At 36.8% G+C, this 230,686-nt stretch carries 220 protein-coding genes and 1 other annotated feature (2 of these 221 only partly in view); of the genes, 208 read left to right on the forward strand and 12 right to left on the reverse strand.

The genetic code is table 11. From position 1 onward, the window contains the following. From MKX67_RS09635 to pyrE, 37 genes are all read left to right on the forward strand, one after another. Positions 1 to 194: the 3' portion of a stage V sporulation protein D gene (locus tag MKX67_RS09635; protein ID WP_095369618.1), read on the forward strand. It extends 1,753 nt beyond the left edge of the window; only the last 194 of its 1,947 coding nucleotides appear in the window; the start codon falls outside the window, past its left edge; its stop codon occupies positions 192 to 194. A 305-nt stretch (positions 195 to 499) separates the two neighbouring features. Next, positions 500 to 1,978 (forward strand): UDP-N-acetylmuramoyl-L-alanyl-D-glutamate--2,6-diaminopimelate ligase, encoded by a 1,479-nt coding sequence (locus tag MKX67_RS09640; protein ID WP_307314562.1) that lies wholly within the window; start codon positions 500 to 502, stop codon positions 1,976 to 1,978. A gap of 113 nt (positions 1,979 to 2,091) precedes the next feature. Then, positions 2,092 to 3,066: a phospho-N-acetylmuramoyl-pentapeptide-transferase gene (gene mraY / locus MKX67_RS09645; protein WP_095369616.1), complete on the forward strand. Its 975-nt coding sequence runs from the start codon at positions 2,092 to 2,094 to the stop codon at positions 3,064 to 3,066. Next, positions 3,066 to 4,418 carry a UDP-N-acetylmuramoyl-L-alanine--D-glutamate ligase gene (gene murD / locus MKX67_RS09650; protein WP_322909209.1) on the forward strand — a complete coding sequence of 451 codons (1,353 nt, stop codon included), beginning with the start codon at positions 3,066 to 3,068 and terminating at the stop codon, positions 4,416 to 4,418. Before mraY ends, murD begins: the two co-directional genes overlap by 1 nt. Positions 4,419 to 4,528: 110 nt before the next feature. After that, positions 4,529 to 5,629 (forward strand): stage V sporulation protein E, encoded by a 1,101-nt coding sequence (spoVE, locus tag MKX67_RS09655; RefSeq protein WP_095369615.1) that lies wholly within the window; start codon positions 4,529 to 4,531, stop codon positions 5,627 to 5,629. Positions 5,630 to 5,905: 276 nt separating this feature from the next. After that, entirely contained in the window at positions 5,906 to 7,003 is a 1,098-nt protein-coding gene (gene murG / locus MKX67_RS09660; protein ID WP_095369614.1) for an undecaprenyldiphospho-muramoylpentapeptide beta-N-acetylglucosaminyltransferase, read from the forward strand. Positions 7,004 to 7,068: 65 nt separating this feature from the next. Then, the gene (gene murB, locus MKX67_RS09665) at positions 7,069 to 7,977 is read left to right on the forward strand and encodes a UDP-N-acetylmuramate dehydrogenase (RefSeq protein ID WP_095369613.1); all 909 of its coding nucleotides are present in this window, start codon (positions 7,069 to 7,071) and stop codon (positions 7,975 to 7,977) included. 162 nt (positions 7,978 to 8,139) lie between these two features. Beyond that, positions 8,140 to 8,940, forward strand: coding sequence for a cell division protein FtsQ/DivIB (locus MKX67_RS09670; protein WP_307314556.1), 801 nt, complete (start codon positions 8,140 to 8,142; stop codon positions 8,938 to 8,940). Continuing rightward, a complete protein-coding gene (locus MKX67_RS09675) occupies positions 8,906 to 9,619 on the forward strand; it encodes a DUF881 domain-containing protein (protein WP_095373479.1) in 714 nt (237 codons plus the stop codon). Before MKX67_RS09670 ends, MKX67_RS09675 begins: the two co-directional genes overlap by 35 nt. A gap of 57 nt (positions 9,620 to 9,676) precedes the next feature. Then, positions 9,677 to 10,408, forward strand: a complete 732-nt coding sequence (locus MKX67_RS09680; RefSeq protein ID WP_307314552.1) for a DUF881 domain-containing protein — start codon at positions 9,677 to 9,679, stop codon at positions 10,406 to 10,408. After that, positions 10,408 to 10,770 (forward strand): small basic family protein, encoded by a 363-nt coding sequence (locus tag MKX67_RS09685; protein ID WP_095369611.1) that lies wholly within the window; start codon positions 10,408 to 10,410, stop codon positions 10,768 to 10,770. Before MKX67_RS09680 ends, MKX67_RS09685 begins: the two co-directional genes overlap by 1 nt. A gap of 148 nt (positions 10,771 to 10,918) precedes the next feature. After that, complete coding sequence (gene ftsA / locus MKX67_RS09690) at positions 10,919 to 12,202, forward strand: cell division protein FtsA (protein WP_095369610.1); 1,284 nt, start codon at positions 10,919 to 10,921, stop codon at positions 12,200 to 12,202. A 157-nt stretch (positions 12,203 to 12,359) separates the two neighbouring features. Further along, positions 12,360 to 13,526 (forward strand): cell division protein FtsZ, encoded by a 1,167-nt coding sequence (gene ftsZ, locus MKX67_RS09695; RefSeq protein ID WP_095369609.1) that lies wholly within the window; start codon positions 12,360 to 12,362, stop codon positions 13,524 to 13,526. Between the two features lie 369 nt (positions 13,527 to 13,895). Continuing rightward, complete coding sequence (gene spoIIGA / locus MKX67_RS09700) at positions 13,896 to 14,816, forward strand: sigma-E processing peptidase SpoIIGA (protein WP_095369608.1); 921 nt, start codon at positions 13,896 to 13,898, stop codon at positions 14,814 to 14,816. A gap of 38 nt (positions 14,817 to 14,854) precedes the next feature. Next, on the forward strand, positions 14,855 to 15,574 hold the full coding sequence (gene sigE / locus MKX67_RS09705; protein ID WP_095369607.1) for an RNA polymerase sporulation sigma factor SigE: 720 nt from the start codon (positions 14,855 to 14,857) through the stop codon (positions 15,572 to 15,574). Between the two features lie 145 nt (positions 15,575 to 15,719). Beyond that, positions 15,720 to 16,499, forward strand: a complete 780-nt coding sequence (sigG, locus tag MKX67_RS09710) for an RNA polymerase sporulation sigma factor SigG (RefSeq protein ID WP_095369606.1) — start codon at positions 15,720 to 15,722, stop codon at positions 16,497 to 16,499. Positions 16,500 to 16,852: 353 nt separating this feature from the next. After that, complete coding sequence (locus MKX67_RS09715; RefSeq protein ID WP_095369605.1) at positions 16,853 to 17,131, forward strand: YlmC/YmxH family sporulation protein; 279 nt, start codon at positions 16,853 to 16,855, stop codon at positions 17,129 to 17,131. Between the two features lie 59 nt (positions 17,132 to 17,190). Further along, a complete protein-coding gene (gene pgeF, locus MKX67_RS09720; RefSeq protein ID WP_095369604.1) occupies positions 17,191 to 18,009 on the forward strand; it encodes a peptidoglycan editing factor PgeF in 819 nt (272 codons plus the stop codon). Between the two features lie 4 nt (positions 18,010 to 18,013). Further along, positions 18,014 to 18,691: a YggS family pyridoxal phosphate-dependent enzyme gene (locus MKX67_RS09725; protein ID WP_095369603.1), complete on the forward strand. Its 678-nt coding sequence runs from the start codon at positions 18,014 to 18,016 to the stop codon at positions 18,689 to 18,691. 15 nt (positions 18,692 to 18,706) lie between these two features. Continuing rightward, entirely contained in the window at positions 18,707 to 19,198 is a 492-nt protein-coding gene (locus MKX67_RS09730) for a cell division protein SepF (RefSeq protein WP_095369602.1), read from the forward strand. Positions 19,199 to 19,205: 7 nt separating this feature from the next. Next, the gene (locus tag MKX67_RS09735) at positions 19,206 to 19,472 is read left to right on the forward strand and encodes a YggT family protein (RefSeq protein ID WP_095369601.1); all 267 of its coding nucleotides are present in this window, start codon (positions 19,206 to 19,208) and stop codon (positions 19,470 to 19,472) included. Positions 19,473 to 19,649: 177 nt separating this feature from the next. Next, entirely contained in the window at positions 19,650 to 20,426 is a 777-nt protein-coding gene (locus MKX67_RS09740; RefSeq protein WP_095369600.1) for an RNA-binding protein, read from the forward strand. Positions 20,427 to 20,570: 144 nt separating this feature from the next. Further along, positions 20,571 to 21,086, forward strand: coding sequence for a DivIVA domain-containing protein (locus MKX67_RS09745; protein ID WP_095369599.1), 516 nt, complete (start codon positions 20,571 to 20,573; stop codon positions 21,084 to 21,086). Positions 21,087 to 21,160: 74 nt separating this feature from the next. Continuing rightward, positions 21,161 to 21,412 (forward strand) — a binding site (T-box leader). A 97-nt stretch (positions 21,413 to 21,509) separates the two neighbouring features. Further along, entirely contained in the window at positions 21,510 to 24,281 is a 2,772-nt protein-coding gene (gene ileS, locus MKX67_RS09750; protein ID WP_095369598.1) for an isoleucine--tRNA ligase, read from the forward strand. Positions 24,282 to 24,616: 335 nt separating this feature from the next. After that, positions 24,617 to 24,910 carry a hypothetical protein gene (locus tag MKX67_RS09755; protein ID WP_224938549.1) on the forward strand — a complete coding sequence of 98 codons (294 nt, stop codon included), beginning with the start codon at positions 24,617 to 24,619 and terminating at the stop codon, positions 24,908 to 24,910. Between the two features lie 88 nt (positions 24,911 to 24,998). Then, complete coding sequence (gene lspA, locus MKX67_RS09760) at positions 24,999 to 25,484, forward strand: signal peptidase II (RefSeq protein ID WP_095369597.1); 486 nt, start codon at positions 24,999 to 25,001, stop codon at positions 25,482 to 25,484. Further along, positions 25,465 to 26,370 (forward strand): RluA family pseudouridine synthase, encoded by a 906-nt coding sequence (locus MKX67_RS09765; protein WP_095369596.1) that lies wholly within the window; start codon positions 25,465 to 25,467, stop codon positions 26,368 to 26,370. Before lspA ends, MKX67_RS09765 begins: the two co-directional genes overlap by 20 nt. A 186-nt stretch (positions 26,371 to 26,556) precedes the next feature. Further along, the gene (pyrR, locus tag MKX67_RS09770) at positions 26,557 to 27,099 is read left to right on the forward strand and encodes a bifunctional pyr operon transcriptional regulator/uracil phosphoribosyltransferase PyrR (RefSeq protein WP_095369595.1); all 543 of its coding nucleotides are present in this window, start codon (positions 26,557 to 26,559) and stop codon (positions 27,097 to 27,099) included. A 131-nt stretch (positions 27,100 to 27,230) separates the two neighbouring features. Continuing rightward, positions 27,231 to 28,508 carry a solute carrier family 23 protein gene (locus MKX67_RS09775; RefSeq protein WP_095369594.1) on the forward strand — a complete coding sequence of 426 codons (1,278 nt, stop codon included), beginning with the start codon at positions 27,231 to 27,233 and terminating at the stop codon, positions 28,506 to 28,508. A 203-nt stretch (positions 28,509 to 28,711) separates the two neighbouring features. Then, the gene (locus MKX67_RS09780) at positions 28,712 to 29,647 is read left to right on the forward strand and encodes an aspartate carbamoyltransferase catalytic subunit (RefSeq protein ID WP_095369593.1); all 936 of its coding nucleotides are present in this window, start codon (positions 28,712 to 28,714) and stop codon (positions 29,645 to 29,647) included. Then, positions 29,610 to 30,896, forward strand: a complete 1,287-nt coding sequence (locus MKX67_RS09785) for a dihydroorotase (protein ID WP_095369592.1) — start codon at positions 29,610 to 29,612, stop codon at positions 30,894 to 30,896. Before MKX67_RS09780 ends, MKX67_RS09785 begins: the two co-directional genes overlap by 38 nt. Then, positions 30,893 to 31,981 (forward strand): carbamoyl phosphate synthase small subunit, encoded by a 1,089-nt coding sequence (locus MKX67_RS09790; protein WP_322909211.1) that lies wholly within the window; start codon positions 30,893 to 30,895, stop codon positions 31,979 to 31,981. The genes MKX67_RS09785 and MKX67_RS09790 overlap by 4 nt, the downstream gene beginning before the upstream one ends. Next, entirely contained in the window at positions 31,978 to 35,196 is a 3,219-nt protein-coding gene (carB, locus tag MKX67_RS09795) for a carbamoyl-phosphate synthase large subunit (RefSeq protein ID WP_095369590.1), read from the forward strand. The genes MKX67_RS09790 and carB overlap by 4 nt, the downstream gene beginning before the upstream one ends. Further along, positions 35,193 to 35,972: a dihydroorotate dehydrogenase electron transfer subunit gene (locus tag MKX67_RS09800; RefSeq protein WP_095369589.1), complete on the forward strand. Its 780-nt coding sequence runs from the start codon at positions 35,193 to 35,195 to the stop codon at positions 35,970 to 35,972. Before carB ends, MKX67_RS09800 begins: the two co-directional genes overlap by 4 nt. Then, entirely contained in the window at positions 35,969 to 36,910 is a 942-nt protein-coding gene (locus MKX67_RS09805) for a dihydroorotate dehydrogenase (protein ID WP_095369588.1), read from the forward strand. Before MKX67_RS09800 ends, MKX67_RS09805 begins: the two co-directional genes overlap by 4 nt. Continuing rightward, positions 36,882 to 37,598: an orotidine-5'-phosphate decarboxylase gene (gene pyrF / locus MKX67_RS09810; RefSeq protein WP_095369587.1), complete on the forward strand. Its 717-nt coding sequence runs from the start codon at positions 36,882 to 36,884 to the stop codon at positions 37,596 to 37,598. The genes MKX67_RS09805 and pyrF overlap by 29 nt, the downstream gene beginning before the upstream one ends. After that, positions 37,595 to 38,227, forward strand: a complete 633-nt coding sequence (gene pyrE / locus MKX67_RS09815) for an orotate phosphoribosyltransferase (protein WP_322909212.1) — start codon at positions 37,595 to 37,597, stop codon at positions 38,225 to 38,227. The genes pyrF and pyrE overlap by 4 nt, the downstream gene beginning before the upstream one ends. A gap of 82 nt (positions 38,228 to 38,309) precedes the next feature. Here pyrE and MKX67_RS09820 read toward each other — a convergent pair whose 3' ends face one another. After that, positions 38,310 to 39,410, reverse strand: coding sequence for a LuxR C-terminal-related transcriptional regulator (locus tag MKX67_RS09820; RefSeq protein WP_322909213.1), 1,101 nt, complete (start codon positions 39,408 to 39,410; stop codon positions 38,310 to 38,312). Between the two features lie 169 nt (positions 39,411 to 39,579). On the opposite strand from MKX67_RS09820, the gene MKX67_RS09825 reads away from it, so the two are divergent. Continuing rightward, complete coding sequence (locus MKX67_RS09825; protein ID WP_322909214.1) at positions 39,580 to 40,335, forward strand: glucose 1-dehydrogenase; 756 nt, start codon at positions 39,580 to 39,582, stop codon at positions 40,333 to 40,335. A 22-nt stretch (positions 40,336 to 40,357) separates the two neighbouring features. Continuing rightward, complete coding sequence (locus tag MKX67_RS09830) at positions 40,358 to 41,101, forward strand: glucose 1-dehydrogenase (protein ID WP_322909215.1); 744 nt, start codon at positions 40,358 to 40,360, stop codon at positions 41,099 to 41,101. A 72-nt stretch (positions 41,102 to 41,173) separates the two neighbouring features. Here MKX67_RS09830 and MKX67_RS09835 read toward each other — a convergent pair whose 3' ends face one another. Next, positions 41,174 to 42,886, reverse strand: a complete 1,713-nt coding sequence (locus tag MKX67_RS09835; RefSeq protein ID WP_307314503.1) for an NFACT RNA binding domain-containing protein — start codon at positions 42,884 to 42,886, stop codon at positions 41,174 to 41,176. A gap of 281 nt (positions 42,887 to 43,167) precedes the next feature. On the opposite strand from MKX67_RS09835, the gene MKX67_RS09840 reads away from it, so the two are divergent. The 17 genes from MKX67_RS09840 (at position 43,168) to spoVM (ending at position 61,075) form a co-directional block, all read left to right on the forward strand. After that, positions 43,168 to 45,846, forward strand: a complete 2,679-nt coding sequence (locus MKX67_RS09840; RefSeq protein ID WP_307314500.1) for a cation-translocating P-type ATPase — start codon at positions 43,168 to 43,170, stop codon at positions 45,844 to 45,846. A 167-nt stretch (positions 45,847 to 46,013) separates the two neighbouring features. Then, positions 46,014 to 46,886 carry a YicC/YloC family endoribonuclease gene (locus MKX67_RS09845; RefSeq protein WP_224938566.1) on the forward strand — a complete coding sequence of 291 codons (873 nt, stop codon included), beginning with the start codon at positions 46,014 to 46,016 and terminating at the stop codon, positions 46,884 to 46,886. A gap of 59 nt (positions 46,887 to 46,945) precedes the next feature. Beyond that, on the forward strand, positions 46,946 to 47,209 hold the full coding sequence (locus tag MKX67_RS09850) for a DUF370 domain-containing protein (protein WP_095369581.1): 264 nt from the start codon (positions 46,946 to 46,948) through the stop codon (positions 47,207 to 47,209). A 9-nt stretch (positions 47,210 to 47,218) separates the two neighbouring features. Then, positions 47,219 to 47,833 carry a guanylate kinase gene (gene gmk, locus MKX67_RS09855; protein ID WP_095369580.1) on the forward strand — a complete coding sequence of 205 codons (615 nt, stop codon included), beginning with the start codon at positions 47,219 to 47,221 and terminating at the stop codon, positions 47,831 to 47,833. A gap of 1 nt (position 47,834) precedes the next feature. Next, entirely contained in the window at positions 47,835 to 48,059 is a 225-nt protein-coding gene (rpoZ, locus tag MKX67_RS09860) for a DNA-directed RNA polymerase subunit omega (RefSeq protein WP_095369579.1), read from the forward strand. 158 nt (positions 48,060 to 48,217) lie between these two features. Next, entirely contained in the window at positions 48,218 to 49,426 is a 1,209-nt protein-coding gene (coaBC, locus tag MKX67_RS09865) for a bifunctional phosphopantothenoylcysteine decarboxylase/phosphopantothenate--cysteine ligase CoaBC (protein WP_322909216.1), read from the forward strand. Next, on the forward strand, positions 49,423 to 51,831 hold the full coding sequence (gene priA / locus MKX67_RS09870) for a primosomal protein N' (protein WP_322909217.1): 2,409 nt from the start codon (positions 49,423 to 49,425) through the stop codon (positions 51,829 to 51,831). Before coaBC ends, priA begins: the two co-directional genes overlap by 4 nt. Positions 51,832 to 51,943: 112 nt before the next feature. Continuing rightward, entirely contained in the window at positions 51,944 to 52,429 is a 486-nt protein-coding gene (gene def, locus MKX67_RS09875) for a peptide deformylase (protein WP_322909218.1), read from the forward strand. Then, positions 52,426 to 53,376 carry a methionyl-tRNA formyltransferase gene (fmt, locus tag MKX67_RS09880; protein WP_322909219.1) on the forward strand — a complete coding sequence of 317 codons (951 nt, stop codon included), beginning with the start codon at positions 52,426 to 52,428 and terminating at the stop codon, positions 53,374 to 53,376. Before def ends, fmt begins: the two co-directional genes overlap by 4 nt. Beyond that, entirely contained in the window at positions 53,373 to 54,725 is a 1,353-nt protein-coding gene (rsmB, locus tag MKX67_RS09885) for a 16S rRNA (cytosine(967)-C(5))-methyltransferase RsmB (protein ID WP_322909220.1), read from the forward strand. Before fmt ends, rsmB begins: the two co-directional genes overlap by 4 nt. 4 nt (positions 54,726 to 54,729) lie before the next feature. Then, entirely contained in the window at positions 54,730 to 55,815 is a 1,086-nt protein-coding gene (gene rlmN, locus MKX67_RS09890) for a 23S rRNA (adenine(2503)-C(2))-methyltransferase RlmN (protein WP_095369573.1), read from the forward strand. Between the two features lie 4 nt (positions 55,816 to 55,819). Beyond that, positions 55,820 to 56,569, forward strand: a complete 750-nt coding sequence (locus tag MKX67_RS09895; RefSeq protein WP_095369572.1) for a Stp1/IreP family PP2C-type Ser/Thr phosphatase — start codon at positions 55,820 to 55,822, stop codon at positions 56,567 to 56,569. 9 nt (positions 56,570 to 56,578) lie between these two features. Continuing rightward, entirely contained in the window at positions 56,579 to 58,570 is a 1,992-nt protein-coding gene (pknB, locus tag MKX67_RS09900; protein WP_342489214.1) for a Stk1 family PASTA domain-containing Ser/Thr kinase, read from the forward strand. Between the two features lie 15 nt (positions 58,571 to 58,585). Beyond that, positions 58,586 to 59,470, forward strand: coding sequence for a ribosome small subunit-dependent GTPase A (rsgA, locus tag MKX67_RS09905; RefSeq protein ID WP_095369570.1), 885 nt, complete (start codon positions 58,586 to 58,588; stop codon positions 59,468 to 59,470). A 3-nt stretch (positions 59,471 to 59,473) separates the two neighbouring features. Next, positions 59,474 to 60,118, forward strand: coding sequence for a ribulose-phosphate 3-epimerase (rpe, locus tag MKX67_RS09910; protein ID WP_224938574.1), 645 nt, complete (start codon positions 59,474 to 59,476; stop codon positions 60,116 to 60,118). A 132-nt stretch (positions 60,119 to 60,250) separates the two neighbouring features. Continuing rightward, complete coding sequence (locus MKX67_RS09915; protein ID WP_322909222.1) at positions 60,251 to 60,904, forward strand: thiamine diphosphokinase; 654 nt, start codon at positions 60,251 to 60,253, stop codon at positions 60,902 to 60,904. Positions 60,905 to 60,994: 90 nt separating this feature from the next. Beyond that, complete coding sequence (gene spoVM, locus MKX67_RS09920; protein WP_095369568.1) at positions 60,995 to 61,075, forward strand: stage V sporulation protein SpoVM; 81 nt, start codon at positions 60,995 to 60,997, stop codon at positions 61,073 to 61,075. Positions 61,076 to 61,158: 83 nt separating this feature from the next. Here the strand turns inward: spoVM and rpmB are convergent, their stop codons facing one another. After that, positions 61,159 to 61,347 carry a 50S ribosomal protein L28 gene (rpmB, locus tag MKX67_RS09925; protein ID WP_095369567.1) on the reverse strand — a complete coding sequence of 63 codons (189 nt, stop codon included), beginning with the start codon at positions 61,345 to 61,347 and terminating at the stop codon, positions 61,159 to 61,161. Positions 61,348 to 61,753: 406 nt separating this feature from the next. On the opposite strand from rpmB, the gene MKX67_RS09930 reads away from it, so the two are divergent. The 89 genes from MKX67_RS09930 (at position 61,754) to MKX67_RS10370 (ending at position 153,351) form a co-directional block, all read left to right on the forward strand. Then, positions 61,754 to 62,116, forward strand: coding sequence for an Asp23/Gls24 family envelope stress response protein (locus MKX67_RS09930; protein WP_095369566.1), 363 nt, complete (start codon positions 61,754 to 61,756; stop codon positions 62,114 to 62,116). Between the two features lie 16 nt (positions 62,117 to 62,132). After that, a complete protein-coding gene (locus MKX67_RS09935; protein ID WP_322909223.1) occupies positions 62,133 to 63,818 on the forward strand; it encodes a DAK2 domain-containing protein in 1,686 nt (561 codons plus the stop codon). A 252-nt stretch (positions 63,819 to 64,070) separates the two neighbouring features. Continuing rightward, positions 64,071 to 66,110 (forward strand): ATP-dependent DNA helicase RecG, encoded by a 2,040-nt coding sequence (gene recG / locus MKX67_RS09940; protein WP_322909224.1) that lies wholly within the window; start codon positions 64,071 to 64,073, stop codon positions 66,108 to 66,110. A gap of 208 nt (positions 66,111 to 66,318) precedes the next feature. Continuing rightward, complete coding sequence (fapR, locus tag MKX67_RS09945; RefSeq protein WP_095369563.1) at positions 66,319 to 66,876, forward strand: transcription factor FapR; 558 nt, start codon at positions 66,319 to 66,321, stop codon at positions 66,874 to 66,876. A gap of 32 nt (positions 66,877 to 66,908) precedes the next feature. Then, positions 66,909 to 67,898: a phosphate acyltransferase PlsX gene (gene plsX / locus MKX67_RS09950; protein WP_095369562.1), complete on the forward strand. Its 990-nt coding sequence runs from the start codon at positions 66,909 to 66,911 to the stop codon at positions 67,896 to 67,898. A gap of 15 nt (positions 67,899 to 67,913) precedes the next feature. After that, positions 67,914 to 68,861, forward strand: coding sequence for an ACP S-malonyltransferase (fabD, locus tag MKX67_RS09955; protein WP_095369561.1), 948 nt, complete (start codon positions 67,914 to 67,916; stop codon positions 68,859 to 68,861). Beyond that, entirely contained in the window at positions 68,858 to 69,601 is a 744-nt protein-coding gene (fabG, locus tag MKX67_RS09960; RefSeq protein WP_322909225.1) for a 3-oxoacyl-[acyl-carrier-protein] reductase, read from the forward strand. Before fabD ends, fabG begins: the two co-directional genes overlap by 4 nt. A 132-nt stretch (positions 69,602 to 69,733) precedes the next feature. Then, positions 69,734 to 69,967, forward strand: coding sequence for an acyl carrier protein (locus tag MKX67_RS09965; protein ID WP_095369559.1), 234 nt, complete (start codon positions 69,734 to 69,736; stop codon positions 69,965 to 69,967). 357 nt (positions 69,968 to 70,324) lie between these two features. Next, positions 70,325 to 71,062, forward strand: a complete 738-nt coding sequence (gene rnc, locus MKX67_RS09970) for a ribonuclease III (RefSeq protein ID WP_095369558.1) — start codon at positions 70,325 to 70,327, stop codon at positions 71,060 to 71,062. A 47-nt stretch (positions 71,063 to 71,109) separates the two neighbouring features. Further along, on the forward strand, positions 71,110 to 74,676 hold the full coding sequence (smc, locus tag MKX67_RS09975; RefSeq protein ID WP_322909226.1) for a chromosome segregation protein SMC: 3,567 nt from the start codon (positions 71,110 to 71,112) through the stop codon (positions 74,674 to 74,676). 88 nt (positions 74,677 to 74,764) lie between these two features. Next, positions 74,765 to 75,751 (forward strand): signal recognition particle-docking protein FtsY, encoded by a 987-nt coding sequence (gene ftsY, locus MKX67_RS09980; RefSeq protein ID WP_095369556.1) that lies wholly within the window; start codon positions 74,765 to 74,767, stop codon positions 75,749 to 75,751. 205 nt (positions 75,752 to 75,956) lie between these two features. Beyond that, the gene (locus tag MKX67_RS09985; protein ID WP_095369555.1) at positions 75,957 to 76,286 is read left to right on the forward strand and encodes a putative DNA-binding protein; all 330 of its coding nucleotides are present in this window, start codon (positions 75,957 to 75,959) and stop codon (positions 76,284 to 76,286) included. 12 nt (positions 76,287 to 76,298) lie between these two features. Then, positions 76,299 to 77,651, forward strand: coding sequence for a signal recognition particle protein (gene ffh, locus MKX67_RS09990; RefSeq protein ID WP_095369554.1), 1,353 nt, complete (start codon positions 76,299 to 76,301; stop codon positions 77,649 to 77,651). Between the two features lie 96 nt (positions 77,652 to 77,747). Beyond that, positions 77,748 to 78,020, forward strand: coding sequence for a 30S ribosomal protein S16 (rpsP, locus tag MKX67_RS09995; protein ID WP_095369553.1), 273 nt, complete (start codon positions 77,748 to 77,750; stop codon positions 78,018 to 78,020). Positions 78,021 to 78,034: 14 nt separating this feature from the next. Next, positions 78,035 to 78,262 carry a KH domain-containing protein gene (locus MKX67_RS10000; protein ID WP_095373476.1) on the forward strand — a complete coding sequence of 76 codons (228 nt, stop codon included), beginning with the start codon at positions 78,035 to 78,037 and terminating at the stop codon, positions 78,260 to 78,262. Positions 78,263 to 78,375: 113 nt separating this feature from the next. Continuing rightward, the gene (locus MKX67_RS10005; RefSeq protein ID WP_095369552.1) at positions 78,376 to 78,762 is read left to right on the forward strand and encodes a YlqD family protein; all 387 of its coding nucleotides are present in this window, start codon (positions 78,376 to 78,378) and stop codon (positions 78,760 to 78,762) included. A gap of 13 nt (positions 78,763 to 78,775) precedes the next feature. Beyond that, positions 78,776 to 79,291, forward strand: coding sequence for a ribosome maturation factor RimM (gene rimM / locus MKX67_RS10010; protein WP_095369551.1), 516 nt, complete (start codon positions 78,776 to 78,778; stop codon positions 79,289 to 79,291). Continuing rightward, positions 79,291 to 80,028, forward strand: coding sequence for a tRNA (guanosine(37)-N1)-methyltransferase TrmD (gene trmD, locus MKX67_RS10015; RefSeq protein WP_095369550.1), 738 nt, complete (start codon positions 79,291 to 79,293; stop codon positions 80,026 to 80,028). The genes rimM and trmD overlap by 1 nt, the downstream gene beginning before the upstream one ends. 132 nt (positions 80,029 to 80,160) lie before the next feature. Beyond that, positions 80,161 to 80,505, forward strand: coding sequence for a 50S ribosomal protein L19 (gene rplS / locus MKX67_RS10020; protein ID WP_095369549.1), 345 nt, complete (start codon positions 80,161 to 80,163; stop codon positions 80,503 to 80,505). 320 nt (positions 80,506 to 80,825) lie between these two features. Continuing rightward, positions 80,826 to 81,377 carry a signal peptidase I gene (lepB, locus tag MKX67_RS10025; protein ID WP_095369548.1) on the forward strand — a complete coding sequence of 184 codons (552 nt, stop codon included), beginning with the start codon at positions 80,826 to 80,828 and terminating at the stop codon, positions 81,375 to 81,377. Between the two features lie 194 nt (positions 81,378 to 81,571). Continuing rightward, on the forward strand, positions 81,572 to 82,435 hold the full coding sequence (ylqF, locus tag MKX67_RS10030) for a ribosome biogenesis GTPase YlqF (RefSeq protein WP_251161464.1): 864 nt from the start codon (positions 81,572 to 81,574) through the stop codon (positions 82,433 to 82,435). 143 nt (positions 82,436 to 82,578) lie between these two features. After that, a complete protein-coding gene (locus MKX67_RS10035; protein ID WP_307314456.1) occupies positions 82,579 to 83,352 on the forward strand; it encodes a ribonuclease HII in 774 nt (257 codons plus the stop codon). An 8-nt stretch (positions 83,353 to 83,360) separates the two neighbouring features. Beyond that, positions 83,361 to 85,124 carry a hypothetical protein gene (locus MKX67_RS10040; RefSeq protein ID WP_307314453.1) on the forward strand — a complete coding sequence of 588 codons (1,764 nt, stop codon included), beginning with the start codon at positions 83,361 to 83,363 and terminating at the stop codon, positions 85,122 to 85,124. Further along, on the forward strand, positions 85,121 to 85,432 hold the full coding sequence (locus MKX67_RS10045; RefSeq protein WP_095369544.1) for an EscU/YscU/HrcU family type III secretion system export apparatus switch protein: 312 nt from the start codon (positions 85,121 to 85,123) through the stop codon (positions 85,430 to 85,432). Before MKX67_RS10040 ends, MKX67_RS10045 begins: the two co-directional genes overlap by 4 nt. 248 nt (positions 85,433 to 85,680) lie before the next feature. Further along, positions 85,681 to 86,841, forward strand: coding sequence for an ADP-forming succinate--CoA ligase subunit beta (gene sucC / locus MKX67_RS10050; protein WP_095369543.1), 1,161 nt, complete (start codon positions 85,681 to 85,683; stop codon positions 86,839 to 86,841). Between the two features lie 91 nt (positions 86,842 to 86,932). Beyond that, entirely contained in the window at positions 86,933 to 87,835 is a 903-nt protein-coding gene (gene sucD, locus MKX67_RS10055) for a succinate--CoA ligase subunit alpha (protein WP_095369542.1), read from the forward strand. Between the two features lie 87 nt (positions 87,836 to 87,922). Then, the gene (dprA, locus tag MKX67_RS10060) at positions 87,923 to 88,801 is read left to right on the forward strand and encodes a DNA-processing protein DprA (RefSeq protein WP_095369541.1); all 879 of its coding nucleotides are present in this window, start codon (positions 87,923 to 87,925) and stop codon (positions 88,799 to 88,801) included. 297 nt (positions 88,802 to 89,098) lie between these two features. Further along, complete coding sequence (gene topA, locus MKX67_RS10065; RefSeq protein ID WP_322909227.1) at positions 89,099 to 91,174, forward strand: type I DNA topoisomerase; 2,076 nt, start codon at positions 89,099 to 89,101, stop codon at positions 91,172 to 91,174. Positions 91,175 to 91,815: 641 nt separating this feature from the next. Next, positions 91,816 to 93,123, forward strand: coding sequence for an FADH(2)-oxidizing methylenetetrahydrofolate--tRNA-(uracil(54)-C(5))-methyltransferase TrmFO (gene trmFO / locus MKX67_RS10070; protein WP_095369540.1), 1,308 nt, complete (start codon positions 91,816 to 91,818; stop codon positions 93,121 to 93,123). Between the two features lie 65 nt (positions 93,124 to 93,188). Then, on the forward strand, positions 93,189 to 94,085 hold the full coding sequence (xerC, locus tag MKX67_RS10075) for a tyrosine recombinase XerC (protein WP_322909228.1): 897 nt from the start codon (positions 93,189 to 93,191) through the stop codon (positions 94,083 to 94,085). A 98-nt stretch (positions 94,086 to 94,183) separates the two neighbouring features. After that, entirely contained in the window at positions 94,184 to 94,726 is a 543-nt protein-coding gene (gene hslV / locus MKX67_RS10080; protein WP_095369538.1) for an ATP-dependent protease subunit HslV, read from the forward strand. A gap of 17 nt (positions 94,727 to 94,743) precedes the next feature. Next, positions 94,744 to 96,150, forward strand: coding sequence for an HslU--HslV peptidase ATPase subunit (gene hslU, locus MKX67_RS10085; RefSeq protein WP_095369537.1), 1,407 nt, complete (start codon positions 94,744 to 94,746; stop codon positions 96,148 to 96,150). A gap of 116 nt (positions 96,151 to 96,266) precedes the next feature. Next, positions 96,267 to 97,046, forward strand: coding sequence for a GTP-sensing pleiotropic transcriptional regulator CodY (gene codY, locus MKX67_RS10090; protein ID WP_095369536.1), 780 nt, complete (start codon positions 96,267 to 96,269; stop codon positions 97,044 to 97,046). A gap of 422 nt (positions 97,047 to 97,468) precedes the next feature. After that, complete coding sequence (gene flgB / locus MKX67_RS10095; RefSeq protein WP_095369535.1) at positions 97,469 to 97,858, forward strand: flagellar basal body rod protein FlgB; 390 nt, start codon at positions 97,469 to 97,471, stop codon at positions 97,856 to 97,858. 3 nt (positions 97,859 to 97,861) lie between these two features. Continuing rightward, positions 97,862 to 98,305 (forward strand): flagellar basal body rod protein FlgC, encoded by a 444-nt coding sequence (gene flgC / locus MKX67_RS10100; protein ID WP_095373475.1) that lies wholly within the window; start codon positions 97,862 to 97,864, stop codon positions 98,303 to 98,305. Positions 98,306 to 98,320: 15 nt separating this feature from the next. Next, positions 98,321 to 98,629, forward strand: coding sequence for a flagellar hook-basal body complex protein FliE (gene fliE / locus MKX67_RS10105; RefSeq protein ID WP_095369534.1), 309 nt, complete (start codon positions 98,321 to 98,323; stop codon positions 98,627 to 98,629). A 51-nt stretch (positions 98,630 to 98,680) separates the two neighbouring features. Beyond that, complete coding sequence (gene fliF / locus MKX67_RS10110) at positions 98,681 to 100,279, forward strand: flagellar basal-body MS-ring/collar protein FliF (RefSeq protein WP_307314433.1); 1,599 nt, start codon at positions 98,681 to 98,683, stop codon at positions 100,277 to 100,279. Continuing rightward, complete coding sequence (gene fliG, locus MKX67_RS10115; protein ID WP_095369532.1) at positions 100,261 to 101,307, forward strand: flagellar motor switch protein FliG; 1,047 nt, start codon at positions 100,261 to 100,263, stop codon at positions 101,305 to 101,307. Before fliF ends, fliG begins: the two co-directional genes overlap by 19 nt. Next, a complete protein-coding gene (gene fliH, locus MKX67_RS10120) occupies positions 101,300 to 102,067 on the forward strand; it encodes a flagellar assembly protein FliH (protein WP_322909229.1) in 768 nt (255 codons plus the stop codon). The genes fliG and fliH overlap by 8 nt, the downstream gene beginning before the upstream one ends. Further along, the gene (gene fliI / locus MKX67_RS10125; protein WP_095369530.1) at positions 102,054 to 103,373 is read left to right on the forward strand and encodes a flagellar protein export ATPase FliI; all 1,320 of its coding nucleotides are present in this window, start codon (positions 102,054 to 102,056) and stop codon (positions 103,371 to 103,373) included. Before fliH ends, fliI begins: the two co-directional genes overlap by 14 nt. Before the next feature lie 3 nt (positions 103,374 to 103,376). Next, positions 103,377 to 103,820 carry a flagellar export protein FliJ gene (fliJ, locus tag MKX67_RS10130; protein ID WP_095369529.1) on the forward strand — a complete coding sequence of 148 codons (444 nt, stop codon included), beginning with the start codon at positions 103,377 to 103,379 and terminating at the stop codon, positions 103,818 to 103,820. Positions 103,821 to 103,828: 8 nt separating this feature from the next. Further along, entirely contained in the window at positions 103,829 to 104,449 is a 621-nt protein-coding gene (locus MKX67_RS10135) for a hypothetical protein (RefSeq protein WP_095369528.1), read from the forward strand. A 15-nt stretch (positions 104,450 to 104,464) separates the two neighbouring features. After that, positions 104,465 to 105,784, forward strand: coding sequence for a flagellar hook-length control protein FliK (locus MKX67_RS10140; protein WP_322909230.1), 1,320 nt, complete (start codon positions 104,465 to 104,467; stop codon positions 105,782 to 105,784). A 12-nt stretch (positions 105,785 to 105,796) separates the two neighbouring features. After that, the gene (gene flgD / locus MKX67_RS10145) at positions 105,797 to 106,426 is read left to right on the forward strand and encodes a flagellar hook assembly protein FlgD (protein WP_095369526.1); all 630 of its coding nucleotides are present in this window, start codon (positions 105,797 to 105,799) and stop codon (positions 106,424 to 106,426) included. Positions 106,427 to 106,530: 104 nt separating this feature from the next. Beyond that, positions 106,531 to 107,955, forward strand: coding sequence for a flagellar hook protein FlgE (locus MKX67_RS10150; protein WP_342489271.1), 1,425 nt, complete (start codon positions 106,531 to 106,533; stop codon positions 107,953 to 107,955). A gap of 43 nt (positions 107,956 to 107,998) precedes the next feature. Next, the gene (locus MKX67_RS10155) at positions 107,999 to 108,223 is read left to right on the forward strand and encodes a flagellar FlbD family protein (RefSeq protein WP_095369524.1); all 225 of its coding nucleotides are present in this window, start codon (positions 107,999 to 108,001) and stop codon (positions 108,221 to 108,223) included. After that, complete coding sequence (gene fliL / locus MKX67_RS10160) at positions 108,216 to 108,629, forward strand: flagellar basal body-associated protein FliL (RefSeq protein WP_095369523.1); 414 nt, start codon at positions 108,216 to 108,218, stop codon at positions 108,627 to 108,629. The genes MKX67_RS10155 and fliL overlap by 8 nt, the downstream gene beginning before the upstream one ends. Positions 108,630 to 108,698: 69 nt before the next feature. Next, the gene (fliM, locus tag MKX67_RS10165) at positions 108,699 to 109,694 is read left to right on the forward strand and encodes a flagellar motor switch protein FliM (RefSeq protein WP_322909231.1); all 996 of its coding nucleotides are present in this window, start codon (positions 108,699 to 108,701) and stop codon (positions 109,692 to 109,694) included. Further along, complete coding sequence (gene fliY / locus MKX67_RS10170) at positions 109,687 to 110,901, forward strand: flagellar motor switch phosphatase FliY (protein ID WP_322909232.1); 1,215 nt, start codon at positions 109,687 to 109,689, stop codon at positions 110,899 to 110,901. Before fliM ends, fliY begins: the two co-directional genes overlap by 8 nt. Before the next feature lie 17 nt (positions 110,902 to 110,918). After that, positions 110,919 to 111,284: a response regulator gene (locus MKX67_RS10175; RefSeq protein WP_095369520.1), complete on the forward strand. Its 366-nt coding sequence runs from the start codon at positions 110,919 to 110,921 to the stop codon at positions 111,282 to 111,284. A 20-nt stretch (positions 111,285 to 111,304) separates the two neighbouring features. Further along, positions 111,305 to 111,979, forward strand: coding sequence for a flagellar biosynthetic protein FliO (locus MKX67_RS10180; protein ID WP_322909233.1), 675 nt, complete (start codon positions 111,305 to 111,307; stop codon positions 111,977 to 111,979). Continuing rightward, on the forward strand, positions 111,972 to 112,637 hold the full coding sequence (gene fliP, locus MKX67_RS10185; RefSeq protein WP_095369518.1) for a flagellar type III secretion system pore protein FliP: 666 nt from the start codon (positions 111,972 to 111,974) through the stop codon (positions 112,635 to 112,637). The genes MKX67_RS10180 and fliP overlap by 8 nt, the downstream gene beginning before the upstream one ends. A 19-nt stretch (positions 112,638 to 112,656) precedes the next feature. Next, the gene (gene fliQ, locus MKX67_RS10190) at positions 112,657 to 112,926 is read left to right on the forward strand and encodes a flagellar biosynthesis protein FliQ (RefSeq protein ID WP_095369517.1); all 270 of its coding nucleotides are present in this window, start codon (positions 112,657 to 112,659) and stop codon (positions 112,924 to 112,926) included. Positions 112,927 to 112,933: 7 nt separating this feature from the next. Continuing rightward, positions 112,934 to 113,710 carry a flagellar biosynthetic protein FliR gene (fliR, locus tag MKX67_RS10195; protein ID WP_322909234.1) on the forward strand — a complete coding sequence of 259 codons (777 nt, stop codon included), beginning with the start codon at positions 112,934 to 112,936 and terminating at the stop codon, positions 113,708 to 113,710. A gap of 4 nt (positions 113,711 to 113,714) precedes the next feature. Further along, on the forward strand, positions 113,715 to 114,800 hold the full coding sequence (flhB, locus tag MKX67_RS10200) for a flagellar biosynthesis protein FlhB (protein WP_095369515.1): 1,086 nt from the start codon (positions 113,715 to 113,717) through the stop codon (positions 114,798 to 114,800). 73 nt (positions 114,801 to 114,873) lie between these two features. Further along, on the forward strand, positions 114,874 to 116,907 hold the full coding sequence (flhA, locus tag MKX67_RS10205; protein ID WP_095369514.1) for a flagellar biosynthesis protein FlhA: 2,034 nt from the start codon (positions 114,874 to 114,876) through the stop codon (positions 116,905 to 116,907). Then, entirely contained in the window at positions 116,907 to 118,037 is a 1,131-nt protein-coding gene (gene flhF, locus MKX67_RS10210) for a flagellar biosynthesis protein FlhF (RefSeq protein ID WP_307314403.1), read from the forward strand. The genes flhA and flhF overlap by 1 nt, the downstream gene beginning before the upstream one ends. After that, complete coding sequence (locus MKX67_RS10215) at positions 118,030 to 118,902, forward strand: MinD/ParA family protein (RefSeq protein WP_322909235.1); 873 nt, start codon at positions 118,030 to 118,032, stop codon at positions 118,900 to 118,902. Before flhF ends, MKX67_RS10215 begins: the two co-directional genes overlap by 8 nt. Then, complete coding sequence (locus MKX67_RS10220) at positions 118,902 to 119,987, forward strand: chemotaxis response regulator protein-glutamate methylesterase (protein ID WP_307314400.1); 1,086 nt, start codon at positions 118,902 to 118,904, stop codon at positions 119,985 to 119,987. The genes MKX67_RS10215 and MKX67_RS10220 overlap by 1 nt, the downstream gene beginning before the upstream one ends. A gap of 15 nt (positions 119,988 to 120,002) precedes the next feature. After that, positions 120,003 to 122,006, forward strand: coding sequence for a chemotaxis protein CheA (locus MKX67_RS10225; protein ID WP_322909236.1), 2,004 nt, complete (start codon positions 120,003 to 120,005; stop codon positions 122,004 to 122,006). A 21-nt stretch (positions 122,007 to 122,027) separates the two neighbouring features. Further along, positions 122,028 to 122,480: a chemotaxis protein CheW gene (locus MKX67_RS10230; RefSeq protein WP_095369510.1), complete on the forward strand. Its 453-nt coding sequence runs from the start codon at positions 122,028 to 122,030 to the stop codon at positions 122,478 to 122,480. Beyond that, entirely contained in the window at positions 122,480 to 123,115 is a 636-nt protein-coding gene (locus tag MKX67_RS10235) for a chemotaxis protein CheC (RefSeq protein WP_095369509.1), read from the forward strand. The genes MKX67_RS10230 and MKX67_RS10235 overlap by 1 nt, the downstream gene beginning before the upstream one ends. Positions 123,116 to 123,120: 5 nt before the next feature. Beyond that, the gene (locus MKX67_RS10240) at positions 123,121 to 123,615 is read left to right on the forward strand and encodes a chemotaxis protein CheD (protein WP_180316976.1); all 495 of its coding nucleotides are present in this window, start codon (positions 123,121 to 123,123) and stop codon (positions 123,613 to 123,615) included. A 59-nt stretch (positions 123,616 to 123,674) separates the two neighbouring features. Further along, positions 123,675 to 124,427: a FliA/WhiG family RNA polymerase sigma factor gene (locus MKX67_RS10245; RefSeq protein WP_289433539.1), complete on the forward strand. Its 753-nt coding sequence runs from the start codon at positions 123,675 to 123,677 to the stop codon at positions 124,425 to 124,427. A gap of 24 nt (positions 124,428 to 124,451) precedes the next feature. Continuing rightward, a complete protein-coding gene (locus MKX67_RS10250) occupies positions 124,452 to 125,789 on the forward strand; it encodes a FapA family protein (RefSeq protein ID WP_322909237.1) in 1,338 nt (445 codons plus the stop codon). 45 nt (positions 125,790 to 125,834) lie between these two features. After that, entirely contained in the window at positions 125,835 to 126,335 is a 501-nt protein-coding gene (locus MKX67_RS10255) for a hypothetical protein (protein WP_095369505.1), read from the forward strand. 154 nt (positions 126,336 to 126,489) lie between these two features. Continuing rightward, positions 126,490 to 127,191 (forward strand): 30S ribosomal protein S2, encoded by a 702-nt coding sequence (rpsB, locus tag MKX67_RS10260; protein WP_095369504.1) that lies wholly within the window; start codon positions 126,490 to 126,492, stop codon positions 127,189 to 127,191. 204 nt (positions 127,192 to 127,395) lie between these two features. Beyond that, the gene (gene tsf / locus MKX67_RS10265; protein WP_095369503.1) at positions 127,396 to 128,277 is read left to right on the forward strand and encodes a translation elongation factor Ts; all 882 of its coding nucleotides are present in this window, start codon (positions 127,396 to 127,398) and stop codon (positions 128,275 to 128,277) included. A 122-nt stretch (positions 128,278 to 128,399) separates the two neighbouring features. Beyond that, positions 128,400 to 129,125, forward strand: a complete 726-nt coding sequence (gene pyrH / locus MKX67_RS10270) for a UMP kinase (protein ID WP_095369502.1) — start codon at positions 128,400 to 128,402, stop codon at positions 129,123 to 129,125. Next, positions 129,126 to 129,683 (forward strand): ribosome recycling factor, encoded by a 558-nt coding sequence (frr, locus tag MKX67_RS10275; protein ID WP_095369501.1) that lies wholly within the window; start codon positions 129,126 to 129,128, stop codon positions 129,681 to 129,683. It begins immediately after the preceding gene. A 464-nt stretch (positions 129,684 to 130,147) separates the two neighbouring features. Then, entirely contained in the window at positions 130,148 to 130,924 is a 777-nt protein-coding gene (locus MKX67_RS10280) for an isoprenyl transferase (RefSeq protein WP_095369500.1), read from the forward strand. Between the two features lie 17 nt (positions 130,925 to 130,941). Next, positions 130,942 to 131,742 (forward strand): phosphatidate cytidylyltransferase, encoded by an 801-nt coding sequence (locus MKX67_RS10285; RefSeq protein ID WP_095369499.1) that lies wholly within the window; start codon positions 130,942 to 130,944, stop codon positions 131,740 to 131,742. Between the two features lie 118 nt (positions 131,743 to 131,860). Further along, entirely contained in the window at positions 131,861 to 133,006 is a 1,146-nt protein-coding gene (gene dxr / locus MKX67_RS10290) for a 1-deoxy-D-xylulose-5-phosphate reductoisomerase (protein WP_095369498.1), read from the forward strand. A gap of 35 nt (positions 133,007 to 133,041) precedes the next feature. Then, positions 133,042 to 134,307, forward strand: a complete 1,266-nt coding sequence (gene rseP / locus MKX67_RS10295) for an RIP metalloprotease RseP (protein WP_095369497.1) — start codon at positions 133,042 to 133,044, stop codon at positions 134,305 to 134,307. Positions 134,308 to 134,399: 92 nt separating this feature from the next. After that, on the forward strand, positions 134,400 to 136,094 hold the full coding sequence (locus tag MKX67_RS10300; RefSeq protein ID WP_342489216.1) for a proline--tRNA ligase: 1,695 nt from the start codon (positions 134,400 to 134,402) through the stop codon (positions 136,092 to 136,094). A gap of 348 nt (positions 136,095 to 136,442) precedes the next feature. Then, positions 136,443 to 140,762: a PolC-type DNA polymerase III gene (locus MKX67_RS10305; RefSeq protein WP_322909239.1), complete on the forward strand. Its 4,320-nt coding sequence runs from the start codon at positions 136,443 to 136,445 to the stop codon at positions 140,760 to 140,762. A gap of 235 nt (positions 140,763 to 140,997) precedes the next feature. After that, positions 140,998 to 141,468, forward strand: coding sequence for a ribosome maturation factor RimP (gene rimP, locus MKX67_RS10310; protein WP_095369494.1), 471 nt, complete (start codon positions 140,998 to 141,000; stop codon positions 141,466 to 141,468). Positions 141,469 to 141,513: 45 nt separating this feature from the next. Beyond that, positions 141,514 to 142,638, forward strand: coding sequence for a transcription termination factor NusA (gene nusA / locus MKX67_RS10315; RefSeq protein WP_191812158.1), 1,125 nt, complete (start codon positions 141,514 to 141,516; stop codon positions 142,636 to 142,638). 14 nt (positions 142,639 to 142,652) lie between these two features. Beyond that, positions 142,653 to 142,925: a YlxR family protein gene (locus MKX67_RS10320; protein WP_095369493.1), complete on the forward strand. Its 273-nt coding sequence runs from the start codon at positions 142,653 to 142,655 to the stop codon at positions 142,923 to 142,925. Between the two features lie 9 nt (positions 142,926 to 142,934). After that, a complete protein-coding gene (locus tag MKX67_RS10325; RefSeq protein ID WP_095369492.1) occupies positions 142,935 to 143,237 on the forward strand; it encodes a YlxQ family RNA-binding protein in 303 nt (100 codons plus the stop codon). Positions 143,238 to 143,256: 19 nt separating this feature from the next. Then, on the forward strand, positions 143,257 to 145,386 hold the full coding sequence (infB, locus tag MKX67_RS10330; RefSeq protein ID WP_095369491.1) for a translation initiation factor IF-2: 2,130 nt from the start codon (positions 143,257 to 143,259) through the stop codon (positions 145,384 to 145,386). After that, a complete protein-coding gene (locus MKX67_RS10335; protein ID WP_095369490.1) occupies positions 145,383 to 145,664 on the forward strand; it encodes a DUF503 family protein in 282 nt (93 codons plus the stop codon). The genes infB and MKX67_RS10335 overlap by 4 nt, the downstream gene beginning before the upstream one ends. 16 nt (positions 145,665 to 145,680) lie before the next feature. Continuing rightward, positions 145,681 to 146,043 carry a 30S ribosome-binding factor RbfA gene (gene rbfA / locus MKX67_RS10340; protein ID WP_095369489.1) on the forward strand — a complete coding sequence of 121 codons (363 nt, stop codon included), beginning with the start codon at positions 145,681 to 145,683 and terminating at the stop codon, positions 146,041 to 146,043. A 76-nt stretch (positions 146,044 to 146,119) separates the two neighbouring features. Continuing rightward, on the forward strand, positions 146,120 to 147,037 hold the full coding sequence (truB, locus tag MKX67_RS10345) for a tRNA pseudouridine(55) synthase TruB (RefSeq protein WP_095369488.1): 918 nt from the start codon (positions 146,120 to 146,122) through the stop codon (positions 147,035 to 147,037). Positions 147,038 to 147,119: 82 nt separating this feature from the next. Then, on the forward strand, positions 147,120 to 148,067 hold the full coding sequence (gene ribF, locus MKX67_RS10350) for a bifunctional riboflavin kinase/FAD synthetase (protein ID WP_095369487.1): 948 nt from the start codon (positions 147,120 to 147,122) through the stop codon (positions 148,065 to 148,067). A 126-nt stretch (positions 148,068 to 148,193) separates the two neighbouring features. Continuing rightward, complete coding sequence (gene rpsO, locus MKX67_RS10355; RefSeq protein ID WP_095369486.1) at positions 148,194 to 148,463, forward strand: 30S ribosomal protein S15; 270 nt, start codon at positions 148,194 to 148,196, stop codon at positions 148,461 to 148,463. A 201-nt stretch (positions 148,464 to 148,664) separates the two neighbouring features. Then, positions 148,665 to 150,788 (forward strand): polyribonucleotide nucleotidyltransferase, encoded by a 2,124-nt coding sequence (gene pnp / locus MKX67_RS10360; protein WP_095369485.1) that lies wholly within the window; start codon positions 148,665 to 148,667, stop codon positions 150,786 to 150,788. 204 nt (positions 150,789 to 150,992) lie between these two features. Beyond that, the gene (locus tag MKX67_RS10365; protein ID WP_322909240.1) at positions 150,993 to 151,958 is read left to right on the forward strand and encodes a polysaccharide deacetylase family protein; all 966 of its coding nucleotides are present in this window, start codon (positions 150,993 to 150,995) and stop codon (positions 151,956 to 151,958) included. 157 nt (positions 151,959 to 152,115) lie between these two features. Beyond that, positions 152,116 to 153,351 (forward strand): pitrilysin family protein, encoded by a 1,236-nt coding sequence (locus MKX67_RS10370; protein WP_322909241.1) that lies wholly within the window; start codon positions 152,116 to 152,118, stop codon positions 153,349 to 153,351. Positions 153,352 to 153,423: 72 nt separating this feature from the next. Here the strand turns inward: MKX67_RS10370 and MKX67_RS10375 are convergent, their stop codons facing one another. Beyond that, positions 153,424 to 154,083: a class I SAM-dependent methyltransferase gene (locus tag MKX67_RS10375; RefSeq protein WP_342489217.1), complete on the reverse strand. Its 660-nt coding sequence runs from the start codon at positions 154,081 to 154,083 to the stop codon at positions 153,424 to 153,426. Between the two features lie 268 nt (positions 154,084 to 154,351). On the opposite strand from MKX67_RS10375, the gene dpaA reads away from it, so the two are divergent. The 34 genes from dpaA (at position 154,352) to mutL (ending at position 195,892) form a co-directional block, all read left to right on the forward strand. After that, positions 154,352 to 155,254: a dipicolinic acid synthetase subunit A gene (dpaA, locus tag MKX67_RS10380; protein WP_095369481.1), complete on the forward strand. Its 903-nt coding sequence runs from the start codon at positions 154,352 to 154,354 to the stop codon at positions 155,252 to 155,254. Next, positions 155,251 to 155,850 carry a dipicolinate synthase subunit B gene (dpaB, locus tag MKX67_RS10385; protein ID WP_095369480.1) on the forward strand — a complete coding sequence of 200 codons (600 nt, stop codon included), beginning with the start codon at positions 155,251 to 155,253 and terminating at the stop codon, positions 155,848 to 155,850. The genes dpaA and dpaB overlap by 4 nt, the downstream gene beginning before the upstream one ends. 271 nt (positions 155,851 to 156,121) lie before the next feature. Next, entirely contained in the window at positions 156,122 to 157,171 is a 1,050-nt protein-coding gene (gene asd / locus MKX67_RS10390; RefSeq protein ID WP_095369479.1) for an aspartate-semialdehyde dehydrogenase, read from the forward strand. A 24-nt stretch (positions 157,172 to 157,195) separates the two neighbouring features. Continuing rightward, entirely contained in the window at positions 157,196 to 158,428 is a 1,233-nt protein-coding gene (gene dapG, locus MKX67_RS10395) for an aspartate kinase (RefSeq protein ID WP_307314365.1), read from the forward strand. Positions 158,429 to 158,453: 25 nt separating this feature from the next. After that, the gene (gene dapA, locus MKX67_RS10400; protein WP_095369477.1) at positions 158,454 to 159,320 is read left to right on the forward strand and encodes a 4-hydroxy-tetrahydrodipicolinate synthase; all 867 of its coding nucleotides are present in this window, start codon (positions 158,454 to 158,456) and stop codon (positions 159,318 to 159,320) included. A 569-nt stretch (positions 159,321 to 159,889) separates the two neighbouring features. Beyond that, positions 159,890 to 161,554, forward strand: a complete 1,665-nt coding sequence (locus MKX67_RS10405; protein WP_218971969.1) for a ribonuclease J — start codon at positions 159,890 to 159,892, stop codon at positions 161,552 to 161,554. A gap of 155 nt (positions 161,555 to 161,709) precedes the next feature. Beyond that, positions 161,710 to 162,432, forward strand: coding sequence for an ATP-dependent Clp protease proteolytic subunit (locus MKX67_RS10410; protein WP_233435397.1), 723 nt, complete (start codon positions 161,710 to 161,712; stop codon positions 162,430 to 162,432). Then, entirely contained in the window at positions 162,429 to 162,641 is a 213-nt protein-coding gene (locus MKX67_RS10415) for a YlzJ-like family protein (protein ID WP_095369475.1), read from the forward strand. Before MKX67_RS10410 ends, MKX67_RS10415 begins: the two co-directional genes overlap by 4 nt. Positions 162,642 to 162,753: 112 nt before the next feature. Continuing rightward, positions 162,754 to 165,090, forward strand: a complete 2,337-nt coding sequence (locus MKX67_RS10420; RefSeq protein WP_095369474.1) for a DNA translocase FtsK — start codon at positions 162,754 to 162,756, stop codon at positions 165,088 to 165,090. Between the two features lie 375 nt (positions 165,091 to 165,465). Next, positions 165,466 to 166,194 carry a GntR family transcriptional regulator gene (locus tag MKX67_RS10425; protein WP_095369473.1) on the forward strand — a complete coding sequence of 243 codons (729 nt, stop codon included), beginning with the start codon at positions 165,466 to 165,468 and terminating at the stop codon, positions 166,192 to 166,194. Between the two features lie 50 nt (positions 166,195 to 166,244). Next, entirely contained in the window at positions 166,245 to 167,339 is a 1,095-nt protein-coding gene (locus MKX67_RS10430; protein WP_322909243.1) for a BMP family protein, read from the forward strand. A 194-nt stretch (positions 167,340 to 167,533) separates the two neighbouring features. Next, positions 167,534 to 169,066 carry an ABC transporter ATP-binding protein gene (locus MKX67_RS10435; protein WP_095369471.1) on the forward strand — a complete coding sequence of 511 codons (1,533 nt, stop codon included), beginning with the start codon at positions 167,534 to 167,536 and terminating at the stop codon, positions 169,064 to 169,066. After that, complete coding sequence (locus MKX67_RS10440) at positions 169,059 to 170,105, forward strand: ABC transporter permease (protein WP_095369470.1); 1,047 nt, start codon at positions 169,059 to 169,061, stop codon at positions 170,103 to 170,105. Before MKX67_RS10435 ends, MKX67_RS10440 begins: the two co-directional genes overlap by 8 nt. Then, positions 170,106 to 171,065, forward strand: a complete 960-nt coding sequence (locus MKX67_RS10445) for an ABC transporter permease (protein WP_322909244.1) — start codon at positions 170,106 to 170,108, stop codon at positions 171,063 to 171,065. 210 nt (positions 171,066 to 171,275) lie between these two features. Beyond that, positions 171,276 to 172,556, forward strand: coding sequence for a pitrilysin family protein (locus MKX67_RS10450; RefSeq protein WP_307314356.1), 1,281 nt, complete (start codon positions 171,276 to 171,278; stop codon positions 172,554 to 172,556). Then, on the forward strand, positions 172,556 to 173,842 hold the full coding sequence (locus tag MKX67_RS10455; RefSeq protein WP_095369467.1) for a pitrilysin family protein: 1,287 nt from the start codon (positions 172,556 to 172,558) through the stop codon (positions 173,840 to 173,842). The genes MKX67_RS10450 and MKX67_RS10455 overlap by 1 nt, the downstream gene beginning before the upstream one ends. A 64-nt stretch (positions 173,843 to 173,906) precedes the next feature. Beyond that, a complete protein-coding gene (locus tag MKX67_RS10460) occupies positions 173,907 to 174,629 on the forward strand; it encodes an SDR family oxidoreductase (protein WP_095373472.1) in 723 nt (240 codons plus the stop codon). A gap of 112 nt (positions 174,630 to 174,741) precedes the next feature. Continuing rightward, positions 174,742 to 174,987 carry a DUF3243 domain-containing protein gene (locus MKX67_RS10465; protein WP_095369466.1) on the forward strand — a complete coding sequence of 82 codons (246 nt, stop codon included), beginning with the start codon at positions 174,742 to 174,744 and terminating at the stop codon, positions 174,985 to 174,987. A 203-nt stretch (positions 174,988 to 175,190) separates the two neighbouring features. Next, positions 175,191 to 175,988 carry a DUF3388 domain-containing protein gene (locus MKX67_RS10470; RefSeq protein WP_095369465.1) on the forward strand — a complete coding sequence of 266 codons (798 nt, stop codon included), beginning with the start codon at positions 175,191 to 175,193 and terminating at the stop codon, positions 175,986 to 175,988. A 12-nt stretch (positions 175,989 to 176,000) separates the two neighbouring features. After that, the gene (locus MKX67_RS10475) at positions 176,001 to 176,891 is read left to right on the forward strand and encodes a RodZ domain-containing protein (protein WP_095369464.1); all 891 of its coding nucleotides are present in this window, start codon (positions 176,001 to 176,003) and stop codon (positions 176,889 to 176,891) included. A gap of 159 nt (positions 176,892 to 177,050) precedes the next feature. Next, positions 177,051 to 177,629, forward strand: coding sequence for a CDP-diacylglycerol--glycerol-3-phosphate 3-phosphatidyltransferase (gene pgsA, locus MKX67_RS10480; RefSeq protein ID WP_095369463.1), 579 nt, complete (start codon positions 177,051 to 177,053; stop codon positions 177,627 to 177,629). Positions 177,630 to 177,645: 16 nt separating this feature from the next. Continuing rightward, positions 177,646 to 178,878: a competence/damage-inducible protein A gene (locus MKX67_RS10485; RefSeq protein WP_307314351.1), complete on the forward strand. Its 1,233-nt coding sequence runs from the start codon at positions 177,646 to 177,648 to the stop codon at positions 178,876 to 178,878. Between the two features lie 370 nt (positions 178,879 to 179,248). After that, positions 179,249 to 180,289, forward strand: coding sequence for a recombinase RecA (gene recA / locus MKX67_RS10490; RefSeq protein WP_095369461.1), 1,041 nt, complete (start codon positions 179,249 to 179,251; stop codon positions 180,287 to 180,289). A gap of 461 nt (positions 180,290 to 180,750) precedes the next feature. Further along, positions 180,751 to 182,313: a ribonuclease Y gene (gene rny / locus MKX67_RS10495; protein WP_180316975.1), complete on the forward strand. Its 1,563-nt coding sequence runs from the start codon at positions 180,751 to 180,753 to the stop codon at positions 182,311 to 182,313. A 123-nt stretch (positions 182,314 to 182,436) separates the two neighbouring features. Further along, a complete protein-coding gene (locus MKX67_RS10500; RefSeq protein ID WP_095369459.1) occupies positions 182,437 to 183,234 on the forward strand; it encodes a TIGR00282 family metallophosphoesterase in 798 nt (265 codons plus the stop codon). Positions 183,235 to 183,384: 150 nt separating this feature from the next. Then, positions 183,385 to 183,645: a stage V sporulation protein SpoVS gene (spoVS, locus tag MKX67_RS10505; protein ID WP_095369458.1), complete on the forward strand. Its 261-nt coding sequence runs from the start codon at positions 183,385 to 183,387 to the stop codon at positions 183,643 to 183,645. Between the two features lie 132 nt (positions 183,646 to 183,777). Beyond that, positions 183,778 to 184,704, forward strand: coding sequence for a dipeptidase (locus tag MKX67_RS10510; RefSeq protein WP_095369457.1), 927 nt, complete (start codon positions 183,778 to 183,780; stop codon positions 184,702 to 184,704). A 192-nt stretch (positions 184,705 to 184,896) separates the two neighbouring features. Further along, the gene (locus MKX67_RS10515; protein WP_322909245.1) at positions 184,897 to 186,630 is read left to right on the forward strand and encodes a 2-oxoacid:acceptor oxidoreductase subunit alpha; all 1,734 of its coding nucleotides are present in this window, start codon (positions 184,897 to 184,899) and stop codon (positions 186,628 to 186,630) included. Next, positions 186,631 to 187,497, forward strand: a complete 867-nt coding sequence (locus MKX67_RS10520) for a 2-oxoacid:ferredoxin oxidoreductase subunit beta (RefSeq protein WP_322909246.1) — start codon at positions 186,631 to 186,633, stop codon at positions 187,495 to 187,497. Positions 187,498 to 187,714: 217 nt separating this feature from the next. After that, a complete protein-coding gene (miaB, locus tag MKX67_RS10525) occupies positions 187,715 to 189,259 on the forward strand; it encodes a tRNA (N6-isopentenyl adenosine(37)-C2)-methylthiotransferase MiaB (RefSeq protein ID WP_322909248.1) in 1,545 nt (514 codons plus the stop codon). Position 189,260: 1 nt separating this feature from the next. Further along, complete coding sequence (locus MKX67_RS10530; protein WP_095369453.1) at positions 189,261 to 189,686, forward strand: RicAFT regulatory complex protein RicA family protein; 426 nt, start codon at positions 189,261 to 189,263, stop codon at positions 189,684 to 189,686. A gap of 1,020 nt (positions 189,687 to 190,706) precedes the next feature. Further along, positions 190,707 to 191,249: an outer spore coat protein CotE gene (locus MKX67_RS10535; RefSeq protein ID WP_095369452.1), complete on the forward strand. Its 543-nt coding sequence runs from the start codon at positions 190,707 to 190,709 to the stop codon at positions 191,247 to 191,249. Between the two features lie 161 nt (positions 191,250 to 191,410). Continuing rightward, a complete protein-coding gene (mutS, locus tag MKX67_RS10540; RefSeq protein WP_322909249.1) occupies positions 191,411 to 194,011 on the forward strand; it encodes a DNA mismatch repair protein MutS in 2,601 nt (866 codons plus the stop codon). 21 nt (positions 194,012 to 194,032) lie between these two features. Continuing rightward, complete coding sequence (gene mutL / locus MKX67_RS10545) at positions 194,033 to 195,892, forward strand: DNA mismatch repair endonuclease MutL (protein WP_095369450.1); 1,860 nt, start codon at positions 194,033 to 194,035, stop codon at positions 195,890 to 195,892. A 120-nt stretch (positions 195,893 to 196,012) separates the two neighbouring features. On the opposite strand, the gene mreBH is transcribed toward mutL, so the two are convergent. Next, positions 196,013 to 197,023, reverse strand: a complete 1,011-nt coding sequence (gene mreBH, locus MKX67_RS10550; RefSeq protein WP_095369449.1) for a rod-share determining protein MreBH — start codon at positions 197,021 to 197,023, stop codon at positions 196,013 to 196,015. 308 nt (positions 197,024 to 197,331) lie between these two features. On the opposite strand from mreBH, the gene miaA reads away from it, so the two are divergent. The 3 genes from miaA (at position 197,332) to spoVK (ending at position 199,796) form a co-directional block, all read left to right on the forward strand. After that, positions 197,332 to 198,297, forward strand: coding sequence for a tRNA (adenosine(37)-N6)-dimethylallyltransferase MiaA (gene miaA, locus MKX67_RS10555; protein ID WP_095369448.1), 966 nt, complete (start codon positions 197,332 to 197,334; stop codon positions 198,295 to 198,297). A 28-nt stretch (positions 198,298 to 198,325) separates the two neighbouring features. Then, positions 198,326 to 198,556, forward strand: a complete 231-nt coding sequence (hfq, locus tag MKX67_RS10560; protein WP_095369447.1) for an RNA chaperone Hfq — start codon at positions 198,326 to 198,328, stop codon at positions 198,554 to 198,556. A 289-nt stretch (positions 198,557 to 198,845) separates the two neighbouring features. Further along, entirely contained in the window at positions 198,846 to 199,796 is a 951-nt protein-coding gene (gene spoVK, locus MKX67_RS10565; RefSeq protein ID WP_095369446.1) for a stage V sporulation protein K, read from the forward strand. Positions 199,797 to 199,929: 133 nt separating this feature from the next. On the opposite strand, the gene MKX67_RS10570 is transcribed toward spoVK, so the two are convergent. Beyond that, positions 199,930 to 200,538 carry a trimeric intracellular cation channel family protein gene (locus MKX67_RS10570; RefSeq protein WP_095369445.1) on the reverse strand — a complete coding sequence of 203 codons (609 nt, stop codon included), beginning with the start codon at positions 200,536 to 200,538 and terminating at the stop codon, positions 199,930 to 199,932. Between the two features lie 241 nt (positions 200,539 to 200,779). Here MKX67_RS10570 and hflX point away from each other — a divergent pair, with 241 nt between their 5' ends. The 8 genes from hflX to MKX67_RS10610 all read left to right on the forward strand — a co-directional run bounded on the left by hflX (position 200,780) and on the right by MKX67_RS10610 (position 207,732). Continuing rightward, positions 200,780 to 202,036 (forward strand): GTPase HflX, encoded by a 1,257-nt coding sequence (gene hflX, locus MKX67_RS10575; protein WP_307314327.1) that lies wholly within the window; start codon positions 200,780 to 200,782, stop codon positions 202,034 to 202,036. 18 nt (positions 202,037 to 202,054) lie between these two features. Continuing rightward, a complete protein-coding gene (locus MKX67_RS10580) occupies positions 202,055 to 203,326 on the forward strand; it encodes a methionine gamma-lyase family protein (RefSeq protein ID WP_095369444.1) in 1,272 nt (423 codons plus the stop codon). A 183-nt stretch (positions 203,327 to 203,509) separates the two neighbouring features. Then, on the forward strand, positions 203,510 to 203,920 hold the full coding sequence (locus MKX67_RS10585) for a MerR family transcriptional regulator (protein ID WP_095369443.1): 411 nt from the start codon (positions 203,510 to 203,512) through the stop codon (positions 203,918 to 203,920). A gap of 41 nt (positions 203,921 to 203,961) precedes the next feature. Beyond that, a complete protein-coding gene (gene glnA / locus MKX67_RS10590) occupies positions 203,962 to 205,296 on the forward strand; it encodes a type I glutamate--ammonia ligase (RefSeq protein WP_095369442.1) in 1,335 nt (444 codons plus the stop codon). Positions 205,297 to 205,588: 292 nt separating this feature from the next. Then, entirely contained in the window at positions 205,589 to 205,879 is a 291-nt protein-coding gene (locus MKX67_RS10595; RefSeq protein WP_341050787.1) for a hypothetical protein, read from the forward strand. A gap of 269 nt (positions 205,880 to 206,148) precedes the next feature. Then, a complete protein-coding gene (locus tag MKX67_RS10600) occupies positions 206,149 to 206,496 on the forward strand; it encodes a hypothetical protein (RefSeq protein WP_322909251.1) in 348 nt (115 codons plus the stop codon). Between the two features lie 449 nt (positions 206,497 to 206,945). Continuing rightward, positions 206,946 to 207,107, forward strand: a complete 162-nt coding sequence (locus MKX67_RS10605; RefSeq protein WP_157733735.1) for a hypothetical protein — start codon at positions 206,946 to 206,948, stop codon at positions 207,105 to 207,107. Positions 207,108 to 207,546: 439 nt separating this feature from the next. Further along, on the forward strand, positions 207,547 to 207,732 hold the full coding sequence (locus MKX67_RS10610) for a hypothetical protein (RefSeq protein WP_157733734.1): 186 nt from the start codon (positions 207,547 to 207,549) through the stop codon (positions 207,730 to 207,732). A 724-nt stretch (positions 207,733 to 208,456) separates the two neighbouring features. On the opposite strand, the gene MKX67_RS10615 is transcribed toward MKX67_RS10610, so the two are convergent. Together MKX67_RS10615 and lexA are read right to left on the reverse strand one after the other, a co-directional pair. Then, on the reverse strand, positions 208,457 to 208,741 hold the full coding sequence (locus MKX67_RS10615) for a DUF4257 domain-containing protein (protein ID WP_224936226.1): 285 nt from the start codon (positions 208,739 to 208,741) through the stop codon (positions 208,457 to 208,459). Between the two features lie 196 nt (positions 208,742 to 208,937). Next, positions 208,938 to 209,558, reverse strand: a complete 621-nt coding sequence (lexA, locus tag MKX67_RS10620; RefSeq protein ID WP_322909252.1) for a transcriptional repressor LexA — start codon at positions 209,556 to 209,558, stop codon at positions 208,938 to 208,940. Between the two features lie 158 nt (positions 209,559 to 209,716). Here lexA and MKX67_RS10625 point away from each other — a divergent pair, with 158 nt between their 5' ends. The 6 genes from MKX67_RS10625 (at position 209,717) to MKX67_RS10650 (ending at position 214,463) form a co-directional block, all read left to right on the forward strand. After that, positions 209,717 to 210,049, forward strand: coding sequence for a LysM peptidoglycan-binding domain-containing protein (locus MKX67_RS10625; RefSeq protein ID WP_095369435.1), 333 nt, complete (start codon positions 209,717 to 209,719; stop codon positions 210,047 to 210,049). Between the two features lie 14 nt (positions 210,050 to 210,063). Beyond that, on the forward strand, positions 210,064 to 210,729 hold the full coding sequence (locus MKX67_RS10630; protein WP_095369434.1) for a recombinase family protein: 666 nt from the start codon (positions 210,064 to 210,066) through the stop codon (positions 210,727 to 210,729). Between the two features lie 472 nt (positions 210,730 to 211,201). After that, on the forward strand, positions 211,202 to 211,432 hold the full coding sequence (locus tag MKX67_RS10635) for a DUF896 domain-containing protein (protein WP_095369433.1): 231 nt from the start codon (positions 211,202 to 211,204) through the stop codon (positions 211,430 to 211,432). Positions 211,433 to 211,591: 159 nt separating this feature from the next. Beyond that, the gene (tkt, locus tag MKX67_RS10640) at positions 211,592 to 213,589 is read left to right on the forward strand and encodes a transketolase (protein WP_095369432.1); all 1,998 of its coding nucleotides are present in this window, start codon (positions 211,592 to 211,594) and stop codon (positions 213,587 to 213,589) included. A gap of 136 nt (positions 213,590 to 213,725) precedes the next feature. Continuing rightward, entirely contained in the window at positions 213,726 to 214,160 is a 435-nt protein-coding gene (gene sirA / locus MKX67_RS10645) for a sporulation inhibitor of replication protein SirA (RefSeq protein WP_095369431.1), read from the forward strand. An 84-nt stretch (positions 214,161 to 214,244) separates the two neighbouring features. Beyond that, positions 214,245 to 214,463, forward strand: a complete 219-nt coding sequence (locus MKX67_RS10650; protein ID WP_095369430.1) for a YneF family protein — start codon at positions 214,245 to 214,247, stop codon at positions 214,461 to 214,463. A gap of 199 nt (positions 214,464 to 214,662) precedes the next feature. Here MKX67_RS10650 and MKX67_RS10655 read toward each other — a convergent pair whose 3' ends face one another. Continuing rightward, positions 214,663 to 214,842, reverse strand: coding sequence for an aspartyl-phosphate phosphatase Spo0E family protein (locus MKX67_RS10655; protein WP_095369429.1), 180 nt, complete (start codon positions 214,840 to 214,842; stop codon positions 214,663 to 214,665). Between the two features lie 304 nt (positions 214,843 to 215,146). Between MKX67_RS10655 and MKX67_RS10660 the strand changes: the two genes are divergently transcribed. The 3 genes from MKX67_RS10660 to MKX67_RS10670 all read left to right on the forward strand — a co-directional run bounded on the left by MKX67_RS10660 (position 215,147) and on the right by MKX67_RS10670 (position 216,972). Next, a complete protein-coding gene (locus MKX67_RS10660) occupies positions 215,147 to 215,854 on the forward strand; it encodes a cytochrome c biogenesis protein CcdA (protein ID WP_095369428.1) in 708 nt (235 codons plus the stop codon). 181 nt (positions 215,855 to 216,035) lie between these two features. Then, on the forward strand, positions 216,036 to 216,395 hold the full coding sequence (locus MKX67_RS10665) for a response regulator (protein WP_095369427.1): 360 nt from the start codon (positions 216,036 to 216,038) through the stop codon (positions 216,393 to 216,395). A gap of 82 nt (positions 216,396 to 216,477) precedes the next feature. Further along, positions 216,478 to 216,972, forward strand: coding sequence for a cytochrome c biogenesis protein CcdC (locus MKX67_RS10670; RefSeq protein ID WP_095369426.1), 495 nt, complete (start codon positions 216,478 to 216,480; stop codon positions 216,970 to 216,972). 76 nt (positions 216,973 to 217,048) lie between these two features. On the opposite strand, the gene MKX67_RS10675 is transcribed toward MKX67_RS10670, so the two are convergent. Beyond that, positions 217,049 to 217,474, reverse strand: coding sequence for a DUF2621 domain-containing protein (locus tag MKX67_RS10675; RefSeq protein WP_095369425.1), 426 nt, complete (start codon positions 217,472 to 217,474; stop codon positions 217,049 to 217,051). A gap of 71 nt (positions 217,475 to 217,545) precedes the next feature. Then, a complete protein-coding gene (locus MKX67_RS10680; protein WP_095369424.1) occupies positions 217,546 to 217,743 on the reverse strand; it encodes a hypothetical protein in 198 nt (65 codons plus the stop codon). 171 nt (positions 217,744 to 217,914) lie between these two features. Here MKX67_RS10680 and MKX67_RS10685 point away from each other — a divergent pair, with 171 nt between their 5' ends. From MKX67_RS10685 to MKX67_RS10705, 5 genes are all read left to right on the forward strand, one after another. After that, positions 217,915 to 218,259: a DUF485 domain-containing protein gene (locus MKX67_RS10685; RefSeq protein WP_233435262.1), complete on the forward strand. Its 345-nt coding sequence runs from the start codon at positions 217,915 to 217,917 to the stop codon at positions 218,257 to 218,259. A 2-nt stretch (positions 218,260 to 218,261) separates the two neighbouring features. Further along, a complete protein-coding gene (locus tag MKX67_RS10690) occupies positions 218,262 to 219,785 on the forward strand; it encodes a sodium/solute symporter (RefSeq protein ID WP_095369422.1) in 1,524 nt (507 codons plus the stop codon). A gap of 85 nt (positions 219,786 to 219,870) precedes the next feature. Beyond that, the gene (locus MKX67_RS10695) at positions 219,871 to 221,034 is read left to right on the forward strand and encodes an alanine racemase (RefSeq protein WP_322909253.1); all 1,164 of its coding nucleotides are present in this window, start codon (positions 219,871 to 219,873) and stop codon (positions 221,032 to 221,034) included. Next, the gene (locus MKX67_RS10700; protein WP_322909254.1) at positions 221,031 to 222,380 is read left to right on the forward strand and encodes a D-arabinono-1,4-lactone oxidase; all 1,350 of its coding nucleotides are present in this window, start codon (positions 221,031 to 221,033) and stop codon (positions 222,378 to 222,380) included. The genes MKX67_RS10695 and MKX67_RS10700 overlap by 4 nt, the downstream gene beginning before the upstream one ends. A 72-nt stretch (positions 222,381 to 222,452) precedes the next feature. Continuing rightward, positions 222,453 to 223,532 (forward strand): nitric oxide synthase oxygenase, encoded by a 1,080-nt coding sequence (locus tag MKX67_RS10705; protein WP_095369420.1) that lies wholly within the window; start codon positions 222,453 to 222,455, stop codon positions 223,530 to 223,532. A gap of 46 nt (positions 223,533 to 223,578) precedes the next feature. Here the strand turns inward: MKX67_RS10705 and MKX67_RS10710 are convergent, their stop codons facing one another. Continuing rightward, positions 223,579 to 224,451: a TetR/AcrR family transcriptional regulator gene (locus MKX67_RS10710; RefSeq protein ID WP_322909255.1), complete on the reverse strand. Its 873-nt coding sequence runs from the start codon at positions 224,449 to 224,451 to the stop codon at positions 223,579 to 223,581. 177 nt (positions 224,452 to 224,628) lie between these two features. Between MKX67_RS10710 and MKX67_RS10715 the strand changes: the two genes are divergently transcribed. From MKX67_RS10715 to MKX67_RS10730, 4 genes are all read left to right on the forward strand, one after another. Next, on the forward strand, positions 224,629 to 226,155 hold the full coding sequence (locus MKX67_RS10715; protein ID WP_095369418.1) for a DHA2 family efflux MFS transporter permease subunit: 1,527 nt from the start codon (positions 224,629 to 224,631) through the stop codon (positions 226,153 to 226,155). A 160-nt stretch (positions 226,156 to 226,315) separates the two neighbouring features. Beyond that, a complete protein-coding gene (locus tag MKX67_RS10720; protein WP_095369417.1) occupies positions 226,316 to 227,251 on the forward strand; it encodes an alpha-L-glutamate ligase in 936 nt (311 codons plus the stop codon). A gap of 407 nt (positions 227,252 to 227,658) precedes the next feature. Continuing rightward, positions 227,659 to 229,653 (forward strand): LTA synthase family protein, encoded by a 1,995-nt coding sequence (locus MKX67_RS10725; protein WP_095373470.1) that lies wholly within the window; start codon positions 227,659 to 227,661, stop codon positions 229,651 to 229,653. Between the two features lie 295 nt (positions 229,654 to 229,948). Next, a protein-coding gene (locus MKX67_RS10730) for a CaiB/BaiF CoA-transferase family protein (protein WP_322909256.1) crosses the window boundary here: on the forward strand, positions 229,949 to 230,686 show its 5' portion. Its footprint extends 450 nt past the window's final position; only the first 738 of its 1,188 coding nucleotides appear in the window; it begins with the start codon at positions 229,949 to 229,951; the stop codon falls past the right edge of the window.

The following is a 230,686-nucleotide window of genomic DNA, read 5'->3' on the forward strand; positions in this document are numbered from 1 at the left end:
TACCTGATTTAGTAGGTATAACAAAATTGGAGTTAGGTGAGATGATGATTAACCTTCAAATTGAAGCTAGTGGACAAGGAGATACAGTTGTAAAACAATCGCCTCTTCCTGGTACAAAAATCAAAGAAGGTTCCACCATACGCCTCTATTTCAACGATGAACAGCATGATGACACTGAGGAAGGCGGCGATTAAAAGCCGCCTTTTTCTAAGTTTATGATTATAATCAATCAGCATATGTAACAAAGGAGCTAGAGGTTGAGTCCAATAATTAGTAGGGTTTAAATAGCGTATAATGGATGATAAGAAGGCTTTTGGCGGATCAAGTGCTATTATTTTTATAGAAAAAACCGTTTAAACGAGGCAATTATAAGAAACTCATAGAAAATTATCGCTGAATCATGTAAAATATTATACGCCTATCATCTTTAACGCATAGGTTAGACAAAATGATCGTAAAAATGTTTTATGAGAAGTTTGTATGAGAGGAATGGAGTTTTATGAAATTACATACGTTGCTACAAAAGTTGCAACCTTATCTTCAATATAATGATGTAGACAATATTGAAATTCAATCAATTGAAAATGATAACCGTAAAGTAGAAGAAGGTAGCTTATTTGTTTGTATAAAAGGCTACACAGTTGATGGTCATGACTTTGCTGCTTCAGCTGTCGAAAAAGGAGCAGTAGCCGTTATTTCTGAGAAAGAGCTCTCCTTAAAGGTACCCGTGATTGTTGTGAAGAGTACAAGAAGAGCACTATCTTTACTTTCAGATGCCTTTTACGGGCAGCCAAGTCAACAGTTACACTTAATAGGTGTGACAGGTACAAATGGGAAAACAACGACAACACATATCATTGATAAAATTTTATCAGATGCTGGTCAAAAAACGGGTCTGATGGGCACAATGTATACTAAAATTGGTCAGCAAAAATATGAAATTAAAAACACTACGCCTGAGAGTCTTACTTTACAGAGAACATTTAAACAAATGAAAGATACTGGCGTCACATCAGCAGTGATGGAAGTGTCATCTCATTCATTAGATGAAGGTAGAGTACATGGTTGTGATTTTGATGTAGCTGTATTTACAAATTTAACGCAAGACCACCTAGATTACCACCATACTATGGATGAATATCGTCGTGCTAAAGGCCTTCTGTTCGCACAACTGGGGAATGCCTATCATTATGATCGACCGAAATATGCTGTTTTGAACGTAGATGATCCAGCGTCATATGATTATGAAAAATCAACTTCCGCATATATACTAACGTATGGAATTGATCGAGATGCGGACTTTCGGGCAAGAAATATAGAAATGAATGCTTCTGGCACCACATTTGAATTAGACAGTCCAATCGGAACCTATTCTCTTCATATTCAGTTAATAGGAAAATTTAGTGTATATAATGTATTGGCAAGTATTGCTGCAGCTTTTGCTTCTAATATTTCTATGGAGCAAATTATCCAGTCTGTTGAAAGTGTAGCTGGCGTTGCAGGGAGATTCGAAACGGTAGATGCTCATCAAGATTTCACCGTTATTGTAGATTACTCTCATACGCCAGATAGTTTAGAGAATGCATTAAAAACAGTGCAACAATTAGCAAAGAAAAGAATCTTTACAGTTGTCGGTTGTGGAGGAGATAGAGATCGTACGAAAAGGCCTTTAATGGCTCAAATTACTTGTAAACATAGTACTGATGCTATATTTACATCTGATAATCCCCGTACCGAGGACCCTGAAAGTATTTTGAAAGATATGGAAGCTGGTGTGAAGAACGAATCTTATGTTTCAATTATTGATCGAAAAGAGGCTATACAATATGCAGTGAATCAGGCAGAACCTGGGGATTGTATACTAATAGCAGGTAAAGGTCATGAAACATATCAAATAATTGGTCATGAGCATTTTGATTTTGATGATCGATTAGTAGCGAAGGAAGCCATTGAAAAAAAGAAAACAAGTAGCAAGTGACTAAAAAAATAACATGATCATGAATGATTGAAAGGTTTAGAATATATGATAAAACGATTAAGAAAAAAACAAGTAAAACAATTCTCAATACCCGTTAAAGGTTGTGAACAATAATGATGGAGCAAGTGATATTATTTACAATAATCCTAGGTTTCTTAATTACCGTACTCATTTCTCCGTTGTTCATACCTTTTTTAAGGAGACTTAAATTCGGTCAAAGCATAAGAGAAGAAGGACCAAAATCCCACCAGAAGAAAACAGGAACGCCTACAATGGGTGGCTTAATGATTCTATTTTCAATTACATTAAGTACGCTCATTATGACTGCTAAATTCCAAGGACCGACAAGTACCACTTATTTGCTGCTTCTCGTTACTTTAGGTTTTGGTTTATTAGGATTCTTAGATGATTTTATTAAAGTAGTGATGAAAAGAAACTTAGGTTTAACTTCATTGCAAAAACTAATCGGACAGATTATTATTTCAATAATATTCTTCTTCGTATTAAAGCAAACCGGTTTTAGTACAGAAGTAGCGATTCCTTTAACCGATTTTTCCATTGATTTAGGATGGGGCTATGCCTTATTTATTATTTTTTGGCTCGTTGGGTTTTCAAATGCTGTGAACTTAACAGACGGGTTAGATGGATTGGTAAGTGGGACAGCAGCAATCGCATTTGGTGCATTTGCCGTCCTAGCTTGGAGTCAATCATTATTTGAAGTATCAGTGTTTTCAGTAGCAGTTGTTGGTGCACTTCTTGGATTTCTTGTATTCAATGCACATCCAGCCAAAGTTTTTATGGGTGATACAGGATCACTTGCATTGGGTGGAGCAATTGCAGCGATTGCCATCATGACAAAGTTTGAACTAATCTTACTAATCATAGGCTTCGTATTTGTTATTGAAACATTATCAGTGATTATTCAAGTAGCTTCTTTCAAGACAACAGGTAAACGTGTATTTAAAATGAGCCCATTACATCATCACTACGAGCTTGTAGGGTGGTCAGAGTGGCGCGTTGTTGTGACATTTTGGACAGTAGGTCTTCTTTGTGCCATTCTCGGAATCTATGTAGAGGTGTGGATGTAATGAAAACAGTGAATCATTATCATCATAAAAAAATACTCGTGTTAGGACTTGCTAAAAGTGGTGTCGGTGCGGCATCTCTACTACATAAGTTAGGTGCTTTTGTAACGGTAAATGACTATAAACCTCTAGATGAAAATCCGGAGGCCCAAAGCTTATTACAGCAAGGTATTACCGTAATTTGTGGAAGCCACCCAGTCGACTTGCTTGATGAAGGGTTTGAATATGTGGTAAAAAACCCTGGCATTCCATATAGCAACCCTATTGTCCAAGGGGCGATTGATAGAGGGTTACCGGTTATTACGGAAGTAGAACTGGCTTATCAAATATCCCAAGCTCCATTTGTTGCTATTACTGGTACAAATGGGAAAACAACAACGACAACGCTCATTAATGAAATTTTTCAGGCTGCTAATAAGTCTTCGCTTATTGCTGGTAACATCGGAAAGGTATCTTCTATCGTTGCGGAAAACGCGAAGAAGGAAGATACAATTATTATTGAGTTGTCTTCTTTTCAATTAATGGGAATTGAAGCATTTCGCCCGAAAATTGCTATTTTAACCAATCTTTATGAAGCACATATTGATTATCATGGCACAATGAAAGAATATATCAGTGCAAAAGCGAATATCACAAAAAACCAAACGGAGGAAGATTACTTCATTGTAAATGCTGATCAAGAAGCAGTGATGGAAGTAGCTGCCCATTCAAAAGCAACAATTATCCCGTTTTCTACCACTGGAGAATTGGAAAAAGGTGGATATATCAAAGGCGGCATCATTTACTTTAATGAGGAAGCAATTATATCTATTACCGATATTGTTCTCCCGGGGGCACATAACTTAGAAAACATTCTATCAAGTATCATTGCTGCGAAATTGTCCGGTATTAATAATGAAGCCATCTATCAAGTTTTAACGACTTTTCAAGGAGTAGCGCACCGTCTACAATTCGTTGGCGAAAAGAATAAAAGGCGTTTTTATAATGATTCAAAGGCAACAAATATTTTAGCGACAACGAAAGCTTTAGCTGCCTTTGATCAGCCGATTGTTCTTCTAGCTGGCGGTCTTGATCGTGGTAATGCCTTTGATGAGCTTATACCAGCACTTACAAATGTAAAAGCCGTCGTAACTTTCGGTGAGACGGCTGAAAAAATTGACGCTGCTGCTGCTCGTGCAGGGATAAAAAGCATCGTACATGCCAATAATGTGGAAGATGCTGTGCCACTGGCTTTTGACCTTTCAAAAGAAGGAGATATTATCTTACTTTCGCCCGCGTGTGCAAGTTGGGATCAATATAAAACTTTTGAAGTAAGAGGAGACATTTTTATAGAAGCGGTGCATAAGCTTAAGTAAAGGGCTTGTCTGCCGGTTCAAATGATCCTATTCCTTTAGCTAAGCTTGATTTTGTTCGGTAGAGGAAACTGCAAACAGCCCTAAAACTTGCATTTAGAGGTGTGTTGACTTTGCCAACTAAAAAAGCCACTCCAGATATGATATTAATTATTGTTACGCTCATGCTCTTAGCTGTTGGACTAACGATGGTTTATAGTGCCAGTGCCATTTGGGCAGATTACAAGTTTGATGACGCTTTTTTCTTCGCGAAAAGGCAGTTACTATTTGCAGTTGTGGGTTTAGTAGCCATGTTCTTTCTTATGAATGTCGATTATTGGACATGGAGAACATGGGCAAAAGTCATCATCATTGTTTGTTTTGTGTTGCTATTATTAGTATTAATACCTGGTATAGGAAATGTTAGAAATGGATCAAGAAGTTGGATAGGGGTTGGTGCATTCTCTATTCAACCTTCCGAGTTTATGAAACTAGCGATGATTGCTTTTCTCGCTAAGTTCCTTTCCGAAAAACAGAAACTCATTACCTCATTTAAGAAGGGGTTAGTACCTTCATTAGGTCTAGTATTTCTTGCTTTCGGCTTAATCATGTTACAGCCTGATTTAGGCACGGGAACTGTAATGGTAGGGACTTGTATTGTAATGATATTCGTGTCAGGTGCAAGAATTAAACATTTCGCATTTTTAGGTTTAATCGGTATAGGAGGCTTTGTTGCTTTAGTGCTCTCTGCTCCTTATCGAATCAAAAGAATTACTTCCTTCTTAGATCCTTGGCAGGACCCTTTAGGAAGTGGATTTCAAATTATACAATCTCTTTATGCAATTGGTCCAGGTGGATTATTCGGTTTAGGTTTAGGAGAAAGCAGACAGAAATTCTTCTATTTACCAGAACCACAAACAGATTTCATTTTTGCTATATTATCTGAGGAATTAGGTTTTATAGGGGGCACATTCGTGATTTTACTCTTCGCTCTTCTTTTATGGAGAGGAATTAGAGTAGCGCTTGGTGCACCAGATTTATATGGTAGTTTTTTGGCAGTAGGAATTATCGCCATGGTTGCCATACAAGTAATGATTAATATTGGAGTAGTCACAGGTTTAATGCCAGTAACTGGGATCACTTTACCATTCTTAAGTTATGGAGGTTCTTCATTGACCCTTATGTTAATGGCAATTGGTGTGCTACTTAATATTAGTCGGTATTCTCGTTATTAATGAAACCCATTTTAGGGTTTCTTTTTTTGCTGATAGGAAAATCGCAAATTAAAAAAGAATATATAGTTAAAGCTTCAATTATGTGGTATTACTTGGTTTAATTTGTTAGTGTAGAACATTCATTTATTTCAAAAGGGAAAGAGATTTTCCAAATTCATTACATTTGCATGACATTGTAGGTTATCATTTCTTCCTTTCAGTGCAAATATAGTAGAATAGGATAAAGTAAGACTAGTAAACAGTAAGGAAACTAACAGCTTTGTTTGAGGTGAAAGCATGAAAATTGCATTAAGTGGTGGTGGCACAGGTGGACATATTTACCCTGCGCTTGCCTTAATTCGAGAAATTCAAAAGCAAGATAAAAACGCAGAATTCTTATACATAGGTACTAAAAATGGGCTAGAGGCGTCGATTGTTCCTCGTGCTAATATACCTTTTCAGTCAATTGAAATTTCAGGATTTAAAAGAAGCTTATCTTTAGATAATGTGAAAACGATTTGGCGGTTCTTAAAAGGTGTTCAAGAAAGTAAAAAAATGTTGAAGGAATTTCAGCCAGATGTCGTAATTGGTACAGGTGGTTATGTATGTGGGCCAGTTGTATACGCTGGTGCCAAGTTGGGGGTTCCAACAATCATTCATGAACAAAATAGTGTACCTGGTTTAACTAATAAGTTCCTTAGTAAATATGTTGATAAAGTAGCTGTATGCTTTGATGAAGCTGTGGCAAGCTTTCCTAAAGGAAAGGTAGTTATGACGGGTAATCCCAGAGCAACAGAAGTGCTTGGACAAAATGCCATTAATGGTAAATTATCTGTGGGTCTAGATCCAGCTAAACCATCTGTTTTGATTTTCGGTGGTAGTAGGGGAGCAAGGCCGATTAATGATGCCGTGTTAAAAACATTTACACAGTTAGCATCTAGGCCGTATGAAGTATTATATATCACCGGTGAGGTCCATTATGAAAGTGTAAAGAAAGAGGCTGAATTGGCTGGAAATCCCGAAAATATCAAAATCAAGCCTTTTATTCATAATATGCCAGAAGTATTAGCGGGAACGGACCTTGCTGTAACAAGAGCAGGGGCAACAACCCTAGCTGAATTAACGTCATTAGGCATCCCAAGTATATTAATACCAAGCCCATATGTTACGAATAATCATCAAGAAAAGAACGCGAGAGCATTAAGCGACCATGGCGCAGCAGAATTACTCCTAGAAGGAGATTTGAGTGCGAATAAATTAATTGAATCGATTGACCGGATTTTATTAGATGAGGACAAAATTGTCGCAATGAAATCTGCTGCAAAGAAGATAGGCGTCCCAGATGCAGCCGATCGGTTATATAATGTCATGAAAAAATTAATGAAAGACAAGTAGTAATGTAGCCCATTCTTGATGGTATTAGCATAATATAGAATGACGATACAGAGAGGGCGGATGTTATGCAGAGCGTATTTAGTAAGTTGAAAAACGCTATAAATGGAACGGTGAAAGAAAAAGAACCGCTTGCTTATCATACTACGATGAAAATCGGTGGACCTGCCGATATTTTTATTGAACCTAGGACAATAGAAGATTTGCGTAAAGCGATGGATGTTATTGTCTCGCATAAAATGAAATGGACTGTCATAGGAAGAGGCTCTAATTTATTAGTAGCTGATGATGGCATTGAGGGAGTAGTTATTAAATTCGGTAAAGGCTTTGCCCACCTCGAACTAGAACAGGAACTCCTAAGGGTCGGTGCAGGATACCCCCTTGTAGCATTAGCTACAAAAGTGAGTAAACAAGGGTATGCAGGGCTAGAATTTGCAAGTGGAATTCCTGGTTCTGTTGGTGGAGCAGTCTTTATGAACGCAGGTGCACATCAATCGGATATCGCAACTATTCTTGAGAAAGCGTATATCCTTTTTCCGAATGGTGAAATGCACTGGTTAACAAACGAAGAAATGAAATTTTCGTATCGTACGTCTATTTTACAAAAAGAACGACCTGGCATTGTTGTTGAAGCGATTTTTCGCTTAGTGCAAGGAGAGAAAGAAGCGATTATTGATAGGATGTTACGTAATAAGGCTTATCGAAAAGAAACACAACCATGGGATTCCCCTTGTGCAGGGAGTATTTTTAGAAATCCACTACCACATCATGCTGGTCAGCTGATTGAAGCAGTTGGTTTAAAGGGGCATTCACTGGGAGGCGCCCAAATCTCGCCAATGCACGGGAATTTTATCGTGAATAGTAATCAGGCAACTGCTGAAGATGTTTTGGGTCTGATTCAACATGCGAAGGATACGGTATTAGCAGAGAAGGGCATAGCATTGCAAACAGAAGTTGAAATAATTGGGCGTAAGTAGCGAAAAAGACCAACTTCCATTCCAATTATTGTGATATAATCATTCAATAGAATGATGATAAGTGAATAAAGATTTAGGTATATTATCTCATTATGTTAATATATTAGTTTAATTAACCGAAAATAAGGATATATGCTGTGAGTAACGATGTACGAGGTGATGATGCTGGAACAAGGAAAAATAGTATCCATAGAAGATAGAATTCCTAAATTAAAACAGCAGAGAAAAAAGAAAGCAAACCGTAGACTCATTTTCCTACTTATTTTCTTTTTATTTCTGATTGCCTTAGTAGTTTATTTCCAGTCACCGTTGAGCAATATAAAAGCAATTAAAGTATCAGGTAACACTGTCTTCAGCAATGAAACGATTGTAGATCAAAGTGGATTAACTGAAGATATGAATATATGGAAAGTTGATGAAGCTGAGATTGAGCAAGTGCTTTTAAAACTACCAGAAATGAAAGAGGTAAAAGTAGCAACTGAGTTTCCAAATACAGTCGTTATTTCGGTGAAAGAACATAAACGAGTAGCTTATATTATGGAAGGTGAGGATTATATACCCGTTCTTGAAAACGGTAAAACTCTCTCAGTAAAAGGTGAAAGTGAGTTCCCAGCCAGTGCACCTATTTTATTTCAATTTTCTGAAGGAAATGTGTTAGAGAAGATGATTGCGTCTCTTGGTCAATTACCAGAAGAAGTTCGTAATTCAATTTCAGAAATACACGCGACACCTAAAGAAACAGATAAAGAGGCAATTACGCTATACATGAATGATGGGTATGAAGTAATCGCTACATTAGCTACCTTTGTCGATAAAATGTCTCATTACCCGGCAATTGTCGCTCAACTTGATCCCGAAGTAAAAGGAATTATTGATTTGGAAGTGGGCTCTTACTTTAAGCCTTATGGCGAAGGGGGAGCTAATGAGAATGAAAAAGAACAAGAAGAGGAAGTTGAAGAATAATCAGGTTATCTTTTCACTTGTTTTCATTGGATTAGGTTTTCTAATTGCTTATTCCTTTCAATTGGCGAAAGATACAAAGGGTGACAGTAGTATAACGAGTAACCAGTGGGAGAGGGATCAGCAATTAAGACGTGAATTGATTGATTTGGAAGAAAAAAATCTTAGCCTTCAACAAGAATTGTACAAGTCACAAGATGCTCTGCAAAAAATAGAAAAAGAATTCTCTCAAGATGAGCAAGTATATAGTAATCTTGCCGAGGATGCCGATAAATATCGAATGTATTTGGGCAAAGTCAAAGTGAGTGGCCCTGGTGTAAATGTCACTCTCTTGGACGGGGAATACAATCCTCAAGCCGATTCAGCGAATAATTACATCGTACATGAACATCATGTGTTTCAAGTTATTAATGAGTTATACATTGCCGGTGCTTCAGCTGTCGCCATTAATGGTCAGCGCTTAACGCATTCCTCTTATATTGTCTGTAACGGACCAGTCATTGAAGTGGACGGGAAGCAACACCCAGCCCCATTTGTTATATCTGCGATTGGAGATGCGGATGTTCTCACATCGGCACTAAATATTGCTGGCGGTGTTAAAGACTTACTTGTCAATGAAAATATTCAGTTTTCATTAGAGAGTAAATCAGAAATCATAATGGACCCGATAATTGGTAGTTAGTGCTTTTTCTATCATGATAGGTATAATAATTGATGGAAAAAGAAGATAGGTGAAACGATGAACAAAAAGCAATGGGGTTTTACGATAATTACAGTCTTAATTGGTGTCATGCTAGCCATTCAGTTTAAAACGGTCAAGAATACAGATGTAAGAGATACAAGAGATACATGGCAATTGCGGGAAGATCTGCAAAATGAGGAAGCATTACGGCTTGAGTTGCTAGAGGAAATCAGATCACAAGAAGAAAAAATAGCGCAATATGAAAATAATATAGCTGCTAATAAGGAAGAGATTCTGAGAACAACATTGGATGAGCTCAAAACAGAAGTAGGGTTGACAGAAAAATCAGGTCCAGGTTTGATTTTAACGATACAACCTATTGCTGAGGAATTGATTATCGGCTCACAAGTGGGCAAGGTCACACCCGATTTATTGAAGAGGTTATTAAATGAACTCAACCGTTATGGTGCGAAAGAAGTAGCAATCGGTGGTCATCGGGTAATCAACTCTACTGTGATAAGAGATATTAATAATATAACTAAAATAGATGGTTATTCTATTCAGGCCTTACCGTTAGAATTGAGGGTTATTGTAGAAAATGAGCAGGATGCGGAACAAATGTATAAAAGAATGCAAGTTTCTAAATCTATAGAAGACTTTTTTATAGAAAATTTAACACTCGATATACAACTAGCGGAAAATGAGATTACTGTACCAGCCTACAATGAACCAATTCAAATGACTGATATGAAGGAGGCGGGCAAGAAGAGCGAAGGAGGACATTCATAATGTGGCTACCCATCTTAGGTTTATTTATCGGGTTGTTTATCGGGTTTATGACAGATTTTCAAATTCCTGATGAATACGCCAATTACTTATCAATCGCTATTCTTGCTGCACTTGATACACTTTTTGGTGGTATTAGAGCCCATTTACAAGATGTGTATAGTGAAAAGATCTTTGTATCCGGATTTTTCTTTAATATTATGCTTGCAGCAGGTCTTGCTTTTCTAGGGGTTCATCTTGGTGTAGACTTATATTTAGCAGCTGTATTTGCCTTCGGTGTGAGGTTATTTCAAAACATCGCTGTTATTCGAAGGATTTTATTAGCCAGGTGGACAAGTAAGAATGAAAATTTAGAAAAAAATTGATTTTAAAAAAGGGAATAGTTTAGTTTTGACGAATAATTTTATTAATATCAAATTTGGTTTATCAGTTTAATATATAAAGGTTTTATAATGAAAACTGCAAGAGTAAGTAACTAAAAAAGTAGACTCGCAAAAAGGGAGGTGCCACAGAATGAACAGCAATGAAATATATGTCAGCCTTGACATCGGTACATCCAGTGTAAAAGTAATCATTGGTGAGATGGTCAATGATTCTTTAAACATTATTGGTGTTGGCAATGTAGCTTCCGAAGGATTAAGAAAGGGCTCCATTGTTGATATAGATGAAACCGTTCATTCTATTAGAAGAGCAATTGAACAAGCTGAAAGAATGATTGGCATGGAGATTAGAAGAGTGATAGTAGGTATCACTGGTAACCATGTTATGCTTCAGCCTTCTCACGGTGTAGTCGCCGTGTCAAGTGAAAATAAGGAAATCTCAGATGATGATGTAGCGCGTGTGATGGATGCTGCCCAAGTGGTATCAGTGCCACCTGAGAGAGAAATTATTGATGTTATTCCAAGGCAATTTATTGTAGATGGATTAGATGAAATCAATGATCCAAGAGGTATGATTGGTGTAAGGTTAGAAATGGAAGGTACCATCATAACCGGATCTAAAACTTTATTACATAATACGCTTAGATGCGTTGAACGCGCAGGCCTAGAAATTATGGATATTACCCTTCAGCCGTTAGCAGCAGGTGCTTTCGCCTTATCGAAAGATGAGAAAAACTTAGGTGTGGCACTTGTTGATATAGGTGGTGGTTCAACAACGATTGCTATTTTTGAAAATGGGGTACTAAAGGATACAAGTGTATTGCCTGTTGGAGGAGAACATATCACTAAAGACTTATCGATTGGTTTACGAACTTCAACTGAAGATGCTGAAAAAATTAAGATAAAACATGGGTATGCTTTTTATGATCATGCTTCAGAGGAAGAGGTATTTAGTGTACCAATTATCGGCAGTGATCAACATCAGCAATTTAATCAGCTAGAAATAGCAGATATTATTGAAGCAAGAATGGAAGAAACCTTTGATCTTATTCAACATGAGATAAGAAGGCTAGGGGCATCAGACCTTCCAGGTGGTTATGTCTTATGTGGAGGGGTTGCAAATACGCAAGGGGTATTAGAACTTGCTCAAGTGGTCTTCCAGAATAGAGTGAGAATAGCCGTACCTGATTATATTGGGGTTAGAGAACCACAATATTGTACAGCAGTTGGCTTAATACAGTTTGCATATAAAAATGCAAAGATACAAGGAAAGAACATGGAGGCAATTGTCGATCAGCCTGAAGCAAATGAAAAGAGAACACAAAAGCAAACACAGCCGAAGAAAAGCACAGAAAAAGAGCCGGAACAAAAAGTGACATCAAGAGTTAAAAAGTTCCTTGGATACTTTTTCGAGTAGCAAAAACAAAACATTGTATTGTAATAGATTAATAGCAAGGCAGATTGTAAATTTACAGTAGATGTGAGTTAGCTATTAAACAGTTAATCATCAAGATAAATGAGCGAATCGAAAAAAAGGTGTTCTTAGGAATATCGACGAATTAGGAGGATTTGTCATGTTGGAATTTGATACGAATTTAGATTCATTAGCAACGATAAAAGTAATTGGAGTTGGTGGCGGAGGAAATAACGCCGTTAACCGCATGATTGAGCATGGTGTACAAGGTGTTGAATTTATTGCAGTGAATACAGATGCTCAAGCGCTAAACCTATCCAAAGCCGAAGTGAAGATGCAAATTGGTGGTAAATTGACAAGAGGGCTCGGTGCAGGTGCCAATCCAGAAGTAGGAAAAAAGGCAGCTGAAGAAAGTAAAGAGCAAGTAGAAGAAGCATTAAAAGGTGCAGATATGGTATTTGTTACTGCTGGAATGGGCGGAGGAACAGGTACAGGTGCTGCTCCTGTTATAGCTCAAATCGCACGTGATTTAGGCGCTTTAACAGTGGGTGTTGTGACAAGACCTTTTACATTTGAAGGTCGTAAACGTTCTACTCAAGCAGCTGGTGGAATAGCTTCTATGAAAGATGCTGTGGATACATTGATTGTTATCCCTAATGATCGTTTATTAGAAATTGTAGATAAAAGTACACCGATGCTTGAAGCATTCCGTGAAGCAGATAATGTTCTTCGCCAAGGTGTTCAAGGTATTTCAGATTTGATTGCCACACCTGGTTTGATTAACTTGGACTTCGCTGATGTAAAAACAATTATGTCCAATAAAGGTTCTGCACTTATGGGAATCGGATTAGCTGCAGGAGAAAATCGAGCAGCAGAAGCTGCCAAGAAGGCCATCTCTTCTCCATTATTAGAAAAGTCTATTGATGGTGCGCAAGGGGTTCTAATGAATATTACAGGCGGATCAAACTTAAGCTTGTATGAAGTACAAGAAGCAGCAGATATTGTTGCATCAGCATCAGATCAAGATGTTAATATGATCTTTGGTTCTGTTATCAATGAGGATTTGAAGGATGAGATTGTTGTAACAGTTATCGCGACTGGCTTCAATGAAGAAGTTATTCAAACAAAGCCTTCAAAGCCTGCATTCGGCCAGAATAAAGGAAATGTTGGTGTCGGATCACAGGTGCAAAAGCGTGAAACGTATCGTGAACGTGAGCGGGAAGAAGCTGCCACACATGAGCAGCCATCAAGGAATACAGCAAAGGAACACCCAGAAGATACATTAGATATCCCAACATTTTTAAGAAACCGTAACCGCAGAAGATAATTCAATTTGTGTAAGAAAGCCAATGTCCTTAAGTTTAAGGACATTGGCTTTTTTTGTTTTAAAAGAAGAATGCCCCAGAAATATATGTACGATTAGTAAAATACTATTCTATATTAATGTTAATCAAAGATAAGAACTCTCTAAAAAGTTAGTAACATTAAAAACTTCCCCATTTTCGTCATTTTCCCCACGTGAGACAGACCGCAAAAAACTGACAAAAAAAGAAAAGAATAGTGAAAATTTCTGCTGTTTTACCAACAGAAAGTGACATCTTTATCTTGATGAATAGGCTATACTTTTTTTAGCACATCAATAAGACAGCCACCCATAAGAATATACATTGTTAGTTTTAGGGGGGAAGAAGGCAGATTGGCCATTTATTTAGATATTATTTGGGCATTAAATTTGTTGTTTGATAGTCTTCTCCTATATTTAACGTCTATTCTTCTGAAAATCGAAGTTAAATTATGGAGAATAGCCACAGGAGGTTTGGTAGGCTCAATAATAATCTTATTATCCATTACACCGATTCATGCATACTCCAGTCATCCAATAGGTAAGTGGTTATTTTCTATTTTCATGGTTTTTATTGTATTTGGTTTTAGAAGATTAACTTTTTTTATTAAAGCGTTAAGTACATTTTATGCAGTAACCTTTTTAATCGGTGGTAGTTTAATTGCTGTTCATTATTTTATTCAATTTGATTTAGATCTAACATCAACCGTGATGCTTGCATCCGTAAAGGGCTTTGGTGACCCTATTAGCTGGCTATTCGTATTATTAGGTTTCCCTATTGCCTGGCATTTTTCAAAGAAAAATTATGATTCTATTGAAATGACCAAGATCAATTATGAGTCGAATGTAAATGTGCAAATTCAACTAAAAGGCGAAACCTATGAGTTCCAAGGTCTAATAGATAGTGGTAATCAGCTTTACGATCCATTAACAAGAGTACCTGTGATGATTGTTTCGATTGACCAGCATAAAGAGTCTTTTCCAGAAGCGATTACAACAATGGCAAAAGATCCAGATGGTGCGATAGAAGGCAGGTGGGAAATCCCGAACGATTGGATGTCAGTTGTCCGAGTGATCCCTGCAAAGGTGGTCGGTAACGATAATCAAATGCGACTTGCCCTCAAACCAGAGAAGATTACTTTGGTTAAAGATAATGAAGTCATTGCAGTGGATAAAGGGTTAATTTCATTTACTATGCAAAAATTGTCCCCAGAGAATCGCTTTCAATGTATTGTACATCCAAAAATGTTAACAGGTGCAAAGAAGGTTAGTTAAAGTGCATGAGAAATAAACCATTATAGGGAGGAGAAAGAGTGCGTAAACTTAAATTTCGCTTATCATATTATTGGTATAAGCTTTTAATGAAATTAGGTTTAAAGACAGATGAAATATATTATATAGGTGGTAGCGAAGCTCTTCCCCCGCCACTTAGTAAAGAAGAAGAAGCAATATTGTTAAACAAGCTTCCTAAAGGAGATCAAGCAGCAAGGTCAATTTTAATTGAACGGAATTTGCGTTTAGTAGTGTATATTGCCCGCAAGTTTGAGAATACAGGCATTAATATTGAAGATCTCATTAGTATAGGAACAATTGGCTTAATAAAGGCAGTTAATACTTTTAATCCGGAGAAAAAAATCAAACTGGCTACATATGCCTCACGATGTATTGAAAATGAGATATTAATGTATTTACGTAGAAATAACAAAATTCGCTCGGAAGTTTCGTTTGATGAACCACTTAATATTGATTGGGATGGGAATGAATTATTATTATCAGATGTTCTTGGCACAGAGGAAGATATAATCACTAAGGATTTAGAAGCAAATGTCGATAAAAAGCTCTTAATCAAAGCACTTCATCAATTATCTGATAGAGAAAAACAGATCATGGAATTGCGTTTTGGACTTGGTGAGGATGAGGAAAAAACACAAAAAGATGTTGCTGATATGCTTGGGATTTCTCAATCCTATATTTCAAGATTAGAAAAAAGAATCATTAAACGTTTGAAAAAAGAATTCAATAAAATGGTGTAAAAAAATTTTTTTCGTCGTTGAAATATCTGTTAAATAAAGGATATTTCTTTTTTTTGCAATTTATGCGCATTTTTCTTGTGCATATTTTTCCTTCTCGCGGAGATACTGATTTTTGTACAGCAGCTCCTGTGAGGAGGGAATGGGATTGACTCGAAATAAAGTAGAAATTTGCGGAGTAGATACATCAAAGCTTCCAGTACTAAAGAACGAAGAAATGAGAGCACTCTTCAAGCAAATGCATAATGGAGATACATCAGCAAGGGAGAGCCTAGTAAATGGGAACCTCCGACTCGTTTTAAGTGTCATTCAACGGTTTAATAATAGGGGTGAATTTGTTGATGACTTATTTCAAGTTGGCTGTATCGGTCTTATGAAATCTATTGATAATTTTGATTTAAGCCAAAATGTAAAATTCTCCACTTATGCTGTTCCTATGATTATTGGAGAAATCCGTAGATATTTACGCGATAATAATCCAATAAGGGTATCTCGTTCCTTACGTGATATCGCCTATAAAGCCTTGCAGGTAAGAGAACGCCTAATGAGTAAAACTTCAAAAGAACCAACAGCTGAAGAGATTGCGAAAGAGTTGGATATTCCGCATGAAGAAATTGTTTTCGCCCTTGATGCAATACAAGATCCTGTATCACTTTTTGAGCCTATTTATAATGACGGCGGCGACCCAATCTTTGTAATGGATCAACTCAGTGATGAAAAGAATAAGGATATTCAATGGGTGGAAGAACTTGCACTAAAAGAAGGCATGAGACGCCTGAATGATCGAGAAAAAATGATATTACGCAAAAGGTTTTTTCAAGGAAAAACACAAATGGAAGTTGCTGAAGAAATTGGTATTTCTCAGGCTCAGGTCTCACGCTTAGAAAAAGCAGCTATTAAACAAATGAATAAAAATATTCAAAGCTAATATGCCAGGAGAGTTTGACACAAATGTGTTAAGCTCTTTTTTTATATAGATGTGAGTGCTAATCCAAAAAAGATCCTTCTGTTAGAGCTTGCATAGCATAGAGGAAATGTAAGAAATCTCATAGAAAATACACACAAATAGGTAAAACTGGATACAAATATTTGTTTTATATAAACGGACAAAAGCAGAAGAACTATTACGCAAAAAAGTAGGATACACCTACAATAAATGCTTGCTTGACAAATATTATAAGTAAACATCTTGAGATCCACTTAGTCTCAAATCACACCAAATATGAACTCGGTATTTTTAATCTTTCTCAACATATATTGTATTAAAAGGAGGCGCTTAAAATGATGAGGATCTCAAGCTTTCAAATGAAAGATGTTATTAATGTTGCAGATGGTAAGAAGTTAGGATTTATTAGTGATATTGATATCGATGTAGCAACTGGGAAAATAGACTGTATTTTCATTAGTCAACAAAACAAAATGCTTCCTTTTTTTAATAAGCTGGAGGATATTGTGATTGAATGGGGCGATATTTTAAAGATTGGGGAGGACGTGATCCTTGTCCGTTTTCCTCATCAATATCAATTAAATGAACCAAAAGAAGAATATAGCAATCGATAGTTATAGCTGTAAACCTTAATCGCAATATGGTAAACTAAAGAAAAAAATGGGGAAAGTGTATGGAGCCATTTCAATTAACGAATGAAAAATATTTGATTATAAAACATTGGTTTGAAAAATATGGACTTACCTGTGGGTTTACAACTAAAAATGATGGGTATAGTGACAAAGCTTACACATCGCAAAACTTTGGCTTTCATGTAGGTGACCAACAAGTGCATGTTATTCAAAATCGAATAGCATTAGCACAAGAATTACAATTTCCGTTAGAGAATTGGGTGGGAGCAGAACAAACTCATGGTGTTCATATTGAATATGTTCAAACTAAAGATAGAGGTAAGGGCGCAAAAGAGTATGATACATCATTTGCTGCTACAGACGCCTTGTTTACAGATGAAAAAGATTTATTATTAACCATGTGTTACGCAGACTGTATTCCCCTATATTTCTTTCATCCAAAGAGTCAGCATATGGCTGTTGCTCATGCAGGATGGAAAGGGACGGTCTTTGAAATCGCTAAAAATGCGATTGATGCCTTCCGTGAAAAAGGAATTCATCCACAAGAGGTCGAAGTTGTTATAGGCCCGGGTATATGTCGTTCTTGTTATATTGTAGATAATTATGTAATTAACAAAGTGAACGATTGCCTAGGAGAAATAGCTCCTAGTGTATATAATGAAATAGCTAAAGGTCAATATCAATTAGATTTAAAACGATGTAATCAGCTCATATTGCAGAAATATGGTGTTTTACGAGATAATATTCATACTACTGAATATTGTACAAGCTGTCATGAATCCTTGTTTTTTTCACACCGAAGAGATGACGGAAAAACGGGTAGATTGATGAGCTTTATTGGTTTGCGTGAGGAGGAATAGCATCTTGAATGTACAAACAAACCTAGAGAATATACAGGAAAATATACAAGCTGTTTGTGAGAAAGTTAATCGTTCTAGTGATGAAGTGAAAATTATCGCTGTGACAAAATATGTATCAACAGAAAGAGCGCAGGAGGCAATTGCAGCGGGGGTTAATAACCTTGGGGAAAATCGCGATGAAGGCCTATTAGAAAAACAAGCTGTCATTAAAAATGGGGCTGTTTGGCATTATATCGGAAGCTTACAATCTAGAAAAGTAAAAAATATCATCAATAAAGTGGATTATATCCATTCATTAGATCGCATATCTCTTGCAAAAGAGATTGAAAAGCGAGCGAATAAACCAATTAAATGCTTTGTACAAGTTAATGTGTCTGGAGAAGATTCGAAGCAAGGGTTATCCAAAGAAGAAATCATTCCTTTTGTTAAATCACTGTCAGATTTTAAACAAATAGAAGTAGTTGGTCTTATGACAATGGCACCATTTACAAGTGATGAGACAGTATTAAGAAATTGTTTTCGAAATTTGAAGTTGATTCAGAAAGAAGTATTATCCCTTCAATTATCTCATGCACCGTGTAAAGAATTATCAATGGGGATGTCCAATGATTATCAAATTGCTATTGAAGAAGGGGCAACAATGGTCCGTATAGGAACGGCTTTAGTTGGAAAAGAAAAGTAAGGAGGCTAGGTGCAGATGAGTATAAAATCAAAGTTTAAATCATATTTCTTTTTAGATGACGAAGAAGACAACTATGAGACAAGAGAAGATGATTACGCTAATAGTAGGGATCGTAAAGAAGAGCAAGAAACAACCTCTGTGCGGACTTCTCAAAGGCAGCACGCTGCAACAAAACAAAATGTCGTAAGTTTACAATCCGTTCAAGGACAAGGCGGTCAGCAAAAATCATCAAAAGTTGTCCTTGTGGAGCCACGGGTCTATGCTGAAGCTCAAGAAATTGCTGATCAATTGAAGAATAGAAAAGCAGTTGTGGTTAATCTCCAAAGAATTGATAAAAGCCAGGCAAAGCGCATTGTTGATTTTTTAAGTGGAACTGTGTATGCCATTGGTGGAGATATACAAAAAATTGGAATGGACATCTTTTTATGTACACCTGAAAACGTTGAAGTATCTGGGAATATTTCACAAATGATTCAGGAACATGAAGAAGAAAACTCGAGGTGGTAAATTAAATATGGCAACTTTATTTTCGATTATTATAACAGCCGTGGAGATTTATTCATGGGCATTGATTATATACATACTCATGTCATGGTTTCCGAATGCAAGAGAATCTAGTATTGGGCAAATGTTAACAAAAATTTGTGAACCATTTCTTGAACCATTTAGACGTGTCATTCCGCCAATTGGTGGGATGTTAGATATTTCGCCGATTGTAGCGATATTAGTATTAAATTTAGCTACATCCGGAATAAGACAAATATTTTTTTGGATGATGTAAAAAATACGAGCTAATGCTTAGCTCGTATTTTGTTTTTATCAATAACAAATCATCGGATTCTAAGACAGTTGTAAAACAAATAAAAAAATAAATGTTATACTATTATACAATTGTAAACATAGGGGTAAGCGAGAAATTAGGCATTTCTTGCCTAACCAGTTTTAAAGGAGTAAGCTAATGTCAAATATATATCAACATTTTCGTATGGAAGAGAGAGAGTTTATTGATCAAGTGTTAAGTTGGCGACAAACGGTTGAACAAACGTATGCGCCTAAGCTTACAGATTTTCTCGATCCAAGGGAACAAGATATTTTACACACCATCATTGGTTCTCAAAGTGATGTGCGCGTCCAATTTGACGGTGGACATAGAAACGCTGAAAGAAAACGCGCGCTTATTTTTCCTGATTATTTTATACCGGAAATGGACGATTTTCGCTTAGAGTTATACCAAGTAAATTATCCGCATAAATTCGTATTAATCGAGCATCCCCAAGTACTTGGAAGCCTGATGTCACTCGGATTGAAAAGAAGTAAATTTGGAGATATTTTGTTTGAAGGTCATACGATACAAGTAATTGTCTCTAAGGAAGTATCCTCTTATATTTCTATGCAATTAGAATCTGTTGGGAAAGCTTCTGTTCAACTTGAAGAAAAGCCATTTTCATCTGTTATCGATGCAAAAGAGCAGTGGCAAGAAAAAGTTTTTACAATGTCATCCTTAAGACTTGATACGCTTATTGCATCGATTTATAATTTTTCTAGACAAAAGGCGCAACAACTCATTTCTGCAAAAAAAGTAAAAGTAAATTGGGCAATGAAAGAAAATGTAGCATTCGATTGCCGTGAGAGTGATACAATTTCAGTAAGAGGCTATGGGCGCTGTAAGGTTATTGCGATAGAGGGAAAAACGAAGAAAGAAAAATGGAAAGTAGTTGTCGGTATACAAAAATAATCTTTTTTAGCTATAATGATTATAGTGTTTTACCGATATAAAATTGAAAGTGTATCGAATTTTATGCAGGAATCTGCAAGAAACTGTCGAATTACATGTTAACAAATGTACATAATTTGACCAACTGATCTAGGAGGTGGCCTTATGCCATTAACACCATTAGATATTCATAACAAAGAGTTCAGCAAAGGTTTTCGTGGATATGATGAAGATGAAGTAAATGAGTTTTTAGATCAAGTGATTAAAGACTATGAAATCATTATTCGTGAGAAGAAGGAATTAGAAGAGCGTTTAAACGACTTAAATGAAAGAGTCGGACATTTTAATACGATTGAAGAGACGTTAAATAAGTCGATTGTTGTTGCGCAAGAAGCTGGCGAAGAAGTGAAGCGAAACGCACAGAAAGAGGCAAAGTTAATTATTCGGGAAGCGGAGAAAAACGCCGATAGGATTGTGAATGAATCATTATCTAAAGCAAGGAAGATTGCGCTAGATATAGAAGATTTGAAAAAGCAATCGAAAGTATTTAGAAATCGTTTTAAAATGTTAATTGAAGCTCAATTAGATATGCTTCAGAATGATGACTGGGACCACTTAATGGAATATGAGCTAGATACAACAGAATTAAAGTCTACAAAAGAAGAAGAGTCTAGAGTATAAGATACTTTTATCTTTTAAGATGAACGACGACTTGACGAAGTTGTATCCTATCGCATATAATCTAGAAAAAACATGATAAAACGATGACAGGGATAGTAGCATTCTATCTTACTTAAAAGAGTGGATTTCCACTTCAGCGATTCAGGGAAGGTGAAAGCCTGATATTAAGGAGAAGAATTTGAACATCACCCTTGAGTTCCTTACTTGAGCTAAAAAGTTAGAGTAAGGCGTAGACGTTCACGTTACGAATTGATTTTTGAGCGGATAGGAAATTTCTCTATCTACAAGGGTGGTACCGCGGGAATATATAACCTCTCGTCCCTTTTTTGGGATGAGGGGTTTTTTGTGTTTTTTCCGAGTACCTTATGTATGAACGCTACTTTGGTCATAATGTTATGTAGTATGTTGAGGAGGAAATGAGCTATGGATTACAAAGATACTTTATTAATGCCTAAAACAGATTTCCCAATGAGAGGAAATCTGCCAAAAAGAGAACCTGAAATGCAAACAGAATGGAATGAACAAGATATTTATGCAAAAGTGCTTGAGCGCACGAAAAATCAACCGTTGTTTGTCCTGCATGACGGTCCTCCTTATGCGAATGGCGATCTTCATATCGGACATGCGTTAAATAAAATTTTAAAAGACTTCATTAACCGCTATAAGTCAATGAGTGGTTACCATGCACCATATGTACCTGGTTGGGATACGCATGGATTACCCATTGAACAAGCGTTAACGAATAAAGGTGTAAAACGTAAAGAAATGACGGTAGCAGAATTCCGTAAGCTTTGTGAAGAATATGCGTACGGTCAAATCGAAAATCAACGTGAACAATTCATGCGATTAGGTGTTCGTGGAGATTGGGAAAATCCCTATATTACATTAAAACCTGCCTATGAGGCCCAACAAATCAAAGTTTTTGGTGAGATGGCGAAGAAAGGTTATATCTATAAAGGGAAGAAACCTGTATACTGGTCACCATCATCTGAGTCTGCATTAGCTGAAGCTGAGATTGAATATAAAGATAAGCAATCCGCTTCCATTTATGTAGGATTTAAAGTGAAAGATGGCAAAGATGTTTTAACTGATGACGTACGTATTGTTATTTGGACAACTACTCCTTGGACAATGCCAGCTAACTTAGGTATTTCTGTCCACCCGAAACTAAAATATGTTGTCGTTGAAGTGGATAACGAAAAATATTTAGTAGCTGAAGACCTGCTAGCGGCTGTATCAGAAGAGATTGGCTGGGAAAATCCTAAGGTCGTTCAAACCATTCAAGGTAGTGACTTAGAATATGTGACTGCTGAACATCCATTATATGGCCGTGATTCACTTGTTATGCTAGGTGACCATGTAACTACAGACGCTGGTACTGGTTGTGTTCATACGGCTCCAGGACATGGTGAAGACGACTTTTACATCGGCTCTAAATATGGTTTAGATGTATTATGTCCAGTAGATGATAAAGGGGTAATGACAGAAGAAGCGCCTGGCTTTGAAGGTCTTTTCTATGATAAGGCGAATAAACCAATCACTGAAAAATTAGAAGAAGTTGGCGCGTTATTGAAGCTTTCTTTTATCAAGCATTCTTATCCACATGATTGGCGCACAAAAAAACCAGTTATTTTCCGTGCAACGGCTCAATGGTTTGCGTCAATTAAAGATTTTAGACAGGAATTATTGCAAGCAATTAATGATACAACATTTACACCAGCATGGGGCGAAACAAGGCTTTATAATATGGTTCGTGATCGTGGCGATTGGTGTATTTCTAGACAGCGCGCATGGGGTGTGCCAATTCCTGTCTTCTATGCAGAAAATGGAGAAGAGATTATTACAGACGAAACCATTAATCATGTATCCAACCTATTTAGAGAGCACGGTTCTAATGTGTGGTTTGAAAAAGAGGCAAAGGAATTATTGCCTGAAGGATTTACTCATCCAGGTAGCCCAAATGGAGTATTTACAAAAGAAACTGATATTATGGATGTGTGGTTTGATTCCGGTTCTTCGCATCAAGCTGTATTGCTAGAACGTGAAGATTTACAAAGACCAGCAGACCTTTATCTAGAAGGATCTGATCAATATAGAGGTTGGTTTAACTCATCATTATCAACAGGTGTCGCTGTAACTGGTAAAGCACCATATAAAGGCATCTTAAGTCACGGCTTTGTTTTAGATGGTGAAGGTAGAAAAATGAGTAAATCAATTGGTAATGTCATTGTACCTTCAAAAGTGATGAACCAATTAGGTGCAGATATTTTAAGACTTTGGGTTGCATCAGTTGATTACCAAGCAGATGTAAGAGTATCTGATCCAATCTTAAAACAAGTAGCAGAAGTTTACCGTAAAATTAGAAACACTTTCCGCTTCTTATTAGGAAACTTAGCTGATTTTGATCCAGCAGTACATCGAGTTTCTTATGATGATTTACGTGAAGTCGATCAGTTTATGTTAGTGAAGTTAAATAAACTAATCGAAACATCGCTTCAATCATATGAGAACTATGAATTTGCAGGTATTTACCATGCTGTGAATAATTTCTGCACATTAGACTTAAGTTCGTTCTATTTAGACTTTGCGAAAGATGTATTGTACATTGAAGCGCAAGATCAACATGATCGTCGTGCGATTCAAACAGTGCTTTATGATAGCTTAGTTGCCCTTACTAAGCTTGTATCACCGATTCTTTCTCATACAGCTGATGAAGTTTGGCGTCACATTCCAAATGTGGAGGAGATGAGTGTTCAATTGACTGATATGCCGTCAGTAGAAACTTTTGCCAATGCGGAAGAATTAACGGCAAAATGGACAGCATTCATGAAATTAAGAAATCATGTCCTAAAAGCTCTAGAAGAAGCACGAAATGAAAAAGTAATCGGTAAATCATTGACAGCAAAAGTAACGTTGTATGTCGATAACGAAACCAATTCATTACTTGATTCTATTTCAGAAAGCCTACCACAACTCTTTATCGTTTCTGCATTTGAAGTGGCAGGCAGCTTAGAACAAGCACCAAATGAAGCACATAAATTTGACAATGTAGCAATCCTAGTTTCCAAAGCTGAAGGCGAAACATGTGAACGTTGTTGGACTGTCACACCAGAAGTAGGGGAAGTAGATGAATTTTCAACACTTTGCCCACGTTGTGCTACTGTCGTAAAAGAAAACTATAGCCATTTGAGCTAAGTGGCAGTAGGTTAAAAAGTACTACCATATTTTTGGCCCGGACTAACCGTTCGGGTCTTTTTCTAATTATATAAAAAGGATTAATGAAGATAGAAAATGAAGTAAAGCTAAAAATGATTTTTACCATAAAGCAAGTACGTTAGTGCATGGTTTTTATAATGTCTCGGCTTTTCACACTTTCCATTTTAATCCTTCATGATAATGAGTAAAAACTAATAAAATTTTCCTCAACCTGCAAAACTTGTTCAGCTTGTAAAATCTTTAGAGGCGTTCAAAATTAGCCAGTTGCTCATAATAACTTTATGAACAATCTTGTAGGATGAAGGGGGATTTTTTTGAACAATCAACCACATGTTATTCCACTAATTGAAGAGCTTCGTAATACGAGACAAGAGTTACTTGAGAGGTTAATGCAAAGTAATCTTCACCCCTTTATAAATGAAATGATATTAGATGAACTATATGATGTTGAAAAGGCAATTGAGAAGTATGAAAATGGCCAATTCGGCACATGTGAAATTTCTGGTGAGTTTTTGCCAGAGGATTTATTAACATTAATCCCTACGCTGAAAACAATGGACGATTGTCAGTCTCTTAAAAGGTTCTATCGTAAAGCCCTATATGATTAAAACGATCGCTTAAAGAGCAAAGCTACCGTTTTTTATGGGTTTATGCTAAAATGCAAAGGTATACAAATGAATATTGGAGGTTGCCTTTGTGTTTTTCTACATAATCGCTTTATTGATTATTGCTTTTGATCAATGGACTAAATGGTTAATTGTCAAGAATTTTACGCTTGGTGAAAGTATTACTGTCATTGAAGATTTTCTGTATATTACTTCCCATCGGAACACAGGTGCAGCCTGGGGAATATTAGAAGGTCAAATGTGGTTCTTTTATTTGATTACTGTTATTGTCATCATCGGAATCATTTATTATATGCAAACACATGCGAAGGGAAAATGGCTTCTTCAGCTCTCATTAGCACTTATATTAGGTGGTGCAATTGGAAACTTTATTGATCGTCTTTGGCGAAAAGAAGTGGTTGATTTTATTCATACTTTCCCGTTCGGATATAACTTCCCGATATTTAATGTTGCGGACTCCTCTCTATGTGTAGGTGTCGTGTTGTTATTAATACAGATGATACGAGAGGAAAGAGAAGTGAAAAAGGAGAAAGCAAATGAGCAAAGTGGAACATAATGTCACCGATAATCAAGCGGGTGATCGAATTGATAAGGTGCTGGCTAATCTGAATGCAGAATGGTCAAGAACACAAGTGCAAGAATGGATAAAAGCAGGACATGTGCTTGTCAATGGTAATAAAGTGAAAACAAATTATAAAGTAGTAAATGAAGACCATCTTGATATTATTATTCCTGATCCAGAGCCATTAGATGTAGTTGCTGAGGATATGGATTTGGATATTTACTATGAAGATAGTGATGTTTTAGTTGTCAATAAACCGAGGGGAATGGTTGTACACCCTGCGGTTGGACATGGAACAGGTACATTGGTAAACGGATTATTGGCACATTGTAAAGACTTATCAGGTATAAATGGGGTTATGAGACCAGGTATTGTCCATCGCATTGATAAGGACACTTCCGGCCTTCTGATGGTTGCTAAAAATGATCTTGCCCATGAGAAGTTAGTAGAGCAACTAGTTAATAAGACGGTGACGAGAAAATACAAAGCGATTGTTCACGGCGTTGTCAATCATGATCATGGCACAATTGATGCGCCAATTGGCAGAGATACGAAAGATCGTCAAAGTATGACGGTTGTGGATGGTGGCAAACATGCTGTAACGCATTTTAATGTTATCGATCGTTTTAAAGATTTTACTTTGATAGAATGTCAGCTCGAAACGGGAAGAACGCATCAAATCCGTGTTCACATGAAATATATTGGCTTTCCATTAGCTGGCGATCCGAAATATGGACCGCGAAAAACGCTTGAATTCGGAGGACAAGTGCTTCATGCAGGTGTGTTAGGATTTAATCATCCAAGAACAGATGAGTACCTTGAATTTACGGCACCATTGCCAGCTGATTTTAAACAGCTAATTGCTATGTTGAAAAAATAATTGTTGACACATAAGTTGAAGTGTTATAAGATGAATTCAGTTAAATAAGTCCTTTAAGAACAGTCCCGTGAGGCTGGGAAGGAAACGGTATGAACATACGGTTGTTGTATGTTCAAATAAAGTACAATCGTTTACCCTCTCATCCTTAGGTGAGAGGGTTTTTTAGTATAAAATGAGGTGAAAAAGATGTCACAAAAAGCCATTGTACTGGACGAACAAGCGATAAGAAGAGCACTGACAAGAATAGCTCATGAAATGATTGAAAAGAATAAGGGCATAGAGGATTGTGTGCTTATTGGAATTAAGACAAGAGGAATTTATATTGCTAATCGCTTAGCAAAACGAATAGAAGAAATTGAAGGTGCCAAGGTTTCGGTTGGTGAAATTGACATTACGCTATATAGAGATGACTTATCAAAGAAGACAGCTAATCAAGAACCACTTGTTAAGGGTTCAAATATCCCGATTGATATTAACGATAAGAAAGTGATTGTCATTGATGACGTCCTTTATACTGGAAGAACGGTAAGAGCAGCATTAGATGCTTTAATTGATATAGGTAGACCTTCAGCTATTCAATTGGGTGTGCTTGTCGATCGTGGTCATAGAGAATTACCGATTAGAGCCGATTATGTGGGGAAAAATATTCCAACTTCAAGTTCAGAAAAAATAGTTGTCGAACTAAATGAAATTGATCAAACAGATCAAGTTAGTATTTTTGAAAAATAAATGAGCCCTTTTTAAATGCAGTCCAGAGAGGCTGACAAAGGGGGAAGTAATAGACTGCTCCTGTCTATGCTTACCAACCCTCTTTGTCCGCAGGCAAAGAGGGTTTTATATTAAAGGGGAGAAATACCACCATGAATAAACCAGTATTAGACATACATGATAAACCAACGCCAGTACATTGGCTCACTCTCAGTTTACAGCATTTATTCGCCATGTTTGGTGCAACCATCTTAGTACCATACTTAGTAGGATTAAGTCCGGCCATTGCACTAATCTCAAGTGGTATCGGCACACTTGCTTTCCTAATGATTACAAAATGGAAAGTACCTGCTTATCTAGGTTCGTCGTTCGCATTTATTATCCCTATACAGACGGCACAGCTCGAAGGTGGACCTGGTGCTGCTATGATAGGGAGCTTTATGGCAGGTCTCGTTTATGGGATTGTCGCTCTTATTATTAAGCAAGCAGGTTATCGTTGGATTTTAAAATTATTACCACCAATTGTTACAGGACCTGTTATTATCGTTATTGGACTTGCGTTATCAGGAACAGCGATAGACATGGCCATGAACAACCCCGTAACAGGAGAATATAGCATGCTTCACTTCTCGGCAGCTTTAATTACACTTGCTGCTACAGTAGTTATCTCAGTATATGGAAAAGGTATGTTTGGAATGATTCCGATTCTTGCTGGTATAATTATCGGTTATGTATATTCACTCATGATTGGTATTGTTGACTTCTCGGTTGTTGCAAAAGCTGCATGGTTTGAAATGCCTGAATTTATCTTTCCTGTAATGGATTATGATGTCAGAATTACTCTTGATCTTGCTCTATTGATGATTCCAGTAGCTGTTGTCACTCTTTCTGAACATATCGGTCATCAACTTGTACTCGGAAAAGTCGTTGGCAAAGACTATATTAAAGACCCAGGCTTACATCGCTCAATCTTAGGTGATGGGATGGGAACCATGTTATCAGCTCTCATTGGTGGGCCACCGAAAACAACGTATGGAGAAAATATCGGTGTACTTGCGATCACCAAAATTTACAGTGTTTATGTAATTGCAGGCGCAGCAGTGATTGCCATCGTCTTCGGTTTTGTCGGAAAAGTAACAGCTTTAATAAGTTCAATACCGACACCTGTTATGGGCGGTGTTTCAATCCTTCTATTCGGTATCATAGCTTCTTCAGGGTTAAGGATGCTTGTAGATAATAAAGTGGACTTTGGTAATAACCGTAACTTAGCTATCGCCTCTGTTATCCTAGTATTAGGAATTGGCGGCGCGCATTTACAACTTTGGGTATTCAACTTAGAGGGAATGGCGATTGCTGCAATTGCTGGGGTTATACTCAACTTAGTCTTACCGGGTAAACCGGATGTAGATGAAAATATGTTTGAAAACTAATTACGCCTTTTAAAAGGAATCCAGAGAGGTTCATAAGGGTGTTGAAGAGCTCAGTTCAAAGTGGGAAGAAAAATCCCACCTTTGTACACTCATGTTTATTCGACACCTTGACTTGTTTTTGTCAAGGTGTTTTTTAATAGCAAAGCAAAGAAGTCAAGGTTGATCAAGCTTTACGTTTCAATAAAAAAAGGAGGCTGTCTTTTATGGAACATTGTCTCACTACAACTGATCTAACAATAGACGAAATTCAAGGGATTTTAGCCGATGCAGAGCATTTTATTAACGGTAAAATGTGGAAACCTAAAAACAAAGTTTTTATCGCTAATCTCTTTTTTGAAAATAGTACAAGAACAAAGTGTAGCTTTGAAGTAGCTGAAAGAAGATTGGGCTTAGATATTATTCCATTTGAAGTGAGTACTTCTAGTGTGTCAAAGGGTGAAACGCTCTATGACACAGTAAAGACGCTTGAAGCAATTGGTGTTCAACTAGCTGTCATCAGGCATAATGAGAATTGTTATTTTGATCAACTGATTGGGAAAACCAATAGTGCGATTATTAATGCAGGCGATGGATGTGGCCATCATCCAACACAGTCTTTGCTTGACTTACTAACGATCAAACAAGAATTCGGTAGCTTTAAAGGGTTAAAGGTAGCCATCGTTGGTGACTTACGTCATAGCCGTGTTGCCAGGTCAAATGCAGAGAGCTTAAATCGGTTAGGTGCGAACGTAATTTTCTCAGGACCAGAAATATGGTTCGATCAAGACATGGCACAACATGGACAATATGTGTCTATCCATAAAGCGGTCAAAGAAGCTGATGTTATCATGCTGCTTAGGGTACAGCATGAACGTCATGAAGGTGGTAGATGGGACGCTGAAAAATACCATAAAGCATTTGGGTTAACACTTGAACGGGAGAAAATGATGAAAAAGGGCAGCATTATTATGCACCCTGCACCAGTTAACCGCGGCGTAGAGATTGCAGACAGTCTAGTTGAGTGTGGACGATCAAGAATTTTCAAACAAATGCAAAATGGTGTATTTATTAGAATGGCGGTATTAAAAAGAATAATTGAACAATTTGAAAGGGGAGAGCGTAATGGGAATCATCATCAAAAATGGTCAATTGCTTACTAATGAAGGGGAGTTACTTCAACAGGATGTGTTAATTAATGATGGGAAGATTGAAGAAATCGGTGAATCCATCGTAGTAAATGATCATGAGGTCATTGATGCAACAGGTCAACTTGTAACAGCAGGATTTGTCGACCTTCATGTCCATTTGCGCGAACCGGGTGGTGAACATAAAGAAACAATTGCAACTGGTACACAGGCAGCGGCACGAGGCGGATTCACTACAATTGCTGCAATGCCTAATACAAGACCTGTACCAGATAGTAAGGAACAAATGGAGACACTACATAAAAGAATCACTGAAACAGGCGTAGTAGAAGTATTACCATATGCATCTATCACTATAAGAGAAGCTGGAGTCGAACTAACAGATTTTGCAGCACTTAAAGAAGCAGGGGCATTCGCTTTTACTGATGACGGGGTTGGCGTACAGTCAGCTGATATGATGTATTCAGCCATGAAGAAAGCAGCTGAAGTAGATATGGCAATTGTCGCTCATTGCGAGGAAAATACACTAATTCATAAAGGAGCTGTTCATGAAGGGAAGTTTTCAAAAGCACAAGGTATAAATGGTATCCCTTCAGTATGTGAATCTGTGCATATTGCAAGAGACGTGCTATTAGCAGAGGCAGCAAATTGCCATTATCATGTTTGTCATATTAGCACAAAAGAATCGGTTCGGGTGGTAAGAGATGCCAAAAGGGCAGGTATTAAAGTAACGGCAGAAGTGACACCACACCACTTATTATTATCAGAAGAAGATATCCCTGGTCTTGATACAAACTATAAGATGAATCCTCCACTTAGAGGCAAAGACGATCAAGAAGCGCTGTTAGAGGGTCTACTAGATGGGACAATCGATTTTATCGCAACTGACCATGCCCCGCATGCAGCAGAAGAGAAGGCTGAAGGGATGACATTATCACCATTCGGTATTGTAGGATTGGAGACAGCTTTTCCACTTCTTTATACGAACTTTGTTAAGAAAGGTATTTTCACACTAAAGCAACTCATCGATTTCTTAACAAGAAAACCAGCTGAATCTTTCTCTTTAAATAGAGGACTATTACAAAAAGGAAGCAGGGCGGATATTGTATTGCTTGATTTAGAAAAGGAAGAAGCAATTGATCCTGATACCTTCTTATCAAAAGGTAAAAATACACCGTTTGCTGGTTGGAAGTGTAAAGGTTGGCCAACTACGACAATTGTTGCTGGAAAGGTAGTCTTTAAAAAGGGGAGTGTAACAGCGTGAAAAGACAATTAATTTTAGAAGATGGCACAGTATTTATTGGTGAAGGCTTTGGTAGTGGTAAACAAACGATGGGTGAAGTCGTATTTAATACAGGCATGACAGGATACCAAGAAGTGTTATCTGACCCTTCATATTGTGGCCAAATCGTTACTTTAACTTACCCGTTAATAGGTAATTATGGTATTAACCGTGATGACTTTGAATCCATTCATCCAGCTATCAGTGGCTTCATTGTGAAAGAAGCAGCGGAATATCCTTCAAATTTTCGTCATCAACAATCGCTTGCTGAGTACTTTTCTATGAAAGACATTCCAGGCATCGCTGGGATTGATACGAGAAAATTAACAAGAATCATCCGTAAAGCAGGAACTTTAAAAGGGACGATTTGTAGCATGGAAGAAAATGTTGCCGAGATATTAGAAAAAATGAAAGCAACCAAACTGCGAGTCGATCAAGTAAAACAAGTATCAACAAAAACGCCTTACCCATCACCAGGGCGTGGCAGAAGAGTAGTATTAGTTGATTTTGGTATGAAACACGGGATTTTAAGAGAATTGAATAAAAGAGATTGTGACGTCATTGTTGTTCCATACAACACGACTGCACAAGAAATCTTAAATTTAAGTCCTGATGGCATCATGTTATCAAATGGCCCTGGGGATCCAAAAGATGTGCCACAAGCAATTGAGATGGTTAGAGAGATTCTTGGGAAAGTTCCACTGTTCGGCATTTGTCTTGGACATCAAATCTTTGCGCTCGCTTGCGGGGCCAATACGGAAAAGATGAAATTTGGTCATCGTGGATCGAACCATCCTGTAAAGGAATTGGCTACAGGTAAGATTGCGATCACTTCACAAAACCACGGCTACTCTGTAGATGAAGCATCGATTACACAGACAGAACTTGAAATAACACATATTGCTTTAAATGATGGCACGGTTGAAGGGTTAAAGCATAAAGTGCACCCTGCTTTCACTGTACAGTATCATCCAGAAGCTTCACCCGGACCTGAAGATGCCAACGGACTTTTTGAACAGTTTTTAACACTAATTGAAATGAACAGACAGGAAGGTGTTTATCAATGACAAAGCGTACAGACATAAAAAGCATACTTGTAATTGGATCAGGACCGATTGTCATTGGGCAAGCAGCAGAATTTGACTACGCGGGTACACAAGCTTGTATCGCTCTAAAAGAAGAAGGATATCGAGTCATTCTCGTTAATTCGAATCCAGCAACGATCATGACAGATACAGAGATTGCTGATGCAGTCTATATCGAACCTTTAACACTTGAGTTTGTGAGTAAAATTATTAGGAAAGAACGTCCAGATGCGCTCGTGCCAACATTAGGTGGTCAGACTGGTTTAAACTTGGCGGTTGAATTGGCCAAATCAGGCGTATTAGAAGAATGTAATGTCGAGATATTAGGTACGAAACTTTCGGCTATTGAACAAGCAGAAGATCGCGACTTATTCCGTACATTAATGAATGAGCTCGGTGAACCAGTACCAGATAGTGAAATTATTCACACGCTAGAAGAGGCCAAACAATTTGTTGAAATTGTTGGTTACCCAGTCATCGTCAGACCTGCTTTCACACTAGGTGGAACAGGTGGAGGTATTTGCCACGACGAAGAAGAACTAAATGAAATTGTTATAAGCGGTTTGAAAAACAGCCCGGTGACGCAATGTTTGTTAGAGAAAAGTATTGCTGGTTTTAAAGAAATAGAATACGAGGTTATGAGAGATTCAAATGATAATGCCATCGTTGTTTGTAACATGGAGAACATTGATCCTGTAGGCGTCCATACTGGTGACAGCATTGTCGTCGCGCCGAGCCAAACGTTAAGTGATCGTGAATATCAAATGTTAAGAAACGCTTCGCTCAAAATTATTAGAGCACTCGGCATTGAAGGGGGCTGTAACGTACAATTAGCCCTTGACCCTTACAGTTTCCATTACTACATTATTGAAGTAAACCCGAGGGTTAGCCGTTCTTCTGCCTTAGCCTCTAAAGCAACTGGCTACCCGATCGCGAAGTTGGCAGCGAAAATCGCTGTCGGATTAACTTTGGATGAAATGATGAACCCGGTAACAGGGAAAACTTATGCCAGCTTTGAACCAGCATTGGACTATGTCGTTACCAAAATTCCTCGCTGGCCCTTTGATAAATTTGAATCGGCTAACCGTTCATTAGGGACACAAATGAAAGCAACTGGGGAAGTCATGGCGATTGGTCGAAACTTTGAAGAATCGATTTTAAAAGCTGTCCGATCACTAGAAGCAAATGTTCATCATCTCGCATTACAAAATGGAGACGAAATAGATGATGCCCTTTTACAAAAGCGGATTCGTAAAGCAGGCGACGAACGATTATTCTATATCGGAGAAGCATTAAGGCGCGGTGTCACCATTGAAACCATTCATGAATGGAGCCAAATTGATTTGTTTTTCTTATACAAATTCAATAAAATTGTTAAGCTGGAAGATCAATTAGCGGCGAATATTGGTGATCTAGAAATCTTGCAGGCAGCAAAAAAACTAGGGTTTGCTGATACAACAATTGCACAAATATGGTCAATGGAAGAAAGAGAAGTCTATGAAAAGAGAAAAAATGCGGGCATTACACCAGTTTATAAAATGGTCGATACTTGTGCAGCTGAATTTGAGTCGGAAACACCTTATTATTACGGAGCATATGAAGATGAGAACGAATCTGTTGTAACAGATAGAAAAAGCGTGCTCGTATTAGGGTCTGGTCCGATTAGAATTGGTCAAGGGGTAGAATTCGATTATTCCACTGTCCACGCCGTTTGGGCAATTAAAGAGGCAGGATATGAAGCGATCATCATTAACAACAATCCAGAAACCGTGTCAACTGACTTCAGTATTTCGGATAAGCTCTACTTCGAACCTTTAACAATAGAAGACGTCATGCATATCATCGACCTTGAACGTCCTGAAGGGGTTGTCGTTCAGTTCGGTGGCCAAACGGCGATCAATTTAGCGGCAGGACTTGTTGAACGAGGAGTGAAAATCTTAGGAACCTCACTTGAAAATCTTGATCGTGCAGAAGACCGCGACAAGTTTGAACATGCATTGCACAAATTAGACATTCCGATGCCAGAAGGAAAAACAGCATTATCGGTTGAAGAAGCAGTGGAGATCGCGACTGATATCGGCTATCCAGTTCTAGTCAGACCATCTTATGTACTAGGTGGTCGCGCGATGGAAATCGTCTACAAAGAAGAAGAACTCCTGCTGTACATGAAGAATGCTGTAAAAGTAAATCCTGAACATCCGGTATTAATCGATCGTTACTTAACTGGTAAAGAAATCGAAGTGGATGCGATTAGTGATGGAGAAACGGTAGTGATTCCTGGGATTATGGAACATATCGAACGAGCTGGCGTACACTCAGGTGATTCAATTGCTGTCTATCCTCCGCAAAATATTAGCCAAAGCATTCAGGCGAAGCTGGTTGATTATACCGAGAGATTGGCAAAAGGGCTTGGCATTATCGGATTGTTAAATATCCAATATGTCATCTCAAAAGGTGAAGTCTATGTGCTAGAAGTGAACCCTCGCTCAAGTAGAACGGTACCTTTCTTAAGTAAAATTACAAATGTACCAATGGCAAAAATTGCAACAAAGGTTATTTTAGGAGAAACATTACAAAGTCAAGGGTATGAAAATGGTTTAGTGCCGGAGAAAGCCGGCGTATACGTTAAAGTACCGGTATTTTCTTTCGCGAAACTGAGGAGAGTTGACATTACGCTTGGACCAGAAATGAAATCAACTGGTGAAGTGATGGGCAAAGATCAAACGCTTGAGAAAGCATTATATAAAGGATTAGTTGCTTCAGGTATGAAAATTTATCCATATGGCACGGTTTTAATGACTGTAGCAGATAAAGATAAGGAAGAAGCTTTGAGTCTAGCAAAACGCTTTGCCTCTATCGGTTATAGATTGATGGCAACCAGTGGAACGGCAGAATATCTTCAAAGTGCGGGTATACCGGTTGATATTACGAATAAAATTGGCACAGATGAACCAAATTTACTTGATGTCATCCGAAACGGTCAAGCGCAAATTGTTATAAACACCTTAACAAAAGGGAAGCAGCCAGCAAGAGATGGTTTTAGAATTCGTAGAGAATCGGTTGAAAATGGGGTCCCATGTTTAACATCCTTAGATACAGCAGATGCCATTCTCCAAGTAATTGAATCGATGACTTTCTCTGCTGATGCAATGAATAATTTAGAAGAAAAAGCAGTACAGGAGGCGGTTTTCTTATGATCAAACAAGAATTATGTCAAGTGATTGATCAAACAGAAATCGCAACAAATATTTATGAGCTCACCGTAAAAGGTGAGCTTGTTCATGAAATGAAAGAGCCAGGACAATTTGTTCATTTGAAAGTGAATAGTGGTCTTTCACCGCTTCTAAGAAGGCCCATCTCGATTGCAAATATCAATCAAGACGAACAGACTTTCACGATGATCTATCGTGCAGAAGGAAAAGGTACACGCTTGTTAGCAACGTTACAACAAGGCGACCTTCTTGATGTATTAGGTCCGCTTGGTCACGGATTTCCTGTAGAGGAGACGGACGCTTCTGATACGGCATTGCTTGTCGGTGGCGGTATTGGAGTCCCCCCGCTATATGAACTTTCGCAAAGACTAACTGCCAATGGTGTAAAAGTTATTCATGTCCTCGGGCATCAAACAAAGAATGCTGTTTTTTATGAAGAAGAGTTTAAACAATTAGGTCCTACTTTTATCGCGACTGCTGATGGTAGTTACGCTTATTCAGGATTTGTCACAGATATTATTAAGAATGAAAATATAACGTTCGATGTTTTGTATACTTGTGGGCCAACGCCCATGCTCCGAGCACTTGAACAAGAATATAGACATAAAAAAGTATTTTTATCATTAGAAGAGAGAATGGGTTGTGGAATCGGTGCTTGCTTTGCCTGTGTATGCCATACAGCAGAAGATCCCACAGGCGTGTCTTATAAAAAGGTTTGTAGCGATGGGCCAGTCTTTAAGGCAGGGGAGGTTGTCATATGAGCGCTTTGAATATTAGTTTACCAGGGCTTGAGTTGAAAAACCCAATAATGCCGGCATCTGGTTGCTTCGGTTTCGGTAGAGAATATAGTGACTTGTTTGATTTAAGTCAGCTCGGTGCGATTATGATTAAGGCAACAACGAAAGATGCAAGATTCGGTAATCCCACACCAAGGGTAGCGGAAACATCTGCCGGAATGCTGAATGCGATCGGCCTGCAAAACCCAGGATTGACGAAAGTCGTAGAGGAAGAATTACCGTGGCTTTCGCAGTTTGATGTACCAATCATAGCTAATGTCGCCGGTTCAATGGAAGAAGATTATATCGAGGTGGCAAAAGAAATTTCGCAAGCGCCGAATGTCCATGCACTTGAATTAAATATTTCATGTCCCAATGTGAAAACAGGTGGTATTGCTTTTGGAACCGTGCCAGAAATTGCGCAATCATTAACGAAGAAGGTAAAGGAAGTATCAGCTGTTCCTGTATACGTGAAACTCTCGCCGAATGTCACAAATATCGTTGAAATGGCAAAGGCTGTTGAACAAGGTGGTGCTGACGGATTAACGATGATCAATACTCTTGTTGGTATGAGAATTGATATAAGGACCGGTAAACCAGTAATCGCCAATAAAACGGGTGGTCTTTCTGGGCCGGCCATTAAACCAGTTGCTATTCGCATGATTCATGAGGTAAGCCAACAAGTAGCGATTCCAATCATCGGCATGGGGGGCGTGGAATCAGCTGAAGATGTGATTGAATATTTTTATGCCGGGGCGAGCGCCGTCGCAGTGGGAACGATGAACTTTGTTGATCCATTTATCTGCCCAAAAATCATAGCAGAGTTGCCAGAACTTATTCATTCTTTAGGATTTGATCATATTTCTGAATGTACCGGAAGGAGCTGGAAAACAGTTGAAAAACTCACTCATCATCGCGCTTGATTTTGCTAACCGTCAACAAGTGGAAGATTTTCTCAAACCTTTCACAAATGAGCAATTATTCTTAAAGGTTGGAATGGAGTTATATTATCAAGAAGGTCCACAAATTGTGGAACGATTAAAAGCTGAAGGCCACCAAGTTTTCCTTGATTTGAAACTGCATGATATTCCGAATACAGTCAAAAGTGCCATGAAAGGACTTGCTCGTCTCGGTTGTGATCTCGTGAATGTCCATGCAGCTGGTGGTATAGAGATGATGCGGGCAGCTGTTGAAGGACTTGAGGAAGGGAAAGTGCAAGGAAAGGAACGGGCAAAGCTTATTGCTGTTACGCAATTAACGAGCACATCTAGGCAGCAAATGAATAGTGAACAGTTAATCCCTGTTTCTTTAAATGAATCTGTGTTGCATTATAGCCAAATAACAAAGCAAGCAGGCTTAGATGGTGTGGTTTGTTCGCCTTTTGAAGCCAAACAAATTGCCAAGAAGGTGGGCGCTGATTTTTTGACCGTGACACCAGGAATAAGAATGGAGACTGACGACAAGCAAGATCAAAAAAGAGTGGCAACACCTGATTTTGCCAGAGCTGAAGGTGTTTCAGCAATCGTCGTAGGGCGATCCATTACTAGAGCATCTAATTCCCTTGCTGCCTATTATCAAATCAAGAATCTTTGGGAGGGTATTTCCGTATGAAAAAACAAATAGCAGAAAGTTTATTAACTATTAAAGCAGTCGCACTAAATCCTAAAGATCCTTTTACGTGGTCATCTGGTCTTAAATCACCAATCTACTGTGATAATCGTTTAACATTAGCTTATCCTAAAGTAAGAAATGAAATTGCGCAAGGGCTCCAAGCACTTATTGAGGAACATTATGCAGACGTTGAGGTGATTGCTGGGACAGCGACTGCAGGCATTCCACATGCTGCATGGGTAAGTGATCGGATGAATTTACCGATGTGCTATGTTCGGTCAAAGGCGAAAGCTCACGGTAAAGGCAAACAAATTGAAGGGAAAGCGGAGAAAGGGCAAAAAGTTGTCGTCGTCGAAGATTTAATTTCGACAGGTGGCAGTGTGATCAACGCTGTCGAAGCACTAAGAGAGGCAGGGTGTGAAGTTCTAGGGGTTGTCGCTATTTTTACTTATCAATTAGCAAAAGGCGAAGAGTTACTTCAGGCAGCAAATGTTTCCGTTCACACACTTTCCGATTTTGAATCATTAAAAGAAGTTGCAAAGAATCAAGGGACAATCGAGGCATCCGATTTTGCAGTATTAACTGAATGGAGAAAAGACCCGCAAGCATGGGGGAAAGCATTTGCATAAATAAGTGGCGGCGAAAAGTTAGCAATAGCAAACTTTTCGCTTAGCCTATCTAACAGTATACAGTTTTATCAGTAAAGAGGAATTAATGTAATAATCCCGATTGAAAAGCAATCGCCACAACTTGTGTGCGATTTTTTGCTTTTAGTTTAGTCATTAATTGACTGACATAATCTCTCACCGTATGCTCGCTTAAATAGAGCATGGAGGCTATGGTTTTATTATCATGACCATCAGCTAGTAGGATGAGAATAGAATGCTCCCTTTGGGTAAGATGAATGGAGGATTGGATCCTATCATTTCCACTTTTTCGAGAAAAGAATAAACCCAATAATATACCTACTTCATTGATATAATCTAACTCTTCTTTACTATATTCAAACGCCTCTCCCTTTTGGTCAAAAGTTAACCAGCCATATAATTGTTCTTCACATAAAATGGGAAGAAAGATAATCGAAGATAAGCCGAATAATTCAATATGTTCTTGTCTAATTAATTGCTTAGGGTCTTTTAAGAAAATTGGTTTCTTTGTAGAGAAGACTGAGAAATTCTCTCCTAATTGACCTTTCATACTCTGTACTTTGATAACTTCTGTTCCGACTGCACCATAAAATTCATTGGACCACGGAATATAACCATAAAAAACACAGCGTTTAAACCCAAACCAATCTTCACATTTTTTTAGGATATCGGGGAGTTCCGTCTTCGATGAACGAATTAATAATTGACTTAATTTAGTTAAGGGTTCTCTATGAGGTATTTGCTTCTCTTTTTTTGCTATTTGCTGATATGTTTTCAGTAAATCTGATTGTAAGTTAAATAAAAACATGATAAACCCATCGTTCTTATGAATTTTTTCTTTCTTTAATAAGGTTGTTACCGCTTTTTGTAGAATCAATGAAAACAAATATAATCGTTCAGTGGATAGAATGGATATTTGCGCATAAAGCCAATCTATTAACTGATTATGAATGTCTTCCTCCATTTCTCCCATTTGTATATGGTGAAACCATTCTGTAAAGGAACGGAGTAGCAGTGTAACCGCCTCAAAATGCTCTTCGTCAGAAATCCCCTCGACATTGAGGTAGATCCGGATATTTTCTTCTAAGTTTTGCCTATATGTTTTCATAAAGAATATAAATTCCTGCAATGTAACTTCTTCAAAACGATCATGAGATTGAGCCATGAAATTCCCCCTATATATGACTGTAAAATAGCTACTCATAAACAGTATCTTATAGGATAGCGCTAAAAAGTTAAAGTTTGTATCATTGTAGATGTGGGGTGAACAATGAATGAATTGTTGATAAGTAAGGATATTCATGTAAATATGACAGCAGAGAAGGGATAAGATTATGAGATTAAATGAAAAAGTGGCTGTTATTACTGGTGGTGGCACGGGGATTGGGAAAGAAACGGCACTTCTTTTTGCACAAGAAGGAGCAAAAGTTATTCTGACAGATATTCATGAAACGTCTGGTCAAGGTACCGTCGAAGAAATCAAGGCAAATGGTGGGGAAGCAATATTTGTTCGCCATGATGTAAGTAATGAAAATGATTGGCGTAAGGTCGCTGATGAGGCGATAAAAGCTTATAACCAAGTAGATATTCTCTTCAATAATGCAGGGATTTATATCATTAAACCACTAGCTGAAATTGAGCTAGTGGAATGGAATAAATTAATGGCTATTAATGTAGGGGGTGTGTTTTTAGGAATGAAGCATATTATGCCATTAATGGCGGAGCGGCAGAAAGGTTCTGTGATTAACGCTTCTTCTATTGCTGGCTTAGTTGGCTCTCCAGGCCATGTTTTATATGGTGCAAGTAAAGGTGCTGTACGTGTCATGACTAAGGACGCTGCCATTGAATATGCTCCAATGGGTGTTAGAGTAAATTCTATCCATCCAGGGTATATTGATACTGGCATGGCTGATTATGCTTCAGAACAGACTGGTCAGTCAAAAGATGCACTAGGAAAGAACCTATTTCCACTCGGTTATTTAGGTAAAGTAAAAGATGTAGCTAATACAGTGCTCTTTTTAGCTTCAGACGATTCAGCATACACTACAGGGGCAGAGTTTGTCATTGATGGTGGAGCGACAGCAAGATAATGAAAAGAAAGAGGAGATTAAAATGAAATTACAAGATAAAGTAGCAATCGTAACAGGTGGAGCAAGTGGTATTGGTGAAGCAGTTGTCAAAGAATATGTAAAAGAAGGTGCAAAGGTTGTCATAGCTGATTTCTCTGACAAGGGACAAGCTCTTTCTGATACTTTGAATAAAGAAGGATATGAGACTTTATTTGTTAAAACAGATGTATCAAAAGAAGAAGATGTGAAAAATGTCGTTGCACAGACAGTTAATCAGTTTGGAAAGTTGGATATCATGTATGCCAATGCGGGGATTGCTAGTGACGGGCCAGCAGCTGAATTAGATTATGATAAATGGAAAAAAACGATTGATATTAATCTTTCTGGTGTGTTTCTATCAGATAAATACGCAATCGAACAATTCCAAAAACAAGGAAGCGGCGGTGTAATAGTGAATGCAGGATCTATTCATAGCTTTGTCTCACTGCCTAATATACCAGCATACTCATCTGCAAAAGGTGGCGTGAAACTGTTAACACAAAACTTATGTACGGCATATGCGAAAGAAAATATCCGTGTAAATGCGGTTTGTCCGGGATACATTGATACGCCTTTATTATCGGAATTAGAATCAGATGTGAAGAATCACCTGGCCTCCCTTCACCCACAAGGTAGACTTGGAAAACCAGAAGAAATTGCTAAAGCTGTTTTATTCTTATCAAGTGATGATGCGAGCTTTGTAAATGGTACAACCTTATTAGTAGATGGTGGTTATACAGCACAGTAACTTTTAACTAATAAAAAACCCAATTGGATGGAGCGCCTGGTAGAGTAAGGCGTTCATCTCAATTGGGTTTTGTTATTTCTTTTTACTAAGTGAAATGACTTTTTCTTCATCAGGGGTGACAAAGATTGTTTGTTGTTGATCATAAATGACAAACCCGGGCTTAGCACCACTCGGCTTTTTCACATTACGTACCTTTGTGTAATCGACGGGTACACTACTTGAGTTACGCGCTTTACTAAAATAAGCAGCTAAACAAGCAGCTTCTTGTATAACTTCATTACTTGGCGCTTTATCTCTAATGACCACATGTGACCCAGGGATATCTTTTGTATGGAGCCAGATGTCGTCTTTTGCAGCTAACTTATTCGTCAAGTAATCATTTTGTTTATTGTTCTTACCAACAATGATTTCTGTCCCATCGCTAGCGACAAAATAATCCAGGATAGGTTTGGCATTGACCGGCTTTTTCTGTTTTTTTTGTCTTTCACGTAAGTAACCGCCTTCAATAAGTTCCTCCCGTATTTCTTCAATATCTTTCGGTGAAGCGGCTTGTATTTGTTGTAAAAGATGATCGAAGTAGTTAACTTCTTCATAGGCTTGATCTATTTGTTCTTGTACAACTTGTTTAGCGTGTTTAGCTTTTTGATATTTCTTAAAGTATATCTGTGCATTTTGCGAAGGTGTTTTTTGTGTATCTAGAGGGATAAGCACATTGCTGTTATTTTCATCATAATAATTGTTCACTTCAATCTCATCCATCCCTCTTTGAATGGCGTACATATGAGCTGTAATTAATTCACCGTACAATTGAAATTGCTCGGCGTTTTTTGCTTCTTGCATGGTTAGTTTTAATTTCTCTATCTTTTTTGTGTTTTTTTCTTTTTCATTGCTAATAAATTTTTCCAAGTCATTGCCTTGTTGTTTGACGCGATCTCTTTCTGCTTTGCCGAAATAATAGCGGTCAAGCATTAGACTTAAGCTCTCAAAATGACGCTGCTCTCCCTGAATATGATCTAACTGGAGGAAATAAAAAGTCTCTTTATGTTCATTTATTGTAATGGTCGGTTGAACTTCTTTGTTTTTTATTTTATCCATTGTCTTAATAAAGGCAGCAGGTATTGTTGTACGGTTGGCTAATCCAGATTGGAATACAACTTCTTTTGCAAGTAGGGGAGAAAACCCGCTGTAATGTTGCACAAGTTGTTTATCTAACTTCCCACTATTAAAGTCCATTCTTCGTAATACATCCGTCTCATCAGCTTCTAATGGGTTGGCTTTATTTTGAGCCGGAGGAGCCACATAAAGTTGACCCGGAAGCAGGGCACGATGACTATTTACCGCATAAGATACATGCTTGATACAATCTAAGATCATGTTTCGTTCTTGATCGACCAATGTAATATTACTGTGACGTCCCATGATTTCGACGATGAGCCTCTTATATGAGATATCGCCAATTTCATTACGACCTTTAACGTTAAATACTATGATACGATCTAGGTCCATTTGTTGAATATCTTCTAATATATATCCCTCTAAATGTTTTCTTAAAAGCATGCAGAACATCGGTGGAATACTGGGGTTATCATATGCTTCATTTGTTAATTGTACGCGTGCATAGCTTGGATGCGCAGACAATAGTAATTTATGATTTTTTCCGTTAGCTCTAATTACTAAGATGATTTCATTTTTATATGGTTGGTGAACTTTATTAATTCGACCACCTTTAAGAGTAGCTTGTAGCTCCTCTACCATCGCTTTTGTAAATAATCCATCAAATGACATCTCTAACATCCTTTTCTACGCTCTTAGTTATCCGAAAGGCGTCTCTTTACTTTATGGAAGCTATTTTCCCATAAACAAATGGTTTTTAAAAGCTTTCTGTTTATGTAAAATACATTCTTTCTCATAATAGCATAGCATTTTTTAGGACGAGACTGAATAAGCTTTCATGAGAGCCTTAAAAATAGGACAGCTCTCCATCGAGATAGTAGGGGAAGCAGGACGGTTCGCATGTAGTAGATGCGAATTCTCTTAAAATGAAAAGGAGGAAGTGTGATGTCCGAATGAAATACCATGAGATGGAAGCGAGAGAGGTTGAAGACACGTTAAACACAAATAGGCATGAAGGCATGTCTGAAGAAGATGCGCAAAAAAGATTGGAGCAATTTGGATATAACGAATTAGCAGAAGGAGAAAAGCAATCCGCTTTACTCTTATTTTTTAGTCAATTCAAAGACTTTATGACTTTAATTCTATTAGTAGCCACATTGATATCTGGGCTACTGGGTGAATATATTGATGCAATCGCCATTATTGCGATTGTGCTTATCAACGGAGTATTAGGTTTTTTTCAGGAACGAAAAGCAGAGAAGTCATTAAGTGCGCTAAAAGAATTATCCACACCTCATGCAACAGTATTACGTGATGGAGAATGGAAGAAAATCCCCTCAAAAGAAGTCGTTGTTGGTGACTTATTGAAGTTCTCCTCCGGTGATAGAATTGGGGCGGATATCCGCTTAATCGAGTGCAATAACTTAGAAATAGAAGAATCGGCCTTAACAGGTGAATCATTACCGGTGCAAAAAACAGTCGCAGCAATTAAGCAAGATAACCCCGGAATCGGCGATATGGAAAATATGGGATTTATGGGTACGATCGTAACGAAGGGTAGCGGAGTGGGGGTTGTCATTGGCACAGGAATGAAAACAGCGATGGGACAAATCGCTGATATGATTCAAAGTGCGGAAACGATGACAACACCGCTGCAAAGAAGGTTGGAACAATTAGGGAAAATTCTCATTGTTGTCGCACTATTCTTAACGGTTCTTGTCGTAGGTATCGGTGTGCTACAAGGACAAGAATTATATACGATGTTCTTAACAGGGGTATCGTTAGCTGTAGCAGCTATACCAGAGGGATTACCGGCGATAGTCACTGTGGCCTTATCGCTAGGAGTCCAACGCATGATTAAACAAAAGGCGATTGTCAGAAAGCTCCCAGCAGTAGAAACATTAGGCTGTGCTTCTGTCATATGCTCCGATAAAACGGGAACCCTGACTCAGAACAAAATGACTGTCACCCATTTATGGAGTGGTGGGAACACATGGCAAGTAGATGGCATTGGCTATACACCAAAAGGAGATTTTTATCGCAGTGAAAAACGTATAGATCCGAAAAATGAAAAAACATTACAACAATTATTGATGTTTGGTATGCTTTGTAATCATGCTGAAATTCATAAGAAAAATAAAGAATTTGTCATTGACGGTGATCCAACAGAAGGTGCATTGTTAGTCGCTGGGATGAAAGCAGGATATAGTCGCCCCTCTTTATTAAATCAATATGAAATTCTCGAGGAATTTCCTTTTGATTCAACTAGAAAAATGATGAGTATTGTGTTAAGGGATGCCAGTGGCAGAAGATTTGTTGTCTGTAAAGGAGCACCGGATGTGTTGGCGCAGAACTGTGAGAGTATCCTGTGGGAAAATCGTAAGCAAGCAATGACCCAAGAGATGCATAGATCAGTTAATGAGGCAATTCACGGTTTAGCCTCCCAAGCACTAAGAACAATTGCAATAGGATATAAGGAATTGACTAATGAGGGCAGAATAACATCAGAAAAAGATGCAGAAAATCGATTGACGTTTATAGGTTTACAAGGAATGATTGATCCACCAAGGACAGAGGTACGAGCTGCGGTTAAAGAATGTAAAGAAGCAGGAATTAAGACAGTGATGATTACAGGCGACCATATTACAACTGCTCAAGCAATTGCTAAACAATTAGGTATTCTTAATAAGTCAACAAAAGTAATGGAAGGAAAAACATTAGCTACATTGAGTACAGAAGAGTTAGAAGATGTAGTGGATGATGTATCTGTGTTTGCGCGCGTATCACCGGAACATAAACTAAAGATTGTTAAAGCTCTGCAAAATCGCGGTCATATTGTAGCTATGACAGGGGACGGAATCAATGATGCGCCAGCTATCAAAGCTGCCGATATTGGCATTGCGATGGGCATTACTGGTACGGATGTAGCAAAAGAAGCATCTTCTCTTATTTTACTTGATGACAACTTTGCAACCATTAAATCAGCAATAAAAGAAGGGCGAAATATTTACGATAATATTAGAAAGTTTGTAAGGTATTTACTTGCATCTAATGTTGGCGAAATACTGGTTATGCTATTTGCAATGATTTTAGCGCTACCTCTGCCGCTAGTACCTATACAAATACTTTGGGTGAATTTAGTAACAGATGGCCTGCCGGCGATGGCGTTAGGTTTAGACCGACCAGAAGGTAATGTCATGAAGCGAGAGCCGCGAAATCCTAAAGAAGGCATTTTTTCAAGAGGGCTTGGCTGGAAGGTTATTTCAAGAGGTTTTTTAATTGGTGGAGTAACCTTACTTGCGTTTATGCTCACATATAAAGGCGATCCTAGTGAGCTCGCATATGCGCAAACCGTCGCTTTTGCGACATTAGTCCTTGCTCAATTAATTCATGTGTTTGATTGTCGAAGTGAAAAATCAGTTTTTGCTCGAAATCCATTCGGTAATATGTATCTTGTCTGGGCGGTTATTTCTTCGGTTTTACTTATGCTGATTGTTTTATATTGGCCGCCATTGCAACAAATTTTCCACACAGTACCAATCGCTGGTCGTGATTGGTTAATGATTGTTGGCTTATCAGCTGTCCCAACATTTTTGCTTGGCTTCACATATTTGGCAAGAAAATCGAAGTGAAATATGGTATAATCCTTTAGGTAGTAGAGTGAAACTCTATTACCTTTTGGTTTTTTAAAGAAAACTACATAATATATGAGTGTAAGAAAAGGTATGGTTAGTGCCAAATTTGTATAAGAAAGTTGTAGGTACTTCCCGCAAACGGCGAAAGGAAGTGTGGTTAAACGATGGTAGCGAGTATGACAGGGTATGGACAGGGTAAAAGGCAAACTGACACCTTCTCTATCACGATTGAAGTAAAAACGGTTAATCATCGTTTTACAGAATATTTCCTGCGCATTCCAAAGCAATTTCTCAAGCTGGAAGATAAAATAAAAAAAACGCTTAATCAATATATTAAGCGTGGTAGAATAGAAGTCTATGCAACCATAGAACAAACGGGATCGAAACAAAAGAAGATACGTGTGGATTGGGATTTGTTAGACGAATTTTATCGTTCAATGACAGAAGTGAAAGAAAAATATAAGTTAAGTAGTGAGCCTGGGCTAAAAGATTTACTTAATGAAGATGTGTTTGCTATTGTGGAAGTGGATGAAGAAGACGAATGGCTAGATGAGCTGATTCTTGAAGCGACAAATGAAGCTGGTAAAGAGCTGCAAATGATGCGGTTAGCTGAAGGTAAGGAGCTAGAGAAGGATCTTTTTAAACAGCTCGGTTTACTAACTGAATGTCTTAACCGCTTATATGACCTAGCCCCTAACGTGGTAAAGCAATACGAAGACCGTTTGCGAAAGCGAATGGAAGAATATGCTGATGGTCATATTGATGAATCAAGAATTATTACAGAGGTGGCAATTTTTGCAGATAAGGCCGATATCAATGAAGAATTGACACGACTCGCATCACATCGTAATCAATTTCAATTGACCCTTTCCTTGGAAGATGCAATTGGCAGGAAGCTTGATTTCATGATTCAAGAGATGAATCGCGAAGTCAATACAATCGGTTCAAAAGCGAATGATTCTACCATTGCTGGAGAAGTAGTTGAGATGAAAGGTCTATTAGAAAAGATGAAAGAACAAGTACAAAATATTGAATAAAGCGGTTTAGAAACGCGTGATAAAGGTCAAAATAGTTAACTGATGACGGGGGGACGCATATGTCAATAAAATTAATTAATATTGGCTTCGGAAACATTGTTTCTGCCAATAGAATCATATCAATAGTGAGTCCGGAATCGGCACCAATTAAGAGAATTATTCAGGATGCAAGAGACCGTGGTGTACTGATAGATGCAACATATGGCCGTAGAACGAGAGCAGTCATTGTCATGGATAGTGATCATGTCATTTTATCTGCTGTTCAGCCGGAAACAGTAGCTGCACGACTGAACGACCGCGATGATGTTATCGATGAAGGGTAGGATTTTCTAATGAAGGAAAAAGGTTTATTAATAGTACTCTCAGGTCCATCTGGTGTAGGGAAAGGTACAGTGAGAAAAGAGATTTTCTCACAGCCTGATACGGCATTTGAATACTCTATTTCTATGACAACAAGAAAGCCGAGACAAGGTGAAGTTGATGGAGTAGATTATTTCTTTAAATCTCGTGAAGAATTTGAAACATTAATAGAACAAGATAAATTATTGGAGTATGCTGAGTTTGTTGGCAACTATTATGGAACCCCTGTTGATTATGTGAAACAAACGTTAAACGAGGGCAAGGATGTATTTTTAGAAATAGAAGTACAAGGTGCAAAGCAAGTGCGTGAGAAGTTTCCTGATGGCTTGTTTATCTTCCTTGTTCCACCTAGTTTATCTGAATTAAAAAATCGTATTGTTACACGAGGCACAGAAACAGAAGATATAATTAATAATCGTTTAAGTGCAGCTAAAGAAGAAATTGAAATGATGAAATTATATGATTATGTTGTAGAAAATGATCAAGTGGAAAACGCTTGTGACAGAATTAATGCGATTGTAGTAGCAGAACATTGCCGTCGCACGCGCGTTGAACCTAGATATTTGAAAATGTTGGAGGCTGAATAATATGTTAAATCCATCAATTGATTCATTGATGACAAAAATTGATTCAAAATACTCTCTTGTGTCTGTGGCTGCTAAAAGAGCACGGAAATTACAAAATAATGAAGAGCAATATCGTTTAGAAAAATATGTATCACATAAAAATGTGGGTAAAGCATTAGAAGAGATTAATGCAAACGAACTATTTTATCGCTTAGGTGATACAACGCATGAAGGGGAAAAAAGGTAAAATACACATATATGAAAAAATAACAACCTGTATGGAGGTTGTTATTTTTGTTCATAGCCGTAATTTTTGTTAAAAACAAGAAGAGATAGATGAAAAAGTGAGCGAAATTATTCATAATAAAAGAAAAATAACCTTTTGAATATTGGGGGTTTGTATAGATGTTGAATGGTAAAAAAATCCTGTTGTGTGTAACCGGCGGTATTGCTGTTTATAAAGCTGTAGCTTTAACAAGTAAGTTAACGCAAGCTGGAGCTTGTGTGAAAGTAATGATGAGCGAGTCAGCTAGACAATTTGTGTCACCATTAACTTTTCAAGTGATGTCACGTAATGATGTATATTTTGATACCTTCGATGAAAAGGACGCTAGTAAGATTGCTCATATTGATTTAGCAGACTGGGCAGATTTGATATTGATTGCACCAGCAACTGCGAATATTATTGGTAAGCTTGCAAATGGCCTAGCAGATGATATGATTTCTACAACATTGTTAGCACACACATCGCCTGTATGGATTGCACCGGCGATGAATGTCAATATGTACAATCATCCTGCAGTGATAAAAAATATTGATACACTTCATCAGTTTGGTTATCAATTTATTGAACCGAGTGAAGGCTATCTCGCATGTGGTTATGTTGGAAAAGGTAGATTAGAAGAACCGGAAAAGATTGTTGAGCATATGAATCATTTTTTCAATCAAAAGGAACCGTTGTTAAAAGGGAAAAAGTTATTGATCTCAGCAGGGCCGACAAGAGAAAAAATTGATCCTGTTCGTTATTTAACCAATCATTCGAGTGGTAAAATGGGCTATGCGATTGCAGAAGTCGCAGCGAAACTTGGTGCAGATGTGACATTAGTATCAGGTCCTGTCCATATTTCTTCACCTCATGGTGTAAAAGTGATCAATGTTGAAAGTGCGGAAGAAATGTATGAAGAAATGATTACTCGTTTTGCTGATGCTCATATTGTAATAAAAACGGCTGCTGTAGCAGATTATCGGCCTAAATATACTTATGATCAGAAAGTGAAAAAGAATGATGGTGATCAACAGTTGGAATTAGAAAGAACTAAAGATATTTTAATGGCACTTGGTAAAAGAAAAAACAATCAAGTGTTGGTGGGTTTTGCGGCAGAAACAAATAATGTGGATGTATATGCGAGAGGAAAGCTGAAAAAGAAAAATGCTGATATGATTGTAGCCAATGATGTAACAAGTGCGGGTGCCGGATTTGGAACAGATACGAATGTTGTTACTCTCTATAAACGAGATGGGACTAAAACAGATCTCCCGTTGATGTCAAAACATGACGTAGCAGAAAGCATTTTAAAAGAAGCGCTTTATTTATATGAGGATGAGGGGAAATGATTGCTGAGGTCATTGTTGATGTACCGGCTAAGCAAACAGATCGACCTTTTGATTATGTTATTCCGCAATCACTTGAGACGGTCATTCAAATTGGGATGCGAGTCGTTGTCCCATTTGGGCCAAGGAGAATTCAAGGTTTTGTCATTGGGATCAAACCTCAGTCCACGCTTAATAAATTAAAAAAAATCATTGAGCCGTTAGATTTAACACCTGTATTATCTGAATCGCTCATTTCATTAGGAAATTGGCTATCAGAAGAAACTTTAAGTTATCGGATCTCTGCTTATCAAGCGATGTTACCAGCAGCACTTAAAGCAAAATATCAAAAAAAATTACAAGTTTCAACTGAAAACAAACAGTTGTTGCCGCAAACCTTACAAGGCTTATTTACTAACCAAGATAGCATCCTGTGGGAAGAAGCGAAAGAAACAGGCTATTTATCATTGTTACAGCAAGAAGTAACGAAAGGTCATATTCTAATTATTTATGAAGTGAAAGATAAAATAAAAAAGAAAAAACGCCTCGCCATTAGAAGCGCTCTTTCAACAGAGGAATTAAAGACTTATCAATCGTCTCTTACCCCACGGGCACAAAAACAACATGACGTGATTAATTACTTTATCGAAAATAAAGATTGGATATTCTTAACTGACTTAACGGCAACACTACAAATATCGAATGCCGTTGTAAAAGAACTAGTGAAAAAAGAAGTATTAGAGGAGAGCGAACGTGAAATTTATCGTGATCCTTATGAAAATCGTTATTTTGCACGAACAGAACCATTACTGTTAACATATGAGCAACAAGAAGCCATCGATCCAATCCATGATCGCATCGCAAAATCCCTTCATGAAGTGTTTTTATTGTATGGCGTAACAGGGAGTGGGAAAACAGAAGTTTACTTACAGTCGATACAGAAAGTACTAGAGAGAGGTCAAGAAGCGATTTGTTTAGTGCCAGAGATTTCACTTACCCCACAAATGGTTCATCGTTTCAAAGGAAGATTTGGGAATCAAGTAGCTGTGATGCATAGTGGATTATCTGCTGGTGAGAAGTATGATGAATGGCGAAAAGTTCAGCGGGGAGAAGTGAAAGTCGTTGTTGGAGCGCGATCAGCTGTATTTGCTCCGTTTGAAAACCTCGGTCTCATCATTATAGATGAGGAACATGAGACAAGTTATAAACAAGAGGAAAACCCAAAATACCATGCAAAAGATGTAGCAATAAAACGAGGGAAGCAAGGGAGTTTCCCCGTTATTTTAGGTAGCGCTACACCTTCACTCGAATCATTTGCTCGTGCTAAAAAAGGTGTATACACTTTGTTAAGTTTGCCGAAGAGGATGAATAATCAAGATTTACCACATGTGGATATTGTAGATATGCGTGAAGAGCTAAGAAGTGGAAATCGCTCAATGTTTTCTTCATCCTTATTAGAAAAGCTTCAATTACGTCTAGAAAAAAAAGAGCAGACTGTCCTTTTCTTAAATAAACGTGGATATTCTTCTTTTGTCATGTGTCGTGATTGTGGCTATGTTGTTAATTGTCCGAACTGTGATATTTCACTAACTTATCATCGCCACCAGCAGCAAATGAAATGTCATTATTGTGGATATGAGGATCATGTCCCCTCTGTTTGTCCAGAATGCCAGAGTGATCATATTCGTTATTTTGGCACAGGGACACAAAAGGTAGAAGAAGAACTCCATAAAGTATTGCCTGAAGCGAGAGTTATTCGTATGGATGTGGATACAACGAGTAAAAAAGGCTCTCATGAGCGACTGCTAAATGAGTTCCAAAAAGGCCATGCAGATATTCTACTTGGGACCCAAATGATTGCCAAAGGACTCGATTTTCCAAATATAACGCTTGTCGGTGTATTATCAGCTGATACAATGCTTCATTTGCCAGATTTTCGGTCATCAGAAAAAACGTTTCAGTTATTGACGCAAGTGAGTGGAAGAGCAGGGCGTCATCAATTACCAGGAGAAGTGGTCATTCAAACATACAGTCCTGAACATTATAGTATTGAGTTAGCAGCTGAACAAAATTACGACCAGTTTTATGAGCGCGAAATGATGATCAGAAAAGGTTTAAAGTACCCACCTTTTTATTTTATTACACTTATTACGGTCAGTCACGAGCAATTGATGAAAGCGTTAGATGTCACAGAAAAAATTACCACATTTCTGACTAGTCGCTTAACTAAAAGCGCCCTCTGTCTTGGTCCGGTCGCATCACCTATTCCACGAATCAACAATAGATATCGCTACCAATGTTTGATAAAATACAAACGGGAGCCAGAGTTAAATCAATCATTAAAAAAGATATTAGATCAATATCAGCAAGAAGTGACTTCGACTTCTTTGAAAATATCTGTGGATGTTAATCCATTTATTCTGATGTAAAGAAAAATAACTAAAAAAGGTTATAGATAGAGAAAATCGTCGAGAATGGTAATAATTTTAGTCTAGCTATGGCTGCCTGTTGAATGAGAAGATGTTATGGAGGATTTATATTTTGAGTGTTAAACAAATAGTGATGTACCCTAATACAATTTTAGAAGAAAAATGTACACCGGTAACGGTTTTTGATAAAAAATTAGTAAGGCTATTAAATGATATGTATGATACAATGATTGAATTTGATGGTGTAGGACTAGCTGCTCCTCAAATAGGTCTCAATAAGAGAATAGCGATTGTAGATATTGAAGATGAACATGGCACGATTGAGATGATAAATCCCGAAGTAATCGAAACATCAGGTGAACAAACAGGTCCAGAAGGCTGTTTGAGCTTTCCCGGTATTTATGGTGATGTCACACGACCGTCATTTGTGAAAATAAAAGCATTCAATCGAAAGGGTAAGCCATATGAGTTCGCAGCAGAAGGTTTTCTTGCTAGAGCCATTTTACATGAGATTGATCATTTGGATGGAATCCTATTCACCACTAAAGTTAGCAGATATATAGAGGCAGAAGAGTTAGAGAGGTTGGATGAAGAATGACGAAAATTGTATTTATGGGAACACCGGATTTTTCAGTTCCGGTATTACGAAGTGTTATTCAAGCAGGTTATGAAGTCATTGCAGTTGTTACACAACCTGACCGGCCAGTGGGAAGGAAAAAGGTGTTAACTCCACCACCAGTAAAGGTGGAAGCACAAAAACATGGTATTCCAGTGCTACAGCCTGAGAAAGTTAAAAATAAAGAGGACTTGCAAGCTGTTTTAAATCTAGAGCCTGAACTTATTATCACGGCTGCATTCGGGCAAATTCTCCCTAAGCAATTGTTAGATGCACCTAAATATGGTTGCATTAACGTACATGCTTCATTATTGCCAGAATTAAGAGGTGGAGCACCGATTCATTACAGCATCATCCAAGGGAAAGAAAAGACTGGTATTACGATTATGTATATGGCTGAAAAATTGGATGCAGGCGATATTTTAACACAGGTAGAAGTCGAAATCGCTAAGGATGATACTGTTGGTAGCTTACATGATAAATTAAGTGAAGCTGGTAGCAAACTATTGCTAGAAACATTACCACCATTATTAAAAGGTGATTTGCTTCCGAAACAACAAGATGAAAATTTAGCAACATTTGCATACAATATTAAGCGTGAAGAAGAAAAAATTCAGTGGAGTAAACCAGCATTAGAAATTTATAACCATATTAGAGGGATGAATCCTTGGCCAGTTGCTTATACGACTTTGTCTGATGCAGTTATGAAAGTGTGGGCTTCTGTGATCATTGAATCAAAATCAAATCAAGTGCCTGGAACGATTGTCGGATTAGAAGAGGATGGCATCAATGTCTCCACCGGCGATGGTCAGATATTGAAGCTAACGGAGATTCAGCCATCAGGTAAAAAACGCATGAAAGCGAAAGATTACCTGCGCGGCGCAGGTGCCCATCTTCAAGTTGGCATGAAGTTAGGGGACAATCGATGAAAAAACAAAGAAAGAAAAATGTAAGAGAAGTTGCGATGGATTTGTTAGATGCAATTGAAAAGAACCAATCGTATAGTAATCTCCTGTTAAACCATGCTATTAATCAAAATCATTTAGAACAAAAAGATATTGGTTTGCTGACAGAACTGGTTTATGGGACGTTACAACGTAAAATGACATTAGATTATTATTTACAGCCCTATATAAAAAAACCAAATAAAGTGGAGTCTTGGGTAAAGCAATTATTAAGGATCACGGTTTATCAAATGGTTCACTTAAATAAAATTCCTGATCATGCGGCATTAAATGAAGCCGTAGAAATAGCAAAAAATAAAGGCCATAAAGGCATTGCTTCTTTTGTGAATGGGATATTACGAAATGTACAAAGAACTGGGATTAGACAAGTGGAAGAGATCAAAGATCCTATTCAAAGAATTTCAATAGCAACAAGTCACCCAGAATGGCTCGTTGCTAGATGGGTGGATCAATTTGGGATAGAAACAACGGAGGAAATGTGTAAGCTTAATTTACAAGCTCCGACTCAAACAGCGCGTGTAAATATTACGAAGGCTACGACAGAAGAAGTGATTACATTATTAGAAGAGGAAGGATATGCCGTGAAACGGAGTGAATGGGTTTCAGAAGCCATTCATGCTCTTCGAGGAAATCTTGCCAAGTCTTCAGCATTCAAAAATGGACTTATCACAATACAAGATGAAAGTTCAATGTTAGCTTGCTTGGCCCTAAATCCTCAAAAGAATGAAAAGATCCTTGATGCTTGTGCAGCTCCAGGTGGGAAAACGTCTCATATAGCTGAAGCGATGTCGGGGAGTGGAGAGGTTATAGCGATAGATCTCCATGAGCATAAAGTTAAGCTTATTGCACAAACAGCAGACAGATTAGGATTAGAGAATATTGATACTCTTGCTCTCGATAGTAGACAAGTTCAAGATCATTTCCCGCAAGAGTCGTTTGATCGTATTTTGCTAGACGCGCCGTGCTCAGGTTTAGGTGTGATGCGTAGAAAACCTGATATGAAATACACAAAAAAAGAAGATGATTTATCACGCCTGCAGTCCATTCAATTGGATTTATTAAATGCCATCACCCCATTATTAAAAAAAGGTGGTATGCTAGTGTATAGTACATGCACTGTTGATGAATCTGAAAACCATCAAGTCATTTCACGTTTTTTAAGTGACCATAAAGAATTTGTTGGAGACTCAACACTTAAGGCAAGGCTACCACAAGCGTTACAAACGTTTGTGAATGATTTTGAAATACAAGTATTACCGCAATATATTGGTTCAGACGGGTTTTATATCGCTTGTCTGAGAAAGAAGGTGTAATCACATGGAAAGAAGTGCAACAAAGAAAAATACAGAAACGAATCATCAACCATCCATTTATTCATTACAATTAGACGAACTAAAGGACTGGTTAAAAGAAAATAATGAAAAAGCATTCCGCGCAAGTCAAATTTTTGATTGGTTATATACAAAAAGAGTAACAAACTTCGATGATATGACAAATTTATCAAAAAGTTTGCGAGAAAAGCTCGATGCTTCATTTACTTTAACAACATTAAAAACGATTATTCAGCAACAATCTACTGATGGCACGATTAAATTTTTATTTGAGTTACACGATGGCTATTCAATTGAGACGGTTTTAATGCGTCATGAATACGGTAATTCTGTTTGTGTTACAACACAGGTAGGGTGTCGTATTGGTTGTACATTTTGTGCCTCGACTTTAGGGGGATTAAAACGTCATCTAGAAGCAGGAGAAATCGTTGCTCAAGTCGTAAAAGTACAACAAGCATTAGATGAAACAGATGAAAGAGTAAGCTCTGTTGTCATTATGGGTATTGGGGAACCGTTTGATAATTATGATCAAATGATGTCTTTCTTGAAAATTATTAATCATGATGATGGCTTGAATATTGGTGCTAGACATATCACTGTATCTACAAGCGGTATCATCCCGAAAATCTATAAATTTGCTGATGAAAATATGCAAATCAATTTTGCTGTCAGCTTGCATGCCCCTAATAATGATATAAGAGGAAGATTAATGCCAATCAACCGCGCTTATAAATTGCCTGATTTAATGGAAGCTATTCATTATTATGTGAACAAGACAGGTAGACGTGTAAGTTTTGAATATGGTTTATTTGGAGGAGTCAATGATCAAGTAGAGCATGCAGAAGAGCTTGCTGATCTCGTAAAAGGATTGAAGTGTCATATTAACTTAATCCCAGTCAATTACGTACCTGAGAGAGACTATGTAAGAACTCCTAGAGAGCAGATTTTTCAATTTGAAAAGGCTTTGAAAAATCGTGGGGTTAATGTGACCATCCGTAGAGAACAAGGTCATGATATTGATGCAGCATGTGGACAACTTCGTGCAAAGGAGAGAAAAGAAGAAACGAGGTGACAGTATGAAGGCTGTTTTTATGACTGATGTAGGGAAACTTCGTCAGCGAAATGAAGATAATGGTGGCATTTTTACAAACGCCAGTGGTGATCGCTTAGCTATTGTAGCTGATGGTATGGGCGGTCACCGAGCTGGTGATGTAGCTAGTGAAATGGCCAAGGAAAAGCTAAAATCTATGTGGCTGCTTGCACCAAAGATTGAAACCGCGGACCAAGCAGAAAAGTGGTTGCATGACCATATTAATGAAACCAATAAGGCTATATATGCTCACAGTAAAGAAGTAACTGAATGTGAAGGTATGGGTACGACCGTTGTTGCTGCTATTTGTACTAGTCGATTTGCTACGATTGTAAACGTAGGTGATAGCCGGTGTTATATTAGAAATGAAGCGGGTTTTCAGCAGCTAACTGACGACCATTCCCTTGTTAATGAACTGCTTCGGTCAGGGCAAATTACAAAAGAGGATGCTGAAAATCATCCGATGAAAAATTTAGTGTTACGTGTGCTCGGTACGGAAGAAGATGTAAACCAAGATATTAAAACAATTATTTTTGAGGAAGATGATAGACTATTGCTATGCTCTGATGGTTTGTCAAACAAAGTTTCAGAACAAGAGATGGAATCGATTATAAATGGAAATGACTCATTAGAGGAGAAAGCTACTGAGTTGATTAAAAGAGCAAATGAAAATGGAGGGGAAGATAATATTACCCTCGTAATCATCGAGTATGCAGATGATTGTGAGAGAGGGTGATAAACGTTGATGATTGGTAAGCGTATAAACGGCCGTTATAAAATTTTGGAAATGGTCGGTGGAGGCGGCATGGCCAACGTTTATTTAGCTCATGATATGATTCTAGATCGAAACGTGGCATTAAAGATGTTGCGTCTAGACTTCGCTGAAGATGATGAGTTTATTAAACGATTTCACCGTGAAGCTCAATCAGCTACAAGCCTAACTCACCAAAATATTGTGACGATTTATGATGTTGGAGAAGAAGATACCCTATATTACATCGTCATGGAATATGTTGACGGTCAAACATTAAAACAATACATACAAAAAAACGGGCCTGTCCCTTTGGAAACAGCGATTGATATTATGAAACAGCTGACATCAGCTATTTCTCACGCCCATCAAAACCAGATTATTCATCGTGATATTAAACCACATAATATCTTAATTGATCATGAAGGCAAGATAAAAATTACTGATTTTGGAATTGCAATGGCTCTAAGTGCAACTAGCATTACCCAGACGAATTCCGTATTAGGGTCGGTTCATTATTTATCACCAGAACAAGCAAGAGGCGGTATGGCAAACCGTAAATCAGATATATATTCATTAGGGATTGTCATGTTTGAGCTGTTAACTGGAAGATTACCGTTTTCAGGAGAATCAGCTGTTTCTATTGCATTGAAACACTTGCAATCAGAAACGCCTTCCTTAAGAAGATGGAACCCAGATATACCACAAAGTGTTGAAAATATCGTATTGAAGGCAACAGCAAAGGACCCTTTCCATCGCTATAATAGTGCCGATGAAATGGAAGAAGACCTCTCTACATCTTTGAACGAAGAGAGGATGAACGAAAGAAAGTTTACTGTACCTGATGACGATGATGCTACAAAAGCAATTCCGATCATTACTGCAGATAAAATGTACCATCCTACTGACGAAACGATTATTCATAAAATTGAAGAAAAAAATGAAGATAGTCCTGTACCTATTGTAAAAAAGGAAAGTCCAAAAAAAGAAAAAGAAGATACGAAAAAGAAGAAAAAACGAAAAAAAGGTCCAATGATCCTTATATCTACTTTTGTTCTATTAGTTGTGCTATTTGTTCTTTCCGTCACTGTTTTACCTGAGATGCTTTCACCTGATGATGTTACTGTACCAGATGTATCAAATATGAGCGTTGATGACGCGAAAACATTGTTACAAGAAGAAGGATTTACGATTGGTGAAGAAATCGAACAAAACAATGATGAAGTGAAAGCAGGGGAAGTTATAAGAACCGAACCGAGAGCAGGGAGGACACAGAAAGAAGGAACAACAGTAAATATTTATGAAAGTATCGGTAAAGAACGCTATTCAATGGAGGATTTTACTGGTCGCCCATATAGTGATATAGAAGAGTTACTAAAAGAAGAGGGTTTCCAATCTATCCAATCAGAAGAAGAATTTAGTGAGGAAGCAAAGGGAACAATTCTAGAACAGAATATTGATCCCGGAGAAGAAGTGATTCCCCAAGAAGAAGAGCTCATCTTTGTCGTCAGCAAAGGGGAGGAACCGATAGAATTAAAAGATTTAACCGGTTATAATGATAAGGCCCTAGCAGAATACGAAGCATCTAGTAGATTAACAATTGAAGTAGCTGGAGAAGAGCATCATGCTGAGATTGCTCAAGGTGAGGTCATTCGGCAGGAACCTGGAGCTGGAGCATCTTTAAATGACGGGGACACAGTAAAAGTTTATCTATCAAGTGGGCCGGAACAAGTTCCTGTAGAAGTGAAAAGAGAAGTGAATGTACCGTATAAGCCAAATCCTGATAATGTCGGACAACCTCAAGAAGTACAAATCTTTATAGAAGATATGGACAACAATATTGATGAGCCATTTAATACGATTCATATTACTGAAGATCGAGTTATTTCCTTTTCACTGCAAATACAACCAGGAGAAACCGCTTCTTACCAAATTATGAGGGATGGACAAATGATTATTCAAGAAAATGTTCCGTATGAACAGTGATGTAGGAGGACTACTATGCCAGAAGGCAAAATCATAAAAGCTTTAAGTGGCTTTTATTATGTTTTGAACAAGGATAAAGAAATCATCCAATGTCGTGGACGTGGTGTCTTTCGTAAAAATAAAATAACTCCATTAGTCGGAGATGAAGTACACTATCAAGCAGAAAATGATAAAGAAGGGTATATTTTAGAAGTGAAAAAGCGTAAAAATGAACTTATTCGCCCACCTATAGCGAATGTAGATCAAGCTTTTCTCATTTTCTCAAGTGTTGAACCTACCTTTAGTACAGCGTTATTAGATCGTTTTCTTGTCCTGGTAGAATCGAATCATATTACGCCTATTATTTGTATCACTAAGATGGATTTGGCAAGTAAAGAGGAACAAGAAACACTAGCTGTATATGCTGATAACTATCGAAAAGCAGGCTATAAAGTTGTTTTGACTTCGTCCGAAACGGCGGAAGGGATTGAGGATCTTTATCCTTTCATTACGGGAGAAATATCCGTATTTGCTGGTCAATCAGGTGTTGGTAAATCTTCACTTTTAAATGTATTACGTCCTGATTTGCAATTAAAAACAGACGATATATCCTCTCATTTAGGGAGAGGAAAACATACAACAAGACATGTGGAGCTCATTGAGATTAATGGTGGACTTGTTGCTGATACACCGGGTTTTAGCTCTTTAGAGTTTACTGAAATTGAGCAAGAGGACTTACAAAATTATTTCCCTGACATCCAAGAACTAAGCAGCTCATGTAAATTCAGAGGTTGCATGCATTTGAAGGAACCTAAATGTGCAGTTAAACAAGCTATAGAATCCGGAGATTTGCCACGTTATCGCTATGAGCATTATATTACTTTTATAGACGAAATAAGAGACAGAAAGCCGAGGTATTAACGCATGGTAAAAATTGCACCATCGATTTTATCTGCAGATTTTTCTAAATTAGGAGAAGAAATTCTTGATGTCGAACGTGGGGGAGCGGATTATATTCATGTAGATGTGATGGATGGTCACTTTGTTCCTAACATTACGATTGGTCCGTTAATTGTTGAAGCCATTAGACCGATAACGAACCTACCATTAGATGTTCATCTTATGATAGAAAACCCTGATCAATATATTCCAAGCTTCGCCTCAGCAGGAGCAGATATTATTACTGTTCATGCTGAGGCGTGTAAACACCTTCATCGTACAATACATCTCATTAAGTCCTTGGGTGTTAAAGCAGGAGTTGTGATTAACCCAGCGACACCTGTCGAAGCGATTAAGCATGTGATAACTGATGTTGATATGGTGTTATTGATGACTGTGAACCCTGGCTTTGGTGGACAATCATTCATTGAAAATGTTTTACCTAAAATTGCTGAAGTAAAAGAATGGAGTAAAACATCTAACCCCTCTCTCGAAATCGAAGTGGATGGTGGGGTAAATGAGGAGACTGCAAAAAAATGCATTGCTGCAGGAGCGAATGTTTTAGTAGCAGGCTCTGCCGTTTATAATAAACAAGACCGTAAAGAAGCAATCGCTAGACTGCGGAATTGACCTGAAAAAGCTGATTTTAAGATTATACTTAGAGTCAGCTTTTCTTATGTTTCTTGCATTTTACGATAGTTAACAATTAAAAGAATAAATAGTTCATAACCTAAAAGGATAGGAAAAGTGGAGGGCGTAGAGATGAAAATCAATATATTAGCAGGGGGACCACAACAGTATCTACCCAATCTCAATGACTATTGTTTTGATGAAGTATTATGGATAGGTGTTGACCGTGGCGCCTATACATTAATTAAAAAGGGAATCGCAATTGATTATGCATTTGGAGATTTTGATTCAGTTGATGAAAGTCAGTACAGTATGATTAAGCAGCATGTTCCTCATCTACAAAGGGTAAAACCGGAAAAGGATGAAACGGATATGGAACTAGCACTTTTATGGGCGATCGAACAAAAGCCAGAAGAAATTACGGTATTTGGAGCCACAGGTGGGAGATTAGATCATTTTTTTGCTAATACTCAACTGTTAATTCAACCACTTCTAAATGACATTCTAGTACCTATTCGTTTAGTTGATAAACAAAATCAAATTATGGTTAAAAAGAGCGGCCATTATCAAATTGCTAAGGAATCATCTTATCCATATATATCTTTTATTCCGGTAACAGAAAACGTGAGGAACTTGACATTAACGGGATTCAAGTACCCATTAACTAATCACTTCGTACCTTTAGGGTCAACTCTTTGTATAAGTAATGAACTTATTGATGATAATGGTACTTTTTCTTTTAATAAAGGCATATTAATGGTGATAAGAAGTAAGGATGAAAAATAACTAATATTGATTCCTTTGTTCTAATATGAATAAAAAGAAGTAGTGCGTACGTTTATTACTTAAGGTGTGAGACTTTGAGGAGGGACTTAAATGAGATTTTATACAATCAAGCTGCCTAAATTTTTGGGAGGCATTGTGAGGGCGATGCTAGGGACATTTAAAAAGGAGTAAAGAGTACAATCTCTTTTTCTAACGTCTTTAGTGCGAATATTGTATAAAAAAAGAGGGTACCAATACTGGTACCCTCTCATTCATTATACGCGTTCAACTTTACCTGATTTCAAAGCTCTTGCAGAAACCCATACACGTTTAGGTTTACCGTCTACAAGAATGCGTACTTTTTGTAGGTTAGCACCCCAAGTACGTTTGTTAGCATTCATCGCATGAGAACGAGCATTACCTGTTTTTGTTTTCTTTCCAGTAATTACACATTGGCGTGGCATCTATATTCCCTCCTTACTAAAACATGACATCATTATTTTCATGTTTCGATCACAATTGTCAGTTACATCTAACTTAATATGAAAGTAGCTCGCACTAATTTCATACTAAAAAGATACTTTAATAATTTATCATACAAACACCTACAATGCAATAGTTTGCCTCTATTCTATCAAGAAAAAAACCTTGACATATATGCTGTGAAAATACGTTATAATATGAAAGAGGTAAGTATGGCTTTTAAAATGCTTACATGTATAGTAAAATATTCTTTATGAAAAGTGTAGTACATGCGTCTATTCGTTCCATGGCTTCATCAAACAATGATTGTCATTCATTAGATATTCACAATGAAAACGAAGACTAGCTAAGAAGAAGCAGTAATTTACCAGAAGGGGGAACAACAAAATGTCCATCGAACTAAAGAATAACTACGGGCAAATTGATATCTCAAATGACGTAATTGCGACAATTGCAGGAGGAGCAGCAGTCGACTGCTATGGTATTGTTGGCATGGCCTCTAAACATCAAATAAAAGACGGCTTATCTGAAATCCTGCGTAAAGAAAACTTTACTAAAGGTGTCATCGTGCGTCAGGAAGAAGATGAAGTACATATCGACATGTATATTATTGTTAGCTACGGAACGAAAATTTCTGAAGTTGCTCATAATGTGCAATCCAAAGTTAAATACACTTTAGATCAAACAGTCGGTCTAAGTACTGAGTCTGTTAATATTTTTGTTCAAGGTGTTCGTGTAACGAACCCGTAATGAGGAGGAAAATTTCGTGTCAATTAAAGTTTTAGAAGGAAAACAATTTGCGAAAATGATTGTCCAAGGAGCTAATCATTTATCTACAAATGCGAATTATGTAGATGCATTGAATGTTTTCCCTGTTCCAGATGGTGATACTGGGACAAATATGAACTTGTCAATGACTTCTGGTGCAAAGGAAGTTAAAAATATAACAACCAATCATATTGGTAAAGTTGGGGTTGCTCTTTCAAAGGGTCTATTAATGGGCGCTCGTGGTAACTCTGGTGTAATTCTCTCTCAGCTTTTTCGTGGGTTCGCAAAGCATATTGAGCAGAAAGAAAGTGTAAATGGACTTGAATTTGCATCTGCATTTGAAGCGGGTGTAGAAACTGCTTATAAAGCGGTGATGAAACCTGTTGAAGGAACAATATTAACTGTTGCGAAAGATGCTGGAAACAAAGCAGTACAAGTAGCACAAACAGAAGATGATATTGTTCAAATTATGCAAGCAATCGTTAATGAAGCTAAAGCTTCTCTTGAGCGTACACCAGAGCTACTACCAGTGTTAAAAGAAGTAGGGGTAGTTGATAGTGGTGGACAAGGTCTACTTTTTGTATATGAAGGCTTTCTAGCAGAATTAAAAGGAGAAGCATTACCTGACTCCAGTGCATCTCTTCCGAAAATGGAGGAGCTTGTAAGTGCGGAACATCATAAAAGTGTACAGAGCCATATGAATACAGAAGATATTGTATTCGGATACTGTACAGAATTTATGATTAGATTTGAATCTGAGAAGTTAGCTACGAATCCATTCTCTGAAGACAAATTCCGTCAAGACTTAAGTCAATATGGTGATTCCCTACTTGTGATTGCTGATGAAAACCTTGTGAAGGTTCATATTCATTCTGAACAACCAGGGGATTGCTTATCCTATGGACAAAAGTACGGAAATCTTATTAATATGAAGATCGAGAATATGCGTTTGCAGCACACAAACATTCTTGACGAAGATGAAAAGGCTTCCGCATCACAAAATGATGCTAAAGTTCCCCAAGAAAAACGTGAATACGGAGTGATCACTGTTTCAATGGGAAGCGGAATTGCTGAGGTTTTCCGTAGTATTGGGGCGCATGTAGTAATTGAAGGCGGCCAAACAATGAATCCAAGCACAGAGGATATTGTCAAGGCGATAGAAGAAGTGAATGCAGAAAAAGTAATTATCTTACCAAATAATAAAAATATTATTATGGCTGCTGAACAGGCGTGTGAAGTATCAGAAACCGATGCCATTGTTGTTCCTTCCAAAACGGTTCCTCAAGGAATGAGTGCGCTACTTGCCTTTAATCCATCCGCGGAACTATCAGAGAATAAGGATTATATGTCTGAAGCGTTATCGCATGTGAAAACAGGTCAGATCACTTTCGCAGTCCGTGATACGAGTATCGATGGTCTTGAGATTGAAAAAGGCGACTTTATGGGGATTGAAGAAGGCAAAATAATCGTTAAAGATAAGGATAAGCTTCAATCTGCTAAAAGTTTAATTGACCAGATGATAGATGAAGATTCGGAAATTGTCACAATTATTCAAGGTGAAGATGCCTCAAAAGAAGATGTAGAAGTAATTCTTAACTATATAGAAGAGAAGTATGATGATGTCGAAGTAGAAGTGCACGACGGCAAACAACCATTATATGCATTTATCTTCTCGGTAGAATAAATAGAAGAGAATGACCATGGGTAGCTTCTTTTACACTGCTCCCGTGGTCTTTTTTCATCAAATGACTCACTGCCTTCTCCTACTTACTGCAATTGGAATTTGATATCGATGGTTAGGAGGGTAATTAGAGGTTAGTTATTTAATCATTTGGTTTATGAAACTATGCCTCTGTCTTCGCCTTAGTGCTCGCCAAAAGGGCGAGTTTTCTTTATTTCTCGTAAAGAAAGGCTGTTTTGAAAAGGAGGGTCAAGTATGTTAAGTGACAAAGTAGATCATATAAAGGGGTTGGGTCAATCTGCTGCAGATAATCTGAAAGATATGGGGATCACCACTGTAGGCGACTTGATTGAATACTTGCCTTTTCGTTATGAAGATTATCGTCTAAAAGATTTAAGTGAAATCAAACATGAAGAAAGAATTACAGTTGAGGGGAAAGTCCATTCACAGCCCACACTTAGTTTTTATGGACGTAAACGTTCGCGCTTAACATTTAGAGTTTTAGTCGATCGCTACCTCATACAAGTAATTGCTTTTAATCAACCATATTTAAAAAAACAAATAGAATTAAATGATACAGTTACTATTACGGGAAAGTGGGACCAACATCGCCAAACGATTACACTAGGTAAACTCAGCAAAGGTGAGGTTACGCAAACGAATGCATTTGAACCTGTTTATGCTGTTAAAGGCAAAGTCACAGTGAAGTCTTTACGTCGCTATATTAAGCACGCACTTGATCAATACGGACACGATATAGTAGAAACACTACCTTCAGAATATATTGGGGCATATCGGTTGATGGCGCGTGAAAAAGCGATTCGTACATTACATTATCCTGATACTCCGGAAATGCTAAAGCAAGCAAGAAGAAGGTTAGTATATGAAGAGTTCTTTTATTTCCAATTAAAAATCCAAGCATTACGAAAAATAGAAAGAGAAAGTAGTGCAGGTGTGAACATTGATTATGATCTGAAACGCTTAAAGTCATTTATAGATACACTTCCATTTGAACTGACGGGTGCACAAAAAAGAGTTGTCAATGAAATTCTCTTTGATATGAAATCTAACTATCGTATGAATCGACTGCTTCAAGGTGATGTTGGATCAGGTAAAACAGCAGTTGCTGCTATTATGTTATTCGCTGCTAATAGTGCGGGTTATCAAGGTGCATTAATGGTACCAACAGAGATTTTAGCTGAACAACATGCAGAATCACTGGCTATGATGTTTGCGAATTATCCAATAAGGATTGAAAGATTAACAAGTTCAGTGAAGGGGAAAAAGAGAAGAGAACTACTTGCAGAATTAGAGGCTGGTAACATTGATATTGTTATTGGTACACATGCGCTTATTCAAACGGAAGTTGTTTTTAAAAAATTAGGACTTGTTATTACAGATGAACAACATCGCTTTGGTGTTGAGCAGCGTCGTGTATTAAGACAAAAGGGTGAAAACCCTAACGTGTTATTCATGACTGCGACGCCGATACCGAGAACTTTGGCCATAACCGCATTTGGCGAAATGGATGTATCCATCATTGATGAAATGCCAGCAGGTAGGAAAGTAATAGAAACGTATTGGGCAAAACTAGATATGTTAGAAAGGGTATTAGGCTTTATGGAGAAAGAATTGCGTGGAGGACAGCAAGCTTATGTGATTTGCCCACTCATTGAAGAATCAGAGAAACTTGATGTCCAAAATGCAATTGATGTCCACACTATTCTTATGCAATATTTTCAGGATAGGTATAAAGTTGGTTTAATGCACGGGCGTCTACACCCTGATGAGAAAGAAGATGTGATGAAGAAGTTTAGTGACAATCAGACGCAAGTACTAGTATCTACAACTGTGGTTGAGGTAGGTGTCAATGTACCGAATGCCACAATGATGCTCATCTACGATGCTGATCGTTTTGGGCTAGCTACGCTTCATCAATTAAGAGGAAGAGTTGGTAGAGGAGATAAACAGTCCTATTGTATATTACTAGCTGATCCTAAGTCAGAAGTTGGTAAAGAAAGAATGCGGATTATGACAGAAACGAATGATGGGTTTGTTTTAAGTGAGAAGGATTTAGAGCTACGTGGTCCAGGTGATTTTTTTGGTCGCAAGCAAAGTGGGCTTCCTGAATTCAAGGTAGCTGACATGGTGCATGATTACCGTGCGCTTGAAGTGGCAAGAAATGATGCTACTCAATTAATTCAGACAGATAGCTTTTGGTATGAAAAAAAATATCAAATATTGAGGGATTACTTAAGGGATAATGGTGTGCTTGAAGGTGAGAAGTTAGATTAATAAAAAGGGAATGAAAGGAGATATGCGGACTAGAAGCAGCTATCTATTTGAATAAATAGTTTGAGGTAAACATTGCCTAGATGCTCGCTAGTAAGCTTAAGACTTTAAAAGGTCAATAGTAGCAATAATTACTTCTTGCAATATAATAGCTATAATTATATACTACTATTAGTACCTAGTCTTAATTTTCTTGGACGGTGTATAAAAAATGAAAAGAAATAAAAAGCAACGACAATCATTGTTAGTAGAAACGATAAAAGAGAACCCATTCATTACGGATGAAGATTTAGCCGATAAGTTTTCTGTCAGTGTGCAGACGATTAGGCTTGATCGGTTAGAGCTCTCAATACCTGAATTGAGAGAAAGAATAAAAACAGTCGCTGAAAAAAATTTTGAGGACGAGGTTGTCGCGCTGCCTATTGAGGAAGTAATAGGGGAAATCATTGATATTGAGTTAGATAATGTAGCCATTTCTATATTCGATGTCAAAGAGGAGCACGTTTTTAAACGAAATCAAATTGCGCGTGGACATCACTTATTTGCTCAAGCAAACTCTTTAGCGGTCGCGGTTATTAATGATGACCTTGCCTTAACAGCGAAAGCAAATATTCACTTTACTCGCTCGGTAAAGCAAGGGGAACGAGTAGTATGTAAAGCGAAAGTGATAAGTATCGATAACGATCGGACAAAGATAGAGGTTATAAGTACCGTACATAATGAATGTGTTTTTAAAGGTGAGTTTGATATGTATCGCTCGCATCAATAAAAATATTAAATGAGACTAAAGGATGAATAGATGTGAAAATTGCCATAGATGCAATGGGTGGTGACAATGCACCAGAGGAAATTGTTCATGGTGCTATGAAGGCTGCGTTAGACTTCAATGATATTGAAATTACTTTAGTAGGTAATGAAGATGAGATTAGAAAATATTTGACATCAAATGATGACAGAATTCAAGTGCTTCATACGAACGAAATGATTTTGGGCACTGATGAACCTGTTCGCGCTGTAAGAAGAAAAAAACAAGCATCAATGGTGTTAGCTGCACAACTTGTTGCAGATGGTAAGGCTGATGCTTGTATATCTGCAGGTAATACTGGAGCCTTAATGGCTGCTGGATTATTTGTAGTTGGTAGAATTGAAGGGATTGAAAGACCAGCGCTAGCCCCTACTTTGCCAACCATAGGAGGAGAAGGTTTCTTACTTTTAGATGTAGGAGCAAATGTCGATGCTAAACCTGAGCATTTAACGCAGTATGCCTTGATGGGGGCGATTTATGCAGAGAAGGTAAGAGGAGTTAAGAACCCTAGAGTTGGTTTGTTGAATATTGGTACAGAGGAGAAAAAAGGAAGCGAACTAACAAAGGATACTTTTACTAAATTGCAACAAGCTGATATCAATTTTATTGGAAATGTTGAAGCGCGTGATTTACTAAATGGCGTAGCAGATGTGGTAGTGACCGATGGTTTTACTGGCAATATGGTATTAAAGACCATTGAAGGGACAGCGATGAGTCTGTTTAAAATGTTGAAAACGGCAATGACAAGTAATCTGAAATCAAAACTAGCTGCAGCAGTATTAAAGCCTGATCTGAAAGAGTTGAAAGGAAAAATGGACTACTCTGAATATGGTGGAGCAGCATTATTTGGACTAAAGGCACCAGTTATTAAAGCACATGGATCGTCTGATCGCAATGCTTTGTACAGTGCTGTAAAGCAGACAAGAATTATGGTAGAGCATGAAGTAGCTGAAAAAGTGAAAGCGTCGCTTGAAATTCAATCATAATGGGAGGCGGATAATATGGGGAAAATTGCATTTGTTTTTCCAGGACAAGGTTCACAAACTGTTGGAATGGGGAAATCACTAGCTGATGAGAATGAGAACGTTTTAAAATTATTTAAACAAGCTGATGAACGTTTAGGATACTCTCTTTCACAACTTATTTTCGAAGGCCCACAAGAACAGTTGACGCAAACGATGAATGCTCAACCGGCATTGTTAACAACAAGTATCGCGGTTTTGGAAGCATTCAAACAATCTGGCATCACAGCAGATTATGTTGCTGGCCATAGTTTAGGAGAATATTCAGCACTTGTTGCAGCAGAAGCCATTTCTTTTACTGACGGTGTTTATGCTGTTCATAAACGTGGTGAATTTATGGAAGATGCTGTTCCTAATGGAGAAGGGACAATGGCTGCAGTTCTTGGTATGGAAAGAGAAGCACTGCAAGCTATTACCGATAAGATTACTGAATCAGGTCATTCTGTACAATTAGCCAATTTGAATTCACCTGGACAAATTGTCATTTCCGGTACAAAACAAGGTGTAGAACTAGCTGGCGTAGAAGCAAAAATGGCAGGTGCGAAAAGAGTATTACCATTAGAAGTAAGCGGTCCCTTCCATTCGCAACTAATGAGACCAGCAGCTGATCGTCTATTAAGCGTATTAGATGAAATCAAATTACAGGATGCAAGTGTGCCAGTGATTGCGAATGTTTCAGCAACGCCAATCACTGCGTCTGGAGAAATCAAAGAAAAGCTATTGCAACAATTATATTCACCTGTTCTTTGGGAGGATACTGTAAGGAAGTTACTTGCTTTAGGTGTAGATACTTTTATTGAAATTGGACCTGGAAAGGTTTTATCAGGCCTTATCAAAAAGGTAGACCGTAATGTTCAACTTTTTGCTATCTCTGATAGTAAGTCCATTGAGTCAACTATCGAAGCCATAAAGGAGGCTGCAAAATGAAGTTATCAAATAAAATTGCAATTGTAACCGGTGCTTCTAGAGGGATTGGTAGGGAAATAGCTTTAGAGCTTGCCAGAGATGGGGCAAAAGTAGCTGTCAATTATGCAGGTAGTGAGGCGAGAGCCAATGAAGTAGTTGATGAAATTAAATCATTAGGGTCAGAAGCATTTGCAATTCAATGTGATGTTTCTAATAGTGAATCAGTTACAAATATGATTAAAACGGTCATCGAACATTTTGGCCGTATTGATATTCTAGTGAATAATGCAGGCATTACAAAGGATAACCTATTGATGAGAATGAAGGAAGATGAATGGGACGCTGTCATCAATACCAATCTTAAGGGAGTATTTCTGTGCACGAAGGCTGTAACTAGACAAATGATGAAGCAGCGGAGCGGACGCATTATTAATATTTCCTCTATTGTTGGAACAACAGGAAATCCAGGCCAAGCAAATTACGTAGCTGCTAAATCTGGTGTCATCGGCTTAACTAAAACAACAGCCAAAGAATTAGCATCGAGAGGCATTACGGTTAATGCGATTGCACCTGGGTTTATTACGACAGAAATGACCGATGAATTAAATGCAGAAATTAAAGAGCAAATGCTTGCTAATATTCCACTGGCAACATTCGGAGAGCCAAAAGATATTGCAAAAGTAGTTAACTTCCTTGCTTCTGAAGATAGTAAGTATATGACTGGTCAAACTTTGCATGTTGATGGTGGTATGTATATGTAAACAGTAAGTCCTTTTTTAAAGGGTTTACATATAAATGAAAGATTTAAGATTACGTGATTGTTGCATTTACTAAAAACATCTTTCGTATTTATTAACTTTCATCTATAATATCTTGAGGGGAGGTGAACAAGCATGGCAGAAGTATTAGAACGTGTAACAAAAATCGTTGTTGATCGTCTTGGTGTTGATGAAGCAGAAGTAAAAGAAGAAGCGTCTTTCAAAGATGATCTTGGTGCTGATTCCCTAGATGTAGTTGAACTAGTAATGGAATTAGAAGATGAGTTTGATATGGAAATCTCTGACGATGATGCTGAAAAAATTGTAACAGTGGGTGACGCTGTAAATTACATAAAAGCAAAAAACTAATCGTTAGATAAGTATGAGTGAGGGATATCCCTCACTCAATCTTTCTATATAAATAGCAGTTAATGAGCCAGATGTCACTTTTGTGCTTATTGTCCGCCGTGACTTGAGTTAATCAGGTAGTGACGGACAGTAAGTACATCCAGATTTATCCTCATTAGCGCTTTAAACTTGGTTAAGAATTCTTTCTGCCAAGTTTCTTTGTGTTTTTATGTAAAATTGCTTAAACTAAGAGAGAATGATGTATATAAAAAGATAAGATTTGTCATCAGTAATAAACCACGTCTAATAATGTAGACAAATATGTGTGGTTATCACCATTTAGGATAAATTTATTTAAGGTACAAGGTGGCTGTTAAAATGCGTAATTACAAAGAAAAAGAGAAAAGAAAACGTGCGGATGAAAAGAAGTTTAAAGAATTACAACAGGTATTATCTATTGAATTTAAAAACGAAAAATTATTAAGACAAGCTTTTACTCATTCTTCATATGTGAATGAGCATCGAAGAAAGCCTCATGAAGATAATGAAAGACTCGAATTTTTAGGAGATGCGGTATTGGAATTAACAGTTTCCAAATTTCTCTATATTAAATATCCGATGATGAGTGAAGGTGAATTAACAAAATTAAGAGCAGCGGTCGTGTGTGAACCTTCCTTGGTTGAATTTGCTAATGAAAGAGATTTTGGCCAATATGTTTTACTAGGCAAAGGAGAGGAAATGACTGGGGGGAGAATGCGTCCGGCACTATTAGCTGATGTCTTTGAAGCCTTTATTGGAGCACTATATTTAGACCAAGGGATTGATGTTGTTGTTTGCTTCTTAGAAAAATATGTTTTTCCTAAGATAGACTCTGGCGCATTTTCTCATGTAATGGATTTTAAAAGCCAATTACAAGAATTAGTGCAGAGAGATTCAGCGGGAATGATTGAATATAAGATTCTGCAGGAAAAGGGACCGGCTCATAATCGTGAATTTGAGTCAACTGTTTATCTAAACGGTGAAGAGCTTGGAACTGGTACAGGTCGTTCAAAAAAACAAGCGGAACAACATGCAGCGCAAATGGCATTAGAAGTACTTAAAAACCATGTGAACTAAATCTTTATAAAGGTGAAAAGGAGATTTAGTAAGGGAGGAGCAGAATTTTGTTTTTAAAGCAACTCGATATCGTCGGTTTTAAATCTTTTGCTGAACGAGTAACAGTTGATTTCGTTACTGGTGTAACTGCAGTTGTTGGCCCTAATGGAAGTGGTAAAAGTAATATTACGGATGCCATCCGTTGGGTATTAGGTGAACAATCAGCTAAATCGTTACGTGGCGTGAAAATGGGTGATGTTATTTTTGCAGGTAGTGATACACGCAAACCATTAAACTATGCAGAAGTTACTTTAACGCTAGATAATCATGATCAATTTTTACCACTTGACTACAGTGAAGTTAGTGTAACAAGAAGGGTTTTTCGTTCGGGAGATAGTGAATATTTAATTAATAAACAACCTTGTAGATTAAAGGATATTGTTGAGTTATTTATGGATTCGGGGCTAGGGAGAGAAGCATTTTCGATCATAAGCCAAGGAAGAGTAGAGGAAATTCTTAATAGTAAGCCGGAAGAAAGAAGAACGATTTTTGAAGAGGCTGCAGGTGTTTTAAAATATAAAACACGTAAAAAGAAGGCGGAAGTCAAACTAAGTGAAACAAAAGATAATCTAAACAGGGTAAACGATATTCTTCACGAATTAGAAACCCAAGTTGAACCATTGAAGATGCAAGCTTCTATTGCTAAAGATTATTTACAGCAGAAAGAGGAGCTTGAACAGTTTGAAGTCGGTTTAACAGTTTATGAAATAGAGGATTTGCATAAAAAATGGGAACAGCACTCGAATGATTTTGATCAACAGCAACAGCAAGAAATAGCCCTTTCAGCAGAGGTACAAACGAAAGAAGCGAAAATTGCTGAAGTACGAGACCGCACAGTCGCATTGGATGAATCAGTTAATGAATTACAAGAAGTACTCCTCCATGCGAGTGAAGCATTAGAAAAACTTGAAGGTCGTAAAGAAGTGCTTAAGGAAAGAAAGAAAAATGCTTCGCAAAACAAAGAACAGTTACAAAAAAACAAAGAAGTATTAACCATACGTGTAGAGGAACTTAAAAAGTTAAGACAAGAACAAGATCAAAAAACGCTTGCTTTAAAGTCTGAGGCCTCTACTTATGAAAAACAACTTTCCGAGAAGTTAGAACAGTTGAAGTTATATAGCGTTGATATTGATGAACAAATTGAGAACTTAAAAAGTGAGTATATTGATCTTTTAAATACTGAAGCAGCAGCAAAGAATGAACAGCAGATGTTGCAAAAACAACTTACGCAACAAGCAACGCGTGAAGAAAAGTTGATTGGTGATAATAGTCGATATATTGAGGAAAGAGAAGTATTGCTCGAACGTAAAGCGGCGTTATTGCATGATCATGAGGCAGTTAAGGCACAGTTAGACAACCATATACACCAATATAGGCAAAAGCAAAAAGAATATGAAATGTTGCAACAAACCTATGAAAAGGATGAAAAGAAATACTATCAAGCCATTCAATTTCTACAACAAGCACAGTCTAGAAAAGAAATGTTGGAAGAGTTGAAAGAAGATTATTCCGGGTTTTTCCAAGGTGTGAAAGAAGTACTGAAAGAAAGAAACAATCGCCTTACTGGTATTGAAGGAGCAGTGGCGGAGTTAATTGAAGTTCCTAAAGAATATCAAACTGCAATGGAAGTTGCGTTAGGCGCGGCAATGCAGCATATCGTTGTGCAGACAGAAGCTGATGGGCGAAAAGCCATTCAATATTTAAAGAGCCAATCCTATGGTAGAGCGACTTTCTTGCCACTTGATGTGTTAAAAAAGAAAACATTGAATGAAGCGCAATTAAAAATTGTGAAAGAACACGAAGCGTACATAGGGACAGCTGCTTCTTTACTGCAATATGATGCTAAATATGCTCCTGCTATTGAAAGCTTACTAGGCAACGTAATAATTGCCAGTGATTTAAAAGGAGCTAATGCGCTAGCCAAGCTATTAGGGTATCGCGTACGAATAGTCACACTCGATGGTGATATCGTTAATCCTGGTGGCTCAATGACAGGCGGAGCGGTTAAACAGAATAAATCATCGATATTAAGTAGAAAAAATGAGCTGGATGATTTGAATGATAAAATCACTCATATGGATCAGCAAACAAAAGAACTTGAGGCACGTGTGAAGAAAATGAAGCAACAGTTCAAAGATGCTGAGCATATATTAGAAACGCTTAAGCAAAAGGGAGAACAATTACGCGAAGAAGAGCAAAGCCGTCTTGGTCTCCTTAAAGATATGGAGTATGAAGAGAAAAGAGTAAATGATCGCCTTTCTTTGTATGACCTGGATAAGGCACAATTTGTTGAAGAGAAAAGCCGCTTCGTCAATCGAGAAAACGAATTAACAGAAATACTGCGAAATTATGCTGAAGAAATTATCTCATTAGATAACCAAATTAAAGAATTAACGCAATTAAAGAATGTACAACAAACGTCAAAAGAAAGCTTACAAGAAGAGATAAACGAATTAAAGGTGCAATTTGCTTCTAAAAGTGAGCAACTAAAATCTGCACAAGATCGTTTGCGTTCAATCGTCTCAGAAAAAGCAGACACAGAAGAGAAATTACAACTCGTTATAGATGACTTGCATTTATTATCATCAGAAATGACCAATAATTCCTCAGGAGAACAACATCTCGAAGAAGAAGCAATGAGAAAGCGTGAAGATAAGAATCAAACGATTGAATTAATCGCTAAACGCAGAGAAGAAAGATTTTCATTGCAAACAGTACTTGAAGATATCGAAGTGGAGTTAAAAGAGTTAAAACGTCTTCATAAAGGAAGAGTAGAAGGATTAAAAGATCTTGAAGTGAAAATTAATCGATTAGACGTAGAGTTAGAGACCCGTTTAACACATTTGCGTGAAGAATATATGCTCTCTTATGAAGCAGCGAAAGAGGCATTCCCACTAAGTATTGATGTGGAAGATGCACGCAAAAAGGTAAAGTTAATCAAATTAGCAATAGATGAACTTGGCACGGTTAATTTAGGTGCCATTGATGAATATGAACGTGTTTCAGAACGTTACGAGTTTTTATTAGAACAGCAGAACGATTTACTAGCTGCAAAAGACACGCTTTTCCAAGTCATAGATGAGATGGATGTGGAAATGAAAAGGAGATTTCAAGAAACATTTGAAGGAATTCGTTTCCACTTTGAATCTGTTTTTCAATCATTATTTGGTGGGGGACGTGCAGATCTTAAGTTTACAAATCCTGAGGACTTATTAAATACTGGTATTGATATCGTCGCGCAACCACCAGGTAAAAAGCTGCAAAATTTAGGGCTTTTATCTGGTGGAGAAAGAGCTTTAACTGCGATTGCGTTATTATTTTCTATATTAAAAGTCCGGCCTGTCCCATTTTGTATATTAGATGAAGTAGAGGCAGCCTTAGATGAAGCTAATGTGCACCGCTATGCGAAGTACTTAAGAAACTATAGCCATGAAACACAGTTCATTGTGATTACTCACAGAAAAGGAACAATGGAGGAAGCGGATGTATTGTATGGTGTTACGATGCAAGAATCCGGCGTTTCAAAAATGGTATCTGTAAGGCTTGAAGAAACAAAAGAGATGGCGATGAGCTAACATAATGATAAGTCCCATTAGTAATTAGTTAGTGGGGCTTATCCTCATACATATTAATAGTAATTATTAGCAGATTGGAGTTATGAAAATGAGTTTTTTTAAGAGGTTGAAAGAAAAAATCACTTCACAAACGGATACTGTTACAGAGAAATTTAAAGACGGGTTATCAAAGACAAGAGATAATTTCTCTGGCAAAGTTAATGATTTAGTTGCAAGATATCGTAAAGTGGATGAAGATTTCTTCGAAGAATTAGAAGAAATTCTTATCCAAGCAGATGTTGGTTTTGATACTGTCATGACATTAGTAGAAGAATTAAAGATGGAAGTGAAAAGAAAAAATATTCAAGATCCGAAAGAGGTCCATGCAGTTATTTCTGAAAAATTAATTGATATTTATGAAAGAGCAGGCGAATCTTCTGCAGATTTAAATATTCAAGACGATGGTCTAACAGTTATGTTGTTTGTCGGCGTCAATGGTGTGGGGAAAACAACGACAATAGGAAAACTTGCTCATAAGCTAAAAGGGGAAGGAAAAAAGGTCATGTTAGCCGCAGGAGATACGTTCCGTGCTGGGGCGATTGAACAGCTTGAAGTATGGGGCGAAAGAGTCGGGGTTGAAGTAATTAAACAAGGGGCAGGATCTGACCCTGCTGCAGTGATGTTTGATGCTGTACAGGCAGCAAAGTCAAGAAAAGCAGATGTACTTATTTGTGATACAGCTGGTCGCCTGCAAAACAAAGTGAATTTAATGAAAGAACTTGAAAAAGTAAAACGTGTCATTGAACGAGAAGTACCAGGTGCACCTCATGAAGTTCTGTTAGCTTTAGATGCGACAACTGGGCAAAACGCAATGGTTCAAGCGAAAACGTTTAAAGAAGCGACAAATGTAACAGGTATTGTTTTAACGAAATTAGACGGAACAGCTAAAGGCGGCATCGTCTTGGCCATTCGAAATGAGTTGGAAATCCCAGTGAAATTAGTTGGTTTAGGTGAGAAAATGGATGATTTACAAACATTCAATGCAGAACAATATGTGTATGGATTATTTGCCGAAATGGTTGAAGCAGAAGAATAAGAATAAGAACAAAGCTCATTGCTGAAGAATGCAATGAGCTTTACTTAATGAAATCGGTTATTTTAAAATGACGGAAGCTTGGCTCACTAATATAGCTTATATATAAGTTGACACACTATAAAAGTCAGTCTATGCTTGACAATTCAGTGTGTGATAGGTAAACTTTACATTGTAAAGGCTTTTCACTTAACAAGGGGGTTTAGAGATGCTTGAAAAAACAACGAGAATGAATTATTTGTATGATTTCTATCAATCGTTGTTAACACCAAAACAAAGCAGCTATATGTCCCTTTATTATCTTGATGACTACTCCTTAGGTGAAATTGCAGAAGAGTATCACGTGAGCCGTCAGGCAGTTTATGATAACATAAAGCGTACAGAAGCGATGCTTGAGGAATACGAAGAGAAGTTATTATTGTTTCATAAATTTCAAGAGCGCGCTAAAATTATTGCAAAATTAAAGAGTAATTTTCAACCAGAAAGCTTAAAAGAACAATATGAAGCCTTGCTGGAAGAGCTTGAGAAATTAGATTAGGAGGCGGCGTGCATGGCATTTGAAGGTTTAGCCGACCGACTGCAGAATACAATTCAAAAAATCCGTGGAAAAGGAAAAGTAAGTGAAGCGGATGTAAAGGAAATGATGCGTGAAGTTCGCTTAGCATTACTTGAAGCCGATGTTAACTTTAAAGTAGTTAAACAATTCGTTAAAAAGGTAAGCGAACGTGCTGTCGGACAAGATGTAATGAAAAGTCTGACTCCAGGACAACAAGTCATCAAAATTGTTAAAGAAGAATTAACAGAGCTTATGGGCGGCGAACAAAGTAAAATCGCTGTTAGCAATCGTCCACCAACTGTTATTATGATGGTTGGGTTACAAGGGGCAGGTAAGACGACAACGACAGGAAAGCTTGCAAACTTATTAAGGAAGAAATATAACCGTAATCCAATGTTAGTGGCAGCTGATATTTATCGACCAGCGGCTATTAAGCAATTGGAGACATTGGGTAAGCAAATTAATATGCCTGTGTTTTCCTTAGGAGATCAAGTTAGTCCTGTTGAAATTGCCAAACAAGCCATTGCTAAAGCGAAGGAAGACCATCATGATTATGTGCTAATCGATACAGCTGGTCGTTTACATGTGGATGAAACCCTGATGACTGAGCTTAAAGATGTAAAGGACTTGACAAATCCAGACGAAATCTTCCTTGTAGTTGATGCAATGACGGGACAAGATGCTGTTAATGTAGCGTCTAGTTTTAACGAACAGCTCGGGCTCACTGGTGTGGTATTAACTAAATTAGATGGTGATACCCGTGGTGGAGCAGCACTATCTATTCGCTCAGTCACGGAAACACCGATTAAATTTATTGGACTTGGTGAGAAGTTAGATGCAATTGAAGCTTTTCATCCAGAGAGAATGGCCCAAAGAATTTTAGGTATGGGTGACGTGCTTTCACTTATTGAAAAGGCGCAAGCTAATGTAGATGAGGAAAAAGCGAAAGAGCTAGAAAAGAAAATGCGTACAGCTTCGTTCACGCTTGATGATTTTCTAGAGCAACTTGGTCAAGTGAAGACGATGGGGCCACTTGATGAATTATTAAAGATGATGCCTGGTGCAAACAAGGTAAAAGGGCTGAATAACTTAAAAATTGATGATAAACAAATTGCCCATGTTGAAGCCATTATTCAATCAATGACACAAGAAGAAAAAAGTCAGCCTGAGATCATTAATGCAGGTAGAAGAAAACGAATTGCAAAAGGTAGTGGGCGAACGGTCCCTGAGGTCAATCGCTTACTGAAGCAGTTTGAAGAAATGAAAAAAATGATGAAACAGATGTCAGGAATGCAACAAAAAGGGAAGAAAAAGGGCGGTTTAAAGCTTCCTTTTAACCCTTTTTAATAAAAAAATACTATGTAAAGAAAAAAACCTTTACAAACCAGGGTAGTATCTGATAATATACTATCTTGTGTGAAACTATTCGGAGGTGCTTTAAAAATGGCAGTAAAAATTCGTTTAAAACGTATGGGAGCTAAAAAATCTCCTTTCTATCGTATTGTAGTAGCTGATTCTCGTTCACCACGTGATGGACGTTTCATTGAAACAGTAGGAACTTATAATCCAGTTGCTCAACCAGCAAGTGTTGATATCAATGAAGAACTAGCGCTTAAATGGTTACAAGATGGTGCTAAACCGTCTGATACGGTTCGTAACTTATTCTCAAATGCTGGTATTATGGAAAAATTCCATAATGCAAAGCATGCAAAATAAGTGATTAACTTATGATCAAGGACCTTATCGAGACAATTGTGAAGCCCCTGGTTGATTTTCCTGAAGATATTCAAGTGAGTATTCGTGAAGAAAACCGAGCGGTGACCTATTTGCTTTCTGTCAACAAGAATGACATGGGGAAGGTAATTGGTAAGCAAGGGCGCATTGCAAAAGCGATAAGAACTGTTGTTTATGCAGCAGGTACTTCTCAAGAAAAAAAGATTTTCTTAGAAATTAAATAATCGATTCTATCGATATAGCTGAATAAACAAACATGAGAAAGGAGGGGATACCCTCCTTTTTTCACCATTAAACAAAATTTCACATTCTATTATTGAATGGAGGCTGGTTGATCTTGCAAATTATTCAAACGGTTACTGTGAAACAAGTTTTAACTGAAACGAGTAAACAGGAATTATTAAATAACTATGAATGGAAAAAACAGCAACTACAAAAAGAATGTGATCAATTTAAGTTTGAAATGAGAAAGTGGGAGAAGAACCAAAAGGCCCAAAATGGCCATCTTCGCTCCTTTTTTGATAAAGAAATAGAATCAAGAAATGAAAAAATGAAATTACTTGATTTTCAAATAGAGCAATTACATATGCTTCCACTTGGAAGTGAATTAAAAGAAAAAGAAGTTCAATCGTTAATAACCATCGAAAAGGGAGATAATTGGGAAGAGATCGAAAAAGGAAAAACGATTATCATTAAAGATGGATTGGTTGACGATATCCGCTAGAGGTGAGTATGAAATGGAAACATGGTTTAATGTTGGTAAAATTGTAAATACCCATGGTGTTCGTGGTGAAGTTCGCGTCATTTCTCGAACAGATTTTACAGAAGAACGCTATTCACCAGGAAATAAATTGACCTTATTTATGCCTGATAATAAACAAGGGAGAGAATTAACAGTTTCATCCCACCGCAAACATAAGTCTTTTGATTTACTTACTTTTGAAGAGGTTGTCGGTATGCAAGAAGCTGAAAAGCTTAAAGGTGGCATTTTAAAGGTAAATGAATCGCAATTGAGTGCATTAGAAGAAGATGAGTTTTATTATCACGAAATCATTGGGTGTAAAGTCTACACGATGGATGGTGAAGAGCTTGGTGAAATTAAAGAAATTCTTTCACCAGGTGCGAATGATGTTTGGGTGATTAAAGGTAAGCAGAAAAAAGAAATCCTCATTCCTTATATTGCTGATGTCGTTAAGGAAGTAAATATCGCTGATCAGAAGATTATGATCGATTTGTTAGAAGGCCTATTATAATGAAAATAGATGTACTATCTCTATTTCCAGAAATGTTTGCAGGTGTATTCGGTCATTCTATCTTAAAAAAAGCAAGTGAAGCAGGAGCTGCATCTTATAATGTAGTGAACTTTAGGGAATATGCGGATAATAAGCATCAAACAGTCGATGACTATCCCTATGGTGGCGGAGCGGGTATGGTGTTAAAACCACAGCCGATTTTTGATGCTGTCAGTGATATAAAGAGTAAAAGTGATGCAAATCCTCGTGTTATTCTTCTATGTCCTCAAGGAGAAAGGTTTACACAGAAAAAGGCTGAAGAGCTTGCCGAAAGTGAGCATCTAATTTTTATATGTGGACATTATGAAGGTTATGATGAACGGATTCGTGAACATATTGTAACTGATGAAATTTCCATTGGTGATTATGTGTTAACAGGTGGAGAATTAGGAGCTATGGTTGTCATTGACAGTGTGGTGAGATTATTGCCTAATGTTTTAGGAAATCAAGAGTCACATATGAAAGATTCTTTTAGTACTGGGATGCTTGAACACCCTCATTATACGAGACCAGCTGATTTTCGAGGATTGAAAGTCCCGGACGTATTAACCTCAGGAAATCACCTTCATATTGAACAATGGCGACAGAGGGAATCGTTAAAGAGAACGTATCAACGACGTCCTGATTTACTTGAACAAATAGATTTGACTGATGAAGAAAGAAATTGGTTAGAAGAAATTAAAAAAGAACAGATTTAACATTGATGTTCTGCGGATGATATGGTATTATAATCTTTGTGACTTGGGCTTGTTAAAAGTCTTTTGTCTGATAACGATGTTCCGCTGTAACACAAATGGTTTGCATGAGCGTCTTGGGAGGAGTTGAAAACGATGCATAAATTAATTCAAGAAATCACTCAAGAACAACTTCGTTCGGATCTACCTGAATTCCGTCCTGGTGATACTGTACGTGTACACGTTAGTATCGTAGAGGGAACTCGTGAGCGTATCCAAGTATACGAAGGAGTTGTGATTAAGCGTCGTGGTGGTGGAATTAGCGAAACTTTCACAGTTCGTAAGATTTCTTACGGTGTAGGCGTAGAGCGTACATTCCCTGTACACACACCTAAAATTGCGAAGCTTGAAGTAATTCGTCGCGGTAAAGTCCGTCGTGCGAAACTTTACTACCTACGTAACCTACGTGGTAAAAAAGCTCGTATTAAAGAAATTCGATAATCGGTTTAACAAAAGGGATGTAAGTTCAACTTATGTTACCTTAGTTAAAATGAAGAAAGGAGAGCTTGTATTTTTACAAGCTCTTTTTCTATACATATTTCTCATTTCTGATATGATAATAACATACTTATAGGCTGTTTTTTCAGCATTGGTAGTGTTAAGAAGCAGTTTGATTCTACTAAATCAAACAATAGTTCATTGTATAGTTGCATCGTCTACTTCTTTTATGTATAAAATAAGAGTATGTCAATAATTGAGAGAATAAAACGCAGCTGTATAAGTGGCTATGCTTTTAAAAGAGAAAGAATGGTGGGGAAACGATGGCTAAGAAGAAAAGTGAATTATGGGAATGGACAAAGGCATTAGTTGTCGCCGTCTTGCTAGCAGCAATTATTAGATATTTTCTTTTTGCACCGATAGTGGTAGACGGATTATCGATGATGCCAACACTGCATGATCAAGACCGAATGATTGTCAATAAATTCAGTTATAAAATTGGAGAGCCTGATCGGTTCGATATCATTGTTTTTCATGCACCAGAAAATAAAGATTATATTAAAAGGGTCATTGGTTTACCTGGAGACAAAATTGAATATAAGGATGATACATTATACGTAAATGGGGAACCTTATGAGGAGCCATATCTTGACGAGTATAAGCAACAAGTAGCTGACGGTCCATTAACAGAGCCATTTACGCTAGAAGAGAAAATCGGCCAAGAAACAGTGCCTGAGGGCCATTTGTTTGTAATGGGTGATAATCGCCGCTTTAGTAAAGATAGCCGTCATATTGGCCCAGTTCCTATGGAAGATGTATTAGGAACTGCTGGAATTATTTATTGGCCGATTGAGGATATTAGATTAATTAAGTAGATTTGAATGAATGATAACATCTAAAACACAATATGGCGCTTAAGGTGATTGCATGATTTCTCTTAACTTAAAGGATGAGTTTATCCTTTTCCTTAAACAAGCGCCATGATTGTGTTTTTTTAGTACGTAATAGGTAATTTAAATGTTTAATAAAGCGTAAATTTGAAATGTGAATTTAAAGGTGATGATACGTAATGACAATACAATGGTTTCCAGGACATATGGCGAAAGCTAGACGAGAAGTAACAGAGAAGTTAAAATTAGTCGATATTATTTTTGAATTGGTTGATGCAAGGATTCCTCTATCTTCACGCAATCCAATGATTGAACAGATTATTCAACAAAAGCCTAGATTAGTATTGCTTAATAAAGCAGATATGGCCGATCCTATCCTAACGAAACAGTGGATTGAATATTTTAAAAGCAAAGGATTAACCGCAATTAGTATTAATTCACAAGATGGTCAGGGTATGAAGGATATTACTCTAGCAGCCAAACAATTACTTCAAGAGAAATTCGACAAGCAAAAAGCAAAGGGAATAAGGCCGCGAGCCATTCGAGCGATGATAGTTGGCATACCTAATGCAGGTAAGTCAACCTTAATTAACCGCCTGGCGAAGAAGAATATCGCTAAAACAGGTAATAAGCCTGGTGTCACGAAGGCACAAAGTTGGATTAAAGTTGGCAAAGAGATGGAGCTACTTGATACGCCAGGGATTTTATGGCCGAAATTCGAAGATCAAGAAATTGGTTTAAAGCTTGCATTAACTGGTGCGATTAAAGATACGATCTTAAATCTACAAGATATTGCTGTTTATGCTCTGAGATTTATGACAGAACACTACCCAGAGAAGTTAGTTGAGAGGTATCAATTAAATGAGCTTCCTGAAGAAATCGTAGAACTATTTGATGAAATTGGCCAAAAAAGAGGCTGCTTAGTGAGCGGTGGTACAGTTGATTATGATAAGGTGACAGAGTTAATCATTAGAGAGTTCCGCTCAGAAAAATTTGGTCGCTTAACATTAGAAAGTCCGAAAGATATAATAGAAGAAGAGTAATGTGTTCATTGAATGGAAAGAAGAATGGAGTAAGTACATTATCCGAGTATAAAGGTCTTAATCATAGGCCTTTATTTTTTCGTCCATAAATGCAAATGTTTAAGAATTTGACCAATCTGTCGATGAAATAGGAGAGTGCAGATATGAAATCGATTAAAGAAATAGAGCAATTATTAAAGAATAGTGATAGAGAAGATGACTACATAAAAACATTAAGATTAGATGAAAGAAAAGGTGTGCAAAAAGCATTAGGACGCTGGGAAAAGCAAATAGAAAAACGAGAAGCCTTACTAGAGAAGTACGAGCTCATGCAAAAATACGAAAAGCTATTTAATAAGGAAGGTTATCGGTTGATCGCCGGTATAGATGAGGTGGGACGAGGACCGTTAGCTGGACCGGTTGTAGCAGCCGCCGTTATTTTACCTGAGAACATTCAGCTTCTAGGTATTGATGATTCAAAAAAACTCTCTGAAGAGAGACGTTTGTATTATTATGAAAGAATTATGGAGGAAGCAACTGCTGTTTCAACATGTATGATCGATCATCATGAAATTGATACAATGAATATTTTAGAGGCATCGAAAAAAGCGATGATACATGCGGTAAATAGTTTACATACTCAACCTGATTTTTTGCTTATTGATGCCGTTAAATTACCCACACCCTACCCGAGTGAATCAATTATAAAGGGCGATAGCAAAAGTATTAGTATTGCTGCTGCATCTGTTGTAGCAAAAGTAGAACGTGACAGGTTGATGAAAGCTTATGATAAACAATTTCCTGACTATGGATTTGCAAAGAATATGGGCTACGGTACAAAGGAACATTTGCGTGCAATTGAAGAAAAAGGAATATCGCCCATTCATCGTCGTAGCTTTGCTCCAGTTAAAGACTATCTAATTGACAATAGAAGGTGATAAGGTTGGTGGAAGTGAATGAATTAACGCTGGTTTCAAAAGACCCAATAAAAAACCAGCCACTCATGTTACGGCCAGGGCAATTGTTAAAGGGCAAAGTTTTGAAGGTGAACGAGGAAAACATGGCTGAAATTCAAATAGGGGCTCAGAAGATTTATGCGAAAACCGCAATCAATCTAATTAACAATAGTGATATTTGGTTTGTGGTGCAAAAGAATGGTGAAGGAATTAACTTACAAATTATCGATGAAAATCAACTTTTAAAAGGCATATCTCCCCAAGCGATTTTACAAACGATGGGAATAAATGCTACACAAGAAAAGGTTGAGCTAGTTAAATGGTTTCAAAGTCGAGAGATTCCACTTACTCAATCACTTGTAAAATCATTTACTCATTGGATGACAGGAGATACAAAACAAGATATCGCTGTGTTTAAAACACTTTTAGATAGACGATTACCATTAACTAAAGAAGTTTTCAACGCCGTACATAGCATGAAAAATGAGCCAACAATCACGTTCGCAATAAACAATCTTCAACATAAGCTTACGCCCTATCTCAATAACGAAACAGCTCAAACACTTGATAACCTTTTAAATAAATTTAACCATCTTTTCAATGATAAAATGTTAACAAGTTTAATGGATGGCTGGCTGAAAAATAGCGTTCAAGCAAAAGAAAGTTTCTCCTTGTTACAAAAGTTAGGTGTATTTTCGTCGAAAAGCAGTGAAGAACAAATCATTCAGCAGCTGTTATATACCAGTTCAGATGAAAAAAATAAAGCAATATTATCTCTTTTACAAAATATACAAAGCGGGGGATTACAAAAACAAACGGCCCCTTTTTTGCTCACATTAACAAAATTGAATCATGCTTTTTCATTTACATGGGAGAGTGGGACTAACTTACAGGCTAGCATAAAAAATGGAGAAATTACATTGCCTTTAAATGCTAACCAGATAACAAGTTTAATAAAGGATGGTCTGGCGAAATTATATGACCATCCATCAATCCCCACCAAGCAAACCTCATTACCACTTGTAGATGTTTATTCTCGTATGCAAGAACAACTTCAAGTGCTAGAAAACATAAATAAAAACGCTTATTCAAAAACGCAACAACTTTTGTATAATATTGCGGAAGAAAACAGGCAGCAATTACATAACCCAGTGATGATAAAGGGTGAACTAAAGCAAATATTAGCTATATTCGGTTTAACTTATGAACAGCAACTTAATGAAAGACAGCCAATTAACATTCAGGCGATTAAACCACTCATTTTACAGTTGATCAAAGAAATCCAGCAACCTGCTCTGAGTGAAGCTGCTAAGGAGTTATTAAATAAAATCACTGGGATGCAGCTACTTTCACATGATACAAATGGACTCTCCCACTTTGCCCTACAGTTGCCATTTCCACTAAGCCCATTCAGTAAACTCCTTTCAATGCAGTGGTCAAGTAAAAGGAAAAAGAATGGGGAAATTGATCCAAGTTTCTGTCGGGTGCTATTTCATTTAAATATGGAAACATTGGGTGAAACCTATATAAAGTTGCAGATTCAAAACAGAGTAATCACGATGAATATTTCAACTGAAAACAAAAAACTGCTCCCAGATACCCAGCCATATGAGGAGCTGATTAAACGTAAATTAAACGAAACGAATTATCAATTAACACAAATTAATTTTTCCGAAATAACAAGTAAAGTAGAAGAGGATAAGACGGATAAGACGGATACATTTCAAATTACAGGTGTTGATATGCGAATATGAATGGACAAAACGCTAAACAAGCAGTTGCCTTAACTTACTCAGAAAAGATGGATGCACCGGTCGTTTCTGCAAAGGGAAAAGGGCTTATTGCAGAAAATATAATAACTGTTGCACAACAGCATGAATTACCGATTCAAGAAGACCCTTCTTTAGTGGAGTTACTAGGAAAATTAAATATGAATGAAAAGATACCTGAAGAGCTGTATCAAGTAGTCGCGGAAGTTTTCGCGTTTATTTATCAAGTAGATAGAAAAGCGAAAGACAAAGAAGTGCGAAATAATGGTGTCCGTTCACTGAATCAACAGTAATACTTTTTGACCCATTCAAGTGGAGTATGGTAATTATTCATCTTTTTGAAAAGGCAAAGTAGTTGAAACAATAATATTTTTTTGAAATAGAAAAAATGCGATGAGATAAAGGCTTAAAGCACTTTTTTTGAATAAGTATTGAATCAGCTGATTGAATATTTCAGCTAATACAGTAGACAACTTTTGTCACATTATATAAAATGTAAACGCAGTCTAATTTTTTGAAGAGTTAGTTAGGAGGATGGGAAATGAATATACATGAGTATCAAGGAAAAGAAGTCCTCAGACAATACGGGGTTGCAGTACCAAATGGTAAAGTAGCATTCACTGTTGAAGAAGCAGTAGAAGCCGCAAAAGAATTAGGTACTGACGTTTGTGTTGTAAAGGCGCAAATCCATGCAGGTGGACGTGGAAAAGCTGGCGGAGTAAAAGTAGCTAAAAACTTGGAAGAAGTGCGTACATATGCTGAAGAAATTCTAGGTAAAACGCTTGTTACTCACCAAACAGGACCAGAAGGAAAAGAAGTAAAACGTTTGCTTATTGAAGAAGGTTGCGACATTCAAAAAGAATATTATGTTGGACTAGTTTTAGACCGTGCAACTTCTCGCGTAACGCTAATGGCTTCTGAAGAAGGCGGAACAGAAATTGAAGAAGTAGCAGAAGCTACTCCAGAGAAAATCTTCAAAGAAGAAATTGATCCAGTTGTTGGATTAACAGCGTTCCAAGCACGTCGTATTGCTTTTAATATTAATATCCCTACAAAGCTTGTAAACCAAGCTGTTAAATTTATGATGGGTCTTTATCAAGCATATGTAGAAAAAGATTGTTCAATTGCTGAAATTAACCCATTAGTTGTAACAGGGGACGGTAAAGTAATGGCCCTTGATGCAAAATTAAACTTCGATAGCAACGCATTATATCGTCGTAAAGACATTTTAGAAATGCGTGATTTAGAAGAAGAAGATACAAAAGAAATTGAAGCTTCTAAATATGACTTAAGCTATATCGCACTTGATGGTAACATTGGTTGTATGGTTAACGGTGCGGGCCTTGCTATGTCTACAATGGACATTATCAAGCATTATGGCGGCGATCCGGCAAACTTCCTTGATGTTGGGGGCGGTGCGACTGCTGAGAAAGTAACTGAAGCATTCAAAATTATCCTTTCTGATGAAAATGTTAAAGGTATTTTCGTTAATATCTTTGGCGGAATTATGAAATGTGATGTTATTGCTACAGGTGTTGTTGAAGCGGCTAAACAAGTTGGATTAGAAGTTCCTCTAGTTGTACGTTTAGAAGGTACAAATGTGGACTTAGGTAAGAAAATTCTTGCTGAATCTGATGTTGAAATCGTTGCAGCAGACTCTATGGCTGACGGAGCGCAAAAAATCGTATCACTTGTAGGATAAGACCTATAGGTAGATGGCGAAAAAAGTGATAATGGGCATAGTGCCTTAGTTATTATTTTTGAGATACGGAAATCAGGAAGGAGAAAAAAACATGAGCGTATTTATTAATAAAGATACAAAAGTGATTGTACAAGGAATTACTGGTTCAACTGCGCTATTCCATACAAAACAAATGCTTGAATATGGTACTAAAATTGTCGGCGGTGTGACTCCTGGTAAAGGTGGCATGGAAGTCGAAGGTGTACCTGTTTTTAATACTGTGAAAGAAGCTGTTGAAGCAACTGGTGCGACTGCATCTGTTATTTATGTCCCAGCACCTTTTGCTGCAGATTCAATCATGGAAGCAACTGATGCTGAATTAGATCTTGCTATCTGTATCACAGAACACATTCCAGTACTTGATATGGTGAAAGTGAAACGTTACATGGAAGGTAAGAAAACGCGTCTAGTTGGACCTAACTGTCCTGGTGTTATTACAGCAGATGAATGTAAAATTGGTATTATGCCAGGATACATTCACAAAAAAGGTCATGTGGGTGTAGTTTCACGTTCTGGTACATTAACTTATGAAGCAGTGCACCAATTATCAGAAGCTGGAATTGGACAAACAACTGCTGTAGGTATTGGTGGAGATCCTGTTAATGGTACAAACTTCATCGATGTACTAAAAGAGTTTAATAATGACCCTGAAACTTATGCAGTTATCATGATTGGTGAAATCGGTGGTACTGCAGAAGAAGAAGCTGCTGAGTGGGTAAAAGCGAACATGACTAAGCCAGTTGTTGGCTTTATTGGTGGTCGTACAGCGCCTCCAGGAAAACGTATGGGCCATGCTGGTGCGATTATTTCTGGTGGTAAAGGAACAGCTGATGAAAAAATCCGTGTAATGAATGAGTGCGGAATACAAGTAGCTGATACACCTTCAGTAATGGGTGAAACACTTATTAAAGTGTTAAAAGAAACTGATCTTTATGATAAATGTAAAACGCATTAATTAATAGATAAAGTCCCCTTTTTAAAGAAGGGGACTTTATTAAATAAAATAATATACTTAAAATTCAGAAAAAAGGAGTGCGTTCTTATGAATGATTTGATGACAACTAAACTACTTACTCTCCATCATTGTCGATCTGTATCGTGGAAAACGCTATATCAAATTGTAAAAGCAGATCCCACCCTTTCCTCCATCTCTTTTCAGCGACCAAACCCTCTCCCTTATTTTCACTTCCTAAATGCAGATACGAGAAAGAAAATTAATGATGAAATTCTTACCTTAAACATGGAAGAGCTACTTTCACAGTACGTATACAACGACATAAAAATCATTTCTATTATGGATGAAAATTATCCTAAGCTTTTGAGAGAAACGTATCAGCCACCTTGGTTTCTCTATGCAAAAGGAGACTTGTCGTTACTCAATATGAAACCAATTCTTTCTGTTGTCGGAAGTCGAAATATGACTGAATACGGAGCGAGAGTCATCGAAGAAATTTTTCCCACACTCATAAAAAGAGGATTTATTATCGCAAGTGGTTTAGCAAAAGGAGTAGATGCCCATGCTCATAAGGTAGCTATGCACTTGAGTGGGCATACGATTGGTGTATTGGGAAGTGGATTTTTTAATATGTATCCAACTGGTAACCGCCATTTATTTCAGCAAATGTCTCATAATCATCTAGTGTTATCAGAGTACCCACCGCATACAAAAGCGGAAAGATGGCATTTTCCAATGAGAAATCGCATAATTAGTGGTATTAGCCGTGCGACTTTAGTCATTGAGGCAAAAAGGAAAAGTGGTTCTCTTATTACTGCTAACTTTGCTGTTCAAGAAGGTAGAGATGTGTTTGCGGTACCAGGAGGCATTCTTTCACCTTTTTTCTCAGGAACGAATGAACTGATTCAAAATGGTGCGAAATTAATACTTTCAGCGGAAGATATTATAGAAGAGCTGGTATATTAGGGGCAAAAATCATAAATTTTACAGGAATTTTTATGAAAAAGGTTGAAATTATTGAAAAACTGTTATACATTTTGCTTCAGAAGTTTGTTTGTATGACAGCAAATGGAGAGGCGATAGTAGCGGTTTAGATTTGACAAAGCTAAATAAATTGATTAATAATAGTGGATATTTCGAAGAACAAATACGATTGAGCATTTAAATAGGTAGAAAATGGTCAATAAATAAGAATAAACATTTATTTAAATGAAAGAAACAGCGGGTTTAGCAAATTTATTCCCTCTTGAGGAGGACAACTGGATGTCAGATTTTCTAGTAATCGTAGAATCCCCAGCTAAAGCAAAAACAATAGAAAGATACTTGGGGAAAAAATATAAAGTGAAAGCATCCATGGGGCATGTAAGGGATTTACCTAAGAGCCAGACGGGTGTAGATGTTGAAAATAATTATGAACCAAAATATATAACGATTCGCGGTAAGGGACCCGTATTAAAAGAGTTAAAAACAGCTGCAAAAAAAGCGAAGAAAATTTATCTCGCAGCTGACCCCGATCGCGAAGGGGAAGCAATTGCATGGCATTTGGCGCATAGCTTAGATATGGATCTTGATTCAAAATGTCGTGTTGTATTTAATGAAATCACAAAAGATGCCATTAAAGAATCTTTTAAACATCCAAGAGCGATTAATATGGATTTAGTTGATGCCCAGCAAGCAAGAAGAATGCTAGATAGGTTAGTGGGCTATAATATTAGTCCACTACTATGGAAAAAGGTTAAAAAAGGGCTTAGCGCCGGTCGTGTACAATCAATTGCCGTTCGTTTAATCCTTGATAGAGAAAAGGAAATTAACAAATTCGAACCAGAAGAATATTGGAGCATAGATGGAGAGTTTGTCAAAGGTAAATCTACTTTTGATGCAAGCTTTTTTGCCCTAAATGGTAAGAAGTTTGAGTTGAAATCTGAAGAAGATGTGCAAGTTGTTTTAAAAGAGTTAAAGAATAATGAGTTTGAAGTAACAGATGTAACGAAAAAGGAGAGAAAGAGAAACCCTGCAGTTCCTTTTACTACATCTTCTCTTCAACAGGAAGCAGCAAGAAAATTAAATTTCCGAGCAAAGAAAACAATGATGCTTGCTCAGCAGCTTTACGAAGGTATTGATTTGGGAAAAGAAGGTACAATCGGATTAATTACTTATATGAGAACGGATTCTACGAGAGTATCTGAAGTTGCTCAAAGTGAAGCAGTGGATTATATTACAAACCAATATGGCAAAGAGTATTTGCCAGCATCAAAAAGAAAAGAAAAGAAAAACGCTAATGCTCAAGATGCACATGAAGCCATCCGACCTACCAGTATATTAAGGGAACCGAATTCGCTGAAAGAGCATCTTTCAAGAGATCAGCTTCGTTTATATCGTTTAATCTGGGAACGTTTTACTGCTAGTCAAATGGCTCCTGCCATAATGGATACAATGAGTGTTGATTTAATCAACGGTCAAGTGACCTTTAGAGCAAATGGTTCAAAGATTAAGTTCCCTGGGTTTATGAAAGTTTATGTCGAAGGAACAGATGATCAGACGGAAGAAAAATCTAATATGCTTCCTAATTTAAAAGAGGGAGATAAAGTCGTTAAGAAGGATATCGAACCGAAACAACACTTTACTCAACCACCTCCAAGATATACTGAAGCAAGGTTAGTCAAAACGCTTGAAGAACTAGGTATAGGTAGACCATCAACTTTTGCACCGACGTTAGATACAATTCAGAAGCGCGGCTATGTCACATTAGATAATAAACGTTTTGTGCCAACTGAATTAGGAGAAGTTGTTTCCGTACTATTAATGGAGTTTTTCCCTGAGATATTAGACGTGGAATTTACTGCAAAAATGGAACAAGATCTGGATTATATTGAAGAGGGAAAAGAAAATTGGGTTAAAATCATTGATGAATTTTATCAAGGTTTTGAAAAACGATTAGAAGTAGCAGAGAAAGAAATGCAGGAAATAGAAATTAAAGACGAACCTGCGGGAGAAGATTGTGAACAATGTGGAAGCCCGATGGTATACAAAATGGGACGCTATGGCAAGTTTATGGCTTGCAGTAACTTTCCAGAGTGTCGCAATACAAAGGCAATAGTGAAGGAAATCGGTGTGAAATGCCCTACTTGTAAAGAAGGTAATATCATTGAGAGAAAAAGCAAAAAGCGCCGTATCTTTTATGGTTGTGACCGCTACCCTGAGTGTGAGTTTATTTCATGGGATAAGCCGATAGCAAGAAGCTGTCCGAAATGTGAATCACTACTTGTTGAGAAAAAACTGAAAAAGGGTGTACAAGTACAGTGTGTTGACTGCGACTATAAAGAAGAGAAACAAGGATAAATTGAAGTGAGCAATGGTTTGCTCATTCCTAATAAAAAAGTATATGTGCACATAGAAACGAACAATTATTAATTATTTATATTAATTGTTCGTTTTTTTTATATTAAAAGCATATTTTTGTGTGTTCAAAAAAACGAATTGGTTTTAAAGAAGATAGGGTTTTTTTCGAAGTCATATAAAGATCTTGTTTAATTGAATTTGAGAGATGTGAATATGAAAGTAAAGATAAATCGTCGTTCCTATTTTAAAAACAACTAACTATTTAATATCTTATAACTGTTCTATATCAGTAATAATGAATGATGGAATCAAAATACAATTTGAAGTTTTTGTGAAGTATTAGAATGAAATGTTATCAAATGAGATGATAAAAATGCGATGATTGTGGTAAAGATGGTTAAGAGACTGAAAGCAATAACATCATGTATTCTATGAAAAAACGGTAAAATCACACAGTGGATGGACAAATGATTTTTTGAGATAGACAACGGTTAAAAAAATACTTTATGCTTTCAAATTTTTTTGTAATATTGTACAATGCAATTTGGGATTAAAAGATTACACTCGTTTATGATTTAGTTAAAACGAACAATTAAATGAATGATATAAATTATTTTACAATAAGTAAGGAGAATTAATTAATGACTGAACAGGTAGTAAACGTAGTTGGGGCTGGGTTAGCTGGAAGTGAAGCCGCTTGGCAAATTGCTAAACGAGGCATTCAAGTACGCTTATATGAAATGAGACCAGTTAGACAAACAGCAGCTCATCATACAGATAAATTTGCTGAATTAGTTTGTAGTAATTCTTTAAGAGCCAACAATTTAACGAATGCTGTAGGTGTATTAAAAGAAGAAATGAGACAATTAAATTCTGTGATTATTTCTTCAGCAGATGAAAGTGCAGTTCCTGCAGGTGGTGCTTTAGCTGTTGACCGCCATGACTTCGCTGCGAGGGTAACTGAAGCAGTGAAGAATCACCCGAATGTGACAGTGATAAATGAGGAAGTAACGGATATTCCTGAAGGGATTACTGTTATTGCGACAGGCCCATTAACAAGTGAATTACTTTCTGAAAAACTACGTGAACTGTCTGGGGAAGATTATCTTTATTTTTATGATGCAGCGGCACCAATTATCGAAAAAGATTCCATTAATATGGATAAAGTCTATTTGAAATCTCGTTATGATAAAGGGGAAGCAGCTTATTTAAATTGTCCGATGAACGAGGAAGAGTTCAATGTATTTTACGAAGCGTTAATTAATGCTGAAACTGTGCCGTTAAAAGAATTTGAGAAGGAAATCTTTTTTGAAGGTTGTATGCCTATCGAAGTGATGGCATCTCGTGGAAAGAAAACAATGCTCTTTGGACCGATGAAACCTGTTGGTTTAGAGGATCCTAAAACAGGGAAGAGGCCATATGCTGTTGTTCAATTACGTCAAGATGATGCAGCAGGTACACTTTATAATATTGTTGGATTCCAAACGCATTTAAAATGGGGGCCACAAAAAGAGGTACTTCGTTTAATACCAGGTTTAGAAAATGCTGAAATTGTAAGATACGGTGTCATGCATAGAAATACTTTTATTAATTCTCCTAAAGTGCTTAAATCAACTTATCAATTCAAGAATAGAGAATCTTTATTCTTTGCTGGGCAAATGACTGGCGTAGAAGGATATGTTGAATCAGCTGCTAGTGGGTTAATTGCAGGGATTAATGCTGCCCGACTTGTGAAAGGGCAAGAAACAGTAGAGTTTCCGATTGAGACTGCTATTGGGAGTATGGCAAGATATATTGCTAATGCCAATCCGAAGAATTTCCAGCCTATGAATGCCAATTTTGGTTTATTCCCAGAGTTAGAAAAAAGAATTAAAGGTAAGCAGGAGAGAAATGAACAACATGCTAATCGAGCATTAGAGACAATTCAGAACTTTGTGAAAAATATGTAAATTTTCTTGCGTGGGTTGCTTAAATATGATAGTATGATGAAGCCCTTGTGAGGTGAGTACAAAAAATGAGCGAAAATGTGAACATTTCTTTAAAGTTATTTATCGAATATTTACAAATCGAAAAGAATTATTCACAATATACAATTGAGCATTATCAGACGGATATAAAAGGATTTTTTATGTTCATGGCTGAACAAGGTTTGAAAATGTTAAATGATGTCGAATATATGGATGTTCGATTATTTCTAACAAAGCTTTATCAAGAAGGTTTAGCTCGAAAGACTATTGCTCGTAAAATTTCCTGCTTAAGAAGCTTTTTTAAGTTATTAGTACGAGAAGGTATGGTTAACGATAATCCTTTCCAATTAACATCCATCCCAAAAGGTGATAAAAGACTACCGCAGTTTTTTTATGAAGAAGAGATGGAACAACTCTTTAATAGTGTAGAGGTAGATACAGCACTTGGCCAAAGAAATATGGCGATTTTAGAAGTGATGTATGCAACAGGCATAAGGGTAGCTGAATGTGCTTCTATACAGCTGAGTGATATTGATTTGGATATTTCCGTTATTCTTATTCATGGAAAAGGGAAAAAAGATCGATACATACCATTCGGAAGTTTTGCTCACGATGCTCTTTTAAAATATTGTCATGATGGACGTCTAAAACTCCAAAAAGAGAAGAGCAACCATTTATTTTTAAACCACCGTGGTGGCGCATTAACTGACCGCGGTATAAGAGGTATATTAAATAAATTGATTGAAAAGTCGTCTCTAGAAGGTGGCATCCATCCCCATAAGATTAGGCATTCATTTGCTACACATTTAATGTCAAATGGGGCTGATATGAGAACAGTTCAAGAGCTTTTAGGTCATGCTTTTCTTTCATCAACGCAAATTTACACACATGTTACACCTGATTACTTGAAAAAGACATATAATCAGTATCATCCTAGAGCATAGATTTTAAAGAAGTTTAACTATATGATGGATAAACGAATAGTCATACTCATATATAGTCTATAGTGGATTATTAACATACTCCAAAAGGAGGAATAAACATGTCACAATTTCATGCAACAACAATTTTTGCAGTACAACACAATGGCGAATATGCAATGGCTGGAGATGGACAGGTTACATTTGGTGAATCGGTTGTCATGAAACATACTGCAAGAAAGGTAAGAAAGCTTGCAAATGGCAAAGTGATCGCCGGATTTGCAGGGTCTGTTGCCGACGCATTTACTTTATTCGAGAAGTTCGAAGGAAAGCTTGAAGAATATAACGGTAACTTGCAGAGAGCGGCTGTAGAGCTTGCTAAAGAGTGGAGAAGCGATAAGGTTCTTCGGAAACTAGAAGCGCTTTTAATTGTTATGAATAAAGACGGTTTATTACTCGTATCAGGAACAGGTGAAGTCATTGAACCTGACGATGGTGTACTAGCAATCGGTTCAGGTGGTAATTATGCATTAGCAGCAGGTCGATCTTTAAAGAGATTTGCAGGTGAACATTTAACAGCTCGGGAAATTGCAAAAGCTTCGCTTGAAATGGCTGCAGAAATTTGTGTATATACTAACCACAATATTATTGTGGAAGAACTGTAAAACAAAGGAGTGCTAAAATGGTTAAAATGACAAGTTTAACACCCCGTCAAATTGTCGAAAGACTTGACCAGTTCATAATCGGTCAAAAAAATGCCAAGAAAGCTGTAGCAGTTGCATTAAGAAATAGATATCGTAGAAGCCTACTGCATGAAGAGCTTCGTGATGAAGTAAGTCCTAAGAATATTTTAATGATTGGACCAACAGGAGTTGGTAAAACTGAGATTGCTAGAAGGATTGCGAAATTAGTTGGTGCTCCATTTGTTAAGGTAGAGGCAACGAAATTCACTGAAGTGGGTTATGTAGGTAGAGATGTAGAATCTATGGTTAGAGATTTAGTTGAGACATCTGTACGACTTGTGAAAGAAGAAAAGGTAGCAAGTGTGCAAGAAATAGCAGAGAAAAATGCTAATCGCCGCATTGTCGAATTGCTCGTACCTAGTAATAAAAAGTCCGCCAATTATAAGAACCCATTAGAAATGTTTTTTGGTGGTGGGAATGATCAACAAGAGAGCGATCATGAGCAACAAGATGATCAGTCAATTCAGCAAAAGCGTAAAGTAGTGAAAACAAAGCTTGAAAATTTAGAGCTAGAAGATGAAATAATCACTGTTGAAATAGAAGAACAGCAACCGTCTATGTTTGATATGCTCCAAGGTTCGGGTATGGAACAAATGGGGATGAATATGCAAGATGCACTTGGTGGATTAATGCCAAAGAAAAAGAAGAAGCGAAAACTTACAGTAAGCGAAGCTAGAAAAGTTTTAACGAACGAAGAAGCACAAAAGCTTATTGATATGGATGAAGTAGGTTCTGAAGCCATCTATAGAGCAGAGCAATCTGGTATGATCTTTATCGATGAAATTGATAAAATCGCAAGTAAAAACTCAGGTGGCTCCTCAGCAGATGTTTCTCGCGAGGGTGTGCAAAGAGATATTCTTCCTGTCGTTGAAGGATCAACTGTTGTAACGAAATATGGTACAGTAAAAACCGATCACGTCTTATTCGTTGCAGCTGGGGCATTCCATACCGCTAAACCGTCTGATTTAATACCTGAATTGCAAGGACGTTTCCCAATTAGAGTCGAATTGACAAAATTAACTGTGGATGATTTTGTGAAAATATTAGTTGAGCCTGATAATGCCTTGATCAAACAATATCAAGCTTTATTAGAAACAGAAGGTATACAAATTGAATTTTCTGACGATGCTATACGTAGGATTGCAGAATTTGCTTATGATGTAAATCAAAATACCGATAATATTGGAGCAAGACGATTGCAAACGATTATGGAAAAAATGCTTGAAGACCTTTCGTTTGAAGCGCCTGAGGTAACATTAGAGAAGATTGTGATTACGCCACAATATGTAGAAGAGAAGCTCGGGGAAATTTCTAAGAATAAAGATTTAAGTCAATTTATATTATAATCCTTATTTGATGAAATTTCATTGTACTCCTAATCAAGCAAATCTTAGCAAAAAAAAAAGTAACGAAACATTCAAGGGATTGAAATAATGTTCCAAAGTTATAGGAGGAAAAATCAATGAATTTATTAAAAAAATCAAGAACAATTAATGCAATGCTACAAAAGGCTGCAGGTAAGCCAGTTAACTTCAAAGAAATGGCAGAAACTTTAAGTGTTGTTATCGAAGCAAATATCTACGTAGTAAGCCGTAGAGGTAAACTATTAGGATATGCTGCGAATCAACAAATCGAAAATGAGCGAATGAAGAAAATGCTTGAAGATCGTCAGTTCCCAGAAGAGTACACTAAAAACTTATTTAACATTCAAGAGACATCATCTAATTTAGATGTGAATAGTGAATATACTGCATTCCCTATCGAAAATAAGGAGTTATTTGGCGCTGGCTTAACGACAATTGTTCCTATTATCGGTGGAGGAGAACGTTTAGGTACCCTCATTCTTGCAAGAGTGGAAGATGCCTTTGAAGATGATGATTTAGTTTTAGCTGAATATGGTGCTACAGTAGTAGGTATGGAAATTCTTCGTGAAAAAGCAGAAGAAATTGAAGAAGAAGCTAGAAGTAAAGCAGTTGTACAAATGGCGATTAGCTCTTTATCATACAGTGAGTTAGAAGCAATTGAGCATATCTTTGAAGAGTTAGACGGAAAAGAAGGTCTATTAGTTGCTTCAAAGATTGCCGATAGAGTAGGAATCACACGTTCTGTTATCGTTAATGCACTAAGAAAATTAGAAAGTGCTGGCGTAATTGAATCAAGATCATTAGGGATGAAAGGTACTTATATTAAAGTATTGAACGATAAATTCCTTTTCGAATTAGAAAAATTAAAATCTAACTAAGAAGTAAAATAAAAAAAGTTTAAAAATAACACGGAGACGCAGTGATGCGTTACCGTGTTATTTTTATGGTGTCAAATTTTTCTGTGTTACAACTTTATTACGAACGAAATAATAAAGTAATAACGAATAAAGTAGAACTTTAAACCTATTTTTAATAAACATAATCATTATAGTTCTTTATACCTATTAAATAATATATTCGAACGCTTGATTCAACTGATAATGAATAGCGTTTTAAAAAAAACGGAAAAATGAAGCGTATTTATACCTAGGAAGAAAAATGTCGAAAATAGGACAAAAGAATTACCAAAAAACCCTTCTAGGTCATAGACTTATTATTTCATATTCTTTACAATGATGATAGATGAATTTATTAGTAAGTGCTAATTGGGGAGAATTTTGGAAAAAACGAGGTGAAGTTTGTGAAAGTCTTCTCACAATCCATGTCGATTATTGAAAACGCAATTCAACAAACATCGACAAAACAAAAGGTGATCTCGCAAAATATCGCGAATGTTGACACCCCAGGATATAAAGCGAAGGATGTAAGCTTCAAATCTGCTTTTGATTCCGCATTATCTAACATGAATACATATAAAACGGATGAAAGGCATTTTGATTTGACGCCATCTAATTTAAATACCACAGTCTTAACGAAGAAAAATGTAACATATAACGAAAGTGGTAACAGCGTAGATATGGATCAAGAAATGTCAGAGCTTGCAGCAAACCAAATTCAATATAACGCATTGGTTGATCGCATGAGTAGTAAGTTTAATGGACTTGAAAACGTAATTAAGGGAGGTAGATAATTGATGACTATCTTTCATAGTTTGGATACAACAGCTTCCGCACTGACAGCGCAAAGGTTAAGGATGGATGTCATCTCTTCAAATATGGCGAATGCTGATTCTACTCGCAGCGTGACTGGGGAAGACCCTTATAGGAGAAAATCCGTCGTGCTTCAAGCGAAAGATAACGGCTTTTCATCATTTTTACAAACCGCAATAAATGAAAAAAGTCAAACAGGTAATGGTGTAAAGGTAACGAGAATTGTTGAAGATGAAACACCTTTTGAACTCGTCTATAATCCATCTCATGCTGATGCTAACGCAGAAGGGTATGTAGAAATGCCAAATGTGGATCCATTAAGAGAAATGGTAGATTTGATGAGTGCAACACGTTCATATGAAGCAAACGTCACTGTATTTAATGCGAATAAGAATATGCTCTTGAAGGCATTGGAAATAGGTAAATAAGAAGGAGACTAAGAGATGAATATTAATAGCTTCTCTCCCGTCGTACATACAAATAGTCCGAATAATGCTCAAAATGTAAAAGAGATTACACCGAGTGATGCACATAATAGCTTTGCTTCGGCTTTGAAAAATGCAATTGGTAGTGTAAATGAAAGGCAAATAGCATCGGATGAAATGACGACAAAGCTTGCTACGGGGCAGGATGTTGATCTCCACGACGTAATGATCACCGCTCAAAAAGCGAGTGTATCCATGTCTTTAACACTAGAAGTGCGTAACAAGGCAGTCGAAGCATATCAAGAGATGATGAGAATGCAAGTGTAAATCATGCATTCTCGTCTAATGAATAACCAAGGACCATCGGGGGATTTTTAGATGAAAGATTCTTTGCAAGCATATGGTACAAAGGTGAGAACGTTCTGGGATGCGAAAACAAAGGGGCAAAAGGCTTTAATAATCGGTGCTCCGTTATTATTAATCATTGGTATTAGTATCATTGTTTTTCTTTCGACCAGAACCACCTTAGTCCCACTATATAGTAACCTGACACCCTCAGAAACAGGCAGTATAAAGGAAAATTTAGATGCTAAGGGGATTAAGTCAGAAATCGTTGAAGGTGGTACAGCTATTAAAGTACCAGAAGAACAAGTAGATAGCCTCATGGTAGAGCTAGCTGCAGAAGGAATCCCAGATAGCGGTAATATTGATTACTCATTTTTTAGTCAAAATGCTGGAATCGGGATGACGGAAAATGAATTTGACGTGATGAAACTAGATGCGATGCAGTCTGAATTAGCAGAGTTAATGAAAGGTATTGATGGTATTAACAACGCTAAAGTCATGATAAACATGCCTGAATCTGGTGTGTTTTTAAATGAAACAGAGGAACAAGCATCGGCGTCTATCGTTTTAAACACGGATCCAGGTTATAAATTTGAAAATCAACAAATCCAAGCACTCTATCATTTAGTGTCTAAAAGTGTACCTAATTTACCTACTGATAATATCGTCATAACTAATCAAAACTTTGAGTACTTTGATTTGAAAAACAGTGAAGAATTTTCGACAGGCAATCAATTTGCTGTACAACATGAAATAAAAAAAGAAATCGAAAAGGATATCCAACGTCAAGTGCAAACGATGCTAGCTACATTAATGGGTCAAGAAAAAGTAGTGGTGTCTGTTACAGCAGATGTCGATTTCACACAAGAGAATAGAGAAGAAAATCTTGTCGAACCAGTAGATGAAGAGAATATGGAAGGAATAGCCATTAGTGCACAAAAGCTAACAGAAACCTTTACAGGGAATGGAGATACAGAAGGAGGTATCCCGCAAAGTGAAGATGGTGCGGATGCACTCGGCTCTTCTTATGTTGAAGGTTCAAATAGCAACGGCGATTATGAAAAAATAGAAGAAACAATTAATAATGAAGTAAACAGAATAAGAAAAGAAATTGTTGAAAGCCCATATAAAGTAAGGGATTTGGGCATTCAAGTAATGGTGGAACCACCTGATGCTAATAATCCAAATTCATTGCCACAAGATCGGATTAATGATATAACGCAAATCTTATCAACCATTATCCGTACATCCATCGATAAAGACACATTGGATGAAACGTTAACCGATGAAGAGCTACAAAATAAAATAGCTGTCTCCGTTCAAGAGTTCAATGGAAAAGTTGAGTTTCCAAATGAAGAAACAGGAACGATTCCTTGGTGGATATATTTGGTTGTAGGGTTACTATTATTGGTAATTATATTATTACTATGGTTATTCTTACGTAATAAAAAAGAGAAAGAAGAAGATATTGTAGAGTATGAAGTGGAAGAGCAATTAAATGATTCTATTCCTGATGTACATCAGGAAAAGGAAACAGAGGCAAGCATCCGAATCAAGCAATTAGAGAAGCTAGCTAAAGAGAAACCGGAAGACTTTGCCAAGCTCCTAAGAACATGGATTACGGAAGATTAGGAGGCCAGTCAAGCGTGAAAAGGGAGAAGAAAAATCTTTCAGGACGGCAAAAAGCAGCCATTTTATTAATATCTTTAGGTCCAGATATTGCTTCTAATGTGTATAAGCATTTAAGTGAAGAAGAAATTGAAAAGTTGACTTTAGAAATATCCGGTGTAAGAAAAGTAGACACTGAGGCAAAAGAAGAAGTGCTAGATGAATTTCATCAAATCGCTCTTGCTCAAGATTACATTGCGCAAGGGGGTATCGGATACGCGAAGACTGTGCTCGAAAAGGCATTAGGAAACGAGCAAGCAACAGCGATAATAAATCGTTTAACTTCCTCGCTTCAAGTGAGACCATTCGATTTTGCCAGAAAAGCTGACCCAACACAAATATTGAATTTTATTCAGAATGAACATCCGCAAACCATTGCGTTAATTCTTTCCTATTTAGAACCACAGCAGGCTGGTCAAATACTGTCGGAATTACCTCAAAATACGCAAGCGGATATTGCTAGAAGAATCGCAGTAATGGATGGCACTTCTCCTGAAATTATTAATGAGGTCGAACAAATTTTAGAAAGAAAGCTGTCCGCTACTGTTACACAAGATTATACGCAAACTGGTGGAGTCGAGTCTGTAGTAGAAGTGCTCAATGGCGTGGATCGTTCAACTGAACGTACGATTCTTGATGCATTAGAAATTCAAGATCCAGATTTAGCTGAAGAAATAAAGAAAAGAATGTTTGTGTTTGAGGATATTGTTACGCTTGATAATAAAGCCATTCAACGAGTGATAAGAGATTGTGCAAGTGAAGATCTCATGCTTTCTTTGAAAGTGTCTAGTGAAGAAGTAAAAGAGATTATTTATAAAAATATGTCACAGCGTACTGTAGATACATTTAAAGAGGAAATGGAATTTTTAGGACCAGTTCGACTTCGAGAAGTCGAAGAAGCACAATCAAGAATTGTCGCAATTGTACGCAGACTGGAAGAAGCTGGGGAAATCATCGTCGCTAGAGGCGGAGGGGATGATATTATTGTCTAGGTTATTTAAACATTCTACTCACGATTACTTAAGCGAAGAGGAGCAAATAACAATCTCTATTCGGCCGATGTTTAAACAATCAGAGGATCATCCATCACAGCAGATGTCTGCCTATTATGACCAGGTGATTAATGAAGCAGAGAAGAGAGCGGAAGAAATTATCCAATCGGCAAATCAGCATGCTGATCGCATATATCAAACAGTTCAAGAAGAAAAGGAAAAGGCAAAAGAAGAACAAGAATTGGTACGTAAAGAGGCATATGAGGAAGGTTACCTCACCGGGATGAGTAAAGGTAAAGAAGATGGATTTAACTCATATACCTCTAGATTAGCAGAAGTAAAAGAGATAATTAATGCAGCAAAAACTGATTATGAAGAAACTATTCAGTCAGCGGACCGAACGATATTAACGATTAGTATGAATGTAGCAGAAAAAATCATTGCCACGGAATTAACTCATCATTCGGAGCACTATCAATCTTATGTAAAAAACGCATTAAGAGAAGCAAAGCATTACAAAAACATTAAACTTATTGTTCATCCTGATAAATATCTAGAGTTATTAAGCTATAAGGATGAACTTAAGGCAATGTTACCTGTTGAAGCTGGCCTGTATATCCTTCCCGATGAAGAACTTTCTGTAGTAGATTGTGTAATTGATTCAGATAATGGTCGAATTGATGCCACATGTAAAAGTCAAATAGACGAGATCAAAGAAAGACTATCAGAATGGTTGGAGACCCATCATGAACTTGGATAAGTTATTAGAGGAAATTCATGATACAGATAGTTTCAAAAAATACGGGAGGGTCAAGAGAGTTGTTGGCCTAATGATTGAATCTCAAGGGCCGGTTAGTTCCATTGGTGATGTTTGCTATATTCATGTGCAAGGTAAGAAGAGTAGGAAGATACGTGCAGAAGTGGTCGGATTTAAAGATGAGAATATTATTCTTATGCCATATACAACAGTTACTGATATATCACCTGGTAGTTTAGTAGAAACAACAGGAAAACCGTTAGAAATTAAAGTTGGGACTTCTCTTGTAGGGAATGTCCTTGATTCCTTGGGACAACCATTAGACGGGTCTCTACTTCCAAAAGGATTAAGAGAGGTGCCAACAGAACAAGAGCCACCAAATCCTCTCTTGCGACCACCCATTAGCGAACCAATTGAAGTAGGCGTTCGGTTGATTGATAGTTTACTAACAGTTGGTAACGGCCAAAGAGTGGGCATTTTTGCAGGTAGTGGTGTTGGTAAAAGCACTCTACTCGGCATGATTGCCAGAAATACAAAAGCAGACATTAATGTCATCGCTTTAATTGGTGAAAGAGGAAGAGAAGTCCGTGAGTTTATCGAGAGAGATCTTGGTCCTGAAGGATTAAAACGTTCAATTGTCATTGTAGCTACCTCGGATCAACCGCCATTAATGAGAATAAAAGGTGCCTATACAGCGACAGCCATTGCAGAGTATTTTCGTAGCAAAGGCATGAAGGTTATGATGCTAATGGATTCTGTTACTCGGGTAGCAATGGCACAACGGGAGATAGGTTTAGCAATTGGCGAACCTCCGACAACAAAAGGCTATACGCCATCAGTTTTTTCTGTTTTACCTAAGCTGTTAGAGAGAACTGGCACCTCCATAGAGGGCTCTATCACTGCCTTTTATACAGTGCTTGTTGATGGTGATGATATGAATGAACCAATTGCTGATACTGTGAGAGGTATATTGGATGGTCATTATGTGTTAGATAGAGAACTCGCTAATAAAGGACAATATCCTGCTGTAGATGTACTCAAAAGTATCAGTCGTGTAATGAATCAAATTAGTAGTAAGAGGCATATAAAAGCAGCTGAGAGCTTAAGAGAATCACTTAGTACTTATAGGCAATCAGAGGATTTAATTAATATCGGTGCATATAAGAAAGGGTCATCACAAGAAATAGATCGAGCGATTGCTTTATATCCACAAATTTTAAATTTTCTTAAACAACAAACGGATGAAAAAGTGACGATTGATGATGGAATTGAACAACTATTTGCGCTAGTTGGAGAAGGAGCACAGTAACAAATGTCTTTTAAATATAAGTTTGAGAAAATTATGCATGTAAAAGAACGTGAAAAAGATGAAGCTTTGGATATTTATAATCAAGCGACGAGACGTTTTGAAGAAGCTGCGACCAAACTATATGAATTGCTAAAGAAAAAAGAAGATCTAGATAGATTGCAATCTGAAAGACTAGTTAGTGGTTTACAAGTAGTGGAAATGCGTTATCAGCAACAGTTTATTTCGAATTTAGAAAAGACAATTAGTCATTATCAAAAAAGAGTAATGAATGCTCGTACACAAATGTATTATTATCAAGAAAAGCTTGCAGAAAAAATGACAGAGTACAAGAAATATGAAGTCATTAAAGATAAGAAGAAGATGCAATACGTATCAGAAATGAAGAGATTAGAAAATATTGAAATGGATGATATTTCAATCCAGCAATTTATCCATAAAGAACTTTAGGTGATAAGATGGAAAGTCACAAAGAGAAAAGGTCTAGACCGGTCATTAAGATATTTATGATCATTGCCACCACTTTAATTGGACTTATCGCAATTGGATTATTAATCCTAACTGTAAGTGGATATAACATCTTTGAAGTGGCGAAAAAGTATGGTCAAAATGTTCCTGTTCTATCTACCCTTTTTGAAGAAGATCAAACAGAAATGATGCAAACAATGGAAAATAGACTGATCGAACTAGAGGCAGAGGTCAATGACCGTGAGGCAAGAATTGAGCAACTGCAAAATCAAGTAGAAAGTAAAGACAATGAATTAAATAAAGCAAGCCAAGAAAAAACACGATTAGAAAATAGAGTAGACGAATTAGTTTTAATGAAAGAAGAGAATAAGCGGGCTTTTAGTGACATTATTAAAACTTATGAAGAAATGGCTGCTAAAAAAGCTGCGCCTATTTTATCTAATATGAATGAAGAAGAAGCGGTGCGAATCCTGGCAGAGGTAAAACCTGAAGTACTTGCTGATATACTGGCAAAAATGGAACCAACAAAAGCTGCTTCATTTACAAGCCTGGTAACAGCGTCTGTAGAAAATACTTCTACCACAGATGACGATGAGAAAGCCGCTGAATAAAGAGGGAGATGTTTCATGGAACTCATGTCACTGTTACCTATAAATAATAACCATCAATCTACTAAAGAAGTATCAGCTAATGAGAAGGTGGGGAAAGGCGATTTCGCTCAATTTTTAGGGAGTGTTCTGTCAACTGTGGAAACGGTCAGTTCGAATAGCGACGTCACGAAAGATGCAGTTACAAAGCAAGATGATTTGCTTTCTCTTCTCGGAGTATTAGAGTGGGAAGATTTGCCGGAAGAATGGCAATCGTTTATGTATATCGACTTACGAGATGAACCGCTAGTTGTAGAAAAGGCTAGTCAGTTATTAAACATTGAAGAAGAAGAGATGGAATTGATTTTTACTCATATCCAGTCATTGTTGAAAAATCAAGATGATATTTCTATAGATCTTCAAACGGCAGAAGCTAGAGAGAATTTTCTTTCAAAGTTAGTTTCAGTAGTGGAAGGTGGGCGTGCGCAAACACAAACACAAACACAAACAACTGACCTTATCACTCAGAACAAAGCCGTCTTCCAAACAATAAAGCTTGTGCAAATGATGAATCAACAAACGGAACCATCACCATTTAATCAACAACAATTAGCTGGACTCGTAAAAGACATCGTGAAAATACTAGAAAACGAAGCAGTTGTACCGATACCTCAATCCATTTCTTTAAAAGCCCGAGAGACACAACTTCGAACACAACAGTTGGTCAATCATTCACCACTAAGCATGACGTTAATAAATAGTGAGCAGAAGCAAATGGAAACAGAAGTGGAAATACTTTCAACAATTAGTAAAGGAATAGAGGATCAAAATCCGGATATAAAGACTGTGCAAGTTCCTACAAATCCGGTTGCAATCTCTAAGAACGATACTTTGCAATTACATATTCTACAAAATGGTAAACCAATTCCGGCAGAACAATTAGTAAAACAGTTTGAGAATACCTTATCCCGTGCCAAATTTACGACTGTTAATGGGATACAAAAACTGAGCATACAACTCACACCAGAACATTTAGGCACATTGAAGATAGAAATTGTCCAAAAAGATCAAGTGATGATTGCTAGAATTATTGCAAGTACACAGGCAGCCAAAGATGCATTTGAATCTAGCGCACAAACTCTCAGACAAGCATTTCATTCACAAAATATCAATGTCGATAAGATCGAAATTTATCAAACCTCCTTAGAACAAAAGCATGCAGAGGAATCGTTCAGTCAAAGAGAGAAGAATCAACCAAATCAAGATGGTGATGGTCATAACCGAAGAGAAGAACAAGAGGATAAAGCAACCTCTTTCTTCGATGAATTAGAAGCAGAATTATTAAATCTAAAGGTTTAGGTGGTAAGTTATATGACAAACAGTATTGATTCTTCTTTATTGCTATCACAATCACAAGCAGCCAATACCAATAATAGCAATACATTAGGCAAAGATGACTTCTTAAAATTATTAATGGTTCAACTTCAAAATCAAGACCCAACAAGCCCGATGGATGATAAAGAATTTATATCACAAATGGCTCAGTTTTCTTCTTTAGAACAAATGACTAATTTGACAACAAGTATGGAAGAAATGATCAACATTCAAGAGCAGAACCAATTACTATCTTATTCTCAATTTGTAGGTAAAGAGATTACTTGGCATAAATTAAATACTAATGAGGCTAATGTGGAAGTTGAGCAAGGAACTGGAAAAGTTGCTTCCATACAGTTCAAAGATTCTACTGTCACATTTATTCTTGAAGATGGAACCGAGTTATCACCAAGTAATATTTCTGAACTAAATCAGCCAACGATTGATGAGAATACATTAGTTCAATCTAGTTTATTAATCGGAAAAGAAATTACTTATCAGGATGATCAAGGGGAAAATCAAATAGCTAAAGTGGAGTCAGTGTCCTTTAAAGATGGACAAACATATTTTCATATTTCAGGTTCTGAAAAATTAATTACCCCACAGCAAATTATGAAAATTGAATAAAAGCGAAATGATATATTTGATGATTTAAAGGAGGAAATGCAATGCTACGCTCAATGTATTCAGGGATCAGTGGAATGAAGAATTTTCAAACAAAATTAGATGTAATTGGTAATAATATCGCCAATGTTAATACAGCTGGTTTTAAGAAGAGTAGAGTCACATTTAAAGATGCAATGAATCAAATGGTGGCTGGTCCATCCTCACCGACAGAATTACGTGGTGGGCGAAATGCAACACAAGTTGGCCTAGGGTCTACTTTGGCTACGATCGATGTTATTCACTCTGGATCGAGTATGCAAACGACCGGTAGAGCATTGGATTTGGGCATTGAAGGAGATGGTTACTTTATCGTTCAGCAAGGTGGGGCCCAGTATTATACGCGTGCAGGTAATTTTTATTTGGATGATGATGGCAGTCTAGTGAATAGTGAGGGGTTAAAAGTACAGGCATATAATAGCAACGGTGTATTAGGTGATGTGGTTGTAAATGTGAATGCCACCCTTCCTGCAGTGACAACAGAATCAATCACAGTTCAAGGAAATCTAGCAAAAGATGCGAATATTGGAACGGTATTTAATCAACAAATAAAAACAATTGATAGCAATGGTAATGCCCATGCGTCAACTGTTTACTTTAAAAAGATGGGCGACAATAGCTGGGGTGTCTTTTTTAATGAAGAGCCAAAACCATCTTCTGTTGGTACGATCACAAATCCAGATGAAGACGCTGGAAATATTAGTGTGAAAAATCCAGAAGGTTACAAGGGGACACAAACAGGAGATTGGGAAGTTGAGTTAAAAGATGATGTATATACGATTTCAACACCTGATGGTGATGTAACTGTAAATGCGTCTCAAGTTAAGAATGGCGTCTTATCCGCCCATGGCTTACAAATTGATGTATCAAATGTGAAAGAAGATGGTACTTGGACGTTTAATGTTACGGCACCAACCCAACCTGAGGATAATCTTACATTAAGCTTTGATGCCAATGGACAAATCGTAGGTGCTGATGCGTTAAAAGAAGGTATTAGAATACCAGTTCCTTCAGGTGTAACAGATAATATGGCAACGGATGAAGATGAAAGTCAATTATTAGTTAATCTTGATTTTTCTGCACTTACACAAGTAGAAGGAGCATCGAATGCCAATGTATTTCCTGATGGTTATACGGAAGGGAAACTGGAAAGCTTCAATATTGGTGCATCTGGTGAAATTAATGGTGTCTATTCAAATGGTCTTATCGATATTCTTGGAACGATCGCTTTAGCCAAATTTAGCAATAGCTCAGGGTTAACAAAAGCTGGTAATAACCTTTATCAAGCTTCTGCCAACTCAGGTGTGGCTAATATTGGTATGGCAGGTGACGGAAGAGGGAGCTTAGCAGCAGGATCACTTGAAATGTCTAATGTTGATTTATCAGAAGAATTTACTGAAATGATTACTGCCCAAAGAGGCTTCCAAGCAAATACAAGAATTATTACGACGTCTGATGAGATTCTTCAAGAACTAGTTAACTTGAAACGTTAAAAAGGGAGGTTTAGGCAAGCTTTGGTTTGCCTATTACAATAAATTGATAAAATTATCGAGATTAAATGGTCAATCGTTTAGGTTAAATGCGTTTTATATCGAAACAGTCGAATCATTTCCTGATACAACAATCACACTTACCAATGGTAAAAAGTATGTTGTGAAGGAAAATGAATTAGAAGTAGTGGAAAGTATTCAGCAGTTCTACCAGGCTGTTGGTATGATTAAAGCTCATTCTATGTGGGAGGAGAACGGTGAAGATGAATAAAAAATGGCTCATCGTTGGAATTCTGTCATTGTTACTAGTAATTAGTGGTTCGTTATTTTACTTTACGGATGTATTTGCGAAGGATGCAAACGAGTCTTCTATTGATGATATTCTTGAACGCACTGTCTCTATTGACCAGATTACGACAAATCTAGCAAGTGACGATTATATACGGATATCTTTTACTATCCAAGTGGAGAGTAAAAAGGCGAAAGAAGAGTTAGAGAAAAGAGATTTCCAAGTGAAGAACTTAATGATCCAAGAGTTATCAGAAATGCAAGCAGATGATTTAAGAGGTAAAGATGGTCAACTATTATTACAGAAAAATTTAACAAAAAAAATAAATGACCTGATGGAATCGGGCAAAATTGAAAAAATCTATATAACTGAATCAATCCTCCAATAACATAATTGCTGACAGATTACTCATCTTTTAAAAATAAGAGTTTAATTCAAAGATATGGAGGTGACTTTTTTGCCAGGAGAAGTTTTATCGCAAAGTGAAATAGATGCGCTTCTATCAGCCCTTTCAACTGGAGAGATGGACGCTGATCAACTGAAAAAGGAACAGAGTGAGCGCAAAATTAAAATATATGATTTTAAACGTGCTCTTAGGTTCTCTAAAGATCAAATTAGAAGCATAACAAGGATTCATGAAAATTTTGCTCGGTTATTAACAACGTACTTTTCAGCACAATTAAGAACTTATGCGCAAATTTCGGTGACATCTACTGATCAAATTCCGTATGAAGAGTTTATTAGTTCAGTTCCTAAAATGACAATCCTTAATGTTTTCGATGTTCCACCACTTGATGGAAAAATATTGATCGAAGTAAATCCCAATATCGCATACGCATTAATGGATCGCATGATGGGTGGCAAAGGATCTAGCTTAAATAAAGTAGAAAACCTAACAGAGATAGAAACAAAGATTATGTCTAATACGTTTTCGAAAGCTTTTCTTCTCTTGAAAGAGGCTTGGAGCAATGTAATAGACATCGAGCCAAGTTATGCAGATTTTGAAGTCAATCCCCAATTCTTGCAGATGGTTTCACCTAATGAAACAGTTGTCGTAATATCTCTCACTGCCACAATAGGCGAGGCAAGTGGAATGATCAACATTTGTATCCCGCATGTGGCATTAGAAGCCATTATGCCAAAGTTATCAGTAAGATATTGGATTGAATCAGATGTAAAGAACAGAGAGCCTGAAGAGATAGAACGATTAACAAAAAATATTGAGATGGCCAGTATTCCCGTTGTATGTGAATTAGGATCGACGGATATTAGTATTGAAGATTTCTTAGATTTAACAATTGGTGATGTGATTGAATTGGATCAAGGCATTCACGAACCGATGCAGATTAAAGTTGGCGAAATTCAAAAATTCACAGGACAACCTGGGAAAGTCCATAAAAAAATGGCTGTACAAATTTTGGATTTTGTGAAAGGAGAAGAAGAAAATGAGTAATGATATGCTTTCACAAGATGAAATTGATGCATTGTTAAAAGGAACGGGAGACGAGAACGAAACATTTTTTCGTTCTGCTCCAGAAGAGCAAGACAAAGGGCAAGAACTAACGCTTATTGAACAAGATGCTCTTGGAGAAATAGGTAATATTTCATTTGGTAGTTCGACGACAGCTTTGTCTACATTATTAAATCAGAAGGTAGAAATAACGACTCCTTCTGTTTCTGTTATCGAATATGATAAATTAATTGAAGAATTCCCCCATCCTTATGTTGCCATTAAGGTGAATTATACAGAAGGGTTCAAGGGAACGAATATTCTTGTTATTAATCAACATGATGCATCGATCATTGCCGATTTGATGCTTGGTGGCGATGGAAGTCAACCATCACCAGACATGGGAGATATTCATTTAAGTGCGGTGCAAGAAGCAATGAATCAAATGATGGGCTCAGCTGCTACTTCAATGTCCACTATTTTTGCGAAAAGGGTGGATATATCTCCTCCGACAATTGATATACTGAATTTATCGACAGGTGAAGGGACAGAAACGATCCCTAGGGAAGATCCTCTAGTGAAAATCTCTTTTCGCATCATCATTGGTCAATTAATTGATTCTCATATTATGCAAGTATTACCTTATCACTTTGCCAAAAGCTTAGTGAAAGAGTTATTACAAACAACAGCTGAAGAACAAAGTGACAAGGAAATGGAACAACAAAAAGTAAGTGATGTACAACCGCAAGAGATTGCACAGATGGAAGAGACAAGCTCATCTTTATCAATGAGTGATATGCCTCATAGCTCTACTGAAAATGTTGATACATATAGTCAGCCTAATTATTATCAACCACCAACTGAGCCAATGCAAAAACAAGCGGTACAGGCGCAGATTCAGCCGGCCAACTTTTTAGAGTTTGGTTCGCAACAACCAGCTGAAAAGCAAACGAATAATTTGGATATGCTCTTAGATATACCATTGCAGCTAACAGTCGAATTAGGACGTACCAAAAGATCTGTAAGAGAAATTTTAGATATGACGCAAGGGTCAATTATTGAATTAGATAAATTGGCAGGCGAACCAGTAGATATTTTAATAAATAGTAGATTAATAGCAAAAGGTGAAGTGGTTGTAATAGATGAAAACTTCGGTGTAAGGGTCACTTCAATAATCAGTCAACAAGATCGTCTTAAAAAGTTAAGGTAACCAAGGAGGAATAGAAAATGTCTCAAAAAATATTAATTGTCGATGATGCAGCTTTTATGAGAATGATGATTAAAGATATATTGGTGAAAAATGGTTTTGAGGTTGTAGGAGAGGCAGCAGATGGTTTACAAGCAGTTGAAAAGTACAAAGAAACAATGCCTGATTTAGTTACAATGGATATTACCATGCCAGAAATGGACGGAATCACAGCATTAAAGGAAATCAAAAAAATTAATAGTCAAGCTAAGATTATTATGTGTTCTGCTATGGGACAGCAGGCGATGGTGATCGATGCCATTCAAGCAGGTGCTAAAGATTTTATTGTTAAACCATTTCAAGCAGATAGGGTTATCGAGGCGATTTCAAAAACATTGAATCAATAAGCCGTAAGAAGTGAGATGTAATGAACATGTATAAACAAGTAATAGGAAGAATATGTATACTAGCCATTTCCTGCTTATTTTTGACGCAGTTACTTCATGTGACTGCGTCAGCTGAATCTAGAAGTGTTGAGGAAATGGTGAAGGATGAGGAAAAATCCACAGAGAAAAATGAGGTTGAACCAAATATACACTCAGAAGAAATAACAGCAGACACTACGGAAGTCGGGTTAAATGCTTGGGATTTTATTCAGATGATTTTTGCTACAGTGTTTGTGGTTGGCTTGTTATATGGCTTGTTAAAGTTTGTTAATAAAAAGAGCCGCTCTTATAAATCAACCAATGTCGTTAATCACCTTGGTGGGACTGCCTTAGGTCAAAATCGCTCGGTGCAAGTCGTCAAAATAGGTGAAAAAGTGTATATACTAGGCGTTGGTGAAAATGTACAACTCATCAGTGAGGTCGCTGATAAAGAAGAGCGGGATACTTTATTAAAAAATTATGAAGAACAAGGCGACCAGTCATTGCAAGCAAAACAGTTTCTTACTCAACCTTTCAAGATAATGAAGAAGTCGGAAAGTGAACAAGTTAAGAACCAATCTTTTCAAGATATTCTTAGTAAACAACTGGCAGATATGAAAAAAAAACGTTCCGACCAACTTGAAAATTTGAAGAAGGGTAAACACGAACATGAATGAAGTAATGGAGATATTTAATAACAGTTCACCCGATAATATTTCAACATCTATTAAACTGTTACTAATGTTAACAGTACTTTCTTTAGCGCCAAGTATTTTAATATTAATGACATGCTTTACGCGTATCGTGATTGTTCTCTCTTTCGTAAGGACGGCATTAGCTACTCAATCTATGCCTCCCAATCAAGTGATAATTGGACTTGCCTTATTTTTAACTTTTTTTGTGATGGCGCCTACTTTTCATGAGGTTAACGAACAAGCATTATCACCCCTATTCAATGAAGAAATTGATCTAGAGGAAGCATATGATAGAGCTTCCCTTCCCTTTAAAGAGTTTATGAGTGCTCATACGAGAGAAAAGGATCTACAGCTATTTCTAGATTATTCAGGAGCTGAAAAGCCTACTTCTATCGAGGAGATTCCATTAACAGCACTAGTGCCAGCATTTGCTATTAGTGAAATTAAAACAGCCTTCCAGATTGGTTTTATGATTTTTATTCCTTTTCTAGTCATTGATATGGTCGTAGCCAGTGTATTAATGTCGATGGGAATGATGATGCTTCCACCTGTAATGATCTCATTACCTTTTAAGATTTTATTGTTCGTGTTAGTTGACGGTTGGTATTTAGTAGTGAAATCACTACTACAAAGTTTTTAAGTAAGGGAATGTTAGAGAAATGACTTCGGAAACCGTAATTTCAATCGCCGAGCAGGGGATAATGGCAGTACTAATTGTATGCGGACCATTATTATTACTAGCTTTAGTGGTCGGCTTAATTGTGAGTATCTTTCAAGCAACAACACAAATTCAAGAACAGACGCTAGCATTTGTGCCAAAGATTGTCGCTGTGTTAGTTGGTATAGTCGTCTTTGGACCATGGATGTTAAATTATATGGTTAGCTATACGAGTGATATTCTTTCTAATTTAACAAGGTATATAGGTTAAAGTTATTATGCAAGAATTATTCAACTATTTTCCAAGTTTCCTATTAGTATTTGTAAGAATTACCTCATTTTTTGTGATGATGCCGATTTTTTCATATAGGAATGTTCCTAATACAATGAAAATAGGGCTTTGCTTTTTTATTGCATGGATTATGGTATTTACACTCGATTTACCATTACTTGAAATAGACAATATGTATATTTTTCTCATTCTTAAAGAAGCATTGGTTGGTTTGTTTATCGGCTTTCTTGCTTATTTATTATTATCGGCGATTCAAACTGCAGGTGGTTTTATCGACTTTCAAATGGGTTTTGCTCTAGCGAATGTCATTGATCCACAAACTGGTGCACAAAGTCCGCTAACGGGTCAATTTTTATACATTATCTCACTCCTATTTCTATTATCGGTCAATGGTCATCATTTATTATTAGACGGAATCTTCTATAGTTATCAATATGTCCCACTTGATCAACCGTGGATTGCGTTTGGAAATGCTAATATGGCTGAATATATGGTGAAAGCTTTTAGTAGAATGTTTGTTATTGCCTTTCAAATGGCTATTCCCGTTGTCAGCTGTTTATTTCTTGTTGATGTGGCATTAGGGATTCTCGCTCGAACGTTCCCTCAGCTAAATGTTTTTGTAGTCGGGTTACCGTTGAAAATTGGTGTAAGCTTCATCATCTTATTTATTATGATGGGTGTGATGATGTTAGTTGTTTCAAAACTGTTTGAAGAAATGTTGTATTTCTTACGAGGCTTGATGAACTTGATGGGAGGGGCATAAAAAAATGTTTCTCACACTCGATTTACAGCTTTTTGCTGGAGAAAAGACAGAGAAAGCAACACCGAAAAAGAAACAAGATAATCGTAAGAAGGGGCAAGTTGCAAAAAGCCAAGATGTAAATACTGCTATTATGTTACTAGCTGTTTTTACGTTCTTTTTCTTTGCCGCAGATTTTCTGCAAACTTCCATCATCACAATGCTTGAGCATTCTTTTAATGAATATTTATTACTTGATGTAACGGAAGCATCTGTTTTTAAGATTTTATTGGACATCTTAAAAGAACTAATTATGATTGTAGGTCCAATTATGGTAGTGGCCCTTATCGCAGGAATCATTGCTAATTATATACAAGTTGGCGTGTTATTTACGACAAAACCAGTTGAACCGAAGCTTGAGAAGTTAGACCCGATTAAAGGCTTTAAGAGAATTTTTTCTCTCCGTGCTATCGTTGAAATGTTAAAATCGATTCTTAAAATTAGTATCATTGGCGTCGTTGTTTTTTCGATTTTGTGGTTAAGAATTGACGAGATTCTCATTCTCTCACAAAAAACAATTGGGGCTGCAATGAAAACAGTCATTGATTTAACCATCCAAATGGGGATATTTGCTTCCTTAGCGTTATTGGTTCTAGCAATATTAGATTATTTATACCAAAAATATGATTATGAAAAGAATTTACGAATGTCAAAGCAAGATATAAAAGATGAACATAAAAGTTCGGAGGGAGACCCTTTAATTAAATCTAAAATTAAGCAAAGGCAGAGGGAGATGGCGACAAGAAGAATGATGCAAGAAGTGCCAAAAGCAGATGTCATCATTACCAACCCCACTCACTATGCTATCTGTTTGAAATATGATGAGTCGAAAGCAGACGCACCAATTCTTACAGCTAAAGGGGTAGACCATGTCGCACAGAAAATAAAATTAATCGCTAATGAACATAAAGTAATCATGGTAGAGAATAGACCGCTTGCTAGAGGTCTTTATGATCAAGTTGATATTGGCGAGAGTATACCTGAAGAGTTTTTTAAAGCGGTTGCTGAAGTTTTAGCTTATGTATATAAAGTGAAAAACCAATTGGAGAAATGATAACTATTAAAAATAACCATCTATCAAAAGATGGAGAGATAGATTGTTTTATATATCGTTAGGAGAGAATCAGATGGCTGTAAAAGATTTATCGGTGTTGTTGAGCGTTATTCTAATTGTTGCTATGCTCATCATTCCTTTTCCCCATTGGCTATTAAGTATTTTAATTATCATTAATATGGCGCTCGCACTTATGGTTTTACTCATGGCCATGAGTATGAAGGAAGCACTGGAATTTTCTATATTTCCATCGCTTGTTCTTTTAATGACTTTATTTCGCATCGGGTTGAATGTCTCTACGATGCGTGCCATCCTTTCCGAAGGTGATGCGGGAAAAGTTGTTGAAACGTTTGGTTCCTTTGTTACTGGAGGTAACGTAATCGTCGGTTTAGTTGTGTTCATCATTCTCGTAATCGTTCAGTTTATTGTTATTACAAAAGGGACTGAGCGTGTATCTGAGGTTGCAGCAAGATTTACTTTGGATGCAATGCCTGGAAAGCAAATGAGTATTGATGCAGATTTAAATGCTGGGATGATCTCTGAACAAGATGCTAGAAATCGTCGTGAAAAAATCGGGCGGGAAGCAGATTTCTATGGAGCGATGGATGGTGCGAGTAAATTTGTAAAAGGCGATGCCATTGCGTCTATTATTATTACATTAATTAATCTAATCGTTGGAATAATCATTGGTGTCACGCAATTAGGTTTACCAATAGGAGAAGCTGCCACTCATTTTTCTATGTTAACAATTGGTGATGGGTTAGTGAGCCAAATACCAGCTCTTCTAATGTCTACTGCTACTGGTTTAGTTGTCACTAGATCAGCTTCAGAGGGGAATATTGGATCGGATATAACTGGGCAATTATTTTCATATCCTAAAATGCTCTATATTGCCGGCGCGACTATTCTTTTCTTAGGTGTGTTTACACCGATTGGCTTGTTATTAACACTTCCTATCGCAGGTTTGTTAATAGCAGGCGGGTATTTTATTTCTAAAACACCAGCACCTGACAAAGAGCAATTACAAGAAATTGAAGAAGAAGTGCAAACAGATGAAATGAAAAGCCCTGAGAGTGTGATTAATCTATTAAATGTGGATCCGATAGAATTTGAATTTGGCTACGGGCTTATCCCATTAGCAGATGGGAATCAAGGTGGCGATTTACTTGATCGAATCGTTATGATTAGAAGGCAATTAGCCATAGAGTTAGGAATTATCATCCCTGTCGTTCGCATTAGAGATAATATTCAATTACAACCTAATGAGTATCGACTCAAAATAAAAGGGAATGTTATGGCCAAAGGGGAGCTTTTGTTAGATCATTATCTAGCCATGAGTCCAGGTGTCGAGGAAGATTCTATTGAAGGAATTGATACAATCGAACCCTCATTTGGTTTACCAGCTAAATGGATTAATGAAGACACGAAAGAGCAAGCTGAAATTTACGGTTATACCGTTGTTGATCCCCCCTCAGTTGTGTCCACTCATTTAACTGAAGTGATCAAAAATAATGCTCATGAGTTAATAGGTCGTCAAGAAACGAAGCAATTAATCGATCATTTACAATCAAGTTATCCTATTTTGGTGGAAGAAGTCACACCGACGCCTTTAACAACGGGAGATATTCAAAAAGTGCTGGCGAAATTACTTAGAGAAAACATCTCTATTAAGAATCTACCAGTGATATTTGAAAGTTTAGCAGATACTGTTAGATCGACAACTGATACAGATTTATTAACGGAGTATGTTCGTCAAGCACTTGCTAGACAAATCACCGATCAATTTCATGATGAAGGTGAATCGTTAAAAGTGATTACTTTATCTGGAAAAGTAGAAAAGATTATTGCTGATGGGATTCAACAAACAGAACAGGGGCGTTTTTTATCGGTAGATCCGACACAAACACAAACGATTTTAGAGTCTCTGGCAAACCAAATCGAACAAAGCTCTATGTTGAATCATACACCAGTGGTCTTATGTTCACCTGCTGTTCGTTTATATGTAAGACAATTGACGGAAAGGTATTTTCCTCAAGTGCCTATTCTCTCTTACAATGAGATAGAAGCTAATGCAGAAGTACAAAGCGTTGGAGTGGTGAATCTATAATGAAAGTGAAAAAATTTACTGTTAATACAATGGCAGAAGGATTAGAGAAAATACGTAAAGATTTAGGACCAGATGCCATGATTTTACAAACGAAAAAAACTAAAAAAGCAACGGGATTTCTCGGTCTCTTTAAAAAGGAGCAACTAGAGATTATGGCAGGTGTCGACCCTGAGGCAAAGCAGCAGAAATCTGATCAACCACCAGCCTTTCAAACGCAGACTTCTTCAAGTGAGTTAGAGAATATGCAACAAATTATTACGCAGTTGAATGAAGTGAAAGGGCTAATGAAAGAAAAGCGAAACAATTTACATAGGCAAACTGAAACCGTGCCAACAGATGTTAAAACAATGATTGAACGATTACACAATATGGAATTGCCAGCATTTCTTATCAATGAGATGACAGACCATCTATTATCGAGATGGTATAAAGAATCAGAGCAATTACGTGATAGCAAGGTGACAGAATGGATAGAAGAATATCTGACTAGTAAACTAGAAGGTATTTCATTTGGCGGTATTACTTTTAACAATAAATTAATTAAACTGGTAGGTCCAACAGGGGTTGGGAAAACAACTACCATTGCTAAACTGGCTGCTGAAGCGGTATTAAAACATAAGAAACAGGTAGCATTTATTACAACTGATACGTATCGTATTGCTGCTATTGAGCAATTAAGGACATATGCTGATATTTTCCATGCACCTCTAGAGGTTTGCTATTCTGCCGAAGATTATCAGCAGGCAGTAGAAAAGTTTGCTCATTACGATGTGATATTTATAGATACAGCAGGAAGGAATTATCGTCTCGAGGAAAATATAAAGGAGCTTTCCTCTGTAACAAAAGCCACTGATTTTCCGACTGAGACGTTCCTGGTGCTGTCACTTACTGCAAAAGTAGAAGATATGAAAGAGATATATGAGCAATTTACCAGAATGGACATTGACCGTTTCCTATTTACTAAAATAGATGAAACGAGCAACCTTAATGCAGTAGGAGAAATGGTGCTTCGTTTTCAAAAAGGGATTGCTTATATGACAAATGGACAAGAAGTACCCGAAGACTTGAAAGAGATGACAAAGGAAAAATTTTTGAATATCGTTCTCAAAAAGGATTCGGCTTATGTATGATCAAGCAGCTAAACTACGTGATCATTTAAGCAATAATCAACCCTTTATCGATCAAGAAGGTCGTGTCATCTCTGTGATTAGTGGTAAAGGGGGCGTGGGGAAGTCAAATATATCCTTGAATCTTTCCATTTTATTGAAAGAGCAACAGAAGAAAGTCTTGTTAATTGACATGGATATAGGTATGGGGAATCAAGATATTCTAATCGGTCGTTCTTTTCCATTTACTTTAGCTGATTATTTTCATGAAAAGCGCTCATTCAATGAGTTAATAGAAAAGGGGCCATTAGGTATTGATATGATTGCCGGTGGTTCAGGACTCTCAAATATATTGCAACTGGATAAACAAAAGGTGGATAACTTCCTTGATGATTTAAGTGTCGTTTTAAGGACATATGATTTCATCATTTTAGATATGGGAGCAGGGATGAGTTTGGAAGCTGTTTCATTTATTTCATCTTTTAAAGAAGTGATTGTTGTTACAACACCAGAGCCTCCAGCTATAATGGATGCTTATGGTGCGATAAAACAAATTGCCCGAAATCAGTCGGATATTCAATTTTCAATGATTATGAATCGCGTCGATGACATACAGCAAGCTGGTGAAGCATACGAGCGTATTTCGGCAGTAGTAAAGAAGTTCTTACAATTGGAAATTGTATATTTAGGATGTGTGTTTGAAGATAAAAAAGTGAAAAAAGCCGTTCAACACCAAGTCCCTTTTGTCCAATTGGATCGACAGGGACAAGCTGCTAAACAATTAGCACTCATTACTTCTCAATTATTAAATGAAATAGAAAGAATGGAACAAGGAAGCGGTACTTCTTTTATCCAGCGTTTAAAACATTTGCTTTTAAGTAGGAGGTGATGGGTGTGAATAAGATAAAGGTAGTTGTAATTGATGACTCAGCATTTATGAGAAAGCTAATTACCGATTTTTTATCTGGAGATCCACTAATAGAAGTAATAGGTGTAGCGAGAAATGGTGAAGAGGGCGTACGTGAAGTGATTCAAAAACAGCCTGATGTCGTTACACTAGATATTGAAATGCCAATTATGAATGGACTTGAGGCGCTGCAAAAAATAATGGCAAATAAACCTCTACCAGTTATCATGTTATCTAGTGCCGCGAAAGTAAGTACAGATCATACGATACTAGCATTTAAATATGGCGCATTTGATTTTATAGAAAAGCCATCGGGTCCGATTTCCTTAGATTTATATAAAATCAAACATGATTTAATAGAAAAAGTGAAAATAGCACGACAAACAAACATGAAATCGTTAATTAGTCCTATAAAACAACCTCACAAAAACATAAAAACATCTGCCGATTATAGTAATATAGAACTAAAGGGTGAGCATTTAGTATTAAAAGAGAAAAAACCTTTACTCGTTACAATTGCTGCATCAACAGGAGGGCCACGAGCCATTCAATCTATTTTACAAAGTTTTCCGCAGGATATAAATGCAACAATGCTGATTGTCCAACATATGCCACCGTATTTCACCCATTCTTTAGCAAACCGATTGAATCAAATGACTCATATTACGGTGAAAGAAGTAGAAGATGGAGAAAAGTTGGAGAAAGGTGTTGCTTATATTGCTAAAGGCGGCTTACATTTTACTATAAATCAAAAAGGCAGTTTTCTTTTCGCTCATTTATTACCACCGGAGAAAAAAGTGGGGCATTGTCCATCTGCTGATATGCTGTTTGCTTCATTTAGTGAATTGCAGGGCTATAGACAAGTAGCTGTCGTATTGACCGGAATGGGCGTAGATGGAAAAAAGGGAGCACAAAAGTTAAAAGAGAAAACGAAAACAACCATTATTGCCGAATCGAAAGAAACAGCCATCGTTTACGGGATGCCAAAAGCGATAGTTGATAATGGATTAGCTGATGAAGTAGTAGAGTTACAAAATGTCTCATCTACAATCTTGAAGTATGTTTAATGGAGGTGTCCTTAGATGGAAATGAACCAATATTTAGATCTTTTTATTGAAGAAAGTAAAGAACATCTACAAAATTGTAATGATTTGCTGCTTAAATTAGAGCAAAGTCCAGAGGATTTATTCATTGTTAATGAAATTTTTCGCTCTGCTCATACTTTAAAAGGCATGTCAGCTACGATGGAGTTTAATGATTTAGCCCAATTAACTCACCAAATGGAGAACGTGTTAGATCTTATTCGTAATGAGAAACTAGCTGTATCTTCACAAGTACTTGATGTATTATTTTTAGCAGCTGATTACTTAGAAGAAATGGTAGAATCTATTGCCAGTGGAGGCAATGGACAATTGAATGTAGAGACTGTAGTGAAACAATTGCAGAGCTTGGATGGCAAAGAACAGCTTGAGAATGTAAATGCACCGGAAACTATGCAATTTGGGAAGCTGACCTATGATGATTATGAATGGACTGTATTAAGTCAATCAAAAGGTACCGATTATCACCCCTATGAAGTGACGGTGCAATTACATAAAGATTGTTTATTAAAAGCAGTTCGAGTATTTATGGTTTTTGAAACACTAGAGAAAAATGGAGAAATCATTAAATCGCACCCTCAGGCAACTGCTCTTGAAGAGGAACAATTTGACTTTGAGTTTACAGTAACTATTCTCTCCTCTAACACAAAAAAAGAGATTGAAATGGAGCTGTTGAAAATATCTGAAATCGACGCTGTCGAAATCATAGCGATAGATTTGTCTCAGGCAAGTGAAGAAGCGGCGGTAGCTGTAGAACAAGTGGTATTGCCTACAGAAAAAGAGGTTGAAGTAGCACAGCAACAGACTTCATCATTCAAACAGCAGAGCAAACATGCAACGAAAACGATTAGGGTAAACATAGAACGACTAGATATCTTGATGAATTTATTTGAGGAATTGGTGATAGATAGAGGACGTCTACTACAAATTTCTCAAGATTTAGACCATCAAGGGTTACAAGAAACCGTTGAACATATGTCTCGTATTTCCGGAGATTTGCAAAATATAATTCTCAATATGAGGATGGTTCCAATTGATACAGTCTTCAATCGTTTTCCTAAAATGGTAAGACAACTAGCGAAAGATTTACATAAGTCTGTCAACCTAGAGATTATTGGTGCCCAAACGGAATTAGATCGAACAGTCATTGATGAGATTGGTGATCCACTCGTTCATTTGATTAGAAATGCAATGGACCATGGAATTGAAAAGCCCGAAGAGCGTTTAGCGAAAGGTAAGTCACAACAAGGAACAATTATCTTGAAGGCTTATCATAGTGGAAATCATATTTTCATAGAAATAACGGATGATGGGGCAGGAATAAATAAGGACAATGTGTGTCGAAAAGCCATTTCCAAAGGGATTATTAAAGAAGAAGAGATCGCTTCTATGGAAGATCAAGATATTTATCAGCTTATTTTTTCATCAGGCTTTTCTACAGCTAAGGAAATTTCCGATGTTTCGGGCAGAGGCGTCGGTTTAGATGTTGTTAAAAGTACAATTGAATCATTAGGTGGATATGTTACGATTCAGTCTAATGAAGGAAACGGCTCAACCTTCTCCATTCAATTACCTTTAACCCTTTCAATTATTTCCGCTATGTTAGTAGAAGTAGAAAATGAAAAGTATGCTATTCCTTTATCCTCCATTATTGAAACAGCAATTATAAAAAAAGCTGACATTATGAAAACACATAATCAGCAAGTAATCGATTTTAGAGGTAAAGTCGTTCCGCTCGTTTCTTTACAATCTATTTTTGAAGTGAATGATGAAAGTGAAGAAACACCAGAGACGCTTTCAGTTGTTATCGTTCGAAAAGGAGAAAAGCTGGCTGCATTAATCGTGAGTTCTTTTATCGGGCAACAAGAGATTGTACTAAAATCATTAGGTGATTATTTAACGAATGTTTTTGCCATATCGGGTGCGACAATATTAGGCGATGGACAAGTAGCGCTAATTATTGATTGTAATGAGTTGATAAAATAATAGGAAGATGGTGATTGGACTGTGGAAAATAACCAACATACTGTTCAATTAATTGTATTTCAGCTTGGTGATAAAGAATATGGGGTACCTGTTGCAGATGTACTCTCAATAGAAAAAATAGAACATATTACGAGAGTGCCAGGAACAGAGAAGTATATTAAAGGTGTCATTAATCTGCGTGGTGTTATATTGCCAATTGTCGATTTACGCACGAGATTTAATTTACCCGAACACCCCTATTCCGAACATACTAGAATTATTATTACGAAAAAAGGTGAAAAGGAAGTGGGGTTAATTGTCGATGCAGCTAATGATGTGATAGATGTTGCAACATCACAATTAGAGCCCCCGCCTGAAGTGGTAGGAACAGAGTCGTTTGATTATATAAAAGCTGTCGCCAAAATGAATCAACAAATTCTTATTTTGATTGACTTAGCTAAAGTATTAAATATAGAGGAGAATGTAGAAGTTTAATGGCTGATTCTTATTCTATTAATAATCGACACCATCTCCCAAAATTTATAGATATGTTAAAAGAAGTAGCAAATATTGGTGCAGGTAATGCAGCAACAGCACTTTCTTCTTTGCTGGATAAAAAAGTAAATATGCGTGTTCCCTCGGTTCACATCTATACCTATCAAGAGGTAGTCGAGGCGAACGGTAATGACGAGAATGTAACGGTTGGGGGTCTGTCGCAAGTATCAGGCTCTCTTTCAAGCCAACTATTATTATTAATGTCTTATCAAAATGTAGAACGGTGGATAGCAAACTTGCTACAAAGCCAAAATGAAATGTTTAGTAGTCTATACGATCACATGGAACAATCAGCATTAGCGGAATTAATGAATATGTTAACAGGCGCCTACGCTTCAGCACTTGGGGATTTTTTTGAAGAACCACTCTTTTGTTCACTTCCTGCTATAAGTATTGATATGTCAGCTGCATTAATCAGTGATGCTTGTATTACACAATCATACGACTATGATGAGTTATTAGTTATTCAAACGAGTATGGAGATTGTTGAAGAATCGAAAGAAGAGCTTTGTCACTTATTGATCTTCCTCGATAATCACTCGTTATCTGAAATCTTAAAGAAATGTGACGGATAAATATAATGAATACAAGTGAAGTCGTGAAAGTTGGGATAGCTGACTGTCATATTGTTCAGGCACCTCAGTTAATTAGGACGTCAGGTTTAGGTTCTTGCGTAGGTGTCGTACTTTATGATCAAAAAAAGAAAATAGCAGGATTGGTTCATATAATGCTCCCTGACTCATCCTTAGCAAAATCAAAGGTATTTAACCCCGCTAAGTTTGCTGATTCAGGAATTAAGCATTTGTATGATGAGTTAATTAAAAGTGGTGCGCATCGTATTTCCATCATGGCTAAGTATGCAGGTGGGGCACATATGTTTAAATTTTCATCCGGTCAAGATGTGATCCGTATTGGCGAAAGAAATATAGCCACTACAGAACGAATATTAAAAAACTTGCAAGTTGAAGTGACAGGTAAGGATGTAGGTGGTCACTGTGGACGAACGATAGAGTTCAATCCAGAGAATGGCAAGATGATGGTTAAGACGGTTAATCAAGGAGTGACATATATATAAATATTTGTTAGAGGAGGTGAGTATCTGGTTTAAATCATGTATTTAACCAGATTCAATCAATGCTACAAGTTTCAGAAGAGAAAGCTTGGGATGAGTGGGTATGTTCACGAAATCAAGACGCGGGTAATTTTCTCGTTAAAAGATATATGCCACTTGTGAGTTATCATGTTCAAAGGATTGCAGCAGGTCTCCCTAAAAACGTGTCAAGGGATGAATTAAAAAGTCTTGGCATGATGGGTTTATTTGATGCACTAGAAAAATACGACCCCAATCGTGACCTTAAATTTGATACGTATGCATCCTTCAGAGTTAGGGGTGCCATCTTAGATGGTTTAAGAAAAGAAGACTGGCTATCTAGAAGCACGAGAGAAAGAACAAAAAAAGTGGAAGCGGCGATTGAAAGATTAGAGCAGGCCTATATGCGTAATGTCACAGTTGAAGAAATTGCTCTTGAGGTACAATTATCAACTAAGGAAGTATATGCTACTCTAAATGAACAATACATGGCCAACTTATTATCTATTGATGAAAAACCGAGTGACTATGATTATGATGATTATTCATTTGTTCTTCAAGATGAGAGAGCTATTTTACCAGAAAAACAGCTTGTTAAAAATGAATTAATTGAAGAATTAACATCACAAATTAAGCAATTAAACGAAAAGGAACAATTAGTGGTTAGTTTATTTTATAAAGAAGAACTGACATTAACCGAAATTGGTGAAGTTTTACAGCTTTCTACATCTAGGATTTCACAAATTCATTCAAAGGCAATTCAAAAGTTAAAGAAAACATTAGAAAAAATCGTCTAATGTTCTTTGAAGGAGGGTTTTTCTATGGTAGGAGGGCATATCATTTCTGTATCACCTGATAGGTTAACTGCTTTGTTACATCTACAGGCAAGTGAGATACAAGATGATAATATTAAACAAGTAATAGAAAAAAGTATTCGTAAAGCGAATATTACATACGGACTTGACCATGCGCTAATCGCGAAAATAGTTGAAGACCCTCTAGCCTACACTTCCCCAATCGAAATTGCAAAAGGCGAGAAACCAATCGCTGGAAGAGATGCTTATTTAGTAAAGGAAAAGTTAAATATGCATAGTGAGAAGCGAGAGAAGCTTAATGACATACATGAGCATATGGTCACAGTAGCAAATGGAGAGGTGATCGCAACTATTTTTCCAGCTACACCTGGAACGGACGGAATTGATGTTCATGGACAAAGGGTTAACAGCATGAATGGAAAAGAATTACACATCACTCCAGGGGAAAATGTGATCTTACATCATGAGCAATATTATTCTTTAATTGATGGTGAAGTCTTACTGTCAAAAAACAGCTTGTCTGTGTTGCCGATACAACTGATAGATGGTGATTATCATCCAGGAAAAGGTATAATGAAATTTGATGGTAACGTGGTTGTGAAAGGGAATGTCTTAACAGGAAGCCATATAGTGGCAACAGGTAATATAAGGGTAGAAGGAACAGTTGAAAACGCAAATTTAGAGGCACAAGGCTATATTTATATTGAAGGTGGAGTCCTCGGAAATCAATATGGTAAAATTCAGGCTCAAGGTAGTATAAGAGCCCATTTTTTAAATCAAGCAGTAGTAGAATCTGAAAGTAATATATATATAGAGCGTTCAATCCTTCATAGTGTAGTGTTTGCCAAGGAACATATTTATGCTAATAATGCATCTGTCATCGGGGGGCATTTATCAACATATGGTGAAATGATTGTCAAAGATATTGGCAATCACCATTTTACATATACTGAAATTGAATTAAAAGATGAGGATTATTCACTACAAGAAAAGTTAGGGGAAATCTCGAACAAACTTGCTGATTTAAATATCGTAAAACAAAAGTTAGTTTCTATTGAGTCTAAATTGCAGGAGGATCAACAGGGACATCCGTTGGCATTAAAACATAAAAAGACTAAGAAGCATATCGAGCAAGAAATCTTAAATCTAACGAAAAAGAAACAAGAGATAGAAAGTCACCACACTTTTCAAAAGGATAAGCTAGCTATCAAAATTCTTGGAGATCTATACCCTCAAACAAAGATAAAAAAAGGTAAGTACGCCAAGCTTTTTAAAAAGCCGAATGCGCATATTACCATTCATTTTGATAAATCAGAATTTATTGTATTACCTATTGAAAATTAAAAAGTAGAGAGTCACTAATAGTTGACAAAAAAGAAGGGATAAATAATGATTGTTTTCTTCCTTATCATTAGTCTCATATTGAATATACTCGCAATCACTGCGATTCTTCTCCTTTATTTACGGCAAAATCGTTTTGTTTCTTTAGAAAAAGAACAAAAAAATAATATAGAACAAATGGATCAATTATTAGCGATATACATAACGGAAATGCGTGAAGAGAACGAAGCTTTTTTGAAGCAGGTCCAGCAAAGAAATATATTATCTCCAGTAAATGACGAATCTAACGTACAAAATGAGCCAAATCCACAAGAGTTGAATAAACGCTATCGGACAACAACAGCTAAAAAGAAGGCTGCATCTATTTATCAAGCTAATCAAGCCAATAAGGATACTCATATTGACCGTCAAAAAGAAAAGAATGAAGCGACTACCCATTCTTCTATTCAGGACCTTTATCATCAAGGGCACTCCGTCGATGAAATTGCAAAACGCATGAATAAAGGAAAAAAAGAGGTAGAACTTTTATTGAAATTTTCTAAGGAATGATGATAAGTCTTGCTTACTTACTGGAGTTATGCTATATTATAAAACGGTGTTAATACACACGCTTATTGATTTAACTAGTTGGTGCTGTCAATACAGTTTCTAGTTAAAGATGATATGAGCGGAGGAAAATAAAAACCATTAGGAGGAAACATCCATGTCAGTAATTTCTATGAAGCAATTGCTTGAAGCTGGTGTACATTTCGGACACCAAACTCGCCGTTGGAACCCAAAAATGAAAAAATACATTTTCACTGAGCGTAACGGCATCTACATTATCGACCTTCAAAAAACAGTTAAGAAGGTAGAAGAAGCTTATAATTTCGTTAAAGAACTAGCTGGTGAAGGCGGAACAGTTCTTTTCGTTGGTACTAAAAAACAAGCGCAAGATTCTGTTAAAGAAGAAGCAATTCGTTCTGGTATGTACTATGTAAACCAACGTTGGTTAGGTGGTACATTAACAAACTTTGAAACAATCCAAAAGCGTATTGCACGTCTTAAAGATATCGAAAGAATGTCTGAAGATGGCACTTTTGAAGTACTTCCTAAAAAAGAAGTTGTTCAATTAAGAAAAGAGCAAGAACGTTTAGAAAAATTCTTGGGCGGAATCAAAGATATGAAAGCTCTTCCTGATGCTTTATTCATCATTGATCCTCGTAAAGAGCGCATTGCAGTTGCAGAAGCGCATAAATTAAACATTCCAATCGTTGGTATTGTTGATACGAACTGTGATCCAGATGAAATCGATGTAGTAATCCCTGCAAACGACGATGCAATTCGTGCCGTTAAACTTTTAACTGGTAAAATGGCGGATGCAATTTTAGAAGCTAAACAAGGTGAAGAAGTAACGACTGCATAATTGCTATGAAATGCGTTATTTTTGAAAAGGTGATAATAGGGAGCACCCTTTATCACCTTTTTTTAAAAAGAATGACGTATTTGTTGCCTGCAAATCAAAAGAACGATTGGCATACGCAATATTTGGAAAAGATAATGTAATAATAAAAAATCATGCTGAATGTTCATATACGACATTTACATATTCAATAAGGAGGATTCCATAATGGCAATCACTGCACAAATGGTAAAAGAATTACGTGAAAAAACAGGTGCTGGAATGATGGATTGTAAAAAAGCACTTCAAGAAGTAGACGGAGATATGGAAAAAGCAATTGACTTTCTTCGTGAGAAAGGTATTGCAAAAGCTGCGAAGAAAGGCGATCGTATCGCTGCTGAAGGCTTAACTTCTATTAAAGTAGAAGGAAATGAAGCTGTTATTCTTGAAGTAAATGCTGAAACAGACTTCGTTGCTAAAAACGAAGGTTTCCAAACACTTGTAAAAGAATTAGGAGAGCACTTGTTAAGTGTAAAACCTGCGTCAGTTGAAGAAGCACTTCAAGGATCTATGACAAATGGTAACACAGTTGAGTCTCATATCAATACAGCTATTTCTAAAATTGGAGAAAAACTATCATTACGCCGTTTTGAAGTTAAAACAAAAACAGATAACGATGCTTTTGGCGCATACCTACACATGGGTGGACGTATTGGTGTACTTACAGTACTTGAAGGTACAACTGATGAAGAAGCAGCAAAAGACGTATCTATGCATATTGCAGCATTAAACCCTAAATATATCTCTCGTGATGAAGTTTCACAAGAAGAAGTTGAACATGAGCGTCAAGTTCTTACTCAACAAGCGCTTAACGAAGGTAAACCAGAAAAAATCGTTGAGAAAATGGTTGAAGGTCGCTTAGGTAAATATTTCGAAGAAGTTTGTGTAAACGATCAATCATTTGTTAAAAACCCAGATGAAAAAGTTGGGAAATTTGTTGCTTCTAAAGGCGGTAAAATTAGCGAATTCGTACGTTATGAAGTAGGAGAAGGTATCGAAAAACGCGAAGATAACTTTGCAGAAGAAGTAATGAGCCAAGTGAAAAAATAATAAATCTACCATAGTAGATGAATTTGTGGGGAACACTGTGTGTTCCCTGTTTGTTAGAATAAATGTAATTTGAAATTTTAAGCAAAAGCTTTTTTTGCTTACTATTCATTATGGAGGTTCTTATGAGCGACCCTAAATATAAAAGAGTTGTTTTAAAATTAAGTGGTGAAGCATTGGCTGGAGAACAAGGTTTCGGCATTAATCCATCAGTAATTAAGTCAGTCGCACAGCAAGTGAAAGACTTAGCTGAGCTAGATGTTGAAGTAGCTGTCGTTGTTGGTGGCGGAAATATTTGGCGTGGTAAGATTGGTGAAGAGATGGGTATGGAACGTGCTAATGCAGATTATATGGGAATGCTTGCAACGGTAATGAACTCCTTAGCACTTCAAGATAGTTTAGAACAACTTGGGATTGAAACAAGAGTACAAACTTCAATTGAAATGAGACAAGTTGCTGAGCCATATATCCGTAGAAAAGCCATTCGTCACTTGGAAAAGAAAAGGGTCGTTATTTTCGCTGCAGGCACAGGAAACCCTTATTTCTCTACAGATACAACAGCTGCACTAAGAGCGGCAGAAATTGATGCTGAAGTTATATTAATGGCAAAAAATAATGTTGACGGTGTATACTCTGCTGATCCACGAATCGATAAAAATGCAAAAAAATACGATGAATTATCCTATTTAGATGTCATTAAAGAGGGATTAGCAGTCATGGATTCAACGGCATCATCACTTTGCATGGATAATAATATTCCACTGATTGTCTTTTCTATTATGGAAAAAGGAAATATCAATCGCGCTGTATTAGGCGAGCCAATCGGTACAATCGTAAGGGGGAAAAACTAAATGCCAAAAAATATCATAGCTAATGTAAAAGAACGTATGACAAAAGCAACACAATCTTACTCACGCGAATTAGCCGGTATCAGAGCTGGGAAAGCTAACTCTTCTATATTAGATAGAATAACAGTAGATTACTATGGTGCACCAACACCTATTAACCAATTAGCTGGTGTTTCTGTACCAGAAGCACGTTTATTAGTCATTCAACCCTATGATAAATCTATATTAGGTGACATTGAAAAGGCAATCTTGAAATCAGATTTAGGACTTACTCCAACAAGCGATGGAAACCTTATTCGTTTATCCATTCCACAACTAACTGAAGAGCGCCGTAAGGAACTTGTAAAAGTTGTGAAAAAAGAGGCGGAAGAAGCAAAAGTAGGCATCCGTAATATTAGAAGAGACGGTAATGATGATCTGAAAAAACTAGAAAAAAATGGAGAAATCACTGAGGATGATCAACGTGGTTACTCAGATGATATCCAAAAAGCAACAGATGAGTTCATTAAGAAAATTGATGAGCTTACAAAAGATAAAGAAAAAGAAATTTTAGAAGTATAATCTTATTTACATTATATAGGACATACTTTTTCGATTGTAGGCGAAGCCCTCTATGATAAATAGGGGGCTTTTTCTATAATGGACCGATTCTAAAACTTCGTGTTTTATGAATGAAGTGAAAAAGGCAGTAGCGTAGAAGAAAATGGAACTATTTTCTTTACTGATAGAATTTGTTGGCAGATAAACCAAAACGGCAATCCTTGAAATCGAACTCTTAATTTTAATTAATATCTTAAAAAAATATCTTATTGCATCGTTTTGTGGTAATCTTTAAAATGAGGAGCACAATTGGAGGAAAGTTATTGATGTGCTTACTTATTCTGCCTATAATGAATATATCTGAAATGGCAAAAGCGTCACTCGTTTAATCATCGAAGTAGTATGAACGGAAAAGGGTGCTTATCCATTAAATACATGGCATTACTTATTTAATGGTAAATCAGCCGATTAAAAGGAGTATTCAAATGTTCGATAAAATGAAACTTTGGAAAAATAATAATGACTCAATAGATCTTCAAGATAGAATAGATAATATTAAAGCACAGCCAATTCCAGAGCATGTAGCTATCATCATGGATGGTAATGGTCGCTGGGCTAAAAAAAGAACGTTGCCACGTGTTGCAGGTCATCATGAAGGGGCAAAAGTCGTTAGAAAAATCACACGATTCGCCAATCAACTGGGTGTTAAAACGTTAACATTATACGCCTTCTCTACTGAGAATTGGAAAAGGCCGAAAATGGAAGTCGATTTCCTTATGAAGTTGCCATCTGAATTTCTGCAAACGTTTTTACCCGAATTAATTGAAGAGAATGTTCAAGTGAAAATGATAGGAAATAAATCTATTTTACCGGCAGCGACATTAAAAGCGATTGACGAAGCGATCCAATCTACTGCTCATAATGATGGGTTAGTGTTAAATTTCGCTATGAACTACGGGAGTCGAGCGGAAATTATTGAGGCAGTTAAAAACGTCTTAATTGATGCGCAAAGTGGTATAATAGATGATGAAAAGTTAACAGAAGAAGTTTTTTCATCATACTTAATGACAAATGAGTTGACCGATCCAGACCTACTGATACGAACGAGTGGGGAAATTCGTTTAAGTAATTTTATGCTATGGCAACTAGCTTATGCTGAGTTTTGGTTTACAGATGTTTTATGGCCAGACTTTGGGGAAGAACATTTTGTTGAAGCAGTTGAAGTATTCCAAAAGCGTCAAAGGCGTTTTGGAGGAGTTTAATAAAGGTGTTGAAATGAATGAAAGAAAGAGTAATCACAGCAATCATTTTTGGAGCAGTTCTCTTGCCACTAGTATTTATTGGTGGGTGGCCATTGATGCTCCTTGCCTATTTTTTTGCAACAGTAGGCTTATACGAACTATTAAGAATGAAAGGGTTTAATCTATTTTCCCTTCCAGGACTCATATCTACGTTTATATTATGGATGATCATGATTCCTACAGAATTTTATTTTGCTTGGTTAATACGAGCAGGAGTTGGAAAGACAGATATTTTAGTACTTGGTGTACTTCTTTTGCTTACATATACAGTATTAACAAAGAATCGTGTTACATATGATGATATTGCCTTTATGCTCATTTCTACTATCTATATAGGTTTTGGTTTTCATTACTTTCTAGAAACGAGAGCGATGGAGAATGGTCTTATTTGGATCTTTTTTAGCCTATTTATTATATGGGCTTCTGATTCAGGTGCGTATTTCTTTGGAAAGGCATTTGGAAAAAGAAAGCTATGGCCAGATATTAGTCCTAATAAAACAATAGAGGGTAGTGTTGGCGGTGTTATTTCATCTGTTGTTGTTGCTTGTTTGTTTTTGATTTTTACAGATATTAGTGAACCCGCTATTCTCATTATTCTTATGACCTGTCTATTAGCTGTCTTTGGACAAGTTGGCGACTTGGCAGAATCAGCATTTAAAAGACATTACGGGGTAAAAGATTCGGGTAGAATATTACCTGGTCATGGTGGGATCCTTGACCGTTTCGATAGCTTGTTATTTGTTTGGCCATTTATGTATATTATCTTATCTATCATGTAATAAAAGACAGGGTAGAGAAACGATTATATAGAGACGCCGTTTTTAGCGGGGAAAGTGTAATCATACTATATGATATGTGGCTTAGTAGACACTTTTCTTAATAGGAGATGTTTTAGAAATGAAAAAAATTAGTTTAATGGGTGCTTCAGGTTCTATCGGTACACAAACGTTAGATATCATTAGACAGCATCCTGATGAATTCCAATTAGTAGCTTTTTCAGTAGGAAAAAATATTCATTTTGCCCGTCAAGTAATCAATGAATTCCATCCAGAGCTTGTTTCCGTCTTAGAAAAAAGTTCGATGGAGATGCTTAAAGCTGAGTTTCCAAGCATATCATTTACATATGGACAACTCGGTTTAACAGAAGTGGCTGTATACAATAAAGCAAATATATTGGTAAATGCTGTTTTAGGTCGTGTCGGACTAGAACCAACATTACAAGCAATTGAGGAAAGAAAAACGATTGCTATTGCAAATAAGGAAACATTGGTAACAGCGGGGCATTTAGTCATGGAAGCAGCAAAAAACTATGGTGTTGACCTTTTACCTGTTGATAGTGAGCATTCAGCGATTTTTCAAGCATTACAAGGTGAGAATGCGAAGAATATCGATAGATTGATTTTAACCGCTTCTGGAGGATCTTTTCGTGATTATAGCAGAGCGGATTTAGAAGCAGTAACAGTTGAACAAGCGTTAAATCATCCTAACTGGTCAATGGGAGCTAAAATCACAATTGACTCGGCAACAATGATGAATAAGGGCTTAGAAGTAATCGAAGCTCATTGGTTATTCTCATTACCATATGATAAGATTGACTGTCTTCTTCATAATGAAAGTATCATTCATTCAATGGTTGAATTCCATGATAGTAGTGTCATCGCACAATTAGGTACACCGGATATGAGGGTACCTATCCAGTACGCACTTTCATATCCAGACCGTTTACCATTAAAGAATAAGCGATTAGATCTAGCCAAAATTGGCCAGCTCCATTTTAAAGAGATGGATTATGATCGCTTTCGTTGTTTAGCGCTTGCTTACCAAGCAGGAAAAGAAGGTGGATCGATGCCTGCGGTTTTAAATGCAGCAAATGAAGCAGCGGTTGCAGCATTTTTAGAAGGAAAAATAAGCTTTTTAAAGATTGAAGAGTTAATTGAAAAAGCTTTAACAAGACATTCCTGTATAAAAGCACCGACATTATCAGAAATACAAGAAGTAGATGAGGAAACAAGAGCCTATATCTATTCGCTTTTATCAAGCTGATTCGTTTTTGATTCAGAAAAAAAGGTGGTTAAAAATTGAGTACAGTCATAGCCTTTATTATCATTTTTGGGGCACTAGTATTTTTCCATGAACTTGGACATTTAATCTTTGCGAAGCGAGCAGGTATCCTATGTCGTGAGTTCGCGATTGGTATGGGACCAAAAGTTTTTTCATTTACAAAAAATGATACACTTTATACGATCCGGTTGTTACCGATAGGTGGCTATGTTCGGATGGCTGGTGAAGATGTTGAAATGGTCGAATTGAAAGCAGGTTACCGTGTAGGATTAGTCTTCAATGACCAAAATGAAGTTCAGAAGATTATTTTAAATAACAAAGATAAATATCCGGATGCAAGGATTCTCGAAATCGAACATGCAGATATTGAACATGAATTGATATTAAAAGGGTATGTCGAAGGTGAGGAAGAAGAAAAATTAGAAACTTTTAAGGTGAATCGCCGAGCAGTATTGGTGGAAGATGGAACAGAAACACTGATTGCTCCTTATGATCGCCAATTTTCTTCTAAAACTTTAGGACAAAGAACAATGGCTATTTTCGCTGGACCGATGATGAACTTTGTTTTAGCTTTTGTTATTTTTGTCATCATCGCTTTATTACAGGGGATGCCATCAAATGCGCCGATGCTTGGGGAATTAACAGAAGATGGTGCAGCGATTGATGCAGGATTCAAACAAGGTGACATTGTTCATTCAGTCGATGGTGCAGAAATTTCAAGCTGGCAAGATGTTGTAGAAATCATTCAGAAAAACCCTAATAATGAGCTTGAATTTCAAATTGATCGCGGTGGGGAAGAAATGACGATCCCGGTTACACCTAAGTCACAAGAAATAGAAGATGGTCCGACAATCGGTGTGATCGGTGTATATAGTCCGATGGAAAAAAATCCATTAAAATCAGTTGTATACGGTGCTGAGGAGACCTTATTATGGACAAAAGAAATTTTTGTTATTTTAGGGAAGTTAATCTCTGGGGAATTTACGATTGATGCCCTTTCAGGTCCTGTTGGTATCTATGTTTCAGTTGACACAGTTGCTCAATCAGGTATATTTTATTTAATGAAGTGGGCAGGCGTCTTAAGCATCAATTTAGGTATCATGAACCTATTGCCTATCCCTGCTCTCGATGGTGGAAGATTAATGTTCTTTGCTATTGAAGGAGTTAGAGGAAAACCGATAGACAAACAAAAAGAAGGTATGGTTCACTTTGTAGGCTTTGCGCTATTAATGCTGCTTATGTTAGTTGTAACATGGAATGACATTCAGCGATTCTTTTTATAAGAAGATGAAACCTGAGGCTCAGAGATCCGTTTTCACTAAATGGTTTCTGAGCCTTGATAATGAAAATAAATAATAGAGGTGTATAAATTAAGATGAAACAAAGTCAGGTATTAATTCCAACTTTAAGGGAAAACCCTGCTGATGCAGAAATTAAAAGTCATCAACTTTTATTAAGAGCAGGATTTATTCGTCAAAATGCTAGTGGTATTTATAGTTATTTACCAATGGCAAGAAAAGTGTTACAAAATATTGAAACGATTATTAGAGAAGAGCTTGAAGCCATTAATGCCGTAGAGATGCTTATGCCTGCACTTCAGCAAGCAGAGTTGTGGCAAGAGTCTGGTCGCTGGTATACATATGGTTCAGAGTTAATGAGAATGAAAGACCGTCATGAGCGAGAATTTGCTCTTGGGCCAACACATGAAGAGGTTGTGACGAGTCTTGTACGTGATGAAGTGAAATCATATAAAAGGTTACCCCTTGCTCTGTATCAAATTCAAACGAAGTTTCGTGATGAAAAGCGTCCGCGTTTTGGTGTGCTAAGAGGTCGAGAATTTATTATGAAAGATAGTTATTCTTTCCATTCAAGCCAAGAAAGTTTAGATGAGATGTACGACCTTTTTTATCAAGCTTATTCCAATATTTTTTCTCGCGCAGGTTTGAATTTTAGAGCTGTTATTGCGGATTCTGGAGCAATGGGTGGTAAAGATACTCATGAATTTATGGTTCTGTCCGAAATTGGAGAAGATACGATTGCTTATTCTGATACATCTCAATATGCAGCAAATATTGAAATGGCAGAGGTAGTTTCAACATATGAAAAATCTAATGAAGAGTTAAGAGAAATTGAAAAAGTTAGTACTACGAATCAAAAAAGTATTGCAGAAATTGTGGATTATTTAAATGTCTCAGCAGAAAAATGCATAAAATCATTACTGTTTAAAGTAGATGAAGATTATGTATTGATACTTGTTCGTGGTGATCATGAAGTCAATGATATTAAAGTAAAGAATCTGCTCGCTGCCAATGATGTGGAATTAGCTGATGCTGAGGAGACAAAATCCGTTATTGGCTGTGAAATTGGTTCCATTGGTCCGGTTCATACAAATGTACGGATCATTGCCGACCATGCTGTCAGTGCAATTGTAAATGGTGTCTGCGGTGCAAATGAAGCTGGTTACCACTATGTCAATGTAAATGTGGATCGCGACTTTACCGTAGAACAATATGCAGATGTTCGCTTTATTCAAGAAGGAGACCCATCACCTGATGGAGAAGGTAGTATTCTTTTTGCAAAAGGAATTGAAGTTGGTCATATATTCAAGCTTGGTACGAGATATAGTGAAGCTATGGACGCGACTATTCTTGATGAAAATGGCCGTTCACAACCAATGATTATGGGTTGTTATGGCATCGGGGTTTCTCGTGTAATGGCAGCTATTGCGGAACAACATAGTGATGAAAATGGACTTGTTTGGCCGGAGAATATCGCACCTTATCAGCTTCATCTTGTTTCTTTAAATATGAAAAAAGAAGACCAAGTGCAATTAAGTGAAAGAGTATACGATTCTTTGAAAGATTTAGGGTATCGTATTTTATGGGATGATCGCGCTGAACGAGCTGGCGTAAAATTCGCTGATAGTGATTTAATCGGTTTACCTTTACGAATTACTGTTGGTAAAAAGGCAAATGAAGGCATCGTAGAAGTTAAATTAAGAAGTACAGGCGAGCAATTTGAAGTATCGGTGGATGAATTACCACAATTCATTCATAATCAGTTAGCATAAAAAACCTAAACATTCCTATATAAAAATATTCCGACCCCATTAGTCGTCAAATGTTAAAGATGAGAATGGGATCGGTTTTTTATTTATCATCGATAGAATTAGATTGTAGTCCTATTAATAAATTGCGTCACTTTCCGAATTATAGCTTGATACTTATGCTTAATAGCCTACGCTTCATTCATTTTTGAAGTGTTAAATAACCCGTTCATTCCTCGGGGAAATAATATACATTACCACAAAATAGTTGACAATTAGCGTGATTTTTACTTTATCAAATCTAGTATTTAATTATGATATAATAGTGACCGATTGAAAAAAATAGAACGTTAATGAAGGGGGAGGGCTGAAATGAGCGATGTAAAAGGAAACAAAGAACGTTTTCAGCTCCTGTTACAACAATTAGAATTAACAGAAGATGCTTTTGTTCATTATTTTGAACAAGCCGAAATCATGAAAGTATATATTCAAAAAAAGGAAAAAAGGTGGCATTTTTCCTTTAGCTTAGAACAAATCTTACCGGCAACTGTTCTTCAAAGATTTGCAGCTCAATTGCACCACAAGTTTTCTCATATTGCACGTACCTCTTTTTCTATTACTGTTACGAATCAACAATATGATGAGAGCTTAATTCAAGATTATTGGACATTTTGTATGAAAGAAATTGAAGGCATCTCACCACCGATGCTTAAGCTTCTTCATGAGCAATTGCCGAAAATAAAGGGAAATAAGGTAATCGTTACCGTTAGTAATGATATGGAAAGTCAGTCTATTAAAAATAAGTATGCGCCCCTTATTCTTGATAGCTTTCAATCATTTGGATTTCCACCATTTCAAATTGAAACAGAATTGTCAACCGAAGAGAGCAATGAAGCATATGAGCGTTTCTTAGAAGCAAAGAGAAAAGAAGATCAAGAACGCGGCATGCAAGCAGCAATTGAAATGGAGAAGAAAGCATTAGAGCAAGAATCAGATACACCGATACCACAAGGGCCATTGACAGTTGGCCTGACAATTAAAGATGATGCTGACTTCCGCAAACTAATTGATATAGTTGACGAAGAAAGAAGAATTGCTGTGGAAGGTTACGTCTTTCATGCAGAAACAAAAGAACTCAGAAGTGGTCGGACATTATTAACTTTCAAAATTACTGATTATACAAGCTCGATACTTGTAAAAATGTTTTCCCGAGATAAAGAAGATGCTGCACTCTTTCAAATGGTACAAAAAGGCATGTGGCTGAAAGTTCGTGGTAGCATTCAAAATGATACCTTCGTGCGTGACCTAGTCATGATTGGTAATGATTTAAATGAAATTAAACCAATTGAAAGAAAAGATACAGCTAAGGAAGATGAAAAGCGGGTTGAACTTCATCTTCATACACCAATGAGCCAAATGGATGCCGTTAGTTCGGTTAGTGCGCTTGTTTCACAAGCAAAGAAGTGGGGACATAAAGCAATTGCGATTACAGACCATGCTGGTGCTCAATCCTTTCCAGAAGCATTTAATGCCGGTAAGAAAAATGGTATCAAAATACTTTATGGTGTTGAGGCGAACTTAATCGATGACGGTGTACCAATTGCTTATAATGATGCTCATAGACGAGTAGCTGAAGATACTTATGTTGTGTTTGACGTTGAAACGACTGGATTATCTGCTGTTTATGACACCATTATAGAACTTGCAGCCGTGAAAATTCACGACGGCGAGATTATTGATCGTTTTGAATCCTTTGCTAATCCGCATCATCCATTATCTGCTACGACAATTAATTTAACGGGCATAACAGATGATTTAGTAGAGAATGCCCCTGAAGTAGCTGACGTTTTAAAAGATTTTTACGAATGGACTGGCGATAGTGTGCTTGTGGCCCATAACGCTTCATTTGATATGGGTTTTTTAAATGTAGGGTATAAGAAAATAGGTCTTGGAAAAGCAACAAATCCCGTTGTAGATACACTTGAATTAGCGCGATTTTTACACCCTGAAATGAAAAATCATCGCCTCAACACATTGGCAAAGAAGTTTGATGTTGAACTAACTCAACATCACCGGGCAATATACGATGCGGAAGCGACAGGCTATATATTAATCAAAATGCTGAAGGATGCGATGGCTAAAGGCATTGAATACCATGATCAATTTAATGACAATATGGGTAAAGGAAATGCTTATCAAAGGGCTAGACCGTCCCATTGTACTTTGATAGCGCAAACGAGTGAAGGATTGAAGAATCTTTTTAAATTAGTCTCGATTGCTCATATTAATTATTTTTATCGTGTGCCACGTATTCCTCGCTCGGTATTACAGAAATATAGAGAAGGTATTATTGTTGGTTCTGGATGTGACAAAGGTGAAGTTTTTGAAGGGATGATGCAAAAATCGCCTGATGAAGTGGAAGAGATAGCTGAGTTTTATGATTATCTAGAGGTTCACCCTAAAGAGGTCTATGCTCATTTATTAGAATTAGAGTTAGTTCGTGACGAAAAGGCGCTCGAAGAAATCATTACGAACGTTGTACAACTTGGTGAAAAATTAAATATCCCAGTTGTTGCCACAGGGAATGTTCATTACTTAAATCCGAATGATAAGATTTATCGTAAGATTTTAGTAAATTCTCAAGGTGGGGCAAATCCGCTCAACCGTCATGAACTGCCTGATGTGCATTTTCGCACGACCAATGAAATGCTTGAATGCTTTGCATTTTTAGGAAAAGAAACAGCGAAAAAAATCGTAGTAGATAATACGAATAAAATTGCTGAGATGATTGATGAAATCAAACCAATAAAAGATGATCTCTATACGCCAAAAATAGAAGGCGCAGACGAAGAAATGCGTGAAATGAGCTATAGCATGGCGAGAAGTATTTACGGAGAAGAACTACCTGAAATCGTAGAAGCTCGTTTAGAGAAAGAATTAAAAAGTATTATCGGACATGGCTTTGCCGTTATTTACTTGATCTCTCATAAACTTGTTAAAAAGTCACTAAATGATGGCTACTTAGTAGGATCAAGGGGTTCGGTAGGTTCCTCATTTGTTGCGACAATGACGGAAATAACAGAGGTTAATCCACTGCCTCCTCATTACGTCTGCCCTGATTGTAAACACTCTGAGTTTTTTGATGATGGTTCAGTAGGTTCAGGGTTTGATTTACCAGATAAAGATTGTCCAAACTGTTCTCAGCATTATCGTAAAGATGGCCATGATATTCCATTTGAAACTTTCTTAGGCTTTAAAGGGGATAAAGTACCAGATATTGACTTGAACTTCTCCGGGGAATATCAGCCTAGAGCTCATAACTATACAAAAGTTCTTTTTGGTGAAGAATATGTATATCGGGCAGGAACGATCGGTACTGTAGCAGACAAAACGGCATTCGGCTATGTTAAAGCGTATCAAAATGATAATAATCTTCAAATTCGAGGCGCAGAAATTGATCGCTTAGCTTCTGGTTGTACCGGTGTTAAGCGAACAACTGGACAACATCCAGGCGGCATTATTGTTGTTCCTGATTATATGGATATTTATGATTTTTCACCTATCCAGTTTCCGGCTGATGATCGTAATTCAGAATGGAAAACAACTCATTTTGACTTCCACTCCATTCATGATAATGTGTTGAAGCTAGATATACTTGGTCATGATGATCCCACTGTTATTAGGATGTTGCAAGATTTAAGTGGGATTGATCCGAAGACCATTCCAACCGATGATCCAGAAGTAATGAAAATCTTCAGTGGAACGGAATCGTTAGGCGTCACAGAAGAGCAAATTATGTGTAAAACAGGGACATTTGGTATTCCGGAGTTCGGAACAAGGTTTGTTCGACAAATGCTAGAAGACACGAAACCAACGACATTTTCTGAGCTTGTTCAAATTTCAGGTCTTTCACATGGAACTGATGTATGGCTCGGCAATGCCCAAGAGTTAATTCATAACAATACATGCACATTAAGTGAAGTTATTGGATGTCGTGATGATATTATGGTGTATTTAATTTATCAAGGCTTAGAACCGGCTTTCGCTTTTAAAATTATGGAATCAGTCCGAAAAGGAAAAGGCCTGACAGAAGAGATGGAAGCGGAAATGAGGAAGAATGAAGTACCTGAGTGGTATATTGACTCTTGCTTAAAGATAAAATATATGTTCCCTAAAGCCCATGCCGCTGCCTATGTCTTAATGGCGGTACGTATAGCCTACTTTAAAGTTCATCATGCGCTTTTATATTATGCAGCTTATTTTACCGTTCGTGCAGAAGATTTTGATATAGATGCGATGGTAAAAGGCTCACAGGCGATCCGAGCAAAAATTGAAGAAATCAATGCGAAAGGCTTAGATGCTTCTACAAAAGAAAAAAACTTGCTGACTGTAATGGAGTTAGCGCTTGAAATGAATGAAAGAGGATATAGTTTCCAAAAAGTTGATTTGTATAAATCCAGTGCAAGTGACTTTATTATTGAAGGTAATACACTGATTCCGCCGTTCAACTCTATACCAGGATTAGGTACGAACGCAGCACTGAATATTGTAAAAGCAAGAGGAGAAGGAGACTTCCTATCGAAGGAAGATCTTCAGCAAAGAGGTAAGGTATCTAAAACAATTATCGAGTACTTAAATAATCATGGTTGTTTAGAAGAATTACCAGACCAAAATCAGTTAAGTTTGTTCTAAGTCGCTTTTACAGCTATTCCATTTGCATAAAAATTATGGTTATGGTATAGTTTTATTGGAAATACTAACGGATATCTTCGCAAACAAGAGTGGGGCAACCCACTCTTTCGTCTTGTTATTAACCAAAATTTTCATCGGTTACAAAGATGATCCGGTATATCTCGATTAGCAGCAACTCTAGTGTTTGCTGCTACATTTATAATGAATAGGCATCTTGCTAGAAGGAGGGATAAAGATGAGTAAAGTGACTGAAGAAGTTGAACAATTAGTCACTCCTATTTTGAGCGATCTTCAGTTGGAATTAGTTGAGATCGAATATGTGAAGGAAGGAAAAGACTGGTTTCTTCGTGTCTTTATTGATAAAGAGACAGGCGTTGATATAGAAGAGTGTGGAGTAGTTAGTGAACGCTTAAGTGAGAAATTAGATGAAATTGACCCAATTCCTTACAACTATTTCCTTGAGGTCTCTTCACCAGGAGCGGAACGCCCTCTAAAAAAAGAACAAGATTTCATGAAAGCAATTGGTAAAAACGTATTTATAAAAACGTATGAACCAATAGATGGAGAAAAAACATTTGAAGGTGTATTAACAGACTTCGATGGCCATATCGTTAAAGTTGAAATGAAAGTTAAAACAAGAAAGAAAACGGTAGAATTACCGTATGAAAAAATCGCAAAAGCTCGCTTAGCTATTGTCTTCTCATAAAGCAATTGGCGTAACGCAACTTATTTAAAGGGGGATATGAATCACATGAGCAGTGAATTATTAGATGCTCTTATTTTGCTTGAAAAGGAAAAAGGAATTTCACGAGATGTCATTATTGATGCAATGGAAGCCGCGTTAGTGTCTGCTTATCGTAGAAACTTTAATCAAGCACAAAATGTCCGTATTGATTTAAATTTAGGTAGTGGCACTATGAAAGTATTTGCCCGCAAAGAAGTCGTTGATGAAGTGTTTGATCCAAGATTAGAGATTTCTATCGAGGATGCACGCAAGATTAATCCTAACTATACGGTTGAAGATATTGTAGAAATGGAAGTAACGCCAAAAGATTTTGGTAGAATTGCTGCACAAACAGCCAAACAAGTCGTTACTCAACGTGTTCGTGAAGCAGAAAGAGGCATTATCTATTCTGAATTCATTGATCGAGAAGAGGATATCATGACAGGCATTGTCCAAAGACAAGACGCAAAATTTATTTACGTTAGTCTTGGTAAGATTGAAGCGATTTTACCTGTAAGTGAACAGATGCCTAGTGAACAGTATCGCCCACATGATCGTATTAAAGTGTTTATTACAAAAGTCGAAAAAACGACAAAAGGTCCACAAATTTATGTTTCTAGAACACACCCAGGACTTTTAAAACGTCTTTTTGAAATTGAAGTACCAGAAATTTATGACGGTACTGTTGAATTAAAATCTGTTGCGCGTGAAGCGGGAGATCGCTCAAAAATCTCTGTACATTCTGATAATCCAGAGGTAGATCCAGTTGGTTCATGTGTTGGACCTAAAGGTACACGTGTGCAAGCCGTTGTTAACGAGTTAAAAGGTGAAAAAATTGACATTGTGAAGTGGTCTAGCGATCCAGTTGTCTTTGTAGCCAATGCATTAAGTCCTTCTAAAGTGTTAGATGTTGTAGTAAATGAAGAGGACAAAGCGACAACGGTTGTTGTTCCAGATTATCAACTATCGCTAGCTATTGGGAAACGCGGACAAAATGCAAGACTTGCGGCGAAGCTTACTGGTTGGAAAATTGATATTAAATCAGAGACAGAAGCAAGAGAAGCCGGCACATATCCAAGAGATGAAGCTCTTTTAAGCTATCATCAAGATGATGAAGATGAAGATTTTACATTCCCTGAAGATAAGGAATAAGAGGTGAATGGCTGGTGAACAAAAGCAGAAAAATTCCGATGAGAAAATGTATAGCGACGGGAGAAATGATGCCGAAGAAATCACTCGTACGCATTGTTCGCTCAAAAGAAGGCGAAGTTTCGGTTGATGTTACAGGTAAGAAATCCGGTCGTGGAGCGTATCTTACAAAAAGCAAGGAAGCCATCTTACTTGCAAAAAAGAAAAATATTTTAGCTAGTCATCTAGATGTACAAGTGGATGAGGACATATATAACGAACTTTTAGATCTTATTGAAAAGGAGAAATGACCGTCCAAAATGAATGAGAGAAAATGGATGTCATTACTTGGCTTGGCCAATCGAGCGCGTAAAATCACTTCAGGTGAAGAGCTTTCTATAAGCGATATTAGAAAAGGGAAAGCGAAGCTGGTTTTGTTGTCTGCAGATGCTTCTGCTAATACGACAAAAAAAGTAACAGACAAATGTAAATCTTATGCTGTTCCTTATAAGATTGTCCCAGACAGAGAATTGTTAGGGCAAGCAATTGGCAAGGAAGCAAGAGTAGTGGTGGCTGTTTTAGACGCTGGATTCGCCAAAAAGCTATTAACGTTGCTCGATTAATTCTAGCGGGGGTGAAAGCATGAGTAAAATTCGCGTTTACGAATATGCTAAAAAACATAATCTATCTAGTAAAGATGTAATTACGAAATTAAAGGAAATGAATATAGAGGTTTCGAATCATATGACAACATTAGAACCAGGTGAAGTAACAAAATTAGACGGTATTTACAATAAGCAAGAAGAGAAGCAACCACAAAAACAACAATCAGCGCAAGCACAACCTGCAAACAATCAGAAAAATAAACCAGCAGGTGCACCAAAAGGCAATAGAAATAAGCCAAATAATAATAATAATAAGAATCAAAAACCTAATCGCAATAATAATCAAAAAAATAAACCAAAGAATAAAGGGCAGAAGCCACCTCAACCACCAGCACCTAAAAAAGTAAAAGAATTACCAGAGAAAATTACTTTTACTGAATCACTAACGGTTGGTGAGCTTGCTAAGAAGCTCCATAGAGAGCCTTCAGAAATCATTAAAAAGCTATTTATGCTTGGTGTGATGGCAACAATTAACCAAGAACTAGATAAAGATTCAATTGAGTTAATTGCAGGCGAATATGGTGTTGATGTAGAAGAAGAAGTATTAGTAGATGTGACAGATTTAGAAGCATATTTCACTGAAGATGAAGAGACTAATCTTGAGGAACGTCCATCTGTTGTAACGATTATGGGTCACGTTGACCATGGTAAAACGACATTACTTGATTCCATTCGCCACACAAAGGTAACTGCTGGCGAAGCTGGTGGAATTACACAGCATATCGGTGCCTATCAAGTAGAAGATAAAGGTAAGAAGATTACATTTCTAGATACACCTGGTCATGCGGCATTTACAACAATGCGTGCCCGTGGAGCGAAAATAACTGATATTACAATTTTAGTTGTTGCAGCGGATGATGGTGTGATGCCGCAGACAATTGAAGCAATTAACCATGCTAAAGCTGCTGAGGTACCAATTATTGTTGCTGTTAATAAAATGGATAAAGAAGCGGCAAATCCTGACCGTGTAATGCAAGAGCTAACAGAACATGGATTAGTTCCTGAAGCATGGGGCGGAGATACAATCTTTGTACCGATTTCAGCCATTAAAGGTGACGGTATTGATGAGTTGTTAGAAATGATTCTCCTTGTTGGTGAAGTAGAAGAATATAAGGCGAACCCTAATCGTAATGCTGTCGGAACAGTTATTGAAGCACAGCTTGATAAAGGTAGAGGATCAGTAGCCACATTACTTGTACAAAACGGAACATTGAAGGTTGGTGATCCGATTGTTGTCGGTAATACATTTGGACGCGTACGTGCAATGGTTAATGACCTTGGACGTCGAGTAAAAACTGCGGGACCATCTACTCCTGTAGAAATTACAGGATTGAATGATGTCCCTCAAGCAGGTGACAGATTTGCTGTTCTAGAAGACGAGAAATCTGCGCGCCAAGTAGGGGAAGCACGTGCACAATTAGCTCTACAAGCACAAAGATCTGAGAAATCTCGTGTTAGCCTTGATAACTTATTTGAGCATATGAAAGAAGGGGAAATGAAGGACATAAACATCGTTGTAAAAGCTGATGTCCAAGGTTCTGCTGAAGCCCTAACTTCCGCATTAAATAAGATTGATGTAGAAGGCGTAAAAGTACGTATTCTTCATACAGGTGCGGGTGCCATTAATGAATCAGATATTACGCTTGCTGCTGCATTTAACGCAATCGTTATCGGCTTTAACGTAAGACCAGATACGAATGCAAAACGTGCTGCTGAAGCAGAAGATGTTGATATTCGTCTACACCGCATCATTTATAACGTAATTGAAGAAATTGAATTAGCAATGAAAGGGATGCTAGACCCAGAGTTTGAAGAAAAAATTATTGGTCAAGCAGAAGTCCGTCAAACATTTAAAGTATCAAAAATTGGTACAATTGCTGGTTCTTATGTTACGGAAGGTAAAATCACAAGAGATTCTGGTATTCGCCTAATTAGAGATGGCGTTGTTATTTTCGAAGGTGAAATTGATGCGTTAAAACGCTTCAAAGATGATGCGAAAGAAGTAGCAACAAATTACGAATGTGGTATCACAATTAAGAACTACAATGATGTCAAAGAAGGCGACATCATTGAAGCTTATATTATGCAAGAAATTGAGCGTAAATGATTGTAGGTTTGGTTTCGTGTGAGTGTATGATATATGATGCTCGTTCATTAAAGGAGAAGAGAAGTGTATTACAGCGAATCCTCACTCGTCTGCAACAGAAGTTTAACATTTCTGTTGCAGAAGTAGGGTTTCAAGATACATGGCAACATACGCAAATTGCCATAACTGCTGTAGCTTCAAGTAAGCAAGCCGTTGAGTGGGAGCTTTCAAATGCGCTTAAATTAATTGATTCTTTTCCTGAGATTGAACGGACAATTACAGACATTGAATGGCTTTGAAAAAGAGGTGTAACAATTGAGCCTAAGATCAAATAGAGTTGGCGAGCAAATGAAAAAAGAGCTCGGAGAAATTATCGGTCGAAAAATTAAAGATCCACGAGTGGGATTTGTAACAGTAACAGACGTTCATGTGACAGGTGATTTACAACAAGCTACTGTCTATATTTCTGTTCTCGGTAATGAAGAGCAAAGAGAAGATACATTGAGAGGATTGGCTAAAGCTAAAGGGTTTATCCGTTCTGAAATTGGTCAGAGAATACGTTTGAGAAAAACCCCTGAAATCACTTTTGAGTTTGACGAATCAATCGATTACGGTAATCGTATTGAAACACTCCTTCATCAAATTCAAGATGACGGTCAATCCAAAGATAAGGAATAAATAATGATTGGCGGATAGACGTTTGTCTATCCGTATTTATTTCACCTTAATTTGAATTTGAAAGGGGGCGTACAAAATGGAAGGAATATTACCTTTATTAAAGCCAAAAGGAATGACTTCTCATGACTGTGTATTCAAGTTACGCAAGATTCTAAAAACGAAAAAGGTGGGTCACACAGGAACATTGGACCCTGAGGTAACTGGCGTATTACCTATTTGTATTGGACGTGCTACGAAGGTTGCCGAATATATTACGGATGCAGGTAAAGAGTATGAAGGAGAGGTCACAATAGGTTTCTCTACAACGACAGAAGATGCCTCAGGTGAAGTGGTTGAAGAGAAGAAGGTAGATAAACCGATTACTCGAGAAGAGATTATCGCGGTGTTCCAGCAATTAACTGGAGAGATTGTCCAAACACCACCCCTGTATTCTGCTGTTAAAGTGAATGGTAAAAGACTTTATGAATATGCACGACTAGGGCAAGAAGTGGAGCGGCCAAGTAGAAAAGTGCGCATTGATCGTATCACCTTGCTAAATGAGCAGGAAGTATATAATGGGGAACGGATTACTTTTCGTTTTCGTGTTGCATGTGGAAAAGGAACATATATTAGAACATTAGCAGTTATGATGGGTGAACTTCTTGGTTATCCTGCCCATATGTCTGATTTAACTCGCATCCGGTCTGCAGACTTTACTATTGAGGATTGTTTGACATTACCACAAGTGGAGGAAGTGATGAACGAGGGAAGAATAGCTGATGTGCTCAAACCTTTAGAATGGGGGATTAGCTATTTGCCGAAATATCAAATAAATGATAAAGTAGCAATGAAAGTGAAGAATGGCGCAGTTCTTCCTACTCCCGAAGAACTTGAGAGTGTATCTGGTCCTATTGTAATGGAGACTGTGAACAATCAAGCGTTAGCCCTGTATATCCATCATCCTGATAAACCAGGTATAATAAAGCCAACTAAAGTTCTATACATAGGTGAATAGGGTAAAGGTAAACGTTCTTTAACATAAAGTAGACGTTCTATGCCTATCTTCATGTTTAAACAATATAAAAAGGTGAATGATCATGGAAGTTATAAAAATAGTACATCCACATAACCATACTAAAGATAGCTGGCCACCTCTTTCAATGGCATTGGGCTTTTTCGACGGTGTTCATCTTGGTCACCAGAAAGTGATGCAAAATGCAAAGGAGAAGGCAGCTGAACTAGGGTTGAAAAGTGCCGTAATGACATTTGATCCTCATCCATCAGCTGTATTAGGTGATCCACAAGAACAAATTAGATACATCACACCGATAAATGAGAAAATTAAGATTGTTGCACAGTTAGGCATTGATTATTTATTTATTGTGCACTTTTCTAAAGCATTTGCTAATCTAGATCCAGAAGCTTTTATCGATCAGTATATTATTGATTTAAATGTATCACATGTATCTGCTGGATTTGATTATACGTATGGTAAATTCGGAAAAGGCACTATGGATACGATAAAGACACATGCTAAAGGGTATTTCTCTACAACCACGATTCCACAATTAAAAAGAGATAATGCCAAGATTAGTTCCTCGCTTATTAGGTCTTACTTAAAAGAGGGGAGCGTTGAAAAAATCCCTCCGCTTTTGGGAAGATACTATACAGTTAGTGGTCCGGTCGTGCAAGGTGATCAAAGAGGGAGACAATTAGGTTTTCCAACAGCAAACGTTGCTGTTAGCGAAGATTTCATCACCCCGCCTACAGGTGTTTACGCTGTAAGAATTTTTGTTCAAGGAAAATGGCGTAAAGGGGTCTGTAATTTAGGCTATAAGCCAACTTTCCATGATGACTTAAAGACCCCTTCTATTGAAGTTCATATTTTTGATTTCGATCAAGATATATATGGTGAAGAGGTTGAAGTAGAGTGGCATCAACATATTAGAGATGAACGAAAGTTTAATGGAATTGAAGCTTTAATAGAGCAAATTGCTAAAGATAAGCAAGCAACACTCGATTATTTTGCAAAAAACAACGGTTAATTCTTGCATTTTGTCTAAAAAAGTTGTATTCTTATAAACGTATTGATTGATGAACCTTTGCTTGGCAAGTCGAGTCACCGACGCTCGCTCAGTAACAGGGGATTGAAATTTTAGGAGGTGAATCGGATGGCAATCACTAAAGAACGTAAAAATGAACTTATCAGTGAGTACAAAACTCATGAAAATGATACTGGATCTCCAGAAGTTCAAATCGCTGTCCTTACAGAAGAAATCAACAATTTGAACGAACATTTACGTACTCATAAGAAAGATCACCACTCTCGTCGTGGTCTATTAAAAATGGTAGGTAAACGTCGTAACCTATTAACTTACCTTCGTAACAAAGATGTACAACGTTACCGTGAGTTAATCAATAAGCTTGGTTTACGTCGATAATAAGAAGCTTGTCTTCTTATTTGAAGAAGCGGGATTTTTTCCCGCTTTTTTATTAGCCTAAAAACGCTATTCTACATAAAATTTTGTTATTTTATATATTTGAAAAAGTGTGCATAATAGTATTAATGATGAAAATATGTCATGGCATTTTGCTTTAGTATATATGATTTTGTAAGTGAAATGGTAGAGAGGGGTACAAATATGGGACAAGATAAGCATATCTACAGCATAGATTGGGCTGGACGCAAGTTGTCTGTTGAAATTGGACAATTAGCAAAGCAAGCAAACGGTGCTGTATTGGTTCGCTATGGTGATACAGCTGTACTAAGTACAGCAACGGCATCAAAAGAACCGAAGAACTTAGATTTCTTTCCACTTACTGTGAACTATGAGGAAAGATTATACGCAGTCGGTAAAATACCTGGCGGCTTTATTAAACGTGAAGGTCGTCCAAGTGAAAGAGCCATTCTAGCTAGCCGATTAATTGATAGACCAATTCGACCACTTTTCCCGGACGGTTTCCGCAATGATGTTCAAGTTGTCAGTATGGTTATGAGTGTCGACCAAGATTGTTCTTCGGAAATGGCGGCAATGTTTGGGTCATCTCTTGCATTAAGTGTTTCTGATATTCCGTTTGCCGGTCCAATTGCAGGTGTAACTGTTGGCAGAGTTGACAATGAATTTATCATTAACCCTTCTGTAGAACAAACAGAAAAAAGTGATATTCATTTAGTCGTTGCTGGTACGAAAGATGCGATCAACATGGTAGAAGCAGGGGCAGAAGAAGTTCCTGAAGAAACGATGCTTGAAGCAATTATGTTTGGTCATGATGAGATAAAACGATTAATTGCCTTCCAAGAGAAGATTGCTGAAGAAATTGGTAAAGACAAGATGGAAGTTACACTTTATCAAGTCGATGAAGAGATTAATGCAACTGTGCGCGCTATGTGTGAAGCGGATATGATTCCTGCTATTCAAGTTCAAGAAAAACATGCTAGAGAAGCGGCCATTAAAGTTGTCAAAGATAAAGTGATCACCCATTTTGAAGAGCAAGAAGTTGATGATGACTATCTTAAACAAGTAAAGCAAGTACTTGATAAAATTGTTAAACAAGAAGTACGCCGCTTAATTACTGAAGATAAAGTAAGACCTGATGGGCGTGGACTAGAGGAAATTCGTCCGCTGTCATCTGAGATTGATTTACTTCCACGTACACATGGATCAGGACTGTTTACACGTGGTCAAACACAAGCGTTGAGCATTTGTACATTAGGTGCGCTTGGTGATGTACAAATTTTAGATGGTCTTGGCATTGAAGAAGAAAAACGTTTTATGCACCATTATAATTTTCCTAATTTCAGTGTTGGTGAAACTGGCCCGATGAGAGGACCTGGTCGTCGTGAAATCGGACACGGTGCTTTAGGAGAAAGAGCTTTAGAACCAATTATTCCATCAGAAAAGGATTTTCCTTATACGATTCGACTTGTTTCTGAAGTGTTGGAATCTAATGGTTCCACCTCACAAGCAAGTATCTGTGCAAGTACTTTAGCAATGATGGACGCTGGGGTACCAATTAAAGCGCCAGTTGCTGGTATTGCGATGGGTCTTATCAAATCAGGTGATTATTACTCTATTCTAACCGATATTCAAGGAATGGAAGATCACTTAGGTGATATGGACTTTAAAGTAGCAGGTACAAGTAAAGGCGTTACAGCACTACAAATGGATATTAAAATAGATGGTCTTTCTAGAGAAATTTTAGAAGAGGCATTACAACAAGCAAAAATCGGTAGAATGCAGATTCTTGATTCCATGCTAGCAACAATTGCTGAACCTAATAAAGAGCTTTCACAATATGCACCGAAAATCTTAATGATGTCAATTAACCCAGATAAAATCCGTGATGTTATTGGACCAAGTGGAAAACAAATCAATAAAATCATTGAAGAAACGGGCGTAAAAATTGATATCGAACAAGATGGTACAGTATTTATTTCTTCAGTCGATGAAGCGATGAACCAAAAAGCGAAGAAAATCATTGAAGATATCGTTCGTGAAGTAGAAGTTGGACAAATGTATTTGGGTAAAGTGAAGCGCATAGAGAAATTTGGTGCTTTCGTAGAAATCTTTAATGGGAAAGATGGACTTGTTCATATTTCTGAACTAGCTGAAGAGCGGGTAGGAAAAGTCGAAGATGTGCTTTCAATAGGTGATGAAGTCCTTGTAAAAGTGACGGAAATCGATAAACAAGGTAGAGTGAACCTTTCTCGTAAAGCTGTATTAAAAGAGCAGCGTGAACAAAAAGAAAAAGCTGAGAATAAATAAACTTGTAAGAAAGTCAGGGTTGTCCCCTGATTTTTTTCTTTCTTTTTTTGTTAGAATATAAAATGATGATGTTTTTTGTGAGCCCTTGGCTTGTTTCTTTTACTTGTCAAAGGGATTGTTATTATGTAAGCGCTTTATCAAATAGTTAAACTGTTCTACCTTGTCCTCCTTTAACATATTTTAATGAAGAGGGAGGCTGGTGTTATGAGAAAAATTGGATACACGCTGGTAATAGTCATTAGTGGATTTTTAATCGTTGCGAACCCGTTAACAGATCAATATATGTCTTTAGCCCTGAATGAAAGCATATCGGTAAGTAAAGTAGATGATCCGCTTTTAATAGAAATAAAGGAGCAAGCGAAGACGTTTGAAGTACCTGCCAAGGATGCTGTTATAGATAGAGTATGGAAGGCGATTCCAGGATTAAATGGACTAAAGGTTGATGTGAATGCATCTTATAAAAAGATGAAAAAGGACGGGTCCTTTGATAAAGAGAAACTCGTATTTTCCGAAGTAAAACCAAAAATCCATCTAGAAGATTTAGAACCTTCACCGATTTATAAGGGCCATCCAGACAAGCCGATGGTTAGTTTATTAATTAATGTAGCTTGGGGAAATGAGTATCTTCCTAAAATGTTGGAAACATTAAAGAAACATAATGTAAAAGCAACGTTTTTTTTAGAAGGAAGATGGACGCAAAATAACCCTGATTTAGCAAAAATGATTGTTGCCGCAGGGCACGAAATTGGCAATCATTCTTATACGCATCCTGATTTGAAAGTTGCTTCTGATCAAAAAACGAAAGAAGAAATTGCGAAAACTAACGAAGTCATAGAGGCGACGACTGAACAAAAGGTGAAATGGTTTGCCCCCCCAAGTGGTAGTTATCGTAATCAAACCGTCAACATTGCTAATGGGCAAGGACTACTTACTGTGATGTGGACTGTCGATACGATAGATTGGCAAAAACCATCACCTGAAACGATTATTAATCGTGTAGTCAATAAAGTAGAAAATGGTTCAATGGTCTTAATGCATCCAACAGAATCAACAGCAAATGCACTGGACAGAATGATTGTAGGGATTAAAGACAAAGACTTACAAATTGGGACAGTGACATCCTTATTATCAGAGGAAAGAATCGGATCACACGAAAAGCCGAAAAAATAACAAGCGAGATTTTGCAAAAAATAGCAACAATAGATACACTTATGTTATTCTACCATCATGAGTCTTTTTTTCTAATGAATGATAAACAGTTGTTTTGAAAAGCATTTCGTATCATTCGAAAAAAAGACAGCTTGCAAACAGAACAGGAGGAGCATGCTTGATTAAAAGATATACTTGCAAAAATGGAACAAGAATCGTATTAGAAAATATTCCGACTGTCCGCTCTGTTGCCATTGGCGTTTGGATTGGAACAGGATCAAGAAATGAAGATAAAGAGAATAATGGGATTTCCCACTTTCTTGAACATATGATTTTTAAAGGTACAGAGTCAAAAACAGCTAGAGAAATAGCGGAGTCTTTTGATAGTATTGGTGGACAAGTGAACGCTTTCACATCAAAGGAATATACATGCTATTACGCAAAAGTACTGGATACTCACGCCTCATTTGCGTTAGATGTACTAGCAGATATGTTTTTCAACTCTTCCTTCGATAACGAAGAGTTGAAAAAAGAGAAAAATGTTGTCTACGAAGAAATTAAAATGTATGAAGATACACCGGATGATATTGTCCATGATGTTTTAAGCAAGGGTGTATATGAAAGTCATTCATTGGGGTACCCTATACTCGGAACGGAAGAAACACTAGAAACGTTTAACGGGGACACATTAAGAGACTATATGCATAATCACTATATATCTGAGAATGTCGTCATCTCCATTGCAGGTAATGTGCCTGAATCATTTATTAAAGAAGTTGAGTCGCATTTTGGTACATATACAGGTGGTAGTCCGGCAGTAAACGAAACAGTACCTACTTTTCACAATAATAAGATCGCCAGAAAGAAAGAAACGGAACAAGCGCATCTTTGTTTAGGGTTTAACGGACTTCCAGTCGGTCATGATGATATGTATCAGTTGATCGTTCTAAATAATATTCTTGGTGGTAGCATGAGTAGTCGCTTATTCCAAGATGTGAGGGAAGATAAGGGGCTCGCTTACTCTGTGTTTTCTTATCACTCTTCTTTTAAAGATAGTGGTTTGGTTACAATATATGGCGGTACCGGTGCGAAACAAATGAATGTTCTTTTCGAAACGATTCAGAACACATTAGACGTTTTAAAACGAAACGGAATAACAGAAAAAGAATTAGTCAATAGTAAAGAGCAATTAAAAGGTGGCTTAATGCTAAGTTTAGAAAGTACAAATAGTCGCATGAGCCGTAACGGCAAAAATGAACTATTGCTTGGATCTCATCGTACATTAGATAAAATTATTGAAGAAATTGATGAAGTATCAATGGATGAAGTCAATGAAATGGCGAAAAAGATCTTTACAGATGACTACTCCTTAGCCTTAATTAGTCCAGATGGTGAATTACCTCAAGGGCTATAAATAAAAGAGAACAATTTCCCGTTTGTTAAGATAGGAAATTGTTCTTTTTTTATTATAAAAATTATATTTTCTTTAGCCTTTGTTCTTTTTTAAAACCGCACGAAAACAACTTAATTCTCCCCATATAGTTGATGTGAGGACATTAGAAGGTCGGGTGAAGGTCACATGATCAAAAAAGGTTAATCCAGCTTCGTGAATCATACGATTGAACATGTCTAGATCGATGGTAGGATATTCACATGTTAAAATAATAAGTCCATCCTCTTTTAATACACGTTTAAACTCTACAAGGCTTTTATATATATCCTCAATACTTAAATGTTCAATAACGGAAATACAGAAGATTTTATCAAATAGTTGCCCACTGTATGGTAAATCAGTTAAGGAACAGCAATTCATAGATAAGTTGTTTAACAATCGCTGTACATTTCCTTCTTGTATGTCGTCATGTGTATATGTTTCCTTCATATCTAACAAAATGGCTTTACTGTCTAATAATCTCTCATCGATATCACAGGCAAAAGTGTGTTTGCATATCTCACTTAGATAAAATTTTAAGGGATGCCCCAATCCACAGGCTGCATCGAGAACAATTTCATTTTTGTCTGCAAAATTTTTTGCCCATTCATACTCATAGGGTCTTGTTTCCCATTCCTTAGGTAACTGGAAGACAAACTGCTGAGATTTCGGATCGTCAGTTGTAATAAACCTAGAATCTGTTATGTTTTTCATTTTATTTCCTCCTCACTTAGCATTTTATTGTATGTGAATAAAGATGAGTCGCTACCTCACTATTTAATAACTTTTCTTATTTAAAGTGTTTTTTAAAAGTAAGGAGTTTCGTCCTTCATTCTTTATCAATCTTCTCTTCACAACTAAGGTTCAAACTTAGAGTCTATTCTTTGTTAGAGAACTCACCGAATAGGTCATTTCTACATAAGATGTTGAAGTAATTGAGTAAAAGAACATAAAAAGTTCTTTAAAAGAAGGTGAGTGTTGCATGCTGACAGGATTACAAATTGCAGTGATCGGCGGAGATGCAAGGCAGCTTGAGGTCATTCGTAAGCTGACAGAATTGGATGCAAAATTATATTTAGTTGGTTTTGAACAGCTTGACCACGCTTTTTCTGGTGCAGTAAAGGAGAAGTTAGATGAAGTTGACTTTACATGCATTGACGCCATTATATTGCCAGTGCCTGGGGCTGGGGTGGATGGACAGATTGATACAATTTTCTCTAATGAAAAAATTACAATAAATGAAGAAATTTTAAAGAAAACACCGCAACATTGTAAAATTTATTCTGGTATTAATCCTCCTTATCTTCAAGAAATTTCAACCAAAGCAGATCGTGAAGTTGTTCAATTATTTAATCGTGATGATGTCGCAATATACAATTCAATCCCCACTGTTGAAGGTGCATTAATGATGGCCATTCAACATACTGATTTTACAATTCACGGATCAAATGTGACTGTATTAGGACTAGGAAGAACAGGTATGAGTATAGCTCGTGCATTTCATGCTTTAGGAGCTAAAGTGAAAGTAGGAGCTAGAAAAAGCGAGCATATAGCGAGAATAACTGAAATGGGTCTTACGCCTTTTCATTTGAGTGATATTGAAGAAGCCGTTGTGGATACAGATATATGCATTAATACAATTCCCGTACAAGTCGTGGTGGCGTCAGTAATAGCGAAAATGCCAGTTCATACGCTCATTATTGATTTAGCTTCTAAACCGGGTGGTACGGACTTTAGGTACGCAGAGAAACGCGGGGTCAAAGCACTATTAGCACCTGGCCTTCCAGGAATCGTTGCACCAAAAACAGCGGGACGTATTTTAGCTAATGTTCTTTCACAATTGATTTTGGCTAATTTTGATGAAAGGGAGGATAAACAATCATGAATTTAAAAGGGAAAAAAATAGGATTCGGGTTAACTGGGTCGCATTGCACATATGATGCCGTTTTTCCGGAAATAGAGAAGTTAGTCGGGGCAGGAGCTGAAGTAATACCAGTCGTGACTTTTACAGTTCAAAACACGGTGACAAGATTTGGCGATGGAGAAGATTGGATTAAAAGAATAGAAGAAGTGACTGGGAATAAAGTCATCGATTCTATTGTAAAAGCAGAACCATTAGGTCCGAAAATCCCATTAGATTGCATGGTTGTTGCCCCATTAACAGGAAACTCCATGAGTAAATTTGCAAATGCTATGACAGATTCTCCAGTGCTTATGGCTGCCAAAGCAACATTAAGGAACGAAAAACCAGTTGTACTAGGTATATCGACTAATGATGCACTTGGCTTAAATGGCACAAATCTCATGCGTTTAATGTCAACAAAAAATATTTATTTTATCCCATTTGGGCAAGATGACCCGGTGAAGAAACCGAACTCAATGGTCGCCCGTATGACCGCATTATCTGATACAATAGTGAAAGCAATAAATGGTGAACAGATTCAGCCAGTCATTGTAGAAAGATACAAAGATGGTAACTAAGTTCGAGATTTATCATAGTTCCTTTTGTTAACTCATGAATATTTAGCAGACGACGGCTTTCGCCAGTAGACTTGGCGATAAGCCATGTTTTCTCATAAAATTTTATTTTTTAATGCGGGAATATGATAAAATATAAAATAATCTTAGTATACTATCTCTAGCTCGCTCTCATAGCTGAAATACGACTGAAAGATAGTCGCTCACTTGTTTGTTAGCTGAAAGGTAAACTAAAAAATATCAATCATTATGTTGGCCGGAAGGAGAAATGGTTATGACAGAGAAAAAAGACTTCCATGTAGCTGTAGTAGGAGCAACAGGAGCAGTAGGTGAACAAATGTTAAAAACATTGGAAGAGCGTGCTTTTCCGATATCAACGTTGAAAGTATTATCTTCGTCTCGCTCAGCTGGGAAGAAGATTCAATATAACGGTAAGGAATATACTGTAGAAGAAGCTACACCTGATAGTTTTGAAGGTGTAGATATTGCCTTGTTTAGTGCAGGGGGAAGTGTATCCAAACAATTAGCTCCAGAAGCGGTAAAGAGAGGAGCAATTGTGGTTGATAATACGAGTGCATTCCGTATGGATGAAAATACTCCACTCATCGTACCTGAAGTAAATGAAGAAGACTTGCATAACCATAATGGCATCATTGCCAATCCCAATTGTTCAACCATTCAAATGGTTGTAGCGCTTGAACCGATTAGAAAAGCATTTGGTTTAAATAAAGTGATTGTCTCCACTTATCAAGCAGTCTCTGGCTCAGGGCAAGCAGCTATTGATGAATTGCAAGAGCAAACAAGAGCGATCCTAGATAATCAAGCATACACGCCTGAAGTATTGCCAGTAAAGGGTGATAAAAAGCATTATCAAATCGCTTTTAACGCCATTCCTCAAATAGATAAATTTGTTGATAACGGTTATACATTTGAAGAAATGAAAATGATTAATGAAACGAAAAAAATTATGCATCTGCCTTCTTTACCAGTCGCTGCGACTTGTGTTCGTCTACCCGTAGGAACTGGTCATTCTGAATCTGTGTATTTTGAGATTGATCAGGAAGGCATTAACGCAAAGGATATAAAAGCTTTGTTAAGTACCGCACCAGGTATAGAACTACAAGATGACCCTGAACAGCAAATTTATCCAATGCCAGCAGATTGTGTTGGTAAATCAGAAGTGTTCGTCGGTCGGATTCGCAATGACTTAGATGAGCCAAAAGGGTTCCATATGTGGGTCGTTTCTGATAATCTACTAAAAGGTGCAGCCTGGAATTCTGTACAAATCGCAGAAAGTCTTGTTAAATTAAAGTTAGTGAAATAAATTGCAATTACTCGAGGTGTTAAGATGAAAATCGTCGTTCAAAAATTTGGCGGTACATCGGTAAAAAATGAAGAAGGCAGGAGTCATGCATTAAGGCATATTAAAAATGCCGTTCAGGAAGGGTTCAAAGTGGTAGTTGTTGTTTCTGCAATGGGAAGAAAGGGAGACCCTTATGCAACAGACACGTTATTATCACTTGTTGGTGCGCCCCTTGCCAAAATCAATAAACGTGAAACAGATTTATTACTATCTTGTGGAGAAGTTATTTCAAGTGTTGTATTTACGAATATGCTTTTAGAAAATGAGCTAACGGCGACCGCATTAACAGGTGCGCAAGCTGGTTTTCGTACAAATCATGATCATATGAATGCGAAGATTATTGATATGAAATGTGAACGTTTAAAAAACGAGTTAGAATTACATGATGTTGTTGTCGTTGCAGGCTTTCAAGGATCAGCTAGAAACGGTGATACAACGACGATTGGACGTGGCGGTAGTGATACTTCAGCAGCTGCGCTAGGTTCTGCCCTTAATGCAGAGTGGATTGATATATTCACAGATGTTGAAGGGATTATGACAGCTGATCCGCGGATTGCACAGAATGCACGTTCTTTGGATGTCGTAACTTATACGGAAGTTTGCAATATGGCTTATCAAGGTGCAAAGGTTATTCATCCACGAGCAGTTGAAATCGCGATGCAATCAAAAATTCCCATTCGTATCCGTTCCACTTATACAGACGGTTTAGGGACGCTAGTTACGGCTGTTACGAAACAAAGTAGAGGAACAGATATAAAAGAAAGGCCGGTTACCGGGATTGCACATGTAGCGAATATTACGCAAATTAAAGTGGTTGCTAAAGAAAATCAGTATGACCTACAATCAGAGGTTTTTAAGGCAATGGCTAAAGAAGGCATTAGCGTTGATTTCATTAATATTTATCCACATGGAGTAACCTATACAGTGACCGAAGAAATGACCGATAAAGCGATACAAATTTTAAATGGATTAGGTCATGAACCAAAAGTGGAAAGAGGCTGTGCGAAAGTTTCAGTTGTCGGTGCAGGTATGCAAGGTGTACCTGGTGTTGCCTCTAAAATTGTAACAGCACTTTCGGAACAAGGCATTAGAATTATGCAATCAGCAGATAGCCATACGACTATTTGGGTTTTAGTTGAACAAGAAGATTTGCCGAAAGCAGTCAATGCACTCCATGATGCCTTTCATTTAGAAAAAGATCAAGTAGAAATGATATAAGTGATTATTAAAAAGAGGTGTAAAAATGGTTTTATTCGGAAGAGTTTCAACAGCAATGGTTACGCCATTCGATATCAATGGGCATATTGATTTTGCAAAGACAACTCAGTTGATTAATCATTTGATTGAGAATGGGACAGATTCCCTTGTTGTTGCTGGAACAACAGGCGAATCCCCTACGTTAACGAAAGAAGAAAAGCTTGCTTTGTTTAAACATGTAGTGAAGGTAACGGATGGACGCGTGCCAGTTATTGCCGGTACAGGTAGCAATAATACTTACTCATCCATTGAATTAACGAAAAAAGCAGCAGAAATTGGTGTAGATGCCATCATGTTAGTCGCTCCTTATTACAATAAGCCAAACCAAGCTGGCTTATATGAACATTTTAAAGCGATCGCAGCAAGTACAGATTTACCTGTTATGTTATATAATATTCCAGGTCGATCATCTGTTAATATTGCACCTGAAACAATTATTGAACTATCCAAGATTAAAAATATTGTCTCTGTAAAAGAAGCGAGTGGTGATCTTAATGCAATGACGAAGATTATCGCTGAAACAGATGACGATTTCTTGTTATATAGTGGCGACGATGGTATCGCTTTACCAGTCTTATCCATTGGTGGAGCAGGTGTTGTATCAGTGGCCTCACATATAATCGGCTCTGAAATTCAAGAAATGGTGCAAGCATTTTTAGATGGACACTATCAAGAGGCTGCAAAATTGCACCAATCCTTACTACCAATAATGGAAGCGATGTTTGCAGCGCCAAGTCCTGTACCAGTTAAAACCGCTTTGCAGGTCAAAGGCCTTGATGTCGGTTCGGTGCGTTTACCAATGGTACCACTTTCTGAACAAGAAAGAGCTACACTGATTGCCATTATTAAATAGTTAGCAAAAAATTCTGAACGTTCATTCCCACCTTAGGGTTTGAATTGTTCAGATTTTTTTTGTGATGTCATAACAAATTTACACTGGATAGTGGAGTAAAAAGGGGGCTCATCTTATATTTCACACAAATCTAAAATATATTAAGCAAACATAAGTAGTGCAGCTATCCTTGGAGAAGTTTTCGCATACTAGCTGAACTAGAGATATTTAAATCTTTGATTACTACTATTTAGTCCTTGTTCAATCCAAATCCAATACATCAATCGGGATGAAGGGAATTTACACGTTTCTTGGGTCTTTTACGTTCTTTTTTTAAAAGCAAGACTAACTGAATTATTAAAAACTTGATATTAGGTATCACTTTTTGAGGAGAGTATTTGCTAAAGTAAAATTATCCTTTATTGTGCCGTCTTCTTTAATTACTAAAGTGTTTAATTACTTAATTTAACTGGATAAATTGCTTAATAACCGCAAAAATGCATAAATTTGGTTGTTATTATTTTCTTAGTTAAAGTATAATGGGAATAACTGATTTTGATCGGGTGAATGAACTATAGGAGGATACATAAGTGAAAAGACAGAACGAAAGCATCAAGTTAGCAGCACTAGGTGGAGTTGGTGAATTAGGAAAGAATATGTACATAATCGAAGTTGATGAGGATTTATTCGTAATCGATGCAGGTTTAATGCTTCCAGAGAACGAAATGCTTGGAATTGATACGGTTATTCCAGATTTCACCTATCTTATTCAACAAAAAGATCGTGTGCAAGGAGTATTTTTAACCCACGGACATGAAGACCATATTGGAGCTTTATCTTATTTGCTTCGTCAAATTGAGGCCCCGGTATACGGAACTAAGCTTACGATTGCGTTAGCAAAAGCAAAAATGAAAGAGCAAGGATTTAAAGGGAAAGCTAAACTAGTGGAAATACATAGTGATACTGAACTACACTTTGATCATTGTGAAATTTCATTTTTTAAAACAAATCATAGCATCCCAGACAGTGTTGGGGTATGTATTCATACCTCACAAGGCAGTATCGTCTACACTGGGGATTTTAAATTTGACCAAGCGGCTGGCCCACTTTATAAAGCCGAAATTGGAAAAATGGCTAAAATCGGAGAAAATGGCGTTTTATGCTTATTATCTGATAGTACAGAAGCAGAAAAGCCGGGCTACACAAAATCTGAAGCTGAAGTATTAGATGATTTAGTGAAGCATTTTTATCAAGCAAAAGGGAGAGTCGTAGTAGCTACATTTGCGTCTGAGTTAATTAGGATTCAACAAGTATTTGACGCTGCGAAACAGACTAACCGAAAAGTAGCAATAGTAGGAAGAAGTTTGCAAAAAATATATGATATTGCCATCAGATTAGGGTTTTTGGATATTTATGAAGACGTAATGGTTTCTATGAACGATGTGAAAAACTTGGCAGATGAAGAAATCATTTATTTAGTGACAGGTACGCAAGGAGAGCCAATTGATGCACTGTATAAGATGGCGAAAAACTCTCACCGTCAAGTGCATATTCAATCTGGAGATTATGTGATATTCTTTGCTTCTCCTTTGAGAGGTTCGGAAGTTTATTTATCAAAAACAGTTGATGTATTGTTCAGGGGAGGAGCACATGTGGTCTCAGGTAAAGGGAGTTTTAATACATCTAGTCATGGTAGCAAAGAAGAGCTTAAATTCATGATTAATTTAATGAATCCGAGATATTTCTTTCCTGTTCATGGAGAATATAGGATGTTAAAGGCACATGCAAAAGTAGCTGAGTCGACTGGTATGGAAAGTGAAGCTATTTTTATTCCTGAAAAGGGAGAATTATATGAAATAGCAAAAGGAACCATGAAAAATGTGGGGAAGATCCCAACCGGACATGTATTAATTGATGGCAGTGGTGTAGGTGATGTTGGTAATATTGTCCTTAGAGATCGTAAGTTATTATCTCAAGATGGGATATTACTTGTGGTTGTTACGTTAAACAAAAAACAAAAAATCATTTCAGCAGGACCAGAAATTATTACAAGAGGCTTTGTTTATGTTAGAGAATCTGAAGAATTACTTGCAGAAGCAAGCAAATTGGTAAAAGAAATTGTTGAAGCCAAACTATCGAAAGAAGCTTTTGACTGGTCAGGTATCAAACAAGATATGAGAGAAGGTCTCAATCAGTTCTTATTTGATAAAACAAAACGTCGTCCGATGATCTTACCGATAATTATGGAGTCCTAAAAAAGCAGGCAATTACGTATTCGTGGTTGCCTGCTTATATTTTTATTTCGATAATAGATATCTTCGTTTCTAAAAGCATTAGTAGAATGAAAATCCCATCCCTGTTCATACTAAATATATAAAAGTTTGAAGGGAGAAGTCTTATGGATTTTGAAATGAATGGGAATGATCAAGAGCAACAACCTAAAGAAGATAAACAATCGCCTTTAATGGAAAAGATACAGCAATTAGGTCAAACAAATGTACCGCAACTATCTCAAGATTCCAAAATTCACTGTTTGACTATCGTTGGACAAATAGAAGGGCATTTACAACTACCGCCACAAAATAAGACAACAAAATATGAACATCTTATCCCTCAGATTGTAGCCATTGAGCAAAATCCAAAAATAGAAGGTTTGTTAGTAATATTAAATACTGTAGGTGGAGATGTAGAAGCAGGATTAGCGCTTGCTGAAATGTTAGCATCATTGTCGAAACCTACAGTTTCAATCGTGTTAGGTGGTGGACACTCAATAGGTGTACCTATAGCCGTATCTTGTGATTATGCCTATATTGCTGAATCAGCAACGATGACCATTCACCCCATTCGGTTAACCGGCTTAGTAATTGGGGTGCCACAAACTTTTGAGTATTTAGATAAAATGCAAGAACGCGTCATTAACTTTGTAACAAAACACTCACAGATTACTGAAGAGAAGTTTAAAGACTTAATGTTTGCTAAAGGAAATTTGACAAGAGATATTGGAACGAATGTGATTGGTGCTGATGCTGTTGAATTTGGTTTGATTAATGAAGTAGGTGGTATTGGCCCAGCATTAAAAAAACTTGAGGAGTTAATTGAAAACAATGAACATCAGGAGGGGCTTGTGCAATGATATTATATACAGCCATGCCAAGTGAATGGATATACCAAGCTGAACCATCTGAATATGCGAAACAAAAAGTGGTTAACTTTGAAGGTATCCCGTTACTAGTGGAATTAACTAGTGGTTCTGAATATCGTGTAATCCAAGTAATGAGTACGGACCCAAATGATTTCATGAATGAAAATATTGGACCTGGAGTAAAAATCACCCTCAGTTAAGTAAAAGATGGATGAAATTATGCTATAATAAATGAACAAACGTAGAGCAGCCACTAAAAGGCTGCTCTCTTCTTTCATGCATCATTCAAGTACTTATAAATCAGGTGATAAAATGGCGAAAAAAAAGAAGCGTAAAACGCGAAAAAAGCAACAAGTGAGACAAACTTTAAAATATGAATTAACTGCTCTAGTGATGCTCGCATTAGCAGTGATTGCTATAGCGAAATTAGGGGCAGTAGGTGGAGCAATCGTACTTTTTTTCAGGTTTTTTACCGGCGAATGGTACATGCTTTGTTTAATTGGATTAGTGATTTATGCAGGATTTCTAATGTGGAAAAGGGAGAGACCTGATCTCTTTCATATGAAATTAGTGGGCATGTACTTCATCATTAGTGCACTTCTTTTATTAAGTCATGTAACGTTATTTGAATTACTTTCAAATGGGGGAGCATTTACCGACCCAAGTGTAATCATGAATACATGGCGTCTCTATTGGGGTGAGGTGACAAATCAAGCCAGCACTTCAGATTTAGGTGGAGGCATGATTGGAGCATTAATGTTTGCCGTTTTCTATTATTTATTTGATGAAGCTGGCTCAAAAATTATTGCATTCCTCTTGATTATCGTAGGAATTATATTAATTACAGGGAAAACTTTTGGCCCTGCGATGGGCGATATGACCATTTCATTTGCTCAATTTCTAAAAAAACAATGGCTAGCATTTCTTGATGATGTAAAAGGTTGGGTAAGTAAAAAGAATAAGCGCAATGCTAAACCTCGTACGAGAAGAAGTAAAGAGAATCAAGAAGAGCGGGCAATAACAATCCATAACAGCTCAGAAGACATGGATAAAGACAATACACCAGAAGAACCAATTATTTCTAGTTTTTCTCAAAATGCTTATGATCAAGAACAAGATGTTACAGTCCCGGTACAAGGGATAAGCGAGAGACAACCGGAGGACGAAGAGCAGCAAGATGAGACTGTACCACCGATTACATTTACAGAAGTGGAAAATAAGGATTATAAACTACCACCAATGAAATTATTAAAGGCACCTAATCACACCGACCAAAGCGGTGAATATAAACTTATTCATGATAATGCAGCAAAGCTTGAGAGAACCTTCCAAAGCTTTGGTGTCAAAGCTAAAGTAACCCAAGTTCATCTTGGACCGGCAGTAACCAAATATGAAGTACATCCTGATGTAGGTGTGAAAGTGAGTAAAATTGTTAGTTTAAGTGACGACTTAGCACTTGCTTTAGCAGCAAAAGATATCCGAATTGAAGCACCAATTCCAGGAAAATCAGCTATCGGGATAGAGGTACCGAATTCAGAAGTTGCGATGGTTTCCTTAAGAGAGGTCATTGAACCTAAAGGTAAAGATCGCAATGATTCAAAACTATTAATCGGTTTAGGAAGAGATATTACTGGCGAAGCTGTCACGGCAGAGTTGAATAAAATGCCGCATTTGCTCGTCGCTGGAGCGACAGGAAGTGGGAAGAGTGTTTGTATTAATGGCATTATTACTAGTATTTTAATGAGAGCGAAACCTCATGAAGTGAAATTGATGATGATTGACCCAAAAATGGTAGAGCTTAATGTATATAATGGCGTCCCACATCTATTAGCGCCTGTTGTGACAAATGCCAAAAAAGCTTCTCAAGCACTGAAAAAGGTTGTAAGCGAAATGGAGAGAAGATATGAATTATTCTCCCATACAGGCACAAGAAACATAGAAGGTTATAATGAATTTATAAAAAGGCAAAATAAAATAGAGGAAGCTAAGCAACCACTACTCCCTTACATCGTTGTTATTGTTGATGAGTTAGCGGACTTAATGATGGTTGCTTCATCGGATGTTGAGGATGCAATCACTAGATTAGCACAAATGGCTAGGGCAGCTGGTATTCATCTAATCATTGCGACTCAACGTCCTTCAGTAGATGTCATCACCGGTGTGATAAAAGCAAATATTCCATCAAGAATTGCGTTTGCTGTTTCTTCTATGACGGATTCAAGGACGATTTTAGACATGGGCGGAGCAGAGAAGTTATTAGGAAGAGGCGATATGTTATTTATGCCAGTCGGCGCATCAAAACCTATTCGGGTACAAGGCGCATTTTTATCGGATGATGAAGTAGAAGAAATTGTTGATTTTGTCATTGGTCAGCAAAAAGCGCAATATCAAGAAGAAATGATTCCCGATGATTTACCAGATTCACAAGCAAGTGAAGTTGATGACAAATTATATGATGAAGCAGTTGAGCTTGTCATTGAAATGCAAACAGCCTCTGTTTCCATGTTGCAAAGGAGGTTCCGTATCGGTTATACGCGAGCAGCGAGGTTAATTGATGAAATGGAGCTGCGAGGAATCGTCGGACCTTATGAGGGAAGTAAACCAAGAACAGTACTCGTCAGCCAAAGTATGGATGAGGCATCTTCTTAAAAATATATTTAACGCTTTTTAGCAACACAGCTTTAATCAACAATTGAAAGAAAGTATGTACAAAGAATAGGTTAATATTTATTATAAATATGACCTATTCTTTTTTTAAAAGGTTTCTAAAATATTTTAGTAGCATTTGATTTTTATCAAAAGAAGCCTATAACGAAAGGGAAAATAAATAAACAAAACTCTTTAAGACATCAACTATGAGTCAACAAATGTGAAAAATATTCACTTTTTTCACTATCTTTTTCGACATTTTTTGAAAAATATGTTTCTTTATATTTAGAAAAATGGTATAGTATTTTCGATTAGTAGAGATGATTGAACATCAGAGGTCTGATGTCTTGAGATTTGGATTTGGAGGAGCACAGCATGTCTATTAAGTCAGATAGCCGCCATTTGTATTTACAAGTAATTGATCGTTTGAAGCAAGATATTGATAAAGGAATTTATAAAGAGAGAGAAAAATTACCTTCAGAATTTGATCTTGCCAAACAATTAGGTGTCAGTCGTGCGACATTAAGAGAGGCATTAAGGATATTAGAAGAAGAGAATGTCATTATTCGTAGACACGGTGTCGGCACGTTCGTAAATACAAAGCCATTATTTACATCAGGAATTGAACAGTTAAATAGTATCACTAATATGATTACCCAAGCAGGTATGCAACCTGGGACTATATTCCTTAGCTCAGAGACGCAATGTCCAAGTGAGGAAGATATCAGACTTTTTTCCTGTTCAGCAGATGAAGAAATCTTAGTAGTAGAACGGGTGAGAACGGCAAATGGTGAACCTGTTGTTCATTGCTTGGATAAAATGTTGGCGAAGCATATTCCAGACTCTATCTCTTGGGAAAAAGAATCTATTTTTGAAAATTTGGAAGAAAAAACAGGCAGAAGAATTACATATGCGGTCTCTGAAATTGAACCGATTGGTTATCACGAGAAGGTCTCACCTATTTTAGATTGTAGCCCTGAGACAGCTCTACTCGTTCTTAAGCAGATGCATTACACTGAACAAGACGAGCCATTACTCCTCTCGGTTAACTATTTTAGAGCAGACAAATTTAGCTTCCATGTTCTTAGAAAACGGATTAACTAATCAATCATACTCATCTACTAATGTAAACCAATTCCTTAAGGGGGAGCAAAATGAAAAAACGTAAACTTGGATTAGTACTTTCTTTTGCACTAGCAGCAGGTACCATTTTAGGAGCATGTGGTTCTTCAGAAGAAAACGAAAAAGGATCAAGTTCAGAAGGCAACAAAGAAGAGTCATTCACGGTTGCAATGGTAACAGATGTTGGTGGCGTAGATGATAAATCATTTAACCAATCTGCATGGGAAGGGATTAAAGCTTTTGGTGAAGACAATGGCTTAGAAGAAGGTAAAGGTGGATACACTTACCTTCAATCCCAATCTGATGCTGATTATGCAACAAATTTAAATAACTTAACTCGTCAAAAATTCAATTTAGTGTTTGGTGTTGGAGCGATGATGCATGATGCGATTGCTGAAATTGCCGAACAACAAAAAGATAGCCAATTTTCAATTATTGATTCAGAAGTAGAGGCAGATAATGTAGCTAGCATTATGTTTAAAGAACAAGAGTCAGGTTTCTTAGCTGGTGTCGTTGCTGCAAATGCAACAAAAGGGGATACAGTTGGTTTTATCGGCGGTATGGAACTTCCTGTTATTGAACGCTTTGAAGCAGGGTTTATTGCAGGTGTTAGAGCTGTAAATCCAGATATTAAAGTAGAAAGCAATTACTCAGGTGCATTTGACAAAGCAGAGCTTGGTCAATCAATAGCCTCTAAGATGTATGCTTCTGGCATTGATGTCATCTTCCATGCGGCTGGTGGAACAGGTAATGGATTATTCAAAGAAGCACGTGACTTAAAAGGAAAAGATCCAGAGAGAGAACTTTGGGCAATTGGTGTTGACGCAGACCAATCAGCAGAAGGGGTAGTCGGAGATCATAATATTATCCTTACATCTGCTATGAAACGTGTAGACGTTGCTGTACAAGATATCGCTACTAAAGCAAAAGTTGGGAACTTCCCTGGTGGCGAAACTACTGTTTACGGTTTAAATGAAGATGGAGTGACTTTGGCACCAATCAACGAAGAGTTCGCTGCCAAAGCGGAAGTTGAAACACAAGTAAACGAATGGATTGAAAAAATTAAGAGTGGAGAAGTTACTCCTCCTCAATCAGTAGAAGAAGCGAAGGCATTTACAGCAGAGTAATGAGGAAAGGAATAAGGGACTTGAAATCTCTTATTCCTTTTTAACTTAAAAGGTTAATTGAAAAGAATAACAAATTATCCTTTTCAATTAGGTTTTTAAAGATAAGCCTAAAATTTCATTCATGGATGTTCAATCAATCATAAATAAAAAGCGAGGTCTGACCTCTAACTACATAAGGGTAAGGAGTGGAGAGGGTGGAATATGTTATTGAAATGCTCAATATTCGTAAAGAGTTTCCGGGTATTGTAGCGAATAATAATATCACACTTCAAGTTAAACCAGGAGAAATTCATGCGCTCCTCGGAGAAAATGGTGCAGGAAAATCAACGTTAATGAATGTTTTATTCGGTCTTTATCAACCTGAAAAAGGGGAGATTAAAGTCAGGGGAAACATTGAAAAAATCACCAATCCAAATGTCGCGAATGAGTTGGGTATTGGGATGGTTCATCAACATTTCATGCTAGTTGATAAATTTACAGTAACAGAAAATATTATTTTAGGGAAAGAGATCACATCAAAAGGTAAAATTGATTTAAAAGAAGCGGAAAAAGTAGTTAGCGACATTTCACAAAAATATGGTTTATCGGTAGATCCAAAAGCAAAAATTGCAGATATTTCTGTAGGAATGCAACAGCGTGTTGAGATTCTAAAAACACTTTATCGAGGAGCAGATATCCTAATATTCGATGAACCTACTGCAGTGCTAACACCACAGGAGATTGCAGAGCTTATTCAAATAATGGGTAAGCTGATTAAAGAGGGTAAATCTATCATTCTGATTACTCATAAACTAAAAGAAATTATGGAAGTATGTGACCGAGTAACGGTTATTCGCAAAGGTGAGGGAATTGGAACGCTAAATGTATCTGAAACAAATCCCGATGAATTAGCTAGTTTAATGGTTGGTAGGGAAGTGACGTTTAAAACTGAAAAAACAGAAGCTATGCCGAAAGAAGCGTCATTAGAAATACAATCGCTTACAGTAAAAGATTCTCGCAATATCGCAGTTGTAGACAATTTAAACTTAACAGTCAGAAAAGGGGAAATTGTCGGTATTGCAGGTGTAGATGGTAATGGACAAACAGAATTGGTAGAAGCCATTGCAGGATTAAGAAAAGTAGAAAAAGGGTCAATTCTGTTAAACAATAAAGAAATTACTAAATTAAATACAAGAAAAGTAACTGAATCAGGTATTGGACATATCCCGCAAGATCGCCATAAACATGGCTTAGTATTAGATTTTACAATTGGTGAAAATATGGTGCTACAAACCTATTACCAACAGCCTTATTCGAAAACAGGTTTGATGAATAAGAAAGCGATTTATGACCAAGCAAATAGATTAATAGAAGAATATGATGTACGAACACCAAGTGAATATACACCAGCTCGCGCTCTTTCTGGAGGTAATCAGCAAAAAGCGATTATCGGCAGAGAAGTAGATCGTAATCCAGATTTATTAATTGCCTCACAACCGACTAGGGGGCTTGACGTGGGTGCAATTGAATTCATCCATCGCAAGTTAATTGACCAAAGAGATCAAGGTAAAGCCGTGCTGTTAGTTTCTTTTGAAATGGACGAAATCATGAATGTGAGTGACCGTATTGCTGTTATTTTTGAAGGGGAAATCATTGCAATGGTTGATCCCAAGGAAACGACAGAGCAAGAGTTGGGCTTATTAATGGCTGGTTCAACGAAGAAAAAGGTAGGTGATGGAAATGTCTAACCGTATGCAAAACATATTAATACCAATCATTGCCGTGCTTCTTGGTATCATTGTCGGGACTATATTAATGATTGTAACAGGTTATGATGCTATTGCAGGGTTTATAGCTCTGTGGAATGGTGCATTTGGTGATGTTTATTTTTTCGGTGAAACCGTTAGACAAATCATCCCCTATATATTAGCTGGCCTTGCAGTTGCATTTGCTTTTAAAACAGGCCTTTTTAACATCGGAGTTGAAGGGCAATTAATTGTTGGTTGGTTAGCTGCTGTTTGGGTAGGTGTAGCTTTTGAACTACCGAAGATCATTCATTTACCTTTAGCTGTGCTAGCTGCTGCTTTAGCGGGGGCGATTTGGGCATTTATACCTGGTTTCTTAAAAGCACAATATCGTGTTCATGAAGTTATTGTCACAATTATGTTGAATTATACTGCACTTCATATTACGAACTATATTATTCGAACAAAATTGTCAGAAGGTAGTGATAGTTCGGACCCAATTGCTGAAACAGCAAGTCTTCGTTCACCTTTATTAGAATCTTTAACAGATTACTCTCGTATGCACTGGGGAATTGTTATTGCCATTATTGCTGTTATTATTATGTGGTTTATTTTGGAGAAAACAACGAGAGGATTTGAGTTGAAGGCTGTTGGCTTAAATCAACATGCTTCAAATTATGCAGGCATGAATGTTAAAAAGAATATTATTCTTTCCATGGTGATATCTGGAGTTTTTGCTGGTTTAGCTGGTGCAATGGAGGGGCTTGGGACTTTCGGATATGCCGCTGTGAAAAGTGGATTTACTGGAGTCGGCTTTGATGGTATCGCTGTAGCTTTATTAGGTGCTAATTCACCGATAGGCATTGTTTTGGCGGCGATTCTTTTCGGGAGCTTGAAGGTTGGTGCCCTTAATATGCCACTAGAAGCAGGCGTTCCGAACGAGTTGGTTGATATTATTATTGCTTTAATTGTTTTCTTTGTGGCTTCAAGTTATATGATTCGATTACTCATAAGAAAGATTAATAAGAAGGGGGTGAAGTAAGTGGGTATCATGGAAATATTAATGATTATTGTGCCAACTACTTTACTTTGGGCAGCACCCCTTATTTTCACCGCGTTAGGTGGAACTTTCTCAGAACGTTCAGGTGTAATTAATATTGGATTAGAAGGATTAATGGTAATAGGTGCTTTTACAGCAATTGTCTTCAATTTATCGTTTGCCGATGTATTAGGGGCATCGACCCCGTGGGTTTCGCTATTAGTAGCCATGCTTGCTGGAGTCATTTTTTCAGCTATTCATGCGGTAGCATCCATCACTTTTAGAGCGGATCAAACTGTTTCTGGTGTCGCAATCAATCTGTTAGCAGTAGGAGTTACCTTATTTCTAGTAAAATTTATTTATGATAAAGGGCAAACAGATATCATTCAAGAGAGCTTCAGTAAAATAGATATCCCGCTTTTAAGTGATATCCCGTTTATTGGCCCGATATTCTTTTCTAATACGTATTACACTTCGTTTGTAGCAATCATTTTCGCTGTGGTTGCTTGGTATGTCATTTATAAGACAAAATTCGGTCTCAGATTACGGTCTGTTGGCGAACATCCGATGGCCGCAGATACTATGGGGATTAATGTGACAAAAATGCGCTATTATGGCGTATTACTTTCGGGAGCGCTAGGTGGTATAGGTGGTGGTGTATATGCCCAAGCGATCTCTTCTGATTTTGGTCATGCGACAATTAGTGGACAAGGATTTATGGCATTAGCTGCAATGATATTTGGGAAATGGCATCCCTTAGGAGCAATGGGTGCAGCGATATTCTTTGGCTTTGCCCAAAGTTTGAGTATTATTGGTTCTAGCTTACCGCTATTAGAGAATATCCCAAATGTCTATCTACTTGTTGCACCATATGTATTAACGATTATAGCACTCACTGGATTTATAGGTAGAGCAGATGCGCCAAAAGCTTCTGGGATACCGTATATTAAAGGAAATAGATAATAAGTAAAGTCTCGGGAGATTGGCCCTGAGACTTTTATTTTACTTATTTTCTCCTATAGATGTCTGCAAGATTAGCATAGGATGGTTATTAACGTATATAATAGAAAATATTGTTTTCTTTTCATACATATACTAAAAAGATGACAAAATAGGAAGAAGTGCGATTCAAATAGTATGTTTTAAGGTAAAAAGGAATAAGGAGGTTTATTAATGAATATTACAACAGAAACAGTTAAAGAAATTGATGGTGTTAAGCTCCATCAAATTAAAACAGATAAATATAAAACAAATACGATTGTTTGGAAAATGAAAGCGCCTTTAAGTAAAGATACTGTCACACTAAGGGCTTTATTACCGCATGTGTTAGAAAGTAGTAGCGCTGCATATCCTACCACGGCTAAGTTGAGGGCATACTTAGATGAGCTTTATGGCGCTTCCTTATATGTGGACCTCTCAAAAAAAGGGGAGTACCACATTATTTCCATGACTATTGAAATGGCAAATGAAAAATTTCTATCTGATCAGACCCCATTACTTAGAAAAGCTTTTGAATTACTTTCAGAGCTTTTACTCCATCCATTATCCAATAATGGAGCTTTTGACCGAGAGGTGGTTGAAAGTGAGAAAAGAACATTAAAGCAGCGGATACAAGCAGTTAATGATGATAAAATGAGATATGCTAATTTACGTCTTGTACAAGAAATGTGTAAAGATGAAGCCTATGCGCTCCATGTACACGGTGAATTAGATGATTTACCATTAATTACAGAATCGTCTCTTTATCATTATTACGAAAAGGCTCTAGCTGAAGATGAGCTTGATTTATATATGATTGGTGATATTGATACGAATGAAGTTGAACAATATGTTCGTGAATTATTACCTTTAAAAACTCGATCTATTAAAGAAACCTCAATGGCTAGAGCAAACGATTTGATTGAGCCAGAAACGATTAAGGAAGAGCAGGATGTGAAACAAGCGAAATTAAATATTGGTTATCGTACTGGTATCACTTATGGTGATCCTGAATATAGTGCGTTACAAATATTTAACGGAATTTTTGGAGGATTCTCCCACTCAAAATTATTTATTAATGTAAGAGAAAAAGCTTCTCTAGCCTATTATGTCGCCAGTCGTTTGGAAAGTCACAAAGGTCTATTGATGGTGATGTCTGGAATTGACAACAACAGCTATGGGCAAGCAACTTCTATTATTGAAGAACAATTAGAGGAAATGCAGAAGGGTGCCTTTACAGAAGAAGAGATTACGCAGACAAAAGCGGTTATTAAGAACCAAATGTTGGAAACGATGGATACGGCAAGAGGTGTCGCAGAAGTGCTCTATCATAATATCGTTTCTCAACAAAAAATGGACTTAACTGAATGGATGAATGGAATGGAAGCAGTTACAAAGGAAGACATTATAACTGTAGCTAAGAAAGTTCAGCTTGATACAATTTACTTTCTTCATGGAAAAGAGGTGCAAAAATAATGGAACAAATCGCATTTGATCAGCTTCAAGAAAAACTCTATTATGAAAAAATGGCCAATGGGTTAGATGTCTATGTCCTACCGAAAAATGGTTTTAATAAGACTTTTGCAACATTTACGACAAAATACGGATCGATCGATAATCACTTTGTTCCGCTTGATAAAAATGAACCAGTTAAAGTACCAGACGGTATCGCCCATTTCTTAGAGCATAAAATGTTTGAAAAAGAAGATGGAGATGTGTTTCAACAATTTAGTCGCCAAGGTGCATCTGCCAATGCATTTACTTCATTTACTCGCACGGCCTATCTTTTTTCAAGTACGTCAAACGTTCAAGAGAATTTAACTACATTGATTGACTTTGTCCAAGACCCTTATTTTACTAAGGAAACGGTAGAAAAAGAGAAAGGCATTATCGGACAAGAGATTACAATGTATGATGATAATCCTGACTGGCGTCTATATTATGGTCTAATAGCAAACCTATATCATCATCACCCTGTGAAAATCGATATCGCGGGAACGATTGAAAGTATTTCTCACATTACAAAGGATATGCTGTATGAATGTTATCATACTTTTTATCACCCAAGTAATATGTTGCTTTTTGTAGTGGGTCCAGTTGACCCAGAAGCTATAATTGCTCAAGTAAGGGAAAATCAGGCTAATAAAAGTTATAGCGAGCAGCCTGCAATTGATAGAATCTTTGATCAAGAGCCGCAAACGGTTGCTGAAACGATAAGTACATTAAGAATGAATGTGCAAACACCGAAATGTATGGTGGGCATTAAAACAAACGACGCCAGCCAGCAAGGAGCGGAGATGCTTAAAAAAGAACTAAGCCTAAATGTTATGTTAGACTTGTTATTTGGAAAAAGTGGGCAACATTACAATGATCTCTATCGAGAAGGTTTAATCGATGATACTTTCTCTTACGATTACTCCCAAGAATCTGGGTTTGGCTTTGCTATGATTGGCGGAGATACAAGTGACCCAAATAAACTTGCTGAAAAAGTGAAAGAGATTTTATTGCAGTCTACGAATGGTGCAAATTGGGATGAAGCGGCACTTCAACGCTCAATCAAGAAGAAGATTGGTGGGTTTTTAAGGGCGCTTAACTCTCCTGAATATATAGCCAATCAATTTACTCGTTACTCATTCAATGATATGGACCTCTTTCAAATTGTTCCTTTTCTTGAAAAGTTAACGTTGGATGATATTAATGAAGCGGCAAAAGAATTAATTTCGGAAGAAAGAATGTCTGTGTGCCAAGTTTTACCAAAATAAACAATGCTAGCCCCGTTTTAGGTGGGCTAGCTTGATTTATGTATTTGTTTTTTGGAGGAAAAAAATGAAGAAATTTGTATTAATAACGGGAGCTAGTGGAGATATTGGCGAAGCAATTGCGCAGTTATTAGCGAAAGAAGGTTATTCCCTTTATTTGCATTACAACAAAAATCAGTCTCGTATTGATCAGTTAATGGCTGCTTTGAATACTTATGGCGGTGAATATATTGCTATTTCTGCTGATTTAACCTCAACTGAAGGATATCAAAAAATTGTTAAAAACATTTTTTCACTTGATGCGATCATTCATTGCAGCGGTCATGCTTATTATGGTCTATTAACTGATATGACAGATGCTGATGTCCAACATTTAATGAACGTACACGTCTTAAACCCGATTTTATTAACGAGAGCATTAATGCCAAAACTTGTAACAAAACAAAGAGGAAATATACAGTTTATTTCTTCGATATGGGGACAAACAGGCTCTGCCTGTGAAACTGTCTATTCAGCTGTTAAAGGGGCACAGATTAGCTTTGTGAAGGCATTGAGTAAAGAAGTAGCCTATAGTGGCATACGGGTAAATGCAATTGCTCCAGGTGCCATTGAGTCAAAGATGATGTCCTCTTTTAACGAAATGGAAATGGAAGATATTAAGAATGATATTCCTATCGGTCGGTTCGGTTATCCAAGTGAAGTAGCTCATGCTTGTGCATTTTTACTATCTGACGCCTCTTCTTATATAACTGGTCAAACCATAAGTGTCAATGGTGGCTGGTATACATAAAGAATGAATAATTTATTTCTCCTCGTTGCATGATAATATTGTACGTTCTAATATTTTGCATTTGCACCATCTACCTGTTGAGGCAAATGTCTATAACGAGGAGGAAATACAAATGTCTGTACTAGATAATTGGCAACAATGGAAAGATTTTTTAGGTGAGCGTTTAGAACAAGGTCAAGATCAAGGGATGAATCAATCTACGGTAAGTGAAATTGCTTATCAAATTGGAGATTATCTTGCTGGTTCAGTAGAGCCGAAAAACGACCAAGAGAAAATTCTTGCTGATCTTTGGTCTGTCGCAAGTGAGGAAGAACAACATGCGATTGCTAATTTAGTTGTGAAATTAGTACAAAAATAATTAGCGGGTATGGGAAAAGCAATGAAGGTGTATATGCCTTTAATTGCTTTTTTCTTATTTTACATATATTTTTACGAACGAAAAGGATTTTCCTTTCATATTAGTGGAAAATCATATATTATAGAACCTAGATTTAATTAAAAATAAATTAATATTGTGTAATAAGAATATCTGGAACTGTAGGCGAATAAGGAGTGTTTTAGGTGGAGAAAAAAGAATGGTATTTCGAATATGAAATCCAAAAAAACAGACCTGGATTACTCGGAGATATTTCATCATTGTTAGGGATGCTTTCCATCAACATTATTACGATTAATGGAGTTGATCAAGGTAGGCGTGGAATGTTGATCCTTGCTAAAGATGATGACCAAATCGTTCGATTGGAATCAATATTAAAGACGATGGATACGATTAAGCTCATTAAACTAAGAGAGCCAAAGCTTCGCGATCGGCTGGCTGTGAGACATGGGAGATACATACAGAGAGACGCAGATGATAAGAAGACTTTTCGATTTGTCAGAGATGAGCTCGGTCTTTTAGTAGATTTTATGGCAGAATTATTTAAGAAGGAAGGCCATAAATTAATTGGTATTCGTGGCATGCCTAGGGTTGGAAAAACAGAATCTATTGTGGCATCAAGTGTTTGTGCGAATAAACGATGGCTGTTTGTTTCGTCAACGTTGCTTAAACAAACGATTCGCAATCAATTAATTGAAGATGAGTATAGCGATGATAATTTATTTATCATTGATGGGATCGTTTCGACAAAAAGAGCAAATGAACGTCATTGGCAGCTTGTGAGAGAGATAATGAGACTCCCAGCTATTAAAGTAATTGAACATCCTGATGTTTTTGTGCAAAATTCAGAATATACTTTGGATGATTTTGATTATATTATCGAGCTTCGTCACGACCATGATGAAGATATCGTCTATGATGTAGTCGAACGTAACAATCATAATATGTTCTCCGATACAGGCTTCGGAGGTTTTGATTTTTAGTAATGTTGGAAGGTGTTAGTTTTGACAGAATTAGGTAGTCGTTTGAAAGAAGCACGTTTACAAAAAGGGATGTCTCTTGATGAGTTACAGACAGTTACAAAAATACAGAAAAGATATTTAATCGGCATAGAAGAAGGTAATTACCGTATAATGCCGGGTAAATTTTATGTGCGTGCTTTCATTAAGCAATATGCAGAGGCAGTGGGCTTAAATCATGAAGAGCTGTTAGATGAGTATAAAAGTGAAATTCCAGCAACATCCAATGAAGATATTCCAGAGAAACTTTCACGTGTGCAAACAAGTAAGAATATCTCTCCTTCAACTTCGAAGTTTTTAGATCTTTTACCAAAAGTTTTAATTATTGTCTTTATCATTGGTGTTATTGCTGTCATTTATTATTTTGTTGAAAATAACGTGTCTAATAGTGATAAGCAATCAAATGAAGACAATAATAATCCAGGTGCAATTGTTGAAAATAATATGCCTAAAGATGAGAAACAAAATGAAGATGCTGCTCCTGAGGAAGAAAAAGACGATGCAGCAGATGAAAATGCAGAAGAAGAGGAGAAACCAGTTCAAGAGTTAAGTGTACAAGAATCCTCGGGTAAAAACACTGTATATGAATTGAAAAATACGGATACGTTTACACTATCTTTATTAGCAGAAGGTAAAAGCTGGGTAAGAGTGGCTAGTGCTGATAATGAAACCTTCTATGAAGAAACAATGGAAGAAGGCGTTGAAAAAGAGTTAGATTTAACAGACCAAAAAGAAGTACAAGTAATCATTGGAAATACAACTGCTACTGAAATTAAAATCAATGATGAGAGACTCGAATATGAAGTCTCACCATCAGAGTATGTAAACCAAAACATTACAATCCGTTTTACATCGCTTGGCGAATAGTCATCAACCATTGATGACTATTTTCGTGTTTAGCCCCCTGAGGTGGGAAATATAAATAAATCCTAACATTGTATCGCAAATTTAGGCTTTATGACTTTTTTTTGATAAAATATGATCATCCCACCAAGGGAAGAATTACATAATTACCGGAGGGAACTTATGAATTTACCAAATAAGATAACGATTTCAAGGATTTTGTTAATACCGATTTTCATTATTATTATGTACAACCCTTTCTCATGGGGAGACATGAATTTTATCGGTGTGACGCTCCCAATTGCTCATTTTGTTGGCGCGCTTATTTTTATATTCGCTTCCGTTACAGATTGGATTGATGGATATGTAGCGAGAAAATATCAATTAGTAACCAATTTAGGGAAATTTTTAGACCCTTTAGCAGATAAGTTATTAGTTTCCAGTGCATTAATCATCCTTGTAGAATTAGGGATGGCTCCCGCTTGGATTGTGATTATTATTATTAGTAGGGAGTTTGCAATAACTGGTCTTCGCCTGATTTTAGCAGGTGGTGGTGAGGTAGTTGCAGCGAATATGTTAGGTAAGATTAAAACTTGGACGCAAATTATAGCTGTATCTGCGTTATTGCTGCATAATACAATCTTCGCATTGATTCCATTTGACTTTGCGACATTTGCTCTATGGGTGAGCATGGTGTTTACTGTTTGGTCTGGCGTTGATTATTTTATTAAAAACAAACATGCCTTTACCAATTCAAAATAATAGGAGAGTGGTCATCATGAATGCTGAAATTATTGCCGTTGGCTCTGAGTTGTTATTAGGACAAATTAACAATACGAACGCCAAATTTTTATCACAGCAGTTAGCTGACCTTGGTGTGAATGTTTTTTATCATACGGTCGTCGGAGACAATGCGGGGCGGTTAGAGTCTGCTATAAAAATTGCTGAAAATAGAGCTGAACTCATTATCTTCACTGGTGGGCTTGGTCCGACAAAAGACGATTTAACAAAAGAAACCATTGCTAAGCATTTGCAAACAAATCTCGTAATGGATGATACAGCACTGGCGTCTATTGAAGAATATTTTAAACGGACGAATCGACCAATGACTGAAAATAATCGTAAGCAAGCCTTAGTTCTTTCTGGTGCGAAAGTACTTCCTAATGATTACGGTATGGCACCTGGTATGTTTTATCAGACGGAAAATAAGCAATATATGCTTTTACCTGGGCCACCAAAAGAAATGGAACCGATGTTTTTGAAATACGGATTTTCTGCAATAAAATCACAATCAGTAGAAGAAGCAGTTATCTCGTCGCGTGTCCTTAGATTCTTTGGCATTGGTGAAGCAATGCTAGAGGCGGAAATAGAAGATATACTTGATAACCAAACAAACCCGACGATTGCGCCGTTAGCGGGAGATCATGAAGTTACATTGAGGTTGACAGCCAAACATCATAATCTTGATACTGCTTTAACACTTTTGGAAGAAAAAGAGAAAGAAATTATGGCAGTAGTAGGAGACTATTTTTACGGTTATGATGATACGTCGCTCTTTAAAGAGCTCTCAAAAAGAATGCAGGAAAAGAAATTAACCCTGTCTGCTGCGGAAAGTTTAACTGGGGGCATGTTTCAAGAAACATTTACATCGATTCCTGGAGCTGGTGGGCTAATAAATGGTGGCGTCGTTTGTTATACAAATGAAGTAAAAGCTAAAGTACTCAATGTAAAGCTAGAGACAATTAAAAATGAAGGTGTTGTCAGTGCTACATGTGCAAAGGAACTTGCGGAAAATGTCGCCAAGTTAATGGAAAGTGACATTGGTGTAAGCTTTACGGGTGTTGCCGGACCTGATGAATTAGAAGGCAATCCAGTCGGTACCGTTTATATAGGGATTTATCACGATGGTGAAGCAAGAGCTGAGAAGCTCAACCTTGGTGGTTCCCGCACATCAATCAGAAAGAGGTCATCTCTTTATGGCGCCTATTTTCTATTGAAATCCTTGGCGTAGTGAGGCGTTTTAGATACTGAAGGAAGTAAGTAGTTGAAGAAATCCGGACAATGATTAACGTTGTTCGGATTTCTCACTTCTAAAGAAGCAATAGATGCTTGTTATGATCGGCTAGGGTGCAAATATAGCTAAAGGAATAGTCGGAGATTAAAAGAAATTTGAAGTTTATACTGAGAAAGAGGTTTGATTAATGGATTTCTATCTGGCAAAACGATCATTTTTCCAAAAAAACCAACCGATAAAAAAAACGAATGGATGTTCGATTTTTTCCTCGACAAAGTCATAAAAAAAAGCTATAGTATAAATATGAAATCGAAAGACCTAATGATAAATTTATCATAGATAATCGAAATTTAAAGGAGGAAATAGCATGAGCGATCGTCAAGCAGCCTTAGATATGGCGTTGAAACAAATAGAAAAGCAGTTTGGTAAAGGCTCGATTATGAAGTTAGGAGAACAAGCAGAGCGTAAAATATCCACTATTCCAAGTGGTTCATTAGCTTTAGATACCGCTTTAGGAGTAGGTGGATATCCGAGAGGACGTATCATCGAAATTTACGGGCCTGAAAGTTCGGGTAAAACAACTGTTGCTCTGCACGCCATTGCTGAAGTACAAGCAGCAGGTGGACAAGCAGCATTTATCGATGCAGAGCATGCACTTGACCCTGTATATGCTCAAAACCTTGGGGTAAATATTGATGAGCTTCTTTTATCACAACCAGATACAGGGGAACAAGCCCTTGAAATAGCTGAAGCTTTAGTTAGAAGTGGTGCCGTTGATATTTTAGTTATTGACTCTGTAGCTGCTTTAGTACCAAAGGCAGAAATTGAAGGGGAAATGGGAGATTCTCACGTTGGTCTTCAAGCAAGATTAATGTCGCAGGCACTAAGGAAACTATCTGGTGCGATTAATAAATCCAAAACGATTGCGATCTTCATTAACCAAATTCGTGAAAAAGTAGGCGTTATGTTCGGTAACCCTGAAACAACACCAGGTGGTCGTGCATTAAAATTCTACTCAACGGTACGTTTAGAAGTGCGTAGAGCAGAAGCTTTGAAGCAAGGCAATGAGATTGTCGGTAATAAAACAAAAATTAAAATTGTAAAAAATAAAGTAGCTCCGCCTTTTAGAGTAGCGGAAGTTGATATCATGTATGGTGAAGGTGTATCAAAAGAAGGGGAAATTATTGATCTCGGATCAGAGATTGATATTGTACAAAAAAGTGGTTCTTGGTACTCCTATAATGATGAACGTTTAGGTCAAGGAAGAGAAAATGCAAAGCAATTCCTTAAAGAGAATACGGAAATTCGTTTGCAAATTCAAGAGAAAATCCGGGAGTACTATGGTTTAGACGTAGATAAATCTTCTAACAGCGATGATGAACAAGAGGAATTCGAACTAATCGATTAATTGAGAGAAAGCAGAGTACAGACTACTGTAACTCTTGTTACTTCGAAAAGAGATATTCACAACTTATAAATATAGTTGAATATCTCTTTTTGTATAGAAAAATCATGCGGTGAAAATCGTCATCTTCTTGAGCTCGTGATTATACATAATAACAGGCATTGTGGACTTATACTCTACCTTCAAGTACTTGACAATGAAATTCTGCGGCTTTACAATTAAAACTGTATAATTTACATTTTTTATATGTTAATTTGCATATTTGTTAAGGGAAGGTAGAAATAACCTTTTCAGAAGATATCTCTGTTGCAAACAATGGAGAATGCTTCCAAATAACTGTATTATTTGCAAACAATAAGAAGAATGAAAGCGTTGAAAAGCTTAAGTGCAGTATATTGTTAAAACGGTATACATGCCAACACTTTAAAAACGTAACAAAAAAGTTTATAGCAAGAGGAGGTGAAATGATGGAACTAGGTTATATCATCTCCATTTTGCTTGGCCTAATCGTTGCTGCTTTTGTTGGCTATTTCTTTCGAAAATCCGTTACGGAAGCAAAAATCGCTGGTGCCCGAGGAGCTGCTGATCAAATCTTAGAAGATGCAAAACGTGAAGCAGAAGCTCTAAAGAAAGAGGCATTACTTGAAGCGAAGGATGAGAATCATAAGCTTCGCACAGAGGCGGAACGTGAAATTCGTGAACGTAGGAATGAACTGCAAAAACAAGAAAATCGTTTATTGCAAAAAGAAGAGAATCTAGACCGAAAAGATGAAACGCTAGATAAGCGTGAAGCGGTTTTGGAAAAAAGAGACGACTCTCTTGGCAAAAGACAACAGCATATTGAAGAGATGGAAAGCAAAGTGGACAAAATGGTACAGTCTCAGCAAACTGAACTGGAAAGAATCTCCGGGTTAACTCGTGAGGAAGCTAAATCCATCATTTTAGATCGTACTGAACAAGAGGTTGCACATGATATTGCCATCATGGTAAAAGAGAGTGAATCAAGGGCGAAGGAAGAAGCGGATAAGCGTGCGAAAGAAATCTTATCATTAGCGATTCAAAGATGTGCTGCGGACCATGTAGCTGAAACAACGGTGTCAGTTGTTAACTTGCCAAACGACGAAATGAAAGGTCGTATTATCGGTCGTGAAGGGCGTAATATCCGTACACTTGAAACGTTGACAGGTATTGATTTGATTATCGATGATACACCAGAAGCCGTTATTCTTTCAGGATTTGATCCTATCCGACGAGAAACTGCTCGTCTTGCACTTGATAAACTTGTACAGGATGGAAGAATTCATCCAGCTCGAATCGAGGAAATGGTGGACAAGGCCAGACGAGAAGTGGATGAGCATATTCGAGAAATTGGAGAGCAAACGACATTCGAAGTTGGTGTCCATGGTTTACATCCTGACTTGATCAAAATATTAGGTCGCCTAAAATTCCGTACAAGCTACGGTCAAAATGTATTGAAACACTCGATGGAAGTAGCACAGTTGTCCGGTATGCTTGCTGCGGAATTAGGTCAAGATGAGACATTAGCTCGCCGAGCAGGATTATTACATGACGTTGGGAAAGCGATTGACCATGAAGTAGAAGGAAGCCATGTGGAAATTGGGGTTGAACTAGCGACGAAATATAAAGAACACCCAGTTGTCATTAATAGTATCGCTTCCCATCATGGTGACACGGAACCAACATCCATTATCGCTGTTTTAGTAGCTGCAGCTGATGCACTTTCTGCTGCAAGACCGGGGGCAAGAAGAGAAACGCTTGAGAATTATATTCGACGTTTAGAAAAGCTCGAAGAAATCTCAGAGTCATATGATGGTGTTGAAAAATCATTTGCTATTCAAGCGGGTCGTGAAATTCGCATTATGGTTAAACCGGAGCAAATTGATGATTTGGAAGCACACCGTCTTGCAAGAGATATAAGGAAGAAAATCGAAGAAGAACTCGATTATCCAGGTCATATAAAAGTAACGGTTATTAGGGAAACAAGAGCCGTAGAATATGCGAAATAAGAGCGATGCCTTTTAGGCATCGCTTCCTTTTTTGAAGGATAAAAAATCTTAAAGAGCTAACAATCTAGCATAGAGCTTGATTGGCGTATGTATGAATACAAGTATTTTTAGAAGGGGAATTTTATGAGAATTTTATTTGTAGGGGACGTTGTTGGATCATTAGGCCGTGAAATGGTAGAAGAGTATTTACCGAAGTTAAAGGAAAAGTATCGACCGCAAATAACCATTATTAATGGGGAGAACGCTGCTGGTGGTAGAGGAATTACCGAAAAAATATACAGGGAATTTTTATCGGCTGGAGCACAAGCGGTGACATTAGGTAATCACACATGGGATAATAAGGAAATATTTGATTTCATTGAGGAAGCAAAGTATTTAGTTAGGCCAGCTAATTTCCCTGATAATAATCCAGGGAAGGGTTTAGTTTATTTAAAATATAATAGTGAAGAAATAGCTGTTATCAATCTACAAGGTCGAACATTTATGCAACCAAGTGATTGCCCTTTTGAGAAGGCAGAGCAACTTATTGAAGAGGCAAAGCAAAGAACTCCGGTTATTTTCGTCGATTTTCATGGTGAAACAACAAGTGAGAAACAAGCAATGGGCTGGTATTTAGATGGTAAAGTGTCAGCAGTAATTGGGACTCATACACATGTGCAAACAGCAGATCAACGCATTCTGCCAAATGGGACAGCATTCATGAGTGATGTAGGTATGACTGGACCATACGATGGTATTCTTGGTATGGAAAGAGAAGCTGTATTAAAGCGGTTTATTACGAATATGCCGGTTCGTTTTGAAGTACCGAAAAGTGGAAGAGGAATATTGAGTGCCGTAACCATTGACATTGATATGAAAACAGGAAAAGCGAAGAAGATAGAAAGCGTTTTAATTAATGATGATCACCCATTTTATAGCTAAAAAAACCTCCTCATTTTTTAATTTTTCTGGTCAAGCTGGAATATGTCTTTTTCATTATGAATATAGTAGCAGTGGAAACATTTATTGAAACCTGATGAACTCTTTAAAAAAAGAGCATTCAGGAGGGGGAAAAATGAGGAGGAGCTAGGAATGGAAATATTAAAAGTTTCAGCAAAATCTAATCCTAATTCTGTAGCTGGTGCGCTTGCTGGTGTTCTACGTGAAAGAGGAGCAGCAGAAATCCAGGCAATTGGTGCGGGTGCATTGAATCAAGCGGTTAAAGCAGTAGCAATCGCAAGAGGATTTGTAGCGCCTAGCGGTGTAGACTTAGTATGTATTCCTGCGTTTACAGATATTTTGATAGATGGGGAAGAGAGAACAGCTATAAAGCTGATCGTAGAACCTAGATAATGGCTGTCATGTCCCATCAGAAAAAGTAAAAGCTCATTTGATTATCAAATGGGTTTTTTCTCTTTGTAGAACGAAAAACAATAGAGAATGAATGAAATATTTTGTATATTTAAATAATAAGGGAGTGAGAAAGTGAAGATAGTTGATGGTCATTGTGATGTATTAGTAAAAATGTTTTTGGACCCTTCCATTGAGTTTCAGTATTCGCAGCAGCTTCAGGCTAATCTCAATCGATTATTAGCCGGTGATGTGAAAGTCCAATTGTTTGCTATTTATGTACCAGAGAAAATTCATCCAGAATTAAAGTTTAACGCAGCACTACAAATGGTTGATATTTTTTATGAGAAAATAGTTAAACCTCATCCTCAAGTGAAGGTAATTCAGTCGAGTGATGATCTTCAAGGATTACAGGAAAATGAAATAGGGGCGGTTTTAACTCTAGAAGGCTGTGATGCGATTTACAATGATGAAGTGAAATTAAAATCGCTGTTAAGGTTAGGTGTACAATCGGTCGGCTTAACTTGGAATTACGGAAATTTTGTTGCCGATGGTGTATTAGAGGAGAATGCAGGAGGACTATCACGATTTGGCAAAAAGGTTATAGAAATATTAAATGAACGCAATATATTATGTGACGTCTCTCATATAGCAGAAAAAGGCTTCTGGGATGTAATGGATATAGCTAAGAGACCGTTTGCTTCACACTCTAATTGTCTTCATTATTGTTCACATCCAAGGAATTTAACCGATGACCAAATTCGAGCTCTTATTAAGAAAGATGGTTTGATTGGATTGACTTTTGTTAGAGAATTCTTAAATGAGCCACATAGAGCTTCAATCAATGATGTATTAAAACATATTGATCATATCTGCTCCCTTGGTGGAGAAGACCATATTGGCCTTGGTTCAGACTTTGATGGCACTGAACCACCACTAAGAGGGCTTGAGCATGCTGGAGAATATCAATATTTGATTGACACATTATTACAGCACTTTCCACACGATGTCGTAGAAAAGATTACCTATTATAATTTTAAAAATATGTTATTTAGTAGATAAATAGATGAATTTTTCAAAACTATCTAAAAAAATAAACAAATCTATCAATTATTTAATCTTAAAGGCTTGCAATTTTACATTGTTAGGTCTAGAATTGAAAGCGTTTAGTACGTTAAATGGTGAAATGGATGTATAAAAAGAGATTATACAAGTTATTTACATATTTCTCATGTAATAAAAGGGGTGTAGGACATGGTGAAACAACTTTCGTGGAAGGTTGGCGGACAACAAGGCGAAGGAATTGAAAGTACTGGTGAAATATTTTCTATTGCATTGAATCGCCTTGGCTATTATTTATACGGATACCGTCATTTTTCTTCTCGTATCAAAGGGGGGCATACGAATAATAAAATTCGTGTGAGTACCTCTCAAACTCGGTCTGTTGCGGATGATTTAGACGTTCTTGTGGCGTTTGACCAAGAAACGATAGATGTCAATTATAAAGAGTTACATGATGGTGGGATTATCTTAGCAGATGCAAAATTTAATCCAGTGAAACCAGAAGATACAAACGCGCTACTTCTATCCATTCCATTTACACAAATGGCGACTGATCTGGGTACATCACTGATGAAAAATATGGTCGCTGTAGGCTCAACTTGTGCCGTTTTAAATTTGGATGTGGAAGTTTTCAAAGAAGTGGTAGAAGAGATTTTTGCTCGCAAAGGACAAGCCGTTGTAGATAAAAATATGGAAGCGATAAAAGCTGGCTATGATACAACAGTTGAACAATTAGGTAAAACAGATGGCTTGATGCAGTTGGATGAAGCGGATGGTAAGAAAAGAATGTTCATGATCGGAAATGATGCCATTGCTCTGGGTGCATTAGCTGCAGGAAGTCGATTTATGGCTGCTTATCCAATTACACCAGCCTCGGAAATTATGGAGTATCTAATAAAAAAATTACCTGAACTTGGTGGTACTGTTATTCAGACAGAGGATGAAATTGCTGCTGCAACTATGGCGATTGGTGCTAACTATGCAGGAGTACGTGCTTTCACAGCCTCAGCCGGCCCAGGATTATCTTTGAAAATGGAATCGATTGGCCTAGCGGGTATTACAGAGACACCATTAGTTATCGTTGATACTCAACGTGGTGGCCCGTCAACAGGTCTACCAACGAAACAAGAACAGTCAGATTTAATGGCTATGATTTATGGAACACATGGAGAAATTCCAAAAATTGTTCTTGCACCAAGTACAGTACAGGAAGCGTTTTATGATACTGCTGAAGCATTTAATCTAGCTGAAGAATATCAATGTCCTGTAATTGTTTTATCAGATCTACAATTATCATTAGGTAAACAAACAGTGGAACCGTTGAATTTTAATGAAGTAGAAATTCGCCGTGGGAAGCTGCAAGGCGATCTACCTGAAATAGATAGCAAAGAATATTTTAAACGTTATGAAGTGACGGAGGATGGCGTATCGCCAAGGGTAATCCCAGGGATGAAATATGGAATCCACCATGTTACAGGTGTAGAGCATGATCAATCTGGAAAACCATCGGAATCAGCAGCAAATCGTATTCAACAAATGGATAAACGGTTCCGTAAAATTGAAAATGTGAAATTTAATACACCAGTATATAAAAATGCCCCTCATGAAGAAGCAGACTTGTTATTAGTTGGTTTCATTTCAACAAGAGGTGCAATTGAAGAAGCGATTACTAGATTAGAAGCAGACGGTTTGAAGGTTAATCACGCACATATTCGTTTGATTCATCCATTCCCAACTGATGAGTTAATGCCGTTAGTTGCATCTGCTAAAAAGGTTGTGGTGGTTGAAAACAATGCCACTGGACAGTTAGCAAATATTATCAAAATGAATGTTGGACATGCGAATAAAATCATTAAATATAATAAGTACGACGGGAATCCTTTCTTGCCGCACGAAATCCATACAAAGTGCAAGGAGTTGTTCTAAATGGCTACGTTTAAAGACTTTCGAAATAATGTAAAACCGAATTGGTGCCCAGGCTGTGGTGACTTCTCTGTTCAAGCTGCTATTCAACGCGCATCAGCTAATGTTGGTTTAGAACCTGAAGAGTTAGCTGTAGTATCTGGAATTGGTTGTTCTGGACGAATTTCTGGCTATATTAATTCATATGGATTTCACGGAATCCATGGACGTTCATTACCGATTGCTCAAGGTGTTAAGATGGCGAATAAGGACTTAACGGTTATTGCTTCTGGTGGTGATGGGGATGGCTTTGCTATCGGTATGGGGCACACGATTCATGCTATTCGCCGCAATATTAATGTTACGTATATCGTAATGGATAACCAAATTTATGGCTTAACTAAGGGCCAAACATCTCCGCGTTCATCTACCGGTTTTAAAACAAAATCAACACCTGAAGGTTCCATTGAACAAGCGATTTCACCAATGGAAATGGCTTTAACGGCAGGAGCTACGTTTGTTGCACAAAGTTTTTCAACCGACTTGAAAGATTTAACTGCTCTCATTGAACAAGGAATTCAACATGATGGATTTTCACTTATTAATGTGTTTAGTCCATGTGTCACTTATAACAAAATCAATACGTATGATTGGTTTAAAGCGAACTTAACTAAATTAAAAGATATTGAAGGATACGATTCTTCCAATAGAGAACAAGCAATGCAAACCTTAATGAAACACGAAGGATTAGTAACTGGACTTATTTATCAAGACACAGAACGTAGGTCTTATCAGGAAATGCTACATGGTTATTCAGAGACACCGTTAGCAAAGGCTGATTTAAACTTAGATCAAGCGTACTTTGATAAGTTAGTAGAAGAATTTATGTAAATTAAATAAAAGACTTAAGAGAATCCATTGTTGATTTTCTTAGGTCTTTTTTATTCTTTATAGAATGTACGCCTATTTTTAATACTTTCCTACGAAAAAGAATAGATCAGGTGCATTGCTATTGTGTTCAATAGAAATACGCTTTATACTATAGTAATGTGTATAGAAATAATGGATAGAAATCGCCTACAGTATCATAGAAAGGGGCATGTCGTAAATGAATGAAAAACAAAGATTAGAAAGTCAACAAGTAAAGGTCGCAAATCCTGCGGACAAAAAATCCGAAAAGGATTACAGTAAGTATTTTGAACATGTGTATACAGCTCCATCTTTAAAGGATGCGAAGAAACGTGGAAAAGAAGATGTCAAATACCATAAGGATTTTGAAATACCGAGTGAATTTGCCGGCTTAGGGGAAGGTCGTAAGTTCTATATCCGTACATATGGATGTCAAATGAATGAGCATGACACGGAAGTAATGGCAGGGATTTTTATGAATTTAGGCTATGAACCAACTGAATCCGTAGATGATGCCAATGTGATTCTTCTAAATACTTGTGCAATCCGTGAAAATGCGGAAAATAAGGTGTTTGGTGAACTCGGACATTTGAAACATTTAAAACAGCAAAATCCTGATTTACTTATCGGTGTTTGTGGGTGTATGTCTCAAGAAGAATCTGTCGTTAATAAAATTCTTAAAACATATAACCAAGTAGATATGGTGTTCGGAACACATAATATTCACCGCTTGCCAAATATTTTACAAGAAGCTTATATGTCTAAGGAAATGGTACTTGAAGTTTGGTCTAAAGAAGGCGATGTGATTGAAAATTTACCTAAAGTGAGAAGAGGTAATATCAAGGCTTGGGTAAATATTATGTATGGCTGTGATAAATTCTGTACGTATTGCATTGTTCCTTACACAAGAGGAAAAGAGAGAAGTCGCAGACCGGAAGATATCATTCAAGAAGTTCGTCAACTAGCGGCAAAAGGCTATCAAGAAATTACTTTATTAGGACAAAATGTGAATGCTTACGGTAAAGACTTTAAAGACATAAAGTATGGTCTTGGGGATTTAATGGATGAAATTCAGAAAATTGATATTCCTAGGGTCCGTTTTACAACTAGTCATCCACGTGACTTTGATGACCATCTCATTGAAGTGCTTGCAAAAGGCGGCAACCTTGTAGAACATATTCATTTACCTGTACAATCAGGTTCGAATGATGTATTGAAAATTATGGCTAGAAAGTATACCAGAGAACAGTTTCTAGAGTTAGTACGCAAAATAAAAGAAAACATACCAGGAGCAACTTTTACTACGGATATAATTGTTGGTTATCCGAATGAAACTGAAGAACAGTTCGAGGAAACGATGTCGCTCTATCGTGAAGTAGGTTTTGAAGCGGCGTATACTTTTATCTATTCTCCTCGTGAAGGTACACCTGCTGCGAAAATGAAGGATAATGTACCAATGGAAGTGAAGAAGGAACGCTTACAAAGATTAAACGCGCTAGTAAATGAAATATCTGCTGAATCTATGAAGAAATACCAAGATGAAATAGTTGAAGTGTTAGTAGAAGGGGAAAGCAAAAACAACCCTGATACATTAGCAGGCTATACAAGAAAGAACAAGTTGGTAAACTTTAAAGGACCGAAGACAGCAATAGGAAAAATCGTCAAGGTGAAAGTGACGGATGCTAAAACTTGGTCACTTAATGGTGAGATGATTGAAGAAAAAGAAAATCTTGAGGTGAGCTAAGATGGCGAAGTATTCTAAAGATGATATTGTAAAGCGTGCAAGAGAACTAGCTGTAATGATTGCTGAAACGGAAGAAGTAGATTTCTTTAAACGTGCGGAAGCACAAATTAATGAGAATGAAAAAGTTTCAAAGATTATTACGCAAATTAAAGGTCTACAAAAACAAGCGGTTAATTTACAACATTATGGGAAAGAGGAAGCTTTAAGAAAAACAGAAGCGAAAATTGATTCTCTTGAAGAAGAGCTAGATGCAATTCCTGTTGTTCAAGAGTTTAAACAATCTCAAGTGGATGTGAATGATTTATTACAAATTGTCTCTTCAGCCATTTCTAACAGAGTGACAGATGAGATTATTTCGTCAACTGGTGGCGATTTACTATCTGGTCAAACCGGTTCACAATTGAAAAATTCAGGCTGTCAACATTAAGAATGAAATTGAAGGGTGATCACAAGTCGATGTGATCACCCTTTTGATTTTTCACTATTGATATCAGCAGCTTTTAGAAACTTGTTTTATAAGTTTATTGTTCTTTAAGAAAGGAAGTGTTTATCATGGATTACTTTAGACTTATGAATATATTCTTAGATTTCGAACTTCTTATTGTTGAATAGAATGATTATCAATATAGGTTAAATATGTGGATTTATCACCCTTTCCTTTATTGTGTAAGATGAAAATAGGGTCTTTTTTTGCTTGTTAAAAAATACATCACATTCAATGCAACCGTATTTATAACCAATTGCCTGCAATCCATAATCGCCCTTTTTAAAAGCAATAATACATCTGCATCGTTGTCGCTTTGGGCAATGATTGAATCGGTTGCAGCTGCACAACCTTTGTTGATGAAAAACTGTAAAGTTATAAAGATATTGTAAAAAAATAGTCTAAAGACCAGCAATAGTACCCAGCGCTGCTGATCTGTGCTTATTTAAACGGCTAATCTCACTTATGCATGTATCTTATTTGTTTCTATTGAGGCGTAAATTTATATCTCTAATTTTGCGCCGTTTTGTGAGAAATGAAAAAGTGTACTATAAGAAAACAATATAATTGGGAACAAACTATACAGTAAGGTGAAATTTGAGAATTCAAATTTTCTACAAGTGAGATGCGTTTTCAAGATATTATTTAACTGACCAATTAATCCTTCGTAAGACAACTATCACAATAACGCCACTTCTATCCTCGTATGATTAATTTAACAGCTACGTGACAATCAATACCGGTATTTGAACCAAAATTGAGAGAGAATGTTTCAAGAGGTTGCTGAAAAATCTTTCCTAGATTGGGCCCTTGCCCACCTCAGTCCGTAACAATCGCCCGTATGCGGCATATGATAAAGCATGCTAATGGATTTGGCTAATTGCCCACAAGAAAATATGTCGCACACTAGTCTAATATCCCGCATAGGATGAATTGAAAATGAATGAGGAGGGTTCGCTCGCAATGGGAGACTATAGAGAGATAATAACGAAGGCAGTCGTTGCGAAAGGACGTAAGTTTATCCAGTCCAATCACACGGTTTGTCCTCAACACCACCCATCTAGTATTCTTGGTGCTTGGATCATTAACCATAAGTACAAAGCGAAAAAGGTGGGAAATACTGTAGAGGTTAGCGGAAGCTTTGATATCAATATCTGGTATTCTTATAAAGATAACACGCAAACTGAAGTAGTAACAGAATGCGTGGAATACAAAGATGTAATCAAAGTGAAGTATCGTGATGAAGAAATCCTTGACGATATTGAAGTTGTTGCACGGGTCGTTCAACAACCAAACTGTATTGAAGCAACAATCTCTAAAAATGGCAATAAAATTATTGTACATGTGGAGAGAGAGTTTATTGTTGAAGTCATTGGAGAAACAAAGATTTGTGTAGCAGTTGCTGATGCTGGTGACTGCGAAGATGAAGATTGGGGATTAGAAGCAGAAGATGAGGAATTTGAAGACTTAAACCCAGACTTCATCATTGGAACTGAAGAGGAATAAAAACTAACTAGGAGGTTTTACTTCCTAGTTTTTTTCTTTTTTCAAAGTGTTGAAGAGTTAAGGCGGGTAAGAGTATGAAGCATTTCTAATCGTTTGTTGACTTTCAAGTATGATATAATGAGATAAGAAAATAATAGATTATGAATTATGTGGAGGAAATTATGGCAGCAACATATACGCCGATGATACAACAATATTTAAGGGTAAAGGCAGATTATCAAGATGCCTTTTTATTTTTTCGTTTAGGCGATTTTTATGAGATGTTTTTTGACGATGCGATTTCAGCATCAAGAGAGTTAGAAATTACATTAACAAGTAGAGACGGAGGAGCTGAAGACCGCATACCGATGTGCGGGGTACCTTATCATTCAGCCCCGAATTATATCGAACGCTTAATTGAAAAAGGCTACAAAGTAGCCATATGTGAACAAACCGAAGATCCGAAACAGGCTAAAGGTGTAGTCAAAAGGGAAGTTGTTCAATTAATTACACCTGGGACTCGGATGGAAGGTAAGGGGTTAAATGAAAAGGAAAATAACTATATCGCTACAGTAAGCGCATTTGAAGATGATACTTATGGTTTTGCATATAGTGATTTATCAACAGGAGAAACAAAAGCGACCATTATAACTGATGGTTTTACTTCCATTTTGAATGAGCTTTCAGTTTCTAATGCGAAAGAAATTGTCGTCTCTTCGCAGTTCTCAGATAAATGGCTCAAAAAGATGAAAGAGAGAATGGTACTGACCATTTCTATTGAAGACGATATCCAAACTCGGGAAGTGTTTCAGGAAAGTATAGCAAAGTTAGCAAATGATCGACTGCGTGAAACAGTAATGAGATTATATAATTATTTATACAAAACACAAAAACGTAGCCTTGACCATTTGCAACTTGCTGAAGTGTATGAAGTGAACCAATTTATGAAAATTGATTACTTCTCGAAGAAAAACCTAGAACTAACTGAAACGATGCGTTCAAATGGAAAGAAAGGTTCACTTCTTTGGCTGCTGGATGAAACGAAAACAGCGATGGGTTCGAGAATGTTAAAACAATGGATAGATCGTCCGCTAATTAATAAGGATGCCATTATAGAACGACAATCAATGGTGGAAACTTTCATGAATCATTATTTCGAACGAGAAGAGCTAAGAGATACTTTAAAAGAGGTATATGACTTAGAGCGACTTGCAGGTAGAGTCGCATTCGGTAATGTCAATGCTCGTGACTTATTTCAATTGCAAAAATCATTACAGCAAGTACCCAAAATAGGTCATGTAGTGAATCAGTTAACGAATGACGTTGCTAAACAGTTGGCAAATGAACTTGATCCTTGTGAGGATGTAACCGACTTGTTAGAAAGAGCCATTACCGATAATCCCCCGTTAACCATCAAGGAAGGGAATATTATTGCTGACGGTTTTAATGAAGCACTCGATCAATATCGTGACGCAACGAAAAACGGTAAAAATTGGATCGCTCAGCTTGAGAAGAGAGAGAGAGAGAAGACAGGGATTAAGTCATTAAAAATCGGATACAATCGTGTCTTCGGATATTATATTGAAGTGACAAAGTCTAATCTTCATCTGTTAGAAGAAGGTTTATATGAACGAAAGCAAACCTTAACAAATGCTGAACGGTTTATTACTCCAGAGCTAAAAGAAAAAGAGGCATTAATTCTACAAGCGGAAGAAAAATCGGTTGAACTAGAATACACATTATTCTTAGAGGTAAGAGAACAGGTAAAAGAGCATATTCCACGCATCCAGAATCTTGCCAAGCTTATAAGTGAATTGGATGTATTGCAATGTTTCTCTGTGGTTAGCGAACAGCGGCAATACCATAAACCGACCTTTTCTAGTGAACGGAAAATCGTCATTGAGGACGGGAGACATCCGGTTGTTGAAAAAGTGATGAATGCGCAAGAATATGTAGCAAATGACTGTTATATGGATGATGAAAGAGAGTTGTTACTTATTACTGGACCTAATATGTCAGGTAAAAGTACATATATGCGACAAATTGCTTTAACCTCAATTTTGGCACAAGTTGGTTGTTTTGTTCCTGCCAAACAAGCGGTGTTACCTATTTTTGACCAAGTGTTTACTAGAATAGGTGCGGCAGATGATTTAATCTCTGGACAAAGCACATTTATGGTCGAGATGTTAGAAGCAAGGAATGCCATTGTTCATGCCACAGAAAATAGTCTTATCCTATTTGACGAAATTGGTAGGGGAACGTCGACCTATGATGGAATGGCCCTTGCTCAGGCGATTATTGAATATATTCACCACCATATTGGGGCGAAAACATTGTTCTCAACGCATTATCATGAGCTTACTGTTTTGGCAGAGGAGTTACCCCATTTAGAAAATGTGCATGTAAGTGCAGTTGAACAAAACGGGAAGGTCGTATTTCTCCATAAGATTAAAGAAGGCTCAGCAGATAAAAGTTATGGTATACATGTTGCCCAACTTGCAGAGCTACCGGAGACATTGATTCAAAGAGCAAACGAAATCCTTACGCGACTAGAAGCAAAGGATTCAACAAAAATAAATGCAACAGCAACAAAAATAGACGTACAAGAAGAAGCGGTTGGCCAATTGTCATTCTTTGAAGAAGAAACGCAAGCGAAAAGAGGAACAAATATTGCAACAAAGGAAAGAAAGTTGCTTGATCAGCTAAAGAAACTAGACATTCTAGAAATGACACCGATGACGGCATTAAATACCTTATATGAAATACAAAAAAAATTAAAATAAAGATTGAAAGGGTGAATCCTAATGGGTAAAATCAAGCTCTTAGATGATTATCTATCAAATAAAATCGCAGCAGGAGAAGTCGTTGAGCGTCCAGCATCTGTTGTAAAAGAATTAGTTGAAAATGCAATTGATGCAGGCAGTTCTGTTATAGAAGTGGAAGTAGAAGAAGCTGGCCTTTCAAGTATCCGCATCATCGATAATGGAGAAGGAATAGCAGAAGATGACGTTCTCCATGCGTTCCACCGACATGCGACAAGTAAAATCCAAGACGAGAGCGACCTATTTAGGATTCGCACATTAGGATTTAGAGGGGAAGCGTTGCCCTCTATTGCTTCCGTTTCCAAAGTTGAATTGAAGACTTGCCATAGTGATATAGGTACGAGAGTGGTGCTTGAAGGCGGAAAAGTTGTAACGATGGAAAAGGCAGCTAGTCGTAAAGGTACAGATATTACCGTGTCAGATTTGTTTTACAATACGCCGGCTAGACTTAAATATATGAAAACGATTCATACCGAATTAGGTAATATTACAGATGTCATGAATCGCTTATCTTTATCACACCCGGAGATTTCATTCAGGTTACTCCATAATGATAAGCAATTGTTAAAAACAACAGGTAATTGTGATGTTCGTCAAGTTTTAGCGGCGATCTATGGTTTAAATATTGTCAAAAAAATGATTCCCATTCAAACTCAGTCCCTTGACTTCAAGGTTTCTGGTTATGTAGCGTTACCAGAAATAACGAGAGCTTCGAGAAATTATATTTCAACGATGATCAATGGTAGGTTTATTAAAAACTACCCTTTAGTGAAAGCGATTCAGGAAGGTTATCATACATTATTGCCGATAGGACGGTATCCCATTGTTTTATTAAACATTGAAATGGACCCATTATTAGTAGATGTAAACGTTCATCCTTCTAAAATGGAAGTTCGGTTAAGTAAAGAGCATGAATTAAACGAATTAGTAACGGCCACCATTAAACAAGTCTTTAAAAAAGAAGAATTAATTCCAAGTGGCTTTACCGAAAAGAAAATAATTAAGCCAAAAGATGAACAAACATTCCTTCACCTCGATCATTTACCTGAAAGAAAACCATTTAAAGAGATCGAGCAAGAAAGGAAAGAAACAGAAGTACAATTCATCCAAGAAGATTCAGTAACACCAAATCAACAAGTAAAAAATACGATCTTTGAAACGGCTCCTGCAATAGAAGTTTCTGCTCCACCTAAAGAAGTGGATTCACAAGAAGGAGAAAATATAACGCTTGCAGAAGAAGAGGAATTCGTGCTTCCTTCTAGAGTCCCAGCGATGTATCCTATAGGTCAAATGCATGGTACCTATATTTTTGCACAAAATGATAATGGTTTGTATATCATTGACCAGCATGCGGCTCAGGAAAGAATCAAATATGAGTTTTTTAAGGAAAAGGTTGGGAAAGTAGAAAGTGAATTACAGGAGCTTTTGATTCCAATGACCTTTGAATATGCGAATGACGATGTGATAAAGATTGAAGAATATAAAGACGAACTTGAAAAAGTGGGAGTTTTCTTAGAGGAGTTTGGCCACAACAGTTATATCGTTCGTGCGCATCCACAATGGTTTCCTAAAGGAGAGGAACAAGAAACGATTGTGGATATGATAGAACAATTGCTGAATATGAAACGAGTGGATATAAAAAAACTGAGAGAAGAAGCGGCTATCATGATGAGTTGTAAAGGTTCCATAAAAGCAAATCGCCATTTACGTAACGATGAAATTCAAGCATTACTTGATGAGTTACGACAAACGAATGATCCCTTTACTTGTCCTCATGGTCGCCCAATTATCATTCATTATTCTATATATGAAATGGAAAAAATGTTTAAGCGTATTATGTAAGACTTGCTTTAAAGAGACCTTTGTTTTAAGAAGGATACAGGAAATCAACTCTAAAACGCTTATGGTCACATAAAAAGAGAGAACCGCAAAATTAGTGATACGCGGTTCTCTCTTTTTTAATTATTTCGCATTGGCTGTTTGTAATTTGTCCATGTATTTTAATGATTTTCCTGTTCCAATTGCGACGGATTCTAACGGATTTGGAGCAAGGTGAACAGGCACATCAATCTCTTGACTGATCCATTCTTGCATACCGTTAAGTAAAGCTCCACCGCCAGTTAAAATGACTCCACGGTCAACGATATCACCGCTTAATTCAGCAGGGCTATCTTCTAATGTTGCTCTTAGTGCTTCTAAAATACTGAGTAACGCTTCTTTCATCGCATCCCTAATTTCAAAGGAAGAAAGCTCAATGGTTTTTGGTAAACCAGTAACTAAATCTCTCCCACGTATCTCCATTTTTAATTCATCATGGTTAATCAGCGCATGGCCAATCTCAATTTTAATATTCTCTGCTGTTCTTTCACCAATAAGTACGTTGTATTCTTTACGCACATACTGAATAATATCATCGTCTAAACGGTCTCCGCCAATACGGACGGAGTGGCAAGCAACTACACCACCGAAGGAAATAATCGCCACTTCAGTTGAACCGCCACCTATGTCAACTACTACATTTGCTACTGGCTCATCGACTGGCATACCAGCGCCAATTGCTGCTGCAACAGGTTCCTCAATAACGAAAACTTTTTTTGCACCGGCGTTTCGTACTGCGTCTTGAATCGCTCTTCTTTCAACACTTGTCGACCCGGAAGGTGTACATACAACAACACTCGGCTTTCTAATTGAGAAGCCACCAGCTTTTGCAGCTTTTTTCATAATATGACGTAACATTTCTGTTGTTGTATCGAAATCGGCAATTACCCCATCTTTTAGTGGGCGTATGGCGACAATTCGTCCCGGTGTTTTACCAATCATTTCTTTTGCTTCAGAGCCAACTGCAAGCACTTTTTTTGTTTCTGTATCAATCGCAACAACAGAAGGCTCATTGAGAGCGATTCCTTTTGCTTTACTATAAACAAGTATATTAGCTGTTCCTAAATCGATTCCAATTTCAGCATTTCCTATCATTATCAATCACCTAATTTCCTATAATTCTGCTTCGTCTCAATCCATTTTCATAAGACCATATTCATAAGACATCTTATCTTAAACTCCGCTTTTTATAAGGTAACATGAAACGACTATAGAAGCCTGAATGTAAATAAAACGTTATAAAAATGTAATCTCCACTGTAAAAAAGAATCGAATCCGCAATAAAAAAGGTTTAATTTGTAGAAAAAGGGTGAATAATGTTTGAGTATTGATTGTCTTTTTTCCTTCCTATGCTTATGGTACGATAAGGTAGAAATTGAAAGACTAAAAGGCAGTGTGAGTGAATGACAAATCAAAAAGAAAAAATCATTATTCTTATAGGACCTACTGCTGTAGGGAAAACAAAAACAAGTATTGAACTGGCAAAAAAATATAATGGTGAAATTATTAGTGGTGATTCCATGCAAATTTACAAAGGTATGGACATTGGTACAGCTAAAATAACGAAAGAAGAGACAGAAGGTATCAGCCATCATTTAATTGATATTAAAGAGCCAGATGAAAGTTTTTCGACAGCTGAATTTCAAACAATTGTCAGAGAAAAGATAACTGAAATCAGTAGTAAAGGGAAGTTACCCATTATTGTAGGGGGGACGGGACTATATATACAATCCGTTCTATTTGACTATCAATTTTCAAATGCCCCCTCAGATGATGATTTTCGATATCGCTTAGAGGAAAGGGCGAAAGTTGAAGGGAATGTTTGTATACATAAGGAATTACAGGTGGTCGATCCGGTATCTGCGGGAAAAATACATCCTAATAATATTCGAAGAGTGATTCGGGCTCTCGAAGTATACCATTGTACGGGAAAAACGATGACAGAATGGCAAAGTAAACAGGAACTTGAATCGGTATATAATGCCGCTGTAATCGGTTTAACAATGGACAGAGATCTTTTGTATAAACGAATTAATCAGAGAATAGATATGATGATGGATAATGGCCTATTGGAAGAGGTGAAAGGGTTTAGTGATAAGGGGTTGCAAAACTGTCAGTCCATGCAAGCGATAGGATATAAGGAATTCTACCCTTATTTTGATGGTTTGATTACTTTAGACGAAGCTGTTGATCAACTAAAGCAAAACTCACGAAGATATGCCAAAAGACAGCTAACCTGGTTTCGTAATAAACTGGATGTTAGTTGGATAGATATGAGTGAAGCTCTCGATTCAAAGGGTTTTCATAAAAAAATAAATGAAATTTATGTAACGATTGAAGGAAAGCTGAAAATTAAATCGAATACATAATAATAGAGATAAAAGAGGAGGATTTGTAATGAAAACATCAATCAATATCCAAGATCAATTTCTAAATCAATTGCGAAAAGATAATGCCAATGTGACAGTTTTCTTGTTAAACGGTTTCCAAATTAGGGGGCAAGTAAAGGGATTTGATAATTTTACTGTCCTATTTGAATCAGAAGGAAAACAACAACTTGTTTATAAGCACGCGATTTCAACATTTGCTCCTCAACGAAATGTATCGCTAGATATGGAACAAAAATAATAAAGTTGCCTTGTCGAGTCCGCAAATGATGCGGGCTTTTTCTTATGCTTTGACAATCTTGTTGGAAGAAATTCTGTTGTTCTATAATTTATATTTAATTATTAACAATTTTGTTTTCACTAAAAAAACTTTAATGATTTTCCTCCAAATTGAATATATATGAACAAGAAGACTCTAACTTCTAATAATAGAATAGGCTAAATAACGACTTGAGATAACGACTAGGCTTTTGTCACAATTAAGGCAATCTTAGCGTATACTGGTGCAAGAGAATGTGAGGTGAAAGCTATTGGATCAGCCGATTCGTTTGAAAAATAATGGACAAATCAGTATTGTACTAAATTCTCAAAAAAGAAAAGCCTTAACAAAGGAAATACCCGAACCGAATGTTGTACAAAAAACCTTACAATCAGAGCATCTTGCTCTTAGAGAAATTGAAGAAGAATTAGCTGCTTTAGTAGGCATGGAAGAAATGAAGAGAATGATTAAAGAAATTTATGCCTGGATCTATGTGAACAAGAAGCGAGAAGAAGCAGGACTGAAAGCGGGAAAGCAGTCCCTTCATATGATGTTCAAGGGAAACCCTGGTACAGGGAAAACAACGGTAGCGAGGTTAATAAGTAAGCTATTTCAAAAAATGGATGTTTTGACAAAGGGACATTTGATCGAAGCTGAAAGGGCTGACTTAGTAGGAGAATATATTGGCCATACAGCTCAAAAAACGAGAGATTTAATTAAGAAAGCAATCGGAGGCATACTTTTTATCGATGAAGCATATTCCCTCGGTAGAGGAGGGGAAAAGGATTTTGGTAAAGAGGCAATCGATACATTAGTGAAACATATGGAAGATAAACAGCATGATTTTATACTGATTTTAGCCGGATATTCAAAAGAAATGGACTATTTTTTATCTTTAAATCCGGGTTTACATTCTAGGTTTCCGCTAGTTATAGATTTTCCAGATTATTCGATTGAACAATTAATGGAGATTGGGCAAAGAATGCTGAAACAAAAAGAGTACGTACTTAGTAGAGAAAGTGAAAGGAAATTAAAAGATCACTTACTTTGGGTGAAAACAGTCTTAAATCCACAAACATTTTCTAATGGAAGATATATAAGAAATATTATCGAAAAGGCAATACGCGCACAATCCATGAGGCTTTTAATGCAAAGTCATTATGACCGCCATGAATTAATGACTATTAGAAGCAACGACTTAGTTTTTGAAGAAGATGATTGACCTTGTTTTAGCTCCGATTAATTTAGGAGCTTGTTTTTGTTATTAATAGAGATGGAAATTGAATTAAGCAGAGCCAGTCTCCTACCTTTTATCGTGGGCTGAAACGTGGCTCTGTTTTTTTACTATTTTATATTTAATTTAACTTGAATTGTTTTGTAGGAAGTTTCCATTTATAAGTGTAAGATAATACTCTAAGGGCTGTAATTGTTATGAATAATATTATGAGTTCTACTGCTGATGTGAAAATATTTAATCCAATTAATAGCCCAGTAATAATCGCCCAAACAGCATAGATTTCTGATCGTAATACTAAAGGTTTTCTTTGTGCTAATAAATCACGAATCATTCCACCACCACTACCGGTTAATACTGCGGCAACGATAATTGCGCTTAATGGATGATTCATATCAGCAGCATAAAGTGCACCTTGTATAGCAAATGCTGATAATCCGATGGCATCAGTGAAGTTTCCCCACTTATGCCAATGCTTCAATAAGTGATGGGGAAAAATAATAATCAATGTAATAGACAAGAGGGCGATTTGAAAAAAAGTTCCCTGTTCCCACAATGTTGATACGGGTACCCCAATTAATAAATTACGGATGGCTCCCCCACCAAAGGCAGTGACAATACCTAAAATATAAATGCCTAATATATCATAATCTTCTTCCATTGCTACGATAGCACCGCTAATGGCAAAAGCAATTGTACCAATCATACTTAAAAAATCCCAAGTTAACATCACATATCACCACACGTTCTTAAAATCCTGCTAAAACACAAACATATAGATTTTAACATGAAAAAGCATGAAATCAATGATTTTCAATAAATAAATTTTTGTGGTAAACAATAATTATTGATTACTTAGCAGGGACATTTTGGATAACCGGAAATTTTCTCCCTTTAACGTAAAGAATAATTAGTGAATTACAAAAGAATTTGATATGATAATGATATGTTAAAAAGAAAGTAGGGCTTTAATGGAACAACAGTCTTTTAAAGAAAAAGCGATACTTGTCGGCTGTCAAACGACTGAAGACGATTTGCAATATAGTTATTCAATGGATGAGCTTGTGTCTCTAACAAAAACAGCTAAAGGTGAAGTGATTACAAGTGTTGTACAAAAAAGAGAGAGAATTCATCCATCTACATATATAGGAAAAGGGAAAGTTGAAGAAATATCACGCCTACAAGAAGAGACCGAAGCAGATGTGATTATTTTTAATGATGAACTATCTCCTAGTCAAGTTCGTAACTTATCCGAATTCATTTCGGCAAGAATTATTGATCGAACCCAGTTGATTCTTGATATTTTTGCTGGCAGAGCTCGTTCAAAAGAAGGGAAACTGCAAGTTGAACTAGCTCAATTAAAATATTTACTACCGAGATTATTGGGACAAGGAACAGCACTTTCACGCTTAGGCGGGGGAATTGGAACAAGAGGTCCAGGTGAGACAAAGCTTGAATCAGATCGCCGTCATATACGAAGGAAAATTGATGATATTGATAAGCAATTGAGGGCAGTTGTTCATCATAGAAAGCGTTATCGTGAAAGAAGAAAGAAGAACCAAGCACTGCAAATAGCCTTAGTAGGTTATACGAATGCGGGTAAATCGACCTTGTTTAATCGCCTAACCGAAGCTGATTCCTATGAAGAAAATCAATTATTTGCCACACTTGATCCAATGACAAGAAAAATGTCTTTACCAAGTGGATATACAGCTCTTTTAACCGATACAGTTGGATTTATACAAGACTTACCGACTACGTTAATTGCAGCTTTTAGATCTACTTTAGAAGAAGTAAACGAAGCGGATCTCATTTTACATGTAGTCGATATGTCTAATCCGGACTACACCCAACATGAACAAACCGTACAACAATTAATTGATGATTTAGAGCAGGAAGAGATTCCACAATTGATTGTTTATAATAAAAAAGATGAAGCACATGAAAGGTTCATTCCAACAAAAGGTAGGCACACGTTACAAATGAGTGCATTAAATGATCGTGATCGCTATTTGCTAAAAGAAGCAATTGAACATGCGGTCACCCAATTAATGGATTCGTATACTGCTGCAATCCCTGCTTCAGAAGGAAAGTTATTATCGCTCCTAAATACGGTGACTATTGTGCGGAGTAGTGAGTTTATAGAAGAAAAACAAATGTATTTGGCTAAAGGTTTTTACTTCAAAGATCATCCAATCACACAAATGCTAAATCATTATAGAGTATAGAAAGTAAAGGTGTAAATCATGTTCCAAAGCTTAATAAATGGAGAATCTCTTTCTGAGATTGTTCAAGAAGTAGAAAAAAAAATTTCTTGTGTGACACATAAAATAGAGGAAAGAATAGATGAGAATCAATTTCGGGTTCTGCGGAGTTTTCAAAAACACCGTGTAAGTGATAGCCATTTTATACCGTCGACGGGATATGGTTATGACGATGCGGGTAGAGATACTTTAGAATTAATCTATGCAGATGTCTTTGGTGGCGAAGCAGCATTGGTTAGACCACAAATCATTTCTGGTACGCATGCTATATCCACTGCGCTATTTGGTATTTTACGACCGGGGGATGACCTTTTATATATTACTGGTAAACCATACGATACGTTAGAAGAAATCGTCGGTATAAGAGGTAAAGGGGTAGGGTCTCTAAAAGAATTTCGTATTGGGTATGATGCGGTTGAATTGCAAGAGGATGGTACTGTTGATTTTGAGGTACTCAAAGAAAGAATGACATCCTCAACAAAGATGGTTGGTATACAACGTTCAAAAGGTTATGCGGAAAGACCATCATTTACAATAAATGAAATTAAAGAAATGATTCATTTTGTTAAGTCCATCAACCCTGAAGTCGTTATCTTCGTCGATAATTGTTATGGTGAATTTGTTGAAGAAATGGAACCTTGTCATGTTGGTGCCGATTTAATGGCCGGTTCCCTTATTAAGAACCCAGGCGGTGGATTGGCGAAAACGGGTGGTTACATTGTTGGAAAAAAAGCCCTTGTTGAAGCGTGCTCTTATCGATTAACTTCCCCTGGCATTGGAGCGGAAGCTGGAGCCTCACTATATAGTTTACAGGAGATGTATCAGGGTTTTTTCTTAGCCCCCCATGTAGTAGGACAAGCTTTGAAGGGAGCGGTTTTTACAGCTGCAATTCTCGAATACTTTGGGATGAAAACTAATCCAAGATGGGATGCAGAGAGAACAGACCTTATACAATCAGTACAATTTGGTGATGCTAAAATGATGGTTGCCTTTTGTCAAGCGATTCAATATGCTTCCCCAATCAACTCTCACGTTACTGCCTATCCAGCATATATGCCAGGATATGAGGATGATGTCATTATGGCTGCGGGTACTTTTATACAAGGAGCAAGTATTGAGTTAACAGCAGACGGACCTATTCGGCCCCCGTTTGAAGCATATGTTCAAGGCGGATTAACCTATTCTCATGTGAAAATCGCCATTTGTACAGCGTTAGACCAATTATTAGAGAAAAAACTCATTCAAAAGTATTAATAAATATAGGGAAAGGAGGCGGATATACGCTGCCTTCTTTCAGTATTAGGAAAAAAGTTTGAAAATTTCATGATTTCCATGTGATAAAACATAACATTTTGTTGACAGATTATCTAACACGACATATAATAGGATATAAGATACAAAGAAATTAAAAGTAAAAGAATGAAGGAGGAGAGATGGTTGACTGGAAGTGAAATACGTCGTTCCATGCCGCTCTTTCCAATTGGCATTGTGATGCAGCTGACTGAGCTAACAGCAAGACAGATTCGCTATTATGAAGAACACCAATTGATTACTCCAGCTAGAACGGATACGAATAGAAGGCTATATTCATTGAATGATATTGATAAGTTGCTAGAGATCAAAGATTTAATTGATCAAGGTGTCAATATGGCTGGAATAAAGCAACTATTCACAGTGAAACAACAACAAGAGATGGATGAACAAGCATTTAAGAAGCAAGAAGAAAAAGTGAGACACGATTTGTCAGATGACGAATTGAGAAAGCTTTTGCGTAAAGAATTTATGCAAGCAGGTAGGTTTACTCGATCGTCTTTAAGACAAGGTGATTTATCACGCTTTTTCCATTAAAATAAAAAATCTTTTCTTGACTTTAAAGGAGGAAACACAAGGTGGCAAAATTCACTAAAGAAGATATCACACGAATTGCTGAAGAAGAAAATGTAAAATTTATCAGATTACAATTTACTGACATTTTAGGAACAATTAAAAACGTAGAAATCCCAATTAGTCAGCTTGAAAAAGCTTTGGACAATAAAATGATGTTCGATGGTTCCTCAATTGAAGGTTTCGTTCGCATTGAAGAATCAGATATGTATTTATTCCCAGACTTAGACACATGGGTAGTCTTCCCTTGGACAGCTGAAAAAGGAAAAGTTGCACGTTTAATCTGCGATATTTATAATCCAGATGGTACGCCATTCGCGGGAGACCCTCGTAATAACTTAAGAAGAATCCTTAAAGAAATGGAAGACCTCGGCTTTACAGATTTTAACCTTGGACCAGAACCAGAATTCTTCTTATTTAAGTTAGATCAACAAGGTGAACCAACTTTAGAGCTTAATGATAATGGTGGTTATTTTGATTTAGCTCCAACTGATTTAGGTGAAAATTGCCGTCGTGATATCGTTCTTGAGCTAGAAGAAATGGGCTTTGAAATTGAAGCTTCTCACCATGAAGTGGCTCCAGGGCAACATGAAATCGATTTTAAATATGCTGATGCACTTACAGCATGTGATAACATCCAAACATTTAAATTAGTGGTTAAAACAATTGCACGTAAACACGGTTTACACGCAACATTTATGCCAAAACCATTATTCGGTGTGAACGGATCAGGTATGCACTGTAACGTTTCATTATTTAAAGATGGTGTAAATGCATTCTATGATACAAAAGGTGATTTAGAACTTAGTGATACAGCACGTAATTTTATTGCAGGTATCATTAACCATGCACCAAGTTTCACAGCAGTAACAAATCCAACAGTAAACTCTTTTAAACGTTTAGTGCCTGGATATGAAGCTCCTTGTTATGTTGCTTGGTCTGCAAGAAACCGTTCACCACTTATTCGTATCCCAGCATCACGTGGTGTCAGTACACGTGTAGAAGTACGTAGTGTTGACCCAGCTGCCAATCCATACCTTGCAATGGCTGTTCTTCTTAAGGCTGGATTAGATGGTGTGAAAAACAACCTAACACCACCAGCTCCGGTAGACCGTAATATCTATGTTATGAGCAAAGAGGAACGTGAAGCTGAAGGTATTAAAGATCTTCCAGCTACACTTTATAGCGCGCTAGAACTTCTTAAACAAGATGAAGTAATGGTTGCTGCACTTGGTGAACATATTCTTGAGCACTTTATTGAAGCAAAAGAAATTGAGTGGGATATGTTCAGAACGCAAGTTCACCCATGGGAACGCGAGCAATATTTACAAATGTATTAATAGATAATACCAAAGTGGTTTTTCAGACTGTAGGTAAACTCGGTGTAATCGAGGTACCTACAGTCTTTTTTATTTAAAAATAGAAGAAAGTAAAGCGGTGAGGATCATCCTTGAGGCGTTTATTATGAACCTCTTTACATTTAATTTATAGAAGTAGCCTTAACATCTGATTTTTCATAAAAACTTAAGAAGATGTAATATAAAATGGTCTTTTAACAAGGTAATATAGCCCGTACAACTCTTCATCTTCCACATATAGTATTAACATAACCATAGAAAGGAGGATGAGAATATGGGATATAATAATCAAAACTATTCAGACTCATACGGATATGATCATAATGATTGTGGATGTGATGAGTTCTTTAGGAACATTTCCCGTGGTGAGGATGTGAAAGTATTCCTTAAAGGTGGCGGCCATGTGTTCGGAGAGTTTATCGATGTTCGTGGAAATTTAGTTTTTCTAGCAAAAGCTAACTGTAATCGTCACGATGATCGTCACAAAGATTGTTGCAACAAGAAAGATCGTGTAAGGATTACTACGATCTGTTGTGATGATATCATTGCAGTTGAAACTCGATAGTAAGAGTCCTTTTTATGAGTCTAAAAGAAGTTCTTGCAAGGGGTATAACTGCTTCGTATCATCATTCAACTAATTAATAGAAACTAAAAAGGGTCTCAGATAAAAGCAGCCATAATGGCTGCTTTTATATATTTGCTAGGATAGGTTTGAAAAACAAAAAAGGTCCACAGAGAAAAATAAAATGGTCTTTCAACAGGGGGATATAGCCCGTACAACTCTAAGACCATCCACATATAGTATTAACATAATCATAGAAAGGAGGAAGAAAAATGGGATGTAATAATAATTTCTATGGAAGAGGCTCAAGATATTCAGACTCATATGGATATGACAACAACAATCACGGTTGTGGTAATTACAGTAAAAACGACAATAAGGATTGTGGCTGTGATGAGTTCTTTAAGAATATCTCCCGTGGTGAGGATGTGAGAGTATTTCTTAAAGGCGGCGACCATGTGACAGGAGAATTCGTTGATGTTCGCGGTAATTTAGTTTTCTTAGCAAAAGCTAACTGTGATCGTCACGATGATCGTCACGATGATTGTTGCGACAAGAAAAATCGTGTAAGAATCACTACGATCTGTTGCGATAATATCGTTGCAGTTGAAACACGATAGTTAGGAGTTTCTTTATTGTGTCTTAGCGGATGCAAGGGCTATAACTGTTTAGTATTAACATTCAACTTGGTATCTATTTAATAGATACCAAAAATCGAGTTCAAAGCAGCCATAAAGGCTGCTTCTTTATTTTAGTTAGATAGGTTTGACAAACAAAAAGAAGGTCCACAGAGAAAATAAAATGGTCTTTTAATAGGATGATATAGCCCGTACACCTCCTTTATTATCCACATATAGTATTAACATAATCATAGAAAGGAGGAAGAAAAATGGGATGTAATAATAATTTCTATGGAAGAGGCTCAAGATATTCAGACTCATATGACAATAACAATCACGGTTGTGGTAATTACAGTAAAAACGACAATAAGGATTGTGGCTGTGATGAGTTCTTTAAGAATATCTCCCGTGGTGAGGATGTAAGAGTATTTCTTAAAGGTGGCGACCATGTGACAGGAGAATTCGTTGATGTTCGCGGTAATTTAGTTTTCTTAGCAAAAGCTAACTGTGATCGTCACGATGATCGTCACGATGATTGTTGCGACAAGAAAAATCGTGTAAGAATCACTACGATCTGTTGCGATAATATCGTTGCAGTTGAAACACGATAGTTAGGAGTTTCTTTATTGTGTCTAAACAGATATGTATGCAAGGAGTATAACTGTTGAGTATTAACATTCAACTTGGTATCTCTTTATTAGATACTAAAAAGAGTCCAACCAAAGCAGCCATAACGGCTGCTTCTTTATTTTAGTTAGGATAGGATAGCAAATTAAAAGATAGAAACAAAGAGAAAATAAATGGTCTTTTAACAGGGGGATATAGCCCGTACACCTCCAATACCCTCGACATATAGTATTAACATAATGATAGAAAGGAGGAAGAGATATGGGATATAATAATTGTTTTTTTGGAAGAAGACCAAGATATTCAGACTCATATGGATATGACAACAACAATCACGGTTGTGGTAATTACAGCAAAGACGACAATAAGGATTGTGGCTGCGATGAGTTCTTTAAGAACGTTTCCCGTGGTGAGGATGTGAGAGTGTTTCTTAAAGGTGGCGGCCATGTGTTCGGGGAGTTTATCGATATTCGCGGTAATTTAGTCTTCCTAGCTAAAGCAGACTGTGATCGTCACGATGATCGTCACGATCATTGTTGTTGTGACAAGAAAGCTCGTGTAAGAATTACTACGATCTGTTGTGATGATATTGTTGCAGTTGAAGTATAAGGAACTTAGGAACCCCGTAAGTTGAGAGTGCTTTTACTGTGTTTTAATGGAAGCTTATATATGGGAAAATAACTATTGCTAAAACTAAAAGGCATCTTCAAATACCGTTTTAACGGCTGCTTCAGACTGTAGATAAACTCCTTAAATGAGTTTGTCTACAGATTTATTTATTAATAATAGGAAGAAAAATTATAAGTAATGATGCGGATAGTCGAAATCAATGAGAAATAGTTACTTTAAGCGATTTAGTACTTGTGGGTTATTGGGTATGTAAAATCAAGGGGGGCAATTGATTCATTTATGAACTGAATTTAAGGTGTATGTATGATGAAGTAGGTCGTTCAAGTTACCAATCAATTGAATAATTGGCATTTAATCATCCTAGCTATTTGTTTTCATGAAAAATGCTTTAATATTTATTTACCCATAAAACATCATGTCAAGTAGTAGGTATCAAATTTAAAAACATTAGCTCGTATTGAATGGATGAACAGTACTTCAGGAGAGTGGTTCTATGGGCTGTGTAAGACATACATATTACAATTTAAGAAGCAACACAAAACGTTAAACGAAAATGTGTTATGTCCCTTCCATAAAGGTGAAATAGAACTGTTTAAGCGGGTATTTCTAGCGCTAGAATAGTAGGTAAAAAGCGAAGTTGTCTAAATAAAATTTGTTCTTGTTATATACAACAAAAAACCGTTCATAAGAACGGAATAAAATTTTATTCTTGATCTTTTACTTTTAGGGTATCTAATAATTTTAAGATACCCTCACCTCCCATACCAGATACGAGAGAGATGATGAAAACAGCAGTGGGGGAATCCGGTGTTGTTGTCACAATGACAAATACGGCCGCCAGTCCTCCTAGTAAGATGTCTTCTAAGAACCCTAAATAAATGAATTTTTTCGTCATCCGTGGCTTGACTAGTTTGCCTAATCTCTGCAAATGTCCTGCAACACCGACAATTCCACCAATCAACGCAGCGAAGAGAATGTTCATTAACATTTTTCCTTCACACTCCTAAAGCCGAGATTTTTTTGCGACCTTAGGTTGATTCTTGGTGTAAATTTCATTATAATATATTTTTGTCTCGATGTAATGATTCTATTTTACTGAATTTTTCAAATTTTATAATTGTATGAGTAACATATAAAGATAATTGCAAACTATTAAAAAGGAGTGTCAATAATGACACTCTTTTTTAATGTATTTGACGATAAACACCAATAACTTTGCCTAAAATAGATACATTGTGCAAGATAATCGGCTCCATAGTAGGGTTTTCTGGTTGCAAGCGGATAAAGTTCTTCTCTTTAAAGAATCGCTTAACGGTGGCCTCATCATCTTCTGTCATAGCAACCACGATTTCTCCATTATTTGCTGTTTGTTGCTGCTTGACTATGACATAATCACCATCTAATATGCCAGCTTCAATCATACTTTCTCCCATAATTTCAAGCATGAAGATATTTTCATCACTCGGAGCCATTCTTTCAGGTAAAGGGAAATATTCCTCAACATTCTCAATCGCAGTAATGGGGTGACCAGCAGTAACCTTACCGATAATAGGTACGTTCACCGTTTGCACTTTAGGTATTGGGTTGCTCTCTTCTAGATTTAATACCTCAATGGCACGGGGTTTTGTCGGATCTCGACGAATAAGACCTTTACTCTCTAGTCTGGCTAGATGGCCATGTACGGTTGAACTTGAAGCAAGTCCAACAGCTTCACCTATTTCCCTAACGGAAGGTGGATAACCTTTTTGTTTTACTTCATCTTTTATAAAATTCAATATATCTTGCTGCCTCTTAGATAATTTCACGCTATCACGCACCTTCGTCAATTTCATTAAGATTATTATACCATCAGTAGTAAATAGATACAAACATAAGTTCGAATTTTCTTATTGACAGAAACAAATGTTCGCATTATACTAAAATTATTAAATCGAACATATATTCTATTCAGGGGTGGCAATTAATGATAAAACAATTGTGGAATTCTTATAGTTATGCTATTATTCTTATCGCTTTTAGTTTCGGTATGGTTTTCTTATTATTTTTGAACACTGGTAATGCAAATCAGGAGGAATATGTAAAAGTTGAAGTAAAACAAGGAGATTCTTTATGGAAAATAGCGGAGGAGTTTAAAGATGCCCATAATATGTCTTCTAAAGACTTTGTTGCTTGGGTAGAAGAATTTAATCATATACATTTAGGTAAAATACATCCTGGTGATACGGTATATCTTCCCATTACAAATGGTGAAATAATATCTGAAACAAATTTAGCTAGTGTGATATTAGAAGACTAAAGGAATGAAAGAGAATGAATGTAATTATATATTGCAGGGTGAGTACGACGAAGGATACCCAGGAAACGTCTCTTGCTAGACAAGAAGAAGAACTTTTACATTTAGCGAGAATGAAGGATATGAATGTAGTTGAAGTCATACGTGAGAAAGCAAGTGGCTATGATTTAGAAAGAATTGGTGTGTTGCAATTATTGGAGTTACTTAAACAAAATCAAGCAGAGGCTGTTCTTATTCAAGATGAAACCAGGATTGGAAGAGGAAATGCTAAAATTGCCATCTTACATTGTATACTTAAAGAAAATGGGAAGATTTATACAATTGCCCATAATGGAGAATTGCAACTTTCAGATTCTGATTCTATGGTATTACAAATTGTTAGCATGGTTGAAGAGTATCAAAGAAAACTACATAATGTAAAAATAAAAAGAGGGATGCAAAAAGCTGTTCAAAAAGGCTTTCGACCTGAAAAAAATTTAAAAAACCAAGGAAATATAAACGGAAGAGAACGAATAGAGGTACCAATAGAAGAAATAGTAAAATTGAGACAAAATAACCTTACTTTTGCAGAAATTGCTGCAACGTTAAGAGGCTTTGGTTATAAAATATCTAAAGCGACAGTAAACCGTAGGTATAATGAATATATAGATGATATAGAGCAGATGGATAATGAATCATCATGATATAGGCATAATATGTTAAGTCGATTGATTAGTTGTAATTTAACTTAAAAACTAAGAAATATTAGTACTGATACCAAGCAAGATAAAGGCATACTAAAAGATCCTACAATCGTTCGTGGGTTCAGACAAGTGAACTGTGAATGGTTATTTGTTTCCGAGGATTCATCCGTGTTTTTTCATTTAACGTTAGTTGTTAGTGAAAGTATTATTCCCTTATTCCCCTTATTTACATACATACATACATACGCTCCCTATATTAATAGTCTCACATTTTTAAGTTGAGAACACTGCTACATTGCCATACCTAATAATAAAGCAATACGATACCAACTTATTGGCGTCTGAAATGAAAATCAAAAGATGATTGTAAAACTGCTTTCTTGTAAAATGCAGTCATATTTAGTAATATGGCTATTAAGTATCTTCTCCATATGGAATGAAGAACTTTTTGGATGGGAAGGAGTGTAGCACAATGATTTCAAAAGAAAAATTAGCGAGAATTAATTCGCTTGCTAAGAAAGCGAAAACAGAAGGTTTATCAGAACCAGAAGCAAAGGAACAATCTAAATTAAGAAAAGAATATTTAGAGAAGTTTAGAGCTTCTATGTTAAATACATTAAAAGGTGTTACTGTTATTGACCCTGAAGGTAATGATGTTACACCAGAGAAGTTAAAACGTGAACAAAATAAACCACTTCACTAAGATTGTGTTTATAAATTTTTAAAAGGAAACTGTCACGAACAGTTTCCTTTGTTGTTGTTTTATATGACAATTATATAATTTTTTACCTTTCTGGTTGTAACTGAAGGTGAAAGTCTATTATATTTAATTTGTAGGATATATATTGAAAGGATGTCGTTCATGTTCAACAAAACAGATGCTTTATCAATTAGTGCCATAAGAACATTGTCTATCGATGCAGTCGAGAAGGCAAACTCTGGTCATCCAGGAATGCCAATGGGAGCTGCGCCAATGGCGTATACTTTATGGACAAAGTTTATGAATCATAATCCCAAAAATCCTGATTGGTTTAATCGTGATCGCTTTGTGTTATCTGCGGGTCATGGGTCTATGCTTTTGTATAGTCTCCTTCATTTATCGGGATATGGTCTTTCTTTAGATGATATTAAAGAATTTCGCCAGTGGGGTAGTAAAACACCAGGACATCCTGAATATGGCCATACACCAGGTGTAGATGCGACAACAGGTCCATTAGGACAAGGGATTGCCATGGCAGTAGGGATGGCAATGGCAGAAAGTCACTTATCAGCTGAATATAATAAAGATGGCTACAATGTAGTAGACCACTATACATATAGTATATGCGGAGATGGAGACTTAATGGAGGGAGTGTCTGCAGAAGCAGCTTCTCTTGCTGGTCACCTTCAATTAGGAAAGTTGATTGTAATGTATGATTCTAATGACATCTCATTAGACGGAGATTTAGATCAATCATTTTCTGAAAGTGTAGCCGATCGTTTTAAAAGTTATGGCTGGCATTATCTTCGAGTAGAAGATGGAAATAATCTCGATGAAATTGCCCAGGCAATTGACAGCGCTCGTCAAAATACTACACAACCGACGTTAATAGAAGTTAAAACAGTAATTGGTTATGGATCCCCGAATAAGGCAGGCTCATCTGCTTCTCATGGTTCACCACTAGGCTCATCTGAATTAAAATTAACAAAAGATGCTTATGAGTGGACATTTGAAGAAGATTTTCATGTTCCTGAAGAAGTATATGCACACTTCAAACAAAATGTAGCTATTAACGGTGAAAAAGCAGATAGTGAATGGAAAGATCTTTTCGCTGCTTACAAAAAAAATCATCCGGAATTAGCAGAACAGCTAGAAGGTGCAATCAAAGGTGAATTACCAAATGGTTGGGATAAAGATATTCCCGTATATGAAGAAGGTAAAAGTTTAGCCACTAGAGCGTCTTCAGGGGAAGCTCTCAATAGTATTGCGAAGAACTTACCATCTTTCTTTGGTGGTTCAGCTGATTTAGCAGGTTCGAATAAGACGATGATTAAAGATGCAGAAGACTTCTCAGCAACTAATTATGCTGGAAAAAATATTTGGTTTGGCGTACGAGAATTTGCTATGGGTGCCGCTTTAAATGGTATGGCTTTACACGGTGGTCTAAATGTTTTTGGAGGGACATTCTTTGTATTCTCTGACTACTTAAGACCAGCTATTCGGCTTGCAGCATTAATGAAGCTACCTGTTACTTATGTTCTTACACATGACAGTATTGCTGTAGGTGAAGATGGACCTACTCATGAACCAGTTGAACAATTAGCAGCGCTTCGTGCCATGCCAAATTTAGCAGTTATTCGCCCAGCTGATGGAAATGAGACTTCAGCTGCTTGGAAGTTAGCGATTGAATCAAAAGATCAACCAACAGCACTTGTGTTAACTAGGCAAAATATTGCTACACTACCAAACTCAGCAGAGTTAGCCCCTGAAGGAGTTCAAAAAGGTGCTTATGTGATTGCAAAAGCAGAAAAAGAGCAACCAGATGCGCTTCTTTTAGCGACAGGGTCAGAGGTAGAATTAGCGGTGAAGGCTAAAGCTGCTTTAAAAGAAGAGGGCTTTGATGTGGCAGTAATCAGTATGCCGGATTGGAAACGATTTGATGCTCAATCAAATGAATATAAAGAATCTGTATTACCTAAAAATGTAACCAAACGTTTAGCCATTGAAATGGCAGCATCATTTGGCTGGCATAAATACGTCGGTCTAGAAGGCGACGTTTTAGGAATTGATCAATTCGGTGCTTCTGCACCAGGAGATATTCTAATAAAAGAGTATGGGTTTACTGTAGAGAACATCGTAAGTAAATTAAAAAGTTTATAAACATGAGCGAAGAGGGAATTTCCCTCTTCGTTTTTTTTCGACAAAAAAAGTAGAAATTTATAACAAAAAGAGACAGAAAATACAGAAATAAAATTTTATAATAAGAAAAAGACTTGTCTAAAAAAGGAGTAATTCTATGAGAACGTATCAGCTATATTTAATAGATGAACCTTTTGCGTCTCATTATTTTGGTAGAGAGCAAATGTTTTATCAGCTGTTCAAGGAATATGAACAAGCGACTGGGACGATCCAATTTATTTTGGGAAAACAAATTGCCTTTATCACCAAGAATATTCCAAAAGATAAAGTAAATAATGATTTATATAGAGAATTATATGCAGAGAAAAAAGTTTCTTATAAGAGTAATGCGTTTTATATTAAAGAAAAAAATAGTCAAGCTAAGTTGATGATCTATGATCGTTTTCTTAGTTTAGAGGCTCAAGGAAACTATGATGCAGAGACGGTGTTCTTTGAAGTCCTACGAAAAGAAGAAAGTTCTTATTTAGCTATCGACCTTTTTCATAATCGATTTGGCTGGTTAAAGCCAATAAAAGAAAGAAAGTTTGTCTAAATTAGAGAAAATCATCAGCAAATATTGTATAATAACCTTTGGTCTAGTACACTGTATGATAGACAACATGAAGGAGGAAGTAGTATGTGGACATATATTCTAGTTGGTATATTAGCATTACTTGCTGGTGTAGCACTAGGATTTTTCATCGCTCGTAAATATATGATGAGCTACCTAAAGAAAAATCCACCAATTAATGAACAAATGCTTAAAATGATGATGATGCAAATGGGAATGAAGCCGTCTCAGAAGAAAATTAACCAAATGATGAATGCGATGAATAAGCAACAACCTGGAAAATAACTTACGAACTATAGTTAGATAAAGTTACTAGGTTCAATTGCATATAGATAGAAACAGAGCAAACTTTATTTTTCGGTTCTTCATTGCAACTAAGAAATAGACCAAAGCTAAACTTTAGCTTTGGTCTATTTCTTTAGTCAGTATCATATTGTCGAATTCTCTGATATCACGTCACTTGTTTAATCCAAGTGTTAGCCTTTTATGCTTGTCTATTTAATGTGAGTCTGCTCTCGTAAAGACGATTATATTCATTTAATAAAGAATCTAACTCCTGACTATATTTTATGGCAGAAGCAGAGTTGAGGCCGTTTCTCATAGCGGTTTGTATCAGTTCTCGTCTTTTTTGTTCAATTAATAGTAGTAAGTCTTGTTTGTTCACGCACCTAAAACTCCTCTGCGATTTTGTTCTAACCATGAAGTAGTTTCTATTTTGTCCCAAATATACTTTTATTAATTATAGCGAATAATGGTAATTAATTCAAAAGAAACTTATGTAAAACTTTTTACATTCATTATACATATCACCAAATGATTCAACGAGATTGATACAATATCGAAATAAAACTGGTGTTTAACGTGAGTGTTAAATGTTAGACACAAATTATTCAAAAAGATTAATTTCTTTTCTCATAATGTTTTGATAGAATGGGGAAGGAAAAAGGGGAAGGTATGGAGGTGTTGGTATGACTGATGTGAATTTTATTATTGCTCTTGGTGCAGGCTTTTTGAGTTTCATCTCGCCATGCTGTTTACCATTATATCCGGCATTTTTATCGTATATCACTGGAATGAGCGTAGGTGAATTAAAAACGGAGAATGCACTGCTACAAAAACGTAGTTTGATACATACGCTATGCTTTTTATTAGGATTTTCAATTGTGTTTATTGCCATCGGCTTTGGTTCTTCTTATATAGGTAACTTTTTTTATGAATATGCTGACCTCATCCGTCAAATTGGAGCCATTTTTATTGTTATATTTGGTCTAGTGATCTTAGGTTTACTTAAACCAGCATTTTTAATGAAAGAAAGGAGATTTGATTTTAAAAATCGACCGACTGGTTACTTCGGTTCAGTTTTAATAGGTTTAGCCTTTGCTGCTGGTTGGACACCTTGCTCTGGACCTATTTTAGCATCAGTTATTTTACTTTCAGCAACAAATCCTGGATCTGGCCTATTTTATATGATTGCCTATATTATTGGCTTTGCTGTGCCATTTTTAATATTGTCTTTCTTTATCGGTAAAATGAAATGGATTAAAAAACATAATGTAAAGATTATGAGAATTGGTGGGATTTTAATGATAGTAATGGGTGTCGTCTTGTTTTTTGATTGGATGACTGATATAATCTCCCTTCTCACTATGTTGACAGGTGGTTTTACTGGTTTTTAACAGTGATAATTGGATTAAAAAGCGAGGAAAACTCGCTTTTTGTTCCTTGCGAAAATTGTCGTTGGGTTTAAATTGAAATTATTAGAAAAATTAGATATATTGTAATGAGTGATATTATTTTGAAATCGTAGTTCTTTAATATGAGATGTTGTAGCGGATGTGTTTGGAGGAGGAATAATAGGTGGCAAAGATACTAGTAGTAGATGATGCAAAATTTATGAGGCTGACTTTAACAAATATATTAAAAAAAGCCAATCATGATATTGTGGGCGAAGCGGAGAATGGTAAACAAGCCATTGCTTTATATGAAGAATTAACACCAGACCTTGTGACAATGGATATTACAATGCCAGAGATGAGTGGATTAGAAGCAATGAGAAAAATTAGAGCTGAATACCCAACAGCTAGAATTGTTATGTGTTCAGCCATGGGTCAACAAAAAATGGTAGTAGAAGCGATCGAAGCTGGGGCAAAAGATTTTATCATCAAACCATTTGATGAAGTTAGAGTGATAGATGCAGTATCGCGAGTGTTATCTTAATATCATACATATAATTTACTATTGAATAGGAATTAGATATAATAATAAGTGTCATTGATTTTATTGTAAAAGGATGTTTTTTATGGACATGGTGTTGTTGACATCAATTGGAGCTGTTTCTATGGCAGTATTAGCTATGTTCATCCGAATGAAGGCAGCTAATCATCCAGTCACGATTAAGAAGATAATTTTACCTCCCGTGTTTATGAGTACGGGGGCATTAATGTTTATTTTTCCCTATTTTCGCGTTACGCCAATTGAATTAATGGAAGCTGTTATAGTAGGGGCATTGTTTTCCTTAATATTAATCAAAACGACTAAATTTGAAAAGAAGGAAGACGAAATCTATTTAAAGAAATCGAAAGCGTTTATATTTATCTTAATAGGTTTACTTATTATTCGGCTCGTTGCCAAACTGATGCTAAGTTCGACTATAGACATAGGTGCACTTGCAGGAATGTTTTACTTATTAGCATTTGCGATGATTGTTCCATGGCGTATGGCAATGTTCGTTCAATTTCGCAAAATGGACAAAGCGGTAAATGTCAAACAAGTTAGATCAAGACCAACTACTTAACAAGAAAAGAAGCACCTTTAAGAGTGTCCTAACTTTTAAAGGTGCTTCTTTGTTATTGTGCAATTTCTGCTTCGTTTTAAAAAAGATGTTCATATGGTGTCATGTTGATTTCTTTTTGTGCCAATTTTTTTCTTAGAAATTTATGATCTTTTTTTGGAGTAGCAATTATGTAGCCGCGGATGAGAATTTCCTCTGTTATCTTTGTTGCTTTTTCCTTTACAGCTAATTCCCCAATTTTTCCAGCTATCTTTTGTCTGGCAACATCACGAAAAAGTTCTGGTACTGGACTAACGAGATCATTTAATAACTCTTTTTCTTGTTGTCCCCATAAATGCTGTGTTTGTCTTACGTAATATTCTTCCCAATCCATATCAGATTTACCGTCAGCTTTAGGCAGCCGTTTTAAAAACTTTCGGAACATAAAGAAACCACCAATGGACATAAGGATTACTAATATGACAACCCAAAAAAGTATAAACCACATAAACCAACCATCGAGCATGTTCTTTTCACCCTTACCGTTCTTATTCTCTCATTATTATAAGCCTTCTTATGCAATCAGACAAGCAAGCGTCACAGAAGAGGTTCGTTTTTCCCGATTTGTGAAAACAATGTGGCGTATTCCTTGTCGGTGATTAGTAATCGATGATGTAAATCATATGTTCTCAATACATATTCTTTTACACCTATAAATTCAGATTCAGTAATGACGAGAAAAGGGGTACCTTTTTGAAAATTTTGATAGTCTTTTAATAGACGTACTCTCTTCATGATTTCCCTCGCAAACTATAGTAAATAATTTACTTTCTATTATATTAAAATTTCTTGTTATTGTCGAAACTTGTCTAAAAATAAATCTTTTCTTTTAGTACAAATACTATTGCATATATTAATTATATTTTTTAGAATATACATATATTTCAGAAAATGGGAGGGGATCCATTGGATAACTTAGCGAAAGCGCATGACCAAAAGGAAGAGAATGTAGATTATGAGGTTGTGGCAAGTAGTTCAGCTTTTAAAAGTTTATTAAGTGCTAAGAAAGCCTTTTTAGTACCAATGATTATTTTTTTCATGCTCTTTTATTTTATGCTACCGATACTGACTTCGTTTACGAATGTGCTTAATCAACCGGCAATTGGTTCTATTACATGGACTTGGATGTATGCGTTTGCACAATTTGTGATGACTTGGGTTTTATGCATGATTTACGTTAAAAAAGCTGCAAAATTTGATAAAGATGCAGAACAAATCATTGAAAGTCATAAAACACAAGGAGAACGTTAATTATGAGTGGAATTGGTTTAACTTTATTCGTATTAATCGTAGCAATGACATTGGTGGTCACTTATTGGGCAGCAAAACGCACGAATACAGCAAGTGAGTTTTATACAGCCGGAGGGGGATTAACCGGTTGGCAGAATGGCTTAGCGATTGCTGGTGATTATTTATCAGCCGCTTCCTTTTTAGGTATTGCGGGCGCGATTGCATTATTCGGGTTTGATGGTTTCTTCTATTCTATTGGATACTTAGTAGCCTATTTAGTCGTATTATATATAGTTGCGGAACCACTTAGAAATTTGGGTAAATATACAATTGCTGATATGATTAGTGCCAGATTTAGTGAAAAGAAAGTTCGAGGAGTCGCAGCAATTAGTACGTTAACGATTGTTATTTTCTATATGATTGCTCAATTAGTTGGAGCTGGTGCACTTATACAATTATTGTTGGGTATTGATTACTGGATTGCTGTTGTAATCGTTGGTGTCATGATGACAACTTATGTTTTATTTGGCGGAATGACGGCAACTAGTTGGGTTCAAATTATTAAAGCAGCACTATTAATGATAGGAACAGTCATTATTTCATTCCTTGTATTAAAAGAGTTTAACTTTAATATTCTCGGTATGTTTGAGCAAATGAAAACGGTAACATCCCACGGTGAATCTTATTTAAACCCAGGTGTGAAATATACGAACGGTGTTGACACATTGTCAATGATGGTCGCTCTTGTATTAGGTACTGCTGGACTTCCTCATATTTTGATGAGGTTTTTCACAGTGAAAGATGCTAAAACAGCGAGAAGTTCTGTTGTCACAGCTACTTGGATTGTAGGAATATTCTATATCTTAACGATCTTCCTAGGATTTGGAGCTGCAGCGTTTGTAGGCTCACAAGATATCGTTGCAGCAAATGCAGCTGGTAATATGGCAGCACCTCTATTAGCTGAAGCACTTGGTGGAGACTTCCTAATGTCATTCGTTTCTGCCGTTGCTTTTGCAACCATTCTTGCCGTCGTTGCTGGGCTTGTGCTTTCAGGAGCTTCAGCCTTCGCACATGATATTTATGGGCAAATTATTAAAAAAGGTAAAGCAACTGAGAGAGAGCAAATGCTAGCCGCAAGATATGCTTCCATTGGTGTTTCTGTACTTTCGATTATTCTTGCCCTATTTGCGCAAACGTTAAATGTTGCCTTCTTAGTATCTTTAGCTTTCTGTGTGGCAGCAAGTGCGAACCTTCCAGTTATCATTTATACAATATACTGGAAGAAGTTCAACACAGCGGGTGCCATTTCAGGAATGGTTACCGGTCTCGTTACTGCACTTGTTCTAGTAGCTATTAGTCCAAGTGTATTGAGCCCTGAAGGAACAGCAATCCTTGTTGGTGATCCAATATTTCCATTAACCAACCCGGCAATCATATCAGTTCCAGCAGGATTTCTAGCAGCCTATATTGGTGCAGTTGTTTCAAATAAACGAGATGAGAAGAAATATGCTGAAGTAACTGTTAAAGCGAATACAGGTGTTAAATAATATTTTTAATACAACGCACAAGAGCGGCTTTCCATTAGAAAGTCGCTTTTCTTATATTTTGCGAAATAATGGTGGTGGGGATTTAATGGATATGGAAAGAATAGAAAATTTATCGAAGCGTGCACTTATATTAGATTTAGATGCTCTTGATCGAAACTGCCAGGTCATCGCAATGCATGCAAAAGGCAAAAAAATAAGAGTAGCAACAAAGTCTATTCGTTCCATTGATGTAATCAAGCGTATTTTAGCTTCAAATGAATGCTATCAAGGTATTATGACTTATTCTGCTGATGAGAGCTTAGTATTAGTGAAAGATGGTTTTAATGACATTTTGCTTGGATACCCAAGTATGGATGAAAATTCTCTAATGCTAATTGCTCGAGAGCATCCTAAAGAAATAACTGTCATGGTCGATTCTTTAGCGCATGTTGATTATTTAATAAAACTAGCAAAGTCTGTAAATGGCCAGTTTTCAATTTGTGTAGATATAGATATGAGTACAAATATTTTTGGATTTCATTTTGGGGTTCGACGTTCTTCTTTAAGGAGCTCCTCTGAGGTCCTAGCTATAGTAGAAGCTATTCATGCTAGTGATGTGCTTCACTGGAAGGGAATCATGGGATATGAAGCACAAATTGCTGGCGTTGGTGATAACGTCCCGCATTCATATGGGAAAAATACCATTATCCGTTTAATGAAACAAAAAGCAAAGCGAGAAGTAAAACGGAAGAGGGAAGCAATCATTACAGCTTTACTACAAAAAGGGTATACACCTGCTTTAGTGAATGGTGGCGGGACTGGTAGTATCCATTATACGGCAACAGACGAACAAGTGTCGGAAATTACTGTCGGGTCAGGCTTTTATTCACCACTTCTTTTTGATTATTATCAAGAGATTAAATATGAACCTGCTCTCTTCTTTGCCATACCTATTGTTCGTCAAGCGAAAGCGGATATATATACATGTCTCGGCGGAGGTTACATTGCTTCCGGTGTTACTGATCAAACGAGGATGCCACTTCCCGTATATCCATATGGCATGAGACTTTTATCAATGGAAGGTGCTGGCGAGGTGCAAACACCATTGTCTTATTCAAAAGAACGTTTATCCATAGGAAGTGCAGTTGTTTTTAGAGCTGCGAAAGCTGGGGAGGTATGTGAAAGGTTCACAGAGATTCATTGCTACTCGGAAAGTCAATCTACATCAACTGTAAAAACGTATAGAGGGGAAGGGATGTGTTTCCTATGAGAAAAACTTCGCTCGCATCTATCCGTAACTGGGCAGAAAATGTACAATTCAATGCTGAGCAACTATTTTTTCCACAAAGCATAGAGGATGTCATAAAAGTTATAAATAATGCAAGAAAGGAAAAGAAGAAGATTAGAGTGGTAGGATCTGGACATTCTTTCACAAATCTAATTCAAACCGAAGAGTGGTTCGTTTCATTAGACCGTTTATCAGGTATGATTTCTTTTGATGAGGACCAAGGTTTAGTAGAGGTATATGGTGGTACCAAATTATATGAAATCGGCAAATACTTAGGTGAGAAAGGTTGGGCCCAAGAAAACCTTGGTGATATAAATACGCAAAGTATTGCCGGCGCAATATCAACTGGTACACACGGGACAGGTATGAAATTCGGCAATATTTCTACACAAGTTGAAGAACTAGTGATGATTACAGCAGGAGGAGAGGAACTGTTAATCTCTCGTCATGTAAACTCACAATTGTACGATGCATCGCTCGTTTCGTTAGGGTTGTTGGGCATCGTTGTAAAGGTGAAATTAAAGGTCATTCAAGCACCGACCTATGTTTATAAAAGTAGGAAAATACTTTATAGTGATTTAAAGTCTCATATTAGTTTATATATCCAACACAATCGCCATTTTGAATGCTTCTTATTCCCCTTTTCTAACCATGTGCAAATAAAAACAATGAATATAACAGACAAGAAGCCGAGGAAAAGAAAATGGCGTAAGATGGAAAGTATGATAATGGAGAATTATATATTTGGTTTTCTATCTGTCTTATGTCGCAAATGGCCAAATCTAACGAAACCAGTTAGTCGTATAAGCGCAAAAGCCATTAGTGATAGTGAGCAATATGCGCCAAGTTATGATTTATTTGCTACTCCACGAAAAGTAAAGTTTGTTGAAATGGAGTATGCCATTCCGTTAGAGCATATGGTTGCTTGTCTCGATGAAATAAGGAAAAAGATAGAAGAGCAGCAATACAAGGTCCATTTTCCAATCGAATGTCGCGTCGTGAAAAGAGACAATATTTGGTTAAGCCCATCTTTTGGGAGAGATTCAGCTTATATTGCTTTTCATATGTTTAAAGGTATGCCATATGAAACCTATTTTAACGATATGGAAGCAATTATGAATAAGTATAATGGGCGTCCTCATTGGGGGAAGATTCATCAAGCAAAGGTTTCAGAGTTGACTCGTAAATACAGCCACCTAAGAGAATTCCTTATTTGGAGAGCAAAACTTGATCCAAACCATTTATTTGTCAATCCCTATTTGGCGAAGTTGTTTCATATTGAAAAGGGCAACATGTACGGGAAAGAAACAATGACAGAAAAGCCATGATTTTTCTAATATACGAAAGGGATATGGTAAGATAGTATTATCGAATCTACATTCAGGAGGATTCAGTCTATCTTGTCTAAAGAACTATTTCAAAAAGCTCAGGAATTTATTTATCAGTTTTACGAAGAAACAAGGCAAACAAAAGAACAAGCGGATAGAAGATTAAGTATGATATTTGATGAAATAGAATCAACTGGAACATATACGCAATTACAGGAAGAATTGGCTTATGGTAGCAAACTTGCATGGCGTAATAGTAATCGTTGTATAGGCCGTTTCTTTTGGGAAACACTTCAAGTCATCGATAAGAGATTATGTAACACAGAAGAGGAAGTAGCAAAGGCGCTTTTTGAGCACATAAAACTAGCGACGAATAGTGGGAAAATTAAACCTTTTATTACTGTATTTCCAAGTAACGAAAGTGATACAACCTTTCGTATATGGAATCACCAATTGATTAGATATGCTGGATATGACACCAAAGATGGTATATTAGGTGATTCATCTTCTATTGAATTTACAAAAAAGTGCATCGAGCTAGGGTGGGAGCCAACCTATAGTCATTTCGATATATTACCGCTTGTTATTCAAAAGAACAATGAAGAACCCAAATGGTTTACGATACCGACAGAATTAATTGTTGAGGTAGAAATCGAACACCCCGAATATACTTGGTTTAAAGAATTACAGTTAAAATGGTATGGAATCCCCATCATTGCTGATATGAAAATGGAAATAGGCGGTCTTATTTATGAAGCGGCACCTTTTAACGGTTGGTATATGGGGACAGAAATAGGTGCTAGAAATTTAGCAGATGAAGATAGGTACAATCAGTTACCTATTATAGCAGAATTGTTAGAGTTAAATATTCGCTCGAATGCTTCACTTTGGAAAGATCGTGCATTAATCGAATTAAATTTAGCTGTCATGCATTCTTTTCGACGGGCCGGAGTTAGTATTGTAGATCATCATACGGCTGCAGAACAATTCAAACAATTTGAAACGAAGGAAAGAAAACACAAGAGAGAAGTCACTGGAGATTGGACTTGGCTTATTCCCCCTTTATCACCAGCTACTACTCACATTTTTCATAAACCTTATAAAAATGTAAGTAAGTCACCCAATTTTTATTATCAGCATAAACCTTATTAAAAAAAGATAGATACTCTACCCTAAATGGTTAGAATATCTATCTTTTTTATGATGGGGAAGAAGTGTTGTGAACAATAGACTGAAGCCGTATTATACTACTTTTATTACAAATTGAATCTGTCCGTTTTAATGTCTCTAAGGCACTATCAATAAGAAACTTCCTTGGTTTTTTTCTTAAAAGGAGTTCGTCTTGAATAAACTGTATCAATAATTCTTCGTCCTTAGTTAGTGCTTCCGTTTCTAAGATAAGTTCACATAAATACTTAATTTCATCCTGTGTTTCAGTACCTAATAAATCATTGATCTCTGTATCGATTAAAGAAGGTGAGAATAGTTGAACTTCTTTTGTCGCAACTTGATTTGTCATTTCTACAATTCTCTCAACACTATATTGAACAACCTTAGTAATACTGACCGATGATTGGAATAATTCAGTATAATATTTGCTCAACTGATGAAGAATACCAAGGAAGATAATTGACATATCAAGAAGGTATGCTCGCCGATTCTCTCCAAACAGATCAATAAAACGGTAATAAATCCACTTAATTGTCTGGAGCTGACCTTTTCTTATAAATGCTTTAAGTTCTATGTCATCTGATATGAACATTTCATCAAATAAGGAGATGAGCTGATGTTTATGATTAAACATGACTTGCTGTTCCACTTGCTGCTTGAAAACATCAATACTTTGTGGGCTTTTGCCGATAAGTAAAGCATCTCTCTCCTTTTCCATCAGTTTGTAACTATCTTTAAAGATGGCCATTAGTAATTCTGTTTTTGATGAAAAGTAATTATAGAATGTACCTTTAGATATACCTGTATAAGATAATATATCTTGGATAGAAGTAGCTTGAAATCCTTTTTCAATAAATAATTCATGAGCTAAATGAATGACATGTAATTTTCTGTCCTTCAAAAAATATCACCTTATTTTTAAGTTTTAAATAATTAGTATCATAACATAAAATTCTCCTAAGAAAAAATTCGCAAAGCGAAATATAATGATTGCATTCACTAATCATATCAGTTATGATAAGTCCTACGTGAAATAGTGGTATAAACAATTGAACAATGTGTATAGGGAGGGGAAACAATGACCGCAAATCACCAAAATTCAAATACACCACCCTATGGATTATTAGCAATCCTAATGGTGGGTGCGTTTATTGCGTTTTTAAACAATACTCTATTAAATATCGCCTTACCATCAATCATGGAGGATTTGAATGTAGATACAGCTACTGTCCAGTGGCTAACAACTGGCTATATGTTAGTAAATGGGGTCTTAATCCCTGCAACTGCGTTCTTAATCCGTAAATATAGTGTTCGTATTTTGTTTTTATTTGCGATGCTTATGTTCACATTAGGAACATTTGTAGCTGGATTTGCCGATATTTTTAGCATGTTACTTATAGGAAGAATGATGCAGGCTTCTGGTTCGGCTATATTAATGCCTGTTCTAATGAATGTGATGCTCGTTTCTTTCCCTGTTGAAAAGCGTGGTTCTGCGATGGGGATATTTGGTTTAATATTAATGGCAGCCCCAGCGATAGGTCCAACATTGTCAGGGTGGATTGTCGAAAATTATGATTGGCGAATGTTGTTTCATTTTATTTCTCCAATTGCAATTATCGTTTTACTATTAGGCTTTATATGGTTAAGAGATAAAAAAGAAAAGCAATCAATTAAATTAGATTTTCTTTCATTATTATTGTCTAGTATTGGGTTTGGTGGTATTTTATATGGATTCAGCTCAGCAGGTAATGATGGATGGAGTGCTGCAAACGTTTATTTAACCATCATTGTCGGTGCTATTTCTCTATTCATTTTTATAATTAGACAAAACAAGCAAAAAGAACCAATGTTAAACTTTGGTGTTTTTCAATTTCCAATGTTTACTCTCTCAACGATTATTACAATGGTTGTGAATATGGCGATGTTCTCAGGGATGCTACTCATTCCTATCTATGTACAGAATATCCGAGGTATTGCCCCTTTTGATGCCGGTTTAATGATGCTGCCAGGTGCATTAGTAATGGCAGCAATGTCACCCCTAACTGGAAAGTTATTTGATAAATTCGGTGGGAAAATATTAGCTTTAACCGGCTTAAGCATTATGACAATCTCGACTTTCTTTTTTAGTCGTCTTGGTATGGATACAGGAGCAATTCATATTATGGTATTACATACGATTAGAATGTTCGGTATGTCAATGGTAATGATGCCTGTGTCTACAAACGGTTTGAATCAATTACCACCACGGTTTTATCCCCATGGTACGGCGATGAATAATACACTTAATCAGGTATCTGGTGCCATTGGTACAGCGTTGCTTATTACAATTATGTCTAATAAAGCAAACGCAGTCGGAGAAGATTTAGCAAAAACTACTCTACGTGAAAATGGTGGAGGAGAACTATCTCAAGAAGCGATGATACAAATTGGGTTGCAATCTACATTAGACGGGATTAATTTTGCCTTTTTTGTTTCAACTTTTATTTCGGTTATAGCGTTGATTCTCGTCTTCTTTATGAAACGCTCAGTACCTGCAAAAGATCCCGAAGAACAGACTGAAGCATTAGAAACGGGACCTTTAAATGAAACAGAATCGTCAAGATGATAGAATAAAGTGACTGGAGATCCTCATCTCACAGTCATTTTTTTTGATTTTGTTAAAGTATGATTAATTGCATCTTTATACGAAATAATTGCGAATTTCTGATACCCGTGAAATAATAGGTACCATACATAATAGTTTTTATTAAAAGGAAGTGTTTTCTTTGAAAAAGATATATATTATTCACGAGAATGATGAATGGACAGACCATTTGACAAGAAGATTAGATGAATTACAAGTACCTTACGAAACATGGCACTTACATGAGGGAATAATTGATTTAAATTCTACACCACCAGAAGGTGTGTTTTATAATCGCATGAGTGCTTCATCTCACACGAGAGGGCATCGTTTCGCTCCAGAATTAGCAGCAAGTGTGATTACATGGTTAGAAAGTCACGGTAGACAAGTGTTAAATGGGAGTAACGCACTTTCGTTAGAGGTGAGTAAAGTGAAACAATATGCTCTACTAGAAAAAAGCGGGATTAAAACACCAAAAACAATTGGAGCAGTTGGGAAAGAAAATATTATAACTGCAGCTGAAAAAATAGGAACCACTCCTTTTATAACGAAACACAATCGTGCAGGAAAAGGTTTAGGTGTGCAGTTATTCCAAACAATCGATTCTTTAAGAACGTATGTTAATAGCAATTCCTTCGAAGAACCTGTTGATGGGATTACTCTTATTCAGCAATATATAAAGTCGGAGGATCAGATAATTACAAGGGCAGAGTTCATTGGCGGGAAGTTTTATTATGCTGTAAATGTTGATACTTCAGAAGGCTTTGAATTATGTCCGGCAGATGCTTGTCAAATTGGCGATGCTTTTTGTCCAGTGGGAGAAGAGCCACAGATACGTCCTAAATTCGAAATTACTGAAGAAGTGGATACTGAACAAATGGTTAAATATGAGAAATTTCTTGAATATGCAGGAATTGATGTAGCAGGGATTGAATTTATAAAAGATGGTGATGGTAACGTTTATACGTATGACATCAATACAAATACGAATTATAATGCAGACGCTGAAGCAATTGCAGGTAAATACGGCATGTTACAACTAGCAACGTTTTTGAAGGAACAGTTGAAGCTAGCATAATTCATGTTAGCCATCATATACTAATGAAGCTAGTCCATTTTTCTATGAACAGTTCTAAATAGAATGACATATGCTAATTCAAAATGTGTATGTCAGTAATACTGAAATGTTAGGTAATACATCTAAGGGCTGCTTAATTTTAAGCAGCTCTTGATTATGGAGGACTTTAAGGTTATTTCTTGACATTTGCTCAAAAAAGAGTATATTTATAACTCGTGATAGCGTTAAGTTTAAAGAAAAATTTACATTGTCATAGAACGTTCATAATTATCGACTATAATCATAATATGCTATTGTTCAATACAAACGAGGAAAGTAGTTGGTAAGAAAAGGGTTTTTATTACCAATTGCTTATAGAATTTTTTTAAAAGCATGTTATAATAATGTGCTAGAAGGTAGGTGCAATAATGGATAATTTATCTAAAAAAGGTCAAAGTTTATTCTTCGATAAATATATTGGCTTCTTTATGTTAGCTGTATTCTTCCTTTGGATGAAAACGTATATAACACAATTAACTCAATTTAATCTCGGGGTTGACAGCCCAATACAGCAATTTCTCTTATTTTTAAATCCTTTAGGGTCATCGTTGATCTTTCTTAGTTTAGCTTTATTTTTTAAAGGAAGACGAAAGTATATTGCGACATTAGTGATATACAGCATAATGTCATTCTTGTTATATGCGAATGTGGTATATTATCGTTCATTTACGGATTTTATTACATTACCAACATTAACAATGACACAGAACTTTGCAGATGTTAGTAAAAGTGTAACCACTCTACTACGCCCATATGATTTCTTATTCTTTATAGACATCCTTTTCTTAATTGGTCTATTAGCATTTAAATTTGTTAAGATCGAGAAGAAAGATTATGGTAAGAGACGCATGGTTGCCGTATTATCTTTAGGGTTAGCAATCTCATGTGCAAACCTAGGACTGGCTGAAGCAGATCGACCACAATTATTAACACGTGGGTTTGATAGAAACTATATTGTTAAATATCTCGGTATGTACAATTATACTATTTATGATGCAGTACAAAGTACGAAAGCATCAGCTCAAAGGGTTATGGCAGATAGCAATGATACAACCGAAGTCGTGAACTTTACGCAATCTAATTATGCTGAACCAAATCCAGAAACATTCGGTATTGGGAAGGATATGAATGTGATATATCTTCACTTGGAATCCATTCAAACTTTCTTAATGAACTATGAATTGCATGGAGAAGAAGTTACACCATTTCTCAATTCATTAATTGAAGAAGAAAACACAACTTATTTTGATAACTTCTTCCATCAAACAGCTCAAGGAAAAACAGCTGATGCAGAATTTATGCTTGAAAACTCGTTATACGGGTTACCACAAGGTTCTGCTTTTACTACAAAAGGAATGAATACATTCCATGCAGCACCAGCCATTTTAAAAGAAAAAGGCTATACGTCTGCAGTATTCCATGGAAATAATGGGACATTCTGGAACAGGAATGAGATATATAAAGGATTTGGCTATGACCGTTTTTATGATGCAAGTTATTTTGATATGAATTCAGATAACTTAACTGACTATGGATTAATGGATAAACCATTCTTTGAGCAATCAGAAGCTTATTTGGATGAATTACCACAACCTTTCTATTCGAAGTTTATTACCGTAACTCATCACTATCCGTATCCATTAGATGAAGAAGAAGCGACAATTGATAAACATACAACTGGCGATCCATCTGTGGATAATTATTTCCAAACGGCAAGATATGCGGATGAAGCACTTGAAGAGTTCTTTAATTATCTTAAAGAATCAGGACTCTATGATAATTCAATTATCGTTATGTATGGTGACCATTATGGAATTTCAAGTAGCCATAAGAAAGCAATGGAACAAGTATTAGATACAGAGTATAATGATTTTCTTGATACAAGTTTACAACGTGTGCCTTTATTCATTCGTGTCCCAGGGATGGAAGGTGGAACGAACCATGAATATGCAGGCCAAATTGATTTAAAACCAACGTTATTACATTTACTTGGTATCGATTCGAAAGAGTATATTCACTTTGGAACTGATATTTTCTCAAAAGAACATGATGATTTAATACCGTTTAGAAATGGAGATTTTGTTAGTCCAACTATTACAGCTATCGGTGGAAAATATTACGATTCAAATACAGGTGAACTAATAGAAGATGAAGAAGTTATTGCAAAAGGCGATGAGATGAATGAAAATGTTGAGCAAAAGCTCGCATATTCAGATAAAGTCGTCAATGCTGATTTACTTCGATTCTATGAACCAGAGAATTTCACTCCTGTAAATCGATCAGATTATGATTATGCTGACTTTAAAAAGTTGTTTACTGACACTGAATCAAGTACAAACTCAAACGATATGATTAGAGAATAAAAAGAGGAGCCATTAGTGCTCCTCTTTTTATTATTTCACGTTATTTTTTCAAAAACTATTGAATTTTTTAAAAATTTTAATTATTATATAATATATAAACCAATGACAGTAATTACCTTACTGCAAAAATGGTTTCCCTTTTTGAATTTTGAATATGAAAATCATTGACAATGATTCACTTGATTTTTCTTGCCGAAAAACAAGCCGTGAATTGGAGTCAGTAGAGTAAACTTTTCGGAGGAAAGTTTATTTTGCTGACTCTATTTTATTGTTGTAGAAATGGAGTGTATAAAAGATGGGGCTTGCATTAGAAGGGGTTAAGATTATCGACCTATCACGGGTGTTAGCAGGACCATTCTGTACGATGATACTTGGTGATTTAGGTGCAGAAGTCATTAAAATTGAACATCATCAGAATGGAGATGAAACAAGATTCTGGGGACCTCCTTTTGTTGAAGGTGAAAGCGCTTATTATTTATGTGCAAACAGAAATAAAGAGAGTATGACATTGAACTTAAAAGCTGAAGAAGGGAAGGAGGTTTTTCGTCAATTAGTAATAGACGCTGATATCGTAGTACAGAATTTTAAGACTGGTACATTAGATAAATGGGGACTTGGATACGAGCAGTTAAATGAATGGAACAGTAAAATTATTTTAGCTTCTATTACAGGGTTTGGTCAAAGTGGCCCATATAAAGATCTACCTGGGTATGATTACATCATTCAAGCAATGAGTGGTTTAATGAATATTACCGGAGAGGAAGCTGGCTCACCAATGAAAGTTGGTGTTGCCATTTCTGATGTGATTACAGGATTATATACTTGTATTGGAATATTAAGTGCATTACAACACCGTCAGCACACTGGAGAAGGTCAAGAGATTGATATAGCATTATTAGATTGTCAAATATCGGCTTTAGTTAATGTAGCGAGTAATTATTTGGTCGGTCAAACAGAACCTAAGCGGTTAGGTAATCGCCATCCAAATATAGCCCCATATCAAGTATTTACGGTGGCTGATGGAGAAATGGTC

This window comes from Cytobacillus sp. FSL W7-1323 (genome assembly GCF_038595015.1).
Classification (GTDB): domain Bacteria; phylum Bacillota; class Bacilli; order Bacillales; family Cytobacillaceae; genus Cytobacillus; species Cytobacillus kochii.

Excerpts from the sequence above, each read along its gene's own strand:
- MKX67_RS09640 (WP_307314562.1), top strand. The coding sequence starts at position 500 with ATGAAATTACATACGTTGCTACAAAAGTTGCAACCTTATCTTCAATAT.
- mraY (WP_095369616.1), top strand. The coding sequence starts at position 2,092 with ATGATGGAGCAAGTGATATTATTTACAATAATCCTAGGTTTCTTAATT.
- murD (WP_322909209.1), top strand. The coding sequence starts at position 3,066 with ATGAAAACAGTGAATCATTATCATCATAAAAAAATACTCGTGTTAGGA.
- murG (WP_095369614.1), top strand. The coding sequence starts at position 5,906 with ATGAAAATTGCATTAAGTGGTGGTGGCACAGGTGGACATATTTACCCT.
- murB (WP_095369613.1), top strand. The coding sequence starts at position 7,069 with ATGCAGAGCGTATTTAGTAAGTTGAAAAACGCTATAAATGGAACGGTG.
- MKX67_RS09670 (WP_307314556.1), top strand. The coding sequence starts at position 8,140 with ATGCTGGAACAAGGAAAAATAGTATCCATAGAAGATAGAATTCCTAAA.
- MKX67_RS09675 (WP_095373479.1), top strand. The coding sequence starts at position 8,906 with ATGAAAAAGAACAAGAAGAGGAAGTTGAAGAATAATCAGGTTATCTTT.
- MKX67_RS09680 (WP_307314552.1), top strand. The coding sequence starts at position 9,677 with ATGAACAAAAAGCAATGGGGTTTTACGATAATTACAGTCTTAATTGGT.
- MKX67_RS09685 (WP_095369611.1), top strand. The coding sequence starts at position 10,408 with ATGTGGCTACCCATCTTAGGTTTATTTATCGGGTTGTTTATCGGGTTT.
- ftsA (WP_095369610.1), top strand. The coding sequence starts at position 10,919 with ATGAACAGCAATGAAATATATGTCAGCCTTGACATCGGTACATCCAGT.
- ftsZ (WP_095369609.1), top strand. The coding sequence starts at position 12,360 with ATGTTGGAATTTGATACGAATTTAGATTCATTAGCAACGATAAAAGTA.
- MKX67_RS09715 (WP_095369605.1), top strand. The coding sequence starts at position 16,853 with ATGATGAGGATCTCAAGCTTTCAAATGAAAGATGTTATTAATGTTGCA.
- pgeF (WP_095369604.1), top strand. The coding sequence starts at position 17,191 with ATGGAGCCATTTCAATTAACGAATGAAAAATATTTGATTATAAAACAT.
- MKX67_RS09730 (WP_095369602.1), top strand. The coding sequence starts at position 18,707 with ATGAGTATAAAATCAAAGTTTAAATCATATTTCTTTTTAGATGACGAA.
- MKX67_RS09735 (WP_095369601.1), top strand. The coding sequence starts at position 19,206 with ATGGCAACTTTATTTTCGATTATTATAACAGCCGTGGAGATTTATTCA.
- MKX67_RS09740 (WP_095369600.1), top strand. The coding sequence starts at position 19,650 with ATGTCAAATATATATCAACATTTTCGTATGGAAGAGAGAGAGTTTATT.
- MKX67_RS09745 (WP_095369599.1), top strand. The coding sequence starts at position 20,571 with ATGCCATTAACACCATTAGATATTCATAACAAAGAGTTCAGCAAAGGT.
- ileS (WP_095369598.1), top strand. The coding sequence starts at position 21,510 with ATGGATTACAAAGATACTTTATTAATGCCTAAAACAGATTTCCCAATG.
- MKX67_RS09765 (WP_095369596.1), top strand. The coding sequence starts at position 25,465 with ATGAGCAAAGTGGAACATAATGTCACCGATAATCAAGCGGGTGATCGA.
- pyrR (WP_095369595.1), top strand. The coding sequence starts at position 26,557 with ATGTCACAAAAAGCCATTGTACTGGACGAACAAGCGATAAGAAGAGCA.
- MKX67_RS09775 (WP_095369594.1), top strand. The coding sequence starts at position 27,231 with ATGAATAAACCAGTATTAGACATACATGATAAACCAACGCCAGTACAT.
- MKX67_RS09780 (WP_095369593.1), top strand. The coding sequence starts at position 28,712 with ATGGAACATTGTCTCACTACAACTGATCTAACAATAGACGAAATTCAA.
- MKX67_RS09785 (WP_095369592.1), top strand. The coding sequence starts at position 29,610 with ATGGGAATCATCATCAAAAATGGTCAATTGCTTACTAATGAAGGGGAG.
- carB (WP_095369590.1), top strand. The coding sequence starts at position 31,978 with ATGACAAAGCGTACAGACATAAAAAGCATACTTGTAATTGGATCAGGA.
- MKX67_RS09800 (WP_095369589.1), top strand. The coding sequence starts at position 35,193 with ATGATCAAACAAGAATTATGTCAAGTGATTGATCAAACAGAAATCGCA.
- MKX67_RS09805 (WP_095369588.1), top strand. The coding sequence starts at position 35,969 with ATGAGCGCTTTGAATATTAGTTTACCAGGGCTTGAGTTGAAAAACCCA.
- pyrE (WP_322909212.1), top strand. The coding sequence starts at position 37,595 with ATGAAAAAACAAATAGCAGAAAGTTTATTAACTATTAAAGCAGTCGCA.
- MKX67_RS09820 (WP_322909213.1), bottom strand. The coding sequence starts at position 39,410 with ATGGCTCAATCTCATGATCGTTTTGAAGAAGTTACATTGCAGGAATTT.
- MKX67_RS09825 (WP_322909214.1), top strand. The coding sequence starts at position 39,580 with ATGAGATTAAATGAAAAAGTGGCTGTTATTACTGGTGGTGGCACGGGG.
- MKX67_RS09830 (WP_322909215.1), top strand. The coding sequence starts at position 40,358 with ATGAAATTACAAGATAAAGTAGCAATCGTAACAGGTGGAGCAAGTGGT.
- MKX67_RS09835 (WP_307314503.1), bottom strand. The coding sequence starts at position 42,886 with ATGTCATTTGATGGATTATTTACAAAAGCGATGGTAGAGGAGCTACAA.
- MKX67_RS09840 (WP_307314500.1), top strand. The coding sequence starts at position 43,168 with ATGAAATACCATGAGATGGAAGCGAGAGAGGTTGAAGACACGTTAAAC.
- MKX67_RS09845 (WP_224938566.1), top strand. The coding sequence starts at position 46,014 with ATGGTAGCGAGTATGACAGGGTATGGACAGGGTAAAAGGCAAACTGAC.
- MKX67_RS09850 (WP_095369581.1), top strand. The coding sequence starts at position 46,946 with ATGTCAATAAAATTAATTAATATTGGCTTCGGAAACATTGTTTCTGCC.
- gmk (WP_095369580.1), top strand. The coding sequence starts at position 47,219 with ATGAAGGAAAAAGGTTTATTAATAGTACTCTCAGGTCCATCTGGTGTA.
- rpoZ (WP_095369579.1), top strand. The coding sequence starts at position 47,835 with ATGTTAAATCCATCAATTGATTCATTGATGACAAAAATTGATTCAAAA.
- coaBC (WP_322909216.1), top strand. The coding sequence starts at position 48,218 with ATGTTGAATGGTAAAAAAATCCTGTTGTGTGTAACCGGCGGTATTGCT.
- priA (WP_322909217.1), top strand. The coding sequence starts at position 49,423 with ATGATTGCTGAGGTCATTGTTGATGTACCGGCTAAGCAAACAGATCGA.
- fmt (WP_322909219.1), top strand. The coding sequence starts at position 52,426 with ATGACGAAAATTGTATTTATGGGAACACCGGATTTTTCAGTTCCGGTA.
- rsmB (WP_322909220.1), top strand. The coding sequence starts at position 53,373 with ATGAAAAAACAAAGAAAGAAAAATGTAAGAGAAGTTGCGATGGATTTG.
- rlmN (WP_095369573.1), top strand. The coding sequence starts at position 54,730 with ATGGAAAGAAGTGCAACAAAGAAAAATACAGAAACGAATCATCAACCA.
- MKX67_RS09895 (WP_095369572.1), top strand. The coding sequence starts at position 55,820 with ATGAAGGCTGTTTTTATGACTGATGTAGGGAAACTTCGTCAGCGAAAT.
- pknB (WP_342489214.1), top strand. The coding sequence starts at position 56,579 with ATGATTGGTAAGCGTATAAACGGCCGTTATAAAATTTTGGAAATGGTC.
- rsgA (WP_095369570.1), top strand. The coding sequence starts at position 58,586 with ATGCCAGAAGGCAAAATCATAAAAGCTTTAAGTGGCTTTTATTATGTT.
- rpe (WP_224938574.1), top strand. The coding sequence starts at position 59,474 with ATGGTAAAAATTGCACCATCGATTTTATCTGCAGATTTTTCTAAATTA.
- MKX67_RS09915 (WP_322909222.1), top strand. The coding sequence starts at position 60,251 with ATGAAAATCAATATATTAGCAGGGGGACCACAACAGTATCTACCCAAT.
- spoVM (WP_095369568.1), top strand. The coding sequence starts at position 60,995 with ATGAGATTTTATACAATCAAGCTGCCTAAATTTTTGGGAGGCATTGTG.
- rpmB (WP_095369567.1), bottom strand. The coding sequence starts at position 61,347 with ATGCCACGCCAATGTGTAATTACTGGAAAGAAAACAAAAACAGGTAAT.
- MKX67_RS09930 (WP_095369566.1), top strand. The coding sequence starts at position 61,754 with ATGTCCATCGAACTAAAGAATAACTACGGGCAAATTGATATCTCAAAT.
- recG (WP_322909224.1), top strand. The coding sequence starts at position 64,071 with ATGTTAAGTGACAAAGTAGATCATATAAAGGGGTTGGGTCAATCTGCT.
- fapR (WP_095369563.1), top strand. The coding sequence starts at position 66,319 with ATGAAAAGAAATAAAAAGCAACGACAATCATTGTTAGTAGAAACGATA.
- fabD (WP_095369561.1), top strand. The coding sequence starts at position 67,914 with ATGGGGAAAATTGCATTTGTTTTTCCAGGACAAGGTTCACAAACTGTT.
- fabG (WP_322909225.1), top strand. The coding sequence starts at position 68,858 with ATGAAGTTATCAAATAAAATTGCAATTGTAACCGGTGCTTCTAGAGGG.
- MKX67_RS09965 (WP_095369559.1), top strand. The coding sequence starts at position 69,734 with ATGGCAGAAGTATTAGAACGTGTAACAAAAATCGTTGTTGATCGTCTT.
- rnc (WP_095369558.1), top strand. The coding sequence starts at position 70,325 with ATGCGTAATTACAAAGAAAAAGAGAAAAGAAAACGTGCGGATGAAAAG.
- ftsY (WP_095369556.1), top strand. The coding sequence starts at position 74,765 with ATGAGTTTTTTTAAGAGGTTGAAAGAAAAAATCACTTCACAAACGGAT.
- MKX67_RS09985 (WP_095369555.1), top strand. The coding sequence starts at position 75,957 with ATGCTTGAAAAAACAACGAGAATGAATTATTTGTATGATTTCTATCAA.
- ffh (WP_095369554.1), top strand. The coding sequence starts at position 76,299 with ATGGCATTTGAAGGTTTAGCCGACCGACTGCAGAATACAATTCAAAAA.
- rpsP (WP_095369553.1), top strand. The coding sequence starts at position 77,748 with ATGGCAGTAAAAATTCGTTTAAAACGTATGGGAGCTAAAAAATCTCCT.
- rimM (WP_095369551.1), top strand. The coding sequence starts at position 78,776 with ATGGAAACATGGTTTAATGTTGGTAAAATTGTAAATACCCATGGTGTT.
- trmD (WP_095369550.1), top strand. The coding sequence starts at position 79,291 with ATGAAAATAGATGTACTATCTCTATTTCCAGAAATGTTTGCAGGTGTA.
- rplS (WP_095369549.1), top strand. The coding sequence starts at position 80,161 with ATGCATAAATTAATTCAAGAAATCACTCAAGAACAACTTCGTTCGGAT.
- lepB (WP_095369548.1), top strand. The coding sequence starts at position 80,826 with ATGGCTAAGAAGAAAAGTGAATTATGGGAATGGACAAAGGCATTAGTT.
- ylqF (WP_251161464.1), top strand. The coding sequence starts at position 81,572 with ATGACAATACAATGGTTTCCAGGACATATGGCGAAAGCTAGACGAGAA.
- MKX67_RS10035 (WP_307314456.1), top strand. The coding sequence starts at position 82,579 with ATGAAATCGATTAAAGAAATAGAGCAATTATTAAAGAATAGTGATAGA.
- MKX67_RS10045 (WP_095369544.1), top strand. The coding sequence starts at position 85,121 with ATGAATGGACAAAACGCTAAACAAGCAGTTGCCTTAACTTACTCAGAA.
- sucC (WP_095369543.1), top strand. The coding sequence starts at position 85,681 with ATGAATATACATGAGTATCAAGGAAAAGAAGTCCTCAGACAATACGGG.
- sucD (WP_095369542.1), top strand. The coding sequence starts at position 86,933 with ATGAGCGTATTTATTAATAAAGATACAAAAGTGATTGTACAAGGAATT.
- dprA (WP_095369541.1), top strand. The coding sequence starts at position 87,923 with ATGAATGATTTGATGACAACTAAACTACTTACTCTCCATCATTGTCGA.
- topA (WP_322909227.1), top strand. The coding sequence starts at position 89,099 with ATGTCAGATTTTCTAGTAATCGTAGAATCCCCAGCTAAAGCAAAAACA.
- trmFO (WP_095369540.1), top strand. The coding sequence starts at position 91,816 with ATGACTGAACAGGTAGTAAACGTAGTTGGGGCTGGGTTAGCTGGAAGT.
- xerC (WP_322909228.1), top strand. The coding sequence starts at position 93,189 with ATGAGCGAAAATGTGAACATTTCTTTAAAGTTATTTATCGAATATTTA.
- hslV (WP_095369538.1), top strand. The coding sequence starts at position 94,184 with ATGTCACAATTTCATGCAACAACAATTTTTGCAGTACAACACAATGGC.
- hslU (WP_095369537.1), top strand. The coding sequence starts at position 94,744 with ATGGTTAAAATGACAAGTTTAACACCCCGTCAAATTGTCGAAAGACTT.
- codY (WP_095369536.1), top strand. The coding sequence starts at position 96,267 with ATGAATTTATTAAAAAAATCAAGAACAATTAATGCAATGCTACAAAAG.
- flgC (WP_095373475.1), top strand. The coding sequence starts at position 97,862 with ATGACTATCTTTCATAGTTTGGATACAACAGCTTCCGCACTGACAGCG.
- fliE (WP_095369534.1), top strand. The coding sequence starts at position 98,321 with ATGAATATTAATAGCTTCTCTCCCGTCGTACATACAAATAGTCCGAAT.
- fliF (WP_307314433.1), top strand. The coding sequence starts at position 98,681 with ATGAAAGATTCTTTGCAAGCATATGGTACAAAGGTGAGAACGTTCTGG.
- fliG (WP_095369532.1), top strand. The coding sequence starts at position 100,261 with ATGGATTACGGAAGATTAGGAGGCCAGTCAAGCGTGAAAAGGGAGAAG.
- fliI (WP_095369530.1), top strand. The coding sequence starts at position 102,054 with ATGAACTTGGATAAGTTATTAGAGGAAATTCATGATACAGATAGTTTC.
- fliJ (WP_095369529.1), top strand. The coding sequence starts at position 103,377 with ATGTCTTTTAAATATAAGTTTGAGAAAATTATGCATGTAAAAGAACGT.
- MKX67_RS10135 (WP_095369528.1), top strand. The coding sequence starts at position 103,829 with ATGGAAAGTCACAAAGAGAAAAGGTCTAGACCGGTCATTAAGATATTT.
- MKX67_RS10140 (WP_322909230.1), top strand. The coding sequence starts at position 104,465 with ATGGAACTCATGTCACTGTTACCTATAAATAATAACCATCAATCTACT.
- flgD (WP_095369526.1), top strand. The coding sequence starts at position 105,797 with ATGACAAACAGTATTGATTCTTCTTTATTGCTATCACAATCACAAGCA.
- fliL (WP_095369523.1), top strand. The coding sequence starts at position 108,216 with ATGAATAAAAAATGGCTCATCGTTGGAATTCTGTCATTGTTACTAGTA.
- fliY (WP_322909232.1), top strand. The coding sequence starts at position 109,687 with ATGAGTAATGATATGCTTTCACAAGATGAAATTGATGCATTGTTAAAA.
- MKX67_RS10175 (WP_095369520.1), top strand. The coding sequence starts at position 110,919 with ATGTCTCAAAAAATATTAATTGTCGATGATGCAGCTTTTATGAGAATG.
- MKX67_RS10180 (WP_322909233.1), top strand. The coding sequence starts at position 111,305 with ATGAACATGTATAAACAAGTAATAGGAAGAATATGTATACTAGCCATT.
- fliP (WP_095369518.1), top strand. The coding sequence starts at position 111,972 with ATGAATGAAGTAATGGAGATATTTAATAACAGTTCACCCGATAATATT.
- fliQ (WP_095369517.1), top strand. The coding sequence starts at position 112,657 with ATGACTTCGGAAACCGTAATTTCAATCGCCGAGCAGGGGATAATGGCA.
- fliR (WP_322909234.1), top strand. The coding sequence starts at position 112,934 with ATGCAAGAATTATTCAACTATTTTCCAAGTTTCCTATTAGTATTTGTA.
- flhB (WP_095369515.1), top strand. The coding sequence starts at position 113,715 with ATGTTTCTCACACTCGATTTACAGCTTTTTGCTGGAGAAAAGACAGAG.
- flhA (WP_095369514.1), top strand. The coding sequence starts at position 114,874 with ATGGCTGTAAAAGATTTATCGGTGTTGTTGAGCGTTATTCTAATTGTT.
- flhF (WP_307314403.1), top strand. The coding sequence starts at position 116,907 with ATGAAAGTGAAAAAATTTACTGTTAATACAATGGCAGAAGGATTAGAG.
- MKX67_RS10215 (WP_322909235.1), top strand. The coding sequence starts at position 118,030 with ATGTATGATCAAGCAGCTAAACTACGTGATCATTTAAGCAATAATCAA.
- MKX67_RS10220 (WP_307314400.1), top strand. The coding sequence starts at position 118,902 with ATGGGTGTGAATAAGATAAAGGTAGTTGTAATTGATGACTCAGCATTT.
- MKX67_RS10225 (WP_322909236.1), top strand. The coding sequence starts at position 120,003 with ATGGAAATGAACCAATATTTAGATCTTTTTATTGAAGAAAGTAAAGAA.
- MKX67_RS10235 (WP_095369509.1), top strand. The coding sequence starts at position 122,480 with ATGGCTGATTCTTATTCTATTAATAATCGACACCATCTCCCAAAATTT.
- MKX67_RS10240 (WP_180316976.1), top strand. The coding sequence starts at position 123,121 with ATGAATACAAGTGAAGTCGTGAAAGTTGGGATAGCTGACTGTCATATT.
- MKX67_RS10245 (WP_289433539.1), top strand. The coding sequence starts at position 123,675 with ATGCTACAAGTTTCAGAAGAGAAAGCTTGGGATGAGTGGGTATGTTCA.
- MKX67_RS10250 (WP_322909237.1), top strand. The coding sequence starts at position 124,452 with ATGGTAGGAGGGCATATCATTTCTGTATCACCTGATAGGTTAACTGCT.
- MKX67_RS10255 (WP_095369505.1), top strand. The coding sequence starts at position 125,835 with ATGATTGTTTTCTTCCTTATCATTAGTCTCATATTGAATATACTCGCA.
- rpsB (WP_095369504.1), top strand. The coding sequence starts at position 126,490 with ATGTCAGTAATTTCTATGAAGCAATTGCTTGAAGCTGGTGTACATTTC.
- tsf (WP_095369503.1), top strand. The coding sequence starts at position 127,396 with ATGGCAATCACTGCACAAATGGTAAAAGAATTACGTGAAAAAACAGGT.
- pyrH (WP_095369502.1), top strand. The coding sequence starts at position 128,400 with ATGAGCGACCCTAAATATAAAAGAGTTGTTTTAAAATTAAGTGGTGAA.
- frr (WP_095369501.1), top strand. The coding sequence starts at position 129,126 with ATGCCAAAAAATATCATAGCTAATGTAAAAGAACGTATGACAAAAGCA.
- MKX67_RS10280 (WP_095369500.1), top strand. The coding sequence starts at position 130,148 with ATGTTCGATAAAATGAAACTTTGGAAAAATAATAATGACTCAATAGAT.
- MKX67_RS10285 (WP_095369499.1), top strand. The coding sequence starts at position 130,942 with ATGAAAGAAAGAGTAATCACAGCAATCATTTTTGGAGCAGTTCTCTTG.
- dxr (WP_095369498.1), top strand. The coding sequence starts at position 131,861 with ATGAAAAAAATTAGTTTAATGGGTGCTTCAGGTTCTATCGGTACACAA.
- MKX67_RS10300 (WP_342489216.1), top strand. The coding sequence starts at position 134,400 with ATGAAACAAAGTCAGGTATTAATTCCAACTTTAAGGGAAAACCCTGCT.
- MKX67_RS10305 (WP_322909239.1), top strand. The coding sequence starts at position 136,443 with ATGAGCGATGTAAAAGGAAACAAAGAACGTTTTCAGCTCCTGTTACAA.
- rimP (WP_095369494.1), top strand. The coding sequence starts at position 140,998 with ATGAGTAAAGTGACTGAAGAAGTTGAACAATTAGTCACTCCTATTTTG.
- nusA (WP_191812158.1), top strand. The coding sequence starts at position 141,514 with ATGAGCAGTGAATTATTAGATGCTCTTATTTTGCTTGAAAAGGAAAAA.
- MKX67_RS10325 (WP_095369492.1), top strand. The coding sequence starts at position 142,935 with ATGAATGAGAGAAAATGGATGTCATTACTTGGCTTGGCCAATCGAGCG.
- infB (WP_095369491.1), top strand. The coding sequence starts at position 143,257 with ATGAGTAAAATTCGCGTTTACGAATATGCTAAAAAACATAATCTATCT.
- MKX67_RS10335 (WP_095369490.1), top strand. The coding sequence starts at position 145,383 with ATGATTGTAGGTTTGGTTTCGTGTGAGTGTATGATATATGATGCTCGT.
- truB (WP_095369488.1), top strand. The coding sequence starts at position 146,120 with ATGGAAGGAATATTACCTTTATTAAAGCCAAAAGGAATGACTTCTCAT.
- ribF (WP_095369487.1), top strand. The coding sequence starts at position 147,120 with ATGGAAGTTATAAAAATAGTACATCCACATAACCATACTAAAGATAGC.
- rpsO (WP_095369486.1), top strand. The coding sequence starts at position 148,194 with ATGGCAATCACTAAAGAACGTAAAAATGAACTTATCAGTGAGTACAAA.
- pnp (WP_095369485.1), top strand. The coding sequence starts at position 148,665 with ATGGGACAAGATAAGCATATCTACAGCATAGATTGGGCTGGACGCAAG.
- MKX67_RS10365 (WP_322909240.1), top strand. The coding sequence starts at position 150,993 with ATGAGAAAAATTGGATACACGCTGGTAATAGTCATTAGTGGATTTTTA.
- MKX67_RS10375 (WP_342489217.1), bottom strand. The coding sequence starts at position 154,083 with ATGAAAAACATAACAGATTCTAGGTTTATTACAACTGACGATCCGAAA.
- dpaA (WP_095369481.1), top strand. The coding sequence starts at position 154,352 with ATGCTGACAGGATTACAAATTGCAGTGATCGGCGGAGATGCAAGGCAG.
- dpaB (WP_095369480.1), top strand. The coding sequence starts at position 155,251 with ATGAATTTAAAAGGGAAAAAAATAGGATTCGGGTTAACTGGGTCGCAT.
- asd (WP_095369479.1), top strand. The coding sequence starts at position 156,122 with ATGACAGAGAAAAAAGACTTCCATGTAGCTGTAGTAGGAGCAACAGGA.
- dapG (WP_307314365.1), top strand. The coding sequence starts at position 157,196 with ATGAAAATCGTCGTTCAAAAATTTGGCGGTACATCGGTAAAAAATGAA.
- dapA (WP_095369477.1), top strand. The coding sequence starts at position 158,454 with ATGGTTTTATTCGGAAGAGTTTCAACAGCAATGGTTACGCCATTCGAT.
- MKX67_RS10410 (WP_233435397.1), top strand. The coding sequence starts at position 161,710 with ATGAATGGGAATGATCAAGAGCAACAACCTAAAGAAGATAAACAATCG.
- MKX67_RS10415 (WP_095369475.1), top strand. The coding sequence starts at position 162,429 with ATGATATTATATACAGCCATGCCAAGTGAATGGATATACCAAGCTGAA.
- MKX67_RS10420 (WP_095369474.1), top strand. The coding sequence starts at position 162,754 with ATGGCGAAAAAAAAGAAGCGTAAAACGCGAAAAAAGCAACAAGTGAGA.
- MKX67_RS10425 (WP_095369473.1), top strand. The coding sequence starts at position 165,466 with ATGTCTATTAAGTCAGATAGCCGCCATTTGTATTTACAAGTAATTGAT.
- MKX67_RS10430 (WP_322909243.1), top strand. The coding sequence starts at position 166,245 with ATGAAAAAACGTAAACTTGGATTAGTACTTTCTTTTGCACTAGCAGCA.
- MKX67_RS10440 (WP_095369470.1), top strand. The coding sequence starts at position 169,059 with ATGTCTAACCGTATGCAAAACATATTAATACCAATCATTGCCGTGCTT.
- MKX67_RS10450 (WP_307314356.1), top strand. The coding sequence starts at position 171,276 with ATGAATATTACAACAGAAACAGTTAAAGAAATTGATGGTGTTAAGCTC.
- MKX67_RS10455 (WP_095369467.1), top strand. The coding sequence starts at position 172,556 with ATGGAACAAATCGCATTTGATCAGCTTCAAGAAAAACTCTATTATGAA.
- MKX67_RS10460 (WP_095373472.1), top strand. The coding sequence starts at position 173,907 with ATGAAGAAATTTGTATTAATAACGGGAGCTAGTGGAGATATTGGCGAA.
- MKX67_RS10465 (WP_095369466.1), top strand. The coding sequence starts at position 174,742 with ATGTCTGTACTAGATAATTGGCAACAATGGAAAGATTTTTTAGGTGAG.
- pgsA (WP_095369463.1), top strand. The coding sequence starts at position 177,051 with ATGAATTTACCAAATAAGATAACGATTTCAAGGATTTTGTTAATACCG.
- MKX67_RS10485 (WP_307314351.1), top strand. The coding sequence starts at position 177,646 with ATGAATGCTGAAATTATTGCCGTTGGCTCTGAGTTGTTATTAGGACAA.
- recA (WP_095369461.1), top strand. The coding sequence starts at position 179,249 with ATGAGCGATCGTCAAGCAGCCTTAGATATGGCGTTGAAACAAATAGAA.
- rny (WP_180316975.1), top strand. The coding sequence starts at position 180,751 with ATGATGGAACTAGGTTATATCATCTCCATTTTGCTTGGCCTAATCGTT.
- MKX67_RS10500 (WP_095369459.1), top strand. The coding sequence starts at position 182,437 with ATGAGAATTTTATTTGTAGGGGACGTTGTTGGATCATTAGGCCGTGAA.
- spoVS (WP_095369458.1), top strand. The coding sequence starts at position 183,385 with ATGGAAATATTAAAAGTTTCAGCAAAATCTAATCCTAATTCTGTAGCT.
- MKX67_RS10515 (WP_322909245.1), top strand. The coding sequence starts at position 184,897 with ATGGTGAAACAACTTTCGTGGAAGGTTGGCGGACAACAAGGCGAAGGA.
- MKX67_RS10520 (WP_322909246.1), top strand. The coding sequence starts at position 186,631 with ATGGCTACGTTTAAAGACTTTCGAAATAATGTAAAACCGAATTGGTGC.
- miaB (WP_322909248.1), top strand. The coding sequence starts at position 187,715 with ATGAATGAAAAACAAAGATTAGAAAGTCAACAAGTAAAGGTCGCAAAT.
- MKX67_RS10530 (WP_095369453.1), top strand. The coding sequence starts at position 189,261 with ATGGCGAAGTATTCTAAAGATGATATTGTAAAGCGTGCAAGAGAACTA.
- MKX67_RS10535 (WP_095369452.1), top strand. The coding sequence starts at position 190,707 with ATGGGAGACTATAGAGAGATAATAACGAAGGCAGTCGTTGCGAAAGGA.
- mutS (WP_322909249.1), top strand. The coding sequence starts at position 191,411 with ATGGCAGCAACATATACGCCGATGATACAACAATATTTAAGGGTAAAG.
- mutL (WP_095369450.1), top strand. The coding sequence starts at position 194,033 with ATGGGTAAAATCAAGCTCTTAGATGATTATCTATCAAATAAAATCGCA.
- mreBH (WP_095369449.1), bottom strand. The coding sequence starts at position 197,023 with ATGATAGGAAATGCTGAAATTGGAATCGATTTAGGAACAGCTAATATA.
- miaA (WP_095369448.1), top strand. The coding sequence starts at position 197,332 with ATGACAAATCAAAAAGAAAAAATCATTATTCTTATAGGACCTACTGCT.
- hfq (WP_095369447.1), top strand. The coding sequence starts at position 198,326 with ATGAAAACATCAATCAATATCCAAGATCAATTTCTAAATCAATTGCGA.
- MKX67_RS10570 (WP_095369445.1), bottom strand. The coding sequence starts at position 200,538 with ATGTTAACTTGGGATTTTTTAAGTATGATTGGTACAATTGCTTTTGCC.
- hflX (WP_307314327.1), top strand. The coding sequence starts at position 200,780 with ATGGAACAACAGTCTTTTAAAGAAAAAGCGATACTTGTCGGCTGTCAA.
- MKX67_RS10580 (WP_095369444.1), top strand. The coding sequence starts at position 202,055 with ATGTTCCAAAGCTTAATAAATGGAGAATCTCTTTCTGAGATTGTTCAA.
- MKX67_RS10595 (WP_341050787.1), top strand. The coding sequence starts at position 205,589 with ATGGGATATAATAATCAAAACTATTCAGACTCATACGGATATGATCAT.
- MKX67_RS10600 (WP_322909251.1), top strand. The coding sequence starts at position 206,149 with ATGGGATGTAATAATAATTTCTATGGAAGAGGCTCAAGATATTCAGAC.
- MKX67_RS10615 (WP_224936226.1), bottom strand. The coding sequence starts at position 208,741 with ATGTTAATGAACATTCTCTTCGCTGCGTTGATTGGTGGAATTGTCGGT.
- MKX67_RS10625 (WP_095369435.1), top strand. The coding sequence starts at position 209,717 with ATGATAAAACAATTGTGGAATTCTTATAGTTATGCTATTATTCTTATC.
- MKX67_RS10630 (WP_095369434.1), top strand. The coding sequence starts at position 210,064 with ATGAATGTAATTATATATTGCAGGGTGAGTACGACGAAGGATACCCAG.
- MKX67_RS10635 (WP_095369433.1), top strand. The coding sequence starts at position 211,202 with ATGATTTCAAAAGAAAAATTAGCGAGAATTAATTCGCTTGCTAAGAAA.
- tkt (WP_095369432.1), top strand. The coding sequence starts at position 211,592 with ATGTTCAACAAAACAGATGCTTTATCAATTAGTGCCATAAGAACATTG.
- sirA (WP_095369431.1), top strand. The coding sequence starts at position 213,726 with ATGAGAACGTATCAGCTATATTTAATAGATGAACCTTTTGCGTCTCAT.
- MKX67_RS10650 (WP_095369430.1), top strand. The coding sequence starts at position 214,245 with ATGTGGACATATATTCTAGTTGGTATATTAGCATTACTTGCTGGTGTA.
- MKX67_RS10660 (WP_095369428.1), top strand. The coding sequence starts at position 215,147 with ATGACTGATGTGAATTTTATTATTGCTCTTGGTGCAGGCTTTTTGAGT.
- MKX67_RS10670 (WP_095369426.1), top strand. The coding sequence starts at position 216,478 with ATGGACATGGTGTTGTTGACATCAATTGGAGCTGTTTCTATGGCAGTA.
- MKX67_RS10675 (WP_095369425.1), bottom strand. The coding sequence starts at position 217,474 with ATGCTCGATGGTTGGTTTATGTGGTTTATACTTTTTTGGGTTGTCATA.
- MKX67_RS10680 (WP_095369424.1), bottom strand. The coding sequence starts at position 217,743 with ATGAAGAGAGTACGTCTATTAAAAGACTATCAAAATTTTCAAAAAGGT.
- MKX67_RS10690 (WP_095369422.1), top strand. The coding sequence starts at position 218,262 with ATGAGTGGAATTGGTTTAACTTTATTCGTATTAATCGTAGCAATGACA.
- MKX67_RS10695 (WP_322909253.1), top strand. The coding sequence starts at position 219,871 with ATGGATATGGAAAGAATAGAAAATTTATCGAAGCGTGCACTTATATTA.
- MKX67_RS10700 (WP_322909254.1), top strand. The coding sequence starts at position 221,031 with ATGAGAAAAACTTCGCTCGCATCTATCCGTAACTGGGCAGAAAATGTA.
- MKX67_RS10715 (WP_095369418.1), top strand. The coding sequence starts at position 224,629 with ATGACCGCAAATCACCAAAATTCAAATACACCACCCTATGGATTATTA.
- MKX67_RS10725 (WP_095373470.1), top strand. The coding sequence starts at position 227,659 with ATGGATAATTTATCTAAAAAAGGTCAAAGTTTATTCTTCGATAAATAT.